The following is a 230,686-nucleotide window of genomic DNA, read 5'->3' as shown; positions in this document are numbered from 1 at the left end:
CAGGTACTACAGAGATACACCACAATATTACACGATTGATTTACAATAATTTACCATTATAAAAACAGATAATTATGATGATAATAATGAATTTGTTCCAATTTTTTATGACCAGAAAATCACAGAATCTTGTAAAAATAATAAGAAGTAATAAGGTTTAATTTAAAGTTATGGGCTGTTCGCAGTGAGTGAAGTTTTAAAAACGAAAGCAAAGACTGCAAATAAAAATTTTGCTGAAAAATTATTATTAATTCATTAATTCGTGTATTGTACCCAAACAATTAATAATTTTCAAAATACTGAATAACAACAAATTAAACTTAAAAATAAATAAAGCAGTACCGGTGTAGTAGATCTTTTTTTATTATTTTGATTAATAATTTTCACATTTGAGATCAATTAATCAGATAAAATCGAATGGTAAGAAATGTTTCGGGTATTTTCTGACTACACAGTAAAATAACTGATTAATGATCATTCATTTCTGTAGCCCAAAAGTAGAATTACTTATTCAGCCAGCTTAAGCATTCAGCGATTTGCATTTTACTGATAAAAATTTCAGTATTCACTTCCGGTTCCGGTGAGAGCCTAAGTTCTACTTTCTGGCTGGAATGTTTGATAATTTCTGAAACTGCGTCTTTATTGATGATAAACTTGCGGTTTATTTTAAAGAAAATTTCGGGATTCAACTTCTGAATAATATCTTTAATGGTATCATCATAAATATAGGTCTGATGATCTTTAGTAGTGAGGAAAAGGTATTTCCCGGATGCAAAAAAATAAGCGGTGTTATGTTCGTCTATTGATTTGAGTTTATTCCCCTCTCTTACCATAAAACGTTTCATGACCTCATCGCCTGCCTGTCGCAGTGATGAAATAGATTTAAGTACAGGTTCAGGGTCGAAATTATTTCTTATGGAAATAAATTTTTGTAAAGCTTTATGCAAATCTTCTTCCTCGAAAGGCTTCAGAAGATAATCAATGGTGAAATGTCTGAAAACCCTCATCGCATATTCGTCAAATGCGGTAATGAAAATAATCGGGGTAAAAAGCTCTATCTGTTCAAAAATTTCCAGGCTCATTCCATCTCCAAGATGAATATCCATAAAAATGAGATCTGCCGAATCTTTCTCAAAGAAATCAATTGCCTGTTTTTTGGAACGAAGAATAACAGTCTCTGTAACAGGGACAATGTTCTGTGTATCTAAAAGATTTTTCAGATAATTCACAGCCAGCAGCTCATCTTCTATAATGGCAATTTTCATAACGATGCAAAAGTACAAAAAAACCGCTGAAACAATTAAGTTCAAGCGGCTTCCTCTGTATTGAATTTGATATGAAGTTCTATAAATTAGGGTTATTCTTCTTCGCACTCATTGGATATTCAATAGTATATCGCGGATCATTCTGCTGAAGAATATACTCATTACCACTAATGGTGTGGCTTATTTTTTTCTGATTTGCTCTTCTTAAGTCGAACCATCTTTGGCCTTCCAAAGCAAATTCTCTGAATCTCTCATCCAGAATAAAGGTCATAAATGCTGCAGAATCCATTGAGTTTACTGCATTTTGTACTGAAGTATATCCATCCGGAGTATATCTGTTTTTTAATACTTTCAGAAGTGTTTCTTTAGCTTCTGCCAGTTTATTCAACTTTAATAATGCTTCAGATTTTATAAAGTATTGTTCAGCTGTTCTGAAAGATACTTTAAATTCTAAACTTCCTCCTTTGGTGACTTTATACTTACTACCATTTTTTTCAAAATACATGCCAAACCTTTTATCTGCCGTAGAATTGTATGAAGAAATCAATTCCGGAGATGCAAAAGATAAATTCTTTATAGAGTTATCCCATGTATTATCCAAAGCCATGATAGACTCCGGAGAAGCATAATGGTTGGGTGGTGTGTTGACAGTATTTAAATTGCTCAAATCTCCTTTTACTGCCAATACCTGATCTGCATAGTTTAAAGCCTTATTCCAGTCTCCTTCATATAGAGCGGCTCTTGCCTCAAATGCCAGCAATGCTGTTTTTGAGAATCTATAATTGACTCCCAGTACCTGTTTCTGCTCCACCATCAGATCCTCAGCCTTTTTAAGGTCTGCATGAACCTGTGTATATACTTCCTGTACAGAAGATGGCTTCAATACCTGCTCAAGATCAATTTCAAGATTGATAGGAACTCCTCTGTCAGTAGAAGCTGTAGCACTATTGTACGGTTTTCCATATAAATTCACCATATCAAAATAAAGGTAAGCACGAAGAGCATACGCTTCTGCTAAAATCTGGTTCTTTTCAGGAGAGTCCTGCATGGTTTTGCTTCCTTCATTGATAATCTGATTCAGATAGAAGTTCACGGAATAAAAGCTTACCCATGGAAATTCTGTAGATGCCTGATCATTGTTAGCGTCTTTCCACATCGCAATTTCACGATAGGAAATAAAATCTGTTGAATTATCATCAATACTCACCTCATCGGTACGAAGTGCCACCAGTGATTTGTGAACAGGATATTTTGAATACGCAGATGTAAGGACTTTTCTATAGTCTTCAGTAGTCGTAGGAATCACTTTCCCTTCAGGCTGAATATCTAAAAACCTGTCGCATCCGATACTGCTAAAGCTGATTGCTGCAAGTGCTATGATTGCTGTAATTTTTCTCATTTTTCTCAAGTTTTAAAAAGAAACATTAAATCCTACGGTCACCGACTTGGTGATAGGCTGTGCATAAATATTACCATACGTTTCCGGATCAAAATATCCGTTATATCCGTTACTGAATACAAACAGGTTACGCCCTTCAACACTCAGTCTCAAACTTGTGATTCCCATCGGATTTGTAAATTCTTTAGGAAGTGTATAACCCAAACGGATACTGCTGATTCTGATATAGCTGATTTCTTTTGCCCATACATCCAGTAAGCTGTAAGCATTTGAACGGTTTCCGGTAAACCATTTATTCGCCATCCATCCGTCCGGGTTAGCTTCCATATCAGGACTTGTAATTCCCGGAAGCGAACCTCCAGCTTCATAAATATCTCTTGTGTAGTTTCTTCCTCGGTCTAACTCCATACCTCGGTAAGAAGGAGTTCTCATTACCGTCTGCTTCAGGTTGAATGTTGCAGAGATAGTAAGGTCAAAATTACTTACTTTAAATGTGTTGATAATACCTCCGGTAAATTTCGGATCTCTGTCTCCCACATAGGTAAACAAGCTTCTTAGCTCCGCATTTGAAAGTTTGGTATCAACAAGCTGCCCTGGTAGGAAATCTGCATATACATCATATAACTTAAAGAATTCTGCTGCTGAAATCTTCTGATCTCCTTTCCAGAATAATGGGTTTCCCTGTTCATCCATTCCTGCAGTTTTCAAAGCAAAAACAGCATTTACAGGAAGTCCTTCTCTTGAGGGAAGCAATGCATTATCACGCGGCTGCTCGCTCAATACTCTACTCTTGTTGTGAGCAAAGTTGATGGTAGTTGTCCATTTGAAATTATCATGATTGATGTTTCTGGTAGATATGGCCAATTCAAAACCTTTATTGGTTAAGCTTCCCCAGTTCATCATCGTATATTCGAAACCAGTTTCCAAAGGAGTTTCTTTCATACTGATCATATCCGTTCCTTTTCTGCTGTAGACATCAGCGGTAAGGCTTACACGGTTATTGAACAATCCTAAATCAAGTCCTAAGTTGGTATTGGTAGTTTTTTCCCATCTCAATTTATCGTTTGGAGGGCTGAGAACATTGATAATGGATTCTTTTCCTCCCGGAAGAATGGTGGCATCGTTATATTCACCGATAAAGAATGGTGAAGTGTTTCTGTCAATATTTCCCTGAAGACCATAAGATGCTCTCAGTCTCAGGTTGGAAACTGCAGAAATATTTTTCATAAAGTCTTCCTTCGTTACCAGCCATGATCCTGAAACGGCCCAGATTGGAAGGTATTTATACTTTTTGTTAACCCCGAAAAGGTTAGTTCCATCATATCTTACACTTCCGAAGAATGTATATTTCTGATCGTACGTATAAGAAGCTGTAGCAAACATAGACGCATAAGCATTCTCTATAGGAGCTGCTTCACGGTAGGTTTCATATCTTTTGTCCGCTGCAAAACTTGAATTCGGGAAAACGATTGCTGTGGCTCTTCTTGTTGCAGGATCGTATCCGAAAGCCCTTGTGATAGTCGTGTTATCTTCTGTTTTACGGATTTCTGTACCTGCCATCAAATCAATTTCATGCTTATTGATCTTTGTGCTGTACGCTGCCTGCAATTTCCAGTTGTACTGGAAGAAATCATTATCCCAGTTTTGCTTTACCGCACCAGCCGGTAGAAAGTAATTGTATTTACCGTCTTTGTAGTAACGGGTATTTTCTCTCATTTTTCTGGTGAAGTAGGTATTCTCTGCTGCAAATTTCTCTGTTTTATTAGCATCATACTGAAGACCCAACTGAGAGGTAAATCTTAAACTTTTTGAAGCTTTGTATTCTAAATCTAAAATCGCTTTCAAAGAGTTATTTTTGAGAGAATAGTTTGTATTCTCTCTTTCTTCAAGGAAATTGAAAGGAATATAACGGTCTTCAAAACCATCCATATCTTTATCATAGTTGTAACTTCCATCTGCATTAAAAGGTCTAAGATATGGATTGGCATTTCTTGAATAGTTAACCGGGTTTATTGAAGCATCAGCATCCGTTACAAAAGATGTACGTTCACTTTGCGTTCCGAAAATAGAGATTCCTGCATTTAACTTATCGCTTAATTTATAATTATTTTTTAAAGTCAGGTTATAACGTTTAAAACCTGTCCCGATAGTTGTTCCTTCTTCATCATAGTATCCCAGAGAGAAATAATAATCTGCACGATCACTTCCTCCGGAGACACTTAATCCGTATTGTTTGTTGATGGCATTTCTGTACAATAGTTTGCCCCAGTCTGTGTTGTTATTTCTTAAACCATTAATCTGCTGGCGTGTGAATGAATTCAACGCATCAAAACCTCCGTTTCTGAAAGCATCAAGCTGGGTGTTCTGAGTCAGAATTCTCATTACTTCTCCTTTATCTGCACGATACGTAAGATCTGCACGCTTGGCAAGCATCAGTTCCAGATCTACTTTTTCAGAGGCATTTAAAAGGTTTAGTTTATCAAAGTCAGGACGTGATGTAACGAAAGTATCTGCTGAGAAATTCAGTTTCAGACTTCCTTTCTTTCCTTTTTTAGTGGTAATGGAGATAACACCGTTTGCTGCTCTTGCTCCATAAATAGCTGTTGCTGCAGCATCTTTAAGGATGGTAATATCTTCAATATCATTCGGGTTTAAGCCCGCGATAGAGAAGTTCTGAAGCTGGTCGATATTGTCTTTATCGGTAAAGTTCGGAACATCATTTCCTTCTAACGGAAGACCGTCAATTACCCATAACGGGTCCTGAGGGCCGGAAAGAGAAGCAGTACCTCTGATTCTGATCTTCGCCGGACTTCCCGGAGCTCCCGTTTCAGGAGTTACAGCCACACCGGCAATCTGCCCTGCCAGCATCTGATCTACACTGGCAACACCAGCCTGACTGATGTTGTCCATTTTCACTGTAGAAACCGCTGAGGTCTGCTTACGCTTTTCAATTTTCTGATATCCGGTAATGATAACTTCCTGGATTTTATTTTTATCTGAAATCTCAGAAGTCAGTCTGATGGTATAGTTGGTTTGTCCTTCATTAAGCTGAATAACTCTGGATTCGTAACCTGGATAACTTACCAAGACTGTTTTTGTATCTTCAGGAATTTCCAGAATGAATTTTCCGTCCTTATCGGTTACTGTACCTACTGATACACTTTCGATAATTCCTGCTAATTCTGTTTTTGTAGAGACCGACTGAGTCTCTATTTTTATAGATGCACCGGTAATAATGTTAGATGTATTTGCATCTTCAATTTTCCCGGTGATGGTTTTCTTTTGCTGGGCCATTGCTATATTAGCAGCCAAAAGAGGTAAAAGTATTAGAGTTTTTTTCATTGCCGTTTATTTGTTTAAAGCCTCTTGTATACGAATGATTAAATCTGTGTAATGAGCCCTGGAAGCATCATCACCTCTGTACCTTGTTCTGTTCAGTAAGTCCAGAACTTTCTGAAGTTCTGCTCTCTTGTAAGTCGTCACTTCAGATACTCTTTTCATGGATGAATAATTGATATTTCTCAAACCGTGATCCTCTTCATGGAAATTACAGATGGTCGGCATATTCAAAGTATCATCTACTTTCAATCCTTTTACCGCTGTTTTTTCAAATAATTTGTTCACAGAAACGATCAGAGCATCCACATAATTTTTCTGGGTCATTTTCTCAAGCATCGTCAGGCTTCCTTTTTTACTGAAAATAGCCGTTCTTACCTGATCAAATAAATTCTCTACCGTGTAGATCTCTTCTTTAGATCCTGAAACCTGGTGTTTCATCTCATTTTCAAGTAACCTCAACAACCTGTCATCCATCAATAAGGAATAGATAGTTCCATATTGCATTCCTCTTGCCAGGGTATACGGCGTCTGCTCGAATGGTCCCATTGGTGAATCCTTAACCGGATACGTTTTTTCTGTAATCGGATTAAAGAATAACCATTCCGGAAGGTTGATCGCATTTTTAACAAGATAATCAACTGCTCTTCTCTGAATTTCTGCAGGTACCGCTTCGTAAGCTTTCTTTTTGTTACCAAAAACAGTATTGTTCAGGTAAATTCCTCCTACATTCGCCATTACATGACCTGTATACAGATCCCACTGCCCGATCACTCCCAGATACAGTTTTCCGGCATCTGTGTATTCTTTACCATCTTCATACGTCCATTTCAAGAGGTTGTTAATCACCACTTTCAGATTTTTCATTCCGTACTCGCTGGCTTTCATCGCATCATCCCCTAAATCTTCAGATTGCGAACGCGGATCGATGGTCTCCAGGTAGCTCTGCTGCTCACCATAGAAATACATCGGGTCATCCTCGTGCTTTTCAATTAAGTTTTTCAGTGCTTTTTTCTCAACAAATTCATCCGGATACCAACGGTACCCCCATTCGATGGCATATTTATCATAAAGTCCAATTTTAGGAGTGATTGCTGTAACGCCATCTTCCGGCTGAGCTACGTAATTGTAACGTGCATAATCCATAATGGAAGGTGCCGTACCGCCCATTTTATCTGTAAATTCTTTGGAACGAAGCGACTCTACCGGGAATGCAAAGGATGCTCCCATATTGTGCTTCAGTCCGAAAGTGTGTCCTACTTCATGAGATGAAACAAAACGGATGGCTTCCCCCATATGTTCATCACTGAATTTATTTCCTCTTGCTTTTGGATCAATAGGTCCTGTCTGAATTCTCATCCAGTCATGAAGAGAAGTCATTACATTATGCCACCAGATGATATCTGCTTCGATAATTTCCCCACTTCTCGGGTCTACTACTGATGGTCCCATTGCATTTGACTTTGGCGAAGCGGCGTAAGTAATCACAGAATATCTTACATCATCAATATCAAAATCTTCATCTTTCTCATCCGGCATTTTCGCAATCACTGCATTTTTGAATCCTGCCTGCTCAAACGCCGCCTGCCAGTCATGTACTCCGGCAATGATTTTCTCACGCCATTGTTTTGGAGTTGCCGGATCGATATAATAAACGATTGGTTTCTTAGGCTCTACCAGCTCTCCTCTTAAATATTTTTCTTTATCTTCATCTTTGGGTTCAAGATTCCATTTGGTAATGAAAAACTTTTCATCCATTTTTTGCTGATTGTCATTAAACGACCAGTGTTTTTCGGAGAAAAATCCGACTCTTGAATCCGATACTCTTGGTTTCATCGGTATTTTAGAAAGCAGAACCAGATTGGTTGTAACGCCTAAAGTTACCGGAAGATCTACTCCACCTTCATTTACAGAAGTAGATAATTGAGACTTCACCACAAGGTTCTTAGGAAATGTCTTCACTCCTTCTATATAAGAAAGACTTGATTTCACAGATCCTCCCAATCCTACATTGGCAAGAACATCATTAAAGCTCTTCTGATTTCCATCAAAAACTTTGTTGACTTTAATTGCCACAGCTGTAGAATCACTGTTTTGTGCCTCAATATCAAAGACCTCAATTACAGATTCTGAAAAATTGTCTTTCACAGATTTTGTAATGGCATCATTTTTTGGGGATGACACTTTAGGAACCACAGTTTTCACCCATACTTTTTTAGCTACAGGATCACGGTGAAAGGAAATGACTTTATTTTCATAATTCATTCCCTTGTTCAAACCTGCCTCATTGACCTGCATGGGTACCTGAGAAAGTTTGTTAACCACCAAAAACTGACGTCCCATCAAACTGTCAGGAATTTCAAAATAAATATCCGTCTTTACCTGAATGGTATTAAAGAGTCCTTTTTTATAGGTTCCTTTTTTAATCAGGTCTTCAATTTTTTTGGTTTTCTTTGAGGAAGATGTCTCTGTCTTATCCGTTTTTTCTTTGTTGACCTTTACCGTATCTTTATCTTTTTTCTGTGCTATTGCCATTGGTGAAGCCATAGCAAGACCGAGATACAGGGCAAGCCTGTAATTCTTCATTAAAATAGTCCGATTCATTCCAAATAGTAAATATCTTAGTTTCAGCTCGCAAAGCTATAGGTAACGTGAATCATATATATAATATTAGGGAGTGAATGGTGATAATTTGGGAGTGAATGGATTTTATTTTTACTCCATTAAAGGTAAAAAACATACGAAATATTCACCATCTACGGAAATATGAAGAAGATTATTCTTAAAATATCCATAAATTTGGTTCAAATAATCAATTCCAAATTTCTCTCCCTGCACTGTTTCTGCTTTAGGCTGCCATGTGTTCTTTACCGTGATCCCATCCTCATCAATGGTAATGATGATTTCCAGAGGCTGATCTATGGTTGCAATATTGTGTTTGGTCGCATTTTCCGTGACAATCTGAAGGGATAAATAGGGAATTCTTTTTTCCAGACTTTCAGGAGCATTAATAATCAATTCAAACTTCAATTCTTCATCAAACCTGCTTTTCAAAAGTTCCATATATTGCTGAATAAATTTGATTTCCTGCGAGACCGGAACAATATTATCTTTCGGAGGCACTATAAGATACCGGTAAATCTTAGAGAGGTTCATGGTAAACTTCTGTGCATTTTCTTTATTAATCCCGATCAGCATATAAAGGGAGTTCAATGAATTGAAAAGAAAATGTGGATTGATATTATTTTTAAGCTGCTGAAGCTGATTGATCACTTCTGCTTTGTGCATCTTTTCGTTCTCTATCAATAATAAATTTTTCTCAGACTGTATTTTCTCTTTCTCCTGATAAGCGAGATTGGTTGCTCTCTGGAACAATATAAAAACCGTTACGATGAGAAAAAGCGCTGCCAGGAAAATATAAACGGTATAAGCTTTTATCTTGCTGATATTTTCATCAATAATAAAATTCACATGATTCACTACGGTATATCCTTCAAAATTATCTGTCTTTAAAGGTTTTATGAAACGTGTTACTTCAACTCCCAGATATTCTGAAACTGCTGTTCCTTTGGTATATCCTGCTTCAGTTTTACTGGTTAAGGTATCATTAGGTTTAATGTCTGTAAAATCAAAAATGTTCTTTCCAATATACTTTTTCTCCGGATGGGTAATACAGATTCCTTCTTTAGTAAAAACATAGGCGTAAGTATTGGAACTTTTATCTACGTTAATAAAATATTGATGAAGATCATCCAGGCTCACGGTAGAACCATAGTACAATTTGTTTTTATCAGGCAGTATCAAAGAATCGTAACTAATCCAATACATGCTGTCCTTTTTGGTAAGCAAAAGGTCTTTGAAATGTCCAGGACCGTTATTTTTTATCACAATAGAATTCTCTTTATGATCTGTCTTCTTGAAAATATCGGATAAGGGATTATTGCTCTCAGACTTTCCTGAATCACTGTTTTCATAATAATACCAACTATAAGGCAATAGATTCCTTTTTTTGTTTAAATCATTTAAAACCGAAGAATAATCCTTATAATTCTTCAGACCGTCTTTCTGAATCAGTGCGCGAAGCAGATATTGATAATCTTCAATATTTCTGAACTCATGTTCTATGGATTCATATTTTCGGAAAAAGGTTTTCTTTGCAAAATCATCGGTATTTTTACGGCTGTCTTCAGTGATCAGAAGACTCAGAACAGCAAATGCTGCCACAGCAATCAGGCAGGCAGATAAAGCAGTAATATAAATGGACTTTTTGGATAAAGCGTGTTTAAAATTAATAATCAAATTCTCTAAATTGTAGGTTCCTCAACATATAAATTATTCGTTTGCAAAGATATAACAAAGATTTCAGGACTGAAAAGTGAATTAAATTTAGATTTTGATTTTTTAAAAAACTGATACAGTATATTGAAAATAAAACCTGTAATAAAAGCATATTGGTTCTTTCATGTTTTAGGTTAAAAAAACAAAAAACTATATAAGCTTAAGTCTTAAAGTTAGTTAATATCGTCATTCAGACCACAGATTCAGCACGCTATATTTTGAAAATTAATTATCTTCGCCTACAAATCTTATTTGAAAATGAAGAAGATCATCTCCGGGATATCTATTTTTTGTGCCATCGCAATCTCTGCTCAGGAAGCCATCCAGTTTCAGGAGCTGCCATTCAAAGATATTATTGCAAAAGCCAAGAAAGAAAAGAAATTGGTTTTTATTGATGCATATGCTTCCTGGTGTGGTCCATGCAAAATGATGGAAAAAAATGTATTCACTCAGAAAGCTGTAAGTGATTACTACAACACGAACTTCATTAATGCAAGATTTGACATGGAGAAAGGAGAAGGAAGAGACATTGCTTCAAAATTCGGAGTACGTTCCTATCCTACTTATCTTTTCCTGAACGGTGAAGGTGAAATTGTTTCCAGAAATACAGGGTATATGGAGGAAAGTCTGTTTGTGGCAATGGCACAGGACATTAATTCACCCGGAAATAAAAAGGGATCTCTTAAAGACCGTTTCGCTAGTGGTGAAAAAGATCCGGAATTCCTGATCAACATTATGAAGCTTAACGCTAATTCAGATTATGAATTCGCAAAAAAAGCTTCCGAAAGATATTTCCAGAATAAAAAGAAAACTGAAGAGCTTACAAAGGATGAAATTGGGTTTCTTCTTTATTTCGTAAAATCATCAGAAGATACCAACTATAATGTTTTTGCATCCAGAAAGGCAGAGATCATTAAATATCTCCCTGAAGAAACTTATACCGAATTTGACGCACAGCTGAAGTTAGGAAAAATAGTAGAACAGTCGATTGATGATAAAAATAAAAAAATCAACGATGACTATTTTATGAAAACTGCCGAACCATTGGTAGGAAAAGAAGCTGCAACTAAAAAACTGAATCAGACGAAACTCAGCTATTATGAACAGAACAGTAATTTTCCTGAATACGAAAAAGCGGCTTTAGACTATTATAAAAATTCTGATGCCTTTGATCCTAACGAGCTTCTGAGAGCAGCATGGATATTCGCAGATCATGTGAAAACACCGGCTTCATTAAAGAAAGCTACCGAATGGGCAGAAAAGTCTGTCATGAGAAGCGAAACTTCTGAAAACACTTATATACTTGCTAAACTCTATCACCTTACGGGAAATAAAGAAATGGCAAAAAACTACGCTGAAATGTCCAGAAATATGGCAGTTCAGGGCAATAAGGATTCTCAACTGGCAGATGAATTATTAAAGCAAATAAAATAAACATTAATACTGGATGAAATATAAATTATTAGCAGCGGGCATACTAGCCTTCCTGTCGGCAACTACGTTGAGCGCTCAGGAACAGGAACAAGGAGGACAGGATAAAAGTTTATACATAAAAGGGAATGCTTTATTTGCTCCGATCGGGATTTTAAACCTTGGAATAGAAAAACAGATAAGTCCAAAATATACAATTCAGGGAGATGTTTTCATTTCCCCATGGAAATCTTTCGGTGGGCATAAACTACAGTTTTATTCTATTTCTGCAGAAGGAAGATATTACTTTACTGAGGCTTTCAAACATTGGTATGTAGGAGCTAACGTATCCGTAGCTGCTTACAATGCAACAAAATGGAGTTATTGGAATGACAGCACTTTTGAAAACTGGAATGGAGAAATCCTTAAAAACTCCAACCTCTACCAGAAAGGATTTTCTGTGATGCTGGGTGTTACAGCAGGATATCAATTTCAATTATCTGAGCGTTGGAATCTGGACATTTATGGAACTATTGGAACATCACAAGGATTTTATAAAGGCTATGACAAGTCTACAGGAAAACGTTATGATTCTGCAGAAAAATTTAATAAAAGTGGTGAAATCATCCCATACAGAGGAGGAGTCATGATTTCTTATAAATTAAAATAATACAATGAAACTATTAGGAAGAAATCATATCATCATTTCAGTGATCACTTTTGTGATTCTTTTTTTAATGAACTATATCGGAAATGATCTGCCTGATAAATTACAAAGGGCATTAATGACGGCTCTTGCAGGAGTTGTCGGATTAACTGTGGGCCTCTTTATATTAAATAAGGGCAGAAATGATAAAAATCCGCCCCAAAATTTTGATTAATTAGTCTTCGTACACCACATATCGGGTTCTGATCTTTTCGAAATTTTCCAGATCTTTTTTCCATGAATCTTTAATTTCCGGAATTGATTTTCCTGCGATGATCTTTTTTCTCAATTCATCAGTTCCGGATAAAGTATCAAACCATAGATTTTTCAGAAAGAAATCCTGTTGAGGGTTTTTATAATTCTGATAGGCTTTGATTACCCACTCCAGATTAAGTGCTCTTAGATCTTTAGGATAATTGGAAAGGTTTTCACCATAGCATAGTTTTCCGTTTAGAAAAGGATCTTTAGCACCATAGCTCGGCTTTGGCGTAAAATGATAAGGCAGATTTTCCGTCCATGGAGAACCATAAATCTGAAAAGGAAGATCTGTTCCTCTTCCTACAGAAACCTGAGTTCCTTCAAAAAAGCAAAGACTTGGATATAAATTGATTGCTTTGTCATTAGGCAAATTAGGAGAAGGTTTATCAAGTATTGGGTAACGCTGTTTTTTATGATAATTCTTCATGGGAACAAGCGTATATTTGGCCTGAACTTCATTTTTCAGCCATTTCTCCCCATTCACCATCTTTCCATACTCTCCTATTGTCAGTCCATATACTACGGGAACTTCGTGAAGTCCAACAAAACTTGTCCATTTTTTTCTCAAGACAGGTCCGTCAGTATATCCGTCATGTGGATTGGGACGGTCCAGTACCATGATCTCCACATTATTTTCAGCTCCGGCTTCCATCAGGTAGGACAAAGTGGAAATATAGGTGTAAAATCTCACTCCGACATCCTGAATATCAAAAACAACGATGTCAATTCCTGAAAGTTGTTCAGGTTTTGGCTTTTTATTATTTCCATATAGAGAAACAATTGGAATTCCTGTTTTCACATCTACTCCATTTTTCACTTTTGCACCTGCATCTGCATCTCCTCTGAAGCCATGTTCAGGAGCGAAAATAGACTTGATTTTAATTCCGTTTTTTACAAGAAAATCAACCAAATGGGTTTTATCACTCATTAAACCTGTCTGATTGGTCACCACTCCTATCGTTTTATTTTTTAACAGTGGTAAGTAGATTTCAGGCTGGTCTGCACCGGTTTTAAAATCCGATTGAACTTGAGTCTGAGAATAATATTGGTTGAATACTCCTAAAAAAATTAGGCAAATCAGAAGTAAATTTTTAATTTTGAAATCTAAATTCATAAGCTTGAAATTTCCTTTATATTTCTCTAGAAAAATAGCATTTTCCAAAGATAACAAAAATAACCTTTCAAGGGTTATCATCTTCATTGGCAGGCTTTCCGTAGCATTGGGAATTATTGTTTCCTTAATTACTGTAGCCACTGGTTTTGGTTCTAAAAAAGCTATCAAGGAGAGGCTGGCTGATTTCAGCGGACATATTACCGTAAGATCTACACGATCGAATTCCTCATACAATACTTCTGTACTGGATAATCAGGGATTGAATATTGCCAAAATAAAAGAGCTTCCTGATGTGGAAAGTACCCAAAAATATGTGACGGTAACCGGAATTATGCGTAATGAGCACAATTTCGCAGGCATTATATTTAAGGGAATAGGAAAAGATTTTGACAGTTTAAGATTTAAAAAATTCCTTATTGCCGGAACAACACCAAAAGTAACAGAGAAAGGATTTAACAATGATGTAGCTATTTCCCAGAAAGTCGCAAAAGATCTTCATCTTAAAGTAAATGACAGCATTGTTACTGTATTTTTAAAAGCAGATCAAAAACCACTTTACCGTAAATTCAGAGTTATCGGAATTTATAGAACTGACATCAAACTGATTGACGAACAATTTGTTATCGGAGGAATCAACCATGCAAGAAAAATTCAGGATATGAAACCTGATGAAATTGGTGGAATAGATATTTTTCTGAAAAATGTAAATGATATCGACAAAGATTTTCCTGAAATTGAAAAACTGATCGGTTATAAAAACTATGCTGAAAAAGCGACAGAAAAATTTCCACAGATTACAGACTGGATCAGTATTTTTGACACCAATATTGCTTTGATCATTATTATCATGCTGATTGTAGTGGTTATCAATATCATCATGGTTCTTCTGATTCTTATTATTGAACGAACCAATTCTATTGGTCTTCTGAAAACATTAGGAGCAAGCAATTCACAGATAAGAGCCACTTTTATCAATTATACCCTGATTATTATGATCCCTGGACTTTTGTATGGAAATGCTATCGGATTAGGACTGATTTTAATCCAGAAATTCTTTGGAATCATCAAACTTAATCCTGAAAATTATTATGTAAGTACAGTTCCTGTAGACCTTAATCCGATTGCAATCATTTCTATCTCAGTAGGAATTCTTATTATCTCAGGGCTGGCTTTGATTATCCCAAGCTACCTGATCAGTAAGATTTCTCCGGTGAAGGCGATTAAATACAACTAACACAATAATTGATAATTGATAATTGATAATTGATAATTGATAATTGATAATTGAAAGTTATCAGGTGTATTTCAATTGATTTCGGCGTTATCCATAACTTATCCACACGTTATCCACAGCACAGATAATTTTAAAAGCCTTATCTTTGTGCCGCTTATAAAACATTTATGAAATACGCAAAAAATATCCTTGAAACGATAGGTAACACACCGCTGGTAAAGCTTAACAAAGTATTAGGTGAAGATTTTCCGGCATTAGTATTAGCAAAAGTAGAGACCTTCAATCCTGGAAACTCAGTAAAGGACAGAATGGCTCTTAAAATGATAGAAGATGCCGAAAAAGACGGCAGATTAAAACCTGGAGGAACTATTATCGAAGGAACTTCCGGAAATACAGGAATGGGACTGGCACTGGCTGCCATCATCAAAGGGTACAAATGTATCTTTGTAACCAATTCTAAACAGTCAAAAGAAAAATGTGATATTCTTCGTGCTGTAGGTGCTGAAGTAATTGTTTGTCCTACTGATGTAAAGCCTACCGACCCACGTTCTTATTATTCAGTTTCCAAAAGACTGGCAAAAGAAACGGAAAACGGATGGTATGTAAATCAATATGATAACTTGTCCAACAGAGCGGCTCATTATGAATCTACCGCTCCGGAAATCTGGGAACAGACTGAAGGGAAACTAACTCATTTTGTGGTAGGAGCCGGAACAGGAGGTACAATCACAGGATGTGGAACATTCTTTAAAGAAAAAAATTCAGATATTAAAGTAATTGGAGTAGATACTTATGGTTCTATTCTGAAGGAATTCCATGAAACGGGTGAGCTTCATTATGATCATGCTTACACGTACATTACAGAAGGAATCGGGGAAGATATTATTCCTGAAAACTATGATATGTCTGTGATTGATCACTTTGAAAAAGTAACCGATAAAGACGGTGCCATCTACGCCAGAAAACTGGCGAAAGAAGAAGGTATTTTCTGTGGATATTCTGCAGGAAGTGCTATTGCATCTTTGATTCAGATGAAAGATCAGTTCACGAAAGATGATGTAATTGTAGTTTTACTTCATGACCATGGTTCAAGATATGTAGGAAAAATCTACAATGACGAGTGGATGAAGGAAATGGGCTGGTTGGAAGAGAGCAAATAAGCTAAATTGTACATAATAAAAAAACGGAGCAAAATTATTTTGCTCCGTTTTTTTATTATTAATCGATTTTAACTTTCTCTTTCAATGTATTTTTGAGAAAACTGTATTCTTTCTCATTCATTGATTTTCTGGGAAACATATAGCTGTATTTTCCTTCCAGAGAAATAAATTCATTATTGCTGTCGAAATATTCAAAATCTTTCCATTCGCTGGTTTCTTTTTCACCATCGATATTCACTGTGAAAAAGTTATCATCAAATCTTATCTCGTATACTTTACATCTTTCAAGTGTGCTCAGATAATGATTCACCTGTTTTTTCCATCTTGAAACTTTATTAACGCTTACAGATAAGAAAACAGCACAAAGTAAAAATATAAAACTCAGGAAGTATAAAACGCCTGCATTTTCTTTACTCATAAAATCTTTTAATAGAAAAACGATGAAAACAATCAATGCAGCAGCTATGGTAACGATAGTTTTAATTTTCGTAGTAGGTGAAAAAAGCAGACTTCCCTGATTACCGCTAAAATAAATATCTTCAAAAATCTTACTGTCCGGTTTTAGTGTAATCACCTTTTCTTCATTCATAATTATAGAGTTTGCTTTAAAAAGCTACAAAACTAAACTAAATATCTTCATATTGATCACTTATGGCAGAAAGTTTATTCATCAGTTCTCTGTTTCTTCGATTCAGAGCATCCAGTTTTTTCAGCATATTATGAATCACTTCCAGACCAGGCAGATTAATCTCAAGATCGTAATGCCAGTTGGCAAATTTTTCCAGATCGGGCAGATCTTCATACATCAGATAATGAATATTGTTTTCAATCTGAATATTCAGCAGCCCATAGTCTACAAGCTCATCAAAAAAAGTGATTTCTATATTATAGATTTTTACGAGTTCTTCCCGCGATATTCTTTCACTCATAGCTTAGGAATTTTTTAGTTGTTCAAAAAGTTCTTTCTGCTTTTCAGTAAGATTTGTAGGCAGTTTCACTTCATAGGTTACAAAAAGATCTCCGTGTTCTCCTTCTTTTTTATAGACAGGAAAACCTTTTCCTTTGAGTCTTACCGTCATTCCGGTTTGGGTTTCCGGTTTCACTTTAAGGTTTACACTTCCATTAAGAGTATGCACTTTTACTTCTCCACCAAGAACCGCTGTATACAAATCTACGGTTACTTTGGTTTTCAGATCATCACCAATTCTTTCAAAATCCGGATCAACCGGGATATTGAAGGTGATATATAAATCTCCGTTTGGTCCTCCATTTACTCCAGGATTCCCGTGTCCTTTTAATTTAATCTGCTGTCCGTCATACACCCCTGCAGGAATGTTGATTCTTACTTTCTTTCCATTGATGTCAAAAGTTTGCGGATGGGTTATTGCAGCCTCTCTTAAATGTAAAGTAAGCTCAGCCTGTATATCCTGCCCTTTGAACTTTCCGGAAGCTCTTCCTCTCGAACTTTTACCAAATCCACCGCCTGCTCCGCCAAACATATCCTGGAAGAAATCTGAGAAATCTTCACCTCCACCAAAGTCTGCCCCGGAATATCCTCCGTTATAACCTTGCTGTTGATACTGTCTTTGCTGTTGCTTCTGGGCTTTTTCGTATTCTTCGCCGTGCTTCCAGTTTTCTCCGTACTTGTCATATTTTGATCTGTTTTCCGGATTACTCAGAACTTCATTCGCTTCATTCAGTTCTTTGAATTTCTTTTCTGCTTCTTTATCTCCGGGATTGAGATCGGGATGATGTTTTCTAGCCAATTTTCGGTAGGCTTTTTTGATATCATCCTGTGTTGCGCTTTTATCTACGCCTAAAATTTTATAGTAATCTATATAAGCCATAGAAATGAGGTTTACCCAAATTTATGAATTTTAGGTCTGAAAATTGTATAACAGAATGTTAAAAATAAACCTATCTTTGATAAAAAGCCATACATGAAAGATGTATTGAAAAACTACTCCGGAATCATATTTTTACTTTTGGGAATCACTATTGGAAGCATCATTGGAATTGTTGCTCCCGGTATTGTGGAATACATTAAACCTTTGGGAGATATTTTCCTTAATCTTCTTTTTGTAAGTGTAGTTCCTTTAGTGTTTTTTGCCGTTTCCAATTCTATTGCTTCTCTGGAACAACAGTCTAAATTTGGAAGGATTATTCTTGTAATGGCACTTACCTTTTTGTTCTTTATTCTTACGGCAGCAGTCTTTACAATCTGTGCAGTATATCTTTTCCCTGTTTCCGGGGTCTCAGGAAGTTCTGAGATGATTGCAGAAGCAGCTAATGAAGACACATGGGGCAACAGGATTGTAAGTTTCTTTACCGTGGGAGAGTTCACAGAGCTTTTCTCAAGAAGAAATATGCTGGCTCTTTTGGTATTTGCATTTCTGACAGGATTTGCAGCCCGAAAAACAGGAGAAAAAGGACAGCCTTTCAGGGTTTTTATTGCTTCCGGATATGAAGTGATGAAAGAGCTTCTTTTGTTGGTTATGAAATTGGCACCTATTGGTCTGGGAGCCTATTTTGCTTATCAGGTAGCAACTTTAGGACCACAGCTTTTTGGATTTTATGCTAAACCTTTAGGGTTATATTATATTGCAGGAGTTATTTATTTCCTTGTGTTCTTTTCTATCTACGCATTCATGGCGAATGGACAGAAAGGAGTTAAAAGTTTCTGGACGAATGCCATTTACCCTACTTTGACCGCAATAAGTACATGCAGCAGTTTTGCAACAATGCCTGCCAACTTACAGGCTGCTTCCAAAATCGGGATTCCGAATTCTATTGCCAATCTGGTGATTCCTATCGGGACTACTTTGCATAAAAACGGATCTTCCATGTCTTCTATTATCAAGATCTATGTGGCATTTTTAATTATTGGAAAAGATTTCTTTGATCCTGCCAATCTGCTTTTAGCTTTAGGAATTACAGTCTTTGTGAGTATTGTGGCTGGTGGTATTCCTAATGGCGGATATATTGGTGAAATGCTGATGATCTCTGTTTATAAACTTCCTCAGGAAGCGATTCCTGCTGTAATGATCATTGGAACTTTAGTAGACCCATTGGCTACTGTTTTGAATGCTGTAGGAGATATCGTTGCCGCTATGTTTGTCAACCGGTTTGTGAAAGTCTGATTGCAGTTTAACTATTTTCTTTTAACCCATGAACTCATTTTTTAAAAGCATTGGTTTATACAATAGCCTCATTATTGATCTCAACATCAATAGTGCAGAACTTGTACAGAGAGTAATGAAAGTAACTTATAAAACCAATACCACTTTCATATCATTAGAAAAAGACAGTACAATTCCTACTCGGTTTGAATACCGGGGAATGATCAATTCAAACAGTTTTACAATCAAAAGAAGAGGAAGGCTATTTGATATGAACAGAAGTAATCCTGTGTTTCATGGAACTATTTCTGACAAAAATGGGATATCATCTGTAGTGATAGAATTTTTTCCATCAACATTTCAGATTTTGAATTGGTTTTTTATTCTGTGTTTTTGCTTTTTAATAGGATTCGTAAGTATTACAGGAGGTCAACAAGGTATTATGGTCGGGGCAGTCGCTTTCATAGTAGCAATCACTCAATATTTTATCTTAAAAAGAGGAATTTCGAGAGGGAAATATGAATTTGAAAGAGAGCTTATTTATATTGCACAAAAGCCTTGATTCTTTACCAACATCACTTGATTTCAAAGTTCCTATTCACTACGTTTCACGGGCTCTAAATTTTCATATTCTTCAGGAGTGAAAAGCCTGTAATGAACTCTGAACGTTTTTCCCAAAGGAGTCTCCAACGAGAAACCGCCAGGTCCGAAACCATCACTCACGTCCAAGGTAAAATGTGAATATTTCCAATATTCAAAAAGGTCACGGTCTATCCAGAACTCATGCCCGTTAATAGTACCGATCATGGCATCATTCATTCTGGGGAAAAATCCTCCTTTTTCGAAGCATTGTGGCTGAGTACCTTCACAGCATCCTCCTGCCTGATAAAACATTAGAGGCCCATATTGCTCTTCCAGCTTGTCAATTACTTCAAGCGCTTGTTCCGTTGCGGAAAGTCTTGATATTTTTGTTTCCATTGTTTTTATTTTAGTTTAATGTAAACTTTATACAACCACAACTGTCACAAAAGTTTTCATTTTAAAACACTTTAGCCACTTAAAAGTTTAGAGGGCATCACTGATAAAAGATCCCGGTAAAATAAATTCTAACCGGGATCAGCAACACATCATCAAATTAATTTGAGCCGGCAATATCTAAAACGATTCTGCCGTCAATTTGTCCTTTTTTCATTTTATCAAAAACATCATTGATATCTTCCAGTTTTGCGGAGGTGACTGTAGCTTTCACCAATCCTTCATTGGCAAAATCCAATGCTTCCTGCAAATCTTTTCTTGTTCCAACAATAGAACCTCTTACGGTGATTCTTTTTAAAACTGTTTCAAAAATCGGAAGTTCAAAAGATCCGGGAGGAAGTCCATTGAGAGCAATCGTTCCTTTTCTTCTTAAAACATCTATTCCCTGCTTGAAAGCAATAGGTGAAACAGCAGTAATCAAAGCCCCGTGCATTCCGCCGACTTCTTTATGTAAATATTCTCCAGGGTCTGTATTCTTTGCATTGACTACAAGGTCTGCTCCTAATTTTTTTGCCAGTTCAAGCTTATCGTCTGCTACATCAATTGCTGCTACGTGCATTCCCATTGCTTTTGCATATTGAACTGCTACGTGCCCCAGCCCTCCGATTCCTGAAATGGCTACCCATTCTCCAGGTTTTGTTTCTGTTTCTTTCAATCCTTTATAAACTGTGACTCCGGCACATAAAATAGGCGCTATTTCAAGAAAGTTGACATCAGATTTCAAATGCCCTACATATCTTGAATCTGCAATAACATATTCTGCAAATCCGCCATCTACACTGTAACCTCCATTTTTCTGGGCTTCACAAAGGGTTTCCCATCCTGTAATACAATAATCGCAGCATCCACATGCACTGTACAGCCATGGAACTCCTACAGCATCTCCTTCTTTTACAAAAGCTTCCGGTCCGCAGGCCACTACGATACCTACTCCTTCATGTCCAGGGATAAGAGGCATCTTGGGTTTTGCAGGCCAATCGCCATCTATTGCATGTAAATCTGTATGGCAAACTCCGCAAGCGATGACTTTAACAAGCACTTCATATCTTCCGGGTTCTCTTACAGGTACTTCTTCTATTTTCAAAGGTTGACCGTAGCTCTGAACTACTGCCGCTTTCATTGTTTTTGGGATCATATCTTATTTTTTGGATTGAGTTATTTGGGATTATTTGTTTTTATCTCCACGTTTGAACAAATAATTTCTCTGCGTGAGGGATAGGAAGGGCGGCGAGGAACGAGCCGGTGCAGAATGCAATGGAGCACCGAAACGAAGTGCAGCCCTGGATAGCCCGACCGGTTTGCCCTGGAAGAAGCCAAGGCAATCGGGCACGTCCTAAATAATATTAAAAGAAACCTAACTTATTCTTATTGTAAGAAATCAGCATGTTTTTGGTTTGACGGTAATGATCGAGCATCATTTTATGATTTTCTCTTCCGATTCCTGATTGTTTGTAACCTCCGAAAGGTGCTCCGGCTGGATAAGAGTGATATTGGTTAACCCATACTCTACCTGCTTCAATCTGGCGTGGAATATTGTACAGCTGATGAGCATCTCTGGTCCATACTCCTGCCCCAAGTCCATAGATGGTATCATTGGCAATTTTTACGGCTTCTTCTTCATCTTTGAAAGTGGTAAATGCTAACACGGGACCGAAAATTTCTTCCTGGAAGATTCTCATTCTGTTGTTTCCTTTGAAGATCGTAGGCTGGATATAGTATCCGCCTCCAAGATCTTCTCCCAAGTCATTTACAGCTCCTCCTACAAGCACTTCCGCTCCTTCTTCTATTCCCAACTGAATATAGGAAAGGATTTTATCTTTCTGAATCTGTGAAGCCTGCGCTCCCATCATCACGGTTTTATCCAGTGGATTTCCTACTTTGATGGCTTTTACTCTTTCGATTACTCTTTCGATAAAGGCATCTGCAATACCTTCCTGAACAAGAAGTCTTGAAGGACATGTACAGATTTCTCCCTGATTCAGGGCAAAAAGCACAGCACCTTCTATTGCTTTGTCTAAAAATTCATCATCAGCATCCATTACTGAATTGAAGAATACGTTCGGCGACTTCCCTCCTAATTCTAACGTTACCGGAATAATATTTTCTGTAGCGTATTGCATTACAAGTCTTCCTGTAGCGGTAGAACCGGTAAATGCTGCTTTGGCTACTTTCGGATTGGTAACGAGAGCTCTTCCAAGTTCTGCTCCGAATCCGTTGACAATATTAATAACTCCTGCCGGTAAAAGGTCACCGATCAATTCCATTAAAACCATAATGGAAACAGGAGTACTTTCTGCCGGTTTTAATACGACACAGTTTCCTGCAGCCAATGCGGGAGCCAGTTTCCAAACTGCCATTAATATTGGGAAATTCCATGGGATAATCTGCGCAATGACTCCAAGAGGTTCGTGAACGATTAAGGAAACGGTGTCTTTATCCAATTCGTTATGCGATCCTTCATCAGCACGGATCACAGAAGCAAAGTATCTGAAATGATCAATGGCTAAAGGTAAATCTGCTGCTAATGTTTCTCTTACAGCCTTTCCGTTATCTATTGTTTCTACTGTAGCAAGGTATTCCAAATTCTGCTCTATTCTGTCTGCAATTTTATTCAGAATGATGCTTCTTTCTGTGGAGGAAGTATTCTTCCATGTCTGAAATGCTTTTTCAGCTGCATCTACCGCTAACTCCAAATCTTCTTTGGACGAGTGTGCTACCTGAGTAAATTTTTTCCCATCAACCGGGGAAACTACGTCAAAATATTGTCCTTTAACAGGTGGAGTGAATTTTCCATCAATATAGTTATCGTATCTGTTTTTGAACTCCGGACGTTGTAAAAGTGTCGTTGATCTTGGTTCTGTAATAGTGCTCATATTAGTATTGTTTTATTTTTTCGATACTACCAAATTACACTGAGAAGCCAAAAAGAGTATAGCACAATCGTATAAAAAAAGTGGAAAATAGTGCAAGGGGCTCAATTTTAGTATTTTATTAACAGCAACATACTCTCAAATTTTCTATATTTGAGTTACCTCCGATTCAAAAAATTTTAGAAATGAATAACAATAGTAAGATTTTATTAAATACTCCTGAATTACGTAAGGAAAACCAACTATTGAGTCTTGTTGAAAACCAGACGAAATTCAATCTAAATAATTGTGAGTTCAGTATTTATGAAACTCATAAGGCTGCTTTTGATGTAAAACTTCATTTTGAGAATATTGCATTTACAGCGATGCTGAGAGGTAAAAAACATATGAAACTGGATAACAAAACCAGTTATTTCGATTACTATCCGGGGGAAAGTATTCTGGTAGCACCGGGAGAAACTATGGTCATTGATTTTCCTGAAGCAGATGAAACTCCTACACAATGTATTTCTTTAAGTCTAAATCCTGATTTCATTGAGGATTCTCTTAATTATCTGAATTATCATCTTCCAAAGGTGGATGAAACTTCACAATGGAATATTCAGCTGGATGAGTATTTTCTGTTTAATAATAAAGCGCTGGCTTCTGCTACCAACAATATCATGAGAATTGCGATGGATGATAACTCTCAAAAGGATATCATGGCAGATTTTGCATTGAAAGAGCTTCTGATCAGATTGATGCAGACCCAGGCAAGAGGCATGGTGGAAAAGAATATTGTTAAAAATAAATCCAGGATAGGTTTTGTGGTAGATTATATTAAAAGAAATCTGCACCAGAAATTGTCCATTGACAGTATTTCTAAACTGGCTTATGTAAGCAAGTCTAATTTCTTTAAAATGTTCAAAGACGAGCTGGGAACTTCCCCAAATGATTTTATTTTGCAGGAAAGAATCAACAGGGCGAAAGAACTTCTTTCCAGCCAGACCAGCATCAAAGAAACTGCTTTTCAGACCGGGTTTTCAGATACCAACTATTTCACAAGGGTATTTAAGCAACTGGAAGGAGTCACTCCGAAAAGTTATCAGGATAGAACCTTCATCAGATAACTTCACAGAAACAAAAAAGAGCCCTATTCAATAGGGCTCTTCATCTATATTATTAAAAATTAAATCTTAATTATTAATACTGATCATTCTGCTTAATGTTCGGGTTTGCCTGAATAGCAGAAATAGGAATTGGCCACTGCCATTTGAAGCTTCCTGCTGCAAGAGTCTGTGCAACAGAAGGTGTTCCAGTACCATCAAAAAGGTCTCCTTTACCTGATCTCTGAACAGGAAGGTTTAATCTCTTCAATGTATACCATCTGTCATTTTCAAATGCAAGCTCCAGTCTTCTTTCTTTCAGGATAGCATCTAAAAGAACCTGTCCTATTTCTGTACCAGGAGTAAATGATGAGTATCTTTCAGCTCTTAATTTATTTAATAAAACTAAAGCCTGTGCTCCATTACCCGTTCTGTAATAGGCTTCAGCAACGTTTAGCAACACTTCTGCTCCTCTTAAATATCTTACCGGAACAATATTAGATGGTAAACCAGTAATACCTGCATATTTTGTAACATGATTATACTTTTGTTTACTATATACATCAGTAGTAAAATAAGCAGACTTTCTTACATCATTATCTGTATATGCAGTATATAAATCATAATCTACAACAAATTCTGATCTTAGCGCCGGAACAGATTGATTGTAAGCAACTCCTACTGTGTTTTGCTCAGCTGCAGAATTGGATACCTGGAATAAAACACCATCATTAACATCTCCTTCTTTTTCTTTCCAAATCTTATAGAAATTAGATTTTAGAGTAACGCTGGAAGAAATTCCCAATGCCAGTTCACCATATTTGATGGTGTTAGCATAGTCTCCTCTGTAAAGATTTACTCTTGACAATAATCCATATACAGCAGCTTTGCTTAATCTTCCCTTATCACCATCATTTTGAGTAATATTATCAGCAGCAAATAATAAATCTGCTATCACTTTATCATATACCTGATCAACAGTAAGATTTCTGGATGAAGTATTATTTAGAGGAGAATAGGTCTCTGAATAATAAATTCCAATTGTATTCTTAGCACCTGCAGATTGAGTTGGGATTTGAGAATATGCTCTTACAATATCAAAATGAGCTATTGCTCTTAATGCTCTTGCTTCAGCTTCCAAATTTGTTTTCTGTGTTCCAGATAATACTCCGTTATTGATATATTTCAAAACAAAGTTAGCTCTGCTGATCACAAGATAAGCAGCAGTATACAATCCTGTTGTCTGTGAATTATCTGATGAGAATTCGAAGTTTGATGCTGCAAAATTCGTATTTCTTCCTGTAGTTGTACGAACTAGGTTATCAGTAGTAAGATCTCCCATGATCAATTGGTTTCCTACATCACTGGTATAATATCCAGCTCCTTTAAGAGCTGTATAGGCACCATCCATAGCCTGTCTGAAGGTCTCAGGTCTGGTCATTGCCTGCTCCTGATCTTCATTGATTGACGAGATTTGATCTAGATTTCTGTCGCAAGACGTTAACGAAACAAAGATGGTTAACGCAGCTAAACTTATTTTTATTATATTCTTTTTCATAAAGCTATTCAATATTAAAATTCTAATTGCAGTCCTACCAAGATTGTTCTTACAGCAGGGTAAGTATAAAGGTTATATGCTCCTGGAACGAACAACGCTGTAGATTCACCAGATCCTACTGAAACCTCAGGTTCTCCGTGGAATTTAGTCACTGTAAATAGGTTTTGTCCCTGTACATATGCTCTAAGCTTATTGATTGGAGATCCTTCTCCAAGGAACGCTTTATCAAATGTATATCCTAGTGTAAGTGATCTTAATCTTAGGTAATCTGATTTTTCAATCCACTGATCAGAATCACGCATACCGTTTGAGTCAACTTTCTGGAATACTCCTGTATCTCCAGGGTTTTGCCAAACCTGAGCAGCAGCCTGAGCCATATTTCTACCTGCAACAGCCAATGTTGGATCAACAGCAGCAGCATACATGTTGTTATAAGTATATCCACCTAACTTAAATGCGAAGTCAGCACTGAAATCAAGTCCTTTATACTGAACTGTAGTTCCGAATCCACCAAAACTTTTTGGAAATGGAGATTTATCAGTAAGAGGAACTGCATTAGAAGCACTGTAAACATCAGTAACATTTCCTGCTTTATCATAATATAATGCTTTTCCGTTACTTGGATCTACACCTGCAAATCTAACATTATAGAATACATATGGAGTCTCTCCTACTTTTAGATAAGTATCTCCTAAGTTTCTTTCTGTCTGACCATCTGCTAATTTATCAAGAACTGATTTCTGGAATGAGATATTAGCATGTAAGTTCCAGTTGAAATCTTTCTTCTTGATTACATCTACGCTAAGCTCTACTTCAAGACCTTTCTGAGACATATCTCCCGCATTGATATACTGGTAGTATCCTCCTTCCTGTTTGTCCAAAGGTACAAGCTGTACGAAATCTTTTCTCTTATTTTGATAAACTTCTACCGATCCACGAACTCTTCTGTTCCACATCGTAAAATCTACCCCTAAGTTGGTAATCGCGTTAGATTCCCATTTAAGATTGCTGTTACCAATAATATAATACCCTTGTGAAGCTGTACCAGGATATGAAGTACCATTAGCACCATATAAACCATAGCTGATATTATTGACATTATAGTAATCTGGTAAAGTACCATCGTTACCTGTTGTACCGTAAGATCCTCTAAGCTTTAAATCATTGATAAACCCACCTTTCATGAAGTCTTCCTTCGCGATATTCCAAGCTGCACTTGCAGACCAGAAAATACCACTTTGATTATTGGCACCAAATCTTGATGAAGCATCTCTTCTCAATGATCCTGTTACCAAATATCTTCCTTCATAATCATAGTTTAGTAAACCTGCTAAACTGAATAATGTATTTCTTACCTTAACTCCAGTAAATGTATTTCTGTCAGAAGGTGTTGTAATAGACGGAACATTGATTACCGGAGATTTCAATCCGTAAGCCCCACCGTTCATTGTTTCGTTGTAGTTATCGTTATATTCGATAAATCCTAAGAAATCAAAGTTGTGGCTGCCGTATGATTTTTTATAGTTAATGGAGTTATTCCAAGTATAGTTAAATGTATAGAATGAGTTTTTGTTCAATGAACCTGTAGGAACTTTGTTAACTGTGATATCCAGGTTTGAACCTTTCTTCAACCATTGAGTTCCCATGTACCAATCGAAAAGTCCGTTAAAGTTTGTTTTAAACTTCAGACCATCGATGATTTTATATTCTGCGAATAACGTTACCGGAATTCTCAGTCTCTGATCATCTAATCTATAGTTACGGATCTGCTCAACAACGTTAGAACCAGCTCTCATTGTCTGATTATAACTTCCATCTGCATTATAAACCGGCTCATATGGAGCATATTTATACATTGCTCCAAATGGGTTCTGCGTATTATTTCTGTCTCTGAAATTCTGAGTTTCCTGATACTGAACACCTAGGTTAATCCCTACGTTTAGTTTTTCACTCAGTTTATTTGTAAACCCAAAGTTACCTGTATATCTCTTAAGCCCGTCGATATCTCTGATAATCCCGTTATCAGAATCATATCCTAAAGAGTAATAGAAAGTACTTTCTCTAGAACCTCCTTGTGCACTGAATAAGTAAGACTGAATGCTTGAAGGCTTTAACAGGTCTTTTTGCCAGTTGTGATCATAGGCAGCAAGTGCATCTATTTCCTGTTGAGATCTTGGTTTAAATCCAAGGTATCCTAATTGATTCTGGAAATCCATCAACTCCCTAGAATTCATCATGGTGTAGTTCTTGTCTCTCATCTTTTCACTGAAACCAAATTTAGTTTCAAATGAATAGTGAGTTTTCCCAGCTTTTCCGGCCTTAGTAGTTACTACAACTACCCCATTTGCTCCTCTTGCACCATATTGTGCTGTAGCAGCAGCATCTTTAAGAATTGAAATAGACTCTACGTCTGCAGGGTTGATTGCACTAAACTGTCTTGCAGTCATATACATTCCATTTACTACATAAGTAGGCTCTGAAGAACCACCAACACCGGCAATACCTCTTACCTGAATGGTAGCAGCAGCACCTGGCTGCCCAGTAGTACTTTGTACAAATACCCCTGAAGCTCTACCTTGTAAAGAGTTACCAATAGATGTTGTAGGAGAGTTTCTTCTGATTTCATCACCACCAACAACAGCCTGAGCCTGGGTAATTTCATCTGCTTTTTTCTTCTGGTATCCAGTAACGATTACCTCATCGATCTTATTCTCCTTCAGAACAGAATCATTCTTAGATTTTTGCGCAAAAGCAGCTTGTCCTAAAAAAAACAAAGCTCCTGCACTTAATACATGTAACTTCACATTCATATTAACAGATTTTAATATATTCAAGGGACAAATATGTCAATAAATATCTGTAACATCAATTCATTAAACTCTGAAAACAGGCTTCCAGAAAGGAGAAATTCACAGTCATACTTGAAAAATGATAGAGAATTATTTTAATTACATTTAAAAAATTAACAAAAAATAAGTCAATTTATACATTAACGGAATTTTAATAAATTCTAAAATTAAAATCAATTTACATTAAAAACTAAATTTCAATGAAAAAAATAAAGTAAAAAAATTATTTCAACGAAAAAAATAAAATAAATCAATTTTTAATTTTCAGGAAAATGGAGAAAAAACGACTTTTTTTCTTAAATTTTATGTAAAAAATACATCTTTAAAAGCAGAAGACCCTATTCTAAAGAGGGTCTCGCTTTAATTAACATTAAAAAAAGGTTAACATACTATACCTCTCAATCTGTTGATAGCTTTTAATTTTTCAAGAATATTTATCAACGTTTTCCAACTATTTCATTATTATTCATAAAAAAATATATTTGCTTTATCAGATACCTATATGAAATTCTACCAACCTGGGTTTTGTTGAGAGGCAAGCAATGGATTATTGACTACTTCATCGTTCGGAATAGGCCATAAAATTCTGAAATCAGTTTTTGGAATCATAGCTACTCCAAGTGGTCCTGTATAAGGTGTTCCCAATGTAAATGCCGATCCTGCAGGCATACTGTTAGCCATTTTAGCCGGGATACCCGGAGTAGGAACTAAATCATCATAAAGTAATCTCTGAATATCTCCCCATCTCATTCCTTCTCCCAAAAATTCAATTCTTCTCTCAGTAATAATAGCATCTACCAGAGAACTTATATTTGCAAATGATGCCGAAGTATACTGCTGAGCAGCTATATTAGCCAAGGATCTGTTTCTTACTTTATTCAGTTGAGTAATAGCATCGGTAATATTACCTAATCTTGCATTCGCTTCTGCCATAGATAAAAGCACTTCAGGATATCTTATAATAGGACTTCCATCTGATAAATTCGTCACATCTTTATATTTATTGATAAACTTTACCCCTGCAGAAGATGTTCTCACCATTCCGGTTTCCATTCTTCTTTTATCATCAACCATCCATCGTGGGTTTCGCCAAATAATAGGACTGATACAAACCAATGATCTGTTATTATACATTGATGCTAATCCTGCATTACTTCCGGGATTTGTATTAGCAGAATTTTCTATACTAAATATAGATTCCGAATTGTTGTAGTTATTAGCTAATACAAATGGCAGCTCAGGAGAATCCATAAGAGAATATAATCCATTCAATTTTGCACCTTCTACCAGAACCTTGTTCCAGTTCCTCATATGTAAATAGGCTCTTACTTTTAAAGCGATCACTGCTTCTTTAGTTGCTCTGGTAATTTTGGCATTTCCTGTTCTTGCACTTTTATTAGCGGTCAAAGATTCTGCTTTATCTAAATCTGCAATAATTCTAGCATAGGTTTCTGCCACAGTTCCTCTTCCCACCTTTAAACCTTCTTCAATTGCAGCAGGGGTAGAAATTGCTGTTACTCTATATGGAATACCAGGATGGCTGGCATCAGTTGTAAAATTATATGGCTGTGAAAAATGCTTTAGTAATTCCAAATGTGCTAACGCCCGTAGAAAATACATTTCACCCAGATAATTATCCCGAACTGCTGTTGAAATGACGCCGGTACTTTCTGCTTTCCCTAAACCTTCTATCGCAATATTTGCTTTATTAATAAGACCATAAGCATTCATCCAATAATGAACATTGTTGGGAGTTCCTCCATCATAGGTTGCAGTATAGGTAAGTTGATAAAATGTAGCTGTATTTACCACATCTTCTCCACGTACATCATTTTGCTCAACATAGGCTGCTCCAAAAACGTATCCCCTGGGAGTATTCGCAGCATCAGGAGTTGTTTTATAAATTCCATTCTGAGCAGCATTATATACTCCCATAATTGCTAGATCAACATTTACGGATGTAGCAAAAGCAGCATCCTCATAAATATTATTATAGGGTTGCAAATCTAAAGTTTCCCTCTCTGAGCAAGAGTTGATAAATCCTGTTAATAATATTAAGAAAACGGATATTCTTTTTTTTATGATATTGTTTTTCATTGTTATTTATTTTATAATGAAATATTTAAGCCCATACTGAATACTCTCTGACGAGGTGTTCCATTAAAATCTACACCTGCAGATTCCATTTCAGGATCTAACCCTTTGTATTTAGTAATAATGAATGCATTCTGAGCCTGAAAATAAATTCTCAGTTTTTTTACTCCAACTGGTTTAAGAATCTTTTCTGGGAAGCTATATCCTAAGCTAATGATATCAAATTTGATGAAGCTTCCGTCTTCTAAAAATCTTGATGAAGCATTACTTGTCTGATTGGTAAATGTATTATCAGCAAAATACAACTTGGGAGTCATTCCGTCACCAGGATTTGAAGGACTTTGCCATCTTCCCAGGATCTCAGCAGAATTATTATTGAAATTCAATGTCATTAAATCTCTTCTGGTCGCATTAAATATTTTATTTCCACCACTATATCTGACTGTTGTTCCCAAATCAAAATCATAGAATCTGAATCTTAAACTCAGTGCTCCAAAATATTTTGGTAATGTACCTCCAAGAATTTTCTTATCTGATAAACTCAAAGAAGCAGACTTACTAACGTCATTAGGATTAGATGGGTCGAAAACAGCATAAACACCCTTTCCAACAAGCCCCTGCACCAAACTTCCATCAGCTTTGTAATAAACAGGGTTTCCATTTACAGCATTTACCCCCCAATACTCAAAACCATAAATGGACTTTAAAGACTCTCCTACGCGAATGATATTATTGGCAGTAGGAAATATATCAGCGTTATTGTTTGCTAAAGCCAGCACTTTATTATTCATTAGTGTCAAGTTAGCATTGATGTCCAAACCAAACTTTTCAGTATTGACAATATTATAATCAGCAGAAAACTCGAATCCACGATTTCGCATATCCCCAATATTTTTAGAGATACTGTTATTAGGAACTCCAAGGGATAATGCAAGAGGAGAATCCAAAATCATATCTGTAATCTTATTCTCAAAGTAATCAAATGTCAGTTTCAGTTTGTTTTTAAATAATGAAAAATCTACTCCATAATCCATTTTATTACTTGTTTCCCACATAAGATTTGGGTTATTTATCTGTGAATAAGCGACACCGTTATAATCTGCATATTTGAAATTGCTATATAATCCCATATATGGATAGTTACCAATATCGGTATTTCCAACTTTCGCATAGGAAGCTCTTAATTTAAGATCTGAAATTACTTTACGAGCTCCTTCCATAAAATCTTCTTTACTTACTGTCCAGCCTACTGATACTCCCGGAAAACTACCCCACTTATTTCTGGAAGGCAATGAAGACAGTCCATCTCTTCTGACAGAAGCCTGTAAAAAATATTTACCATCATAATTATAATTAAACCTTCCAGCGTATGATATAATTCCTTGCTCTGTAATTCCTCCGCCGGATTGTGGTGTACCTACAGATCCGGAAATAATTCCATTATTAAAAAAAGGAGTAGATAAATTTTTTCCTCCTCCATAAAAACTTTGTAACTTCTGTTTCTGATATTCATGCACCATTACTAAAGTAACATGATGTTTTTCTGCCAATGTTTTATTGAATGTCAGAATATTCTGAATATTATTTCTTAAATAATCAGAAAAATCATTTCTAATCTCTCCATTTGTCCCCTGGCCATCTCCATGTACAGGATTATAATAGTAAAATCCTTTGGTCTGGGATTGGTCAACACTTACCTGAAATCTATAATTCAGAAACGGATATAATCTCACTTCTGAATAAACAGATCCGATAAGTCTGTTTACACTGGATTGCAACTTATTATTATCAAGCACATACATAATATTGGTAATATTATCTCCGGCCGGCAATAAGTTCTGCCACCTCCCCACTATTCTGGGATCAGAAAAATCAATATTGTATCCTGTAGGATGATCAGGGTTATAAATCGGAGTATTGGGCAATTGCTTGATGGCATTGTAAATATTTCCAGAAAGTGAAGATGCTCCGGTATTTAATCCAACATAATCAGTTTTTGTAAAGCTAAGGTTAGTTCCAATTTTTAACCAATCAAAAGCCTGATGGTCTATATTAGCTCTGGTAGAAAATCTTTTCATTTCATTAGGAATAGCAACCCCCTCCTGCTTGGTATATCCTATAGAAGTGTAGTAACTTGACTTTCCGAATGCTCCTGAAACAGATAAAAGATTATCTGTCTGAAAAGCCGCAGATCTTAAAACTGCTTTTTGCCAATCTGTATTATACTGTGTACCCACTGCAATGGCTGATTGACCTGCGTTTGCTCTCTTCTCATTTGAAATAGTAATAAAATCCGGGGTCTGCAATAGATTGTATAGACCTATTGGCATTGCATATCCTGCATAATTATTAAAATTCAGGTTTAGCTTCCCGCTTTTCCCTTTTTTGGTGGTAATCAGGATGACTCCGTTTGCCGCTCTGGATCCATAGATAGCCGTTGCTGCACCATCTTTTAAGACTTCAAAAGATTCAATATCATTTGGATTAATATCTCCAAGACCGTTGGTAGAAGTCTGCCCACCAACATCACCCGAGAAAATGGGTATTCCATCAACAATATACAAAGGAGAGATCCCGGAATTAATTGAACCAACCCCTCTTATCCGTACTCTGGGCGCTTCCCCCAAAATACCTGTAGTACTTGTGATCTGAACACCTGCTGCTTTACCTGCCAACTGCTGCTCAAAACTCGGAGCCGCAATAGTAGAAATATCGGAGGCTTTAATCGATGCTACAGATCCTGTAACTTCTTTTTTCTTCTGCGTTCCGTATCCTACTACCACAACATCTTCTAGTTGTGTGGTAATGGTATCCTTTTTTGCTTTTTGTGCCATTAAACCTTGTCCTAAAAAAAACAGAGCACTTGCACTGAGCACATGTAATTTTCCATTCATATTAACATATTTTAAGAATAAAGAAACAAATATGTTAATAATCCTTAACAGATTCAACTCACAAAACACTGTAAAACAACACCTTAAAAATATTTAATTCTTAATAAAGATTAATAAATACCATCCCAGATCGGGAATTATTCTTATTAATTAAAAAAATAAATCAGAATAGACATTTGACTCTATTTTAACAAGTGAAAAAAAAATCACAAGGTTTAACTTTATTAAAAAAAACAGTGCAAAAAATTAACAGAATGTAAAATTTATCTTAAAAAAAATCAAAATAAAACAATACAAATTCGCATAAAAGCATATAAATGATTAAAATATTCCATAAAAAATATTCCCAAAAAGAAAAGCATCTCAAAATATGAGATGCTTTTCTACGATTTACTAAAGGATAGTCTTACTTATGATAACTATAATACCTAGCTCCAATTAAAACCGGATTTTCAGTTTCAATAGAAACAAGTTCAAAACCTTTATATTGATTATTTACAGATTCCTTCAATTGTTTTCTGTGAAGTTTCTCATAGGTATCAAAATCAACAGAAGTTCTTTGGTTTAGTTTTTCGAATAAATTCCATTTCTCCACTACTTTTCTCCAGCCATCTGACACTTTACCTGCAAAAACCTTTGATTTTGAACCGCTTCCATAACCTACAAAACCAATTTCTTTTCCTGTAAGTTCTTCATTTTCATTAAAAGAAGTCTGTAATGCGGAAAGAAATGCCATAAAAATAGAAGCAGTGTACATATTCCCGATCTCGGAAGAAGCTCTCTGGGTCTTTTCTATCTTATCATTAATTAACTTCAGATAGTCTTCAGATTTAGCTACTGCTTTTTGTTCATCTGCGGTTTCATAGGAAAGACCATTCTCCAGGCTATAGATTTCTGTAAAAACCCTTTTCCCATGGAAGGCATAAGGAAGATGGAAAATAATGTATTTCCAGTTTTCATACGGCTTTTCCTGCCCTGTTATTTCTTTATAATGATTGTAAGCTTCTTTTATTCTGTCCTGATAGCACTGGTTAGAATATTGCCCGTCAAAAACAGGCTCATCTGTAAAAATTTCAATGGTGTCAGGATATGCTTCCGGAGCTCCATTCAAGTCTTCTTTCTTATATGATCTTCTCGGTTTGAAAAAATCAAAGACACTTTCTGAGGCAACTCCCCAATTATTTTCTATTTCAAGAAGATCCGGTTTTGAGGAAATCAAAAGAGCAACAGCACCGCCTCCTTGTGTATATTCTCCTGATGAAGCCAATTCGTATTTTGCATAGTCACTGGCAATAACGACTGCTTTTTTATCAGGATTTACTCTTACAAAGTCCAGAGCGTTATGCAATGCATCTACTCCTCCTACACAGGCAAAAGTCATATCCAATACGTCACAGTTTCTGAAACATCTTGTTCCAAATTCTTCTTCCAATACTTTTTCTACCATTTGTACAGCATAGGAAGCTGTAGGTTTTGCAGCATCCACCGCGCTTTCTGTTCCAAGGTATACTCTTGCTATTTCTTTAGGATTGATTTGATAGTCTTTTATAAGCTTTAGTAATGCTTCTGCTGCAAAAGTAGCAGCATCTTCATGAACATCAGAAAGTCCCATTTTATGAAGACCTAAGCCTTTTTCCAATTTTGCTGGTTCTATTCCTCTTTTTTCTGCTAAATCCTTAATTTCCAAATATAAACCAGGCACATAATAACCCGCTGCTTCAATTCCAAAACTCATAATTGTCTAAATTTTAAACGAATTTATGAAAGATAATGCAAAAAACAGTCGTAAAAAATGCTAATTTTTGCAACATCGTTAAAAACCAATGTATTTAAAAATAAAATCTAACAATTTAGGTATACGTAACTATAAAAAGAAAGCCAGCAAATCTGCCGGCTTCATTTTTTTACTTATAATTTTCAATGGCTTTATTAATGACATCGATCTGTTTGTTGATACTTGCTGCATTTTGTGGATTCTGTTTCAGCAGTTCCATTTTTTTGCTCAAACCATCTTTCAGCATCTGTAACATCATCATCTTAGCTTGAGGATTATCCGCCATTTGATTTTTGGCATATCCTGCTACTTTTGTAATGCTTTCTGTAGCTTTCAGGTTATCAGAAGTCATGATCCAATTGAAACCGTCTTCTGCAGCTTTTCCCAATTCCGGATTCTGGAATTTAATGAATGGGTAAAAAGTAGCAAGAGGGGCAATATTTTCTATCTGAGAGGTAATTTTGTTTTTAACAATAATTGGAAGCAATTGTGCTCTGAGTTCGTCTGATGCTCCTTTCATGTCAATTTTATCAGCCAGATTATTGGCTCTTGACGGGTCGATAGAAAGAAGCGCACTCATAGAATTTCCTTTTACCGCGTTGGAAACGGCATTTACACCTTTTTCAAATAAAGGAAGGTATTTTTTATCTTTTGTCTTTCCTAAAGCAGCAATAGCTGCAGCTTGAGTCAATGTTTTCGGATCATTGGAAGCCAGTTTTTCAACTTCAGCACCCAAAGCTTTCATTTGTTCAGGATTAGTAAGGTCCATTAAATTCAAAGCTTTTATTCTTACTCTGAAGAAAGGATCTTTTAATGCCGCAGCCAGTAATTTTACAGCAGCAGGGCTTTTCCCAGTCTGATCTTTAATTCCGTTTAAAGCCAGATATCTGCTTTTGAATTCTTTGGAATTGGTAAACTGCATCAGGTTCTGTTCCGGGGTTTTAGTATCTGTAATATCAGCCAGTAAAACTCCGTCTGCATTAACATTGATAAGATCCGGAGACTTAGAAACATCAAAATTGAAAGTATTTTTAGCTTCTGCATTTACCCAGACATTGTATCTTTTAGGTTTTCCGTTGTCATATACATCTATAGCCAGAGGAAATTCAAATGGTTTTTCCTGAGTCTGATTAATAGTTACAGTAACCTGTTTTTTCACAGGTTCAAATGTAGACGTATAATTTATCTTCGGGTTTCCGTTTCCAAAATACCATTGATTAAAGAACCAGTTCAAGTCTTTTCCTGACACTTTTTCAAAAGACAGTCTCAGCTGATGTGCTTCTGCGTTCTGATATTCGTTGGTTTTCAGATAATCATTCATTCCGGCAAAGAATGCATCATCTCCAAGATAATTTCTCAGCATATTTAAAATTCCTCCTCCTTTCTGATAGGTTACCAGATCAAAAACATCCTCACGGGATTCATAATTGAACCTTACCAGGTTTTTATTAAAATCAGTTGGATTGTGAAGATAATTATTCACATCAGTCATCAGGTGATAATCTGCCTGATCTTTTCCGTATTTATATTCATTCCAAAGATATTCGGAATAGTTCGCAAAGGACTCATTGACCGTAAGATTACTCCAGCTTTCTGCAGTTACAAGATCTCCAAACCAATGGTGGAACAGTTCGTGAGCAATGGTATCTTCCCATGTATTTTCGTCGATAAGCTGACCAGGTTTCTGAAGGATATCACTTCCATGAAGTGTGGCGGTTGTATTCTCCATAGCACCACTTACATAATCTCTTCCTGAAATCTGAGCATATTTTGCCCAAGGGTAGTCATAATTCAGTTTTTTGGAGAAGAAGTCGATCATTTCCGGAGTATTTCCATAGATCTGCTTGGCATGCGGTTCATATTCTTTTTCGATATAATAATCAACCGGAATACTTTTCCATTTGTCTTTTACCACAGCATATTCTCCTACTCCCATAAAGAAAAGATAGGTAGAATGTCTTTTATCCATCACCCAATGATCGGTTCTAAGCCCATTGGATTCTTGTTTAGAATCTTTCAGAAGACCATTGGAAAGGGTAACATATTTATCAGGAACTGTCATATAAATTTCCTGTGTTGTCTTTTGATTAGGTTTATCAATCGTTGGAAACCAGGCAGAAGAAGATTCTGTTTCTCCCTGTGTCCAGATTTGCGTAGGCTTATCCGGTTCTGTTCCCTGAGCATTAATAAAATACAATCCTTTTGCATCATTGATTGCCATATTTCCTTCCTGTTTCACTTCATTCGGACGGGATGTATATTTAATGTAAACGGTATAATCCTGATTTCTCTGATAGGTCTTATCCAGAGTAATTTTTAAAGTATCGTCTTTGTATTCGTATTTTAAAGGAGACTTTTTGCCATTGTTATCAAGAGCTACTTCATGAATCAACATTCCTTTTGCATCAAGAGTAAGCTCATTTGTTGCATAGAAGTAAGGTGAAGCGGTGAGCCATTCTTCCCCATTCATCTGTTCTTTCTGATAATCAAAATTTACTTTTAGCTTAGTGTGTTTAAGCTCCGTTACTTTAGTGTGGGTAGCTCTGTACACTTTTTCCCTTCCTGAAGTTTCAGTTTGTGCTGATACATTGGCGGAAAATAAGATTCCAAGTATTGCAATTGATAAAATGGCCTTTCTCATCGGTCTGCTTTATTATTTTTAGAATTATTTTTTTATGATGATGTCGAAAATATCATTGACTAATGTTTCATAGTCCCCTGTTTTAAGCTGTTCCTTCGTTTTTGCAAAAGCTTTTTTGAGTTCGCTTTCCGGATTTTCGTCATCCACTATTTCTGCGGATGCTACTCCTTTCAACTGAAGTACTGCATTTTTCAGTGCTTCAATGTCTGCATTTTCTTCTATATTAATTTTTAAATACTTCATAAATTTATCTTTAAGCATTTGAAATATACGATCCGCTACCAGCCTGTTGATCACTTTTCGGATGAAACAATAAACCGGAAGAAGTTATTCTTCCAAATGTAAGAAACAATTGTCAAAAGAAAGTATGCTGAAGTATTTATATTCTGATTTCCCAACTTATGGGTATAGGTAATGCCACCTACTAATGTTAAAAATAATAGATGTAAATAAAAAGAAAAGTGATCTAAGAATATTAAATCGCTACAGGAGCTTTGATCCCTGGATGTGGATCATAATTTTCCAGAATAAAATCTTCGAAATCGAAATCAAAGATATCCTTAACCTCAGGATTCAGTTTCATTGTCGGAAGCCCTCTTGGCTCTCTTCCAAGTTGTCTGTTTACCTGCTCGAAATGGTTATTATAGATATGAACATCTCCAAAACTGTGAACATAATCTCCTACTTCCAGATCACAAACCTGTGCCACCATCATCAAGAGTAATGCATAACTTGCAATATTGAAAGGTACACCAAGGAAAACATCAGCACTTCTCTGATACAGCTGTAAAGATAATTTACCATCAGCTACGTAAAACTGGAACAAAGCATGACAAGGAGCTAAAGCCATATTAGGAATTTCTGCCACATTCCAGGCTGATACAATGAGTCTTCTGGAATCCGGATTTTTTTTAATCTGATCGATTACTTCGGTAATCTGATCTACCACTTTTCCGTCTGCTCCACTCCAGCTTCTCCACTGTGCTCCATAAACAGGTCCAAGATCTCCATTTTCATTGGCCCATTCATCCCAGATACTTACTCCGTTATCTTTAAGATATTTAATATTGGTATCTCCTTTCAGAAACCAAAGCAACTCATAGATAATGGATTTCAAATGCACTTTTTTGGTGGTTACCAAAGGAAATCCTTTTGACAGATCATATCTCAGCTGATATCCGAAAACACTTCTTGTACCAGTGCCGGTTCTATCGGTTTTATCAGTTCCGTTGTCTAAAATATGCTGTAAAAGATCCAGGTAGTTTTGCATTTTGAATGAGATTTTAAGTTTCAAATTTAGTAAAAACCAACAAAAAAAGCACTCACTTTTATGAATGCTTTTTATAGGGATGATGTTTATTTTCTATTAATCAACTGTATATCTGCAATCTAACAGACAGTAATTTTACCATATATTTTCAATAGTCTGATGAATGGTGTTGACAATGAAATTTTCTCCTGCTTTTTTTCCATACATGATTTTCACCAAAGGAGATTCTGCAGAAACGGTCATGATTTTCTGTTTCTCAAAAACAATTTCTCCCATTGAAACTGAAATATAAAACAATCCTTTATTAGTTTTTACCAATGCTCCGTTCTGAACTTTTTCTGAAGGATCGGATGTTATTTTCTGCAAAACAGCCTGCTGGTTTAATACTTCGTTCAGCTGTCTCTGCAAATTATTGATTTCCTGCTGAAGCATTTCTCTTCCGGTTTCATATTTGTCCCCCATTGAGCTTTTTGTATCATTGTTGGAAGCCCTTGTTTCTGCAATAAGATTTTCAAAATACTGAATTTTGTCTGCTGCTTTTGCTTTAATGATATTGATTATTTCCTGTTTGTTCATTCGATGATTGTTTTTTATTGTGAGTGGTAAAAACCACCCCGTCAAAATCACAGATTTTGACACCCCTCCACCGGAGGGGAATTGAGCACCTTTAAAGATGAAGCGTTAAGATTTACTACTCCTTATTTTTCAAATACGGCATAATCAGAAACTTTGAAACTAAAATCTTTTCCGTTGCTGAAATCTCTTTTTGTTTTATCAAAAACATTTCTAAATATTCCTGATAAATGTTCATCTTCAATTGAAAAGTTAACAGCATCTTTAGACATATTGAGAACGACCAATACTTCATCTTTTCCATTTTTCCTTACGTAAGCAAGAATCTTGTCGTTTGCTGTTGTATTGAGAAGATATGTTGTCACATTAGAATCTCCTCCTCTTAGGGCAGGATTAAAAGCCTTTAGCTCCAGTAATGTTTTATAGAAATCAGCAACCTGATAGGTATTGGTCCATTTGATGACATCTTTTTCGAAAAATTCCAACCTTTTCATATTGGGAAGTTCCTGTCCTGAGTATAATAATGGTATCCCATTCCATGTTGCCGAGAATACTGCCATTGGTTTTGTAATCACTCCATATTTCTCATATTCGGTTCCGTTCCACGAGTTTTCATCATGGTTTGTGGTAAACCAGGCTCTCATTGAGGCATCTCCGATATTGGAATACTGTCTCAAAAGATCTTTTAATTCCTGAAGAGGTTCATTATTTTTGTAATAGTCGGCAGATTTGTGCATCCATTTCCAGGAATAGCTGGCATCAAAAACTTTTCCATATTCCGGGCTTTCCAATTCATCAAATTCTCCCAGCCAGAAAAGGGGTTTCACTTTTTCCACTTCTGGACGTGCCTGTTCCCAGAAATCAACTTCTACCCATGAAGCAAGGTCACATCGGAAACCATCAATATCGGTTTCCTGCACCCAGAATTTCATGGCATCTATCATAGCCTGGCGCATTTCCTGGTTTTTATAATCCAATTCAATAATATCGTCCATTCCGGAAGCAATATGGAATTTTCCGTCAGGGTCTTTAAGATAAAATTCAGGGTGAGCTTTTGTCCAAACATGATCCCAGCCTGTATGATTAGCAACCCAGTCAATGATTACTTTGAATCCAAGTCTGTGTGCTTCATTCACCATATCCTTAAAATCCTGTAGTGTCCCGAATTCCGGATTGACAGAGGTATAATCTGCCGCGGCATAAGGACTTCCCATACTTCCTTTTTTATTTTGTTGGGCAATTGGTGTAATGGGCATGAACCAAAGGGTTTTTATTCCCATCGATTTCAGGCGGGGCATTTCTTTTGCAAATGCTTTGAAAGTTCCTTCCTGAGTATATTGTCTTATGTTTACTTCATAGATATTTGTAGTATGTTTCCAATCTTTTGGCAGTTCTGTCATCTTCCGGATATTTTTTTGAGTGGTACAGGAAACAATTCCCAGACCAATTACAGCTAACAAAATTAATTTTTTCATTAAACTATTTTTAACAAAAGTAAGGATTGTTTTTGGAGAGAAGAGGTAAAAGAACAAAATTGTAAAGAAGGTAAAAATATAAAAAGGCGAAATTATCAAAGGGTAGATTAGTGAGGAAATATTTATTGAAAAGGTATGGAAGACTGATCAGATTTTTTTCGACATAAAAAACCCTGGGTTGTAACCCAGGGTTCATGTATTTTTATTGACTATCTTTCATCGTCATTGTCATCTTCCTCATCAAAGACATCGTCATTGTAGTCTTCTTCTTCTTCATCATCAAAGTTGTCATCATCTTCATCTGAAAAATTTCCTCCTGCTCCGAAATCATCCTCAAAACCAAACTCATCATCTACCAACGGCATTGCTGATTTCTTTTTGCCACCTCCTGCACTTCCGTTTTTGCTAGGAGCCTTTAATGGAACATTTCCAAATCTGTATACTGTGATTGGATAGTTCACACCTTTTGTTTCTTCGATCACTTCAATAAGCTCACAGAAGAATTCCCAAAGATCAAGAAGCCCATACTGGAACTGTGCTTTGTCACCTACATTTTCAAAAGCCTCATCAATGTAAACATCTGACATAATTTCGCCGTCACCATCATCACTCATATCTTCCAATGGGACACTTTTTACGATTGTTCCGTCATCTTCTAACAGATTAAAAGTAGAAAGCTCATCTCCTTGCAGACTGAATGCACTTTTAATTCCTAAATGTAAGTTCCATAACGTTTGTTTTCCCTTAACTTCGATATCACGGAAAATATCCTCTTTCGCATCTAATATTACGCGGATTTTGTAAACCATATCAGTTTCTTAAATTACTTTTTTGCCTTTATAATTATGATAAATCTCTGTTGCAAATATATAATAAATGACATGTGACAAAAAAATATTTCAGGATTTTTTAAAATATTTTTTTTTCTTACATTTTGCCGGAATTATTTACTTTTTTCGAGCATAAAACTGAATTTCGTCCCTTCAAGGTAAACGCTTTCTACAGTAATGTTTTCGTTGTGTGCTTCAAGGATGTGTTTTACAATAGCCAGACCAAGTCCGGAACCGCCTTCTCTTCTACTTCTGCTGGTTTCCACACGATAGAATCTTTCGAAGATTCTTGGAAGAATTTCAGATTTGATTCCCATCCCGTTGTCTATCACCTCTATCAGCACCTTATTTTTCAGTATACTGGTTTTTACAATCACTTTTGCTTCCTGTCTGTTGGCATAATGAATGGCATTGGAAATCAGATTAATGAAAACCTGAGAAATTTTCTGTTTATCAGCTTCCACAAAAATCTGTGGATGAAGCGTCTGAATCTGTAGGGTGGTATTTCGTTTTTCAGCTTCAAGATCAAGAAGGTCGAAGATTTCCTTGATCAGAAGATTAACATCAAATTTTGAAACAGTAAGATTAATTTCACCAGCTTCCAGCCTGTTAATCATATCGAGATCTGTGACAATAGCAATCAGTCTTTCTACCGATTTATCAATTCTTTCGAGATATTTATCACGGATGGTAAGGTTATCTACTCCACCATCTCTTAAAGTTTCTACATATCCCTGAATAGAAAATAAAGGAGTCTTCAGTTCATGGGAAACATTTCCGATATATTCTTTACGGTAACTTTCCATCTCTTTCATCATATCAATTTCTGATACCTGTTGTTGATTGAGATCTGAGAATCTTTCACCAAGTTCTTTAATGGTGATATTTTCATCATGATTCTGCACTATTTCCTGAGGAAGAAATCCGGAAAGACCTTTAACCTGTTTTCTGCTGTAGTAATTGAAAAGGAGTTCCAGTACCACACAATTGATTAGGAAGATCAAGACAATACAGATGAAAAGACCCGTTTTGAACAAAGGGGTCTCATAATAGATATCTTTCAGCGAATCGAATACGACTACTAAAAGGAGCATTACCAGTGTCAGCAGACAGGAGGCAACGAGGGTAAGTCTGTAAAATTTCAATTTTACAACATTTTAATGATTGAACGTAAAGTTAAGATTTTTAAATAATTAAACGATCAGTTTATACCCAATCCCTTTTAAAGTCTGAATCGTATTGATTCCCAGTTTTTCTCTCAGTCTTCTGATGTGAACATCAATGGTTCTCTCACCTACAATCACATCATTACCCCAGACCTTTTCCAAAATCTCTTCTCTTTTGAAAACCTTTTCAGTATTGGAAGCCAAAAGGTAAAGCAAATCAAATTCTTTTTTAGGAAGAAGAAATTGCTGTCCGCTTTTGGAAACTCTGAAGTTATCTTTATCAATAACAAGGTCTCCGATTTCAATGAGTTTAGCATTGTCAGACACCTGAGAGGTTAGCTGTAATAATGCATTCACTTTAGAAATAAGGATTTTCGGTTTGATCAGTTTTACGATGTAATCATTGGCTCCCGCCTGAAAACCTGCTAGCTGAGAAAATTCTTCGCTTCTTGCAGAAAGGAACACAATAAGTGTTTTTTGCAGTTCTTTCACTTTACGAAGTTCCTGACAGGTTTCTATACCATCTTTTTCAGGCATCATGACATCTAATAAGATAAGATCCGGAACAATTTCCTTCGCTTTTTCTATACCTTCGTTCCCATTGGTAGCTGTATAGATATCATACCCTTCCTTTTCCAAATTGTAAGACAGAATCTCTAAAATGTCCAGTTCATCGTCTATTAAAAGAATTTTTTTGCTCATCTTCTAGTTTAAGAATTCCCACAAAATTAATTATTTCAATTGATTTCATCTATCTGCCAAATGTTAACTAATTATTAAAAAACAACATTTTAAACATTAATTATAAAATCAATAAAAAAATTAACAAATAATTATACACAAATCAAATATAAGGAATAATAATTAACATTAAAACAAAAATTATAATTATATAAATTAAACATCGATAAGTATAAAACCCCTCCTCCTGTTAATACAAACTTCATAATTAATTAAGATTCTCCTAAAGTTTTCTTAAAAACTTAGCCTTTATTTTGCCCTTGAAAAAGAAGTAAAAGAAGTAATAATGAAAAAACAACTCCACAAGAGCATCATGCTACTTGCCTTGTTTTCTGCTGGCTATGCTTTTGCACAAAGTCAGATTTTGGAAGGTAGGGTATTGGACGAGAAAGACAATACTCCTATAGAAGGGGTAAAAGTAAAAGTAAATGGTCAGGAAGTAACTACTGACATTTCCGGATACTACTCTATCAACCTTTCTCCTGGTGCCAATTACATCGTAACGGTAAGTTCCAACGGATATAACAGAAAAGAGATCAGTGAGGTTATTATAAAGAATGAAGGTAACACTCATCTTGATATCGTTATGGATAAGCCATCTACCAAAGAAAAAGAAATTGAGGGAGTTGTCATAAAATCAAACGCAAGAAAAGAAACCATAGCCTCTACCATCGGTTTACAAAAGAACGCGGGTGTAGTTTCTCAGGTTATTGGTGTTGAAGCTATCAAAAGAAGTCCGGACAGAAACACGGGTGAAGTTCTGAAAAGAGTTTCCGGGGTGAGTTTATTTGACGGAAAATATATTGTAGTAAGAGGATTATCAGACCGTTATAACCAGGCGATGCTGAATGGTATTCAGCTATCCAGTACGGAGCCTGACAGAAAGACTTTCTCTTTTGACCTTTTCCCTGCTAACGTTATCGAAACCCTTGTCATCAACAAAACGTTCATTCCTGAATATACAGGTGAATGGGGAGGTGCGTTGATTCAGGTAAATACTAAAGATATTCCTAATAAAAACTTCTTCAATGTACAGGTAGGTGTAGGTGGAAACACCGCTACTATGGGACAGGAATTCCATATGCAAAAAGGAGGAAAGTGGGACTTTTTAGGAATTGATGACGGTTACAGAAAACTTCCTACCAATATGCCTGCAAAAAATGCTTTCAGTATTCTGACTGAAGCACAAAAAACAGAGATTGGTAAAGGATATACAAAGAATCTTGGATACAACAGTATCGGTTATCCTGAAAACTTAAGTTTACAACTTGACGGAGGTTTCAATACGAAATTATTCGGAAAAGATTTAGGAGTAATTGCTGTTTTAAACTATAGTAACAACAAAAGAAGAACCGAGTCTACCAACCGTTTCTTTACCATCAACAACCAGCTTGCTGATACCAACTTCGATTATTTTACAGAAAAATACAGCAATGATATTATTTTAGGAGGGATGTTAAACCTTTCTTTAAAGCTGAACAACAACAATAAAATTTCCCTAAAGAATATCATCACTAATAATACAGTGAACCACATGTCCTTCAGAACAGGAAAGGATTTTGAATTTGATCCGATTAACGGAACAAATATCATGGCAAGGGAAATTGGATTCAAAGAAACAACTTTCTATAACTCTACCCTTTCCGGTAATCATAAAATTGATGTTCTTGGTGGATTGACCGTAAACTGGTACGGAAGTTTCGGAATCCTTGATCAGTATATTCCTTTGCTACAGCGTTTACAGTACAATCAATATACTAACATGCCGGGAAGTCCTTATTTAGCATTGATTTCTAATGGTCTTTCTCAAAAATCAGGAAGTGTATTCTACTCTACGCTAAGCGACTATCTATATAATGCAGGAGGTGACGTATCCAAGACCTTTACCATGTTTGGACAAAAACAAACGATCAAAGGAGGGTATTTATTTCAGGTAAAAGACAGAATATACAACTCAAGACCATTCTCTGTAAGGCTTGAAAACTTTAATCAGGGATTACTTTCTCAGCCTTTCGAAACCATCTTCAATCCTGGCAATTTCGGAACTAACGGAGGATTTACATTTGATGAAATTGCTGGAAACCAGTACAGATATATTGCCAACACCATCCTTAACGCAGGATATTTACAGTTTGACAATAACTTCACACCGTGGTTAAGAGCAGTTTGGGGATTAAGAGTTGAAAACTTTGATCAGTTGGTAGGAAGTACAAAGAAAAGCGATGACCGTTTTGTAAATACACGTGTTACAGACTTTTTACCTGCTGTTAACTTAACATTCAAAGTAAATCCTAAAATGAATATTCGTCTTGCAGGTTCACAAACTGTGGTAAGACCGGAATTCAGAGAGGTTTCTCCTTTGGCATACTATGATTTTGACCTTGGAGCAACTGTAATCGGTAACAAATCTATCGAAAGAACTAAAATCACGAGTGCCGACCTTCGTTGGGAATTCTACCCAAGAAACGGGGAAATTATATCCGTGGCAGGTTTCTATAAAAACTTCAAAAAACCGATCGAATTATACTTCAACCAATCAGGAGTAGGAACGAGTAACACTTTCAACTACCTTAACGTAGATAAAGCTGATGCTTATGGATTGGAAGTTGAAGCCAGAAAAAAACTGGATTTTGTAAGTGCTCTTAAAAACTTTACCCTGGGTGGAAACGTAGCATTAATCAAAAACAGAGTAACAGACGAAGCTACTAATATTGACAGACCAATGCAGGGACAATCTCCATATACTGTAAACCTAAGTCTTCAGTATGATACTGAAAAATCAGGTTGGTCTTCAACGCTATTATTCAACATGATCGGAAGAAGAATCCTTTACGTAGGAAACGATCAGGTTCCACCAATCTGGGAAGCACCTAGACCTCTTCTTGACTTCCAGCTTGCTAAAAAACTATGGAGCAACAAGGGAGAGATCAAGCTGAATGTTTCAGATATCCTGAACCGTCGTGCTAAATTCTACCATGACCTGAATGACAATGGTAAGTATGACAGCAAAGATGCTCTTGCTATTGAAAGACTTACAGGAACCAATATCAGTTTAACACTGGGATACAATTTTTAATTCACTCAACAAATAATCTAATAAATAATTTAATTCTTTATAACATGAAAAAGTTCGTTTTATATTCTTTAATGCTTGGCGCTCTAGTATCAACTACCGCATGTAGAAATATAGAAGAAGATGGACCTACCATTATTCAAAATGGAGGTAATGGAAACGGAGATACTGAAAACCTTATTCTTTCAGGAAAAATCACTTCCAATACTACGCTTAAAGCAAATAAAATCTATAAGCTAAGAGGACTAGTATATGTAACTAACGGAGCTACTTTAACTATCGAGCCAGGTACAAAGATTGTAGGTGAAGCTGATAAAAACGGAGCTTTAATTATTACAAGAGGAAGCAAAATCATGGCAGAAGGAACTGCTGCTAATCCTATTATCTTCACTTCTGAGAAAGCAAGCCCTAAAAGAGGAGACTGGGCAGGTGTAGTAATTTTAGGAAACGCTCCTACTAATGCATCTTTCGGAGGAACAAACGGAGTTGGGGAAATTGAAGGAGGTATTAACAACTCTGAAGGTCTTGGACTTTATGGTGGAAATAATGCTGCTGACAACAGTGGTGTATTAAAATATGTAAGAATAGAATATGCAGGATATGCATTCTTACCAGATAAAGAGATTAACGGACTTACATTCGGTGGTGTAGGTAACGGAACTAAAGTAGACTACGTAGAAGTTGCTTATGCTAACGATGACAGTTTTGAGTGGTTCGGAGGAACAGTAAACTGTTCTCACCTTATTTCTTACAAAGGTCTTGATGACGATTTCGATACTGATAACGGTTTCTCAGGAAATGTACAGTTTGGTATCGCAGTAAGAGATTCTCAGGTAGCCGACGTTTCTGGTTCTAACGCATTTGAATCTGATAATGATGCTAACGGTTCTACTTTAACGCCTCAGACTTCAGCTACGTTCTCTAACATGACGATTATCGGGCCAATCAACTCTGCAGCTCCTGGAACAATCAATGCTTTATTCCAGAATGCTTTACAGATCAGAAGAAACTCTTCTATCTCTGTATTCAACTCTGTATTTACAGGATTCCCGGTTGGTTTATTCATTGATGCTACTAAAGGATCTCCAACGGATAATAACATCGTAGGTAACAAATTATTCTTTGAAAACAATGTTTTAGCAGGAAATACAACTCCTTTAAAATTCGGACCATCTACATCTACACCGACGTCATATACATTAAACGATCTTACAACTTGGTTTAATGCTAAAGGAAATACAATCCTTGCTTCTACAGTTGATGTAAAACTTGCTGGTGCATGGGCTCCTGCAGGAACTACACCAAACTTTACTCCTAATGCAGGTTCTCCATTATTAACAGGTGGAGCATTTACAAACCCTAAATTAGCAACTTGGTTTACACAGGTTACTTACAGAGGTGCTGTAAAAGATGCTACTGATACTTGGTATGCAGGATGGACTAACTTCAACTTATAACATATCATCATATAAGTACCTAGATTTAATTTCAAATAAAAGGCCTTCGGAAATATTTTTCCGAGGGCTTTTTTTATCGTTATTGTGGGATATTACAAATATTAGGGATTTTGAATATGAATAGATGTTCACATTCTAAAACATAAAAAGGGAATATGAACAGTTATTTTTTAAATTGATCATGGGGTTTTATTGGTAGGTTTCGACTAAAGCCGTACGAATGTATTAAGTGTAAACGGGCTAAAGCCCGTTCCTATTGATAAAGAAGAACCCCGAAACCCGAAACTCATAACTCATAACTCATAACTCATAACTCATAATTAAAAAAAAGCCACCAGGAAAACTCCCGATGGCAATTACAAAAAACAAGTGTATAAAAATATATATACTTCACATTAATTTCTCCAAAATAAATTGCCGTTATTCATCAAGGCTTTTATTTCAGACATTCTGGAAACAGCTTCTGCAGAACATGAAGCATCCGTTAAAACAACTGCTGCTTCATCACCAGCCTTAGGCCATTGCTGATTTCCTTTTTCATCCAGAGGAAGAGTACTTTGAGTAGCAAACTGCAAAGCTCTTGATAAGGCATATTCCGTAGCATAACCATATAGCTCTGCAATAAGATTCGCTTTCTGCAGCATATTTCCGGATCCGAAGGTACTCCAGTAATCCTGCACATTATCATTTCCAATCAATACATTAACCCCATATTTTTTCAGCGTTGGAATAGGCATTATTTTTCCTTTAAAAGGTACAGAAGAAACAATTCCTACTTTTCCAGCAGCCAGTCTTTCTGCAATCTGCTCTGTTTCTTTAGGAGAAAGATGGGCTAAAGCAAATGCATGGCTTACAAACGTTTTTCCCTGCAGCACCGGATTTTCAATCGCTTTATCAATCAGATAATTGATCGTTTTCATTCCAGACTCTCCTACTTCATGCAGGTGAATATCAATTCCTTTATTATGATCCAAAGCCAGCTGAACCGTAAAGTCCATTATTTTCTCTATACTTCCGTCAATACTCAAAGGATCCAATCCACCAATAAATCCTACGCTTTTCAGCTGGGCTGCTACTTTCATCAGAGGAGCAGATTCCGTATAATACACTCCATGCTGAGGGAAAGCCACGAGTTCCGCTTTGAAGGAATCTTTTTTATTCTCAAGAGCTTGTTCAAGATGTTCCAGAGACTTTAAACCAGATGTAGGATCAATATTAAAATGGGTTCTCGCAAAATGAGTTCCGTAATGCTGCTGCAGGCTGATCAACTGTTCTGCTCTGCTTACAGAAGTCTTCAGCAATTCAGGAATGATTTCCTGTTCATAAGCAATCATATCTTTCACGGTTCTTCTTTTCGGAGAAAGTGCCTGCCATGGAAGTCCGTATAATGTTTTATCCAAATGGATGTGCATATCTCTGAAAGCTGGAAGCATCAGATATCCTTTAACATCTATCGCTTTGGAAGCTGGATCATTGGCTTTTACAGCTTTTATTTTTCCGTCTTCAATTTCAATACTGAAAAGGTCTGTTTTTGTTCCGACAACCTCTTCATTTTCGTATTCAAAGCCTGTTTCCAGGCGGACATTTTTAAGGGAATAGTTTCCTTTTGCAGTTAATTGATAGGGAAATTGCATGATTTAAAATTTAACAATACAAAATTAAGCCGGCTTTAGGGTAAAACCGGTGTATCAATCATGTCTTGTTTTGTATAGATTATTCTTTAAACTGGGAAGGTGTCATTCCCGTTTGGGCTTTAAAGAATTTGGAAAAGCTGGCATGATCATAAAACCCGAGATCATATACAATGTCTTTCACAGACATTTCGGAAACTTTCAACAGCCTTTTTGCTTCCAGTAAAATACGGTCCTGAATAAGGGATGAAGCTGAAGCATTGAGGTTTTTCTTGCAGACAATATTCAGATAATTGGCAGAAATATTCAATTTATCGGCATAAAAGGAAACGGATCTTTCTGTTTTGAAATGCTCATCAATAAGATGCAGGAATTTTGAAATAATAGGATTTGAGTTGTAGATTTCAAAATCTTTGAAAGCACCTTCCACAGATTGACTCACCAGCAAACCAATCAATTCACTTCTTTTTTGGATCAATTCCCAAAATACTTTTTCTCCGCTCAGTTCTTTCTGAATGGCCTGAAATTCATATAAAAAAGTTTCAAAAACTTCTTTGGAAAGATTGATCACGGGATGATTCTGGTAATACGATGCAGAAAATCTTAACGAGGGCAAAAAACTTTCAAACCAATCTCTGCTTATCATCAGCTGATATCCGATGGTTTCCTTTTCAATCACCCATTGGTGTACCTGTTCGGGAAAAACAAGATGAATCTGATGGTCTTTAACCTGATATTCTGTAAAGTCTATGGTATGTGAGCCTACTCCCTGCTCAAAAAGATTAATGATAAAAAAATCATGTTTGTGAGGATCATCAATGGAGCGCGCTCCGGAAAGTTCATTGAACAGCAGATTACAGCCTTTCAGCTGATTATCACTAAATTCCTGAATTCCCAAAATAGGAAAATGATCTGTATGGTAAGCCACTCTGCCTGATTTTCTCCTAAAATTACTAAAATTTATGAGAGAAAAAACTAAAACAACCACAAAAGAAACAAAAGCTTTATCTGCATCACTCTATCATCAGTTTTCCATCTTCATTCAATGACTCTCTCTGAAAATCTTAACAGATTCGCAGGCTTTCTCCATAAAGCTTTCATACCCTTTGTGGTCGAAAAAACACAACTAGATTATATATTAATTTATTTAATCCTTTTTATTTTAAATTAAAAAACAACGTTTCCATCGTGAACTAAAGACTCCACGTCTGAAATTCTCGATACTGCTTCTGCAGAACAGCTTGCATTAATCAATACAAAGTCTGCTTTATCTCCGGATTTCGGCCATTGCTGAGCACCTTTATCATCTAACGGAAGAATATTTCCTGTTGCCAGTTTTAAACTTCTTGACAATAAAAACTCTGTTGAATATCCATATAGTTGTGCCATTAAATTGGCTTTCTGAAGCACACTTCCTGTCCCGAAAGTATTCCAGTGGTCTACAATGCTGTCATTCCCGGTAAGGACAGTTACGTTATGTTTGTAAAGCGTTGGAATAGGCATAATCAGCCTTCCAAAAGGGATTGTAGAGACAATTCCGATCTGTGCATCGCCCAATTTTTCAGCAATTTCTTCCTGTTTCGCCGCTTCTAATTTTCCAAGAACAAAACAGTGGCTTAAATAGGTTTTCCCTTTCAAAGTAGGGTTTTCATTCACTTTTTTAATCAGATATTCTACCGTTTTCAATCCGGAATCTCCGGTTTCGTGTAAGTGAATATCTATTCCTTTTTTATTGTCTAAAGCAAGCTGAACCGTAAAATCTACCACTTTTTCGATATCTCCATCGATGTTGAACGGATCTACTCCACCGATAAAATCAATATCCATCTTTGCTGCTTCTTTCAGATAGGGTACGGAATCCGTATAGAAAACACCATGTTGCGGAAAGGCTACCAGCTCAGCTCCAAAGCCTTTCTTTTTATTTTCTAACGCTTTCTGCAGATTTTTTAATGACTGAAGTTTGGAAGTTGGTTCAATATTCACATGACTTCTTGCATAGGAAGTTCCCTTAGACTGTAATAACTCAATCAGTTTTTCGGCTTTGAAAGTTGAATTCTTCAGCATCTCAGGAAGCATTTTTTGCTCCAGTTCTATCATTCCTTTTACTCCTCCGGTTCTTTTTCTCACGGCCTGCCATTGATCTCCATAGAAGGTTTTATCAAGGTGAATGTGCATATCTTTAAATGCAGGAAGCATCAACAGACCTTTTGCATCTACCGCTCTAGCATTCGGTTGATTGGGTGAAATCTTTATAATTTTTCCGTTTTCAACTTCAACATAAAACAGATCCGTTTTGGTAGAAGACACTTCCCCATCCTGGTATTCAAAACTAGTTTCCAGACGAACATTTTTCAGGCTCATCTTTCCTTTTACTGAAAGATTTTTCTCATCGAAAGGTGATGCAGTCATGATATTGGGTATTAAAGTGAGTCCCGCTACAGCCAACGCTGAGTTTCGGATAAAATCTTTACGGGAGATATTATTGTCTGAGGTCTTCATTTCCAATCTATTTGAGACAAAATTAGAAAGAAGTACTCTGAACGAAGTGTATGGTTTATTACAAAATCTGTATGATTTATGCTTTGTGGTAATTATTTGGGAGAATACTTTATCACTTTCTTAAATTAAAATTATCTTTTCTATACTACAAATAAAGAAAATATCCATAACGCCTGTCATTCCGTAGGAATACAGATTATACCGCTTCTACACTGTCGAGATTTCTACGGAGGACAGAGACTGCGTTGAAATTTTTTCAATCTAAACTCTTCAAATCAAATTTCTTTTGCATAAAAAAACCGGATTTAAAAATCCGGCTTCATTTATTTTTATTTATTTGAATATTCAAATTTTCTTACTGCTTCCAGTGTCATATCAATTTCTTTATCCTTAATCGCATCACTGATGAAGTAAGTTTCATAACCACTTGGCGGAAGATATACTCCATTCTGCAACATTTGATGGAAGAAATTATTGAACAATGAATGGTTAGCTTCCTGCGCTTCATCAAAGTTGGAAACACTACTGATATGGAAGAATACCGACATCATAGAACCTTTTCTGTTAATTCTGTGAGCGATTCCTTTTTCATTAAGAATTTTTCCGATTTCAAAATCCAATGTTTCCGTTGTTTTCTCCAACCTGTTGAAAAATTCAGAATCATTTTTAATAAGTTGAAGGGTCTTTAATCCCGCTCTCATTGCTAAAGGATTTCCACTTAATGTTCCCGCCTGATAAACACCGCCTTTCGGTGCAAGGTGATCCATAATTTCATTTCTACCAGCGAAAGCTCCTACCGGAAGCCCTCCTCCGATTACTTTTCCGTAAGTCACCAGGTCTGCTTTTACATTGAAAAGTTCCTGCGCTCCACCGAAAGCTAATCTGAAACCGGTCATTACCTCATCAAAGATTAATAAAGCTCCGTTTTCATCACAGATTTTTCTCAGGTTTTGTAAGAAATCATTTTCTGGCAACACACAGCCCATATTTCCTGCAACCGGTTCTATAATCACCGCTGCAATTTCTCCCTGATTGTGACGGAATAAATCCTCAACCTGTTCGAAATCATTATAACGTGCTAACAAAGTATCCTTAGCCGTACCCGCTGTTACCCCCGGAGAGTTTGGGTTTCCGAATGTAGCAGCACCACTTCCTGCTTTGATCAGGAATGAATCTGAATGCCCATGATAACAGCCTTCAAATTTTACTATCTTATCTCTTCCTGTGTATCCTCTTGCCAGTCTGATTGCACTCATACATGCTTCTGTTCCTGAAGAAACCATTCTGATCTGGTCAATATTCGGGACATTTTCAATGATGAATTTTGCAATTTCTGTTTCCAGTTCTGTAGGTGCTCCGAAAGAGAATCCTTTCTCTGCCTGTATTTTCAGTTCTTCCAGTACTTCAGGATGTGTATGTCCTAAAATGGCTGGCCCCCATGAGTTGATATAATCGATGTAAGTATTGTCATCTGCATCGGTAAGGTAAGCTCCTTTTGCCGATTTCATAAAAACGGGCACTCCTCCTACGGATTTGAATGCTCTTACCGGAGAGTTTACTCCTCCAGGAATGTATTTGTAGGCTTCATCAAATAAAGCCGAACTTCTTTGATATTTCATATATACTTAGTTGCTGTTGACAGTTGCTGGTTGGCATTTAGCTGTCAACGGTAGACTCTCAACAAAAAATTAAATTAGTTTCGTGGTTTTTTGTCTATTAAATAAATCAGCTGTCCTGCAGATGGCTGTTGTCCTTCATCCATTCTGTTTTTAGCATATAATTTATTTAACTTGATTCCGAATTTTTGTGCAATATCATGCATATCTTCTCCATACACCGCTTTGTAGGTTGCTGTATTTCCTGTAGAATTTTTTGATTCAAGGAAAACGATATCATTTTTCTTTAAAGACTCATTTTCCAGTTCATTCCACTTCATCAGTCTGCTTTCGCTTACTTTGAATTTGTTGGCAATGAATTTCACGTCAGTATCTTCAGGAATAATAATATATTTCAGCCCGTCATTTGGGTGACTTTTGATAAGAATAGAATTCAGAATTTCAGCTTTTGTTTTTATTCTCTCTACTCTTTTTTGCTGTTGTGCGTAAGAAGTCTGTTTATAAGGAACTTCTACTGTAACAGGATCTTTGACTTTTCTGATGGCTTTTGAAGGCTCCAGCTGTGCCATGAAAGTTCTGTCGTCTTTCAGATCCGGATACATTTTAAGAACAGCATACAATACTTCATTAGAATTGGTATTGTCGTATTCGTATAGCTTATACTTTTCAATTTTGGTGATAAGAATGGAAGCATAACGTGGATTGGTAGCATAACCCGCCTTTTTTAAACCGGTTGCCCACGCTCTGTAATCTTTCATATCCAGTTTGAAAAGGTTGGCGTAATATTTTCTTGTGGATAAAAATATAGAATGGTCTTCATAAGACTGTCTTGGATCGTCGTACACACGGAAGCATTCATTAGGTGCATCATCGGTATGTTTCATTGTTCTACCGGTCCAGTCTTCTTTACATTTTATACCGAAGTGGTTTTTACCTTCCTGTGCCAATCTGCTTTGCCCGCCCCCGGTCTCCAATAATCCCTGAGCAAGTGTAATAGAAGCCGGAATTTTATATTTTTCCATTTCTTCTACGGCATATTTAGCAAACTTTTGAATATACTGATCTTCGGTTGCCCAATTTTGGGCTGAAAATTTTGATAAAACTAAAAGGCTTATGGATAGAAAAAGTCTTTTCATGTTTTTCAATTTTACTTATATAATTAAATTTCTATTCTTTTTTTCTAACAGTAGGTTGGCACCTTCAATTCCCTGTAATCCACCAGTGTGAAAGCACAAAATCTTACTGTTTTCAGGAAAATAATCTTCTTCTATCAATTCAAAAACCTTCTCCATCATTTTCCCTGTATAAATCGGTTCCAAAGGAATACCGTATCTCTCCTTGAAATCATTGATAAAACGGACGTTTCCATCACTTATTTTACCATAACCTCCAAAACATGAATCTATTAGATTAAAATTCTGTCTCAAAGTTAATTCAAAAATTTTATTTTCCAGTGAAGCATCGTCAACGGCTTTAAATCCTATAACTTTCTGATTTTCTTCACAAAATTTTGAAATTCCTGCAATGGTACCTCCGGTTCCAACTGCGGTGCAAAGATAGTCAAAATCTTTTGTTTGTTCGTTGAGCATCATTTTCACCCCTTCCACTGCATCTTCATTGGTTCCACCTTCAGGAACAATCAATGCCTCCGGGAACTCCTGCTGAAGGAATTCCGTGAGTTTTTCTTTGTGGCGGTATTCTTCACGGGTGACAAATTTCAGGTTCATCCCATTTCTTTTGGCAAAGAGTAATGTGGGGTTATCTCGCCATTTATTCGCAAGCTCTTCTCCTCTGATGATTCCCAGCGTTGGAATATCTGCCATATTACCTACTGCAGAAACCGCAGCAATATGATTGGAAAAAGCGCCTCCAAAAGTGATGATATAAGGATTATCAGGATTTCTTTCCAGATAATGATTAACATTGTGAAAGAGTTTCCAGTATTTATTCCCTGAAATTAACGGATGAATCTGATCTTCCCTTTTAATGAAAAGCTTTACATTTTTATGAATTGGAATTTCCTGGATGGAAACAGGTTCTGTGGGAAGTTTTAATAACATTTCAGTTTTACGACTCAGGGTTTATTCTTTGCAAAATTAGGAAAAGATTTATTGTTGTGAGGGTTTTCTTTTTCCACAGATAACGCAGATTTTCACAGATGTTTTTTTTAATTTTTAGGTTTAGGCTAAAGCCAGATGAAAGTTGTTTTTTTATAAACCGGGCTTCCTTCTTGAACTAACGTTCGTAACCTTTCTGGTTATGCTCTGGATTATAGCCCGCTCCTATTGAATATTGTGATCGTTAACCGAAATCCCAGACCCAGATTCCCAAACCCAAACCTCGAATCCCGAAAACACGCAACTCATCATTCATAATTTATAATTCATAATTTCAAAGGTATTTCCTGAAGTTCCAGAATTTTCTTTTTTTAAGGTAATTCAGGTTATTTTCATTAGTGTAGGCTTCTCTTTCAAATGAAATTCTTCTGTAAGCCAGATAACCGTCCTTGAATTTGAAAAACCAGTAATAATATTCAATAACATAGAAAATGTAGAAGAAAATGATGAGCATTTCCAATTGTTGCCGCAAATGGATTTTTTCGTGATTGATCAATACATTATTTTCCTTATCTTCGGGTTTCCTAATGAAGATAAAGGGAAAGAGAGCAATGCCATTAATTTTTAATTTTTTTAAAGGCTTTTGGCATACAATTATCATAGTAACAAATATAAAAAGTTTTTTGACTAGCATTTAACTTATGGCCCATTATGACATCAAAGAAGGTGAAGACTTCTACTATAATGAACAGGGGTACAAGGTTTTTACAGAAAAATTCCATCTGAAAAGAGGATATTGCTGTAAAAGCGGCTGCAGACACTGTCCTTACGGGTACGATAAAAAGACTGATACATTCATTAAAAGTGATAAAAAAAATAAATAAAATGAAAAAATATATTTTTATTTTGTTGGCATCTGCTACTTTAGGCTTAACTTCTTGTAGCCCTTTTCAGGTACGTTCAGATTATGCTGAAACCGCCAATTTCAATTCTTATAAAACATATAAAATAAGAATTGATGATCTGAAACTGAATGATATTGATAAAGACAGAGTGCTGAATGAACTGTCGAGGCAGCTTCAGAGCAAAGGACTTCAGTCCGGAGAAAACCCTGATCTGATTATCAACGTAAAAGCAAATCATAAAAAAATCACTGATATCAATTCCTCTTCTCCTTACGGAATGTGGGGATGGGGCGGACCATTCGGATGGGGTGTTGGCATGAACAGAACATGGACAACGAACTATAATGAAGGCGCTCTGATTGTTGACCTTATTGATGCAAGAAGCAACAAATTGGTTTGGCAGGGTATCGGAAGCGGAATTTCTGTAGATTCTCCAAAAGCGAAACAGAGACAGATTCCAGAGATTATGGCTGAGATAATGAAAAATTATCCGCCACAAAGAAAATAAGATTTAAGTCATCCATTATATAAGCCGGTACGTTTTGTATCGGCTTTTTTATGCTTTGTGTTTTTTCACGCAGATAACACAGATTTGCACAGATGAGGCTGACTAAAAAGAGCCATTCCGAATGAAATGAAAAATCTCCTTTATTTGATTATCAATAAGATTCTTCCTACGTCAGAATGACAAAGTCAGATTACTTGACTTTTGAGACAACCACTTCTACTATTTAAGTTTTGGCTAAAGCCAAATGAAAAACGCTTTATTCTAAACCGGGCCAAAGCCTGGCTCTATTGAATTGAATACAGATACAGATATTTATCATTCATCACTCATTATGCATCGCATACAGTGCATTTAAAATTAACAATTTTGTAATTTTTTATTCACAAAAATTGTGGTATTCTTGCTGAAACTTTATACTAAATATTAATTATGAAAAAAATCATTTTATTTTCTGTATTTGCGGGACTTGCCCACGCTCAGGCTCCTGCAGGGTACTATAACTCTGCCAACGGACTGAGTGGTGCAGCACTGAAAACTGAATTAAGCAGCATTATCTCTAACGGACATCTGGATAGAGGTTATAGTGGGCTTTGGACAGCATATAAAACTACTGATATCGATAAGGACTACGAAAATGACGGGACTATCCTTGATATTTATTCTGAAAAGCCTGCGGGTAGTGATCCTTACACTTATACTCCGGGATCTGACCAATGTGGTACGTATTCTACTGAAGGAAATTGTTATAACAGGGAACATATTGTTCCACAAAGTCTTTTTAATCAGGCTTCTCCAATGGTTGCGGATATTCACTTTATCAGAGCTACAGACGGAAAGGTAAATGGGATGAGAAGTAATTATCCTTTCGGAAAGGTAGGAAGTACTACTTTTACTTCACTGAATGGCTCCAAGCTTGGAACTTCTGCTTCTTCAGGATATTCAGGAACGGTATTTGAGCCGATTGATGAGTTTAAAGGAGATGTGGCACGTATGATTTTCTATTTTGTAACCCGTTACCAAAGCAAACTTTCAACGTTTTCATCTGGAAATATGTTAGGAAGTTCTACTTTCCCGGGATTACAGACATGGGAACTTAATGTTCTACTGGCATGGCATAATCAGGATCCTGTTTCTCAGGCTGAGATCAAAAGAAATAATGCTTCATATACTTTCCAGGGGAACAGAAATCCTTTTATTGATAATCCCAATTATGTAAACCTTATCTGGGGTTCTCAGCAACCATCAGGTGACACTCAGGCACCTACTGCAGCAACAGGTCTGAATGTCTCAGGAACAACTTCAAGCAGCATTTCTCTGGCATGGAATGCTTCTACCGATAATGTGGGAGTAACAGCTTATAATGTTTACATGAACGGAAGTCTGCAAACGACTACGAGTTCAACTTCTACAACAATTTCAGGGCTTACTCCTTCCACAACTTACAGCTTTTATGTGGTAGCGAAAGATGCGGCTGGAAATTCTTCATCAAACAGCTCAACAGTTTCCGGTACTACTAATTCAGGAGGTACTACTCCGGGTACCAACTGTGCCAATGAAAATTTTGAAACAATCCCTGCAGCCAGCTCTACGTACACAACCAGAACATGGAGCAACGGAGGTATTTCCTGGACAGCAACGGATGCAAGAACAGACCAAACTATTAACAATAAATCAATTACGGTAAGAAACGGTTCTTTAACTTCCGGAAGCTCTGCAAACGGTATTGGCTCTTTAACGGTAACTACACAGCTTAAATTCTCAGGAACTAATGGTACTTTTGATGTAAAAGTAAACGGAAATACCGTAGGAACTATTCCTTACAGTACTTCAGCTGTAACTACAACCATCAATAATATCAACATTTCAGGAAATGTAGTGGTAAGTGTGGTTAATAATTCTGCAAGTAACAGAGTAGCTATTGATGATCTTGCATGGACATGTTATTCCGGATCTAGTGCAAGAATGGCTCAGAATACAGCTGCTGAAACAACTTCTAACAGTTTTAAAATTTCTCCGAATCCTGTTACCAATCAGGAGATTTTTGTAAAAGGAGATCTTCAGAAGGTAAAAAAAGCGGAGATTTATAACCTTCAGGGGAAAACTCTTCAGACGATTGATCAGCCTTTTAGAAATGGAAACTCTATTAAAACAAGAAATCTTGGTCAGGGAGTTTATATTTTGAAGCTGGATCAGGTGACGATGCAGTTCCTTGTAAAATAATTCAAATACTGATTTGATATAAAAATGCCGGTTCTTTTTGGACCGGCATTTATTTTTTTTAAACTTTCGCAGATTTTGCTGATTGAGCAGATCTTTTATTTTTCTAGTGTTTTATTTTAGAGGACAAAGAGGAATCAGCAAGCTAATCTGACTAAACAAATGGTTTAATTTCTTAGCTATATTCTTTTAGTTCAAGGAGATTTTATCCAGGTCCGGATATCCCGACCCTTTCAGAAGGTCTTTCCATTCTTTATTTTTGAATACGAAAAGATTACAACGGTATTCGTCCGGTTTATTATCTATTTTGGTTTCGCAATAGTAATAGAGCATATCTCTGTTTCTCCAGATGGCCACTTCCTGTCTGAATTTATTATGAGTCTGAATGATCTCATTGTCTTTAACTTCAGATTCAAAACCTTCGCGGATGGTATCAAAGCTAGGTTTCTGAAGGGTTTTATTCAGATTATCCAGGAGTGCTGTTTTTTCCTGTTCTGTATAGATATCCAGCTGATACATTCCTAATTCATCTTCTTTTTCATTGGCAAGCGGTCCAATTTCCTGATCTACCTTTCCAAAATGCAGAAGGACTTTGTTGATATTTTTATTATTCTTTCCTTCTAAATCTATCCCATTGAAATGTAATAACTCTTTTGATGAAAAAGCCAGCTTTTCATTTCCGATCAGAGTAACATCAGTGGTACGTACAGCATCCTTTGCCGTTGCTCCGGCAGATTTTAAAATTTCATTGATATTTTGTCCTACAGCAATTTTAGCAAGATTGAAGGGCTCTGTCTGAGTACTTCCTTGTGTTTCAACTAAAGACTCAGTATCTTTATTTTTCTGATGGCCGCATGAAGCAATTGCCAAACAGACCATTGGTATTACTATATATTTCAATCTTTTCATAATGTTAGTGTTAGCATGCAGTTATCAATAATAGAACAGAAAAAAAATGATTCAAGTATCCGGAAAACGTTTTTTATTCATTTTTAACTTCAAATTCCTATTTCTTTGCATGAGTATAAAACGCTTATATTATTTCAAATTCTTCCTTTCCTTCCGGAATATAAAATGAAATATCAAGCATCAGTTCTTGTTCTGATTCCGGGTTTTCCAGATATAAAGCAGATTCTCCGTTTGCCTTTTTTAAAAAAGCGACTTTATTTTCTGCACATACAAACATATAAGAGTCTGCTATGGAGTATAAGTTTTTATAAGATGTGCAGCAGCAGTTTCCTGTCCGTCTGCAGTCTTCACCTGATTGTCTACAATATAGAGAACAGAGGAAATATTGGGTTTATTATTGGTGTATTCATAATATTGTACCAATACCATGGTTTTATCTTTCAGATCCCATAGATAGGCTGCATTTCCCAATATTTCACCTTCATTATTCTTTGCAGGAACTCCGGCAAGAACCTTAGGATTTTTGTATTGTGATTTCATATAAGCCAAAAGATCGTTCCCTGCAGCGGTATCTTCCCATTCTATTTTTATTCCTTTTGTAAGTTTTTCCGCAGGATTGTTTATTAATAATCCTACTGTAGAGCTTTTTACGTTATTTTCTTTATGTTCCGGAAAGGAGATATTCCCGAATTTGTATCCGGCTACATCTTTGGTATACGCAATAGGGAGTGTGGTTACAATTTCCCTTGCCTCTGTCTGATACTTGGTATCTTTCAAAACTTCTTTATACCCTTTAGCAAAATCTACTTTTTCCAGGTCTGTCTTTTGTTGTGACTGGCATGATACACACATGATAAAATACAAAATTATTAAAACGATCTTTTTCATATTATCTAATTTCTTATTAACGGAATATCGGCACTGAATCCGAAAAGTTCTTCGAGACTTTTGATGACATCAAGCACAATTTCGTTAAATTTTCCTTCTGCAATGATACCTTCATCTTCTGTATACCTACAATACTATATGCAATGTATGATTTACCCTTTTTTATTTCCATCTATTTTATTCTAAAACCAGGGAGAAATATTTGAATATTTCTCCCTGTATTTTTTCTGTCAATGACTTCTCATTTCTTCTTCTGTGGAAAAGATTTTTAGTTCATATACTTGTACCATGGAGAAGCAGGAGGTGTAGGATATTTCAATCCAAAAACTGCATTATTACGGTAGGCATCTTTCGTCACAGAAATGTATTTATTTCTTATTTTTCCATCATCTTCAATAGAGATACTTAATATGGAATAATTTTTCCCGTCATCCCAGAAGAAAGAAGTAGGATATGTAAAGGAATTTTTTTCATTTTGATTCCATGACACTTTTTCCGGAGAAAGTTTTTTAAGTTTTTCAAAAATAGGTTTTACCAGTTTGGCATCTACCGTTGCTTTATCTGTAATAGAAGCGGTGGGATTTCCATTCTTTTTTACTATTTTTTCTACAAATTCCAAAGAATATTTTTCGGCAGCATTGGTGTCTAGTGCTCCTACTTTTCCTTTGTATACGGTAATCCTTGTTCCCATGGTATTATCTAATGGTATATTTCCATAGGTTATTCCTTTATTTTCATCAGCATAATATTGAATGATATCGTCTTTTGCGGCATCTTTCAGAAATAAGTCTTTGTTTTCAAAATCATACTTCTTTGCATCCTCCCCTAAGGAAACTGATGACAGGTCAAATGATTTATTTCCACAACAGATATTGATCAATACTACAAAAATCAATACCAACACTCTTGCTTTTTTCATACTACTTTATATTTTGATGATTATTATAACTCGTTATCTTTTTGATAAACTCTCTTTTAAAAAAATTATGATTTCAAATATATGAATACTATACAGGAAATATTAATGAAAAGCAGTAATAGTGCCAACCGGACAGACCAGTTTATTCTTTTTTTCATAGGATATGACGTAGTGTAGGTAGAAATTAAGGCGGCAAAAAATGCAGCAAAACCTGTAAAAAAACAGCCTGCAGCAAACATCAACCAATCCAGTTGAAGAGCATTTGTACTTTCTTCACCTGCTTTATCTGTTATCTTTAGTTTCTGTCCCATAACGGGTGGATTATCACTTGTAATATCCAGCGTTTTTATCACTTTCTTCCCATCATTATCTGTGTATTCTACTTTTGGAAAAAAAATGACTTTATCTCTGTAAGTAGAGTTTGAAAAATTTTTAAACTTCGTAATTTCTTTTTTATATCCCACTACGATTGCTTCATACTGTGGCTCATCAAAACTTCTATATGCTTTTTCCCAGAAAAAGGTATATGACAGGACAAACGCCATTGCATTCACAGAAATCATAATGATTGAAATGATTAAAAGAAGGAATCCTTTTTCCAGAAGACCTCCCTTTTTTTCTGAACTATTTCTGTTCGCCGCAAATTTCAAAAAGATTTTATATCCTTTATACAGAGAGAATATGACAATTATTGCCGTAAAATATCCTAAAAAAGTCATCTTTACTGATTAAATAATACTGAACCCTTTTTCTTTTGTTCTCATATGAAGCTTCACTTCTAGTTCTATATTGCTTTGTTTTTCAATATCGGGACTTTTGAATTGTAATGGTTGTGAGCCGTCTTTTCTCATCAACCTTACTAATTTTCCGTATCCCATTACTTCAAGCTGGAGATCTGATTCATGAAGTTCTTCTACTTCAAGGTTCTGAGAAAATAATTGTCCGGCACTCTCCAGAAATCTTTTTTTTCTTTCTTCCGTATAGTATAAGGCCTGTTCCTGCAATTTCATTTTGTCCTGTGACATGTCAAGGTACTTTCCGACATCGTGGCTTTGCAATACAGTCCTGATCTTTTTATAATATTTTAAAACATCACTGAAAAGATCTTCTTTTTTGATGTCTTTCAAGTCTACTGAATTCTGCCATCCGTCTAATACAAAAGGAAGTTCAACTTCTATTTCACCTGTGATTTCAAAATGAGGATATTTGATATTGCCACTCAGACCATCCCATGGTGATTCAAGTTTAGGGTGAAAAGCAGATCGGGAAGCTTTCCAGTTGTCAAGCTCAGCACAGAAAAAATCAATAGACATCATATCCTCTTCATCCAATATATTTTTTCCTAAACGAGGATACATTTTCCCGGTTACTTTATATTTCCCACTCTGAAGCAATGCCTGATTAATCATGGTATCACCTCCGAATCCTCCTTCTTTTGTCTCATCTCCGTACCAGTCTATCACAGGAACATCATTCACATAAATGGTTCCTGAACAGTACATTCTCGGATATACGGAATATAAGGGCTTTTTTAAATTATGCATAGGTCAATTTAAGTTAAATATTTTTTTTCCAAATAGAAGGTTTCTTCTTTTATTGCTTTTTCTTCTACTTTAAAATTGCTTTTCCACCAGCCTACTTCTCCTTCTATTTCTACTGAAAGTACTACTCCTGAGAATTTCAGGATAGGCTGTATGAATAATCCTTTAGTATCAGAATCCAGTACAATATCTCCTCCAAAGTAGGAATCTGCTTTTGCAGCGGCTTTAAATGTCATAATAGGTTTTGATTTAGTTCCTTTTACTCTTCCAATCTCAACGCTGACACTAAGCTCAATGGTAGCACCCATTTTACCTCCAATGGTGGTCTTCCCCTGCATATTGATCCCGTTGATACTGTCAATTTTCAGAGCATCTACCATGATTTCAAGTTCTCCATAAAATGTTGCTGTAAAGGTTACCGAAGCTCCCAGCTTTTCTAATCCTCCACGGAATTTATTAATGATTCTTGCAGCAGCAGGGTTTCCAGTAGCTCCATAAGAGGCTGCAGCAATAGCAGCTCCTAATATATCAATAACAACTTCAGCTCCGATCAGAGGTTTAAAACCAAAACCTACTTCCCCGATTACGCTGAGCGTATTTCTTTCGTTTACTCTTTCCAGATACCATTTCCCTACGACGGTAAATTTTGGATATCTGACATTGAAACCAACTGGTATTGCAGTTTCTTTCGCTGCACTTTGCGCATAATTGATTGCATTCTGTACAATATTTACAGCGGTGGCAATCATTCTGGCTACCAGTTTGATTTTATCTGCAAATTCATTGGTAAAGCTTCTCTTTTCTCTCCCGGCATCCCATTCAGCCGATAAACCTACTCCTATTGAAATCGGAACTTTTCCGGTTTCATTCATTCTCATCCTGTTGTATCCTGCCTGTCTGGATTTTTCCTGATGTTTTGCATAAACGGACCCAGGGGGCATATTGGCAGCTTTATAATTGGAAACATTCACCAAAAACTCAAGAGCAAGTTCCCATTTAATATCCGGATAAGCTTTAATCAGTACTGTAGTTCTTTTTTCATTACTAAAATATCTGCAGCTATGAACATGTAAATGAAACTGATTCGGATTGGTTGCTGAAGGCCAGATGTATTCTATTGGAAATGCATGAACTCTGGAAAGGTTTGAGTATACACCATACGTAAATGAAGGAGTGGTAAATGTCTTTACTGTATCTCCTTTATCTATCGCCTGTCCTACGTCTACAAGCAGGGTTTGTTTTTTATGTTTTCCTTTGCTGTCTCTGAAACATTCATTGGTTTGAAAACCTGTAATATCAATCACCAGATTTTTCTTTGTAGATACACTAGGCGCTGTTACTTCATAGTTAACAGTCTGGGCATCATGAGCATTGAATACAAATGAGATGTCTACTCTACGGTTATTTTCATAGTCTTTCTCATTTTTGTATCTAATGTTATCTTTTCCCATTTTATCATCGGTAGGATCTACTTCTCCTTTTCCTACAGAGATAATTCTCCTTGGATCTAATCCACCGTCAGCAAAGAATTTTTTGACAACATCTGCTCTTTTTTGGGAAAGTCCCTTATTGTAATTCTGTTTTCCGATTACACAGGCATAGCCACTCAGATTCATGGTGGCATCTTTATGTTCCAAGAGGAATTTGAGTACATTATTCAGTATGGCAACCCCGTCTTTATCAATGACTGTGGAATCAAATTTATAATAGATTGTTCTCTGAATATGTTCCTGCAGGGCAGCGGACTTTAGCAGTTTGACACCGTTTCCGTTGTCAAAGACTTTAACGGTTGTATTGCTGGCCTGGCCGTCCTTTGTTTCATTTTCAGTGATTTTGATGACTTCAAATTTACAGGGTTCTAGTCTGACAGAGTTTACATCCGGCTTATAGACTTTGGTGGGTGTCTGGTTCTGAGCACCGTTTGTATTAGTAGTGACCACTTTATTTTTCACATTCAGATAGATCGCATGAAGATCATCACCCAGTTTATCTTTGATGTATTGTTTCGAAGCAACATCTTTTACTTTAACATAGAATTCCTCTACATTCTGGATATTATCTACATAGGCCATCCAGGCAAAGGTATTTTCCATTTTCAGATTTACTTCACCATCTATTACCTGTACATTATTATAGGTATGGACCAGTTTATCTGCTTTTGCTGTCTGCTGATTCCAAAGTTCGATACTGACTGTATTTCCATTCAGTCCTTCTGTCATAAGGTTCAGATGAACAATGTGTCCGTAGGAAATGTATTCAGACTTTTTGTTGTTTTTGATACTTTTGCTGTTTTTTTGCGTAGACCACTTGCTGCTTACAATTTTGGGGTCACACCAGCCTTTTACAAATATTCCTGTATTACTTTTAGTATCTCTTACTCCTGAAAGACTGGCTTCAATATAAAACTGATAGCTTCCACAGAACTGCTTGCCAATTAAAAATTTATATCCTGTAGCAGAGGTTATCTGATTGATGATAATTTTTTTGCTGCTGTTCTGCCTCATCCAGGTCAGCGGTTTCTTTTTGTCTGCCTCTGTAGTGCCCGGCAACCAATCATCAACGCCGAACTGTACCCACTGATCTGGCTTTATAGTAACCCTCTGTCCTAATACAGACATTTTGGGATAATACAATCCGCTTACAACTTTTATTTTTTTTACGCCTTTTGCCATTTTCTTATCATTTAGATTGCACCATCCTGCCCTCCTCCTGAAGGCTGTTCGTTATACATTTCCTCAGAATCTACCAACGGATTGATCTGCTGCTGAACGTCTTTGTCGGCATTTTTAAAGTTCTGCTGGCTGGCTTCAGCTCTCTGTCCGTGATCTATAATCTCAATACATGGAGTTCCGGCAATAGCACATACGGCTTTGCTGTCTTCTACAATGATATATCCGCCATTGCTGAGCTGTACTTTATCATAAAACTTCTGCCATTCTGTAACCATAATTTTGCATGGAGGTGGTGGCACTCCCATTTTGGTACAGTTCCCGAATGTATTTTTTTCAAATGTGGCAGCTCCTATTTCTTTCGTGGTAACGATCAGTTTTTTAGAAGCACTTTTATCATTGGCATATTCTTTTTGGTGTGTAAGTACTTTCAGCTTGTCCGGAAGCTGTCCGAACTGGCATTTGCACATGGCGCCCTGTACTACAATATGTTTTTCTGCCATATTAATTTTATCTTTAGTGAAATGGTAATTTAGTTTTCATCAATTCCTGAAACTGATACTGAAATCTTTTTTTCTTCCTGCAGCATGATACTGCATTCCAGGTAAAGAGATTCCGGAAGTGAAGTTTCTCCTTTCAGATAACTTATGAGTCTGAAAGTTCCTTCTTCATTCATCACAGGGTTGTCTTCTATAATCAATGAAAAAGGTGATCTTCTTATAAAATCATCAATATTTCTTTCTTCATATAATTTTCCTGATCCTTCTATGGTAATCAGACCTGTTTCTTCTTTCAGCGGATCTGTTTCCAGTGTAAATTTATATCTGGGTTCAATTGCATTGTCCACTACAGGAAAAGTTGTTGTCATCTCTGTTTTAAATTCCTTTCCGAAGCTTTGGTATATTCCAAAGAATAAGGCACGGATGAAGTAATCATTTTTAAGGTAAAGACTGATTGCTTCAGGCTGGCTGATTACTTTTTCAATCTTTCCACAGTATTCGTCTACGGTTTCGCCTTCAAATTCTTTGTATAATTCATCTTTTACAGCCGTCCATCTTTTAAGAAATACGTCAGCATTTTCTACGGCTTCAAATTTCCCGTGTTCATCTGTACTGATCTGTAAAGGATATAAAACCTTAGAAGTTCTGTAAGCCAGCAGGTCTGCAATTTCATTCACTTCTTCTTCATTAAGATAAAGATTGGATGTTCTGTCTATTTCAAAAAAATGAATTCCTTTATCTGTTTTTAACCAGCGAACAGATGTTTCATATTTTAGTTCGTTTTTAGTTTCTCCTTTTTCAATGGTAATAACTACGCTGTATCTTCGCACTGAATTTTCCGGCTGAAGGGTAAGGCTGTTTCCTCTTCCGAATTTTACCAAAATATTTTTATCTGCAACCGCAGTTCTCGGAACAAAAAGTTCTTTCTGCCCGTTAAGGTTGATCAGAATCATATCCTTAACAGCACAATGGTTATTATGGAAGTGTTTTAATGCATCTTTATCCATCCCGTACAGTGAGGCTATACTTTTTAAGGTTTCATCTTTCTGAACGGTATGTATGTTATATTTCTGCATAAAATGTTCCTGCTTCAATTGCTTTCTTTATTTGATATTTTATTACAAATGAATAACCCTTGTTCTGTTAGGTCTTGGATCCATACCAATACCTTCTCTTCTTGCTGACCAGTGAAGGTATTCATGGCGAAGTTTTCTTAAATCATCCTGTTCCTTTACTTCTTTCTGATAAGCTGTCTGACGGTTTTCCGGGATTTCGTTTCCTCCGTAGGCATCCCGCAGGGCTTTATAATGTTTGAAAGAGTAAGGCTTGCCATCTCCCATCACGTAAGTTCTGAGACGGTCTTTTATTCCTATTAAAAACTGATCATCCAAAATAGAATATTTATCGTCTGTCAGTTTCTTTATGGTAATAGGAAGATTTTTATCTACCCCATATTCCGCCATAAAATGCAAAGGAATGTAGCTGTATGTCTTCAGCAGCTTACGTGTTCCTCTTAGTGATAAATAGAATCCTGGGGTAATGGTGAGCTCATCTTTATGATACCAACCTTCATTTTCAAGCTCTGTTTTTAATGCTTTTAATTTGGTGCTGGTAGTCCATGAAGTTTCCACTTCTTCCCAAGTTTCCTGTCCGTTTTCGTAAGCTCCACCTACATCACAGTGTACCCCGGGGAATGTTTTTTCAGTTCCGATATGCACTCTCGTAAGGTCAAAATTTTCCCTATGTTCATCTTCTGCAGTAAAGTGAACTACGGTCTGTGCTTTTCCGATATCATTCAGGCTCAGTTCTTCAACGTCATTGCTGAAATTAGGTACTGGCGACAGGTATTTTGAATAGGAAGAAACAGTATCGTAAATTCCCAGGAATCTTACTTTTAACACATCTACTTTTAATCCTGCTTCTTCAAGTTTAAGGCCTAAATGTCCCCATTTTGGAAGTTCTTCTGAAGCAACACCCTTTCCATCATCATCGGAATACGTTGTCACCGACACCGCTTCATTGGCAACTGTGCGTGAAGTGGCTCTATATTTTGCTTTTCCGATTTCGTATACAAAATTACGGGCAGCTGCAGCTCCACGGCTAAATCCGAATACATCAAAAGTAAGCACAGCAATTTTATCGGCTTTCTTTTCAGCTTTAATGGTTTTCACCTTTTTTACAATTTCTTCACAGCCTTTTCTCACTTTCGATCTGATTCCGGTTTCTCCTGTTCCGAAAGCATATCCCAACGTAGCATCGCCTTCCTTATCCTGTGTACCGATACCTTCTATATAAATGCCGAAGTTTTTATCATAGTTGTCCCACATGCGGGCTACGTTACTCCAGTCATTGTTATAGCTGGTGTTGTCTTCAGCTTTTCCGCCATGTTTTTTATGGGCATCTGTTCTTTTTTTTCTTTCGTCTGTATTGGTTTTATTATTCAGGGTTCCGTCAAAAAAAATCCCAATGGTAATATCCAGTACTTCCTCTTTGGATACAGATGGTGTATAACTTCCAAATTGATTGTTGTGCATAGTTCTTGTTTTTAAATTGACTGATTGAATGCGATTATTCTATCTTTCGGGATACCCTGATTTTTGCTTTGGTAACGGCCAGTTTTTCTTTTTCAGATTCTAAAGACACTAAAACTTTGGTATTATCTTCGTTGACTTTAATAATCAGATCAATGTTTTTGTCTTTTCCTGATTTCTGAAACAAATCAAATATTTCTTTATCATCAAAAGCGTCTATCCATACTGCATATCTGTTGTTGTTTTTATCTTTCCAGTAAAAACCGCAGAATTTTGGTACAGCTCTGCTTTTGTAAGTATTCTCTTTTAAACTTTGGTCAAAAAGATTTTCCTGCTCTCCGTTATAATTGGTAAAACCGAAATCAATCCATGTGGCACCTTCAGGAAGAACCACAACAGGTTTCCAGTTGTATTTTTCTCTGTATATGGTATAAATATCTGCTGCAGGATAACCTTTTTTTTCAATTTTCTCACGGACTTCCGGCTTGAATGTCTTATAAGACGGATCCTTGAGCATTCTGTCTGCAAAGCCTTCCTTCAACATATACTGAGCATTATCGTATGCTTTTTCTTTGGTAATAATGGTATCATGAGCCTGAAAAGCACCTATTTCTTTCTGGTTTCCGGGACCTTTCATCCAAAGCACTACTCTTCCCTGCGGAGCTAGTCCTACCACAAAGGAGTTGTAAGTAGCTTTCTTTTTCGTATCCTGATCTACAAACCCTTCATCAAAAAGGTTTTTTATCTTTTCTTTATCCAGATTCCATTTTCCGGTGTAGAATTTATTTTCTACCAGAGAATACCATGTGAATTCCAGCTGATGGGGAGCATCCATTCTTTCGGTGTTTATATTCATGGTACCACCTTCTTTTCCCCATCCTGTATTCTGTGTTCCCCAGATGGCATCAAAAGCGTACGTAAAATCATCGGCAACAATAGCTCCTTCATATACCTCCATCGGGTATTCCTGTGGGGCAGAAACGGTTCCCAGCCAATTGTATTTTTCTTCCATTTTTTTATTCTGACAATTCGTTAATGAAAAACACCCTATTAAAAGAATCAGCAGGTTATACTTACTTATGACCATGGGACATAATCTTCTTATTACTTGCTAAAACCAGGTTATCTCTATGGGCTTCCACATTGATTTTCTTTGCTATTTTTTCAACCTTTTTTCCTACGCTCAGATGATAAGAATCTTTGACTGTTATACGCAGATTGGTTGCTGTTTTGATGATCGCCATATCAGAAAAGTTTTGATTTTTCGGCACTGTTGAATTCTACAATCTTTCCGCTTTGCATGGTCATATTTTCCAGTTCGCTGAACATGGAAATTTCTCCAGCTATTTCGTTCGATGTTTCAGACTGTCTCTTGAATTCTTTTTCAATCATTTCCGTTCTGGTGTCGGAAGCTTCCGTGATGTCTCCTGAAGCGGTAAGTTTCATATCTTTTCCTGCGATGGAAACAATATTATCATTCGCGGTACTGGTAATACTTGCTCCAGCTCCTATTGAAATTTCTTTTCCTGCGGTGATATTGATATTATCGCCAGCATTTAAAGTAAAATTTTTAGGTGCTTTCATGCTGATATTGCCCTGTCCGTCCATGTAATAGGTATTACCACTCGGGTCAAGTATCGTTACACTTCCTTCTTCATCATTCATTAGAATCCTGATTCCGCTTCTGGTCTGGATGGATTTCAGATGATTGTTAACGCCACCTCCTAAAGCAATGCCTCCATGGAACATTCCTCCCATTACGAAAGGTCTGTCCGGGTGGCTATGTACAAAATTAACCATTACCTGATCCCCAACTTCCGGAATGGCTACGTAACCACGGTTTTGGGTAATCTGATCTGTTCCTCCTGCATCAGGGCTCATCATACGGATAAAGTGAGTGGTATCATTGGTCTGCCAGTCAAATCTTACCTGTATTCTTCCCTGTCCTTCAGGATCTGTATTGGAAATTACTGTGGCAGTCTGTGGTTCAGCCTTTGGAATGGTATATTCCGGTTTTGGAAGAAACCCTGTATCTGCCGCTATGCCTACGAAGCTACCATTGTAATGACCTATCGTGTCAATTTCATGTTCTGCTTCAGTAATCATGATTCTGGTGAAATACGAGGTTTCATTGGAATCCTGTTTACGCATCTGGACATCTGCTACGCAACCTGGGTGCAGGAAAGGAACCGTTGTATTTCCTGAAATAGAAAAAACATTTACCGCCTCACTTCCGGATGCACTTTTCTGAGAGTACTCCACATCTAAGTGGGTAGTAGCTTTGATGGGAGCCATCTGCAAAGCAGGAGTCTTATAAATAGTTTCGTTATGACTGTATGCTGTTTTCGCAAGGTCACTTACATGCTTGATGGGTGTAGAACCGGATGTCAGCCTTTCATTTTTATTACTGTTGTAACCGTAGAATTGTGGTTTGGTGTGTACCGCTTTCAGCTCAACTTTTATTTCATTGGCGCTGCTTCCGTAGGTAAGAATAATAGGTTTATTCTGAGCAGGTAGTTTTCCGAAATGTAAAACTTCACCGTCATAGTAAAATTGTTCACCATAAGCTTCAGCCATCCTTGCCAGGTAGTTATAATGTGTTTCATCATACTGGCTGCTATAGATAATCTGAGAGAAGTTATTGGCATCTACTCTGACATCAAATCGGCTTTTATCAATTCCCTGTTTGATCACTTCTTCGGCAATAATTCCTACATTAACAGATTGGCTGCCTCCAAAGCTCTGAATATGCGGTGCGCCGTCAAGAAGGATGGTAGGACTGAAACCTGTAAGCACAATATTTCCTAAGCTCATATGCTCCTGACTGAATCCTACTCCGGTAATTACTCCTACAAAAGTTCTCTCCGGACTGTTGTCAATATCTTTATAGGAAATAACGGCTGTAAGTCTTTTTCCAAGGAATTTATTGGCTTCTTCCAATGAATGGGTCTGTCTGTCTCCCAGAGTATCGTGTGCCAGTGTCAGCGTAAATTCGTGATGTCGTCTGGTACTTTGCTTAAGCTTGAAATGCTTATAGTACTTGATAATTTTCCCTTCTATGACAAGAGAAAGTTTTACCAGACGGTTGATACCTGTGTGATGGTTTTCGGAAATTCCATCTGCATTCTGCGTCGGACGAAAAGACGTCGCTTGTGAGTTTCCAGGTGTATTTGACATATTTTTAGTGATTTGATTAGTTTTCTAAACGATTATTCAACAGAAAGAGAGTTTAAAAATAAAAACAAAAGATCCTGCAGAATATAGTCTTAGGTAAAAAAAGACCGTCTTATAAGGACAGTCTTTTATTTCTTACTCATGAAAGACTTAGCTCATTGGCCAAAGTCCGTCATAAGATGAATTTCCATAGGTAATGCTTTCAGCACTTATTACAAAGCTGATCAGCATATTATTGCTATCAATGGCATCGAAGTCTACTTCATGCTGAATTACATATCCGTTTTCCCACTTCAAAGAGATTAATGTTCCTTCTTCGTGAGATTTATTAAAGTTGATTTCTCCGCTTGTTGGTTTATATTTACTGTTTAATAAACTTTCTAACACATCAGATTTTTCTGTTGCTTCAATTGTTACTTTGATCAATGCGTTTGACGGGTCAGATGCTACACGTCCTGAAACATCTGTAGATCTTGACACGCTATAGTTAAGCTTTAACAACTTCTGACCTTCACCTCCATTGAATTTTAAGATTCCTCTTGAATTTCCTGCCATATTCTTAAATTTTAATCATTAACGACTCTTCCCTGATATAGGATTTATATAACAAAGATAGAGTTCATGTTCTAATTTAAAAAGTTTTTAGGGCACTGTTTCAGAAATTGTAGTAGTTCTACGACATTTTAAAATTCTATCCAACAAAATAATACAGGAATTTTAATCTAATAAATTTTATTTTATATTAAAATTTTTCTACATAAACTCCCATTAATCCATGCAAGGCAGAAGACCAAAACACAAAACGATACTCACAACCAAACTCTTATAATTTAATAGTTAAGAATGTTTATATATACCCAACTACCATAATAATAAGATTAACAATCACTAAAATCATTAAAATATTCCCGTATTTTCTTTTTTTATCGATGAAACTCGCGCCAAGGATCAAAAAGAATAACAATAAGGTGTATACAGCCGGATACATTTGAAAAGCTTCTGAAAACTTTCCTTCAAATACCAATACGATTGCTCTCTGCGCACCACATCCCAGGCATTCTATCCCAAGGAATTTTTTACTGGGACAGGTAAGCATAAAATCATTGATATCCATTTCTGTCGTTTTTACAGATTATTTATGGTCATTAAGTAGAGATTTTGGCTCTGGTATACTGGTGCGGGAAAAAGCAGTCTTCTTTCATTTCAAAAGATCCCTGAACAGCAATATAAGGATTTCTTAGAATTTCTCTTGCTACAAAAATAAGGTCAGCATCTCCTTTCTGAAGAATTTCTTCAGCCTGTTCCACACTGGTAATCAAACCTACTGCTCCTGTCTTCACTTCAGCCTCATTTCTTACCTGTGAAGAAAAAGGAACCTGATACCCATCGAAAACTGAAATTTTCGCTCCATGAATATTTCCACCACTGGATACATCTACAAGATCTACGGAATGTTCTTTCAGAATTTTCGCCAGCTCTACGCTGCTATGAATATCCCAGCCATTTTCTGCATATTCCGTTCCTGAAATTCTTACAAAAAGGGCTGTATTTTCATCCAGTTCTTCGTTTACAGCATCTACAATTTCGATCAGAAATCTGATTCTGTTTTCAAAGCTTCCTCCATATTCATCTGTTCTGATATTGGAAAGCGGCGACAAAAACTGATGGATCAGATATCCGTGAGCTCCATGAATTTCGATGACATCAAAACCAGCTTTTACGGCTCTTCGGGTTGCTTTTTTAAAATTCTGAACAATTTCCTTTACCTCATCTGTACTCAATACATGCGGAATTCTTTCCGTAGGATGATAAGGAATAGGGCTTGGTGCAACTGTTTCCCAGCCTTCTTCCACAGGAATCTGTATATTATTCCATGTTGACCCTTTTCTTCCGGCATGAGCCAGCTGAATTCCTATTTTACTTTCTGAATTTTCGTGTACAAATTCTACAATTCTTTGCAGTTTCTCTGCCTGTTCATCATTCCAGATTCCCATGCAGTGATTGGTAATTCGTCCTTTGGGTTCTACCCCCGTAGCTTCCACCATCAAAAGACCTGTACCGCCCTGCGATCTGCTTCCGTAATGTACAAAATGGAAGTCGTTAGCTTCTCCGTTTTCACATGAGTACATACACATAGGTGACATGACCCATCTGTTTTTTAACTCTATATTCCTGAATTTTATTGGTGTGTATAACATTTTTAGTCTTAAAAAAATTGAACTTTTTACCAGGAGAATAAAATATTGCTCACTTCATTAAAAAGAACTAATTTTACCCCCCTTTTTTAGTTGACAATATATGAAAAAAGACATACAGATCAGTTACGAATATTTTAAAAATAGCAGCGAACTGAGCGATATAGAGAATACATTATTTGAAAGAGCCAAAGAAGCTCGTGAGAACGCTTATGCACCTTATTCACAGTTTTTGGTAGGATGTTCCGTCTTATTGGAAAACGGAGAAATTTATTCCGGAAACAACCAGGAGAATGCAGCTTATCCGTCCGGACTCTGTGCAGAAAGAACGACTCTTTTTTGGGTCGCAGCCAATTTTCCGGATGTGAAAATAAAAAAGATCTTCGTGGTGGGTGGACCTAAAGAATTCCATGAAAAAAACCCACCGATTCCCCCTTGTGGAGCATGCCGTCAGAGTCTGATTGAATACGAGACCAAGCAGAATGAGAATATCGACCTTTATTTTTCAAGTATGAATGAAGAGGTTGTAAAAGTAAGTGCAGTAAAAGATCTGCTTCCTTTTTATTTTGATTCTACATTTTTGTAAGGGTAACAAAAAATAAAAAAGCTGTTTCATACGTTGAAACAGCTTTTTCATTATTCTTCTTCAGATTCTACATCCTCATCGTCTTCATCTTCATACTGCTCAAGATAGTAGCTAAAGCTGAAGTCTTCAACCTCTTCTTCCGCATCTTCCAGCGTGGTCAGCAAGTCTTCAAAAATCTCAAGCTGATCTACAGTCATGTTAACGAATTCTAAATGGAGTGGCATTTCCAGATCACCGGTAATGGTATCAAAAAGTGCATCAAGATTATCACCAAACTGCTCAGGAAGCTGGATTTTCTCCTTTAGCTGGGTGTAAAAATCTTCATAGTCACCTATGTCTGTAAAATCTATATATACTGTCTTCATATTGAATTAAATTTCCAATTTTTATTAATTAAAAAAGTTTTGCATTTTTTGCAGAAATCCGTTTCTTCATTGGTTGGATTCTTACCTTCTGCATCTCTCATAAAACACATTTTTTCCGGGCAATGTGGCAACCCTTGTGTATGTCCCAGCTCATGAATGGCAATTTTATAAAACTGCTCATCCCGGTTTTCTTTGCTCAGTCTGAAATTTGAAGCTACGCAAGCTTTTCCTGGCCTATACCCCAACCCCATGATTCCGAAATCTTTTATCTTTCCTCTTGTAGCACTGATATCCTTTGCTGTAAGACCAATGGTAACAAAGCCTTCTTTTGTTTCTTTATTCAAAAATTTAATAATTGAATCGGCTCTATACCGGTTTCTCTCTTTATAATAAGTATTTTCAGGAAAGTCTATCGCTGCCAGAACTTTTACGTTTGGATATACGTTTTTTATTCCTTCAGTCACTTTTGCTACAGTTTCCGGTTTAATATCTTTAAACGGCTGTATGAGGATTGTTATGTCTGGTTTTTCTACCTTTTCCTTTATTGTATCTTTCTTTTCTGAACATGAGTATGTCAGAATCAAAAGAATGGGAAGGTAAAAAAAGCTATAATTTTTCAAAATTAAGATTTATAATAATTACAATACAAATTATACTTCCTGTCATTGCGAGGAACAACGTGACGAAGCAATTTCAGAAAACATCCATAATATTTTCAACATCGTCTGCAAGATCTTTCCAATCAGAATTCATACTATTGATCAAATCCAGTTTCTTTTGTCTGGAACCTGCTTTTATTTGTTTTTCTCTACATATAGCATCACCTATTTCCTGAAAAGCTTCCCAATACACCAAAATATATAAATTATATCTTGAGGTAAAACTTTGAGAATAACAGGACTCTTTATGCTGTTGAACACGTTTTGGCAGATTTGAAGTAACTCCTGTATAAAGAGTAGTGTGATTTTTATTCGTCATAATGTAGACAAAATCCGCTTTCACCTGTGATTATTTTTTTGAGATTGCTTCGTCACGTTGTTCCTCGCAATGACTATTTCTTATTACAACCTACTGCTTTTCAAAACTTTTATAATGGTTTTTCGTAAGGTATACATCGCCATTTTGAGTATAGATAATACGATCAGCATTTCTTCCACCACAATGATAGTTTACATCTGCTTCAAAGTATCGTTCTCCATCCGGCAAACGTCCTTCCCTGTTTCCGAATTTATCACCACCAATAGCTTTTCCGGGAAGTACATCGCAAAGATTTCCTTTAGAAGGATTCCAGCCCTGTTTTCTTGCTTCATTTTTAGTGATATAATAATCCGGAAGCTTATGATTTTGCTTTACATAGCTGATTACCGTTTTCTCTTCTGTAAGCTCATCTATAGAAATCTGAGCAGATGAATTCCCCTCCGGAGAAGTACTTCCATAACTCACCGTTTCTTTTTTTGCAGAACCTGACTGATCTTTTTTATCTTCAATAAAGTTCCTGTAGACGTACATCACAGACATTCCGAAAAGAAGCCCCAGACATATAAAAAAAACAGATCTTATTTTACCGTTCATAGCTATTATTTAATGTAACACTATTTTAAGCTCTCCACTCTTCAGGAATATCACAAACCGGAATAGGATCCATTTTATGTTTCGCAGCTTTATGCATTCTGTCGAAGATTAAGAATACTTCCTTATCTCTGCCTTCATAGTCATCAGCAGTTTTAGTTCCGTATTCTTTCTGTATTTTTTCCAGTTCCGGATAAGTAGCTCCAATCTGCTGCTCATCTGTTCTGTCTACATCCCAAAGTCCATCCGTAGGAATGGCTTCCTGAATACTTTTGATTAAATTAAGTCCTTTGGCTAGTTCATATACCTCTGTTTTATAAAGGTCTGCAATCGGAGAAACATCTACTCCTCCGTCACCATATTTTGTATAAAAACCAATCCCGAAATCCTCCACTTTATTTCCTGTTCCGCAAACCAGAAGTCCGTTCAGCTGTCCGTAATAATACAGAGTAAGCATTCTCAGACGGGCTCTTGTATTGGCAAAAGCTAATTTTTCATTAGGGTAAAGGTCATCATTTACATCAAAAGTTTTGTAAAGTTCCTCAAAAGCAGGTGTCAAATCTACTGACATGATTTCTACATTAGAGAATCTGGCTTTAAGGTCATTCATATGATCCAGAGCACGACCTACCTGATCTGCTTTCTGACGGATGGGCATTTCTATCAGTAATGTTTTCAGCCCGGTCATTGCTGCCAGTGTAGAAACTACCCCGGAATCTACTCCTCCGGAAACCCCAATTACATATCCATTTACTCTTGCTTTTGCTGCATAATCTTTTAACCAGCTTACAATATGATCTATCACTTTTTGTGTCTGCATCGTTTATCTTTTTTTAGTCTATTCCAAATTCCTGAGAGTATTTCACCACTCCTTTTTTATTTTTTAATCCATCTTTTACCAATTCTACAGCCATTCCGTTTTCTTCCGGAATATCGAATGGAAAAGAAACCCCAAAATTACTTGTTTTTTTGTAACCAAAGCGCGGATAATAACTTTCATGTCCGAGAAGAATTACAGATTCATATCCCAGTTCTTTTGCTATACGATGTCCTTCAAGAATAAGTTTGGCTCCGACTCCCTTATTCTGAAATTCAGGCTTTACGGAAACAGGCGCTAATGCAAGCGATGGAAAAGATTGTCCATCACCTTCAATAGTAATTTTTGTAAACAGAATATGTCCGGTAATTTCTCCGGTTTCAACTTCTGCAACCAACGATAATTCCGGAACAAAGGCTTCAGATTTTCTCAACTTTTCTACCAGAAACTGTTCCTGATGATCACTGTGTTCCATTTCCCTGAAAGCTTCTTCCGTAAGCTGAAAGACCTGTTGATGATCTTTTTTTTCTTCCTGTCGTATTGTTATCATTTTTTACTGTATTTTTCACGCTTCAGCTCATACCAGAAGCAAATTCCGTCCGGTTCTTCAAACTCACCGGTTTTTTCAAATCCTAATTTTCTTAAAATATGATTGGAGGCATCATGTTCAGAATGTGCATAGGCATAAATAGCTTCTGCATTTAAATCATTAAAGCCATAATTCAGAGAAGCTTTTCCTGATTCTACAGCATATCCTTTTCCCCATGATTCCGGAAGGAAACGATACCCCAGTTCCAATACATTTTTGTAACCATTCGTTTCATGAGTCAATAATTTTAATCCGCTCCATCCTATCAAAAGTCCGCTTTCTTTTTCCACTACTCCAAGCCTTCCAACTCCATTTTCCTCATACTGCTTCTGAATCATACTGATAACATTTTTTGATTCATTAACATCTGTCAAAACCGGAACGCCAATATATTTCATGACTTCAGGATTGGAATCCAGCAGAAATATACGTTCAAAATCTTGATCTTCGAGTTTTCTTAAAATCAGTCGTTCTGTTTCTATTTTCATAATCATTAGTTTTTATTCTCCAACTCCAAAAATGGTCGCCTCTGTTTTTGTTCCTTTTTTGATATCCGAGTCTTTTATTGTATTCCCAGCTACATTTAAGGTTTGTAAGAAAGGATTACCGGAAATATCAATTTTTTGAAGTTTATTATGTTCTAAGTTCAGTTTTCTTAATCTTTTAAACTGAGTCAAGTCTATTGTTTTTAATTGATTTAAAGATAATGTTAATTGATCAATTTTTGGAATTCCTGACAGCGAAATACTTTCCAGCAGATTATTATCCAGATATAATGAGGTTAGGTTTTTAAGATTTTCCGTTTTGAATGAAGAGATTTTGCATCCTGTGCACGAAAACAGTTCAAGCTGATCCATATTATTTACCACGATATTGGAAATCACATTATCATCCAGAACAATCATTTTCACATTTTTGAAAAGGTGCAGGTCTTCTGTGGAAGTAATTCCTTTCTGAACAAGGAAGAGATTGGTAACCATTCCGGCTTCCTGGGATTCAAGTATTCCGTTTTTATTCAGATCAAAATTTCCCAGTACTACTTTTTCAAAATTTTTGTCTTTAAACTCAAGCTTTTGTCCAAAGAAAAAAGAAAGTCCCAAAATAATAAAGATAACTGTAAATATTTTAATTTTCATCATGAATTGTGTATTTAATCCTTATTTTTGTCAACTTAAATTCTATGTAAAAATAATGAAGATTTTTAGATATATTGCACTTTCTTCTCTTTTAGCTGCCGGACTTATTTCCTGCAAAAAAGAACCTGAAAATCAATGGAAGGTAGAAGTTAAACAAACTGCCGAAAAAGTTGACATCACGGATATTTCCAAAGAATTCTATAATCCGAATATTCCATTGGATCAGTTTAAAGCTCAATTTCCCTGGTTTCAGGGCAGTGTTTCTGATGCCGATTTTGGAAAAAGAAGAGCAGATACTGAAGAAATAAAAATCTATAAGGAAGCGATTGGGAAAATAGATCAGGCAAAGCTTCAAAAGGAACTTCAGAGTTTATTTTCACATATCAAATATTACTTCCCACAGTTTAAAACCCCAAAAGTATATCTGTTTTCATCTGCCTTACAGATGGTTCAGGATCCGATATTCTATGACCAGAAAGGCAATCTGTTATTTATAGATGTCACCGGTTTTATGGGAGATGGAAATCCTAATTATAAAGGCTTGGAACTGTATTTCCAGAAGTCGATGAACCCACAAAATATTGTTCCAAAAGTATCGCAGCTTTTTGCTGAAAACATTGTTACGGAATCTCCTGATCACCAGAAATTTATTGATCAGATTATTCTGAACGGAAAAGTAATGATTCTTCAGGATGCTTTTCTTCCGGATACGCCTGATTATCTGAAAATGAATTATACTCAGAAACAATATGAATGGGCAACAAATAATGAAGCGAATATCTGGAACTATTTTGTAGAAAGTAATCTGATCTTCGGAGATGATCCAAGGTTGGGAGAACGTTTTATTTCTCCTGGACCATTCTCGAAATTTTATACAGAGATCGACAACGAATCTTCACCACAAATCGGAATTTTTACAGGATGGCAGATCTGTAAGGCATATTTTAAAGAAAAGCCTGAAACAAAGTTAACAGATTTCCTGAAAATGGACGCCACTACCATTTTTAATCAATCTGGTTATAAACCTACTGTAACGAAATAGATAACATCACATACCTATATAAGACCTTTTGTACAAAACAAAGGGTCTTTTTTATTTTCAACACAAATCAAATACATATGGAAAATTTAATTAGTATTCGAAATTTAAATTACGGATTTACCCGTGATAAACTTATCCTGAAGAATATTGATCTTTCGGTTCCGAAAGGAAGTATTTTTGGTTTTCTAGGAGCCAATGGAGCCGGCAAATCTACTACCATGAAAATGCTTATCGGCAGCATTCCTGATGACAACAATGCCATCCGTATTTTTGACAAAGACTTATCCAATCTGTATCCTGAAGGATTCCAGAAAATCGGTAGTCTCATTGATACTGCAGCATTCTATGATCACCTTTCAGGTTGGGATAATCTTATTATTATTTCCAGACTCCGAAATTTACCTGAGTCTGAATGCGAACGGGTTTTACATCTGGTTGGTCTTTGGGACAGCAGAAAAATGAAAATGAAGAAATATTCCCTGGGAATGAAGCAAAGACTCTCAATTGCCATGACTTTGCTGGGAAATCCGGATCTTCTAATTCTTGATGAGCCTGTAAACGGGCTGGATCCTAACGGAATGCTGGAAATGCGGGAATTATTGATCAAACTCAACCAAGAGGATGGAGTCACAATTTTTATTTCAAGTCATTTGCTTCAGGAAGTTGAAAAAATGATTACACATCTGGCTATTATTTCTCATGGTGAGATCCGTTTTACAGGGAGTATACAGGATCTCAATGAACTTTACAGATACAACCATATCAGAATAGGAATCCATAACGCTTCTCAGTTTATAACTGAAATTCCGGAAAGCTATTCTCCTGAAATCATTAATGATCATACCATAGAAATCACTGCAGAATCGAAAGAAAATATTGCAAGCCTTATCAAAAAGCTGGTTCTGAATAATGCTGAGATTTTTGAAATTAAAAATAATGCAGGTCTTGAAGACTGGTTTATGGAAATCACAAAAAATTAAATACGGATGAAAAAATTAATGACAGCCATCGGCACAGAATGGCTAAAAACAAAAGGATTAGGATTAACCTATATTGCCATTATTTTGGGAGCTTTAATCCCACTTGTTAACTTTATTCCGGGATTTTTTAAGAAGAGCCTTGTCATAGAAGGAACACTAAAGTATTCGATATTTGAAGATGCAATTGGTGGAGAAGCCATTAAGTATTTTACCTTTTTTATTTTACTGTTATTCGTAATCATCGCCGCTAACAGAATAGCACAAACTGATCATAAAAATAACGGTTGGCAGCTGATGGAAACACAACCGGTAAGCAGGCTTCAATTATACACATCAAAATACATTATCTTATTATTTTTAAGCTTTTTATGCATCGTTTCTTATTTTGGATTTAATATCATTTTAGCTCTGGCAGACTATTATATACATCCTGATCCTGCCAAGCTCATGACTTTTGACATTGTCTGGATGGTGAAAACCTTTATCAGAATCCTTGTTACCATTTTAGGAATTGCTGCTCTTCAGCTTTGTGTTTCAGTTGCTTTCCAGGGATTTATCTGGTCATTTCTCATAGGATCTCTGGGACTGGCGTCCAATATTACTTCCCTTGTACAGAAGCAGGCTTATTTTTTCAATCCTTATAGCTCGTTGTATACTTTTTGGAATGCGCCCGAAATAAAAAACCTGAACAGTTTTATTTCTCATTCTGAATACATGAGTCTTTTCTGGATGATCATCTTTTTTATTCTTGGGTATTTCTGGTACAGTAAGAAAGGTTTTAAAAATGCATTCCTGAAAAATAAAAAACAGATATTCATTTCATTGGCAGCCTTGATTATTGGCTCCGGACTTCTTTATATTTTCCAAAAACCCAAACCTTATCACAGCGATGGAACGGGAGTCGTTATTAAAGGAAAATTGGAAACGGACCTCAAAATAGATTCTGTAAGAATTTATTCTAAAGATTTCCACAAAAAAATTGGAGCAGCCATCGTTAAAAATAATACATTCAGCTGGTTGACCACACAAATCCTTCCTTTAGACGAATATATTCTGGAAATCGGAAATAAAAAAATCAATTTCATCATGGCAAATGGTGATTGGTTCAATTTTGATATTAAACTGAATACAACCAACCTACTATCCTATGTGCAGTCTAACAGAAAAGCTGATCAGGTGTATAAGAACAATGAAAATTCTTTTGGATATGAATTCCAGTATGCGCTGGAAAAGCAGAATTATACTAATGATCCGGTTAAATTTTATGATGTGGCTGAATCTGATTGGAAAGAAAACAAAAGAATCCTCAATGTGTTTGCCGATGCCGGAAACAATGCTCTTTCAGAGGACTACAAACAGTACAGAAGACAACTGATGGCAATTCAATATCTTAATGAGATCAATAATTATAGGAAAATGACTTCTTTGACAGACTCCAGGTTTGCTCCACCTGCTTCTTTCCTGAAAGAACTTAATGAAAATATCCAGAAACCGGGTCAGCTTTTAAGTAAGAATGATAATTATCTGCAATATAAACTGGATCATCTATTATCTGATAAAGAACAGGTTTCCAATCCGGACAGTATTCTTTTTGTAAAAATTGACCAAATGCCAAAAGGACTCTCTAAAGATCAGCTATTGTCAAAACATTTAACAAAATCTATAGAGTTACAAACGGATAGTATCACAAGAAATAAACTTTTTGATAGTGAAATCGGTAAGATATCGAATGGTGATTATAAAAAAGCTCTTTACACAAAACTTGATGAGATTAACAGATCTCAAAAGGGGTCCGTTTTTCCGGATATTACTCTTCTTAATGACAAAGGGATTACCCAAAAACTTTCAAAATATAAGGGAAAATATGTGGTAATAGATTTTTGGGCTACCTGGTGTGGGCCCTGCAAGCAGATTCGCCCTGTATTTGAGTCAAGAAGTTATCAGTACAGATATTATGATAATATCCAGTTTATTTCTATCAGTTTGGATGAAGAACAGTCTAAATGGACCAATTATTTAAAAACAAAAACATCAAGTATCCCGCAGTTCTGGCTTGTAAATGCTGAGCAGTTCATGAATAGATATAAAATACAATCTATACCAAGATTTATCATTATAGATCCTGAAGGTAAAATATTTAACTTTAATAGTCCATTTCCTGATGAAGATAATTTTGTAGAAGCCTTGGATAAGCTGAAGAAGTATTAACTTTGCACGAAATTAGAAACAAAAGAAAGTTATGAGAAAGACTCAGATTACGATAGATGTAGAGCTTGATGAAAATCACGTACCGGAAAACATTACATGGAACGCTCAGGATGGAGGTATTGACAAACAAGATACCAAAGCTACTATGATTTCTGTTTGGGATGATAAAACAAGAGAAGCGTTAAGAATTGATCTTTGGACCAAAGAAATGCCGGTAGATCAAATGAAGATGTTTATCCACCAGATTTTAATATCTTTAGGAAGCACATACCAGAGAGCGACAGGTGAAGAGGATGTGGCACAGTGGATGGAAGAAATCGCAGAAGAATTTGCGGTAAAATCTGCTATTAAGTAAAAAAATATAATTGCGGTAAGCTGCAGGCAGTAAGCGGTAAGCTTTTTGTACTCAGCTAGAGCAAATTTTAATAAAAAACAATGAACATAAACGAATATGCTTAATGTTCAAGCCTAAAGCAAAAAATTATGAATTTTAATACAAAAGTAATTCACGGAGGGCAGCACCACGAGTCTGCAACAGGTTCTGTAAATGTACCTGTATTTTTGACCTCTACATTTGCACAGAAAAGCCCGGGAGTACATTCCGGATATGAATATTCAAGAGCTGCCAACCCTACAAGACAAGCATTGGAAGATTCTTTGGCAAGTATTGAAAACGGAGCGAGAGGTTTAGCTTTCGGTTCTGGTCTTGCTGCTATCGACTGTGTTTTGAAATTATTAAATCCAGGTGATGAAGTGATTGCTGTAGATGATCTTTACGGAGGTACTTACAGAATGTTTACAAGACTTTTCGAAAAATATCAGCTGAAGTTCACGTTTGTGAATTTTGATGATGTTTCTAAAATTGCTGGTGTTATCACAGATAAAACCAAGCTGATCTGGGTAGAAACACCAACTAACCCATTGATGAAGTTAGTTGATATCAAAGCTGTTGTAGACATTGCTAAAGGGAAAGATATTCTTGTAGCAGTAGACAATACTTTTGCAACTCCTTATATCCAGAGACCTATTGATCTTGGAGCTGACATCGTAATGCACTCTGCAACCAAGTATTTAGGCGGACACTCTGATGTGATTGCCGGAGCGCTTATTGCTAAAGATGCTGAACTGGGAGATAAACTTCACTTCATTCAGTTTGCAAGTGGGGGTATTTTAGGACCTCATGATTCTTACCTTGTATTGAGAGGAATCAAAACACTTGCATTAAGAATGCAGAGACATTCAGACAATGGTCTTGCAGTAGCAAAATATTTGGAGACTCATCCAGCAGTAGATAAAGTAATTTATCCAGGATTGGAATCTCACCCACAGTATGAATTGGCAAAATCTCAGATGAAGGAATCCGGAGGAATGGTTTCTTTCACTTTCAAATCCGGAAAGAAAGAAGATGCAATTAAATTCTTAGAGAAAGTAAGAGTATTCACCCTTGCAGAATCTTTAGGAGGAGTTGAATCTCTGGCTAACCACCCTGCTCTGATGACACACGCTTCAATTCCGGCAGAAAAACGTGCTGAATTAGGAATCACAGATGACCTTGTTCGTTTAAGCGTAGGTATTGAAGATGCTGAAGATCTTATTGCAGATTTAGAGAAAGCTTTTTCTTAATAAACCATACAAAAAATGAGAAGGATTATCTAATCTTTCTCATTTTTTTATAATCGTGAAATTACCTATGAAAAATACAAGAAAAGCAGTTATTTCCGACCTGCCACAACTCGCAGAATTATTTGATCAGTACAGGATATTTTATCATAAAACATCGGATGTTCCTGCAGCAACAAATTTTCTTTCTGAAAGACTAGAAAACAAAGATTCTGAAATTTTTGTTGCGGAAGAAAGTGGTTTATTGACAGGTTTCGTACAATTATATCCTATTTTTTCATCTACAAGAATGCAACGTTACTGGCTGCTGAACGATCTGTATGTTAATGAAAACCATAGAGGAAAAGGTTATTCTAAAGCACTGATCGAACAATCCAAAGAACTCTGCCGTTCATCAAAAGCTTGTGGTATTCTTTTAGAAACAGGAAAAAGCAATGATATCGGAAATCAACTCTATCCAGCCTGTGGCTTTGAGCTGTATGACTCTGTGAATTTCTACGAGTGGACTAATCATTAGCAATGGGTAATAAGTAATTTATACATTCCATTCACCATTCCGAATCTCAAAATCTAGAAACTAGAAAAACCGTACTCCAAAAACAAAAAAATGATATGACCGAATTTCAAAAATACATCCAAAGATATTTAGATCAGATTCCATCTGGAAACTGGATCAACGAACTGCAGATATCAGCAGACAAAACCATCGGAATTTATTCCAACCTTACTGAAGAACAGTCTAATTTCGCTTATGCAGAAGGAAAATGGACTTTGAAAGGTCTTCTCCTCCACTTATCTGATACAGAAAGAGTTTTCCAGTACAGAATATTAGCTTTTGCCAGAGGAGAGAAAAACAATCTTCCGGGCTTCGACGAAGATGAATATGCAAACCGATCTTTTGCAAGTGAAAGAACCATCGAATCCCTTCTGGAAGAATACAAGCTGGTAAGAAAATCTTCTCAGATTCTATTAGAAACCCTTCAACCTTCTGCTTTACAGAATACAGGTACAGCCAATGGCCATGAAATTTCTGTAGAAACCATCGGAAAACTGATCGTGGGACATAATTATCACCACCTGAATATTATTGAGGAAAGGTATTTATCGAAATTGGGATGGATGTAAGGAAACGGATTACTCTCATCAGCCTGTTAATTTTTGTACTCTCTCTTTGTTTTACAGCTTTTAAAGTTGGAGATATGGGAGAAATTAAAGATTATAAATCATTTGAAGCATTCCTTATAGGTCCGATTAGTTTTTTAGGCGGAGGTCTATTTGAATTTCTGATATGGACTGCTAATATCTGGTTCTTTATTTCAGTGATATTCTGCTATAAAAAAAATTTCTCAACCTCTTTGATATTGGCTACAATTGCTTTTTTAATTGCAGGATCATTTTTTTTCTGGAATGAAATTTTAGTTGCAGAAAATGGAAGAATGGGAAAAATATACAGTCTGGAACCAGGTTATTTTCTATGGATCACTTCTACACTATTTTTAATCATTGGTTCGTTTTATTTAATTATAAAATCAAAATTCACCAGTAATAAAATATCATCATAATTTCCAATGAGATCACTAAAAAACTTAAAGATCACCGAGAGTATTCAATCTAAAAAATTAGTTTTTGAAGAAAGCTCATATGACAAGTTTGATACTATCTCAATCTATTTTGGATTTTCAGTATTAGCAGTGGCTACATTGCTTTTTTTTTAAAATTTAGCTTTTTCTTTTAATAACAACTTAGAATATTTTATCCTTATATGTTTATTGATCTTTAGCTTATATGTATTATACTGTAAATTTACAGAGAAGCATTTAAAGCAAATTCCATTTACTATTCATAAAGAAGAAGCAAAAAAGAGAATCATTGAGTATGGGAAAAAACATCATTACAGAATTTCAAAAATTTCTGGGAATCTGATTTTTCTTAATGAACCAGCTGACATTTACAGCTTGGGTAAAAATTATGAGCAGACAACCATTGTATTTTTTAAAGAGAATGCTATTCTTTATACTTTCATTAAAGAAGGATCAAAATCAAATTTCCCAGTATTATTTTCGAAATATCTAACCAAAATGGATTTAAAAAAAATACTTAGATCAGACTATATTGAACCTGTTAAACGTACAACTTATTTTAATTCTTTCTTTCACGGATTATAATCTTTATAAATTGAGCATTTACATATTCATCATTTGCCTAAAATTCTTATATTTTCTACCTTTATCCCCTCTTTGAACTCATATACAATTATGGAACATATTATCGAAATATTAAAGTCTGGCGGAACAATCCTTTATCCTACAGATACCATCTGGGGAATTGGTTGTGATGCTACCAATATAGAAGCAGTCAATAAAATTTTTGACATCAAAAAGCGCGAAAAAAATAAATCCATGATCATCCTTGTGGAGTCTGAGAAAAGACTTCAGGAATTGGTAGATGTTCCTGAAATGGCCTGGGAAATTATTGATCTTAGCGAAAAACCGGTAACAATCGTTTATGAAAACCCAAGAGGTTTGCCTAAAGAACTTCTTGCAGAAGATGGAAGCATCGGAATCCGATTGGTAAAAAATGATTTCTGTAAAAAACTGATTACAAAACTGAACAAACCTTTAGTATCTACTTCTGCCAATTTCAGTGGTGAAAAAAGTCCGCTAAAATTCTCTGATATTTCTGAAGAGATGATCAGCCTTGTAGATTACGCTGTGGAGGAAGACAGAGAAAAGGTTTCAAAATACTCAGGCTCATCCGTAATCAAAATATGGAATGACAACAGAATAAAAATTCTCAGGGAATAAGAATTCTGAACTTTTATGTTTATTTTTTAGAGTCTTGTCAGTTCATATCGGCAGGATTTCTTTTTTTTAATTCTATCTTTGCAAACTCAACTCATAAACTATTTGTTATGAATCATCACGAATTTGCTCAAATATGGATCAATGCGTGGAATTCTCATGATTTAGAGAATATACTTTCCCATTATTCGGATGATATTGAGATTACAACTCCAATGATCGCACTGGCTACTGGCGGTAAAGAAAGCTCTTTAAAAGGAAAAGAGGCCGTTCGTGAATATTGGAGAAAGGCATTGGATAAGTTTCCGGACCTTCATTTTGATCTAGTACGTTCCACAGCAGGAGTAGATTCAGTAGCATTATTTTATAAGTCGATTATGGATAAACATGCTGTTGAAGTCATGTTTTTTAATGAAGACGGAAAAATTAGTAAAATGTATGCTCATTATGACTAATGGGGAACATACGTAGAAATTGTCACTATTATTAACGATGAAAATTAATCTTAATCAAAATAAGAATTTAAAACTATTTAAAATCATTTCTGAAGCAGCAGAAAGGAATAACCAGTCCGTATATATTGTGGGCGGTTATGTACGGGACCTTCTGATGAACAGAAAAGCGTCTACGGATATCGACTTTGTAACGGAGCAAAGTGGTATTGAGCTTGCTCAAAATGTAGCTCAGGATATAGATCCTAAATTAAAAGTTTCCATATTCAAAACGTATGGAACAGCGATGATCAAGTATAAAGAACTTGAGCTTGAATTTGTGGGAGCAAGAAAGGAAAGCTATACAGAAAACAGCCGAAAGCCGGAAGTGGAAGGCGGAAGTCTGGAAGATGACCAGAAAAGAAGAGATTTTACCATCAACGCGATGGCTATATCTTTAAATAAAGATAATTTCGGAGAGCTTATTGATCCGTTCAATGGAATCGAAGATCTTGAAAAAGGAATTTTAAGAACACCGTTAGAACCTGCACAAACTTATTCTGATGATCCATTGAGAATGATGAGAGCGGTGCGTTTTGCTTCAACTTTAAATTTTAAAATTGAGGAAAATTCTTTGAAAGCAATCCAGCAGGAAGCAGAAAGAATTAAGATTGTCTCTATGGAAAGAATCATGGTAGAATTCAATAAAATCATGCTTTCTGAAAAACCGTCTATCGGACTGAGGCTGATGGAGCAAACCGGCCTTATGAAGCTGATTATTCCTGAACTGATAGAACTGAAAGGAGTGGAAGAAGTGGAGGGACAAACTCACAAAGATAATTTTTATCATACTTTAGAAGTTGTAGACAATATTTCTGTGAATACTGACAATCTTTGGCTTCGTTGGTCTGCCCTTCTCCATGATATTGGAAAGGCTCCAACAAAAAAGTTTGTAGAAGGAACAGGATGGACATTTCACGGACATGAATTTTTGGGTTCAAAAATGGTAAAAACACTTTTCCAAAGATTAAAACTGCCTTTGGGAAGTGACATGAAATATGTTCAGAAGATGGTGAAACTTTCATCAAGACCTATCGCGCTGATCACGGATGATGCTTCAGATTCTGCATTGAGAAGACTTTTATTTGATGCCGGAGAAAATCTTGAAGATCTTTTCACTCTTTGCAAGGCAGACATTACCACTAAAAACTCTAAGAAACAGGAGAAATTCAAAAGAAACTTTGAATATGTAGCGGTAAAGATCAAAGAAGTGGAAGAAAAAGATCAGGTAAGAAACTTTCAACCCCCAATTACCGGTGAAGAGATTATGGTAATGTTTAACCTTAAGCCAGGCCGTGAAATCGGAATCCTAAAAGAAAAAGTGAAAGAAGCTATTCTTGAAGGTGAAATTCCTAATGAAAAAGAGGAAGCTACAAAATTTGTGATCGCAGAAGCTGAAAAATTAGGTTTAACCCTATAATTCAATTGATATAAAATAAAAACCGGCGGGATGTTCCATCCCGCCGGTTTTTTGTTTCCTAAGGAAACAAAGCCGGCCGGTTTCTTCGAAACCGGCCGGAAAAAAACACAAATGATGAAAAAATAAAAAATTATTTTTTATATGTTGTAAAGTATTACGGGTTCAGGAATGTTCCATTAGTACCGATACCTCCTGTTTTAAAAGAACTGATCTGAGCACCTGTAACTGCTGAATATACTACCATTTCACTATCCTGTGTGAACTGCTTAACGTCTGATGCAAAAATCCTTCCATCAATAACATTAAATCCGTATAGTGTAAAGTAAGGGCCACCATCTGCAGCTGTTAATAATGGAGTTGCAGGAATTGCAGGTATAGCTAAACTCGTTGTATATACTTTATTTGCAGAGCTGAAGTAGATTTTATCGTTATCTATCTGAAGATTTGTAGCACTAGGAATTCCTGTTAGCGTAATTACTGGTGTAATAACTCCGGTACTTGAAATTTTATAGATATAAGAATCTGTAGCTGTTGAAGAAATTGTATAAACATTAGATTTGTATGATACCGTATTTCCGATCTGACCATTTGGAACTGTAATTTCAGTTTTAGCATCATTAGAAGTATTGATATAAGTAATCTTATTTCCATACCCTGATGAAGCATTCTGTACGAAAACATTTCCACCTGCCTCTACTGTTTTATCAGAAACTTCAGTCATATTAATTTTACTTACAAATGAATAGTCAGAAGCTTTATATTTTGTAACGCTCTTTGTATTCGCAGTAAAGTTGGTATTTGCAACATAGATGAAGTTGTTAGCAAAAGTAATTCCTCTTGGATTATCTAGCTGAGCCGTAATTACCCCTAATTTCTTAAATGTATAACGGTCTACTACAACAATTTTATTAGAGTTATTCAATACAAGATAAGCTTTGTTTTCGTTAAGACCAATAGTCTGAAGAACATCACCCAGAATCTCTTTGTTGTTGTTATAACCATATACATCGTCTTGCTTCAGGCTTAAATTTCTTGTCACAAATGTTACCTTAGCTCCCTGACTGTTATAGTTTCCTTCATTAGAGATAAAATATCCGTTCTGATAAGTGATCGGAGAAACTTCAATTTCATCAGAACTGCTTGTACATGAAGAAATGTTAAACAATAACACTACTGCAAATAATACAGTTAAAAGTTTAGTTATTTTCATATTTACTCAATTTTAATTTTTAAAAATTTATTGCGGCATACACACTATAGTTTCTTTTGGGCAAAGGATAGAAAGAAACTGTTTTGTAGTATGTATTCGTTAGATTATTCACTTTGAATCCTAAGGTATATTTTTTTGCTAAAGTTGCAGAAACACCCATATTTAAAAGAAAATAAGGATCTATGGCATCTGATCTTTTTTCGTCACTTGTAGTGTAGGTAACACCATTCACCTGTCCTTGGGCAAAAAATTTAAAGAAACCATATTCGTAATCTATATTGGCTGCGCCTCTGTGCATAGGAACGTAAGGTCTCTGCATCTTCGTTTCTTTATCAATAGATTTTGCATAATAATACCCTGCATTCGCACGGATTTTATGGTTCCCCAGCTGTTTACTAAAAGACAGTTGAGATTCCAATCCGTAAGATTCAGATTTATTCACATTGTATGCCTGCCAGTACCCTAAAGCAGTCGGAAGCCAGACAATAAGATCTGTCACATTCATATAGTATGGAGATAAAGTAAGTTTAAAATCTCCCACTTTGAACTCATTCGTCATATCTAACTGAGTAGAAGTTTCCGGTCTTAGATCTTTATTTCCTCCCGGTTCATAATAAACATCATTGAAGGACGGAAATCTGAAATTTTTTGACACATTAAAGCTTACATCATACCATTTTGCAGCATTCCATTTCCCTGAGAATGAGTACATCAACGGAGAATTTATATCTTCCACAAAATCTTTCTTGAATCCACCCTCAAAACGAAGGTTTTTGGTTGCAAAATATCTTAATAATCCTGAAACAGAACCCATATTTCTGCTGACGCTGGATATTCCGTTTTGATATCCCTCTCCTTTATTAACCTGAAACTCTCCGATGATATTAAAATTCCACTTTGAATTCAGGAAATAATTAAAATCATTTTTAAAGATATAATTTTTCCCGGTTCCTCCACTTGATTTAGGTTGATTTAACGAACCGAAAAATTGAAAATTCTCTTCTGTATAAGCTGCTTTAAGGGAATTACTGAACTTTGTTTTGTTCCAGTCCCAGGAAAGAAGGCTTCTTACACTTTGAGTTTTATATTTCGTTTTTGTTCCCGTTTCTTCATACACGGGAAAACGCTGTGAAGAATCAAAAAACTGGCTCTGCCAAGAAACTTTATGATCGTTTGTAATTTTATAGGATGCTCCTACATTAAATGTTGTATTGTAATAACTCCCGTTTCTGTTGATATAGTTCAGGTCACTTACTTTATAATCATTTTCACTTACAGAATAATTTCCGGAGGCTTTGAAACTGAATCTATCATTGCTGTAAGATCCTTTTATAAAATTATTATAAGTATTAAAAGAAGCGACTTCAGAAAATAAAGAACCATGGAAACCTTTATTAAAGTCAAGCGTATTATTCAGGTGAATACTTCCTCCAATAGCACCACTTCCGTATATTACACTTCCTCCTCCAGCCTTTACACCAATCTGATCATATCCGAACAAGGCAATATTATTGATATCTCCCTGTCCCAGAAAATTGGAATTGATATTAATTCCATTCCATACAAAAGCAGTCTGCTGAGCAGTAGTTCCCCTGAAAGAAGGTGAAGAAACAGCACCACGGCCATTTTCTTTGATAAAAACCTGTGACTGAAATCTCAGAAGTTCAGAAAGATTACTGGAGTTTTTCTCAGCATCTTCTGCTGAAATTATTTTTACGGGATGAAAAAGTTTCACCCTATTCATCTGATTGTCGAAGACATAAACAGTATCGATGGCCTTCTCTTGTCCAAAAAGAAAACAGCCATACGATGAAAAAAGCAGTACTAAAGATCTTTTTATATCCATACTTTTTTACTTTTCCTCCGAAAGCAATATGTTTTTTAATTATAATTCCGGCAGGTCTCCTGACTTTCGCATTCTGCTCCTTCCCGTTATTAAACAGTGGCTTTTTGCAGAAACTTGAGTTGCGATTTACAGTTGCGGGGACAGTCCGGGAGTTACACCCGATTCCCTTTTCATTCCAAAATACTGGAAACCAAAATTTTTGCAAAGATAGTTTTTTATATGTATTTGCCAAAAATCAGGCTTTTCCTTAAAAACATTATCTTTTTTGATCTATAACAAAAAAGAACGGCCGCTTTCAATATTGAAAACAGCCATTCATCCCACTACTTTACTATTTATATATGTTATTTTTTTATAAATTTATAAGCCTCCTGTTGTACTCCTTTTACAGAATATTGCAAAATATAACCTCCTTTTGACAGGGATGAAACATCAATCTGCTCTTCTACATGATCAAATGATTTTACCTTTTGTCCAACCATATTATAAATTTCAGCTTTCTCTATTTTTCCTTTTCCTTTAAAATATAGAATATCAGTCACAGGATTAGGATAGATCCTCATATTGTTTTTCTCTTTTACAGCATCATTCACCGATAAGAATTCAGAAGTATCCAGATAAAAAGCAATTATCTGACCTGAAGCATTCGTCCCTGATCCGGCAATTTTCTTTCCGTCCTGTGAAATTGCTAAAGGAAGCCCCATCGTGACTCCATTGGTTGCAATTCCTAAAGATGCTGCATAATCATTCAGATTAATTCTTCCGGTAGCAAAGGTCCAGATAAAGCCTTCCCCTGACATAGGAGGTGCTCCAAATGCTCTGTAATACCCAATTACTTTTTTTCCATCAGCAGAAATTCCTGTTGCTCCTCCTTTGAAGCTGAAAGAAGCATTAGGATGGGTTATATAAGTAAGCCCACTTACCGCATTCCAGACATAAGGATTAGGATTTGCTGAGCCTATGATTGTATTTCCGTCTGCAGAAATTCCTCCTGCTTCCCCTACATTATTCCCATTATTATCTGTAATAAAACTTTCTACTCCATCCTGCCATTTTGCCCCACTTCTTGTTCCAGTTGGCTCATCCTGCCAACCTACAATTACTGTTCCTGCAGCATTGATTGCATTTGCTCTGGAGCTGCGTCCGGGAACCATACTTCCTAAATCTATCATTCCGCTTACCGCATCCCATTTCACAGCGTGTGCGTTCGCAGCAGTAAGAAACCCTAAACCTACGATCGTACTTCCATTGGTAGTCATGCCCCAGGTTGAACTCACACTGCCATCCCATCCAGTAGGAACAAGCCCACCTCTGTTTACCCAAGTGGAAGTAGCTACATCGTAGGTTGATATTTCATTAAATCCTGTTGCTGCATTTGTTATCGAGGACGAAATTTTAGTTCCGTCATTCGAAACAACAGTTCTACCAGCAGCCGGATAACCGTTTGATATAGAACCAATCTGTACAAGACCTCCCGCTGCGTTCCATTTATATATTCCTCCTGCACTTGTATGCATGCTTACGACTCCATTATCCGATACTGCCCCTACGTTATAATTTCCCAAACCTATTACAGTAAGCTGCGCCTCTGCAAAACCAAATTTCAGGAAAAGACAAGCCGTCAATATTTTCATTGACATTCTGTAAAAATTTTTCATATTTTATTATATTTAGCGTTCCGAATTGGTGAAAACAATATTAATACAATATTCAGCCTATCAAAAGAAATTGACTTTCATAATTCGTGAATTTTAAAAGAATTTAATTTTTAAAAACCTAATAAACAAACAGATACAAAACAACATTTTGAATATGGATTTTACCAGAATTATTCAAAAAAACACAAAAAACAAATTTTCAAGACAAAAATTATTTCAAACTTTACTGTTTATTTTCATTTTCTGCTCCCTTACTATCAAAGGACAGTCTGGTCCGGACTTTACTATTCTAGCCGATAAGGCATTTCTGAAGCTTTATCAGAATTCTGACGAATGCATCAGTTATACTCAGGGAATTCTTGTGAGCGATCAAAATGCCGAACACAAAATTGTACTTCAAAACATTATTTCACAAGCTTTTGCCATGAAGGGAGAATATGTACAATCTGTCAATATTTTTGCTCAAAAAGAAGAGCCTGATCAAAAAAACGATCTTTCTTATTTTATGCAGGTTTTCAGTGATTATAATCTTGCAGATCAGTATCAGAATCTGGGTTTGTACAACCAATCAAAAAGAATTATTTCTCATCTCTTGTCTGATCAAAAACTCCTTAAAAGCAGTAATCCGGCATTAAAAATCACCACTGCAAAACTGTATCAGCTCCAGGCATTGAACTCGGGAATCAACAGAAACTATCCTGAGGCTCTAAAAAATCTTGATCAAAGCAATCAATACCTCGGCGATAATAATGAAGAGAATAGAATTTTAAAAATCGAAAACAGAATTTTCAGATCTTCCTATCTGCTGAAACTAAATAAACAAACTGATTATAAAGAACTTATAGACAGTATTATTACAGATCTTGAACATCAGAAAAGCCAACCTTTTCTTTTAGGACTAGCCTATGAAAACCTCTCCCAATATTATTTTCTGAGACAGGATTATGCAATAGCTATTGAAAAACTGGAAGCAGGGCTTCAATTGATTGAAAATATTTCTTTTAACAATTTAAAAATTAAAATCTACGAATCACTTTCCCGTAATTACTACGCACTACATAATGATGCAAAATACCATCAGTACAATAAACTTTACAATGATTTAAAAACAAAAACAGATTCCAGTTCAAAAGAAGGAATACGATATCTTGTGAAGCTTGTGGAAACAAATCAAAATAAAAATATTGAATTTCAGAAACATCTGCTTCTAAGATCTTCCTGGTCTTTAATCCTGATTATATCTTTGATCATTTTGGGTTTGCTTACTTATTTTTTACTCATGAAAAGTAAAAATAAAGACTTAAAAAAACAGTTTGATTTCTTTGAAAAACAGATCAGCCGAAAATCTCAACCAATCATTTTAAACAAAACAACTCCAGCGACAAAAGATTCCGCCACAACAAAAATATCCAGGGAAAAAGAAGATGAAATTCTCCAAAAGTTGGAAGAATTTGAAAAATCCGACCGGTTTTTGAATAAAAATATGTCTCTGTCTCTGCTTTCCTCTCAAATGGAAATCAATACAAAATATCTTTCTGAAATTATTAATAGTAAAGAAAAAAATTTCAACGGATATATTAACAAGCTTAGAATCAACCATATTGTACAGTTGCTAAGAACTGATTCTACTTTTCTTAATTATAAAGTAAGTTATCTGGCAGAATATTCAGGATTCTCATCACATAGTGCATTTACTACTGTTTTTAAGTCAGTTACGGGAATGTCTCCCAATTCCTATATTCAGGAAATCAGTAAAACAAAAGCCTTATGAAATCAATAGTAAAAATAATCCTGTTGCTGGTTGCCTTTTGTAATTGTATGAAAGCACAAAAGACACCTGACAGCGTCTTAATAAAAAAGGCGAAACTTGAAATTTACGATAACCCTGATCACACCATCAAAATCGGAGAACAATTATTAAAAAAATCTCATGATATCAAAACTTCCATTAATCTTTATATGCTGCTTTCAACGGCCAATATTGCCAAAAGAAATTTTGAAGAGTCTTTAAAATATATATTAAAAGCAAAAGAACTATCTCAGAAAACCAATGATCCCAGAAGTCAGGCGGGGGTTCTCATATATGTTGCCATCCAATATCAGCAAATGGAGCTTTTCAACAAATGCCTGGAAACACTGAATGAGGCAGAACAGTATATTGCAAAAATTCCTGAAAAAAAACCTGAAAAATACATTGAAACCGCTGCAAGCTATGCAATAAGGGGAATGGTATATAAAAGCCAGTCAAATTCTGAAATTGCTTTGGAAAAATTTCTGATTTCTATACGAAATTACGAAAAGGTTCCCGTGAAAAGAACTACTTATTCCAATATGAGTGTGGTGTATTATAATATTGGATATTGTTATCTCAACCTTAATCAAATTGATAAAGCGCAGGAGGCTTTTCTCCAGTCTATTAATTATGCCCGTAAGAATTCTGCGAAAAGTCTGGAAGCATTCGCATTGAAAGGAATTGCTGAAATACACAAACAAAGACATGAAAATCAAACTGCAATAAACCTTTTACTAAAAGCTGAAGATCTTTCTAAAAATACCGGAGATATCATCCTGAATGAAGGCCTTTATAAAGAAATGGCTGAGAATTATCTTGCTATGGGACGACAGAATCTCTATCAGCAGTTTAATAAAAAACACATGGAAATGCGATTTAAAAGAAAGCAGAATGAACTGAAATCCATTAATCAGGTGATCGACAATCACAACAAGGAAACAGCTTTGAAAAATGAGAAGCTGAAATCTGATTATCGTTACATTAAAATGGGTTCTGTTTTTCTGGGATGTATTTTGATCGTTATTCTTTTATATTTTATTATCAAAATCAGAAACCAGAATAAGAAGTTTCACAAAGAGATTCAACAAATGATAAGGACATCATAAAAAAACATTCCCGGTTGGGAATGTTTTTTTATGATGTATAATTTTCAATTTATTTACCAATAACTTCGGTAATTGGATTTCCTACATTTCCACTTGGAAACTGGATTTTCAATAAAGAAGATACCGTAGGAGCAATATCTGTCATGTGATATTCTTTGTTACTTTCTCCCTGTTTCACTCCCCAACCCATAAAGATCAATGGAATATGAGAATCGTAAGAATTCCATACACTGTGCGTAGTTCCTGTTTTAGAATATGGTGGAAGCATAGAATCATGAGAAATTAACTGGATATCTCCACTTCTCTGTCTGTTGATTCCATTAATAATTCTTTGTTTGATTGGCTCCGGAATGCTTGCCTCCTGAACTTTGTCTACAGAAACAGCATATAAAACAGTAGGATCTTTCTCAATTTCTTTTACAGCAAAGTTTCTTACATCATCCAGTTCAAGCTTGTTGTCTGCTAATACTTTTCTGTCGAAATAAACCTGGTAGTTATCAATGGCATTAACCAGTTTATCTGCTCCGAATTTATCTTTCAGTTTCTGGTTCAGATTCTTTTCTGCATCTTCTCCGAAGAAACCAGTCGGAATTTTATGTTCTTTCAGGAATCCTACAGAGTGTGCTCCACCGTGGTCAGCAGAAAGGAAAACAGTGTACTCCCCTTTTCCTACCTTTGAATCAAGATATTTGAAGAACTCTGCCAAATCCTGATCTAGTCTGATATAAACATCTTCTACTTCAATAGAATTCGGTCCGAATTTATGTCCTGCATAATCTGTAGACGCAAGGTTGATCGCTAAGAAGTCTGTGATATTATCTCCACCCAGTTTTTCACCTTCTACAGAAGCTTCTGCCAATTTTAATGTCAGAGTATTTCCGAAAGGTGTGTAACGGATATTGTCTTTTTTAGTCTGGTAATCTTTTGCTAAATTACTGTAAGGGAAAGTAGGTGTTTTTGCACTTCCCAGTAAACCTTCCCAAGGAGAATTGTCTGGTGCGCTTTCTGTATATTCGTTGATTGGAAGTAAAGTATTCCATCCGTTGGCTACTAATTTTTCAGGGAGATTCTGAGAGTTGAATGATTTTACCCACTGAGGAAGATCATTCATATACCATGTACTGGTAATGAAATTCCCCGTGCTGTCATCAAACCAGAAAGCTCCGTTTGGAGTATGGCCGGCAGGAAGAATAGAAGCACGGTCTTTCAAAGAAACACCGACAACTTTTCCCTGGAAGTTCGTTGCCAGTCTCAATTCGTCAGTTACTGTGGTAGACCAAAGATTTTTCGGAGAGTGGCTTCCCGTTTTTGTATTGGTAGTTCCTACTGGCTGAACGCTCTCATCCGCGGTACAATAAACTCCTTTACCTGTTTCTTTATCCGTCCAGTCGTTTCCTGCAATTCCATGAATAGCCGGTACAGATCCTGTATAGATACATGTATGTCCTAAAGCCGTAATGGTAGGAACATAAGGAATATGTACATTATTCAAAGAATATCCTGTATTCAAAAGTCTTTTAAAACCATCATTCCCATACTTACCGTAGAAACGGTACAAATAGTCCCAACGCATCTGGTCTACTACCAGACCTACTACTAATTTCGGTCTTTCCAGTTGAGTATTTCTGTTCTTCTGTGCATTGATTGTAACTACGGACAATAAAGTAGCTGCCGCAATTGAAATGTTCCTAAGCATCCAAGTAAATTTTTATTGTTGACAAATTTAAGGGTTTTGAAAGTTTTGGAGTATGAAATTTTATTTAAATTTGATTATTGTACAATTATCAATCAATCTTCTATGATTTTAGGTGTATACTGGTATTTCAAATTCCCGGATCAATTATATGACTTTCAGTTTTTCAAATTTTATCCCGGATATGGAGGACATGCTGATAATCCTGCTGAACTGGCAGCAAGAATTCGGGTTGAAAATACAGATGATTTTATCCATAAACTGGAAGCACTAAAATCAGATTTCAAGAAAACATATTTACACCTGAATTTCGATGGAAATCAAATCATCATCAATATTGGAGACCATATGCTTTTTGATTTTCATTTTCAGTTTGCTAAAGAGATTGAAGAACTATTGATCCGTGAAAGTGCAATATTATTGGATGCCAGTCTTCCTTTTACCATTCAATCCAGCAAAAGCTATCCTCCGGAAAGATGGGAATTCAAAAATATAGAGCATCGTTTCATTCAGATGGTGGGTTCTGACTTCAAAAAAAGTAATGCAGAAAATTATGCAGCCAGAATCGATTGTAATCTGCCTTTACAGCATAAAAAAGAATTGATTGATGACCTGACCCAGATTTCCAGAGAAGAAAACCTTCATGCATTTTATTATAATGATTTTGATTTTAAAGATCATTGTAACCTGATGCTCTTTTTCACCAATGGGAGACAGAAGAAAGAAGCCATCCAAAAGGTTGACATCAATTCTTTTGGTAATAAAGTAAGACAACTTACCCAGAAATACCCTCTTCATTTCGGTCATTTCGGAAGTTTCAAAGAGTATCCTTTACATGGCCCTCATACTGTGTTGATAGCAGATGAGGAATATATTTTAAACAAAAAATAAAACCATTTTAATCCAATACTATGATTAAATTCAAATATGTCATTCTCTATGTAGAAGATGTAGAACAGTCTATGAACTTTTATAAAAACACCTTTGGTTCTGAAATAAAATTCATCACTCCCGAAAAAGATTATGGTGAACTCCTGACCGGAGAAACAAGTCTTTCATTCGCCTCTGTGAGCCTGGCCAATTCCAATATTAAAAAAGGATTTCTAACAGCAAAAACCGAAGGCCAACCTTTCGGAATGGAACTGGGGTTTACAACAGATAATGTAGAGGCTTTGGTAGAAAAAGCAATAAAAAACGGAGCTGTCCTCTATGAAGATATTGCCATAAAACCATGGGGACAAAAAACAGCTTATATTAAAGATACTAACAATTATCTGGTAGAAATTTGTACCGAAATTCAATAAAGTAAAAATATACAAGGGTGGAAATAAAAAAATTACAAAAACTAACCTCTAATCCAAGCCTGGATTGGGGGCATAACGGGTATACAACAGACATCAGATATGTGGTTTCCTCTATAGAGTTCGGAGGTTCTTTTGAGTTTATTTTAAAAGAGAAGTCTTTGCCTTACAAAAAAATATGGGAAACGACTTCTGAAGATTTTGAAGAATTGAATACCCTTATTGAACAGGGAAATTCTTTCGGTGCTTTTGTTAATGAAAAACTTGCAGGCTGGATTATCTGTGAACAAAGAACATGGAATAACAGTTTTTATATTGAAAATATCCTGATCAACGAAAAATACAGAAGACAGGGAATCGGAATTATGTTGATTAAAAGTGCCATTAAAGAAGCCAGGAAATTGAATTGCAGAGTGATTGAACTGGAAACACAGAACACCAATTATCCTGCAATACAATTTTACAGAAGAATGGGATTCAATATTACCGGACTGAATACAAGATTGTATGAAAATGCAGAGGAAATCGCGCTTTTTATGACTTTAGATGTAGAGTAATTTTACCACATTGATTAAAACACTTGTCGGTGTGTTAATAATTTTATACATTAGTAATCAACAAATTAAAAATGATTACTATGAAAAATTTAAAAAAATTAAAGAGAAATCAGCTTGTGTTGATCAGTGGTGGAGATACTCCCTATGCATTATGTGATATGGATGGCAATTGTCCGCCCACTATAGGTTCATACTATTGCAGTGGTGGTACCTGCTACAGAGTTTCAGACGGTGGCGGCGGTGACCCTGGATGTCCTGAACCTATGCGCCTGTGCCAGGAATGGGAAACAGGATGCGGATGTGTTTATATGTAAAAAATATTTGTTAGATAAAATTTTGTTGAGGGCGGTTTTACCGCTCTTTTTTTGTAATCAGCTCTGGCATTCATTAACTTGCATCTCGTAATAATACATCAAAGAATATCATTATGAAAACATTGATCTGGAAAGGAATATTTTATCAGTCTCTTGAATATTTTAATTTACAATCTGATGATAAAAACTATACGGTAGAATCAAAAATCATCGGTTGTCATGAAGATAAAATATATAGCATAGAATATAAAATTCATACTGATAAAGACTGGATTGTTCAGAGTTTTTTAATCGAATCTGAAATCAATAATAATAAAAGAACACTTACAGGAAAAAGAATCCAGGATCAATGGGAAATCAACAATGCTGTACATCCTGAATTCAATAATTTCACATTCATAGATATCTCACTTACGCCATTTACCAATACTTTACCGGTCAACAACTTAAAGCTTTCAGAAAACAGCTCTAAGAAGATTGATGTTATTTATATTGACGTTTTAAACCATCATATCAGACCTGTTCAGCAACAATACACCCGAACAGCGGTTAATAAATACCTGTATGAAAATATTGAAAACGATTTTAAAGCAGAAATTTCAGTGGATGAAAAAGGATTAGCTACAAATTATCCAAGACTGTTTGAAAAGATTGCAGAACATTGAGATATAAAACAATATCACAAGTGATGACATAAAGCTGCGGTCCTTGTTTTCACACCAAAAATCTGATCCCCTTCCACCCGATATAACAAAGCATAAAAATAAATATGGATGTCAATTTTTTAGGATTAATTGGTAATATAATAAGGCTAATTTTTATTTTCAAACTCAACTATAAAAAACAACAGGAAGCATCTGAAAAAGATTTTGAAAAAGAAGAAAAAAAAGATATTACTGTAGGTTCTGTGGCTATAGTATTCATTATAATTACAGGGGTATTAGTATTTCAGTAATTAAATAATGTTCAGCGTAATAAACAGTCCTTTATAATTGTTATAAGGATATGAAAACAATTGCTCTCCTACTCTTTTTTTTCGTTTCCCTGACTGTCATTTCAGCTCAGAATCATCACTCCGAAGGTTTTTATGAAACTTCAGATCATGTAAAGATCAAGTACAAGGTCTCCGGAAAAGGAGAAGCCTGCATTTATATTCCCGGTGGTCCCGGACAGGGCTATCCATCGTTTGAACTGATGGGTGGAAACCATCTGGAAAAAAACATGCAGATGATTTATATGGATCAGCGGGGTTCCGGAGAATCCGACACTTCTGAAAACTACCATCTTGATAAAATGATTCAGGATATAGAAGAATTGAGACAGCATCTCCAATTGAAAAAAATCTTTCTGCTCGCTCATTCTTTTGGTGGAATTATAGCCGTGAACTATGCAAAAAAATATCCTGAACATACCAAAGGACTTATCCTTTCTAATATCACGCTTCATTTTCTGAATGATGAATCTGTCAAGGAACAGATTGAATACGGAAACAGTCTTTTACAGGCAAAAAACAAAGCCATACCTAAAGACAGTCTTACCTCAGAACTTTCAAAAATAAGCAGTGCATTAAGGAAAAAAAGAATCGGATATAAATTTCTGACTGAAGATATTGAAACCATAAAAGAATCCGATAAGATTGATTCTCTCCATCCCCGCATTATCGACTTCGGAATGGCTGTTATTTCAAAACCTAAAGATTATCCTGAATATTATGCTGATTATACTCCAATTACAAAAGAGATTATTGTTCCTGTGCTTATCATTACGGGAAAAAAGGATAAAGCAGTGGGAACTCAGCATTATAAGACCTTCAGGTTTCCCAGTCAGAAAATAGTTTCCATTAATGGCGGGCATCTTTTGTATTATGAGAAAAATAAAGAATTTGTGAATACTGTCACTCGGTTTGTGAATACAACAAAGTGACATTCTATTGATAAGTCTATAATAATAAGGGTTTCAGCGCGGCCTCCATTATCAAAGTTCCTGTAAACCCTTCATCAGCTGTCTCTACCCACTTCCGAACTCCCTTTAGACAGTTGTATAAATCTCTTTAGCCACTTCATGAACTGGCTATAACCAGTTAAGAACGGCCTCCAGCCCCTTCATCAACGATCTCTACCCACTTATGTAACGGTCTGTATACCCTTCATTAACCCCCTGGAGGCACTTATCCAGGGGGTCTACCCCCTTACAGAACTATCTCTATCCCCATAAACAACCAGGTCTACCCCCTTGGGTAAGGGGGTAGAGGGAGTTATAGAAGGGGATATTGGAAGTTCAAAAAGTAGCTGCAGACCATTTTCAATAATTAGACTTGATTATGGTTTTCCGTAATGATTCAGATAAAGAATCTTTAATTTTGAAATATTAAAACTATAATTATGAAAACATGCTTCAATATACTTCTTATTGCGATAACTTTAATCTTTATTAATTGTACCAATAATAAAAAAGATTCTGACACAATATTGAACTCGGAAAAAGAAAGTAATAATATTACAACTACAGAAAAGTTAAAATATAATAATAGTAAAATAAAAAAAATTGATAGTAAAAAAGAATTAAGAAATGATGGTAATTTTAATCAAATGACTCTTTTCGTAGTAAATAACAATATTAGTGTTGAACAGTTAAAAGTTTACTGCTCAAATGTTAAATCTAATTATACAGACGGATATTTCCAAATTTTAGTATTTTTTAAAAAGTCTAACAGTATAGCATTCCCAAACAACCCTCTAACTGGGCTTTACATGGAAGAAAAAGATTTGAAAAATATAAAAGCTATTTATACTATCAACAATATAAACGGATATAGCAAGTTAGATTACTATGAAAAAAATAATTGGGAGAGTATAGCCCAAACTGTTGAAATCAATTAATAAAATTTATTATAATGAAAAAAATATTTTTAATTCTTTCTTTTTGTGTGTTTGTCAGCTGCAATAATAATAATAATAATAATAATAATAATAATAATAATAATAATAATAATAATAATAATAATAATAAAACTGAAACAAAAGATTCCAAAACTGAGATACAATCAAAAACAACAGGATCAGATCTAGAACAGCTGAAAACTGAATCGTCAAGACTAAGAGCTGGGGGTTCAATCAAAAGTGTTGAATTTGAAAATGGAAAAGCTACCATTTATTATGTAAAAAACTTTGCAGAATATAAGGAATTAAATCCACAGTCTAACTTAACCAAGAATGACTTAAAAGAATATTGGTCAAGTGGAAATGCTATTCAGAAAGCTATGATTGAAGGATCTGTAAGATTAATGAAAACTCTTAGCTTTATCAATGAAGTAGAAATTATACTTCCATTTGAAAACAATGTTTATAAAATTGATGTTAAAAAAGCTGAACTAGAAAAATTTACAGGAAAAGATTTTTCAGAAATCACAAAAAAATGGACTGAAAGTTTCATTGATCCTTATGTCTATGATAGTAAGGGCAGAGAAAAATTTTTCAACAAATTTGGTACTCAAGAATAGTACTTTTATTTAAGTAAATCATACTTTAATTCTTATTTTTCTTAATACTTCAATAGATTTTCAAAAACAACCCCGGCTGTTTCAAATGAAACAGCCGGGGTTTATCTATTTTAATTCCTGCTTAAAAAAAGCGGGCTATTATTAAAATTTAAGATCTCCATTCACCTCTCTAACTGCATTAGCAGCTTCAGCGAATTTCAATTGCTCTTCAGCAGTCAAAGTTACGTTTACAATTGATTCTACTCCGTTGGCTCCAATAATTGCTGGAACACCAAGGCAGATATCATTTTGTCCGTATTCTCCTTCAAGCATTAAAGAACAAGGGATCATTTTCTTCTGGTCACATGCAATAGCCTGAACCATTACAGACACTGCTGCACCTGGAGCATACCAAGCTGAAGTTCCTAATAATTTCGTAAGTGTAGCTCCTCCTACTTTAGTTTCTTCGATGACATATTTTTGTTGTTCATCACTCAAGAACTCAGTTACAGGAACACCATTTCTTGTTGCTTTGCTCAATAATGGAAGCATACCTGTATCACTGTGAGCAGCGATTACCATACCGTCAACATCAGAAATTGGAGCTTCCAATGCTTCAGCCAATCTGTATTTGAATCTTGCAGAGTCTAATGCACCACCCATTCCGATGATTTTGTGCTTAGGAAGACCTGAAGTTTTATGTACAAGGTAAGCCATAGTATCCATTGGGTTAGAAACTACGATGATGATTACTTCCGGAGAATGTTTTACTAAGTTTTCAGTAACTTCTTTCACGATACCAGCGTTGATACCGATCAATTCTTCTCTCGTCATTCCAGGTTTTCTTGGAATCCCTGAAGTGATTACTGCTACATGAGAACCTGCAGTTTTGCTGTAATCTCCTGTTGTACCCGTAATTTTTGTATCAAATCCGTTAAGAGATGCTGTCTGCATCAAATCCATTGCTTTTCCTTCAGCAAACCCTTCTTTAATGTCTACCAAAACTACTTCTGAACAGAAGTTCTTCATTGCGATGTATTCTGCACAGCTTGCTCCTACAGCGCCTGCACCTACTACAGTTACTTTCATATTGTTACTTTTTAAAAATTATTTTTTGTTAGTTAAGTTTAAATTTGAAACTCCCCAAATTTAACAATTCCTGAAAAATTGAGCAATTTTTCAGGAATTTAATTAGAATTAAAATAAATTAGTTGACGTTCAGTAAAAACGTATATAGTTTTTTTGCACCGGAAAGCACTTCATTATAGTTTTCTTCCGCGACTTCTGTATCCAGAACTTCTTTGAAATTTTTCCACATTGGCCCCGTATTTTCCTGATAGCATCCGAAAAAATTGAAGGTAACCTCATCAAAACCCTCCGTTTTGGAAAGTTGCTTTGCAATTACATTTCCACCAAGGGTAGAACCTTCAATGACATACATTGCTCCAAGGGCTTCATGCTCATTATTGAACTCCAAAGGATGAGAAACTTCCTGATCTTCCAGGGAAAGACTTTTCAGGTCTTTTTCAATAAGGGAAAGTTTCTTTCTTTCTTCAAGCTGAAGTTTTTCTGCATACTTATCAGAAAGGCTGCTGAATATTTTGTCTTCGCTGTGAAGAAGCATCAGGTAATTGGTATGAATGATTTTTTTATAATCTTCTAACGTGAAAGTTTTGTTGAAAATCTTTTCAGAATTAAAAAGTTTTTCTGCTGCATCGTGATAATCTGCTGTATTCTGTTTAAGATATTCTGATACCATAAATAACGTTTTAAAAGTTTCTCAAATATAAGGCTTTTTGAACGTTAAAATAAAGGAAGTCCCTTCACTGTTGCTTTCAAAATCCACATTTCCACCCAATCTCTTCATGATGCGGTGTACAATAGACAACCCCACTCCATTTCCTTTAAACTTTTTAGCATTATCCATCCGGTTAAAGATTTTAAACATCTTATGTTTCTCCTCGGCAGGAATACCAATACCGTTGTCTGAAATTCTGTAAATAATGGTCTGCCCGTCATCTGATCCTTCAATTTCCACTTTCGGAAGATCTTTATGAGAGGAATATTTCACAGCATTGTTGATGATATTCAAAAATACTTGGTGAAGCATGGTTTTATCAGCCAATACATCCGGGCATTCTTTAATGATAACTTCACTGTTCGGACTGCCATAGGTCATCTTAGCGTTTTCGGAAATTTTCTCAATTGTATGAGCTGTTTTCAGGCTTTCAAGCTGGATTTCACTATGCTTGGCTCGACTCAATTGGAGTACATCGTGCATCATTTCCGCCATATTGTCGATTTCCTCAATAATTGAATTGATCTTGGTTTTACTTTTTTCAGCATCAGCTGTAAGATTTCCCAAAAGCATCTGAGCATTCAGCTTCATTACAGTCAGTGGTGTTCCCAGGTCATGGGAGATGGTGTAAGAAAAACTGTCAAGTTCTTCATTTACTTTTTTAAGCTCATCATTAAGCCTTTTGATGGCATTATAATTTTTATGGGAAGTTTCTAAGATCAAATCCCTTACAGCCTGCACTGCACTTATATTTCTGGAATTCCATCTTTTAGAATACCCTTTAATATTTTCTGTAAAAATACGGAATGAAGTTCTCGGTGATATCATGTGTTTTTCCTCTCCATTCTGAGAAAACACCTCTACTTTTTTCTCGGGATTTCCAGCCCAGTTGATATGTTCATCAAACTCTTTTCTGAACCAGATCAGCATTTCATTTTTATCTCTTTCAATAAAATAGATTGCAATTCCTGCCGCATTTTCCGTCAATTCAAGTTCTTTACCGTGATCTTTGAGGAAGCTTCTGCTTACATAGATTCGCTCATCAGTATTCCCAAGAGCCCATTCTGCAATTCTTCCTACTGTTTCAACATCAGGTGTACTGCCGTCTGTAATTATATTTTCATCCGAAACAATGGCAAGTCCGTCTGCTTCCGGTAAATTTCTGATCTCTTTTTTACATTCAATAAGAGAATCAAAGAGATGATTATGTTTTAAAAATTCCGTTTTCAGTTGAGATGTTTTCTCATTCAGTTCCAAACGGTAATTCAGTTCGCTTTTTGATTTAAAAGATGAATAGGCATTGGCAGCAAGTGTTGTAAAAATTCCGGCCTGTACTCTGTCTTCAAGATCAATATGTTTGGGTTCTACATTCTGGCAGGTAACCAATCCCCAAAGATGGTCATCAATAATAATGGAAACGCTGAAACTTGAAGCTGCTCCAGAATTTTTAAGATATTGTCCGTGAACCGGTGACATCCCTCTTGATGCTGAAAAAGTAAGATCAATACTCTCTGCTTTTTTGCTTAAAATAGGAACCGTATCCGCGTATACATTACTGAAAATTCTTTTTCTTTTTTTAAGATAAAGATCCCTTGCCTGCTTTGGAATATCAGACTCCGGGTAATGAAGCCCAAGGAAACTTTCCATGTTTTCATTCTTCTTTTCGGCAATTACTTTTCCGGAACCGTCCATCATGAATTTATAGACCATCATCCTATCATAGTTGATCACCTTTGAAAGCGTTTCCAGAAGATGATTCCAGAGTTCCTTTTCATTATCGATGATGTAAAAATTATCATATTTATTGGAAATTCGTTTATTGGGATTAATGATCACTTCTTCGAACTCCAGAAAGATATAAAGCTCACTTCTGAAAACAGAAAAATGATACTCTTTATCGTTGATAAAAATCTTATCGAAATAGGTTTCATTTTTACGTCTGGTAAACTTGTCCAGTGAAGTATAGATTTCTGAATCAATAATGCTCTGAAAACTTTCAGGAAAGTCGGTAATCTTTCTTCCGAATAGCTCTTCTGAACTTCCGACTTTAAATAAATCCGCAATATTCCTGCTAAAAAAAGTAATGGTATGGGACTCTGCATCAATGCCAATCAAATAACCAAAACTCTGAATAGAACCCGGAATATGGATAGGTTCTTCATGGCACTCTATAAAATTCATATATCTTTTCAGTCTATCTATCAAATATACTGTTTTTTCAAACAGCTTTCTTCTTTGTGGTATCTAATTTTAAAGCCTGCTCCACCAAGTATTTATGGGAGATTTCCAGCAAAAAAAGAATCAAAAACACATTAAAATATTCTTTATTTTTTCCCTTTTTCATGTCAAATATCTAAAATATACGAAAAAAAATCCAATAATCAAGTTACGCACTCTTTAATCATGATTCATAACATGGATTACACATTATTAACCTTAATAATTGTTTTATTTAAACAAATTTCGCTAAATTTATATCACCAAATAATGAATATGATAAAAATTCATTGAATTATTCTCAATGAATTCTATATAAAATTTAAATTCAAATAATACTATTATGAAAAAGTTCCCATTAATTTTATTTTCTCTGGTCCTCTCTATAGGATTATGGAATCCTTCAGAAGCCTGTACAAGGGTGGTTTACAAAGGTCCCCAGAATACTGTTATTACAGCTCGTTCTATGGACTGGCGTGATGAAATCCCGGCCAATTTATGGGTTTTACCAAAAGGTATAGACCGTAACGGGCAGGTAGGTTCTAAATCAGTAAAATGGACTGCCAAATACGGAAGCCTCGTCAGTACATCATGGGATATTGCATCATCAGACGGAATGAACGAAAAAGGATTGGTTGCTAATCTGCTTTGGCTGGGAGAATCCCAATACCCAAAATTCGATGGAAAAGGAAGTAAAAAAGGGATTGCCATCTCATTATGGGCACAATATTATCTTGATAATTTCGCCACCGTAAAAGAAGCTGTAGAACATTCACAAAAAGAACCGTTCGTGATTGTAAGTGATTATATTCCGGGAACAGAGAGATTTACTACCGTTCACCTTTCCATTTCCGATGCTTCAGGAGACAGCGCTGTCTTTGAATACATCAATGGAAAACTAGTGATCCATCACGATCCTTCTTACACGGTAATGACCAACTCTCCTATTTTTGAGGAACAGCTCGCTCTTAACAATTACTGGAAAGGGATTCCAGGAACAGTTATGCTTCCGGGAACCAACCGTGCTGCAGACCGCTTTGTGAGAGCTTCATACTACATCAATGCAATTCCGCAGACCGCAGATACCCGCACAGCAGTAGCCAGTGTTTTCAGCGTAATCAGAAACTGTTCTGTTCCTTACGGAATCACTTCTGCAACAGAACCTAATATTTCTTCTACAAGATGGCGTTCTGTTTCTGATCAGAAAAACCTCGTGTATTATTTTGAAACGGTTTTTACTCCCAATACTTTTTGGGTAGATCTTAAAGATTTTGATCTGAGTTCTAAAGGAAAAGTGATGAAACTGGATCTTAGCGATAACCGCACTTATAACGGAAAATCCAATGCAGAGTTTAAAGAATCTGCACCGTTCACATTCTTAGGATTAAAATAGATATTTCGCCACAAAAAATGCTCACGCTTAGTAAACAATGCTCTAAGTATGCCCCATTATGATTTTATGAAATACTAAAAACGAGTTGGATAAGCAGTTGTGGTAAAATAGATTTCACAATAAAAAAACAAAAATAGATATGGCCTTTTTTTCGATTAAAAAGAAAAGCCTGATCCTGTGCATGCTTGCCTGTGGGTTATCAGCTTATGCGCAAAATCAGGATTCTCTGAAAACCACAGCTCCTCCAAAGGAAGAAGACAATGTAAAATATCCGCAGCTGCAGATCAAAGGCCTTTTTCAGGCACGTTATCTTGTAGGAATGAGTAAAGATGTTGATGTAAACGGGCTTCATCATACCGATGGCTCCGGAACTGATAATAACTTCATGCTCAAATACATGAGGGTTCAGGTTCGGGCACAGATCAGTAAACGTACGGAAGTTGTTGTCTTGGCTAACCTTGCCGATTTTAAAAATGACCCAAAAAGCAGAGTTCTTGAAAACGCTTATCTGAAGTATACCTTCAATCCTAAATTAGCCATTACTGTAGGACAGTTCAGACCTTGGTTCGGTATTGAAGAGACCTATCCCATTGATATTATCAAATCTCTAGACTGGTCCAATCAATATACGGAATTTGGGAAACTGGGCTGGACAAGTTTCCAGATCGGAATGTCTGCCACAGGACAACTTCAACTGGGAGAAATTCCCTTCCAATATGCTGTTTCAGTAGTCAACGGAAATGGAAAGAATCAGATTAATGATAATGACAACGGAAAACAGTATTCTACCCGTCTGGTTTTCGGATTATCTAAAAAATACCATTTCAATGTAGGACTGAATGGAGGTACCGGAGAAGTTTTCAGCAAAAAAGTATATGCGCTGGGTGTAGATCTGAGTTCATTGATCGAGTTTGATTCAAAATGGAGTCTTGACATGCAGCTGGAAGCCAAACAGGCAACTAACCACGTTCTGTACAACTCCATTGCACCGGAATTACGTCCTGAAAATCCCGATCAGTATTTGGTACGAGGAGCCTACTTCCTGCCGAATCTGAGATACGAGATCAACCACAAAAATCTCAGCGCCTTCGAATTGTCATGCCGTTACGAATATCTTGACACCAATTTCAGAATGGCTTCTAACCCAAGACAAACCATTACCCCAATGTTCGGATTGGAATTCCTGAAAAATTATGGAGCAAGAATTCAGCTGGGAGTGCAATTTGACCGCTACAAATATCAGGTGGAAAACACCTCACAATACAACAACAATCTATTTATAGTGCAAGTTCAGAGTAGATTTTAAGATTAAATAGTTAGTATCATGAAAGAAATTAATATCAAAAACGTAGCGATCACATTTGTTGTTGCGTTAATTATATGGTTCATCCCTGCTCCGGAGGGTGTAGCCGAGAATGCCTGGCATCTGTTTGCCATCTTTGCGGCAACTATTTTAGGGATCATTCTTAAAGCGGCTCCAATGGGTACAATGTGTATGATGGCTATTGGTTTTACAGCCCTTACACAGGTAGTTGCTCCGGGAGATGCAGGAAAATCCATTACCAAAGCTCTTTCCGGTTTTGGAGACAAAGTAATCTGGCTGATCGGGATTTCATTCTTTATTGCCAGAGGATTTATCAAAACAGGACTTGGAAACCGTATCGCCTTTTTATTCATCAGAGTCTTTGGTAAAAGTTCACTGGGACTTGCTTACGGATTAGGACTTGCCGATGTTTGTCTGGCACCTGCTATTCCGAGTAACACAGCAAGAGGTGGTGGGATTATCTACCCGATCATGAAATCTATGGCGATAAGCTTTGATTCCGTTCCTGAAAAACCGGAAACCCATAGAAAACTAGGATCATTCCTGACTTTGAACAGCTATTATATGAACCTCATCGCTTCTTCTATGTTCCTTACCGGGACAGCCAGTAACCCGATGTGTCAGAAGTTTGCAGCCAATCTTGGGATTGATATTACCTGGATGTCATGGGCTGCGGCAGGTTTCATTCCGGGTGCGGTAGCATTCTTTGTCGTTCCTTTGGTATTGTACAAATTATATCCGCCTGAATTGAAAAAAACAGGGGATGCTCCGAAAATGGCAGCTCAGAAATTAAAAGAAATGGGACCTATCTCAAGAAATGAATGGTTGATGCTTCTGGCATTCTTCATTCTGTTAGCACTTTGGATATTTGGAGGAGCACTTTCTATTGATGCCACTACAACAGCATTTATCGGATTAACATTATTACTACTGACCTCAGTATTAACCTGGGAAGATGTAAAAGGAGAAAAAGGAGCATGGGATACTATCGTTTGGTTCGCCGTACTGGTGATGATGGCAAGCTCTTTAAATGAATTAGGTTTCATTGGATGGTTCAGTAACCTTATCAAAGTACAAATTGGAGGTTTGAGCTGGCAGGTAGCCTTCCCGGTTATCATCATCGTATATTTCTTCAGTCACTATATTTTTGCAAGTGCTACCGCTCACGTAGCTGCTATGTATGCTGCCTTGCTGGGTGTAGGTGTTTCTTTGGGAATTCCTCCAATGTTACTGGCAATGATGCTTGGTTTCATGGGTTCTATTTATGGAGTACTTACCCATTATGGCCACGGTCCGGCACCGGTATTCTTCGGAAGTGGATATGTAGATCTCAAAGCCTGGTGGGTAAGAGGTCTTGAAATAGGAATCGTTCTACTGATCATCTATATGGTTGTAGGAGGATTGTGGATGAAAGTCTTAGGATATTATTAATTATTAAATCAAAAATATGTTATCAACACTGTCAAGAAAAATGCTGATGTGCCTTACAGGACTCTTTTTGGGATTCTTCCTGTTGATTCATTTCCTTGGAAATCTTCAGCTTTTTCTTCCACAAGAACAGGCACACCTGCAGTTTAATGCTTATTCGCATTTTTTATCAGGAAATATCATTATCAAAATAGTTTCTTATGTTTTGTATGCCAGTATCATTCTGCATGCTGTAGACGGGCTTATTATTACTTTAAAAAATAAAAAGTCAGGAGGAGGTTATCAAACGGACAGACGTGGAAGAGCCAGCAAATGGGCTTCCAGAAATATGGGAATCCTCGGAACATTCATTCTGATTTTCCTGGTGATCCATTTCCAGAACTTCTGGTATATCTATAAATTCGGAAATCCTCCTTTGGATGAAAACGGAAATAAAGATCTCTACATTCTGGTAGTGAATGTCTTTAAAGAATGGTGGTATGTTATCATTTATGTACTGTCAATGATTGCTTTATGCTATCACCTGATCCATGGGATACATAGTGCGGTAAGAACGCTGGGATTATATCATCCTAAGTTTGTACAATGGTTCAAAACTATCGGGATTGCCTATTCAATCATTATCTGTGTAGGTTTTGCATTGATGCCGGTGTATGTATTCTTTACTTATCATTAAAAGGAACGATCATGATTTTAGATTCAAAAATACCACAAGGCCCATTAGAACATAAATGGGAAAATTATAAAAAGAAAGCAAGGCTCGTTAACCCTGCCAACCGTAAAAAGCTGGATGTGATTATTGTAGGAACAGGTCTGGCGGGAAGCTCAATCGCAGCTTCTTTGGGAGAAATGGGATATAATGTCAAATCATTCTGTTTTCAGGACAGCCCGAGAAGAGCGCACTCTGTGGCAGCACAAGGAGGCGTAAATGCAGCAAAAAACTATAAAAACGATGGTGACAGCGTATACAGAATGTTTGTAGACACGCTAAAAGGAGGAGATTTCAGAGCCCGTGAAGCCAATGTATACCGTATGGCAGAATGTTCTCTGAACCTTATTGACCAGGCTGTAGCTCAGGGCGTACCTTTCGGTCGGGAATACGGTGGATATCTGAACAACCGATCCTTCGGAGGAGTTCAGGTAAGCCGTACTTTCTATGCGAGAGGACAAACGGGACAGCAGCTACTTCTTGGTGCCTACCAGGCTTTAATGCGACAGGTCGGAAAAGGTTCTGTACAGTTATTTTCAAGACATGAAATGCTGGATCTGGTTACCGTTGACGGGAAAGCCAGAGGAATTATCGTTAGGAATTTAGATACAGGAGACATTGAAAGACATGCAGCACACGCTGTAATATTGGCAACAGGTGGTTACGGAAAAATCTATTATCTGTCTACTCTTGCGATGGGATGTAACGGTTCTGCAATCTGGCGGGCTCATAAAAAAGGAGCTTTAATGGCTTCCCCAAGCTGGATTCAGGTACACCCTACTTCCCTTCCGCAATCCGGAGATTATCAGTCGAAACTGACCTTAATGTCTGAATCATTACGTAATGACGGAAGAATCTGGGTTCCGTTGAAAGAAGGTGAAAACAGACTACCCAATGATATTCCGGAAACGGAAAGGGATTATTATCTTGAAAGAAGATACCCTGCTTTCGGAAATCTTGCGCCAAGGGATATTTCTTCCCGCGCGGCAAAGGAAAGAATTGATGCAGGTTTCGGAATCGGACCTTTGAAAAATGCAGTATATCTCGATTTTTCAAAAGCAATACAGGAACAGGGAAAAGATAAGATTAAGGAAAAATATGGAAACTTATTTGATATGTATCTTAAAATAACAGGATATGATGCGTATAAAGAACCTATGATGATCTCTCCTTCTGCTCACTTTTCAATGGGTGGACTTTGGGTAGATTATGAACTGATGACCACTGTTCCGGGACTTTTTGCTTTAGGTGAGGCTAATTTTGCCGATCATGGTGCCAACAGATTAGGCGCAAACTCTCTTTTACAGGCTTCAGTAGACGGATATTTCATTGCTCCTTATACAATTGCCAATTATCTGGCCGATGAAATTCATACCGGAAAAATTTCACCGGATACTCCGGAATTTGAACAGGCTGAACAAGCAGTGAAAGAACAGATTCAGGACTTTATGAACATCAAAGGAACCAAAACCGTTGATTATTTCCACAAAACATTAGGAAAACTCCTGTACGATTATTGCGGGCTGGCCAGAAACGAAGAAGGATTGAAATATGCCATTCAGGAGATCAGAAAACTGAAACAGGAATTCTATAAAGACGTAAGAGTTTCCGGACAGGGAGATAAAATGAATACCGAGCTGGAAAAAGCAGGCCGTGTTGCCGATTATTTCGAAATCGGGGAACTGATGTGCTATGATGCATTAACCCGTAACGAATCCTGCGGAGCTCATTTCCGGGAAGAGTTCCAGACACCGGATGGAGAAGCTATGAGAAATGATACCGAATATCAGTTTATCTCTGCCTGGGCATGGACAGGTGAAAATGGCGAGCCAGCATTGATTAAAGAGCCTTTAATCTTTGAAGAGATTCAGCCAACGGTAAGAAGTTACAAATAAAAAACAGAAAATTATGGATTTACATCTTAAGATATGGAGACAGAAAGATAGAAAAAGTGAAGGAAAACTCGTCGGTTATGACCTGAAAGGATTGAATTCCCATATGTCTTTCTTAGAAATGCTGGATACCCTGAATGAAAAACTGATCACTGAGGGAGATGAACCTGTAGAATTTGATCACGACTGCCGTGAAGGAATCTGTGGACAGTGTGGTATGATGATTAACGGTATTGCCCATGGTCCTTTGAAAAATACAACGACCTGCCAGCTTCATTTAAGGTCTTTTAAAGATGGGGAAACGATTTTGATAGAACCATTCCGGGCTGAAGCATTCCCTGTGAAAAAAGATTTAAAAGTAGATCGTTCTGCTTTTGACAGAATTATATCTTCAGGAGGTTTTGTATCTGTAAATACCGGACAGGCTCCTGATGCAACGGCTATTCCGGTGACTCACCAAACGGCTGAAGAAGCTTTTGATTCTGCAGCATGTATCGGATGTGGAGCTTGTGTGGCTACCTGTAAAAATGGTAGTGCCGCCCTATTTACCTCTGCGAAGATTACCCACATGGCACTTCTTCCTCAAGGGAAAGAAGAACGAAGTAAAAGAGTGTTGGATATGATTGCACAAATGGACACAGAATTATTTGGGCACTGCTCCAATACGGAAGCCTGTGAAGTGGAATGTCCTCAGGGAATTTCCGTACTCAATATCGCCAGAATGAATTTTGAGTATAACAGAGCTTTGTTTTTCAGAAAGAAAAATTAAATGAGCCGAAAGTCGAAATGATACTATTTAAAAGGACGAATTTGCTTATTGACAAATTCGTCCTTTTTGTTTTTCTTTAAAATTTACATTCCTATGCATCTATCATCGCTACTACTCTCGCCGGAGCTGCAGATCCTCCAACAATTTTAAGAGGAAATACACAGATCTTAAATCCGGACGGAGGCAATGCTCCAAGATTGGTAAGCTGCTCGATGTGTAAATATTCTTTCTCAATTCCTACGCGGTGGCCTTCCCAGAAGAATTCGGGATCATTCAGTTCTTTGGCTTTTTGAGCCATATATTTTAATGGAAGATCCCAGCCCCACTGATCAATTCCCATTACTTTTACGCCCTGATCAATCAGCCATTCTGTAGCTTCTTTGCTCATTCCTGTTCCCTTTTCTACAAAATCAGGAGTTCCCATCAGCTTATCACGATCAGTTCTGATCAGTACAATATTTCCTTCCTGGATGGTGATTCCGTTTTTATTCAGATCATTTTTAAGATCATCTACAGTGATGGCTACAAAATCTTCTTTATGAGTACAGTCGATCACAATTCCTTCTCCATAACACCACTCCAATGGAATCTGGTCTATTGTTTTAGCAGGTTTCCCTTCTACAACAGGCCCATAATGCCATGGAGCATCAATATGAGTGGTGGCATGAAGTCCCATATTTTTGATGGTATCATCTGCCCAACCCGTCCAGTTTTTAGGAAAAAGTCTTGAAGGAAGTCTCAGTGCCAGACGAATCAGCCAATGTGATTTCCGGTGTGCTTTATGTTTGATTTTCACCCGCATGAACCATGGGTCTCCTGCATTATACTGAATGGGTTTTGTTAAATCGACAAGTGTTGTTTTCATATGATTTAGGTAAGGAGGCAAAGGTAATGAATAAGGTAAAAAGACGAATAGAAATTAACAAACGAAAAAAGATTAGCCATCACTAATCTTTTTCTAATTCTATCGGGTTTTCATATCTTTTGTTTTCTTCTCTTTCTTTTTGTCTTTGCCGTATCATTTCTTGACCTTGTATAATAGTGGTTTCAGAACTTTGAAGTACACCCATTAAATTGGCATTAGCATCTTTTACCGCTTTTTCAAATTTCGGTCGAGTTGTCTCAAAAGCTTCATGATATCGATTTTCATTTACCTTAATTAATTTGTCTTTTAATTGAGATGCATTGATAGATTTTACAAGCTCAAAATCATACTCTTCTTTATCATCTGTTATTTTAACAATCAGTCCTGGTAATCCACTAAATTTATATGGGCCATAGGGTAAAGGAATTTCGGGAGAATACCAGGCGATCCAATTTCGTCCCTTAAAGGTAACTTCCGCTTTTTTACAATTAATTGTGTTTATTATTTTTGTGTCATTACTCAATTTCCAATTTTTAATGATCGGTTCTTTATAGCTAAGTATTGACATTCCAACTAAGTTAAAATACTGTATATTTTCATTTGATTGTATTATGGTAAAGGAAAATTTTGTTTTTGGAATGGATACTCCTTTTGAGCTTAACAGTTTTGCTCCATTTTCTAAAGTTTTTATTGGAAGTGCTTGGAATACTGAATCTCTTTTCAGTGATTGAATACTTGCAAAAAAAGCACGTTCATTACCTATCAGTAATGAAAAAAATTCTTCATGTTTATAATCAGGAGTTAATGTATTCAATTTAGCTTTTAATAAATAGGTAAACTCACCACGCAGAGTATCTCTTTTATGTAATTGAGAGAAAAATAAGACACTAAAAAATAAGGCTAATAATTGAAATAATTTTTTATAGTAATCCATAGAGTTATTTTTGATTACAAAAAAATACACTTATAACTTTATAAGGTCATAAGTGCAAATAATTAATATGAAACAAATATTAATTACAGTAATTTGCTTCAAGATTTGCAAGCCACTGATTTGCTTGTTCAGCAGTCCAATCTTGAGTTGTAGTAGCAGTCTGACCACAAAATTCTGCAATCCACACCTGTTTAATACCTCCTTTTACAGTTTTTAAGGTCTTCACGAGTCAATTTTTTAATTTTTTTCATAAAATATGTTTTTTTTGGTTAGATCACAAATATATACAACGAACTCTTATCCACAGCATATCTTTTATTATGTTAAGTAGCTATTTATCTGAGTAAAACATATTTTTCACTTAAAGATTTTCCGTATAAAACTGAATGGGTTTTATCATATTAGTTAAACAAAAAAGCATTTATTAAAAATAATGCTTTTGGGTATTTTTTTATATGTTAAATAATTAATTTCAAACAGAGATTTTTAGAGGTAAAGTATAAAGGTTCTTTAATTATTTTGATGAATCATTATCCTTTTGTTTTGTTCCTTTGTTTTTAAATTCCTTTAGGAATCATAATTTTCTTCGGATCGTTCTCATCATACATGATCTCAATGTTACCATATTTAGGGACAGAAGAAAGATTTAAAAGGCTTACAACTTTCTTAAAGACTGCAATATGTTCAGTTCCTCTGAAATCTTTGAAACTCACCTGAAACATGATCTGCGGCTGATCATTTACCATAAGACCAGTCTGGCTTACACTAATGATATTGGCTTCCGCATTTCTTCCTGAGAAGAGGATCCGTTCTTCTTTCTTATTTTTAAAAAGCTTACTGATCAGCAATTGGAAAACCAATATATAAATCAGAGTCATCACTCCACTGAAAATAATCGGGTGCATGAAGGTCAGAAACCTCCAGCCAAAATCGAAGGATTCCCGCATGTAGAAATAATAATATAATCCAGTCACATAAGCAATTAAGAATACAATGAATGCAACTCTTAAAATGATTCCAAAGGAATTAAAACCAACTTTCTGGTCGCTTAAAATAAAATAGGGTTCCTGTGACACTTTAGGATTCAGCAATACTTTCACCTTATTTCCGACAGCAAATCTTTTTTCCTGTGGTTTGGAATCGTGAAACATCATTTGATGTTCAATTAATGTATTTCTAAGATTAGGAAATGAAAGAACGATTTGAATGACATTCATATTGGTTTTCGGAATATATTTCAGAAGTTTATAATCAATGATTTGTCCTTCTCTCGGAATTCCGTTCCTAAGTATAGACTGGATGGTACTTTTCTCCTTAAAGGTTTTGATGAAAAGAATATTAATAAAGAAGGCAATCACATACATCCATATGAGCAAAGAAAAACCGAGATACCCATAGCTCACGGCTAATGAATTTCTCGGTTCTGTTGCAAGTTCCTCCCCCATCATATAAATGAAAATCGGAAAAGGAGCACAGAAAAAAAAGAAAAAAGCTCCCCAGAAAATGATCATAAATTTCATAACTGTTATTTTGTGTGGTCTGATAAAGTTATGATATTATAATGGAATGGCCGAGTTCTTTTTACACCTCTTTTTCGAAGTAAAGTCTGTAGTATTTTCCTTTATCATCTTCACCCATTTCAATTTTCTGTCTGTCTCCGTGGATGTAGATGTGGAAGTTTTTATCCAGTTTAATGATACTTTTGAAGTGTCTTTGTGTCTTTTTTACCGCTGCTTCACTAATCGGAAATTCTTCAGCGATATTCACCTGCATATCCTGCTCGTAATCTGTTTTAAAGTTCACGAAACTTTCAATCACATGTTCGTCGCCCAATACTTCACTGGCAAATTCATCCAGCTTAAATTCTTCTTTTTCTTTGAAGAAATTGATAGACTTATTCAGGAAATCTGCCTGATCTGCTTTGGAAACTTCAAATTCCTGAGGAAGCTGTTTTGTGATATAATCTTTATACACCATCAAAGCTTCCTGTGTGTGGAAATATTCATCATCACGCTGTTTTACTTTCAGGAAATCTTCGAACCAGTAATACATATCTCCGTTTTTGTTGTTGTCAACCACAGAAAGTACATATCCTGTTTCTTTATTATTGTTGTAAATCAAAGCCGCTTTATCAATTTTAGATAACCCGATTCCCTGATCTTTTTCAATATCAAATGTTTCTTCAGCAGGATTGATTTTCAGGAAAGATTCTCTCTTTTCTGTTTTAAAAATCCCGATTTTATCCACTTTATCCGGACGGTCGCTTTCATCCTCAAAAAGAACAATGAAAAGCTCTCCACTCTGAACTCTTGGATTTTCTGCCGCTTCGAAAAGATGTTTTGCAATATTCTCAGATTCCCAGATGAATTTTGCTTTGTCATCAAAAATTTCTGATACAGCACTATACACCGGATTATTGACCAGGTAAGTATCACTGTAAAAATGGAAGGTTTCTTCCGATTTAAAAGAACCTAAAAAGTAGTCTTCAAGCATTTCTGCCATTCCTTCTTCCAGCTTCAATTCCTCCTGGGAAAGTGTCAGCGAATCTCCGTTGATCTTATTTCCGACTCTGTGTACTATTATTTTTGAAAACATTTTTCTGAATATTTGGACTGCAAAGATATTCATTCTTATCCTTACGGCGAAACTTAAAAAATGTCATTTTATACTACTCTCCTTGACGACCCCATCAAAAATTCTTTGAATTTTAGCCACCTCTCCAAAGGAAGGGAATTCTCAGTCTCTCATTTGTAATGGCAGGTAACATAAGTTTTTGTCTTTTATTTTCATATTGATAAAAACCTTATCATTTTGACAGGCTTTTTTGTTTTAAAAATTCAAACACAAAATCACAACTAATTATATATCAGCATCTTAATTAAATTCCATTTTCAACGGAATATCATTGGCATCATCATTTGAAAACATAGAAAAATGGACTTAAAAACATTAAACAGAATCGACAAGCTCAGAAGATTAAAAAGCAGAGGACCAGCGACTCCAAAGTGGCTTAAGCCTTATCATATGCTTTTTATTGCTTTTTTAACCATTTTCATCTTTGGTGCTATCACCAAAATGCTTGAACACAATCACAATTAAAATATAATACGATGAACTATTTACAAGCCGTAAAGGAAATCACCGATGTGGTTCCCGATTTTGAAAAAGAAATAAAAGAAATTAAAATTCAAAACTCATACAGCATTATCCGGACGTTTACGGAACGTATTAAAAATATGATCCGCCAGAATGACAGAAATCTACTGTTCAGAAGTTTACAGAAAATGGACAAAATATACACTGACGGAGATACAGTATTAAAGAATGCTATTGAAACTACTTTTATCTATTCGCTGGACAATTGTACTGCCTTCTGCACTGAGGAATACAGAAAAGTGATTTTTAGTCACATTTCTGCCAACCTTCAGAAGGTGTATTCGAGACAAATTTACAGTCACGGCATATAAAGGTTTTGTTACATTTTTTATCTGTTTCATTACAAAGTGTTTAAATTAAACAAAAATCAAAATAACTCACAGTCAATAGATTATGAAAAATAAAATCAGAAGGATTTCAGATTGGAAAACCTGGAAAACTACGACTAACAGACACAATGCAGAGATATTACTCACTCACATCGCTGTGATAGTCGGTGTATTCATTTTTGCAGCCTGTCTTTAAATTTTGGTATACATTTAGCTGCAATATAAAGTGTTTGAAAAATTCTTAATTATGATGAAAGTACAAATGCAAACTATTAATCAAAAAATAGCTGTTGAATACTTAAAATTTTTCTATCCGCCACTTCGCAATGAGATCACACAATTGTCTGTACAGGACAATTTCGCTGGGGTCATGCAGGCTACCGTGAATTATCTGAAGAACCTGTTGCAGGAATCTAAGATCAATATCATTGCCCATCATATCAAGCTGATGGACTGGATCTACAGAAACGGGAATTCTTATGTAAGAACCATGATTGAAAACCTTTTTGTAAGATCTTTCGAAAGTTTTAAAAAACATGCCAAAATCCAACATTGGAAACTTCTTTACCAATATATGCCTGTAAGCTTCCAGATCATTTATAATGAACAACAGAAGCAGGATCAGATGTATTTTGGGAAATAAATGAAATTAAAAGACGAAAAAGCGAATCCTTATATTTGCTCTTTCGTCTTTTTACTTTTTAGCCCTATTACAGGGAAGTTTCACTCTATTCTATTTCACCAATCCGTGTAAAAGGTCTATTTTTGCAAAAAGTACCGATGAAATACCCATTTTATATTGCGATGCTATCATTATCGCTGATCTCATGTGAGAATAATGACAGTACGATTGATGATCCGAGACCTGTTGATAAAAATGTTTACCAGTTTCAATTTAAAAGCTATACTGTAAAAAATACAGTTTTGTATCAGGGGGCAAAAGGAGAAAAATCTACTCCGGATGAATCTTACCTCAACAATTATTGGAGTCTCTATCAGGAACCTGCCTGGGAAAAAATAAGCATTGATCTTAAAAACAAGACCATCAAATTATTATCAGAAAACTCATCTACAGATTTTACTTACAGTTTTACCATTGCGAATGATTCTGTACTAATCAAAGAGAATAACAATAGTAAGCCAAGTTATATTGGTGATTTCAATAAAAACACCTCTTCATTCACGTTAAAAAGAACGTACAGATACGTTAAAAAAGTTCCCCGAGATGACAATGACGCCCTATTAATTACTAAAAGTGCTCATTTTGGAACCACTCAATACGAAAATATTTTTGTCAATATATTTTCCACTCCTTCTGAAATGATCAAAACAGGAGATCAGGTTTTATGGACCAATATTGAATATTCTTATAAAGAATTGTAGTTACATCCTCATTTCTTAATTATTAAACTAAAAAAACTTCCTGTCTCACTACGATCCAGGAAGTTTTCATTATAAACATTCTATAATAATATATGTCAAAGATCGTTTAGTGATAAACCATACCATGAAAATAAAATTTTCACTATTCTTTCTGTTTTCACTATACTTAATGAATGCCCAGATTTCCGGCCAGCTAAAACAACTCATCGACCCTATTGATAAAGAATATTTTGACTTAATAATTAAAGAGGATTATAATACAGAAAGGTATTCCAAATTATCCGAAATGTATAATGAGATTGATAAAACAGCAACCAATGATGAACTGTTTTATTTGGCAGTTACCGGAAGTACTTTTATAAGAATCAATGCAATATCTTCTCTTATAGATAAAAATGACAAAAGGATTGTAGATTTATATCGTTATTATTCCAAGTTTACCTTGATCTATTATCAGAAAATGGGATGCGTGGTTACAGCTCAGGATATGGCATTAAGCAATATACGGGGAAAGATTATGAATAAAATTAAATATTATGAACTGTATAAGCATATGAAAACGCAAAAAAATTGGGAACTCCTTTTTTCCAATGAAGAAATTGAATACTATGAAAAATTCAATGTGAGTGATTTTAAATTGTATGTAAAAGCATTTGATGAAATCGACAAAAAATTTATTCCCGAAAGAATAGAAACCAATGATTCTATCAAAGAAATATGGAAAGATAACAAACTTCAGGTACCTTCATTATAAAAATAAATCCCAGGTAATATTCCCGGGATTTTATTTTTTATTTCTTCACAAACACTTTCTCTATAATCTGTGACTCTTCATTACTTAGTTTTGAGGCTTTCCCCACCTTGGCAATAAAAGTATTTACTTCTTCCGGTGTGGCTGGTGATCCCAAATTTTCTCCTTTAGCATCAAAAGAATCTGCCAATACTTCTCCTTTTGGATTGAGAATCACCCAGAAAGGAAGTCCGGCAGTTCCGCCTTTATATTTATTCATCAGCTCTTGTCCACCTGGATTTTCAAGGCTCTTCTTATCACCTCTTTCCTGAACATCTACATAAGCCGTGACAAATCTTTTATCAAAAATAGGTTTGGTTTCAGGAAGATCCATATTTTTTTCCATCATTTTGCACCATTTGCACCATGAAGCATGGAACACCAGTAAAACATTTTTCTTTCCTGCTTTAGCTTCCGTGAAAGCCTTATTTAATACGACATCTGCTTTTTCCTGCGCCGCTCCCAACTGGAATAGTAAAAGGGTAACAACGATAATAATTTTAGAGTATTTCATTCTGAATTTTTATTTAAAACTTACACGAATTTAGGTATTTTTATCTACAATATAATTCTAGTTTTCAATCATTTTAGTTAAACATTTTGTAATTTCGTCTATAACAAAGGAATTTCTTCACAGTGTAAAAAATAGAAGTATCAAATCTCTAACAGGTCTGCAAAATGATTGAAATAAAAAAATATTCTCATCAGACAGGACATCCTGAGCCAAGAAGGGTTATCAGATACACCTTATTCTGGTGTTATCATGGAAGTGCTGAGATTCTGATTGACGAAAATATTTTCATCCTGAAAACCGGTCAGGTTGTAACGATTACTTCAGGACAGTTTCATCAGTTAAAATCAGTGGAAGGAAAACTCACCGCGTTGGAATTCACCCTTGATTTCTTCTGCAAAAATGACAGTGATATTGAGCTTATTTTCCACAACGGACTTTTCTGTCATTTTGGAATGAATGAAATGATCACCATACAACATCCTGCATTTTTTAATGAAACATTGAATGCTATTGAAAAAGAAATTCAGGAACAGCCTTATCAGTATCTGATCTCGACCCATTCTCTGGTGGAGCTGCTATTGGTGGAAATCAACCGTAGTAAAATAGCCAATGGCGATGAAATCTGGAAACCGGATGCTTTATTTTTAAAGTTCCTTGAAAGCGTAAGAGATCATTTTCAAAACAATTATCAGGTCTCTCATTTTGCTGATCTTCTCGGGACCACTGAAGCCAAACTGAATGAGGTTTCAAAACTTCACACCAATAAAACCGCTCAAAATGTGATCTACAGCCTCACAATTTCTGAAGCTAAAAGACTTTTACACTATGAAAAGCTCACAGTAAAGGAAATTGCTTATCAGCTGGGCTTCAATGATCCGTTCTATTTTTCAAACTTCTTTAAAAAACATACTTCACATTCCCCAAAAGAGTATCAGAAGACCGTGAAGGAAGTTTAAAAGTACCCTGAAAAATTTTAGTTTAAAGAAAATCAGAGATCTCATATTCACTTCCTTCTTCCTTCTTCTCTCTTAAATATTACATTCTTTTTCCAGAATTGTCTATTCTTTAGACAATGGCTTTCGCTGAACTTTGTACTGTAATTAAGACCTAAAAATTATACGTATGAAAACGCAACAGGATATTGCCATTTTCTTATTAAGAATTACCCTGGCATTTGGATTCTTATCCACAATAGCAAGCCGCTTAAACCTTTGGGGAGCACAATCTTCCGGTTGGAAAAATTTTGTTCATTATACTGCTGAAACAAATTCATTTTTACCACAATCATGGGCAGCTATTATTGCAGTATTATCTACCATTGCTGAACTGTCCTCCGGTATTTTACTTCTTTTGGGGTTTCAGATAAAAAGAACAGCAAGGTACGCCTCTATTCTCACTTTATTTTTTGCAATAGCCATGAGCATTTCTTTTGGAGTTAAAGAGCCTCTGGACTATTCAGTCTTTGCATTCAGTGCCGGAGCTTTTCTTCTGAGTACCTTTTCACGTTACAAATGGAGTTTAGACCAACTTTTACATCAATAACAATTAAAATTCAAATATCATGAACACCAACATCCACAATTACATCGTAAAAACAGAACAGAAAGAATGGCAGCCTTTAATTGAAAAAGGAATTCATTATGAAGGTATTTTTGTAAAATCTTTGAAATTTGATCCTGAAAAAAACCGTTCTACCAGTATTCTTCTAAAGTTTGAAGCGGGAGCCCAATACCCTTATCACAATCATCCTGCTGGTGAGGAATTGTTTATCATGGAAGGTGATGCAACTATTGCAGGAACCAGCCTGGAAAAAGGAGATTATTTGTATACTCCACCGAATTTTAAACATTCTGTGAAGTCAGAACAGGGCTGTATTATTCTTTTTGTTGTACCGGAAGAAGTGGAAATACTTTAAGGCGTCATTAAACAAAACCACAGTAAAAAAGTTTTACTGTGGTTTCTAATAATTCAAAAAAAATAGGATTGTAATTTTTATTTTAAAGCTGTTTTGTCCTGTGATATCGAACCGAATTCAATTAATGTTTTTTTCTTTCTCACTATATCCACCAAAGTTTGGACTGAAAAGGTGAGAATAATATATAATATGATAAGCACTGCTACGTATCCAATTTCATGTTGTCTGTATCCGAAAATTCCTTTTCCCCATGAGATCAGAATCCATTGGATCATGTACATTGAAGTTAAATTTTTACTGCAATATTTGAGAACACGCATAAAACCATTTTCTTTAACATTGGCAGTAATGGTGTTGATTAACCATAAAAACAGTAAAGTCCAGCCCGCAAAATAAATAACACCTCCAGGCCCCATATGATAAAAACCATTGTAATTATAATCTCCATACAGAAAAACCAGCGGTGCTCCTATGGCAATGAACAACAACCCTACATAGAGCATATTTCTAAATATTTGTTTGGTATCGTAGTTCAGTTCCTGAAACCATTTCCCAAAAAACATTCCGATGATGATAAAAGCCATCCATGGGAAAACAGGAAAATAGACATAGGCAGGATAATCAGTATTGAAAAGAAGATCCAGAACATAATTGATTACAGGATAATCAAGATTAAGTCCGCTTACCTCTCGGGATATCAATGCAACGAATAAACCTATAGCCAGCATGATATATTTATTTTTCACATATTCTCTGATAAACCCGACAAACAATAAAGACATGCCCGCCAGCTGTAAAATATCACCCAGCTGTACCAAATATACATACTGCTGTTCTATAGGGGCATGCCATCCGTATTTCTGAATAAAATTATCGGGAGCAAAATTAAAAATCACAGGGATCATAAACTTCATAAAATTCATAAACAGACCTGCAAACACCAATAAAACACCTCGTTTTAAAGCACTTCTAAGACTTTGATGACTTGAAGTCATAAAGGTAATTCCCATACAGATCAGGAAAATGGAAGTTCCCCTTCCGAGAAAGACAATAAAACTGCCGAGGGCTGTTTCATATTGTGATTTGACATTGGCATACACCAATAAGGTATGGATAATGATCATTCCGATGACACTTATACCTTTTATTAAATCCAGAGTAAGGATTCTTTTGTTTTGTTGTTCCATAGTTTTTAGTGAAAATTGTGGATTAGATGGATAAAACTGTATTCATTAATTATTTTTAAATCAATTTTTATTTATTCTAAATAAAAATCAAATATACAAATTAAAAATACTTCTCATCATCCATTGATCAATTTTCTTAAAACGTTAATAACTAAACATCTAGTCCAGTATTAAAGAACAAAAAAGAAGAAATTTTTCATGTAAATAGTGTTCTAACTATTCACTATTAATAAATAAGCTATACCAAAAAGTACAGCTTATTCTTTTACATCATGAAAATTTTCAAGTTTCAAATATACTCCTTTGAAATCCTATGTTAAAGACTTTCAGTAAATAAGAAATTTTTATCTTTTATATTTTAATAATTTATAGATTTAAGAAGTGTATACTCAGTTTTCTATAAACCTTACTAAACATATGATCTGGTATTTCTATATTATTATATTATTTGAGCAATATATACCTCTTTTTTATTTTCCTAAATAAACAAACATATTGACAGATAAACTTTGAGGCTGTACATTAATGGATTGTTGCGCAACACCACCGTTTACACTATTCGTGTTAAATGAATGGGAATGCGGATTCTGGTGCAATACATTAGTATTAACATGATCAAGATTCCTTGTACCTGTACCAATTTTTCCAGCCAAGAAGGTATATGAAAAGGTATCAGTTGCCCTACTACCATCATTATTGATAATATCATACATTATAGTAGGCTCCGCTGAACTGGTTGTACCTGAAAGTTGAAAGTTTGGCAACTGATTCCTTGATATTATACGGGAATTATTACTATTTATACTTCCCATTCTTTTACCATCTTGTACTAGGTAGGAGTCGGTGGCATTAGGAATAAATTATATTTCTTTTCATTTATGCCTTTCTAATTCTTCTTCTGGAAATTATCATGCTCGATTCATTGAAAATGAGAAACCTACTGAAAGCTATAAATAATATAAGTATTAGAAAAAGTACCACACTGAATTGAAAAGGCGACCCCATAAAAAACCGCTTTAAACAAATGTTTAAAACGGTTTTAGATTATTTATTATTAAATCAATAATTATTTTACTTCTTCGAAGTCTGCATCCTGTACATCTTCAGCTCCGGAGTTTCCACCTGCATTCTGAGCACCAGCTGCATCAGCACCTGGCTGTTGGCCAGCTGCATATAATTCTTCAGAAGCGGCCATCCAAGCTGCATCTAACGCTTCAGTTTTAGCTTTTACGTCATCAGCATTTTTAGCTTCGAAAGCTGTTTTTAATTCTGCATGAGCTGCTTCGATTGCTGCTTTTTTGTCAGCAGAAAGTTTTTCACCGAATTCTTTCAATTGCTTTTCAGTCTGGAAGATTAATCCGTCAGCTTTGTTAAAGATTTCAACTTCTTCTTTTCTCTTAGCATCCGCTGCAGAGTTTTCCTGAGCTTCTTTCTTCATTCTTTCGATTTCTTCGTCAGAAAGACCTGAAGAAGCCTGGATTTTGATAGACTGCTCTTTACCAGTTCCTTTATCTTTAGCAGATACACTTAGGATACCGTTAGCATCAATATCAAATGTTACTTCAATTTGAGGAACTCCTCTTGGTGCTGGTGGGATATCCTGAAGATCGAATCTACCGATTTCTTTGTTATCGTTGAACATTGATCTTTCACCCTGTCCTACTCTGATGCTTACAGCCGGCTGGTTGTCAGAAGCTGTAGAGAATACTTCAGATTTTTTAGTTGGGATCGTAGTATTCGCTTCAATTAATTTCGTGAATACAGAACCCATTGTTTCAATACCTAAAGAAAGTGGAGTAACGTCAAGTAGTAATACATCTTTTACATCACCAGTTAATACACCTCCCTGGATTGCTGCACCAATAGCTACAACCTCATCAGGGTTTACTCCTTTAGATGGTTTTTTACCGAAGAATTTTTCTACTTCTTCCTGGATAATTGGGATTCTTGTAGAACCACCTACCAAGATTACTTCATCAATATCAGAAGTTGATAAACCAGCATCTTTTAACGCTTTAGCAACAGGTTCCATAGATCTTCTTACAAGATCAGCAGATAATTGCTCGAATTTAGCTTTTGTTAAAGTCTTCACTAAGTGTTTAGGACCTGTAGCAGTAGCTGTGATATAAGGTAAGTTGATTTCAGTCTGAGGAGAAGAAGATAATTCAATTTTAGCTTTTTCAGCAGCTTCTTTCAATCTTTGAAGAGCAATTGCGTCAGCTTTTAAATCTACACCTTCTTCAGCCTTGAACTCGTCAGCCATCCAGTTGATGATCACATCATCAAAGTCATCACCTCCTAAGTGCGTATCACCGTTTGTAGATAATACTTCGAATACACCGTCTCCTAAATCAAGGATAGAGATATCGAAAGTACCACCACCAAGGTCATATACTGCGATTTTCTGATCTTTATGGTTTTTATCAAGACCATAAGCTAACGCTGCAGCAGTAGGCTCGTTGATAATTCTTTCTACTTTAAGACCTGCAATTTCTCCAGCTTCTTTAGTAGCTTGTCTCTGTGCATCGTTGAAGTATGCAGGAACAGTAATTACCGCTCTTGTTACTTCCTGTCCAAGATAATCTTCAGCAGTTTTCTTCATTTTCTGAAGAGTCATTGCAGAAATTTCCTGTGGAGTATATTCTCTATCGTCAATTTTTACTTTTACTGTATCGTTCGGTCCGGCAACTACTTTATAAGGTACTCTTGTGATTTCAGAAGCATCATCTTTAAAGTGAGTTCCGATAAATCTTTTAATAGAGTAAACAGTCTTTGTTGGATTCGTTACAGCCTGTCTTTTTGCAGGATCACCTACTTTTCTTTCTCCATCTTCCGTAAAAGCTACGATAGAAGGAGTAGTTCTCTTACCTTCTGCGTTAGGAATAACAACAGGGTCTTTACCCTCCATTACAGCAACACAAGAGTTGGTTGTTCCTAAGTCAATTCCAATTATTTTACTCATAATATTTTATATTTTTTCTATTTTTAATTTAATTTACACTCTCAATTTCTCAATATCTGTACCATTTGAAGAATTATGACAAAATGACACAATAAAAATAAAAACCCCGATAAAATGGGGTTTTTTATGATTTAATGTGGAAATTTTTTCCTACCAAACTTTATCAGAATGCCACGAATAAGCCTTCTAACATTTTCAATAGCTATTTGAGATTTTTTTCTGGTAGGTTTTTATATAGACACAAAAAACTGTCATCGCTTATCAGATGTATTCTTCATTTTTCTTCATAAAAAGAAGATTTGATCAATATCAATACCGTAAAAACACATTGATTATCAATATGATTATTATTAATCCGACAGATTAATTCACCAATCTTTAAAAATTAATCAAAGTTTAACCTAAGAAATAGAGGAAGAGTCTTTACGAATGATTATTTTTGATAAAATATACACATTTAGAATGTCAATACACTTTAATCCACGAGATATTACATGGCTTGCCTTTAATGAGAGAGTTTTGCAGGAAGCCATGGATGAAAAAGTTCCCTTACATTTAAGAATACGTTTCCTTGGAATTTTCTCCAACAATTTAGATGAATTTTTCAGAGTACGTGTTGCCGGATTAAAGCGTGCCATGGATTTTAAGGAAAAAGTGATTGCTGAATCTTTCTACCAACCTCCTACCAAAATCCTTCAGCGAATCAATGAAGTGGTGATGAGGCAACAGCTGAATTTCGATAAAACCTGGAAAAAAATCCAGACCGAAATGGCTGATCATAAAGTTTTCATTAAAAATTCCAAAAACCTGACTGCAAAACAAAAAGAATTTGTCAGACAATATTTCGATGAAGTGGTAGAATCCAATGTGATTCCAATTCTTCTTCATGAAAATACACCTATGCCTTACCTTAGAGACAAAAGTCTTTATTTGGGAGTGGCCATGAGAAAAAAGGACTGGCAATATTCCAGCAATTATGCTATTATTGAAATTCCTTCCCGTTTTGTGGGAAGATTCGTATTGTTGCCAACTGAAGATCCGGAAGAAAAAAATGTAATGTTACTGGAAGATGTGATTACTTTCAATCTTCCCCACATATTTTCTTATTTCGGGTATGATGAATTTGCAGCCAATGCATTTAAAGTAACAAAAGATGCCGAACTGGATCTTGATAATGATATCAGAACCAATTTTGCAGAAAAAATAGAGAAAGGACTCAAAAACAGAAGAAAGGGAAAACCAACCCGTTTCGTTTTTGATAAAGATATGGATAAAGCTTTGCTGGAACTTCTGATCAGAAAGCTGAACTTAACGAAAAAAGACAGCATCATTCCCGGAGGAAAAATTCATAATTTCAAACATTTCATGGATTTCCCTGATGTTTTTGAAAAGTATGAAAGACCTGTAGAAAGAACTTCTTTTACACATCAGGCATTTGAACATGGAGAAAGAGTAACTGATGTTATTTTAAAAGAAGATGTCCTTCTTACCTTCCCTTACCATAAATACAATCCGGTGATTGATCTTCTTCGTGAAGCCGCTATGGATCCGGATGTAAAATCAATACAGATTACAGCGTATCGTCTGGCAAGCAGTTCAAAAATCATTAATGCCTTGATCTATGCGGCCAGAAATGGTAAAGAAGTAACTGTAATGTTGGAGCTTCAGGCAAGATTTGATGAAGAATCCAATCTTGAATGGAAAGATATGCTGGAGCCTGAAGGAATTACGGTTCTTGTAGGGATTCCTAATAAAAAAGTACATGCCAAACTTTGTGTCATCAAAAAGAGAGCACACAATAAAACCATACAATATGGCTTTGTAAGTACCGGAAATTTCAACGAAAAAACAGCCAGAATATATGGTGATCATCTGCTGCTGACTGCGGACCGTGGCATCATGGCGGATATCAATAAAGTCTTCAATGTTTTGAAAAAACCGAAAGATGACTTTATTCCTATTTTGAAAACTTGTAAAAATTTATTAGTTTGCCCTCAGTTTATGCGTGAAAAGATTGTTCACCATATCGATAAAGAAATCGAAGAAGCCAAAGCAGGAAGAAGAGCAGAAATCATCGTTAAAGTCAACTCAATGAGTGATCGTGCTTTGATTGAAAAAATATATGAAGCTGCCAAAGCCGGAGTGGTGACCAGAATGATCGTAAGAGGGATCTATTGTGCCGTCAATCAAAAGGAGTTCAAAGAAAAAATAAAAGCCATCAGCATTGTAGACGAATACCTGGAACATGCCAGAGTGATGTATTTTTACAACAAAGGGGCTGAAGACATGTACATTTCTTCCGCAGACTGGATGACCAGAAACCTGGATTACAGAATTGAAGCAGCCGCTAAAATCACTGATAAGAACCTTAAGAAGGAATTAAAAGATATTCTGGACATCCAACTTAAAGATAACGTAAAAGCAAGGATTTTAGACAAAAAGCTGAGCAATGAATACGTAAGAAATGATAAACACGAATGCCGATCACAAATAGAAACCTATAAATATTTAAAAGCTAAAACAAACAAAAAATGAAGATAGCAGCGATAGACATAGGGAGTAATGCAGCCCGCCTTCTTATCAATGAAGTAAAGATTAATAACAGAAAGCCTGAATTCATCAAGCTCAACCTTCTCAGAATTCCTCTGAGACTGGGAATGGATGTTTTTACCATCGGAAAAATAGGTCCGGAAAGAGAAAAAATGGTCATTGATTCCATGAAAATCTTCAGTGACCTGATGAAAATATATAAAGTAGATCATTACAGAGCCTGTGCTACCAGTGCTATGCGTGATGCTGCCAACGGTAATGATATCATCAATCTGGTAAAAAATACATCAGGAATCAATATTGAAATTATTTCCGGTGATGAGGAAGCTACCCTGATTTATGAAAATCATGTTGCAGAAGGTCTTGACAAAGAATTTGCCTATCTATATATTGACGTTGGTGGAGGTTCTACAGAGCTTACCTTCTATGAAAATGGTAAAATGGTCTATGAAAAATCTTTCAATATCGGAACAATCCGTCTTCTCAACAATCTTGTGACAATGGACAACTGGAAAGAAATGAAGGATGAGATCAAAAAAAATATCGTCAGCAAAAAACCAATTGTTGCCATTGGTTCCGGAGGAAACATCAACAAAGTATTCTCTATGAGTAAAACCAAAGACGGAAAACCTATGTCTTTGTCTCATCTGAAAAAGGTGTACAAAGAATTCAATGAGCTGTCAGTAGAAGAAAGAATGACCAACTACAACCTGAGAGAAGACCGTGCCGATGTACTTGTACATGCTCTGGGTATCTTCAACAATGTGATGTCGTGGTCTGATATCAACAAAATTTTTGTTCCAAAGATTTCCGTGGCAGACGGATTGATCCATAATATTTACAGTCAGCTGCAACATAAAAAGTAACAACAGACAATAATATTGAAAGCCAGCCATTTTTGAGCTGGCTTTTTATTTTAAAGGCTTTTTGTCATTGCGAACAGGCTGAAGGCCTGCGAACATGGTTCATATGTGACGAAGCAATCCCTGTCATTAGGTTTGGGCTAAAGCCAGTGGCATATGGTTTATTTTTAAGGCGGGCTAAAGCCCACCCCTATTGAATTATTGAATCCAGACATTTAAGACAGCATCTTTTATCTTTTAATTAAAAAAAAAATCCTAATTTTAAAGTAAAACCTCATCTTCATTCGTCATACCCATATCAATAGCAAAGCAATGAACCCAATCAAAATAATTCTTACAGGAGCTACAGGAATGGTAGGCGAAGGTGTTTTAATGGAATGTCTTGAAAATCCAAATGTCTCTGAAATCCTCAGTATAAGCCGAAAGCCATCTGGAAAAACACATCCTAAGCTGAAAGAATACCTTGTTTCTGACTTCCTTTCAATAGATCTTCATGATGAAAAACTAAAGGGTTATGACGCCTGTTTTTTCTGTGCTGGAATCAGCAGTGTAGGTATGAACGAAGAAGAGTATACCAAAATTACTTATGATACAACGCTTCATTTTGCCAAAGCTGTTTTGAACCAAAATCCTGAAATGGTGTTCAACTATGTATCCGGGGCAAGTACAGACAGTACGGAGAGTGGAAAACTAATGTGGGCACGGGTAAAAGGCAGAACAGAAAATGATTTGAAAAGAATGAGTTTCAGGGGAGCTTATAATTTCCGTCCCGGATTCATGAAACCCGTTGAAGGTCAAATCAATGTAAAATGGTTTTTTAAACCTTTTATTTGGATTTTTCCTGTTTTTTTTCAGTCAAAATCATTAACTTTACACGAAGTGGGTAGAGCAATGATCAATGTAACACAAAAAGGATACCCTACATCTACTTTAGAAATTAGAGATATTAAAAATTTAGCGCTATGAGAGACATGTTAAAAAGAATTGTTCTGGTTATTTTTGTACTCTTGCTTGTGACTGCTGTTTCAGGATATTTTTATATGCAGAAACATCCTTTGGAGGGAAATAAATCAGGAACGATTTTAAATTTTTCCGGAAAATCAGGAAAATAATTCCATTCTAAAGTTTCTCATTCGAATATAATTTTACCTTTTATCGGAGAAAATCCTATTTTTTAAACATTTCTTAAAATTCCATTAAAATAGTTGCGAAACATAAAGTTCATTTTTGTATTTATCTAATTGAAATAAAAAATGATCAACAACTACCTATTAAAAGGGTCTGTGATTGCCGCATTCTTCTTTCAGAGTGGTCTTTTCGGGCAGACACTTATTCATTACTGGAATTTTAACGATAATACTTCTACAGCTACAGTTACTACACCTGCTTCTACGTTGGTGAACGGCTCTCTTACAGCCATAGCCGGAGGTACAAGTGTTATTGATTTTGCCGGAGGTACCGGACAGAATTTCAGTCTGCAAAATTTAAATGCAAGAAACGGTGATAGTTCCGGAGCCCATTTAAGATTCAATAATCCGATTGGAGGAGCTTTACAGTTTAATCTTCCTACAACAGGGTATAATAATGTCATTGTTAAATTCACCACCAGAAGATCCGGTCAGGGAGCAGGAACACAGACATGGTCTTATTCCACAGATGGAACTACTTATGTACAGTTCCAGACTGTGAATCCTCAGGATGCCGATCCACAACTGGTTACATTGGATTTTTCTGCTATACAGGGAGCCAATAACAATCCTAACTTTAAATTAAAAGTAGAATTTTCCGCAACGGGAGGTGGAGCAGGAGGAAATAACCGTTTTGATAACTTTACGGTAGATGCCACTCCTGCAGGAAATGTAGATACTACTCCACCAACCGTCACTTATCTGCCTGCCAATAGTACCAATAACGCATCAACGACTGTAAATCCTACATTATCTTTTAATGAAAATGTAAGATTAACAGATAATTCTGCAATCAATAATTCTAATGCCCAGAATCTTATAGATTTCCGTCTGGGGAATTCTTCAGGTACGCAAGTTCCGTTCACTACGACTTTCAGTAACAATACCATCACTGTAATTCCAACTTCCGGACTTGTGCCGGGACAAACCTATTATCTGGCCCTTAAGCCAAATATGGTTGAAGATTTCAGTGATAATGGAGTTACAGCTGTTACTTCCAGTACTTTTACCACCGCAGGAACAACAATTTCTTTAGAGAAGAATTTCATCAAAGTCAATGAAAATGCCGGAAATCTTGCATTTAAAATCAATATCAGTAATCCTTCTGCCTCTTCGGTAAACCTTGTTGTAAAACCAGCGCCATTCAGTACTGCTGATGCCAATGACTTTACTTTAGCCAATCAGACTATTAATATTACTCCATCTACAACGAGTTACACCGTCAATATTCCGATTATTAATGACACAGTGGCAGAACAGCAGGCTGAATATTTTGTGGTAAGCCTTGAAAATCCTGTTGGAGCAACAATATCAGGGGACAATTCTGCAACTGTTTATATTGTAGACAATGATAAACCGGCTCCGGTTCCTTCCAATCAGATCCAACTGAACTATCTCTTAAGTTTTGATCCTTCAGGAAATAATAACAGTTCTACGGAAATTGTAGTTCATGATCCGTCAACACAACGTCTATTTACAATCAGCTCGATTACGGATGTTTTTGATATTATTGATTTTAGTAATCCATCAATACCTTCAGTCATAAAGACAGTGAATATGGCTCCTTATGGTGGTATCACAAGTATCGCTGTGAAAAACGGAATCATCGCAGCTGCATCTCCCAATACTGATCCTCAACAAAATGGATCTGTAGTATTTTTTGATATCAACGGAAATTTCCTGAAACAGGTAACAGTAGGAGCTTTGCCAGACATGGTAACATTCTCTCCTGATGGAACAAAAGTAGTGACTGCCAATGAAGGAGAACCTAATGATGCTTACACTATCGATCCTGAAGGAACCATCAGTATTATAGATATTTCCGGAGGTATTGGAAATCTTATCCAAAGTAATGTAACGACTCTTAATTTCAATAGTTTTGATTCTCAGGTAGCAGCATTAATAGCAACCGGTTTACGAAAAGTAAGAACGAATAATACGCTTTCTCAGGATCTGGAACCAGAATATGTAACCATCAGTGCAGACAGTCAGAAAGCATGGGTAACCCTTCAGGAAAATAATGCCATCGCAGAGATTAACCTGGCAACCAAAACCATCACAGGAATTTGGGGATTAGGCAAAAAAGACATGAGTATTCCGGGGAACGGATTTGATGCTTCAGACAATAATGGAGAGGTTTTAATTGCCAACTGGCCGGTGAAAGCCTATTATACTCCGGATGCAGTACAGAATTATAAGGTAGGTAGCACGAATTATATTGTAACCGCCAATGAAGGTGATGAAAAAGACCTTTCCGGATATAGTGAGAGAACAACTGTGGGAGCTAATACTTATACTTTAGATCCTGTACTTTTCCCCAATTCAAATATTTTAAAGGCTTCTTATAATCTTGGAAGATTCAGGGTTTCATCTGCTACAGGAAATACGGATAGTGATACAGAATTTGAAGAAATGGCAGCTTTAGGAGCCCGCTCGTTCTCTATCTTCAATGCTGATACGAAACAGATTGTGTACGATAGTGGAGATCAGTTTGAAAGATATATTTCAACTTATCATCCTTTGATTTTCAATGCTGACAATGAATCCAACGGTGCTAAAAACAGAAGCCGAGCTAAAGGTCCTGAACCTGAAGGAGTAGCATTAGGAAAGATCAACGGGCAGACTTATGCTTTCATTACCTTAGAAAGAACTGGTGGTGTCATGGTTTATAATATCACAGATCCTAATAACCCTACGTTTACAGATTACAAACATTCACGTTCTACTTCAGCATACGGAGGTGACAATGGTCCTGAAGGAATCATTTACATCGCTCCTCAAAATTCTACAGCCAATCAAGGCTACGTGATTATCGCCAATGAAATCAGCGGAACTTTATCTATGTATGAAGTAGTCACACCTGATACACTTGGAACTGGTGAAATTAAAACTGAACAGGCAACATTCAACATATTCCCAAATCCAGTAAATAAAGGAAATACTCTTTATTTCAACAGAAAACAGGATTATGAATTGTATGATATGTCTGGAAAATTGATTGGGAAAGAAAAGAATGCTTTAACCATAAGCACTGCTAATCTTTCTACAGGAGTTTATCTTGTAAAAACTTCGGAAGGACAGATCAAAAGAGTCATTGTAAAATAAGATATAATATTTAGTTGATTGAAAAGGCTTCGGATTTTCCGGGGCTTTTTTGTTACCGGAAAATTCATTAGTTTTAAACTTTTAATAACACAATGGAAAATCAATTAGAGAATATTATTCAACAAGTCTGGCATAAAGAAAAACGAAATCTCTTTACTTTTCTAACCGGTGCAGGAATTTCATCAGACAGTGGTATTCCCACTTATCGTGGAATAGATGGAATTTGGGTGAAAGGAACTCAGTTTCACAAACCTGAAGAGTTTGGAACATTACGCTATTTCAGACAGCATCCGGAAGAAGTTCTGCAATATTCTCTTTTCAGAAAAAAAATGTTTGAAAATGCTTCTCCCAACGAAAGTCATTTTGAATTGGTAGATATTGAAACTCAACTTCAGGACAGGTTTCATCTGCTTACCCAAAATATTGACAATCTTCACCGTCGTTCCGGAAGCCAAAGAATCTATGAAATCCATGGGAACAACCGGGAGATCAAATGCTCAAACGGATGCAAAGAAATTATGGATCTGCCTGTGGACATACAAAGCAAAGATCTGGATGAAGATCTTACCACGAAAGATAAAGAACTTTTAACCTGTGCTCATTGCGGGCATTGGATGCGTCCGAATATTTTATGGTTTGATGAATATTATGATGAAAAAACCAATAAGAAATTCAGTGCCCTTAAAATTGCTAAAAATAGTGGAGTTCTCTTTATTGTCGGAACTTCCGGAGCAACAAGTCTTCCGATTGCTATTGCAGAAACAGCACTCAAATATGGAGCCTTCATCGTAGAGATCAATACAGAAGATAATCATTTCACGGATTTGATCAGAAATAAAAAGAATGCTTTAATCATCCGGGAAAAATCTACCGAGGTATTAAAGGTGATAAAAGAAATCATAGCAAAAACAGTCTCCTAAATCAACCTCATTATTTAAGATGATTTAACTTTTAAAATTCTTGAAAAAAGCATTTTATATCTATATTTACCCTGAACAAAACCAAATTCACAATGAAAAATATTAAAGCTGCAGGAATTCTTACGATCCTGTTATTAGGAACAGGTACCGCTTTCTCACAATCCAGAAAAACAGAGTCTACAAAAGGCGTAGAAAAAACAGAGGGAAATAAGATGGTACACGTAGAAGGTGTAGGCCATACTCTCAAATATGCTCTCAATGGAGGAACTGTTGAGGTAGAAGGTGGTGATAACACATTAACGATCAAAGGAAGTGCAAAAAAGATTGAGGTCTCAGGAACAGGTAATAAAGTATACGTCGATAAAGTGGACAAAATCTCTATGGAAGGTGGTGATAATATAGTCTATTACAGAACTTCAGGAACAAAATCCGGAAAACCTGATGTTTCCATTACGGGAGTAGGAAATAAAGTGGTAAAACAATAAAATAAAAAATGGCTTAGAAATGTAATCTAGGCCTTTTTTATTCTAAAATTAATTTCCAGTAAAGTATTTTCCTTTAAAATATAAACTTCCTCCATAATTCTATAACACTGCGGCTGATATTCATTTTAATTTTATCCCGCGAAATGAAAAAAATCTTTCACATACTTTTTATCCTCCTATACATCGTAGTTTCCTCAGGGTTTACGACCAGCAGACATGTATGTAAAGAAAATTCCAGTGAGATCCATGTAGGACTGAAAAAACTCTCTGATCTGGATTGCCCGAAATGCAAGACCAATAAACAGAAAAACCACAACGGATGCTGTAAACTGGAAGTCAAAAAGATCTGTAAAGAAGATAATCTTCCGCATTCTTATAAAAATTCTCCGGTCAAGTTTTTATCAGCTTCCATTCCGTATTACAATTTAGGAACTGTTTTTGAGCAGGCAACCATTCTTGATCCTGAAAAACATACCTTCTATTTTGATCCTTCAAAATACCATCTCAATTACCCTTCCCTTTTCATTCTTCACTGCGTTTATAGAATTTAGAATAGATTGAATCATACGATGATCCCGATCGGGACAATTATTTTTCAATTTTTAATTCTAAATATATTCTATGAATTTATCATTCAGAGCACTCATCTTATGGTTGGGCTGCCCTGCCCTATCTTTTGCCCAGATCACGGGTTTAGAAGAGGTATTGCTAAGGGCCAAAAAAAATTATCAGTCCATTAAAAAAAAGGAAATCAATATAAAAGCTTCACAAGAAAGGCTTCAGCTTCAAAAGACATATTATCTTCCAGAAGTAACGGTGATGGCCCAGCAAAATTTCGGAACCATCAATGCTCAAAATGGTCCGATGTACGGTCAGGGCGGACTTGGAGTAGCCTCCACTTCTATTCCGCTTGCAGAACAAAACTGGAATGCAGCGTTCGGAAGTTTATATCTTGCTAACGTCAACTGGAATGTCTACACTTTCGGAAAACTTAAAACCAAAGAAAATGTAGAATCAGCTGATGTAGAAATTCAAAAGGCAGACCTTAATCAGGAAATTTTTCAGCATCAGATCAAAACAGCGGCAGCTTATTTCAATCTTCTGGTAAGCCAGCGACTTGAAAATGTACAGCATGAAAATCACAAACGTTCCGAAGTCATCTACATCATTGCCAAAGCAAGAGCAGAAAGTGGCTTAATCCCTGAAGTAGATGCTTCCCTGGCAAAAGCAGAAATGTCCAGTGCGCAGACTGCCATCATCAATGCCAATGATCATGTCCTGGAATACAATAAAAATCTATCTGATCTTTTGGTCGAAAACTTTACAGAATATCAGCTGGATCATTATTTCAGTAAAAACCAACCTTCTTTACCTACAGAAACCTCATCTTTTGAAAATCATCCCAATACTCTTTTTATAACGGAGAAAATTAACAAAAGTAAACTGCTGGAAATGTACTTACATACAACAGGACTTCCTTCTCTTTCTCTTTTCGGAGTATTTCAGGGACGCGGATCCGGTTTCGGATGGAATTATGTTCAGGATAACTCTGCGTTTTCCCAATCTTATGCAAAAGGAATCGGGGTTGACAGGATGAATTATATTGTAGGCTTTAATCTCAGCTGGAATCTTACTGATTTTTATAGAAGCCAATCCAAAGTCAATGAACAGAAACTCATGACAAAAGCATTGGATTTCGATTACCAGCAACTGCAGCAGGAACTTTATAATCAACAGAATCTTTCTGAACTGAAGTATAAAAATGCATTGACAAAAGTCTCTGAGTCTAAAATCCAGATGGATGCTGCCACCGAAGCTTTTAATCAACAGAAAGCATTGTATGAAAATGGGTTGACAACCATTGTTGATTTCACTCAGGCACTCTATCTGCTGAACCGTGCTGAAATCAATTATGAGATTGCACAAAATAATTCCTGGCAGGCAGTAGTATTGATTGCTGCCTCCAAAGGAGATATTTCAATGATTACCAAAGCCATTACCCACTCACCAAAAATTTAAACATGAATCTTATAAAGTTTGCATTGCGCAGACCGATATCTGTAATGGTATTGGTATTGGGGTTGTTGTTTTTCGGAATCAAAGCAGCCAAAGATGTCAAAGTAGATATTCTTCCCGAAATGAATCTTCCTGTAGTATATGTGGCCCATTCTTTCAATGGATATACTCCACAGCAGATGGAAGGCTATTTTACAAAAATGTATGTAAATATGCTTTTGTTTACCAATGGTATTAAAAGTATTGAGTCTAAAAATACTCAGGGACTGACCCTGATGAAAGTGAATTTCTATGAAGGAACTAATATGGGTGAAGCTATTGCACAAATCAATGCACTTTCCACCCGCTCACAGGTATTTTTACCTCCCGGAGCACCTCCTCCGTTTATTATCCGGTTTGATTCTTCTTCACAGCCTGTAGGCCAGCTGGTTTTCAGAAGTCATTCAAAAACCAATAATGAGCTTCAGGATATTGCCAATTTCAATGCACGTCCTTTTCTGATTGCTATTCCAGGGCTTACCACTGCTCCTCCGTTTGGAGGAAGTCCGCGTACGATAGAAATCAATGTAGATCCTGTTAAACTCCGTGCCCATAATATGTCTCCGGAACAGGTTGTAGAAGCTATAAGCCGTAATAATATTACCTCACCTTCAGGAAACATATATATTGGAGATACAAATTATCTTACTCCGACCAACAATACAGTAAAAAAAGTAGAAGAACTCGGAGACATTCCACTCTTCAAAGAAACAGCAGATAATGTCTATATCCGGGATGTAGCAACAGTAAAAGATGGAGCAGACATTGCAACCGGATATGCACTGATAGATGGAAAACGATCTGTTTACATTAATATTGCTAAGGCCAGTAATGCCTCCACTCTGGAAGTGGTGAATAAACTGAAAAAATCATTACCGAAAATCCAGAGGAATATGCCGGATGATGTACAGATTTCCTATGAATTTGATCAGTCAGTTTATATTTCAAATGCTTTAAAAAGCTTGGCTGTTGAAGGAATTCTCGGGGCTTTACTTACCGGACTTATGGTGATGCTTTTCCTGAATGACCGCCGTGCAGCACTCATTGTCATTATGACGATTCCAATATCTATTATTTCAGGGGTATTATTTCTGAAACTATTTGGACAGTCCATTAATATCATGTCTCTTTCAGGACTTGCATTAGCCATTGGTATTCTGGTAGATGAAAGTACAGTGACTATTGAAAATATTCATCAGCATTTTGCTATGGGTAAAACACGTGCACAGGCGATATGGGATGCCTGTCAGGAGATCGCATTTCCTAAACTCCTGATTATGCTTTGTATTCTGGCGGTATTTGCACCAGCCTTTATGATGAGCGGAATTCCGGGATCATTATTTATGCCTCTGGCTATGGCGATCGGATTTTCTATGATTGTTTCTTTTATCCTCTCACAGACTTTTGTTCCGGTAATGGCCAACTGGATGATGAAACATGATCCTAAAACCTGTGAAAACCATAAACCCAATTGGTTTACCAGCTTTCGTGATCGCTTTACAGGATTTTTATCTTCATTGATGAAACGCAAAAAAATAATTGTAAGCCTGAGTCTTGCATTGGTTGTATGTATTGGAGCAGGTCTTTATCAGATCACGGGAAAAGATGTACTGCCTGCTGTTAATTCACGACAGTTTCAGGTTCGTATAAAAGCTGCGGAAGGAACCCGTATTGAAGTTACAGAAATAAAGGTCAAAAAGTTTCTGGAACACCTGAAAGAAAAGGTAGGAAAAGACAATATTGCTATTTCTTCAGTCTTTATCGGACAACATCCTTCCACCTTTGCAGTGAGTCCTATCTATCTGTACAATGCAGGGCCACATGAGGCTTTGATGCAGGTTGCCTTAAAAAAATTCGATGGTAATTCTGATGAACTTAAAGATGAGCTCCGCAAATATTATAAAGAGAAAATGCCGGATCTCCAGATCTCTTTTGAACCTATCGAACTCACGGAGAAAATTCTGAGCCAGGGAACAAATAATCCGGTAGAGATAAGAGTTTCGGGTATGATGAAAAAAATGAACCGTATGTATGCAGAAAAGCTTTTAACCAAATTAAAAGAAATTGAATATATGCGTGATCAGCAGATTCCTCAATCAATGAGCTATCCTGCCCTGCAGATTAATATAGATAGAACAAGAGCAGCTCAATTGGGACTGGATGCCCAGGATATTGCCAAATCACTGGTAACTGCTACTGCGTCTACCCGCTACACCAACAAAAATTTCTGGGTAGGAGGAATGATGGGAATTGCCTACGATGTACAGGTACAAACTCCTCAAAATATTCTGAACAGCAAAGAAGAACTAGCGAGTCTTCCTTTGTCTAAAAATTCTGACAGACCTGTTTTAGGAGATGTTGCCACCATTACCCCTACAAAAGAATTGGGAGAAAGTTATAACCTTGGAACAATGGGCTACACTACCGTAACCGCCAATATCCATAAAACCGATCTGGAACAGGCTTCTCAAGATGTAAAAAAAGCAATTGAGTCATTGGGTGAACTACCAAAAGGAATCAATATTGAAGTTTCCGGAATGTCACCTGTATTGGACGAAGCGATGAACAGTCTTTCTTCAGGATTGCTTATTGCTGCAGCTGTCATTTTTCTCATGCTGGCTGCAACTTTTCAGTCTTTCAGAGTGTCTCTGGTTATTCTTACTACCGTTCCGTTCGTGGTTGTAGGATCTTTAGCCTTATTAAAAATTACGGGTTCAACCTTAAACCTACAATCGTATATGGGACTTATTATGTCTGTCGGAGTGTCTATTGCCAATGCTGTTCTATTGATCAGTAATGCAGAAACCATCAGAAAATCTACAGGTAATGCTGCAGAAGCAGGTATTGAAGCTGCAAAGCTGCGTATCCGTCCTATTATTATGACCACATTGGCCATGGCTGCCGGAATGCTTCCTATGGCAATAGGTTTTGGGGAAGGCGGAGATCAGGTTTCCCCACTCGGCAGGGCAGTTATTGGAGGACTTATTTTCTCTACGTTTTCTGTTCTGGTCATTCTTCCTCTTGTTTTTGGATGGATGCAAAACAATGCCAGCATTATTTCTCCTTCGCTAGATCCTGAAGATGAGGAAAGTATTCATTATTCTAGTCCCAACCCTTAATTTTTACATTCAATGAAAAATATTTTATATACAGCCGTTATCTTAAGTCTTCTTGCTATTCAGGTTTCCTGCAATCAGGAAAAAGAAACTTCTAAACAGGAAATGAAACCTATGATGATGAACAGCATGGAAACCGTAATCATTAAAAAAAGCAATCCTAAAGTGGAGTTGAAACTTCCAGGGGAACTGATTCCCGATCAGGAGACAGCATTATTTGCCAAAGTACAGAGCTATGTCAAGAAAATCAATGTAGATATAGGTTCTTATGTAATTACCGGACAGGTTCTTATGATTCTTGAAGCTCCGGAAATACAATCGCAGGCTGCCAGTGCAAAAGCAAAATGGCAGGCACAGGAAGCCATATACACTTCAACAAAATCGAGCTATGAAAGAATGTACAGAGCCAACGAAACGAGAGGAGCTATTGCAAAAGACGCTCTGGATCAGATTACCGCAAGGAAATTGTCTGATCAGGCACAGCTCAACGCTGCAAAGTCGGCATACCACGAATTGCAGGATATCAACCGCTATCTGGTTATCCGCGCTCCTTTCAGCGGGGTCATTACGGAAAGAAATGTAGATTTAGGTGCTTATGTAGGACCTATGGGTGGAACTCCGCTTTTGGTAGTGCAGAATACTTCAAAGCTTCGGCTTAGTTTATCCGTTCCTGAAGCCAATGTTCCTTACCTCAGTGTAGGAGATACTGTTTCATTCAGGGTCAATGCTCTTCCTGAAAAGAGTTTTAAAGCCAGAATATCCAGAAAGTCCGGTTCTTTAGATCTAAAGCTGCGTTCGGAGAAAATAGAGGCTGATTTTATCAATCATTCCAAAGAATTAAAGCCTTTCATGATCGCAGAATCTATGATTCCTTTACAGAATAATGAACCTACATTTTTTATTCCAAGATCGGCTTTAGTGGAAAGCAATATGGGCATTTACATCATTAAAAAAGAAAATGGAAAAGCCCGGTTTATTCCGGTAAAAAAAGGAAGAATCTTCAATGAAACGATTGAAGTCTTCGGTGAGCTGTCTGAAGGAGATGCCATTATTAAGAAGGGAAATGAGGAAATTTTAGAAGGAAGTATAATTAAATAATATTACAATGATAACAACATTCATCAGAAACACATTCATTATTATTTTCAGTGCAGCGGCTTTGTCTGCCTGCACTCAGGAAAAGCCTAAGAAAACCGTTACGGAAAAACCAACCATGGCAGAGCAAATGAAACCTGCGGCTTCCGGAAAGTTTGCAAAAGGTGACAGAGTTCCTAACGAAACGGTATGCATGGTCAATAATGCCTATATGGGTAAAAAACAAATAGAAGTTCCTCATGATGGCAAAATCTATTATGGCTGCTGTGAAATGTGTGTAGAAAGGATTCCCAAGGATAAAACGGCCAGAGAAGCCATAGATCCGTTCAGTGGAAAAACAATAGACAAAGCGGACGCCTATATTGTTATGATCAGTGACGAAGGTGAAGTAGCTTATTTTGAAAATGAAGAGAACTATAAGAGATTCTTAGCACAGCATTCATAGTTATATTTTCCTGATTATTGTTTTTAATAATCAGAACCCTCGCAGGCTTACAATCTGCGAGGGTTTGTTATTATCATTTCTTTCAACAAAAAAAGACAGGCCTTAAAAAAGCCTGTCTTTTAAAAATATCTCAGATATAATTTTACTCTACGTTGATTACCTTTTCAATTTCCGGAGCATGTTGTTTGATTGTATTTTCAACCCCTAGTTTTAAGGTTGAAAAATTCAATGAACACCCGGAACAGTTACCTAAAAGTTTCACAAACACCTGATTATCTTTCACATCAATAAGCTCAATATCACCTCCGTCTTTATTCAAAAACGGTCTGATGCTTTCCAGAGCTTCCATTACTCTTGTTACTGTATCTTCGTGCGTTATGTTTGTTTCCATATTTTTTCAGTTCAATTCGGTTTTTTCAAATTTTATTGAAATTATTATTATTTTGCTTTTGGCGAACATCCTGCCATTGTAGAGATCTTCACAGCCTCAGTAGGAGGAAGACTTTTATTTCTTTCCACTAAGCTTTCCACCATTTTTCTGGCAGTTTCTGTATAGATATCTGCAATTTTAGAGCCTTCCTGAAGCGCAGCCGGTCTTCCAACATCTCCTGCCTCTCTGATGCTTTGGATCAAAGGAATTTCTCCCAATACAGGAATTCCAAGATCTTCAGCTAAATATTGTGCTCCCTGGTTTCCAAAGATATAATATTTATTGTCAGGAAGTTCTTCCGGTGTAAAATACGCCATATTTTCAATTAATCCAAGAACCGGGATGTTAATACTTTCCATCTGGAACATCGCAATCCCTTTTCTTACATCTGCCAGTGCAACATGCTGAGGTGTACTTACAATCACCGCACCTGTTACCGGTACTTCCTGGATAATAGATAAGTGAATATCTCCTGTTCCCGGAGGAAGGTCTATTAATAAGAAATCAAGTTCTCCCCATGCCGCATCTCTGATCATCTGGTTCAAAGCTTTTGAAGCCATAGGACCTCTCCACACTACAGCCTGATTAGCTCCTGAGAAGTATCCTATTGAAAGCATTTTTACACCATAATTCTCGATAGGTTTCATAAGATTCTTACCATTCTCTTCCACAGAAATTGGTTTTTGCCCTTCTGTATCAAACATGGTAGGAACTGAAGGACCATAGATATCAGCATCTAATAATCCTACTTTAAAGCCCATTTTAGCTAGTGTCACTGCCATATTTGCAGACACTGTAGATTTCCCTACTCCTCCTTTACCGGAAGCAATAGCGATAATATTTTGAATTCCCGGAATTTGTTTTCCTTTGATCTGACTTTGCTGAATTTCACTAGGCTCCGGAGAAACGATTTTAAGTTTTAAATGAATATCTTCTCCAAACTCACTGGCAAAAGCCTGTTTCATAGCAGCCTCCAGTTTTTTCTTTTCGTGCATTGCAGGTGAATGAGCAGTCATGTCAATATAAACATCGTTACCCATAATCTGAAGATTATTCACCAAATCGTCTACTTCTATTTCTTTAAGGAATTCCTGAACCTTTTCTTTCGTCAACATATAAATATAAATTGTTTACAAATTTACGGATTTTTTCGGTAATTTAGAATCAATAAAATCTATAATATCAGGTGATAAATCAGATCGTTAAAAATTTCTTATTTCTGTTTTTTCATTCTGATACCACAACCAATCCCAGAAAGCAATTGATATGAAAACCACTTCCTATCCTTCCAAATACGCACAGCCAAAAGGAATTTTTACCGTTGGAAAAACGAAATTCAAATGGTATGACCTCGCCAGTGATCCTTTGGAAGTTTCCCAACAAGACATTGATAATGCACAATTGTGTATTGAAAATGCTGAAGAAAATTTTAAAAACATCGATGATCTGGGATTTGTCATCATGCATCGCTGTGGAAAAAACTACCTCCTGTTAGCCTGCACATGGCGAAGTGAAAATGAATTGTGGGAAAGCGTGTATTATGATGGCTCAGGAAAATTTGAAGTATGGAACCGAAACAAAACCCATCTTCCGACTTACTGTGTCTGGGAAATGGGCATTGTATATCATGAATCTCAGTCCTGGAAAAAATATCTGGGTTCTGAAAGGGAAGAAAAAGACAAAGAGGAATATCTCAATGATTTCTTTGAGGGAGAAGTGTAGAAATTTTCTGTATTGTCATTGACTATGTCGAATCTTCGATTTCTGATGAAGGAATAATCTCATAAAAAGAAGAGATTCTTCATTCCACTTCGTTTCATTCAGAATGACATGCATCAGATAATTTAAAGTAGATGATCAATTCGCCCTGTTTTTTTCATCAAATTTCACATTACGGTCAGTTCCTTTTACTTTTTTATTTCCAAAAGTATAGGTTGCTGATACAGTAAGTCTTCGGGCATCGTAATAATTATTGAAAGAATGAGTTCCTGTAGTATAATAAATCTGTCCTAAACTTTTTGACTCTTTAAAAATATCAGAAACCAACACATTGATCTGTAAATTTTTCTCCATGAAATTCATCTTCATTCCGGCAGTCAAATTCCCCAGATACTCCCAATGTACCATTCCAAAATTGGAAGGGAGACGAAACCAGTAATTAAGAATAAACTGAATGGTTTTATTTTTATCGAGTGACAGATTGTTCTGAAGATTGAAATCATAGCCCAGCCCCTTTCTGGAAGCAGCATCTGTAGCAAAAACCTGTGTCTTCATATAAGAAAGATCTGCAGAATAATTGGCTTCCCATTTCTTGAAAAATGTATCAGAATAGTTCAGGGTAATTCCCATACTGTTTTGAGTATAAAAATTGGCAAAAGTACTGATCTTGTTTTCTCCATCAAGATTCACAATCTGTCCAAAACCGTCTAATGTTCTCTGAAAGTATGTTGAAGCAGATAATTTTCCTTTATACACATAAGAGAATTCAAAATTATGGTTAAAAGAAGGCTTCAGAAAAGGATTTCCGGTAAAATAAGAGTTGATGTTGATATACCACCGGTATGGATTGATCGCGCGGAATCCGGGTCTTTCTATTCTTTTGGAATAACTCAGGTTGAAAGTATGATTTTCATTGCTTTTATAACTGATATAAGCCGTTGGAAAAAATTTCCCGTAGGAATTTTCTGTCTGCTGTCCGGAAGTTAAAGAATTTCCATTGACCACTGAATATTCGTAACGTAAACCTGCTTTTGCCGACCATTTTTCACTGAATGCTTTTTCAAAACTGATATAAGCGGCATAATTTTTCTCATTATATTCAAATTCATTGCTTTTCAGAGGATCTGTAATATACTCTCCATTTTTCAGGTTCTGATAAAATATACTGGAATTATTATCAAAATTGGTGAATTTCACCCCAGCTTCTGTCTTTGCAAACTGATAAGGTAATATAAGATCCGCCTGCCCGGAATAAATTTTATAATCCACCATAGAGGGTGATTTTACTACAAATTGATCACCCGAACTCTCTGTAGTGGTAAAATCAATAGTTGTTTCCGGAGTATTGGAAAAATAATTTCCTGTGATACTCAGCTTATTATCCTGTTGCCCGAATTTCAAATCATAATAAGCACTGGCTGTATGTTGTCTTCCTGTAGCTCTATGCTCTGCATCGGTGAGAAGTGTATTGGTATAAATTCCATTCTGGAAATAGTTTGAAGTATTCCTGATATCCATATTGGAGTGTCCAAAGCCAACATCATAAATAAACCCGATATTGGATTTCTTACTCACTTGATAATCCAGACTTAAATTAGCTCCAAGTCCGTCACCAAAATCTCTTCTGTTGTCATTACTTTTAAGACCGTCTGCTCCTTCTATCCAATAGTTTTCATAGGAATGTTTTTCATTTTTATTTTGTCTCAGCTTTAACGAAGAGCGCAGTTTTTCATTCTGATAATTGACCGTTACACTATTTGAATTTCCAGTATACGTTTGTTGCTGAAGACTGGAAGTCAGACTTCCACTCCACCCCAGATTCTGATTTTTCTTTAAAACAATATTGATCAGTCCGCTGTTTCCCTGCGCTTCATATTTTGCAGGAGGTGCTGTAATGACTTCAATTTTTTCTATATTTTCGGATCTGAGACTTTTCAGATAGGTAACAAGCTCAGCATCAGACAAATTCAGAATTCTGTCATTGATCATTACTGCTACTCTACTTTTTCCAACAATGGAAACTCCTGTATTATCATCTACTTTTACCAATGGTGTTGTGGCAAGAGCATCCGCTGCATCCATTCCCTGTGAGGCTACAGAATTGGAAACATTAAACACAAGTCTGTCTGCTTTTCTCTCAATTAGTTTTTTTCTGGCAGTAAGCGTTACCCCTTCAATTTGTTTTTCATTCTTTTTTTCAATAAAAAAGTCATGTTTCACTATTCCGTTAACAGCAATATCTTTATTGGATATTTCAATACCATCCTGGATAAGTCTGATATTATAGTTTCCGTTTTCTAAAAGTTTCAGGGAGTAATTTCCTCTTTCATCCGAAATAGCAGTCTGCTGCTTCTGATTTTTTACTGCAATAACCTCAACGTAAGGAACAGCGTTTCCGGTTTGGGTGATCTTCCCTGTTATACTTTGGGCGAATGCAGCTACGGGCAACAGCATGATCACAGCAAATAATGTCTTCTTCATAAATTATATCGTTTTTAATAAGACAATCGTATCCGCCTTTTGTTACATCTCTTTTACTCTTTTTCAATATCTTCGTCCTTTAAAATCCAAACATGAAAAAAGGGCTTATTGCATTTTCCATCTATATTACTCAGATCATTTCTGCACAGAATTACTCTCAATATGTCAATCCAATGATAGGAACCGGAGGCCATGGCCACACTTTTCCGGGGGCGATTGTCCCTTTTGGAATGGTACAGCTTTCTCCCGACACCAGAATTGATGGAAGCTGGGACGGATGCAGCGGATACCATTATTCAGATTCTGTAATCTATGGCTTTTCTCATACGCATTTAAACGGTACAGGAGTTTCTGATTATGGAGATATTATGCTGATGCCCACCATGGGAAATCCAAGCCTGAGCAGCAAAGACTATTCTTCAAAATTTTCGCATAAAAATGAAAAAGCAACAGCCGGTTTCTATACTGTCAGATTAGATAAAAATAATATTGATGTTCGCCTCACAACGACAAAAAGAGTTGGTTATCATGAATACACTTTCAACAATGCAGGAAATGCCAATATCATTTTAGACCTCAACCACAGAGATAAACTTCTGGAAGGTGAAGTAAAAATTATTGATGATACAACCATTGAGGTTTTCAGAAGAAGTGAAGCGTGGGCTGCCAACCAGTATATCTATGCCAGAATTGAGTTTTCAAAACCTATGAAAATTTCAAAAAAGGAGGTCAATGGAAAAGAAGAAAGCAATCTTTTTACCGGAACAAAGCTCGCACTGGCATTTTCAGCTAACGTTAAAAAAGGAGAAAAGATCAATGTCAAAGTTTCTGTTTCCCCAACAGGCTATGAAGGAGCAGGAAAGAATATGCTGGCAGAAGGACAATCAAAGGATTTTGAAGCAGTAAAAAAACAGGCAGAAACGAATTGGGATAAAGAACTTTCCAAAATTGAGGTAAAATCTGATGATAAAAATAAATTAGCGGTTTTTTATACTGCACTTTACCATGTTTTTACACAACCGAACATCAATATGGATGTTGATGGAAAATACAGAGGCAGAGATAACAAGCTTTATACCGCCAATGGTTTTAATTATTACACCGTATTCTCCCTTTGGGATACCTTCAGAGGAGCTCACCCGCTGATGACTTTAATTGACAGAAAAAGAACTGCCGATTTTATCAATACTTTCATTAAACAATATGAACAGGGAGGAAAACTTCCGGTGTGGGAACTCGCATCCAATGAAACGGAATGTATGATTGGTTATCACTCTGTTTCTGTGATTGCAGATGCTATGGCTAAGGGAATTCAGGGGTTTGATTACGAAAAGGCATTTCAGGCTGCAAAAGGTTCTGCCATTCAGGATATTTTCGGACTAAATGCTTATAAGCAGAATAATTACATCAGCATAGACGACGAACATGAAAGTGTTTCCAAAACAGTAGAATATGCCTATGACGACTGGTGTATTGCTCAGATGGCCAAAATTTTAGGCAAAAAAGAAGAGTATCAGGAGTTCATGAAACGTTCTCAGAACTGGAAAAACCTTTACAATCCAAAAACAGGTTTTATGCAGCCCAGAAAAAACGGAAACTGGTATGAACCTTTTGATCCGAGAGAAGTCAATAACAATTATACGGAAGGAAACTCCTGGCATTATTCTTATTCTGTACAGCAGGACATTCCTGGGCTTATTGCCGCTCACGGCGGAAAAGAAAAATTCGAGCAGTTCATTGATGCCATCTTTATCGCTCCTGATAAAACAACAGGTAGAGAACAGGTAGACATTACAGGATTAATGGGACAATACGCCCAAGGAAATGAACCAAGCCATCATATTGCCTATCTGTACAATTTTGTAGATAAGCCAGAAAAAACAGATGCCAAAATCAAATACATCCTTGATAACTTCTATAAAAATACACCTGACGGGCTAATCGGAAATGAAGACTGCGGCCAGATGAGTGCATGGTATGTTTTAAGCTCCATGGGAATTTATTCTGTCACTCCGGGATTACCGGAATGGGAAACCACTACTCCCTATTTTGATGAAATTAAAATTCATCTTGAAGACGGAACTATAAGAACGATTACCAAAACCACCGGCAGAACTGAACTTAAAAAACTGGGGTTCGAAAATGTAAAACCTGTTAAAGATTTTAAATATTCTGAACAAACTACTTCTCCCGTAATTGCTGCAGACAGAATTTTTGATTTTTCTACCAAAGTAGAAATCACACCACTGCATCCGAATGACAAGGTGTATTACATGACAATGGATGACAGTGACAGCAATAAAAGAAAGACGTTCTCAACTTATAAAGGACCATTCTCCATCACCAAAACCACTCAGGTAATGGCTTATGCTGAAAGAAACGGCGAAAAAAGTTCTGTAACAACCGCTCATTTCAACAGAAGACCCAATTATTGGGATATTAACATTCTGTCAAAAGTAACTCCACAGTACAGCGCTACCGGAAACCTGACTCTTATTGACGGAATCAGAGGAGATGTTAACTGGAGAAAGGGTGAATGGCATGGTTATCAGGGACAAAATTTTGAAGCTATTATTGATTTTAAATCTCCTCGGAATATAAAATCATTATCTTCCACTTACCTTCAGGACAGCAGAGCCTGGATTCTGATGCCTAAAAAAGTAGAATATTATGCATCCATGAACGGAAAAGATTTTGTCCTTCTGAAAACCGTCGACAATACTATTGATCCTAAGGATGAAAAAGTACAGATCAAAGACTTTTCTACAGAAATTCTTCCTACCGAAGCCCGATATATTAAAGTAAAAGCTTACTATTTCGGAAAACTTCCGGAATGGCATCAGGGAGCAGGTGGTGACGCTTATATCTTTATTGATGAGATTGCTGTGAAATAAGGGAGATGGGAGAAGGAGGTTTCTATTTGACAAATTACTTACTGAAGTCCACTTATTAGAGAATTTAATATTCAAAAATGTAATAAAATAAACGGATTGTCATCTTTATAATTTCAGTAACATCCTTCCTCCAGCGCCCAACTTCCAACCATAAAAAATGCGCCCTTCGAAAATTCGAAGGGCGCATTTTTTATCAATTCATTCTTTCCGACCATTGCAGGACTTCCGGAAGTTCAATATCAGAAAATTCGATGTGGATGACTCTTCTTTTCTTTCCGTTGGTGGTTCGGTTAGAGCCGTGAAGCGTTAAAGGTTTCATCAGCATAATTCCACCTTTTTCTACGTTGCAGATTTCTTCGGTTTCCACATTCCAGTTGATGGTTTCTGGTCTGTAAATGCCTTTTGCATGAGATTTGGGAATTACTTTCAATGCTCCGTTATTTTCATCAGTATCATCCAGATGGATTCTGATGGTGTAAATATTTTCCAAAACATTAAGTGGAGGCTGTACTGCAAACTGATTTTGTTTGGTGGTCCAAGGTCCGAAATTTTCCAGTTCCAGCTTTTTATCTACAGAAATTGTCAGATCCTGATGATAGGCCACATACCAGTTGGAGGTTTCAGGTTTATCAAAATAGATGCTTTTAACTACAAAATATTTTGCTCCAAAGATCTCTTTCACCACTTTCCTTATATTTTCATTAAACACAAGGTCTTTGATTTCCGGAACTTCTTTTAAAAACTGTCTGATGGCAAAAAGATCTTCAGACTTTCTAAAGTTTTCTTTTGAAGTATCTATATTGTGCAGAACAACATTGATGTCTTCCAGTTCTTTCTGTGAAAACACATCATTGATAACAGCAAAGCCATATTCTTCAATATGGCTTTTATGATTTTCTAAGTTATGTAAACTCATTGATATTTAAATTTTGTCTAATGGTTCAGTTAACTGCCCTTCCCATTTTGAAACTGCTGTCGTTGCCAGCGTATTTCCAAGTACGTTCGTCATACTTCTACCCATATCACAGAAATGGTCAATTGGTAAAATCAAAGCAATACCTTCCGGTGGGATACCAAACATTGAACATGTTGCTACAATAATTACCAGAGAGGCTCTCGGAACTCCGGCAATTCCTTTTGAAGTAAGCATTAATACCAAAAGCATGGTGATCTGCTGCCCCAGAGTCATTTCGATTCCGTAGATCTGAGCAATAAAGATTGAAGCAAATGTCATGTACATCATACTTCCATCCAGATTGAATGAATATCCTAGAGGTAAGATAAAAGATACTACTCTGCTGTTACATCCGAATTTCTCCAGTTCTTCAACTAATTTAGGGAATACTGCTTCTGAACTTGTAGTAGAGAAAGCGATCAGCAAAGGCTCTTTAATTCTTTTTAAAAGATCAAAAAGACGGTTTCCTAAGATGAAATATCCTACCAATAAAAGGACCAGCCAAAGAACTCCTATAGCAAAGAAGAAGTCTCTTAAATAAATAGCATATACTTTAAAGATTTCAAAACCATTGGTGGCCACTACGGCTGCAATAGCTCCCAATACTCCAAGCGGAGCAAACCACATGATATATCCTACCATTTTAAGGATAGCATGAGCAATAATATCAAATAGCTTTACTACAGGTTTAGCGTATTCTTCTCCTAAATTTGCCAAGGCAACACCAAACATCACCGCAAATACAACGATCTGCAATACTTCGTTGGTAGCGAAGGCTTCAAATAAACTTTTAGGAATCATGTGTTTTACAAAGTCTTCCATAGAAAAACTTTTGCTGCTTTTAAGAAGTTCATCAGCAGAAGCAACATCCTGAATTGGCAATTTTGTAACATGTCCAGGTTCAAGCCAGTTAACAAGGATCAACCCAATGAAAAGAGAAATCAGAGAAGCGGAAATAAACCAAAGCATTGCTTTTGTTCCTACTCTTCCGATCATTTTGATATCACTCATTTTGGCAATTCCCACTACTAATGTCGTAAAAACCAATGGAGCAATAATCATCTGTACCAATCTGATAAAAACCGTTCCCAACAGTTTTATATTCTTGGAAAAAGGTTCTGCACTATCGGGATAGCTTACGTGTACAATACCTCCAATTCCTACTCCCAGAAGAAGTGCAATGATAATTGCTATAAAAAGTTTATTCTGTCCTTTCATATATATAGTTCAATTTGCGCAAATATAATGGTTTTTCAATTGACAGTAGATTTTCTTCTATGAGGCAGAATTTTAGATTAAGTTTTTAATCCCTGAAAATTAAATCCCTGGTTTAGAAAATATTGTAAAAAAATTAAGAAACATTTATTGAATTTTTATTCTTTTGGTACAAATTTTATTATTACATTTGAGTGTATAACAACATTAATAAATATACAATATGAAAAAAACTATTGCAATGGCTGCATTAGCTGTAGCTGTATCTTTCGGTGCTATTTCTTGTAAAAAGAAAGTTTCTGATGCCGACCTTCAGACTCAGGCTACAACTATAGTAACTTCTAATCCCAATGCTTCTGTTGAAGTAAAAGAAGGTGTAGCTCACTTAAGCGGTACTTTCGCAGATCAACAGTCTAAAGACGCAATGATTGCAAAATTAAAAGCAATCAGCGGAGTAAAAGACGTAATGGATATGTCTACTATAGCAGCTGCTCCTACCCCTGCAACACCAGTAGAAACTGCTTCTGCTGTAGATCCTGCTGTTCAGAAAAAAGTTCAGGATGCGGTGAAGGATTTCCCTTCTGTAAAAGTAGAAGTTGTAAACGGACAGCTTACTCTTACAGGAAATGTTTCCGGCTTGCAGGCCAGAAAAATCAAAGAATCTGTAGATGCTTTGAAAATCGGAAAGTATAACAACAACCTAATCGTAAAATAATTTAAGATGAGCGAATTACAAGATAAATATTCAAGTGTAGTTTCAGCAGCTCAGTCTGCAGGGATCTCCAATCTTCAGGTGCAGGAGCAGGACGGAATTCTTTATGTTTCAGGAAATGCTTCCAATACTGCGGCTAAAGATGCGGTATGGAATGCTCTGGGAGCCATTGATTCTACTTATTCTGCTTCAGATATCAATATTGATGTACAGGTTGCAGGTCTTGCTTCAGGTGCTTCCTTAACAGTTGCTACTGAAGAATCTAATCTTAACATCAGACAGGAACCATCTACTGAAGCTGCCGTTGTAGGTAAAGCTGCGAAAGGTTCTTCTGTGACTCTTATTGAGCAAACTTCTGATGACTGGTGGAAAGTGAAAAATGCTGACGGCCAGGAAGGATATGCTTACTCAAGATATTTAAGAGCATAATTTTTATTAAAAAATAATAAATTTTCACAAAAAAAGCATAGAAACATCCCAATTTTGGGATGTTTTTATATTTTTACCGCTCTGAAAAAAAAACTAATGAAGAAAACTCTGTTGCTATTGACTTTGATGTTCACTGTCATTATTCTGCACGCCCAAAAGTTACACATTGACGGAAAAATATCTGATTCTGAAAAGAAAGCGATAGAAAATGCAACCGTCTATCTTTTGAAACAAAAAGATTCATCCATTATCAATTATACAGCAACCAATAGGGAAGGGAGATTCTCGCTGAAGATTGATGATATAAAAGAACCTTCTATTCTAAAAATCGATGCTGATAAATTATCTTCCTATTCAAAAAAATTCGAAAAAATAGATCAGTCGCTATCTCTGGGAGATATTCAGCTTGAGAAACAAGGTATTGTGAATACAATTGATGAAGTAAAAATCACCGTTTCTCCGGTAAAAATTAAAAAAGATACTATTGAATTTAGTGCGGCCGCTATCAAAGTACGGCCTGACAGTAAAATTGAAGAGCTTCTGAAGCAGATTCCCGGTGTAGAAATCAGCAATGAAGGAAAGATTACCGTGAATGGCAAAGAAGTAGACCAGATCATGATTAATGGTAAGCCTTTCTTTGATAAAGATGGTAAAATTGCCCTCCAGAATTTACCCGCAGATATCATCAAGAATATTCAGTTTACAACCACTAAAACAAAAGAAGAAGAGCTTAGCGGAAAAACAGCCAAATCTCAGAATACCACCATCAACTTTAATATTGATGAAAAGAAAAATAAAGGTTTATTGACAAGGCTTACTGTCGGCTATGGATCAGATAAACGATATGAAGCAAGCGGACTGGCGAGCTATTTTAAAGGGGATACGAAAATAAGTCTATTGGCATCTTCGAACAACATCAATTCACAAGGATTTTCCAGAGATGAAGTTTTTGATAGTATGGGAAATGGCCGGAATGCCTGGATGATGCAGGGAGGATCTGTCTCAACAGTAGGAAATATGACTTACTATAACCAGGGAGGTGGCACGAAAGGAATTCAAAGGTCTACAACAATTGGATTAAACTACAGTGACAAGCTGGGAAAAGATGCCGATCTGGATTCCTTCAGTCTTATGCATTCTGATTCCAATATGGAGACAAGGTCTAAAGTTTCAAGATCTACTCTACTCCCTACTTATACTCTTCAGACCAATTCAGAAAGTAATGGGGAAAATGAATCCAAACAATACAGCTTTGATACTTCGGCTAAAATCAAACTGGATTCTATGACAAGTATCTACCTTTCTCCAAGATTTACGAAAAACAGCAGTTTTAATTTTAATAATTCACGTTCATCTACTTTAAATAATGGCAAACTTGTAAATGAAAGTAATGCTTATTCAAGTAATGATTCGGAAAGCAATTCATTTAATCCATACCTCTATTTTTCAAGAAAATTCAAGAAAAAAGGCCGTTCGATTTCCGCCAATATGAACAGTTCCATTTCAGAATCCAGAAGGGATAATCTGAATCAATCTCAAAACACCTTCTATCAATCCAATGGAACATCAACAGACAATAGAGATCAATTAGCCAAAAATAAAAATCAGAACAGCAGTTTCAATTTCAATGCCGGATATACAGAACCTGTTTCCGATTCGTCCAGTGTAAGTTTTGAGGTAAAATATGAAACCCGATCTTCCAGAGATTTGAGAAATGTAAACGATTTTGATAATACAACAGGAGATTATACTAAGTTCAATCAGCTTTTATCCAACAATATGAAGCAAAGAATTAATCAGATCTCTCCTGAGCTGACTTACCAGCTTAGCAAAAAGAAACTGAATTTCTGGGCTTCCATGAATCTTGACATTTCGGATATGAAAGTAAATTCAATCTATAACGGTCAGCAATATGATCTACAGAAAAATTTTGTACTACCCCAATATAATGTGAACCTTTACTATCAACTGTCAGAAGGAAAAACTTTAAGCTTTTACAACTATTCCAACTTCACCATTCCGACAGCAGAACAACTGACTCCTTATAAAGATGAATCCAATCCTTTGATTACCTATCAGGGAAACCCTAACTTAAAAAATACCTGGACCAACAATCTTTATTTGTATTTCAATAATTATAATAAAGTGAAAGAGTTCAGCTACTATTTCAATATTGGTTTTACATACAGAAATAATGATATTATCAACTTTTCCACCTATGATAATGCAGGAAAACAGGTGATCACTTATGACAACGTAAGCGGAAATAAAAGCATCAATGCCGGCGGAGGTTTCAGTAAAGTATTAAAATGGAAGAATAATAAACTTATTATCAATCCAAGATTCACCATGAATTATGCTTACAATAATGGTTTTATTGATGGACAATCTTTCACCAGCAATTCTTATAATCTAAACCCAGGTCTTAATCTTACCTATGAAATTAAAGATAAAATGACGATTAAGCCCTCTTACAGACTTGGATATAGTTTCTCCAATTATACGAATTACAATGTATCCAATGTAAATACAGCGAATCAGTCATTAAAACTTGAACTGACAAATTATATGCTTAAAGGCAGATTTGTATTTGGAAACGATTTTGAATACAATACCAATTCCAATATTGCCCCTGGCTTTAAAAAGGATTTCTACTTCTGGAATACCAGCCTTGGATATTCATTCTATAAAAAACAGTTTACAGCAAAGGTGAAGATCTATGATGTTTTAAATCAAAATCAAAGCGTGAGAAGAACCATCACAGATTCTTACTTCGAAGACCGTGAAGACCTTATCCTGAAACGATACATCATGTTCTCCATCAGCATGAAACTGAATAAGTTTGCAGGTAAAAAAATGCAATAAAGCAACACCATACTTTTATATATATTTTCGATAATGGCCGGATCTTTCCGGCTATTTTTATGAATAACCTGAGATTCAACACTAAACTCCATTACAACTGAAGGCTTAAAATTCCCCTCCTCCGGAGGGGTGGCAAATTGAAAATTTGACGGGGTGGTTTCTTACAACAAAAACCTTTTAAACAAGATATACAGATAAACCTATTTTTATTTTTAAATTAGCGGTAAATTTTTTTTATGAAAATCCATATTTCAATATTATGTATTCTTTTTTTCATTCTTGGAAAAGCTCAGAAAACGGAGCAGAAAGATACTTTCGTTAAAGACAATTTCACCAAGAAAGAATTTTATATTCCAATGCGTGATGGAGTGAAGCTTTTCACAGCCGTATATATCCCGAAAGATATATCCAACAAAAGCAAATATCCATTTCTGATGCAGAGAACCTGTTACAGCATTGCTCCTTACGGAGAGAATGAATATAAAACTAAAGTAGGTCCCAATACCTATCTTATGAAAGACAAATATATTTTCGTATATCAGGATGTACGCGGAAGATATATGAGTGAAGGCACTTTTACCAACATGACTCCGCAGGTAGAACGCAAAACCAAAAAAGATGTGGATGAAAGTACAGATACTTATGATACCATCGAATGGCTTTTAAAAAACATCAAAGGTAACAATGGTAAAGTAGGTCAATTCGGAACATCATACCCAGGATTCTATACTGCTGTAGGAACTTTGTCACAGCATCCGGCTTTGGTAGCTTCTTCGCCTCAGGCTCCTATTTCCGATTTCTGGAATGACGACTTCCTTCACAACGGAAGATTTATGCTAGGCTATTTCAGAACATTTCCGGTTTTTGGGGTTCAGAAAACACAGCCAGAAAAACAGGCATGGTATATGGATTCTTTCATCAAACAGACTTCCGAAGACGGTCTGAAGTTCTACAGAGATATGGGAACACTGAAAGATGGATATGAAAAATATTACAAGAATAATTTCTTCATGACAGAAATTATGAATCATACCAACTACGATGAATTCTGGCAGAAAAGAGGCCTTCTTCCTCACTTAAAAAATATCAGCCACGCTGTAATGACAGTTGGCGGATGGTTTGATGCAGAAGATCTTTCCGGGCCATTGAACATTTATAAAACTATTGAAAAGACAAGCCCTAAAGCCAAAAACACAATCGTAATGGGACCTTTCTCCCATGGAGGCTGGTCTCAGGAACAGGGAAAACATTTCCACAGTGAAACGTATTTTGGAGACAGTATTGCTACCTATTACCAGAAAAATATTGAAACAAAATTCTTCAACCATTACCTGAAAGGCAATACCAAAGAAGACGCAGGACTTCCTGAGGCACTGATGTATGACACCGGAGCTAAAGAATGGAAAGAATTTGCCTCTTATCCACCTAAAAATGCTCAGAAAGTGAATTTCTATCTGGCTGATAAAACCTTGAAAAAATCATCAGGACAAGGCTATTCTGAATATTATAGCGATCCTAACAATCCTGTTTTAAGCTCAGATCATTTAAAAGATTTCAATGGTTTCACTCCAAAAAATTATATGTCGGAAGACCAGAGGTTTGCTGTAGGAAGACCTGATGTATTAACTTTTACTACAGATGTTCTGACTGAAGATATTACGTTTGCCGGAGAGATCATGGCCAAACTGAATATTGCATCCACCTCCACAGATGCTGATTTTGCCGTAAAATTAATTGATGTTTATCCTGAAGATTTCAAGCCTGCAGAAAAGAAAGACGGGGTTATCTATGGAAACTACCACCAGATGGTAAGAAGTGAGATCATGCCTGCAAGATTCAGAAATACCAAAGAAAAGGGTGAGGCTTTGGTTCCTAACCAGAAAACAGCTGTTAATTTCAGACTTCAGGATGTGGTTCATACTTTCAAAAAAGGGCACAAAATCCAGATTCAGATCAGCAGTACATGGTTTCCGCTTTTTGCGATCAACCCACAGAAATTTATGGATAATCCGAATTTTGCCAATAAAGAGGATTACACCAAAGCATTTATTAAAGTATATGATGACAGCTCTATTGAAGCTGAAGTTTTAAAATAAATTGAAAAAGCTGTTCGTTTGAACAGCTTTTTTTGTTTTTGAGAGCCTGAAGTTTATTTTAGGTTTTGGCCAAAGCCTGATGATTTTATTCTTTTTTTAAGTGGGCTTTAGCCCACTTTTATTAATGGAGACAGCAAGTTCAATCTTCTAAAATCTACAGAATTAGTTGCGATTGAATGAAATATTATAGAGACTACTGCGGAGTGACAAACGTTGTGGATAAGGTGTCTCAAAAAAGACTATTCTTCAATGGTTCTGAAAGTCAGATTTACTCTTGGTGTCTTCACTTTTGTAGTGGGAGGAAGCCTGTGAAGCCAGTTGTCCTGAGTAGTTCCCTTCATAATTAATAAGCTTCCGTTTTCGAGGAGCACTTCTGCCTTTTCTTTGGTTGTTTTATGTTTGAATAGAAATTTCCTTTCCGCTCCAAAGGTTAGAGAGGCAATAGCCCCGTGTTTCTTCAGATCTGTTTCGCCATCGCTGTGATAAGCCATTCCTTCACTTCCGTCGTGGTATAAATTGAGGAGACAAGAATTGTAGGTTTCTCCCGAAACTTCTTCACACTTCTTTTGTAATTCTAATAATTCAGGACTCCAGAATTTGGCATATTTTGTTCTTTTCGAATAGGTATATTCAAAAGCTTTTTCTCCAAACCAGGCTACTTTCCTTTTGGTTAAAATTAGCTTTCCAAAGATCAATGCTTCATCATTTTCCCATGGAATCTGATTGAGCAGATAATCATAATAAAAAGCAGATTGTTCTGCTGAAAAAACTTTTCCATAATAATGAACAGTACCATCATGTGGAAGTACATTCAGTGGATAATCTGATATTTCTTCGAAGAGACTCAACATAGTTTTAGAATTAAATGCTTTATGCTGTAAAATGTATTTATGTCTTTTGTATTTAAACACAAATGGCACCAATATTTTTCACAAATGACACGAATTTTATATCAATAGGAACGGACTTTAGTCCGTTTATTAAAATAATTCAAGAATTCATTGGCTTTAGCCAAAACTTATCAATTTATTTTATTCAGGAATAAATCTGTGAGCCTTCCCAACCCACAATCAACTGTTTCCTATCACTTCCCCAACGATAGCCACCGAGATGCCCAGTAGACTGAATCACGCGGTGACATGGAATAAGAAATGCTACAGGATTACTTCCAATAGCCGTCCCAACAGCTCTGGAAGCTTTAGGATTTCCAATTTTTTCTGCCAGGCTGCCATAAGTAGACAGTTTTCCCATCGGAATAGTCAATAGACTTTCCCATACTTTCAACTGAAAATCGGTACCTTTCAAGTGTAATTTTATTGTGTTGAGTTTTGTCCAGTCTTTATCGAATATGGACAATGCGTTCTTTTGAAGAGCATCCTGTTTTTCAATAAAAGAAGCATTAGGGAACTTTTGTTTCAGTTCCCCGAATGCTTTTTCTTTATCGTCTTCAAAAGCCATATAGCAGATTCCTTTTTCTGTAGAAGCTACTAAGATATTTCCGAAAGGACTTTCAGAAAAACTGTAATAAATACTGAGGCTTTTTCCTCCGTTTTTATATTCTGCCGGAGACATTCCTTCAATCTTTACAAACAGGTCATGAAGCCTGCTGGTACTGGAAAATCCTGTCTCGTAGGCAGTATCAAACAAACTTGCTTTTTCTTCCTTCAATAAGTTTTTAGCATGTTCAAGACTGATGAACTGTAAAAATTTTTTCGGACTTGTTCCTGCCCAATCAGTAAATATCTTCTGAAAATGAGCCGGACTCAGGTGAATATTCTCTGCCACTTCCTCCAAACTTGGCTGAAGCCTGAAATTGCTCTGGATATATTCTATCGCCTTGGCAATTCTGTTATAATCTATCTGACTTTGTGTGGACATTGTATTATTATTTTACCTCACAAATTTCCAAAGAATCTACGGCAGAAAAAATCCGATTCTTGCGGAATATTAGTTGTTGTTATAAATATCGTAGTAAGCAAGCATTTTGTAATATAACTTCGCAGATAAGAAAGCCGTTGGCTTAGCCATTGGAGAATCCATTAATTCTACAATATCAAATGCTACTACATTACATTTTTCAAATACTTTTCTTAATAATTCCAGCGTTGGATACCATTGTAGTCCACCTGGCTCAGGAGTTCCTGTAGATGGAGCAATAGAAGGATCGAAAGCATCTAAATCAATCGTGATATACACATTTCCTGATACTTTTTCCAATACATCATTGATCCAGTTTTCGTTGTTTGCGATTTCGTGAGCGAAAAATACTCTTCCTTCAGGTAAATATTCAACTTCTTCAACATCCATAGAACGGATTCCCACCTGTACTAAGTTATGCTTCTGATTTGCTTCAAAAACTGCACATGCATGGTTGGAAGTAGAACCGTGGAACTCAGGACGTAAGTCTGTGTGAGCATCAAACTGAAGAACAGTAAGGTTTTCGAACTTCTCTCCTACCGCACGGATAGAACCAATAGAAACAGAGTGTTCACCCCCAAAAAGAGTGAATAATTTACCCTCATTGTTCAAAAGTTCTTTTGTTTTCTGATAAACCGCTTCTGTCATTGCTTCCGGAGTAGAATTTTCAGAAACTTCTCCTGCTAAGTAAACTCCCTGTAGGTAAGGTTCTGTTTGAGTTTCAATATCGTAAAGCTCCATGTTTTCAGAAGCGTTTAAGAATAATTCCGGACCTTTATCAGCTCCTTTACCCCATGTTGAAGTTCCATCATAAGGAACAGTTACCAACATTACTTTCGAATTCTCTAACGTTGCGTTTTCTTCGGGAATTCCTGCGTATGTTCTCATGCTTTATTTAAAAATTTTAATGATTGAAAGATTAAAAGATTTCACAAAGATACAAAATAGTCCTTGAGTTATAAGTGATGAACGGTCTGTTATGAATTTTTAACCTTCATTCTAATTTTTAAATTTTTAAATATTTTAATGTTTAAATTTTAAAAGTTATTTTTGTACAAAACTCATTATATGCCTTTAAAAGCTGTACTTTTTGATATGGATGGTGTAATTGTAGATACGGAACCATTGCATAGAAAAGCTTATTTCAAAACGTTTGATGAATTGGAAATCGCCGTTTCCGAAGAGTTATACACCTCTTTTACCGGAACATCAACGAAAAGAGTCTCTGAAACTTTGATTAATGAATTTAATTTAAATCAAACTTATGAAGACATTGCAGGAATCAAAAGATCTCATTTCAAAGATTATTTTTATAATGATGATGAGTTTGACTTAATTCCGGGAGTAAGAAAACTAATCGAGCATTATCACGAAAATGGAGTCAAGCTGATTCTGGCTTCTTCTGCAACGATGGTAACCATCAATATGGTTTTTGAAAAATTCGGACTCGAGCAATATTTCAGCGGAAAGATCAGCGGTGCGGATTTAAAAGAATCAAAACCTCATCCTGAAGTTTTCTTACTGGCCGCAGAAATGGCAGAAGAACCTGTTGAAAACTGTATGGTGATTGAAGATTCTACCAATGGAATTCTGGCAGCCCACCGGGCAAAAATTTTCTGTGCCGCATACAGAAGTCCACATTCTAAAAATCAGGATTACACGTTGGCAGACACAGTGGTTTCTGATTATGAAGATCTGGAACTGGATAAAATTTCAAAATATTTTTAAATAAAAAAGCTCTCAGAATAGAATCTGAGAGCTTTTGTTTTCTATAAGTTTTGGCTAAAGCCAATTGATTTTTCTATTGATTGTAAATGGGCTAAAGCTCATTTCTATTGATCATAAAATTATTTATAACCAAGAAGTTTCAATACATCTTCCGGTTCCTGTTTTTCACGGAAAATCTCATATTGCAATTCACCGTTTTCATCTTTCTGAATCAGGACGTGTCTTGGCTGAGGCATCAGACAGTGGTGTACTCCACCGTATCCTCCGATCGTTTCCTGATACGCTCCGGTGTGGAAAAATCCGATGTACAAAGGTTTTGTATCACTGAAGACCGGTAAATAAATCGCGTTGGTATGCTGTTCCGAGTTATAATAATCATCTGAATCACAAGTCAGTCCCCCAAGGAATACTCTCTCATACGTATCTTCCCAACGGTTAAGCGGAAGCATGATAAAGTGTCTTGAGATTGCCCATGTATCAGGAAGAGTGGTCATGAAAGAAGAATCAATCATATTCCATTTTTCTCTGTCATTCTGACGTTTCTGAGAGATGATTTTGTAAAGGTTCGCTCCACTTTCTCCTACGGTAAAGCTACCGAATTCAGTGTAGATGTTAGGTTCTTCCACTCCTTCTTCTTCACAGAATTTTTTGATCTGAGAAACAATCTCTTCTACCATATACTGGTAGTCATAATCAAAGTTCAAAGAAGTTTTGATTGGGAAACCACCTCCAATGTTCAGTGAATCTACTTCAGGAGCAATTTTCTTCAAACGGGCATATACACGAAGACATTTGTACAATTCGTTCCAGTAGTAAGAAGTATCTTTAATCCCGGTATTGATGAAGAAGTGAAGCATTTTCAATCTTGCATTCGGGTGTTCTGCGATCTTCTGGCTGTAGTAAGGGATGATATCTTTATATCCGATTCCTAATCTTGAGGTATAGAACTCGAACTTTGGTTCTTCCTCTGATGCGATTCTGATTCCGATATTAAAGGTAGAATCGATGCTTTCTGTAAGTTTATCCAATTCTCTGTAATTATCAAGAATCGGGGTAATATTTTCAAAACCGCTGTTGATCATATCTGAAATATTTGTCAGATAATCATCAGTTTTAAAACCATTACAGATTACTTCAATGTTTTTATCTACTTTTCCCTTTTCGTAAAGAGATTTTACAATATCCATGTCATAAGCAGAAGATGTTTCTATCGAAATATCATTCTTCAAAGCTTCCTCCAATACGAAATTGAAATGACTGGATTTTGTGCAATAGCAGTAGGTATAATTCTTTTTATATTCGGTTTTTTCAAAAGCTTCTTTAAACCAGCTTTTGGCCTTCTGAATATTTTGAGAAATTCTCGGCAGATAGCTAATCTTTAGCGGAGTGCCAAATTGTTCAACTACATCCATCAATGGAACGTCGTGAAACAACAAATTGTTCTCAGATACATTAAATTCCTCTGTAGGGAAATACAATGTCTGATCAATAAGTTCCGAGTACTTTATTTTCATTTCTAAACAAGTGAATTAAGAAATGCAAAATTGCTAAAAAAGTTTCATTTTTAGGTGTTAAAATTATTATAATTTTAAATAAACACCCAATATTAAATCTTATAGAAATTTATCTCTGATAATCAATACGTAAACTTTTGAATATATTCCCTCCTTCTAGCATCTGAAATCCCTAATGCCTGCTGAATATAGGCATCTGGAGAACCATACTTTTTATTGATCTCCCCAAAAGCAGCGTCAAGATATCTTTTTTCAACCCAGCTCAGTTTTTCCAGTACCTGTAAATCCATTTTCGGATAGAGGAAATGTAAAGTATTGGCAAGGCGAAGTCTCTTCTGAACAAGATCTTTTCTATAATTATTAGAGAGAAGATATTCGTTGTAAATAGTCTCTTTATCAAATTTCAGAATTGTAAGAAGTAATGCTGTGATAATTCCCGTCCTGTCTTTTCCCGCTGTACAATGATAAAGAATCGGATCTTTGGATTCCAGAATTTCTGTAATAATTCTTTTTATAGTTTCTGGATTTTCCGTCACATACTCACGGTAAAAATCTATCATTCTTTTATCGGCATCGGAAGCATTCACTTTACCTTTAAGAACCAGTTTTTTGGCCTGAGCCAACTGATCTCCTTCATCTTCAAACGCTGAATATTTTTTGTATACGGTTTCTGCCGGTAACTGATCCGGTTTCTGAGCAATTTCTTTTGAATTTCTAAGGTCAATAATTTCTTTGATCCCCAGTTTTTCAATATCATCAAAAGATTTCTTTTTAAGCTTATAAAGATGGGCACTTCGGTATAGTTTTCCTTCTTTTAATGTTCTTCCTTCCCTGTTTTTGATATTTCCTACCGTCCGGAAATTGGTAACTTTTTTAAGATGAATCACTTTTTCAGTTTCATTTTTTCCATATTCGGGTGTTTCAAAATGCTGGGTCTTACATGAGACTATGCAGCATAATGAAATGGTGAACACTGATATTTTGATTAATTTATTCAATGGTTTTTAATAAGTTTTGGCTAAAGCCAATGGATGTATTTATTTTTATTAAACGGGCTGAAGCCCGTTTCTATTGATGCAAAAATTAGTGCCATTTGTGAAAAACATTGGTGTAATTTGTGTTTAATGACAGTCTTTTTTTAAATGGGTAAGGCCCGTTTCTATTGATATATAATTAGATCCTTTTAATAGATGGTAGGATATTCTATCTCCTTAATTCCTACAAAAAATAAAACATCTCCTGATTCATATTCTATGGAAATCTCATCTTCAACAGCGAAATTCCGGGTTCCTATTCTTGAAGTAATGCTTAAGTTTTCTTTAGTCAAAGGCCAGTTGAGACCTTTTGTCGTTATATTATTCACTGATGGAAATGGATAAAGCGAAATCATTCTATTTTTTAATCCTTTCAGCTTAAAATGATTGGGAATAAAATAGTATTCTGAAAACTCATCATAAAATTTTATTTTCATCTGATCTTTGAATGCATACGCAACGGTAAGGTTTCCCAAAAAATGATCCTGCTCACCTCCGCTTCCGCCAAAAACATCAGTTTCTGAAAAGCCTTTTTCCTGAATAATTTCCAGCGCCTTATGAAAATCTGTTTTTTCCTGATCTAAGGTAAGGATAAATTTTCCTTCATACATATCTTCATCTGATCCGGAGTGTGAATCAAAATCACCGGATATAAAATCCAGTTTATCCAAAGGAAATCCCATTTTTTTCAAATAATGAAAAGCACCGTCTGTACAGGCAATCAAACCATAATTTTCCGGATTGGGTAATGATTTTGGAGCATCTCCGTTGATGAAAAGTAATGCTTTATCTCTCATTCGGGTTCCAGTATTCTTCTGGTTCGTTGTTCAGTTTTGAAATATATCTTGCCAACACAAAAAGATAATCTGAAAGCCTGTTTAAATATTTAATCAATTCGGGACGTACTTCTTCTGATTCATTCAGAAATACCAATGAACGTTCTGCTCTTCTGCAGATCGTTCTTGCTGCATGTAAAAAAGTTGCTGATTTTCCTCCACCTGGCAGGATAAAGTACTGAAGAGGTTCCAGCTTTTCATCGAAGGCATCCATCCATTGTTCCAGCTCTTCAATTTCAGTTTCTGAAATAATAATCGGAAGGCGTGATTTTCCGTTGGCAAGCATCAGCTTATCCACCGGTGTTGCAGCTTCTGAACCTACCGTAAACAAATCAAACTGTATTTTCTTCAGCTGTCTCAAAACTTCTTCATCTTCAATATGACTTTTTGAAATCCCAATGAATGAATTCAATTCGTCTATATTTCCGTAGCTGTCTACTCTTGCGCTGGCTTTGGAAACCCTTGTTCCGCCATACAATGCAGTCTGGCCTTTATCTCCTGTCTTTGTATAAATTTTCATAGTACTAAAATACTTTTTTTTGTACAATGTAAAAAGTAAAATGTAGGAATAGCTTCGTATTCTATCTGAAAAAATAAAACTGACATTAGGAATTTAATGTCAGTTTATATTTGCACCTAGTGCTTCGTCTTTGTTAAGCACAACAACGTCAATCCAATTCCTTTTATGTATAGATTAAAAAGTATAATTGACATTGAGCTGAAAAATAGTTCCGTTAAATCCAAACTGGTTAACCTCCCAAGGATATTTGAACCTTCCTCCTAGATCTGTTACCACATCTCCTTTGCTGTCTATTACATCCGGGTAAATATTAAACAAATTATTTACAACTCCGGAAACTTTAAGATCATTGGTGATTTTATAGGTTAAAACGATGTCTGTAATTACCTTACCAGAGAATGTCTGATCTTTGGCAGGATCAGTAGCGTGCTGCCATGTAACCGAACCAAAATACGTATTATTAAGGTTAAAATTAAACTTTGAAATGTCATACGAAAGACTAAGAATAGTTTTTGTTTTTGGTCTTGCAGAGATAATTCTGGATTGTTCTTTTCTATCAAAAAAGTTTTCTGAGTAACCATTTTGAGCCAAAATAGGTGGAACAGCAATATTATCTACTATCTTAGTTTCGTTATAATTGAAAGCAGCAATAATTCCCAATCTTCCTTTTCCAATAGCGGAAGTATAATAATTAGCTACAAAATCTACCCCTTCCGTCACTGTATTCACAGCATTGGTGAAAAACTTCAGAGAGGTTATTTTGTTATTGTTTAATATTACTTCTACAGGGTTTGTTAGGTCCGGACTTCCCGGAGCACCGGTTTTGTACCCAATATCTCCTGAGAAAAGTACACGGTCTTTAATTTTTATTCTGTAATAATCTGCTGTAATAGTCAGGTTTTTAAAAGGCTTTACGGCAAATCCTCCCGTAATATTAAAAGCTTTTTCAGCATTTAATTTGGGTACCCCAAGGTCAGATCTTATAATTTGAGAGTCGTTATTAAAAGTACCCTGATTAGCTACCGTATTTCCTGTAATTTTAGTTTGAACATTGGAATAATAAATCTGGTGTAATGAAGGGGCACGGAATCCTGTAGAAACAGATCCACGGAAAACCAATTTATCATCCAGTACTTTATACCTTGCATTTCCTTTCCATGAAACATTATTCCCGAAATCACTGAAATTTTCATACCTCACCGTTCCGCCAAGTAACAGGTTTTTCGTAACGTCCCATTCCGCATTTATGTAAGCTCCGATATTCTGACGATTTTTGTTAATTTCATTTTGAGGCTGCAGTCCCGGAAATGATTCTGCTCCACTTCCTATATAAGACGCTTCCTCTCCTGCCCTTGCCTGATAATTTTCATTGCGCACTTCAGCTCCTGCTCCTAAAACAAGCGCACCAAAATCCCTGCTGATATCTATGTTTCCTATAATATTACTGAACTGATGCCCACCTGCTTTAAAATAGGTTGGGGAATTTGCACCTAAAGACGTATTAATGGTATTTCCTACTGCATAATCTACTGCATTAGAACCAAAGGTTGCACTTCCATCAAAACTCCATTTTCCAAACATACCTTTCCATCCGGAGGTTAAATTATAATCATAAACATCTGTTTTAAATTCCGGTTGAAATCCATTGTAAGCCTGTCCTTTTGGAGTTAATAAACCAAAATCTGAAGTTACCCAATAAGGAGTTCTGTACAAAGCAAAACTGGTCCCACTTCTGTAGGTTGTACCCCCAAAAGCATAAAATTTGCCTGTTTCACCTGTTGGCAACTCAAAATTGACAAACATATTGGCCACTTTGGTCTCCGGCTGTCCTATAATCATTCCTAAACCGGGATTAGCTTGCGTCCAGGCATTATCCACCCCAAAAAGTTCATCTTTTGTAACAGAACCTGCGCGGTTCGTTTTATTTTGAGAGGAAAATCCGAAGGTAAGATTCAGACTTCCGGTTTTTGCTACTCTGATTCCCGTATTAAAATCTGCTCCGATATTAAAACCGTCTCCTTTTGAAGTAATACCTGAAAAAAGGTTAACGGTGCTTTTCCCCACACTGTTCTTAAGAATAATATTAATGACTCCTGCAATAGCATCAGAACCGTACTGTGCAGATGCTCCATCTCTCAATACCTCTACGTTTTGCAAGGCTGCTGAAGGAATACTTTTCAGATCTGTACCTACTTCACCTTTTCCCGGGGTATCATTTACATAAATTAAAGCACTTTGATTTTTTCTTTTACCATTTACCAAAACCAAAGTTCTGGAAGGCCCTAATCCTCTTAAATCTGCAGGATCAAAGTGAGCTGTTGCATCAGAAACAGTCTGTTGTGATGAGTTGAAAGATGGAACGGCATAGGTTAAAGCTTTATCAAAAGTTACCTGCCCTGTTGATTTTAATTGTACGGCAGAAATATTGTCAATAGGGATTGCTGAGGTAATAATGGTTCTGGGCTTTGTTCTACCCGTGGTAACCACCACTTCATCTATTTTATTTTGTTTTATGCTGTCCTGAGCATATCCCATAGCACCAGCTCCGCTTAATACTAATGCATAGATTTTTCCATTAAATAAATTATTCTTCATGTCAATTGTTAATTATTCAATAAATCTAATAAAAAAATAAACATTAAACACAAAAACAAAACATACAATAACAATTTGACTCCATATTTGCGAAAATCATACCATTTCACAAAAACGACAATTACTTTACAAAACATAAAGTGATTCGTTAATAACATGAAAAAAAATAAATCAATAACATCATATTTGTGTAAAAAAATTAATTAGTTGCCATCAGAAATAAACATGACTTTATTCGTTCTGATAAGTAGTTTTTAACAGATTGAGATTGCTTTGCTGATGACTTGCAATGAATGGGAATAAAAAATGGCCGGGAGAAACCGGCCATATCCAAATTATTTATTTACCTCTACGTATTGTATGATGGTCTGATTTTTTGGGTTGTAGATAATAGTACTACTCTTGGGAAATCTTTTCAGTTTATAATACTGAATGTTTTTATCTGATTTAATATCCTCCAGAATACTGGTGTCAATTGTATTGTCAGGAAGAAATTTCGATAGGAAATTTATTTTATCAATGATATTCTGCCCATCAATCTTTCGGGCAGTTTTATCAGATTTACTTTCATCAGAAGTAGGCTGGCTTTCTAAAAACGGAAGCAATACTGCAATATCAGTTTTATACTTAAAAATATATCCTTCAGGTCTTCCGGGAATATTGATTTTCTTTCCTTTTTCTTCTGAAACAATGGAAGCACCGGTACCAGGAAAAACGGAATTGAACTTAACATCTTCAGAATTGGTTAAAGAATTAATAGATTCATTCACAGTTTTCTTTACCGTTTCTTCTACAACCTGTTGTGTTTTTTGCTGTACAGTTTCAGTTGTTTTCTGAACAGTCTGATCTATTTTTTCCTCTATCTTATTGCATGATACTAATAAAAAAGCAGTGATAACAGGCAAAATATACTTCTTCATAATTCTAATAATGGCGATTTTTTTTATTAATACACTTTTCTTTTAACGCAAAAGTAGGGATCAATATTTTAAGAAAGAAAAAATATTTTTTTATTATCAAAAATCCTACTGACAAACTGTTGTCATTACCCTCTCTTACCTTTGTATCAACAACAAACAAAACAAATACATTATGACAACTACAGCAACAGCCACTAAACAATTCATGACTTCTGAACAACTATTAGAAGACTGGCAGGGACACAGAAATCTTACAAGAAGAGTGATTGAATCTTTTCCTGAAAAAGAGCTATTTGAATTTTCTGTAGGCGGAATGAGACCATTTGCAAAACTGGCAGTAGAACTCATCAGCATTGGCGGGCCTGCTTTAAAAGGAATTGTGGAAGGAAATATAGAAGCTTACAGTGAAGAAGCTTTTAATCCAACAACTAAGGAAGAAATTTTGAAAAAATGGGATGAAGAAACAGAAGTGATCAACCATTATTTCAATCAGATTTCTGAAGAGCGTTTCCAGGAGACCTTTAATTTATTCGGACAATATGAATTTCCGGTATATCAGAACATTCTTTATTTTGTAGATAATGAAGTTCATCACCGTGGACAAGGTTATGTTTATCTGAGAGCTTTAGGTATTGAACCTCCTTTCTTCTGGGAGAGATTTTAATAAAAACGAAAAGGTAAAATTGTAGAAAGATTAAACAAAACTTATATCTTTTTTTGCGACACAATCAATTGGCTTTTTGCAATTTTGCCTTCACTCAAACCATTTCATTTATTTGCCTCAATTAAGTCTTTAAACCTCAACAGCTGCCTTGTTGGGGTTTATTATTGATGTCTTTCAACCATTTTTACAAGCAGTTCATTCAAACGGATACGAAGACTTTCCGGTTCCAGAACTGTGGCATAGTCTGCAAAAGTGATGAGCCAGCGGGGAAATCCGTCACTGATCCATTCTGTTTCAAAAGTAAGCTCCATGCCTTGTTCGGTTTCTACTTCTTCTATCAATCCGTAGTATTTTTTAGAATTTACTAGGTGATTCATTATCTTTTTGTCAACCAGAAGTTTGGCTTTAACCTTATTTCCATTTGACTTTTTACGATAATCATTCACCTGTCCATATTCCTGCAGGAAAGGATTCTGCGTTTTTGAGATTTCGAGAATTCTGTCAATACGAAACTGTCTAAAATCTTTTCTCAAGGTACAATACGCCATGATGTACCAGATATTAAATTCGAAAAACATCCCAACTGTTTCAATTGTTCTGTTATTCACTCTTCCATCTACCGTCTTATATCTGATATTGAGCTGGGTTTTCTCTGCGATACTTTCCAGGATAATAGGAATTACATTTTTAAGAGAATCTCCGGAATCTGTATGAAAGCTGAAAACATCAATCTGTTTTTCAATATTTTTAATCAGATTTTTATCCGAATATTTCAGCACTGAACGCACTTTTTCCATTGCTGCCTGATAATGATTTCCTAAGCTTTGGTGAGAAAATTTCTGCATCAGTTTCTCAGCGGTAATGAAACTTAAAACCTCTTCTTTGGTAAACATAATGGGGGGAAGCTTATAACCATCCATTAAAGAATAACCATTTCCCGCTTCTCCAACAATAGGAATCCCTGCATTTTCCAGGGTTTTTACATCACGATAAATGGTTCTGATGCTTACATCGAATTTTTCAGCCAGATCCTGTGCCCTCACAACAGGTTTCGACTGTAATTGGGTAAGGATAGCCGTTACCCTATCGAGTTTTTTTAGATAGTGATCGTTCATGATGTAACAAAGCTAAAATTCTTTTTTGAGAAATGAGAAGCCTTTTTTTATTAATTTTATTTTTCACCAAACCGTCGCTTTTTTATGCTTCATACTCATTTTGTTCAGTCTATTGAAAAAGTTTTAAAACCGGAACAGGCAGTCATAGATGAACTTGTTTCTCATCTGGAAACCAAAACTTACAGAAAAGGGGATTTTCTCTTAAAAGCTGATGAAACCTGCAGATATTTTTATTTTATCGAAAAAGGATTAGTAAAGCTTTTTTTTGATAATGGAGATAAAGATTTCATCATGACCTTTTTCGCTGAAAATGCTTTTTTCGCAGAACTGAGTGGCTTTCTTACGGGGCAGCCGTCAAAATATATGATCGTTGCTCTGGAACCGACTGAAGTTCTTCGTGTACACAAAGATGTGATTGAAGGATTATGTAAAAAATACCATACTGCAGAAACACTTTTCAGTAAACTCTATTCCAAAGCTCCTGTAAATATGATGGGAAGAATCAGTGAGATGCTTGAAGACGATGGAAAAAAACGCTATCACAATTTCCTGAAACAAAGACCTGATCTTATCCAACGCATCAGTCTTGGAGATATGGCAGATTATATTGGCATCACCCAAGTTTCTCTAAGCAGAATCAGAGCACAGAAATTATGAGAAGAAGGGATGCTGGAGCTGGAAGAGGGAAGTTATTGCAGACTGAATATGCATCATCTACCTAATAGTAACTTCCTGCTTCCTGCTTCTAAAATCTTTCCTTTTAAAATTTATCATTTGTAAAAAAATTCAGGAAAATTCCACTCTACATTTGTCACATAATTAATCAAAAAACAAATATTATGTCACAAAGAATCAACGCATTTGCGATCGGAAACAAGGCTGTAAATGCACTTCACAACATGGGATTTCAGGTACAAAACTCATCACTGGACAATTCATTTCTGGAACTGCTGTATTTCCGTGTTTCACAAATGAACGGATGTGCTTTTTGCCTCGATATGCACTCTAAAGAATTACTAGTAAAAGGAGAAAAGGAACAGAGAATCTTTCTGGTAAGTGCCTGGAGAGAATGCTCATTTTATACAGATAAAGAAAAGGCAGGATTTTTATGGGCAGAGACTTTAACTGCTTTAAACGGGAAAGAAGTGAATGATGAAATTTATTCAAGGGTAAGTCATTACTTCTCCGAAACTGAAATGGTAGATTTGACCATGGCCGTGATTGCTATCAACAGCTACAACAGGATTAATATTGCTTTCGGAGCAGATGTAGGAGCTTATCAGGTTCCTGAAAAAACTCATTAAATAATTATTAAAAAAACGTAAAAACTCAGCCTATCCGTTGAGTTTTTTATTTAATTTTCTTTAAAAGTATTCACCAGTTTATCGAGATTCAGACTTCGGGCTGAGGCATCAAAAATCTCACGATATGTTCCTTCTTTATTGTACAATTCATCATGAGTTCCATTTTCCACCACTCTTCCTTTTTTCATGACATAAATGGTATCTGAATCTAAAATCTGTGACAGGGAATGAGAAATGATGATCACTGTTCTGCCTTCTTTGATCGCATCCAAAGAGTTCTTGATCTGTTCGGTAGCAATTGCATCCAGACTGGCTGTAGGTTCATCCAAAAAGATGATTGGAGGATTTTTAAGAAATAGTCTTGCAATGGCAATCCTTTGTTGTTGTCCCCCTGAAAGTTGAGTAGCATCATGCTGATATTTTTCCGGAAGATCCATAATCTGTTCATGCAGATAAGCTTTTTTTGCAGCTTCTTCGATTTCTTCAAAGCTGGCATTCATATCTCCATACCGGATATTATCTTCTATGCTTCCCTGAAAGATGTGATTTCTCTGAAGCACCAGCCCAAGATCACTTCTCAGAAAAGTATTGTCAAATTCATTCAGATTTACTCCATCCAGAAGAATTTCCCCGGAATCCGGAAGATAGAATTTACACAAAAGATTAATAACCGTTGATTTTCCTGCACCACTCAATCCTACAAGAGCCGTAGTTTTTCCGTTTTCAATTTTCATGGAAACATTATGTAAAGCTTTTGTTCCGTTAGGGTAAGTAAAATCAACATTTTTCAATTCAAAAGTTCCTTTAATTTCTTTTTCTACAAAACTTCCGTTTGATTCTGTTTCATTATCTGCATTCAGAATATCGAAGTATCCTTCAGCATAAATCATGGCATCGTTCATATCATCATAAATCCTGTGAAGCTGTCGGATAGGAGCCGAAACATTGTTGAAAAGCATAATATGAAGCATGATCGCACCAATAGTCATTTGCTGATCAAGCACAAGATAAACAGTTAAAAGGATAATCAAAACAACCCCAAATTGTTCAATGAATGTCTTTAAACCATCATAAATAAAATTGGTTCTTCTTGTGATCATCTGGCTTTCCATCAACTCCATCTGAAGATCATATTGTTTTTTTCCTTCAAATTTTTCACGGACAAAACTTTTAATGACCATAATAGAATTAATCAGGTTCAATAGTCCGGATGTCTTTCTTTCCCTTTGATTTCTGAGCTGGCGGCGGACTCCTCCTAATTTTTTGGCCTGCAGAGAGCTTATGTAGAAATAAATCGGAACAATAATCGTTGAAACAAGTCCCACATATACATTCTGCATGTACATAATGATCAGCGCAATAATCGCATTGGAAAAAAGAGGAAGGATATCAATAAAAAAGTTCTGAACCAGTCTTGTCAGACTTTCTATTCCACGGTCTATTCTGATCTGGAGTTTTCCGGACTCATGGTTTTCATCATTAAAATAAGCAACCCTATAGGTTAAAATTTTATCAATGGCTGATTGTGCCAACACTGAGCTCACATTAATCCTGATTTTTTCCCCATAAAATTTTTGTCCGAAGTTGATAAAGATGTTTAACAGTTCTTTCCCCAGTAAAATAATGGAAATGATAATGAGGATATGAATTCCCTCTGACATCGGATGCGGAAGATGGGTAAGTTTAGTCACTTCATCTACAGTATATTTCAAAACAATCGGATTCACCTGTGCTGCAAGAGCTCCCAGAAAAGTAAGAAACAGTGTTCCGTAAATCATGGGACGGTAAGGTCTGATAAATGGGACGAGTTGTTTATAGATTCCGAATAAGGTAACGGTTCTATTAAAAGGTTTAGCCATAGAAGTCATTTTAAATGAAAAACGTACCGCTTTCCAAAGAAAAAGGTACGAATTATTATTAACTGGTCATCTAAGATTTATTTAAAAATCTTTCAATGTACCATCTTCATTGATGTATTTAAATTGATAACCTGGATCAATAATCTTTCCTCCCATTTGTACAAAAGATCCCCACATTCCTGACCAATCTTCAAAATCATTAACAGATGTATCCCATCGAATTACAGTTGAATTTTCATGAAGCTTTAAGTTCACTATAATACCGTATTCATTATCCAAAAAAACCTTGGTTCCTACTTGAAAATCTTCATATTTATAAGGATCGTTCATTTATCCTTCATACATATAAGTAGTAAGATAGTGCAGTTCTTTTCTGCTTGCTTCTTTAGACTCTGATTCCGCCTGTTCCAGAGAATATTGAGAATTAATTTCCTTTTTCTGGAAAACAAATGAGTTGTTGGCATTCTTATCCACCACATCATTAAAGATATGTTCAATTTCAGAATTCGCTAATGAAGCAAAGCTGATATCTTCAAAACCATACATCAGTCTCAGGTCATCAAACTGTCTGAAATTTTCGTCTACAAATCCTTGTAACTGTGTTTTCGAATCAAAATTACCTGCCCAGATATTGTAAGCATATTTCTTTTTTTTAGGCTTATCCAAAATACTCTGATAAACAAAGTTTTCACCCAGATAGGCTTCTCTTACCTGTGGATCATTGGCAAGGTCTTCCGGAAGTCCTTCTTTCAGGATCTTTCCTTCAAACATGATATAGGTTTTGTTGGTAATTGCTAAAGTCTGCTGTACGTTGTGATCGGTAATTAAAATTCCGATGTTTTTATCGACCAGGCTTCTTACAATTTTCTGAATATCTTCCACGGCAATTGGGTCTACCCCTGCGAAAGGTTCATCCAGAAGGATAAAGTTCGGGCTTGTTGCAAGACAGCGCGCAATTTCGGTTCTACGTCTTTCTCCCCCGGAAAGAAGATCTCCTCTGTTTTTACGAACATGCTGCAAAGAAAATTCTTCAATCAGTTCATCACATTTGATCTGCTGCTCACGCTTAGAAAGCTTGGTCAGCTGCAATACTCCCATAATGTTTTCTTCCACAGACAATTTTCTGAAAACCGAAGCTTCCTGAGCCAGATACCCGATTCCTTTTTGCGCTCTTCGGTACATGGCATCTGTAGTAATCTCCTGCTTGTCTAAGAAAATTTTTCCTGAAGTGGGCTTAACCAACCCTACAATCATATAAAACGATGTGGTTTTCCCTGCTCCATTCGGACCCAGCAAACCAACAATTTCTCCCTGTTGAACCTGTACAGAAACGCCTTTTACAACTTTTTTAGGACCGTATTCCTTGATTAAGTTTTCTCCTCGTAAAATCATAGGGCAAATATATCAAAAATATAAACTTCACTTATAGGTTAATATCAACTTGTTTACGTTAAACGCAAACTTGTTCATTTACAACCCATTGTAACTTTTCATCATTTTAATCTACTCATCGTAAAACATATCAATCAATTATAAATATTAAGAAATGGAAAATTACGGTTATACAAAAACAGAAAATGTACAAAACCAGCAAAGCAATGTTCCTTACCGTTCAGAAAAGAAAATCCCTGCAGCTATATTGGGAATTCTTGTGGGGTGGCTGGCTTTAAATAAATTTTATCTTGGATATACAAAAGAGGGAATTATTCAGCTGGTTCTGAATGTCGTTACTTTTGGTGCAGCTTCAATTATTCCTTTTATTGAGGGAATTCTCTATCTTTTTATGAGTGATAAGCAATTTGATGATACTTACGTATACGGAAAAAAAGGTTGGTTATAAGAAATGATCATTAACTCGTTAGAAATAAAAAGAGACTACCAATTGAGTAGTCTCTTTTTTATTGGAATGAATTTAATCATTATTTATTTAAAAGAATAGCCGCTTCTTTTGCAAAATAGGTAAAGATCATATCTGCACCCGCTCTTTTGAAACATGTTAAACTTTCAATGATCGTTTTGTCATTATCCAGCCAGCCGTTTTGAGCAGCAGCTTTTACCATGGCATATTCTCCACTTACATTGTATACTGCAATCGGAAGGTCAATTGCTTCACGTACTTTGGAAACAATATCCAGGTAAGGAAGTCCCGGTTTGATCATGATCACATCTGCACCTTCGTGGATATCTTTAAATACCTCGTTCAATGCTTCACGGGTATTATGAAAATCCATCTGATAGGTTTTTTTATCTTTCGGAATTTCCATATCATCTTTCGGTGCACTGTCTAAGGCACTTCTGAAAGGTCCATAGAAAGAGCTTGCATATTTGGCTGCATAACTTACAATTCCTACATCTGTAAATCCGCTTTCTTCCAATGCTTCACGAATGATCTGTACTCTTCCGTCCATCATATCACTTGGGGCTACAAGATCTGCTCCTGCTTCTGCATGAGAAACTGACATTCTTGCCAGTGCATCATTGGTAGCGTCATTTAAAACTTTTCCGTTTTCAATGATTCCGTCGTGTCCGTAGATTGAATAAGGATCTAAGGCTACATCTGGCATCACAACCATTCCCGGAACGGCATCTTTAATTGCTTTGATGGTGTTCTGCATCAATCCGTCTTTGTTCCAGGCTTCTTTTCCTGTATTGTCTTTCAGATGTTCTGACACTTTCATGTACAAATTGACAGCTTTTACTCCCAAAGAAAATAATTCCTTACATTCCTTCACTGTTAAATCTATACTGCGCCTAAAAATTCCCGGCATAGACGGGATTGCCTCCTGCTTGTTTTCGCCCTCCATTACGAAGATCGGCATTACAAAATCATCAGTTGTAAGCACATTTTCTCTTACCAAACTTCTGATAGATTCATTAACTCTAAGTCTTCTATTTCTTGAATGTATCATTTTGGAATACTTTTTGAATAAGTTTCTACAAATTTAATATAAGTTCTGCAAAAAACTATTGTACGAAATTGTAGAATTTATTACATTTGTTATATATATTCGAGAAATTATAAATTTGATGAAAAAACTTTTACTTTTATTTCTATTTGTAGGCATTTTTGTTGGATTTTCCAACAATTTCAAAGCTCAGCTTAGAGAGCCGGGTTCCATCACTCAAAAAGCAGATGATGGTGTATTGCTTGCCTATCCAAATCCCGCAAAGGATTTCCTTATCATTAAGGCAAAAGATTCTTCTTTAAGAATCAAAAGTGTGACTTTTTATTCAATTTTGGGTATGCAGGTCGCTAGTTATACCGTAAATATGAATTCCGGAGAGATTAATATTGAAAAATTAAAGCCCGGAAAATATATGATCCGATATATTTTAAGTGACAACACACAGAAAGTTACTCAAATCGTGAAACAATAAATTAAAATCCTGATAATCATCAGGATTTTTTCTTTTTACATTAATTCTGTTTTAATATTTCCGTAACTTTCGGGACTTTTTCATACTAATAGTAAAAAGAACAACTTAATGCTAAAAGCTGAACATATTAAAAAGACCTATAATGCAGGAAAAAAGGTCGCCCTGGATGATTTCAGCATCCATGTTCCAAAAGGCAGTATTTATGGCCTTTTAGGTCCTAACGGAGCCGGAAAAACTTCTTTTATCCGCATCATTAACCAAATTACTCAGGCAGATTCTGGTGAAATCCATATCAATGGTCAAAAACTGAACCCAACTCATATTAAAGACATCGGCTATATGCCTGAAGAAAGAGGACTTTACAAAAACATGACTGTTGGTGATCAAATCTTATACTTCGGGGAACTGAAAGGAATGAAAAAAAGTGATGCTTTAAATGAAGCTAAAAAATGGTTTGAAAAACTAAACATCGACCAATGGTGGAAGAAAAAGCTTTCGGAACTTTCTAAGGGAATGGCACAAAAAATACAATTTGTGGTAACCGTTCTTCACAGACCACACCTTTTAATTCTTGATGAGCCGTTTTCAGGTTTTGATCCGGTGAATGCCAACTTAATTAAAGATCAGATCATTGACCTTAAAAATAACGGAACAACCATCATTCTTTCTACCCACAGAATGGAAAGTGTAGAGGAAATGTGTGATTATGTTGCTTTGATCAACAATTCAAAGAAAATTATTGACGGAAGGGTTTTTGATGTAAGAGAAAAATTTAAGAAAAATATTTTTGGGATTACACTTTCTGAAGTAAGCAATGATCAGTTTGAAAATTTCAGAAACAAATATGAGATCTTCAATCTATCCAATGAAAATAATCTTGTTTCTTTTGACCTGAAAAATGAGGAGAGCCAGAATAATGTTCTTCTGGATCTGGTGCAGGTAGGTAAAGTGAGATCATTCGACGAAAGAATTCCAAGTATGAATGAAGTGTTTATTAATGCTGTAAGTAACCATTCTTAATTTATGAATAATATTTTTTTAATTACCAAGAGAGAATTTCTTACACAGGTTAAGAAAAAATCTTTCATTATATTGACTCTGCTTGCTCCTGTTATGATTATTGCTTTTGGAGCAGTGGTGGGTTTAATGTTTAAAGCAAATGAGTCACATAGCATTATTGAGGTAGTGGATAAGAGCGGTCTGTTTACTAACCATCTTAAATCTAATGATAAATTAAACTACGTTTTTGTTTCCGTAGCTGATGAAAAGTCTAAGATTAACAATTTAAAAGGAAATGAATCTCTGGACGGTATTCTGATCCTTCCTGAATTGAAAAATCAGAATTTCGATGCGCTTGAAAAAGAGGCAAGACTGGTCATCAACAGCAAAATAGGATTTGACACCAAGCAGCAAATTGTATCTGACATCAGCAATGTGGTCAGAAAAGAAAAAATCAAGCAACTGGGTATTCAGGAAACTCAATTAAATGATCTCGACAAAAACTTTACTTTAAAAACCATTAATGTTACGGATAATAATAAAGAGGATTCTGATCTTGCCTTTGGCGTTAAATCCGGATTGAGCATGGTTCTGATGTATGTTACTTTTATGTTCATCATTATTTATGGGGTAAGGGTAATGAGAAGTGTTCTTGAAGAGAAAAATAACCGTGTTGTAGAGATTATTATTTCTTCTGTAAAACCTTTTGAACTGATGATGGGTAAGATCCTGGGAGTAACCATGGTTGCACTGACCCAGTTTCTGATCTGGATTACTATGTCTGTTATTGGTGCATTGGTACTTAATACAGGCTTCTCTCCTCTTCAGAAGAATATTCCTGGAGGAAATGAAGAGATTGCAAGTAAACTGGATATGGGACAGCTTGCTACCCAGATTTCTCACAGCTTACTGGAATTGAACTTCCCACTGATTATTTTTGTATTCATCGTATTTTTCCTTTTAGGATATATCTTCTATAGTTCTATTTACGCAGCCATTGGTTCTGCAGTAGATAACGAAACAGAAACACAGCAGTTTACTTTATTTGCTATTTTACCATTAACATTAGGAATGTACGGGAGTTTCACATTGATGAATAATCCGGAAGGTCCTTTAGGCTTCTGGTTATCCATCATCCCGTTTACTTCACCGGTTGCTATGATTGCCCGAATTCCGTTTGGAGTTCCTGCATGGCAGATTGCATTGTCTATTACATTATTACTGGTAACTACTATTTTTATGATCTTCCTAGCCGGAAAAATCTATCGTGTGGGTATTTTGATGTACGGAAATAAAGCTACGTTAAAAGAGCTTTGGAAATGGATAAGAGGATAAGAAGTAAAAACCTATCAATAAAAAAATCCCGGAAACTGAGTTTCCGGGATTTTTTATATTCTGAAATATTCTATTTGAATATATAGCTTAAAGTAAGTGCGATTACCTGTTCTGACTTTTTCTTATCAGTACCTTTAGTTTCCTTAGCGAGACCAGGATAGGTATCACTTAGACCTAAGTCGTATTTTAATGCTACTTCAAGTTGTCTTTTGTAGCTATATCCTACTCCCAGTCCAAGTCCCCAGTTAAAGCTCTTTGCCTTACCATTTACGCCTGCCGGCTGGTTAGGATCGGTAACATCCGGGTCATAATAAGGTCTGCTTACCGGAGCGTCTTTCACGTTCTGATTCAGCAAGAAATTAAATCTAGGTCCTATTAATCCAAAGAATTCTGATTCTGCTTCAGAAAAATATCCTTTGAAATAAAGAGGCACACTCAGGTAGTTATTAGCATATAATGCGTCATAACCGTTTACTCCTTTAGCATCTTTATCTTTTCCTGTTTCTCCTGCACCATAGTAAAGTACTTCAGGTTGAATAAAGAATTGGTTTGCCTTTCCTACGGGAATCAATGCCAAAGCTCCAGCTTGGAAAGTATATCTTGGGCCTGAAGGGTTATGGGCGTTAGATACTCTGGAGTAGTTTAAACCTCCTGTTACTCCAAATCTTGTGCTTTTCCATTGCACCTGTGCAAACGATAAAGCGGAAAGAGTTAAAGCTGAGGCTAATAAAAGTTTTTTCATATGTTGGGTTTTATATTATCCTAGAATCTTAGCTACAGTAGCACCAATATCAGCAGGAGAGTCAACAACGTTGATACCGTTTTCTCTCATGATTTCCATTTTTGCCTGAGCTGTATCTTCAGCACCACCTACGATAGCACCTGCGTGTCCCATTGTTCTTCCTTTTGGAGCAGTCTGTCCAGCAATGAAACCTACAACTGGTTTAGTAGACCCGCTAGCTTTGTACCATCTTGCAGCTTCAGCCTCAAGACCTCCACCAATTTCACCGATCATTACAACAGCTTCAGTTTCAGGATCGTTAATAAATAGCTCTAAAGCTTCTCTTGTAGTTGTTCCGATGATTGGGTCACCACCGATACCGATTGCAGTAGAGATACCGTAACCTGCTCTTACTACCTGGTCAGCAGCTTCGTAAGTAAGAGTTCCTGATTTTGAAACGATACCTACTTTTCCTTTTTTGAAAACGAAACCTGGCATAATACCAATTTTAGCTTCTTCAGAAGTAATGATTCCAGGGCAGTTTGGTCCGATTAATCTGCAGTCTCTGTCAGCGATGTAAGATTTTACTTTTACCATATCAGCTACAGGAATACCTTCAGTAATACATACAATTACTTTGATTCCTGCTTCAGCAGCTTCCATGATAGCGTCTGCTGCGAATGCCGGTGGTACGAAAATGATACTTACGTTTGCTCCTGCTTTTGAAACAGCGTCAGCTACAGTATTAAATACAGGCTTTCCTAAGTGCTCGCTACCTCCTTTTCCTGGAGTAACACCACCTACTACGTTTGTTCCGTATTCAATCATCTGACCAGCGTGGAAAGTTCCTTCGTTCCCTGTAAATCCTTGTACAATTACTTTAGAATCTTTGTTTACTAAAATTGACATTTTATTGTTGTTTTAATTTATTTATTATTTTATTAATGCTCACAAATTTACTCAAATTTCTTTGATTTTGGATAAAACCTTTGGAATTGTTTATTTGAGATTTCTCAGTTTTACTTCTTTTTTCAGATAAGTTTTAAAATCTTCTGCAAACATCCCGATATAGGTTCCTTTTTCAAGATCTCTGTTCACACCTGTTTTTCCCAGAAGCACTGATCCTGACTCAATTTTGTTTCCGGAAGCAATTCCTACCTGTCCCCATAATGTCACCTCATCTCCGATGATACAGCATCCTGCAATTCCAACCTGAGAAGCGATCAGACATTTTTTTCCGATAACGGTATCATGTCCGATCTGAATCTGGTTATCTAAAACAGAACCTTCTCCAATGATGGTAGAGTCTGTAACTCCTCTGTCAATAGTACAGCCGTTTCCAATCTCCACATTGTTTTCAATAACAACATTTCCTACAGAAATCAGACGGTCAAAATTTCCGTTTAATTTTCTGTAATAAAATGCATCACCTCCTAAAACTGTATTGGACTGAATGATGACGTTATCTCCGATTTCCGTACGGTCACCAATGACAACATTAGGAAAGATTAAGGTGTTTTTCCCGATTTTCACATTGTTTCCGATCACTGCAGAAGAGTGAATCTTTGTACCCTCTCCTATTTCCACGTCGTGTAGTTCTTCCGTGAAATTATAGATTCTGGTAAAATGGGTATTGATTTTATTAAAGTCTCTGAAAGGATCATCAGAAACTAAAAGTGCTTTACCTTCCGGGCAATCTACTTCTTTATCAATTAAAATAATAGTGGCTGCAGAGTTTAATGCTTTGTCATAATATTTAGGATGATTCACAAAAACGATATCACCTGGCTTTACCATGTGAATTTCATTAGTTCCCAATACTTCAAAATCTTCCGGCCCTACAAATGCTGAGCCTATTAAATCTGCAATCGTTTTAAGCTTTTGCGGAGAATGGAATCTCATAACAATAGATTTTCTTATAAAACAAAATTCGGAGTGCTGATGCAAACCGAATTTATGTAAATTTTATTTATTATTTTACTCTTTCTAAGTAGCTACCGTCTTCAGTGCTTACTTTAATTCTGTCTCCCGGCTCGATGAACAAAGGAACCATTACTCTTGCTCCTGTTTCAACGATTGCGTTTTTAAGGGCATTTGTTGCAGTGTTTCCTTTTACACCCGGATCAGCTTCAATAACATCAAGATATACTGACTGTGGAAGTTCAGCAGAAAGTGGAGTTTCATCAACTTCTTTCAGGATGATTGTTACTTCTTCACCAGCTTTCATAAACTGAGCATTCTCAATCATTTCTTTATTGATATATAGCTGAGAGAAGTCATCATTGTTCATGAAGTGGAATCCATTCTCATCATCGTACAGATACTGGAATTTTCTAGTGATTACTTTAACTTCATCAATTTTGTGTCCAGCAGAGAAAGTATTATCAATTACTTTACCGTTAGTCACAGATTTTAATTTTGTTCTTACGAAAGCAGGTCCTTTCCCTGGTTTTACGTGAAGAAACTCGATTACTTTAAAAATATCGTTGCTATACTCGATGCAAAGACCTTTTCTGATATCGTTACTTGTTGCCATTAATATATATTATCTTTTTTACTTAAATTTTATTGGCTGGCAAGCAAACAGGCAGATTTGCAAATTTGCTTTTTAGCATTTCTTTTAATTACTCTCTTTACCGGTTCCGTATCCTTTTACGATACCTCTTGGTGAGTTTTGAATAAACTGTAAGATTTCATCTCTTTCAGCCGTTGGAAGCATTTCTTTTTCAATATGGGAAATAGCCTGAGAAACGTTCATCTTCATTTGGAAGATTGCTCTGTAGATTTTCTGGATTTCAAAGATCTTTTCATTCGTAAATCCTCTTCTTCTTAAACCAACAGAATTAATACCAGCATAAGACATAGGTTCTCTTGCTACTTTTACATAAGGTGGAATATCTTTTCTTACCAAAGTACCTCCGGAAATCATTACATGTTTTCCGATTTTACCAAATTGGTGAACCGCTGATAAACCTCCCATTACTGTATAATCTCCAATCTCCACGTGTCCTGCAATACCACAACCGTTTACAATGATAACGTGATCTCCGATAACGCAATCATGTGCAATGTGTGAAGTAGCCATAATAAGACAGTGAGCACCTATTTTAGTATATCCTAAAGCCTTTGTACCTCTGTTTACGGTAACGCACTCTCTGATTGTCGTTTCGTCACCAATAATTACCTGGGTATCTTCACCATCAAATTTCAGATCCTGGGGAATTGCAGAGATTACAGTCCCAGGGAAAATCCTACAGTTCTTCCCTATTCTTGCTCCATCCATAATGGTTACATTAGGACCAATCCATGTTCCTTCTCCGATTTCTACGTCCCCTGCAATGGTAGTGAAAGGTTCTACGATTACATTTTTGCTGATTTTCGCACGTTTATCTACGGCTGCTAATTGATGAATCATTTAATCAACTTTATTTTTTGCAACTTGAGCCATAAGCTCTGCTTCTACTGCTACAGTGTCTCCTACATATCCATATCCCTGCATATGAACAATTCCTCTTCTGATAGGCTCTATCAATTCAATTTTGAATATAAGCGTATCTCCTGGAATTACTTTTCTTTTGAATTTCACCTTATCAATTTTGATGAAATACGTAGAATAGTTTTCAGGATCCGGAACGCTGGCCAATACAAGAATTCCTCCTGTCTGCGCTAATGCTTCTACCTGAAGGACTCCAGGCATTACCGGTTCTTTAGGGAAGTGTCCAACGAAGAAAGGTTCGTTCATTGTTACATTTTTCAACCCTACAACATGAGAGTCTGAAAGTTCAAGAACTTTATCAATTAATAAGAACGGAGGTCTGTGAGGCATAAGCTTCATAATTCCGTTGATATCGAATACCGGTTCTTTTGTTAAGTCAAAATCCGGAACGTTTTTCTTTTTCTGCAATTTCCACTGGCGGTTTAGTTTTTTCGCAAACTGAGTATTCACAAAGTGTCCCGGTTTGTTAGCAATAACTTTACCTTTTATTTTTACACCTGCCAAAGCAAGGTCACCGATTACGTCCAGTAATTTGTGTCTCGCTGCTTCGTTAGGATAGTTTAAATTAAGATTGTCAAGAATACCGTTTGGTCTGATAGATACATTATCTTTTCCAAAGGCTTTCTTTAATTTTTCTGTAGTATCAGGAGTAAGATCTTTATCTACATATACAATGGCATTGGAAATATCTCCACCTTTGATCAAACCATGATCTAAAAGCATTTCCAGTTCATGCAGGAAGCTGAATGTTCTTGCTGATGAGATTTCGTCTTTAAATTCTGAAATATTTTTAAGCGTAGCATTCTGAGTACCTAATACTTTAGTCCCAAAATCTACCATAGTAGTTACTTCGTAAGTATCTGAAGGAATGATTGTGATTTCCGAACCTGTAGCCGGATCACTGTATGTAAGAACTTCTTTTACCACAAGATATTCTCTTGCAACCGTTTGTTCTGCTACTCCTACACTTTCGATAGCTTCCACAAAATATTTTGAGGATCCATCCAAAATAGGAGGTTCAGAGGCATCCATTTCTAAAATTGCGTTATCAATATCACAACCAACAAGGGCTGCTAAAAGGTGTTCGCAAGTGGTAATTTTTACCCCTAATTTTTCTAACGTAGTTCCTCTTTCAGTTGCTACAACATAATTTACATCAGCTTCTACCTGAGGATGTCCCTCCAAGTCTGTTCTTACAAATACAAAACCTGTATTTTCTTTAGCAGGTTTAATGGTAAGTTTTACTTCTTTACCAGTATGAAGGCCAATTCCAGAAAGAGTTACCTCTTGCTGAAGTGTTTTTTGCATATCACTCATTAGTATTATCTTTTGAGTTATTCTCAAGATTATTTATTCTATTTACTATTCCAGGTAAGTTCCTGAAATGAACATAACTCCTTAAATAGTCATTGTAACTGATTGCTGGTGAACCGTACAATGTTTCTCTGTCATTAACACTGGAATTCACGCCACTCTGAGCCTGAATTTTCACCTGGTTCCCTATTTTGATATGCCCTACGACACCTACCTGGCCACCAATCTGATTCCAGTCACCAATAGTTGTAGATCCGGCAATTCCTGCCTGTGCAGCAATTACATTGTTCTGACCAATTTTCACGTTGTGGGCAATCTGAATCAGGTTATCAATCTTAGTTCCTTTTCCTATTATTGTAGAGCCTATTGTAGCTCTGTCGATACTACAGTTTGAACCAATTTCTACATCGTCTTCAATAATCACATTTCCAAGCTGTGGTATTTTTTTGAAGCCATCAGCTGTTGGCTGGAAACCAAAACCATCACCTCCGATTACCGTATTGGAATGAATTACGCAGTTATCCCCAATAATACAGTAGTCATAAATTCTGGCTCCACTGTCTATCTTACAGTTTTTACCAATTTTCACGCCTTTTCCTATATATACATGTGGATAGATTTGTGATCCTTCCCCGATTTTAGCTTTCTCAGAAACATAAGTGAATGCTCCGATATAAGCTTTATCTCCTATAATAGCTGTATCATGAATAGACGAACCGTTTTCAATACCTTCTTTTCTTCCCTGCATCTCCTGATATAAATTCATCAGAATCTGAAAAGAAAGATAGGCATCTTTTACAACGATTAAGGTAGGGTTATAATGATTTTTCTCCAGAAGTTGTTCCGAAACGATGATAACAGAGCACTTTGAGCTATCCAAAAAATGAGAAAACCGATCCTGTGCTATAAAAGATAGATGTCCTGATTCCCCATTTTCAATTGGTGAAACTCCCGTAATAAGTGCATTCTCGTCACCTATTATTTTTCCGTCAATAAAACTTGCAATTTGCGAAGCTGTAAATTCCATATTCTGCAAAGATAAGAAATTCTATAATTTGCAAACATGTTTTAGTTTCAGATCGTAAATTTTAATATTCTTTAAGAGTCCAGTCTGGAGATATCTCTTGGAAACATAAGGATATAGCGGGTCGTCTTATTCACGATTAATCCTGATAAAAGCTGATCTTCCGACTCATGCAGCCTTGTTCTTTTTCCATTTTTATGCAATAAATAAATCGGTTGTTTCTCTGCATGATAAGGCAATAATTTTCTTTTAATTTCATGAACCAATTCATTACCATTATTGATTCCGAAAAGTTCATTGCTCTTTTTTATTTTTTCCTCAATTATTTCCTGATCAAATGGATGTGATGAAATAATGGTTTTAGGCAAATTTCTCTGAATTACACATTTACACCAATACGACAAAACAAAATCATCAGAATTCTGCCATTCTTTCATTGCCTGAATCACATCATTGTCATCAAGTTTGGTAAATCGCTCTATATCTTCATCCGTTGCGGCACTCTTTTCACGGTATAAGAAATATTTCAGATTATCCGTTGCGGGAAGTTCTGCGCCTTGGGAAATCAGATACTTTGCTCTTTCAAGGATTTTGACTAAAAGAAACTCTGCCAACGCTGAAGTTTTATGATAATATACCTGCCAGTACATAAACATTCTGGCCGTCAGGAAATTTTCAATGGAATAGATCCCTTTTGCATCAATCACCAGCTCGCCTTCTTCACATACATTCATCATAGAGATAATTCTCTGGGTATTAATATTTCCTTCGGAAACTCCTGTAAAAAAACTGTCTCTTTTAAGATAATCCAAACGGTCAACATCCAATTGGGAAGAGATCAGTTGATTGAAAAATTTTCTGTGATATTTCCCCTGGAACATTTCAATAGCCATTGAAAGCTGACCTTCAAATTCTTCATTTAGTTTATTCATCAATAATAAAGAAAGGTTTTCATGATGCCAGTCATCCATCAGCATACTTTCCAGCGCATGTGAAAACGGACCATGACCAATATCATGCATCAGAATAGCCAGCATCGCTCCTTTTTCTTCTTCCTCAGAAATTTTCACTCCTTTCTGCTTCAATGTTTCCAAAGCAGTGAACATCAAATGCATTGCTCCAAGAGCATGGTGAAATCTTGTATGGGTAGCACCGGGAAATATCAGGTTCAAAAGTCCGGTCTGCCCGATTCTTCTTAATCTCTGAAAGTAGGGATGCTCGATGATATCAAATAAAATTTCGTGTGGAATTTTGATAAACCCGTGAACAGGATCGTTGATGATTTTTAGCTTATTCTGCATTGAAACGTCAGTATTAGTAAACAAAGTTAGGCATTTTAAAATTTAGCCTTTTATTAAATTACTATTAAGATATTGGGATAAGACAATGATCTACCGAATATTTTTCATTAAAAACACCATCGTTTCAATTTCAGAAATTGTTTGGCATCTATTTATTATCAATTCAAGATTTTTTGAAATCCTTTTGTGCCTGTTATATTAAAGGATTATCTTTGAGAGAAAACACGGCAACCTTTAATGAGACGCTTCTCGCTTTTCCTCTTTTTATTTTTAAGTTTAAACTTTTCCGCACAAATGATCACCGAGACCCAAAAATTGGAATCTCTGTGCAGGGTTTGGGGATTTTTAAAATATTACCATCCTCAGGTTGCAAAAGGAAACCTGAACTGGGACAAGCAGCTTTTTCAAAAAATCAAGGAGCTTGAAAATATTCATGATAAAAAATCTCTTAATATTCTTTATTCCGAATGGATTAAAAGCCTCGGAGAAGTTCCACTATGTAAAGAATGTTCAGTACAAGATCAGAAAGTTTATTTTCTCAAAAACTTTGACCTACGCTGGATTGATAATTCGCAAATTTTCTCTGATGATGTATCTCAAAAACTTCGTTACATTGAAAATAACAGGATTCTTAGAGATAATCATTATTTTGGAAAAGGGGGAAGAAAAATATATTTTAGGAATGAAAAATCCTATGGTTCTAAATTTAATTCCCAAACAATTAGCTTACTGGAATTATTCAGATACTGGAATTATGTAGAATATTTCTTTCCTTATAAATATGAAACCGATCAGAACTGGAATGATGTCATTACAGAAATGATCCCAAAATTTCTCATGATTGATAATGACGAAAATTTTCACCTGACATTAGCAGAGCTCGTCACTAAAACAGATGACTCACACGCCTATATTTTGTCAAAAGAAATTCAACTTAACCTGTATGGTCAACGAAAAGTTCCGGTAGAATATACTTATGCTGAAGGAAAACTAGTGATTATAAAAGTTAACGACACACGATCCAGACATAAAAGCCCTCTGCATCCTGGAGATGTTATTTATGATATTGAAGGAAAAACCATTCCGCAAGTGATCAACAATTTGGCAAAATATGTACCCGCTTCCAACTCATGGGGTAAGGTCAGCAAAATAAAAGACAAACTGCTATTCAGCAACAATGATTCTATTAGTGTAAAGATTGAAAGAGACGGGCAAAATATGGTAATAAAAACCAGAACACACCTTATTAAAGATATTATTCATGAAAAAATTCCGGTTCCTAAAAAGTGGAAATTTATGGATGATGAAAAGAAAATCGGGTATGTCCATATGGGAATTTTAGAAAAGGAAGATCTTGATGAAATGTACGGCAGTTTAAAATCTGCAAAAGCTATTATTTTTGATCTCAGGCATTATCCAAGACAAACAATCATTCCCTTAAGTTATCTTCTTCTTCCCAACCCCTCAATTTACTATCAGTTTACTTTTCCTGACACCAGCTATCCCGGAAAATTTTACAGCAGAAAAAATGTTACCGGCAGAAAGAATCCTGAATACTATAAAGGAAATGTAATCGTTTTAGTAGATGAGAATACGCAAAGCCAGGCAGAAACCACAACCATGATGTTCAAACAACATCCGAAAGCGAAAATTATCGGAAGTAATAGTTCAGGAGCCAACGGAGATGTCATTATGTTTAAAATTGCCGACCTTGATACACGGTTTACAGGCCTGGGTGCTTATTACCCGGATGGCAGAGAAACCCAAAGAATCGGAATTATTCCTGACATCTTTATAAAACCAAGTATAAAAGGGCTCAAAAACGGAAAAGACGAAGTACTGGAAAAGGCTTTGGAATATATAAAAAACACGGATTAAATGAAACGAAAATGTGAATTATTTTACAGTATTTTCATTTAACTAATATTTAACTTTTAATCTTTCGATTTTGTGAGATTTTAAAAGGATTTGGTCAACATTTTGATACAATAACCATGTAAAAAATAAATTATGTCAGAAAAGATATTATGGATCGATGATGAAATAGATTTACTTAAACCTCATATCGTATTTTTAGAAAAGAAAGGTTATCAGGTAACCCCTGTTAACAATGTAAATGAGGCTTTGGAACTTATGGATTCAGAGAAATTCGCTTTAACACTCATTGATGAAAATATGCCCGGCATTTCCGGATTAGAAGCCATTCCTATGATTAAGGAAAAAGATAATGCCTTAAAAATTGTCATGGTGACCAAAAGCGAAGAGGAACACATTATGGAAGAGGCTATCGGTTCCCAGATTGCCGATTATATATTAAAGCCTGTAAATCCTAACCAGATATTACTTTCCTTAAAGAAAAACCTTCAGCAGGATAATCTTGTTGAACAAAAAACAATTCTCCAATACCAGCAGGAATTCAGAAACCTTTCCATGGAACTTTCTTACCTGAGAACGTATCAGGAATGGGCTGAATATTATAAAAAGATCCTTAGCTGGGAAATCAAATTTGATAAAGTAGCAGACAATGAGTTTGCTGATCTTCTGCAATCTCAGAAAGAGGAAGCTAACATTCAGTTTGCTAAGTTTATTGAGAAAAATTATGCTGACTGGCTTATTGATACAGACAAGCCTCTAATGAGTCACACCCTTTTCAAGGAAAAAGTAAAGCCGGAAGTAGAAAAAGAAAAAGTTCTTTTACTGATGGTGGACAATCTTCGTTACGATCAGTGGAAAGTGATTGAACCTTTATTTACAAAATATTACAATAAAGTTTCGGAAGATTATTACTACAGTATTCTTCCTACGGCAACACAGTACGCGAGAAACTCTTTCTTTGCAGGATTAATGCCGTCTGAGATTGAGAAACGTTTCCCTGATAAATGGTTCAATGATAATGAAGAGGGAAATAAAAATGAATTTGAGCGTGATTTCCTTGAAGATCAGATGAAAAGAATTGGTCTCGGATCAAAATCTATGAAGTACCTTAAAGTACTGAACGCTGATTTTGAAAGAAAGATCTATGATGATTTCAATCAGCATAAAAATAATGACCTGCTTGTAATTGTCTATAACTTTATTGATATCCTGTCACACGCGAAAACAGACAATCATATTGTAGATCAGTTGATCCGCGATGATAAGACTTTCCGTTCTCTTACTTTCAACTGGTTTGAAAATTCTTCCTTACTGAAGATTATTAAATCGGCCGCAGAAAACGGGTATAAGCTGGTTATCACTACAGATCACGGAACGGTATACGTGAAAAAACCAAGTAAAGTGGTAGGAGACAGAGAAACTTCTACGAATATCAGATATAAAACAGGTAAAAGCTTAACGTATGACGACAGTGATGTATGGGCCATTACCAACCCTGAAAAGCTTTTCCTTCCAAAAGGAAACCTAAGCTCGAAATATATTTTTGCTAAAAACAATATATTCCTGGCCTATCCTAAAAATTACAATCATTTTGTTAATTACTATAAAGAAACTTACCAGCATGGAGGAATTTCACTTGAAGAGTGTATTATTCCTATCAGCGTATTAGAACCCAAGTAGTTTTTTTCATAGTTTATTTAATTTTGGGTTAAAGGCGGAAAAAATCGAATGATTTTTTCCGCCTCTTTTTTAAGGCACTTATTTTGCATACTAGAAGGCAACCTTAAATAAATATAATCTTATGAAAAAGCACATTTTTATTGCAGCTGCATTTGCAGCCTTATTTTTAACTTCATGTAATAAAGAAAAGAAAGCAACAGACTCCACTCCTACTCCTGTAGACAGTGTTGCTTCTAAGCCGTCTGATTCAGCTGCTGTATCAGGAACTCAGGATGAAATTGTAAAAAGTAGTTCGAAAGACAGCAGTGGAAAAACATTGGATATGACTTTCAATAATACCAAAAATACAGCTACGGTAGTTTTCAACAATGAAACAATTGAACTACAGGGGCAAAAGCCTGCATCAGGAATATGGTATAAGAATGATCATTATGAACTGAGAGGTAAAGGCGAGGAAATAGAATTGACAAAAGACGGTAAAACAGTTTTCAAAAAATAAGATCTCTTACTAAAAATATAAAAAGTCGGCTTTGAAATTCAAAACCGGCTTTTTTATTTTTACCTCTTTCTTATAGTTCATATCTTCGTAAAAAATAAATCATGTTTATTATTTCCCTTACCTATAAGAGTTCTATTAAAAATATAGAAAAACTTATTCCCCAGCATAATATTTTCCTCAGCAAACATTATGACTCCGGACAGTTCATTGCCTCAGGAAGAAAAGAACCAAGAACGGGAGGGATCATTATTGCTAAAGCAGCATCTAAAAAAGAGGTTGAGCAGATCATCACTGAAGATCCTTTTTATATTCAGGAGGTTGCAGATTATACTATTACCGAATTTATCCCATCCAAATACAACGAAAACTTTAAACTTTTTATAGAAGACTAATGAAATTAATTACATACAACGTCAATGGAATCAGAGCGGCTTTCACAAAATATTTTCTGGGCTGGCTGAAAACTGCCGATCCGGATATCATCTGTATTCAGGAGAGCAAAGCAGGAAACGATCAGATAGATATCGAAAGTCTTGAAAAATTAGGATATCACAGTTATTGGCATTCTGCACTAAGAAAAGGCTATAGTGGGGTCGGAATTGCCTCAAAAATAAAACCCAATCATGTAGAGTATGGTTGTGGTATCGAAAGCTATGATAATGAAGGAAGAATCATCCGTGCTGATTTTGACGGATATTCTGTGATTTCAGTGTACGTTCCTTCCGCTTCTAATATCGAAAGACTGGATTTTAAAATGCAGTTCTGCCATGACTTTCTTGAGTACATCAAGAATTTAAAAAAAGAAATTCCCAACCTTATTATATCCGGAGATTTCAATATCTGCCATGAAGCTATTGATATTCACAATCCTGTTGGTCTAAAGAATGTCTCAGGATTTCTTCCTATGGAAAGAGAATGGATGACCAGTTTCATCAATGAATGTGAACTGATTGACAGTTTCAGATTCTTTAATAATGAACCGGATAATTATACGTGGTGGAGCTACCGACAAAATTCAAGGGAAAGAAATAAAGGCTGGAGGTTAGATTATAACTTCACTTCCTATAGTTTAAAAGATAAGCTTACAAGGGCTGTTATTTTAAAGGAAGCTGTACATTCTGACCATTGTCCTGCATTATTGGAATTGGATGTATAATCAACGCTATATTCATCCATACAAAAAGCCAGCTGAATCAGCTGGCTTTTTTTTAATTTAAATCATAAAATTAATCGACAATTTCATATTCGACCGGAATAGTACCATGGTTGATATCTCCGATCTCATCGAACGCAGCTTTAGACATGTCTAAAGATCTTGATGAATGGTAAGGCCCTCTGTCATTAATTCTTACTATTACCTCTTTACCATTTTTAAGGTTTGTTACCTTAACGTTTGTTCCAAATGGAAGCGTTCTGTTTGCTGCAGTGAACTTTGAGTTATCAAAGATTTCTCCGCTGGCAGTTTTTCTACCGTTAAATCTATCGTGGTAGTACGATGCATAACTTGTTTTTTTCGCATCTAAGGCATTACTTGTAAAAGAGTAAACACCTAAGGTTGAAATCATCATTATGATTACGAGAATGAATCTTTTCATCATTTTGAACTTTTATTGGTTTTGACGGAGCAAATGTATCAGGAATCTTTATAAAACCCTATTTGATATGTTAAAAACAGTTAATAAAACATTAACAAAATGTTAAACAAAGCTGTAACCTCCTATGGATAGGGCTTTTACAATACACTGTTAAAAAGTGTTAAAAAAATGCTTAAAAAGTTAACATAATTAACTAATTTATACATAATTTAAAAACTCTAAAAACAAAACAAACTGATAATCAATAATTTAAAAAATACATATTGTTAAGATTTTAATCAAAAAAAAATAATTCCAAAATTAAATTTCTTAAATCCAAGATGAGAAAAAATGACCACCAGAATATGCTGAGCCTTATAATATCAAATTTCACAACCAGATTTTAACATCTAAATACAGTGTTAAAATTTCCTGACTATTCTTATTTCAAAAATAATAAGATAAAAATTTTAAAAATGAATGAATATTATTTACTACCATCGAAAAATAAAAGAACATCTCATCTCTTTAAAAGTAAAAAACCAATGACTTCTCATTGGTTTTTATTATGTAATTAAATAAATTTCTTTATTTTAAATATTCTAAAACATAATCATACGTTCCGTTCGGATATACCACAGACATACTTGGAGATCCTGTAACAGCAGCTCCTGTAGATGTATCATATGAATATAATTCTCTGGAATATACTGTATTAGTACCCGCCTTATAAATAGTAATTCCGTACATAGCAGTAATTCCGGCAGGAGCAGGAATTGTTACTGCAGTAGTAGTACCGTTTGCAGCAAAAGTTCCTTTTATACCATAAATTTGTGCGCTATTTACTTGTCTGTTTGTAACAGTTTCAGTAGTAAGGATATTTTCTTTACCTCCTCCACCTAATGGCAACCATTGTCCTGAAACCGATGAAAATGCAGGTGTTGGAGTAGGATTACTGAAATAGTAAAAACCTACACTTACAGGTTGATTACCAATACCAGAACCAGTAGCAGGAGTAGTACCCGCAACAGAGTTATATACGATCATACCATCATATGCTGTAGGAAACTTTAATGCATTTGTTACTTGACTAACGAATGTAAAAGTAGTTAAGTTTGTTCTAGGAACAGATAAACCTTTTCCTAAGTTGTTGGATGAAGGGAAACTTGAAGCATCTAAGTAAACTGATTCTCCACCTATGGTTGCATTAATTGTATTATTTGTTTTGATCTGTGCATTAGAAAAGATACCCACAGCTAATAATACAAGAGCAGAAATTTTTTTATTTGTGTTCATTTCACTATTATTTTAAATTATAAACTTGTGCAATACCATGCACCACTGATGAAAGTATACTCTAATGCCGAACCTGATACTGCTGGCGAAGTAGTTGTACTAGAGTGAACACCAGTAACACTAAATCCAGCACCACCTGTAGCATCAACAATTCTGAATTTATCTCCGGCAACTGAAGTTGCTACTGCAGGAGCTGCAATAGTTACATTCGTAGTTACCAACATTGATTCATTCTTGTTAATGGCAGTCGATTGTGAAACGTTAGTATATCCGGTAACTGCAACAGAACCAACTATTGGTCTCCATTCAGGAACTGAATTATCAAAATAATAGAATCCAGGGCCTGTAATTTTAACTTTTCTTGCACCTGTACCTGTTCCGGAAGTAATGTAAACAATAGCTCCATTCTGAGGTGCACCGTATGTACCACTGGTGTCATCCTTAGAAGATAATTCTGCTGCCGTCATACGAGGGACTAGTAAGGCATCAGGTCTAGCATTGTCTGTAGTATTTGCTACTACGTCTAATGTTGCGGCAGGTGTGGTTGTGTTAATCCCCACTCGCCCTTGTTGAGCCTTAGAAACGGCCGAAAGGCCAACAAGCATAATTGCTGTTAATAAAAATTTTTTCATAAGTTTTTAAAGATTTTTAATTACATTTTTTTCATCAATATTTCCAAAAAGGAAGATACATCTCAACTTGTGAACACTGAATTAAAATAAAATATTCAATAAGTATTTCAATTGATTTTTAGCTTTATTTCAATAATTAACTTGCTGAAAGCACATGATTTAAAAATATTGCTTCTTGCGCAAATTTAAGACATAATTTTCGATTTTAAATACATTATAATAGAAAATTAAAAAATCTTAATTGCACAAAATATTAATAAATTGATTATCAATTAAATAAAAACCCGCTACCGAGAAAATTCTATGTTAATTTTCGTTAATAAGTCAGTTTTACAAATGTTATTTCTGACTGATTAATAAGCGTTTAGCTAAACCAATTCTCCGTATAAGTCAAATTCTTCTGCAGAGGTAATTTTAACATCTGCAAATTCACCAATAGAAATATAAGTATCTTCTGCTGAGACCAAAACAGTATTATCAACATCCGGAGAATCATACTCTGTTCTTCCGATGAAATAATTTCCTTCTTTACGGTCAAACATACATCTGAATACTTTACCTATTTTTTCCTGATTTTTTTCCCACGAAATCTGAGACTGCAGCTCCATTATTTCTTCTACTCTTGCCTCTTTTACTTCCTGTGGAATATTATCTTCCAAAACATGGGCAGTAGTATTCTCTTCGTGAGAATAGGTAAAGCATCCTAGTCTGTCAAACTTCTGCTCTCTTACCCAGTCTTTAAGCTCCTGAAATATCTCTTCTGTTTCTCCAGGATATCCAACGATAAGCGTTGTTCTGATCGCCATATCAGGAACTTTCTCTCTGAATTTACCTAAAAGAGCATCTGTTTTCTCATGGGTAGTTCCTCTCTTCATAGATTTCAGTAAATCTGAATTGATATGCTGAAGAGGAATATCTATATAGTTACATACTTTAGGTTCTTCACGGATAATATCAAGAACATCTTCAGGAAAACCGCTCGGGAAAGCATAGTGAAGACGAATCCATTCCACTCCTTCTACTTTTACCAATTCTTTTAAAAGATCACCCAATGCTCTCTTTTTATAAAGATCAAGACCATAGTAAGTAAGATCCTGAGCAATAAGAATTAATTCTTTTGTCCCTTTTTTGGCCAGTTTCTGAGCTTCTAAAACCAGTTTTTCGATTGGAGTTGAAATATGTCCTCCTCTCATCAATGGGATAGCACAGAAAGAACATGGTCTGTCACAACCTTCAGAAATTTTAAGGTATGCGTAATGTTTTGGAGTTGTTGTTAATCTTTCTCCTACCAGTTCATGTTTATAATCTGCTCCAAGATGCTTTAAAAGTATCGGAAGGTCTCTTGTTCCGAAATATTGATCTACATCCGGAATTTCTTTTATCAAATCCGGTTTATATCTTTCAGATAAACATCCTGTAACGAATACTTTCTCGACCTCACCTCTGTTTTTAGCATCAACATAATCAAGGATTGTATTGATAGACTCTTCTTTAGCATTATCGATAAATCCGCAGGTATTGATTACCACAATGTCCCCACGGTCTTCGTGAACCACTTCTTTGCCATTGGCCTTCAGCTGGCTCATTAATACTTCAGAATCATATACATTCTTGGAACATCCAAGAGTGACTACATTGATTTTCTTCTTCCCTACAGATTTTGTACGCATCGTTTTGATTTTGAGTCTGCAAAGATACAAAATATTGGAGAGTTAGGATTAAAAAATAAAAACCACTTTATAAAAGTGGTTTTCAGGGATATACTTTAAAAGTTTTTTTCTTTAAATCCGGGAGCATTCTGATCTTTATCTGAAAGTATGGCATCTTTTTCATCTACCTTCCAATCGATATCAAGATCGGGATCATTGAATTTCACACTGCCTTCTGATTCTTTGTTATAAAAATTATCACATTTATAAGAAAATACAGCATGGGTACTCAATACAGAAAAACCATGTCCGAAACCTCTCGGTACATAAAGCTGTAATTTATTTTCAGCAGTAAGTTCTATTCCGAACCATTTCCCGAATGTAGGAGAATCCTCTCTAAGGTCTACAGCCACATCCCAAACGCTTCCTTCAAGACAGGATACTAATTTTGCCTGGGCATGTTCACCTTTCTGAAGATGCAGTCCTCTCAATACTCCATAGGAAGATTTAGAAATATTATCCTGCACAAAGTGCCCGTTCATTCCGGTAAGTTCCTCAAATTTTTTTTCGTTGAACTTTTCAAAGAAGTAGCCTCTTTCGTCTTCAAAAATAGTAGGCTCTATGATGTAGCAGTCTTTAAGCGGGGTTTCTTTAATTTTCATAATAGTTAAAAACTCTATTTCAATGTGGTTATTAATGTTTTAAACAAGATCTTTATATCGTTTCTGAAAGACATATTTTCAAAATAGTCCAGATTCATTTTTACTTTGTTTGGAAATAATACTTCATCATTGTAAGCTAAAGGATTTTCCTGATTTTTCAGAAGATATTCTTCATCTCTGTATTTAATACTTGCTTCACAGGTAAGCCCCGGCTTGAGTTCCAAAACTTTTCTGTCTGCTCCGGTAAGCTTATCATAATAGCCTTCAATATCAGGTCTGGGACCTACAAAACTCATCTCACCTTTTAAAATATTAAACAATTGTGGAAATTCATCCAGCTTAAATTTTCTAAGAGTCTGCCCTATTTTTGAACATGTTCTCTGCTGTTCATGAATTGTTTTAATCTTAAAAATGGTAAATGGTTTTCCATACTGCCCTATTCGGGTCTGAAAAAAAATCCCATTGGAAGATGTATCCAAACTTGCAATCACAAATAAAATAATCAGTACCGGCATAAGAAAGAGGATCAATATTGCCGCTAAGACAAAATCAAAAATCGTTTTCCAATATTTATACTGATTCATTCAATTCAATGGTATTAAATTCCAAAGTAAGTATGCACTACTTTCGTTATTCTCTCTCTGTCATCATCTGACAGATTAGAACCTGAAGGAAGACATAATCCGTTATCAAAAAGTTTTTCAGAAACATTCCCACCATAGTAAGGAGACGTTTCAAAAACCGGCTGTAAATGCATTGGTTTCCAAAGTGGTCTGGATTCTATATTATCTTCTAAGAACGCAAGTCTTAAACTTTCTCTGTCTTTACCTGTGATTTCCGGATCAATGATTATCGCAGATAACCAGTGATTTGAATAAAAATCATCTCCAGATTCTGAAAATACAGTTACACCTTCAATATTTTTAAAAAGATCAACATAGAAGCTGTGCATGGCTCTACGGGCAGCAATTCTATCGTTAAGAACTTCCATCTGTCCTCTTCCTATTCCTGCTACAATATTACTCATTCTATAGTTGAAGCCAATCTGTGAATGCTGATAATGTGGTGCATTGTCTCTGGCTTGTGTAGAGAGAAAAACGGTTTTATCTTTATCTTCCTGAGTATGACAAACCATCGCTCCACCTCCTGAAGTGGTAATAATTTTATTTCCGTTAAAACTTAAAATCCCAAAACGTCCGAATGTTCCGCATGCCTGTCCTTTATAAGTTGAACCAAGTGCTTCTGCTGCGTCTTCAATCACAGGAATCTGAAATTCTTCAGCAATAGCCATAATTTCGTTCATTTTTGCAGGCATTCCGTAAAGGTGAACTACAATGATTGCCTTAGGCTTTGTTCCTTTCTGGATTCTGTCTTCAATAGCTTCTCTTAATGCTTTCGGGCACATATTCCATGTAACTGGCTCACTATCCACAAAAACAGGTATTGCTCCACAATATGCAATTGGGTTAGCTGAAGCAGAGAAAGTCATTGATTGGCAGATCACCTCATCACCATGTACAATTCCACATTCAATAAGAGCAAGGTGTAATGCTGCAGTACCTGCAGAAAGTGCAGCCACTTTTGCATTTTCTCCTAAAAACTGTTCCAGATCACTTTCAAATCCGTTAACATTAGGTCCTAATGGAGCTACCCAGTTTTCTTCAAATGCTTCGTTGATATATTTTTGTTCATTCCCTCCCATATGTGGTGAGGACAACCAGATTTTAGTATTCATATTTTTGATTAGTAACTTGTTTATATAATATTTTTCTTGATAATTCTACCCGGATTTCCTACAACCACTGAATAATCAGGAATATCGTTAATAATTACCGCTCCGGCACCTATTACACACCATTTTCCTATTTTAATTCCCTGGATTACTGAAGCTCCGATTCCCACCTGAGAACCTTCTCCTACTTCTACTCCTCCGGCAAGTGCTGAATTGGGTGAAATATGAACAAAATCTTCAACCACGCAATCATGATCTACAGATGCATTGGTATTGATGATACAGTGTTTACCAATGGTAGTATCAGCATTAATTACAACTCCTCCCATGATTACTGTTCCCTCTTCTATTTTCACAGAACCAGAAATTATTGATTTTGGGTGTATTAAAGTACCCATCTCACTCTTTATCTGTTCTGCAATCTTTTTACGGGTAAGATTATTCCCAATTGAAATAATAAGTTTTTCCTTATCGTCCGGTAAAGTATTCAAGACTGGAAATCCGTAGCATTCCTTTTTAGTGACATCCTGATCTATGAATGCCTTAATTTTTATGTCATTAGCAGCAGCAATATCTGCAATTACCTTTCCATGTCCACTTGCTCCAAATAAATACATAGCTATCAATTAATTTCCTTGAAATGGTTCTATGGTAACGTGTCCATCAGCAGACACTCCTTCTCTGATAAATACTTTCTTCGCGGTAAGAAAAAAGATTTTGAAATCTAAAATAAAAGAGATGTTTTCTACATACCACACGTCATAGTCAAATTTCTGGTTCCATGATATTGCATTTCTTCCATTCACCTGTGCCCATCCTGTAATTCCGGGTCTCACTTCATGTCTTCGTGCTTGGTGCTCGTTATAAAGCGGCAGATATTGTACAAGAAGAGGTCTGGGACCAATAAGAGACATATCTCCTTTCAAAACATTGATCAACTGTGGAATTTCATCCAAGGATGTTTTACGAACGAATGAGCCTATAGCTGTTAGTCTTTCTGCATCTGATAAAAGGTTTCCATTGGAATCCTTTTTATCATTCATGGTTTTAAACTTTATAATTTTAAATACTTTCCCATTTTTCCCAGGTCTTAACTGGAAGAAAAAGGGTTTTCCCTCATTAGCCAGGAATAAACCTATCATCACAACAAGGAAAATCGGAAGCAATAAGGTAATTCCCATCAGAGAAAATACAAAGTCAAAAATTCTCTTTAAATAATTTTTATACATTCTTAAAAGTTAGATCTGTTCGTCATCATACATGGTGAGCTTTTACTCAATTCTTTTGTTTTTTGTGGTATAACTAATACCAATAATTATTGAACTAAAGTACAAAAATTCCGGTATATTAAAAAGATTACAGGATGTCTGTACAAGCGTAAAATATTGCAAAAATAAAGCAAAAATAACTTTATAGTATATATTACTTTTGTTTATGTTCCAGAAAATAGAAGCATTTTGAAATACTGGTAAAAATTTTAGAAAATAAATAATTAACCCTAGAATACCGGTAGCCATTAAAAGTTCTAAAAAGATATTATGGGGATGAACTCCATCTTCAAATAATATTCTTCCTCCTAAGACAGGATTTGAATTAAAAATTTCAAGAGCTCCTTTATATAATGGTTCTCTGCTTGAGGTATCTCCCAGTGCAAGCCATTTATACATTCTGTTAAAGCTTGTTATGAATCCGCCACCATATTGTTCGTGGAGAAAAATAAGACCTATCAATAACAAAATTAATGTAATGGCATATAACAAATATTTTTTATTTCCCTTTAAAAGAACCATATAAAAAGAGCTTACAGCAATAGCAATTAAAGGACTCCTCGCCATAGATTGTATTACATTAAAAAGTCCTAAAAAAAGACAGAAGAATAAAAAATATGATTTGTAATCTTTTTTACAAAATAAAAGCAAAAATAATGAGATGATAAATAACGAGGCTCCTATATGACCATACATAATGTAATATGTACTAAAAATATGATCTAAGTTGATATAACCATATATATAATTAACAACAAGAAGACCACATAAAATAAAGAGACAGTATTTTGTAATACTTTTGAAATCTACTTTATTGTAATTAATACATAATAAGGCTGCACTAGGAAGGAGATTCATAAATAATATTCTGAAGATATCCTCATTCTCTAATACTATTACATCCTTGTTAAACGAATAATTATTAAATGAATAGGTAAGCTTGATAATATAGAAAATCCAAAATCCAACAAGGCTTATCAATGAAATATTTTTAAAACTAATATTTCTTTTTTCTCTATAAATTATAAATACAGAAAATACAATAATAAAAATCCGATAAGGTATAGAAAAGTTCCTTGGATTCATTTCCAAAGGCTTTGCAAAAGAAATAGCAATGGTATTTCCTACCATAACAGATAACAGGAATAGTTTATAAATGAAATTATTATTAATAGTAATTTTCAAGATAAATCCTAATATTTATATTTCAACTTATGCAAAATTATTTCTTTTGCTTTACAGAATGAAATACAATTGCATCCATATATTTTTTTCCTAACACCGGATACGTTCTGTTTTCAAAAATCCATTTTCTTCCTTTATCACCTATCTCAACCCTTTCTTCCTTGCTCATATTGGCATAATATAAGATGGCATCTTTAATATCCTCTGCAGAAGTACTGTTGATAAACTTACCGCAATCAGCTTCATTAATCATGGAAGGATATCCGGTATACGAAGCAATAATGGGTTTAGCGGCCAGCATATATTCTACCACTTTATTCATAGATTGTCCGTAGTCCCACACTTTTGAATCTTTAGTAGACAAGTACAGAATATCGCAAGCATCAAGAAAATATTTAACTTCACTTTGCTGAATTCTTTGTAAAAATGTCACATTGGAACAATTTTTTAGTTGTTCTTCATAAGACTCTCTGAGATCACCACTTCCAACAAGTAAAAAATGGATATTACTGTTCTCCTTCATCCTTTGTATTGTTTCAATAAAAGGTTCCAATGCATTGGTAACTCCCATACTGCCGGCATAACCAATAATGACTTTGCCTGATGGTACTATCCCTGAAAACGGATTTGTATCTTTTAAAAAGTCTTCAGAATAGTTTTCTGGATCAAATCCTAATGGTGAACAATGAAAAGGTCTTTTATCTCCCAGTAATTGTTCTACATGTAGATCTAATCTTGGCATTGTTCCTGCTACCAGATCCGCTTTTTTATACCCAAATTTTTCTATAAACCCTATCAGTAAGACAAGTGGATGCCATTTGGAAAAACCGGCTTCTTCTGTCATAGTTAAAGGCCATATATCCCGGATTTCAAAGACTAAAAAACTACCAAATTTCTTTTTCAGATAATAACCATAGATAATGGTAAAAATCGAAAGAGACGAAACAATAACCACATCAGGTTTTGTCATATTGGAAAGTTTCATTGAGAAAAGCTTTCTTTCAAAATCAAACCAGGACAATATTCTGTCTATTGATGCTGTTTTGATATATTTCTTCGTTTTAATCCATCTTATGGCAACACCATCCTGCTCTTCATCATTATAAATTTTGTCAGTTTCAGGACAATTGGTAAAATGATTTGAATCTGAGGTTATCATGAGGGTATTATTTCCCTGCCTTTTAAATTCTCTTGCTAAATAAAACAAACGTGAAGGAACTTTTGCATACTGAGGAGGTGAGGCATATTTGGAAATCAGCCAGGTATTTTTATTCATTTTCATCACTGAAGTGTTGGTTTTTTAATAGGATCTATGAGGAAATCAAGCATGATTGCTTCATTCAAAATATTGCTGTTATTAAGATTCTTGATTGTAAGGGCATCTTCAAGTCTACTGATGTCAGAGACAAAATCTTTTACTTTATTTTTATTTTCTAAAATATTAGATTGTATTCTTTCTCCCACACCATCATTTACCCAATTCTGGGTAACGTCAAAACCTCTTTTTAAACGGTTTTTAAGAATATAGCCTGGTACGTCTTTTTTCATCATTTCACGTAGTATCCATTTTCCATATCCATGTTTAATCTTAAGCAGATCCGGCAATGCCAGAGCAAACTCTACCAATCTATAATCCATAAAAGGTAGTCTGCTTTCAATAGAAAAATACATTGAATTTCTATCTTCATATCTTAACAGTGAAGGAATACTGTATTTCTGAATATCTGAAATCTGTCTGTTTGATAAAGACGTATTTTCAAAGAGATTTAAGGAAATATTTGGTAGGCAATCAAGGAATGAAGTATCTTTTCCTGTTGTTTTCAGATACCTGTTTTTCTCATTCCAATATGTTTTTATTTGCTTGATTTCGAATATCAGCATAAGTGCTAAGGAATGAAAATATTGCAACCCCGGAAGGATTTCCTTTTTTTCGATCGCTTTTTTCAGTGCCACTACGAAAAACTTTCTGTACCCGGCAAAAATTTCATCACCTCCCTGGCCTCCTAATAAAACTTTAATGTTCCTTTCTTTTACCTGCTTGTATACTTCATGCTGTGCTATAATACTTAATCCAAGAAATGGAGATTCCTGTGCCTCCATTGTCTGATCATAAATATTCCCCATCTCCTGTGCGTTGTAAGAGTGGTGAATATATTCAACATTGATATTTTTATCTTTTGCAAATTTGTTGATAACAGGTCCTTCTGATTTTGGGTGATCCGGAGCTCCATAGCTGAAGGCCATCAGGTGATCTACTTCTTTTGCTGTAATTGCTGCTATAGACGATGAGTCTACCCCACCACTTAAAGAAATTGCCAGAGGAACATCACTTCTCAGACGTATCTTGGTTGAACTTTCCAACAGAGCTTTCCCTTGGGAAATTAGCTCATCTGAGCTTAAAGATTCAAGTTCTTTTCTTTTTTTTGCCACCTGCTCTTCCAGGGAGTACCATGATTTTGTTTCTATTTTCAGTTCTCCATCCAGCGTACATTTCATCAATGATCCTGGCAAAAGATATTTTACATTTTTGAAAGGAGTTCTGTCTTCATATCCTTCAAAAAAACCGAACCTTATTCCACTGGAACAATACTCCAGATCTATCTCCTGATTTATTTGTTTTGCTACAGAGGCTATGGAAGAGGAAAACAATAGCTGGCCATCAAAAAAAGTATATATTAATGGTTTAACTCCAAATCTGTCTCTTACCAGATAGAACTCTCCTTTAATTTTGTCAAATAAACCAAAAACAAACATCCCGTTTAGTTTATCCAAACAGCCTTCACCCCAGCATTCCCATGCTCTTAAAAGAACTTCAGTATCTCCTGTTGTTCTGAATATAAAACCATTTGATATTAATTCTTCACGGATTTCCTGATAGTTATATATTTCACCATTAAAAGTAATAGTATATCTATCATCATGAGAAATCATAGGTTGGTTAGAAGCTCCTGAAAGATCAATAATTGCTAACCTGGAGTGAGCTAAAGTTACTGACCATCCTTCATATTCTGTTTTTTCAACTCCATAGTAATCCGGTCCTCTTCTTCGTATGTAATTATGCAAATCACTTCCTTCTTCAAAATTGAGGTTTTGTGATCTTTTAAACTCTATTGCTCCTGTTATTCCGCACATATTAGTTTGATAAAACTTTTTGATAAAACGTTAATAATTTTTCAGACTGGCTTTCCCATGAAAAATTTTCATAGACTAGCTTTTGTCCCAGTTTGCCCATTTGTTTAGCTCTTTCTTTGTTAAGAATGAAATAATCGATAGCATTGGCTATTTCCTGAGGTTTTTGAGGGTTTACGAAAATACAACAATCACTCCCTTTCAATAAACTTCTCCAGTAAGGAAAATCTGAGGCAATAAACGGAATTCCCGCAACCATGTATTCAAACATTTTTATTGGCAGACTCACTAAAAATGTTGGAATGGGATGCAAAGTAACCACACCTACTAACGAACGGTTATAAATATTATCTACTTCTTCAGAATTTACATATCCAAAGTCATTAACCAGGTGATAGTCTTTATGTTCCTTTATCTCTTTTTCCAGAGCAGGAGAAGAGTACATTCCTGCCAGATTCAGTTTGGCCTTTGATTTTGAAAGCTCCAATGAATTCATCAAATCTTTGATTCCTCTTGTATCATCAATGGATCCCACATAACAAACTTCATTCTTTTTTTCATCCCAGGAAATGCTCTCCTGTTTCTTACCTGATAAGATGGGATAGTTATTGATATTTTCAGTTTGTCTGGCAAATTTTTTAAAATAACTTTCAATATGAGGTGTTGCACCAACTACTCCGTCTATTTTTTTACAGATATAACGTTCGAAATTCTCATATAATAGAGAAATTATATTTGAAAAAGGGGATTTTAAATAAGGTGAAACTAAGATTGTGTTTACTGTATCTTCGTGAGAATCAAAGATTACCTTTTTATTTAGTTTTTTAAGTTTGTTTGCTACTAAAAGAAGTTCGGGATCATGAAGATGAAATACATCTGCATTAAGTTCCTTAGCTTTATTAAAAATTTTGTATGTAGTTTTCGTAATTCTTTTTAATCTGCCATCAGGTGCACCTATATCTATAATTTCCACATTGTCTATCGTTTCATTACCTTTACCATCAGCGACTACCAATGACACCCTGATATCATTGGATGCCAAACTTTTGCACATCTTATGAAATATTCTGGAATCATTCCGTGGATGAACACTCGTCAGGTGACATATGTGAAATTCGTATTTTTTATTCATTAATTGGATTTTGGAAAATTTTCAGGTTTCCTATTAAACATTGGTTATGTTTCATTCTTAATTATTTGATTTTCTAACAGATGGAGAATTACATACTTGAAATACAACCATGCTAAATGAGATTATTTCAGATTTACAATTTCCTGATAAAAACCTTTATCATGTGTGATATAGGCACTCTGCTCAGAATAATAAGGGAATTTTCCTGCTATTCTTTCATACATGATATTGACTTCTTTGGTATTTAACATTTTCCACCAGCCAATAAAAATATGTTCAAAGTTCTGAGATGGCTGGATTCCTTTTTTCCCACCTTTAACATCACTTCGAAAGCTACTGTTATTACCATCTATATAATTATTGAAGGTGTAAAAATCATTTTTTGAATTATAAACAGCAATGTTGGTTATCAACTGATTTGAAAGTAATGTGGTGAGTTTTTCCAAATAACTGTATTTTATTTTGTCGTTTTGAAAATTAAGTTTCAACAGATGCAGATAAGCAGACATTCTCGAAAAATGAGAAGCATCCCAATTGACATTTTGGCTCTTTTGAAGGGCTACATCCTTAAAATCCGGATGATCTTTCCAAATATTTGGCTGCAGATACCATGCTCCATCTTTAATACTTACTTCTTTTTTCAATACCTGATAGAATCTGTCTTTAATAGAGACTAAATCAGGAGTTATGGTTCGTTTGGCATCTTTTTCGATGAGTAAAAGACTTACACCAGTTCCCATAACGTATAGCTCAAAATCAGTAATTGCTCTATAATAACTTAGATTACCATTAAAGTTTCCACTTAAGATATAATCTATTCTTTGTTTTGCACCATAAAATTTCTTTGATTCAGCATCCCAAATGTTTGCGGGATTATTATTCCAATAATATAATACTTCATTTTTTATGAAATCATACATCTTGGTATTTTCGGCATTACCTTTTATACCACTTCTTCTTAAATATTCTGAAACAGTAAAGTAAAAGGTTCTTTTAGCCAAATCATCTGCCTGCGAATTCTTTTTTACAATAAGTAATGTATTATAAGTAAACAGCTTCTGAAATTTATTTATTAACTCATTATTTTGAGTATCATAAGCATATTGCATAGGAACATACAAAAGAGCTGAACTATCATAGACAGAACTGTACCACTTGGACAGTTGAGTCTCTGAGCTAAATACATCAGTATAAAAATCCAACATTTTGGAAATCTCCTTAACGCTTAAGTTTTTGTTCGTAAATGTGGGATTATCTGATGTAAATATTAATTTATTCTGTATTGCTGGTGCTGGTTTAAAAATAGGCATAGCCAAACAGAAAGAACTACTATACATCCAATAAGTAAATAATAAAGTAATCTTAAAAATCAAGGTAGAGCTTTTCATTTACGAACAAAAATTTAAATTATTTTTCAGTATACAATTTCGGAATTTTATTCACGATTTTAATCACTCTTTCAAAATCAAGTCCTAAAGTATCCAGATACCATCTGATATTCTGATAACGTGGAGTATTTTCTATTTCAACAAGTTCTAAAGCTCTTTCTCTTGTTATTTGTCCTTCTCTGATCTGATTACTTCTGAACGTATCATGCTCTGTAAAACCAGCTACAGTATAATATACATAATTATAAAAAGCTGCTGTACCATCACCAATTCTCCAGGTAGTGGTAGTATCAATTGCTTTTTCCCAATTATAATCATTTAAAAGAGTATTATCTACCTGCTCCTCATCCCATCTCCAATAATCAAAAATGTGATAGTAATCCTGTTTTTCTGTGAAGCTGCGATAGTATTCACCGGACAAAGTATCCCAAAGTGAACTATTAAAATATCCAGGACTCTCCATCATCGCTCTGAATCTTTTGGAATGATATCTCAGCTGTTTCATAGCACCATGACTGTATACTCTTTTTTCTTCAAAATCAGGTTCAATATCTAAAAATCCTGTTTTAAAGTGAGTTACTTCCAATGGATTTACTCCCCAAAGATTAAGGTTGATCCCTGTTTGCTTTTTGATATCTTCCACATGTCTGAAGAAATGTTTATCTCCTGCAGTAAGCATTGCCATCATTCCTAAATGAGGTGACTTCAGCCATGCTTCAAGGTTCATTCTGATATTCTTTCTTTTCAATGAAATATCTGCGGCAACAATAATGTTTTCTACCCCAAGATCAGCACACATACGGCTGATATTTCTTCGGCCAAGATCTGTTACCATTCCCCAATCATAGGTATAAGTAACAGGTTTCATCTCCAGTTCTTTTACAATAAGGTGCAATCCATAGCAGCTATCTCGACCTCCTGAAAAAGGAACAATACAATCCAGTTCCTTACCTTTTCTTCTGTAAGGTTCAACCAATTTAAATAATTCTTCTTTCGGTTTTGGATTATTTCTTGGTTTGTAGCTTTTACAGTAGTTACATACGCCTTCTTCATCAAATTTTATGAAAGGCATTGTCTCCGGAAGAATACATTTAGTACATCTTTTGATGTTAAGCTTTTTATATTCAAGTAATCCTTCTTCAATAGTATTAAATTTAAACTCAGGGATTAAGTTTTCTACTCTGCTTTTTTCATCTGTGACGGTAAGATTTTCTTTTGAGACTGGAATATCCAAAATCAAAGACTCTTCTTTTATCTGGGTGATATTTTCACATCCTATGATTCTAAGTCCATAGCTTTCTGATGCAAAATAAGTTTTGTCCTCATTATAACCTACATATAAACTGCCATTATTAGAAAAAAGAAGAAGTTTTCCTTTTTCTGGCAGAGCAAGAGCACAGGCAATAACTCCCTGACATAAAGAAAATATCTCTTTAGGAAGGTTTTCTAATTTGTTTTCGTCGTTATTAAGAAATTCTTCTGCAATAGCCACAATAGCTTCGGAATCAATTTTCAATTGTCTGCTTACCGATAGCTTACTCCAGACTTCTTCTTCGTTTACTATAATTCCATTATGTATTGCACATATATTTCCTCTGATGACTGGCTGATTATCCCCCAGCCCATTAGTAATCAATCTACTATGTCCTAAAACAATATTGTTATTATATGGTTTTACCTTATTCAGTAATTTTTCAATGCTATAATCAGCTCTGTTTACTTTATACTGGTTATTTTGATAATAAATCAAACCACTAGAATCTACTCCTCTTTGTTCGGAATGCTTTACCAGAGTTTGAAACTTTTGTTTATTAATACTGGTGTTCGATACGACACCAAAAATTCCACACATTTGTTTTTTTCTTTTTTTAAATTAAATAATATTTATAGGAACCTATATACGTATAATCTAATTTTATAAAATTAATATTATACATTATTTCAAATGAATTTTTAATTAGTTATTCCAACTTTGTATCTCTTCTCAGATATAAAAAACATAATCCATATTATACTGCATCTCCAGGAATCAAAAGAGTTACTTTTATTGTCTTCCAGATAAAACAGTAAAACAATAATAAATAATATCAGCATATTTTTATTACTTTTGGAAATAGAATAATTTCTAAAAAAGAATAATACATATGCCGACAGGTATAATCCTCCTCCCAGTATCCCCAATTCCATCATTGATTCTACAAACAAATTGTGCGGATAATTACTCACATCAGCACCTTCCAGTATAAATCCTGAGCTTCCAATTCCTAATCCAAAAAAAGGATGATCTAGTATTGATTCCAATCCAATCTCAAGAAAATTCCCTCTTATGGATAAACTTGTATCTTCGTTATAAGATTTAAATATGTTAAATCGTTCAAAATCTACATTTTGAAATGCAAAAGTATAAATATTCTCTCCAAAAATAAGAATGGTAAAAAATAATGCCCCTATTGCAAACCCTGTTTTATAATTTATTTTATAATTTTTAAGATTCAAAGTAAAGAAAACAATTAAGGATAGTATCAAATTGATGATAGGTCCTCTTCCCCCAAGTTGAAATAGTAAAAATAATATTGATAATCTGTAAGCCGCAACATACCATGTTAATTTGCTTGCCAGAGAGAAAATAAAACATGCACACAGCATGATTCCAATAACTAAATAGGTAGGAACTTTATCCACTAACAATTCAGAATCATGGAATATAATAAACATATTATTAAAATACAGATAAAACAATCCTACAATCATTAATCCACCAATAAGATACATCAATAATTTCAATTCAGAAAAAATAGATTTTTTAAATACAATAATGGGGTACATTACTGTAAAAATATTCAGAACAACAGCAAGGGATTTAGATTGGGCATAGATAGTAGATACTGAATAAAAATTAGAAATAAGAAAAATAAAACTCAATATAAGCATTAAAATAACGATGAGTCGATCCTTTACTTGTAGCGGAACTAGCGTACGCAATTCCGAGATCATTACCACAAAACAAAGCAAAAGAGACAATAGGGTCAAATCCATTGGAATGGGCAACCACTTTAGAGACCCCGAAAAAACAAAAATAAAATAAATGAATACTTTAAAAAATGTAAACTTGTCTGTAAATAATGACATATTTTTCAATTATATTTCTTTTTATTAAAATTAAGGAAGCTTTTCATTTATTACAATCAATCATGATATGTTGGATGAAATCTTTTTTTGTTATTGTAAGTTTCTATTTTTCATACTATATTGTGAAATAAATCTTAAATACACCTTCTTATACCACTTTTGATCTCTGAAAACTCTATCATTATGCCAAAGTATTACGAAATCACCTTCAACTCTTTTTGTTATTTTGAAAAGATTTTCCAATACCTCAAAAGCTTTATCCATAGAATATTTTTGGTAATACGTCAATGTAGCATCCATAGCAATTAGAGGGATCACAAGAATGTTGTAAGGTTGGTCTTTTTCAAAATTGTATGGGTGAAATTGGTGTGCTGTACCACATTTAAATCCTTCATGGTCTGCAAACCCCATAGTATAATCGACCTTTATACCACATTTCTCAAGATTTTCAAAAGTTACTCTTCGGTCAAATCTAAGATAGTGCTGTCTTGCAAATATAATATCTCTTTCTGATGTATTTCTAAGCCTCTCTATTTCATCGTTCATAACAGCAATATCCCTGAACGTATTGAAGCCTGGATGGATACCCAGCAGCATATCTGAATCTGCAATTTTGGACATTAAATTCAAGACATTTTGGTTTATAACCTGACCTTTGTCAAATTGAGATGGCTTCGCAGTCATAAAGAAAAAAACTGATCTTAAACCGTATTTTTTTGAATCTTTATACAATTGCTCTATTCCTTTAAGGTACTGATCTTCTTTTTTAAAAACAATAGTTTTTAACATGTTCAGTATTGAACTGCATAATTGTAAAGGTCTTCTTTCTCTAATAGCTTCTGCAGCCAAAGTCTTAATCGATGTAAAAAAACCGTCAAACCTATAAAGGTTATCTATATCATGAGTAGGAACAATTACAGTTGGCTTTAATGAGGGAGTAAAACTTTGTACTTCATTTTTAAGAATTTTTCTGATCAGAAATGCGTATTCATCAACAATGGGTATAGTAATCAGATTATATTTACAGACTAAACTATCTTTATATCTGAATCTGTCATATTCATCTCGTGCTTCTGAGGTCAATTCATCATAGCATGATAATAAAACAAAAGATAAAGTAATAATATCATAATTGATTTGAATATGTCCATTATTACATTCATAAAAATCACTTACATTTTCATCAATAACCGGAATGTAATAATAATCATCATATGAAGGTATAGACTTCATATGACCTTTGCCCTCTATCAGATCAAGCAATTTATCGTGTGAACATAACTTAAATTTAATTCTTATTCCCTCAACCTGAATCGTTACACTATCTTCCGATAAAAATTCTAAAGTTGGAGAAACGGTATAGCCAAATGCAATTTTCAGTAAAAACTTAATTGTATATAATATGGCATTTTCTGTTCGCAATTTTTTTAACATTACTTTCATGGCAACAAAAAAATCAAGATTTATTAAATAGTAAAGAGAGTAATAAATATCTAAATAGAATTACTCCTACATAAATCCATATAAAGAAATCTATTGTAGAGCTCTTTCCTAAAAAAAATGAAACAAACAAAACCAAAGTGGTAATTACCTCCCAAACGAGGAAAATTTTATTCTTTCTTTTAACCAATACACCACTTGAATAATGAGAAAAAGACGATGAAATAACCGTAGTGAAAATTATTATTTTACTCATATCAAATGCCTTTCTCCATTTATTAATATCAAAAAATAAAGAGAAAAAATATTCCCCAAAAATTAAATATACAATAGCAAATAGTAGGGAAACCAAAAATAATAATCCAACATAGGTATTCATTTTCTTATTGAGTTTCGCTTTATTGGTTTCTGACAAATCCTTGTATATTAACCCATTTAAACTTTCAGATATTAAACTTAGTGGTTTATTCACAATTTTGGAAGCCATAAAATAATTCCCCAAAATAGCTTCTCCAAAATAATGTTTTATAAAGAAACTAGGTAGCTCTGCATTAAAAGTATTAATAAAATAAGCTGGCATCTGATGCAATGGGAAGGACTTATATTTTATTATAATGTTATAAAATTCTCTGTAAACAAATTTTTTTCTTTGTATTTTGATATAAAATAATATAAATATAGTCGCCAAAAAATTAGGTATCACATAAGATAATATCAAAACCCAATATGATAATTTTATATAATAACCAGAAAGTATAATGATAACTGCAAACACAGAGCTTAGTATCATTGATTTACTGACAATATTCAACAAGCCTTTTTTTATAAGAATATCTTTTGATGCACTATATAAAGATTGACTAAATGCAACCAACGGTACAATTAAAAAATAGGAATCTATATCAAAAAATAACATTGAAATAAGTATAACGAAAAAGGAAATTAATGAGATGGTTATACTTAAAAAAATGGAAACAGCATATAGCATACTATATTCTTCACTCTTTGCTGGTAACATAATTGCTTTGTTGTAGGACAAAGTATAAAAGTACGCTAATGGGGCTGAAATTGATAAAATAAAGGAAAGTACTCCAATTTCGTAATCAGAATAAATTCTTCCTGTTAATGGAACTGCAATCAGTAATATTAATTGAGATAATATATTGCTACCTAAAAAAGATATTATTTTTCTTTTCATAAATTTAAATAATCTTCTTTAGTTCTCTTAAAAAGAGTTTTATATACAATATATATAAACAATTTAAAATTTTTGTTCACGTACGCTTTTTTAAGTTGTGATAAAAAAATATCTGATACTGAACTTTTTTTAAGAAATAATGGGGCAATTTCGCCATTCGTTAATGCTTCATGAAATTTCAAATCTTTTTTTTCATATCCTACCACTACATTTAAAAGAGTTTGAGGAATATGAGAATCAGAGCTCCAGATTACGGGTTTTTTATATTTTAGAGACAACAGATAAGACTTGTAATTATTAATGACTGATGATCTGGCGTTAAATACTTCTATCACATCAACAGCTTGTGCCAGTTCTTCTAATTGGGTGTGCCCGTCATATGGATGAGGCAAAATCAAGATGGCATTTTGTTCTTTTGCACTTTTATAAAACTCCTGCCATCTCATGTCTGTAATTTCATTCTTTACATTTAATGCTATAACATCTCCCCGATCAGTTTTATATTCCGCAGCAGTAGGAACCTCTACATTCAGATTTAGTTCTTTTATTTTTCTTTGAAGTTCTAAACTCCCTTTTATGGTCTCATGATCAGTTAAAACAACAAAATCAAGTTTTTTATCTCTTATTGTTTTCACTATTTTTTCAATCGTATTTATTCCATCATAGGAATAGGTACTGTGAAAATGAAAAATTCCCTTTTTCATTTTATTTACTTTGAGAAAATTTTCTTTATGGTCCATATTAATTTGATTGAATCAACGAAAAAGTTTTCAAACAAGTTCGTATAAGAGTCCTTATAAAAATATTCTTTTATTTTATGCAGTTTTCCTGTTTTAAGTAAAACCAAAAGGTCTCCGTCTAAAACCCAAAAGAATTTTTTTCCAACTTCATATTTTTTTTCAGTTTGTTCTTCTATGTTATTTGAATAAGCTTCAATCAAAGTTTTTCCAAAATTGAGTCCTACTGCATAAGATAAATCTAATGAACCCCAAAATTTGGGATTTAACTCTATTAAATAATATTGTTGTTTCGTCTCATCATATTTATACTCAATCATTAATGGGCCGGACCAATTTAAATATTCTATAATTTGTTTAGATATATTAAACATTTTTTCACAAAAAATAGACTTGGCAGCTGTACTAGATCCCCCGGTAATTGGTATTTCTCTAATACGCTGGTGCATGTAATAGCTAATGATTTTACCTTCTTTAGCAATACAAAAGAAGCCTCTGCCTACTCCTGATACCTGCTCCTGCATTAATAGTTTTATTCCCCTTGACAAGTATTTTTCTATTTTTTCAAATTCGGATTCAGAACCTAATTTTACATATAACGGATCAAATTTGGCTAAGCTTTCATTGCTTGATTTAACAACACAATTCTTATCTCTACTGTATAGCCTTAATTCCTCCAGATTTGAAAATAATTTACATTCAGGGTAATTTACATCGCTAAGAGAGTTCAAAATTAGCATTTTATCTTTATTTAATGCTATTTCAAGACTCTCTTTTGTAGGTATTAAACATAATTCTCTATATTTTTCAGAGCATATCTTTACAGCTTCGCTCCCTACAGGAATTATAAAATCGGGATTAATCTGTTTGACTGATTCTTCCAAATCCCCAACAATATAATCTTTACAATAACCCAATCTTTTAGCAAAAAAAACAGATTCTTTATCCATAGCAAAAACTTGGTACCTATTTTCTCTATGTAATTCCCGCTGTAGCGCTATAGAGTTTTTATAATTTGCTTCCGTTATCAAAATTCTCATATCTGTTTTTCATTATTCAGGGTTGAACAAAATTCAAGGATTTGACAGTATAGTTCTTTCTTTTTTCATTCTAAAAATTCATCATTATGCCAAAGTAATGAGAATTTCCTACTTTTTATCATATATTCTCTCAATAATATCCACCACTTTCAGCCCTTCCAAAGCATTCGTAGTAATGGTATTTCTTCCTTTTAATACATCTACAACGTTTTCAATGATAAAATGGTGATTGGCCGCAGATCCTTTATAAGCACCATAATCATTTCCAGGGTTTGTTGGAGCCAATTCCGGCATTACATAGTCTTTTATATTGCAAACTTCTACTTTGTCCATGTATTGCCCCCCGATTTTCACAGACCCGTTCTCTGCAATGATCGTCATAGAACTTTCAAGGTTCTGATTCCAGACTGAAGTAGAATAATTTAAGGAACCCATTCCTCCATCTACAAAATCAAAGCTAACGAATCCTGAATCTTCAAAATCAGTAAGAGTTGCATGATTAAAATCTGCAAATTTTGCCTGAATATTAGTAATATCGCCGAACAGCCAGTACATGATATCGATAAAGTGAGAAAACTGTGTAAATAAGGTTCCTCCGTCCAGATCTTTTTTCCCGTGCCATGATTCTGTCTTATAATATCTGTCATCACGGTTCCAGTAGCAATTAAGCTGAACCATATATATATTTCCTAGTTTTCCGCTTTCTACCATTTCTTTCACCCATGCAGAAGGTGGAGAATATCTGTTTTGCATAACGGCAAAAACTTGTTTATGCTTGTGCAACGCTTGAAAAATAAGTTTTTCCGCATGCTGTTTTTTCAGAGCCATTGGCTTTTCTACTACAACGTGCTTACCTGCATCTATCACTTTATAAGATTGCTCAAAATGGAATCCGTTGGGAGAAGCAATGTTAATAACATCTACTTCAATCCCGGAAGCTAAAAACTCATCCAGAGATGCAAAAAAGGGAGCGTCATAACTTTCGATTCCCAATTGAGATTTATCTTTAACATCAATCAATCCTACCAACTCACATTCATCATTTCTTGTGATCATTTCGGCGTGTCTTTTTCCGATATGTCCGCAGCCAACGACTGCAAATTTTATTTTTTCACTCATTTGTATGTTTTTAAATCTTTGAAACTTTATTATTTTCTAATTTGTATTTTTCTCCACTTTCTTCACAAACAGCTATATTTTCTGCATCAAATTCAAGTCTTTGCCCGAATTCACTCATCCATCCCATTTGTCTTGCAGGGTTTCCTACTACCAATGCATAATCCGGAACTTCTTTTGTAACCACGGCTCCTGCTCCAATAAAGGCATACTGACCTATATTATGTCCGCAAACAATGGTTGCATTAGCGCCTATAGATGCACCTTTTCCTACATGGGTCTTCAGATATTCATTTTTTCTGTTTACTGCACTTCTCGGATTTATTACATTGGTAAAAACCATAGAAGGGCCTAAAAAAACATCATCATCACATGTTACTCCTTCATAGATGGATACATTATTCTGAACTTTCACATTCTGTCCTAAAACTACTTTAGGTGAGATGACAACATTCTGACCTATATTACATTTTTCACCTAAAATGCAACCTGTCATAAGGTGTGAAAAGTGCCAAATTTTGGTTCCTTCACCTATTTGACATCCTTCGTCAATAACGGCTGTTTCGTGTGCAAAAAAATCCGACATATCTGCTTTATATTAATTAAAATAGTTCTTAATTTCTGTAATAATAATATCCAGTACTTCCTGATCAAATTCTGTATGTACAGGAAGGGAAATAACTTCTGTGCAAAGCTGCTCTGTAACCGGAAGACTAAAACCTTCTTCTACATATTGAAGAAAAGCTTCTTGTTTGTAAAGAGGCAAAGGATAATATACCATACTTGGAATATTTTTTTCTGCCAAATATTTCTGTAGCTCATCTCTTTTCCCGTTTTTCACTCTAAGGGTATACTGATGAAATACATGGGTAGAATTCCCAGCTCTTTTAGGAATCTGAATTCCCGCAATATCTGCAAGGTTTTCATCATAATAATCCGCCATTCTGTTTCTGGCTGCTGAATACTCATCCAAATGTTTAAGCTTAACTTTTAATACCGCTGCCTGTATGGTATCCAATCTTGAATTACAGCCTAAAACTTTGTGATAGTATTTCTTTTCCTGACCATGGTTGGCAATCATTCTGATTTTAAAAGCTAATTCATCGTCATTTGTCATCAATGCACCACCATCGCCATAGCATCCGAGATTTTTTGAAGGGAAAAATGAGGTACATCCAATATGTCCGATAGTTCCCGTTTTTTTCACAGTTCCATCAGAAAAAGTATAATCAGAACCTATTGCCTGAGCATTATCTTCAATCACAAAAAGGTTGTGTTTTTCTGCAAATTCAAGAATTTTCTCCATATCAGCACTTTGGCCGTATAGATGAACAGGAACAATTGCTTTGGTTTTTGGGGTCAGATATTTTTCAAGACCATTTAACTCAATATCGAAAGTATCTTTGTTTACATCTACCATTACTGGTTTTAATCCTAAAAGACCAATAACTTCAGCAGTGGCTACATACGTGAAAGCAGGGCAGATTATTTCGTCACCAGGCTTCAGGTCAAGTGCCATCATGGCAATTTGAAGAGCATCTGTTCCATTAGCACATGGAATAACATGTTTTACTCTCAGATATTTTTCAAAATCCTGTTGAAATTCTTTTACTGCAGGACCATTAATAAATGCGGTACTATCGATACATTCCTGAATACTGATATCTACGTCTTCTTTTATTTTCAGGTATTGACCTTTAAGGTCAACCATTTGAATTTTCATATTCTTAGTTTTTTGAGTGCACGGAGTGCATTTTCTAATTCATGATCAGCTCACTTATTTTATTTCCTATAGAAAGGCAGGACGTAGCTGCTGGAGAAGGGGCATTTCTAACGTGAATAATGTTTCCGTTTTTCACGATATCAAAATCATCAATCAAACCTCCATTTCTGTCGCAAGCTTGAGCTCTTACTCCTGAACCTCCTGTAACAAGGTCGTTTTCCTGTATTTCCGGTAAAAGCTTTTGAAGGGCTTTTGTAAATGCAGATTTGGAAAGTGAACGGTGCATTTCACCCATTCCGGTTTTCCCATATTTTGCTACAATTTTTCTAAATCCCGGCCATAGCATTGTTTGCATGGTTTCGTTAAAATTGAAATCAAAAAAGTTATATCCTTCTTTTTTAAAGGCCAAAACAGCATTAGGGCCAGCTTCTATATTACCATCAATCATTCTGGTAAAGTGAACTCCAAGAAACGGAAAGCTAGGATCAGGTACCGGATAAATAAGATGTTTTACCAGATATTTTTTTTCATCCTTAATTTTATAATATTCTCCTCTAAAAGGAATAATGACCACATCGTTTTTTTCGTTGGTCATTCTGGTTATCTTATCGGAATACAATCCTGCGCAGGAAATTAACTTTTTGGTTTTAAATTCGGAAATATTGGTATTGACAATAATTTCAGATCCTTTATCAATGATGTTTTTTACTTCATTATTAAATCTTACTTCTCCTCCTAATTCTTCAAAAAGTTCTTTTATTTTTTTTGCGATTCCCGGATAGTCGATAATTCCGGTTTGTGGCACTTTAATTGCTCTTACTCCTTCACAATGCGGTTCGATTTCACGGAACTCTTCTCTTGAAAGGTATTTTAAGTCTTGTAGTCCGTTTTCTACTCCTCTTTTATAGATATTATCCAGAAGGGGTAATTCTTCCTGCGAAGTAGCTACAATGATCTTTCCGCAAAGGTCATATCGTATACCGTATTTCTCAGCAAAGTTAATGACCGAGTTATAGCCTTCAATACAATTTTTAGCTTTAAGGCTTCCCGGTTTATAATAAATCCCGCTATGGATTACTCCACTGTTATGTCCTGACTGGTGCAATGCCACGTCATTTTCTTTTTCTAAAATGAGAATCTTAGAATCAGGATTTTTAAGTTGAGTCTGGTAGGCTGTAGCCAAACCTACCAAACCTGCACCAATGATTATTATATCATAGTTCATGATCTATTATAATCTTGCATCTACCAGATTTCTGTCTAAACATGCTTTGGTGTCGAAAACCACAGCATTTTCTTTTTTAAGCTGATCCAGATCCATTTCCAGGAACTCATTGTGAGATACTGCAATCACTAAAGAATCATACTTTTTCCCATCCTCAAGAGCGTCCAGAATATCAATTCCATATTCATGTTTTACTTCATCTTTACTCGCCCAAGGATCATAAATATCTACATTGACTCCATAATCTGCAAGTTCTCTATAAATATCTACAACTTTAGTATTTCTGACATCCGGACAGTTTTCTTTGAATGTAACTCCTAAAATCAAGGCATTTGAGTTTTTGATCACTCCCCCTTTGGCAATAAGAAGTTTCACTACTTTAGCAGCAACAAACTTTGCAATAGAGTCGTTTACTCTTCTGCCAGATAAGATAACATCAGGATGATATCCTAGCTGTTCTGCTTTGTGAGCAAGGTAATAAGGATCTACAGAAATACAATGTCCTCCTACCAACCCTGGTTTATATTTAAGGAAGTTATATTTTGTACCCGCCGCTTCTAATACATCATTGGTATCGATACCAACTCTGTCAAAAATTAAAGCCAATTCGTTAACAAAAGAAATATTAACATCCCTTTGTGCATTTTCAATCGCTTTTGAGGCTTCTGCCACTTTAATGCTAGGCGCTTTATGGGTTCCTGCAGTAATAATTTTCTTATATAGACTATCTACTTCCTCAGCAATCTTGTCGGTAGAACCAGATGTTACTTTTTTAACACTTGTAAGAGTATTTACTTTATCACCCGGATTAATTCTTTCCGGAGAGTACCCCACAAAAAAGTCTTCGTTAAAAGTAAGTCCTGAATATTTTTCAAGAACCGGTACGCACTCTTCTTCTGTACATCCAGGAAAAACTGTAGATTCATAAATAACAATATCTCCTTTTTTGATAATTTCTCCTAACATTTTTGAAGCAGAAATCAATGGATTCAAATCCGGAGCATTATATTTATCAATAGGGGTAGGAACTGTTACAATGAAAACATTAGCTTCAGAAATATCAGATAACAGACTTGTTGCTTTATAACCTAAAGAACCATTGGATTCGTTATATTTTTTCAGTCCATTATTTAATTTATCAACATCAGCTTCAAGCGTTATATCCTTTCCGTTATTAAGCTGATCTACACGTTGAGTATTGATATCAAATCCAAAAACAGGATAGTGATCTGCAAATTCAAGAGATAGAGGAAGACCTACATAACCTTGGCCTATAACCGCTATTTTATATGTTGTTATCATTAACTAAGTTTATTTTTTATTTTTTGAAACCATGATTGTTCTGTATGTTGGTTATAACCATAACCATACTTGTTACTGTATCCTAAATTTTCTCGACTTACATCGTTAAGTACAAATCCAACATTTTTGATTTTTTTCTGATCAATATTGTTATTAGCAAATTCTAATAATGCCTTTTCTGTGTATTTAGATCTGGATACATAAATTGTAACATCAGAAAGTTCAGCAATAAGGAAAGTATCTGTTACAAGAAGTAGTGGTGCGGTATCCAGGATAATATATTCATATTTATCTTTCAGTTCGCTGAGAAGAACCTCATAACGACCGTTGGATAATAATTCTGTTGGATTTGGAGGAATCATTCCTGAATAAATTACATCCAGATAAGGATTAAAAGATGATACATGAATAATATCTGCAAGTTTAGTATCGTCATTGTAAAGATACTCCGTAAGCCCAGCAAGTCCTTTTCTGGCAGGATTATATCTTTGAAGCTGAGGATTTCTGATATCAGATCCGATGATAATTGCTTTTTTCTTAGGGTTTGCCAGTGTTAAAGCTAAATTCACAGAGGTAAATGTTTTCCCTTCACCTTTTACGGTTGAAGTAACAAATACTACTTTGCCTTTTTTCTCTTTTGAAAGCATGAAATTCATATTGGTGATAAGAATTCTAAATGCTTCCGCCATAGGCGTAATATCATTCATTTTAACAATTTCAGAATCTCCTTTTTCAAGACTTGGCAATTCTGCAATAATAGGTGCATGCACTAATTTCTCAAGATCATGTTTTGTAACAATTTTATTATTAAACAGCTGAGACATGTAAATAATAATAAAAGGAACTAACAATCCAAGAAATAATGAAACGAATAAAATAGCTTGAGTTTTTGGTGCAACAGGGTTTGCAAAAGCATACGCCATATCAATGACTCTTGCTTTTGGTGCCGTAATAGATTGCGCAATAGCTGTTTCTTCTCTTTTCTGTAATAATAATAAATATAAGTTTTCTTTAATTTTTTGTTGTCTTTCTATTCCCCTGAATATTTTTTCTATGGAAGGAATTTTAGCTATTTTTCCCGTTACCTTATTTTGTTCTCCTACATATTCATTTCTTGCAAGTTCTAATCCTGTCTTATTTCTCTGTAGAGTCTGAACAACTGAAGTACGCATTGAATTTATTTGTTTACTAGTTTCAACAACTATAGGGTTTTCTGTAGTTGCAGATTCTAATAATCTCGCTCTTTGCATTACTAATTGGTTGTAGGATGTAATTGCAGAAACAGCTTCAGGATTATTTAATCCAATATTCATTGGTAAAACCTGATACTGTCCTTGTTTGGACATGAAAGAAATCAAAGAATTTGTTAATTCCAATTGGGCATCAAGATCCAATTGTTTTCCACGAGCTTCTGCAGAACTTTCAAGATCTATTTTAGCTTCTGTTTCAAGGTCAGTAAGATTATTCTTTGATTTAAAACTCTCTTTTTCATTTTCAACCTGACCAAGCTCTACTGAAAGTTTTTTTACTCTATCTTCAATAAAATCTAATGTCTTTTTAGACTCCTGGTTTTTATCCAAGATAGCATCGTTGTTATAAGCAACAACTAATGAATTAAGAATATCTTGTGCCTTTGAAATTACCGGATAATTCATTGAAAGCCTAAGTACAGTAGCTTCTTTGTTTGCTAAATCTACATTAAGAGCACTTGTTAATGCATTAACTTTTGCTTCAACCGATGATATGAGTAATTCTAAATTTTTCTTATCAATATTGGGTGATGCTTTAGGGTTATATTCTTTATTTTTAGTAATGATAATATTAGCAAAAGGAAGATTTATCATTCTTCCATAACCAGAAATAATATCTTTTTTCTGCTCTTCATCATGTATTATAATTTCTTCCCCTTTTAATTCTACATTAATAAGATTATTTGCTTTTTTGGATACCTTCTCATTTATAACTTTTACTTCAATGGGCGAAGATTCTTTGTATAGCTCAACACGACTTACTTTTCCTTTAACAATGATATTAGCCTGAAGGTTTTTATTGATAACCACATCCCTCATCAGCTTTTTTGATTTCAAAACTTCAATCTCATTGGAAATACTATTAGTTTTCATTCCTCCCAGTCCTGATAAATCAGAAAGAACACCCAATTCGTTATTTGAAGATGAATTTTTGGAATCTTTTATAAGTAAGGTGGTTTCTACATAATAAACTGGAGTCATAAATCTTATTGCAAAATAGCCAATCGTTAAAGCTACCATTGCACACAAAATAAACCATGGCCATCTCCTTAAATATGGTTTGATTATTTCACTAAAATTAATTTTATTTGAATTGTTTTCCACTTCTGAAAATTGTGAAGTTTGCTGGTTATCCATCAATTGTTATTTCTTATTAAATAAACTTACTACTACGGCAACTGCTGTAACCGCAATAGAAATGGCGGTCAGGTAAAGTCCAGTATTGGGATTTTGTTTTGCCATCACATCTTTTGTATTGTTTGAAGCAACAATAATAGCATCCCCTTGTTTCAGATTATAATATGGAGAGTTAATTAAATTAGCATCGTGAAGATTGATACGGCCATGAGAAACAACACCATTTTCTGTTCTAACAACCAATATATCTTCTCTCTTTCCATATTGAGTCAAATCCCCGGCCATTCCTAATGCATTTAAAATAGTTGCTTGACCATTAGCAATAGTATAATCTCCTTGTCTGTTTACTTCTCCTAATACGGTAACTTTGAAGTTTGTGAGCCTTACATTAATTGTTGGATTAATAACATATTTTGTCATCCTATCCCTTAATTCATCTTTAAATGCCGTCAAACTTTTATCTGATGTATTCAGTTTTCCCAATATAGGAAAGTCAATATCTCCATTTGCATCTACAATATATGTAGGCCCTGACAGTATTGTTGACCCCTGATTAGGAGTATTTCCTCCTGCTATGGTATTTGTTTGGATAAGTTCTGATGAGGAATAATTCTGATTAAAAGGTTTTACAACATCCATATCTTTTGCAGTGATCAGAATAATAAGCTGATCTCCAACCTGGATTGTATTTGCTGAATTTTTAGCAGAGGCATTGATTGCAACCTGTTCTATATTCTGCATATAATTTAAATCATTCTTAGCATTGGGATTAACTTTGCAGGAAATCACTAATGAAGATGCCAAAACTACTGCTAATATTTTTCCTTTCATTATTTTGTTAAATTATGCAAATATACATTTATATTTTGTCTATTTATCAAGAGCCTCATAGATTGAATTATTGCTTCGGAATTCCGGCACTATAGTTTTAAGAATCCTTACTACTTCCACTTTATCTCTTCTAAGAGAAGCTTTTGTAATTTCTTTAGTAAGCGTATCTATTTCTGCAAATCCCATAGAAGGATCTTTGGAGATCATGATTTTATCATTATGAGTAGGAAGTGTTTTTGCATCATCACTCAAGAGTTCTTCATATAACTTTTCACCAGGTCTCAATCCTGTATAAATGATCTTAATATCAATATTAGGTTCAAATCCTGATAATTTTATCATTCTTTTGGCAAGATCAATAATTTTAACAGGTTCTCCCATATCAAAAACAAAAATTTCGCCTCCTTCACCCATTGTTCCCGCCTGAAGAACCAGTTCACAAGCTTCAGGAATAGTCATGAAATATCTTACAATTTCCGGATGGGTAATGGTTACCGGTCCTCCAGCTTCAATTTGCTTTTTAAAATGAGGGATTACAGAACCGTTAGATCCTAATACATTTCCAAATCTTGTTGTAATAAACTTGGTAACGTTACCTTCTACATTCTGAAGTGACTGCACAAAAAGCTCAGCAGCACGCTTTGAAGCTCCCATCACGTTGGTTGGATTTACAGCTTTATCTGTAGATACCATTACGAACCGGTTTACTTTATACTTGCTGGATAGCTTTGCAACAATCTTTGAGCCTAATATATTAACAAAAATAGCTTCGTGAGGATTTTCTTCTACTAATGGTACGTGCTTATAAGCTGCTGCATGATATACCATTGAGAAATTATAGGTTTGGAACAGAGATTCCATTCTGTGATGATTGGAAACATCTCCTAAAACAAATTTGAAAGGGATATGAGGAAATTTATCTCTCATTTCAAGTTCAATTTCATAAAGCGGTGTTTCTGCCTGATCTAAAACTACAATCAATGAAGGGTTGAAAAGAGCAACCTGTCTTACAATTTCACTTCCTATGGATCCTGCTCCACCGGTTACTAATACTGTTTTATCAAAATGTCTGCTTTTAACTTTTTCGTTCTGAATTTTGATAGGTTTTCTATTTAACAAATCTTCAATTTGAAGATTTCTGATAGATCCACCCAGATCGCTGTCTCTCAGTTTTTGTACTGATGGTGCTTTAAAGACATTAAGATCTTTCTCTAAAAATAAATTCACCCATGAATTCATCTCATCTCTGGCCATCATTTCTTTAACAATAAGAACGCCATCAATAATAAGATCTTCTTTGGTGTTTTCTTCTATTTTTTGTTTTTCATAAATTGGCTTTCCTAACAGAGATGCCCTTTTAGAATCTGTTCTTTGTGTCAAGAAACCTACTACCTGATAAGGTAAACTCGGGTTATCAAGAATAGCACGTGCAATGGCAATAGATTGTTCATCAATTCCCAACACTAAAATTCTTTTTTTCAGTGCGCTTCTTCTGTATTCCCTTACAATATGGAAAAATTCCTTCACATAGAGTCTGAAAAGAAATAATCCCATAAATGAAATTACAAAATAAAGCATCAGATAAGGAGTAAGGATGAATTTACTTCCTGTAATCCAGAAATAGCAGATATTTACAGTTCCAATAGCCAGCATTGTGCAAAAGCAGGAGATCAGAAGCTTAAATAAATCTATAAAGGTGGAATGGCGTATTATCCCGGCATAGGTCTTGAAGATATACATAAAAGCAGCATTTACCAGAATAATAAAAGCGAAAATTAGGCTTTTATCATCATGATATATGAATTCCTGCTTTGTAATTTTTGCGATAATGTAAGTAGAAAGAAATAAAGATATTACCAGAATAATAATGTCTATTACAAGAATTATCCATCTAGGAAGATATCTTACGTCTGAGAGATTGACAACATTATCCCCTCCAAATATTGTTTTTCTAAGAGAATTGTACATTGTCTATATTGGTGTTCATATTTAATTAAGGTATAATATCTAATTATCCAATCAAAGATAGTTTTGATACA

General features: G+C 35.5%; 207 protein-coding genes, 1 pseudogene and 1 riboswitch. Of the genes and pseudogenes, 81 read left to right on the top strand and 127 right to left on the bottom strand.

The window, feature by feature from the left end; genetic code table 11:
* Positions 1–503 precede the first annotated feature (503 nt).
* From REB14_RS10405 to REB14_RS10385, 5 genes are all read right to left on the bottom strand, one after another.
* Complete coding sequence (locus REB14_RS10405; RefSeq protein ID WP_079242758.1) at positions 504–1,265, bottom strand: LytR/AlgR family response regulator transcription factor; 762 nt, start codon at positions 1,263–1,265, stop codon at positions 504–506.
* A 79-nt stretch (positions 1,266–1,344) separates the two neighbouring features.
* Positions 1,345–2,664, bottom strand: coding sequence for a RagB/SusD family nutrient uptake outer membrane protein (locus REB14_RS10400; protein WP_079242759.1), 1,320 nt, complete (start codon positions 2,662–2,664; stop codon positions 1,345–1,347).
* Between the two features lie 12 nt (positions 2,665–2,676).
* Complete coding sequence (locus tag REB14_RS10395; RefSeq protein WP_079242760.1) at positions 2,677–6,006, bottom strand: SusC/RagA family TonB-linked outer membrane protein; 3,330 nt, start codon at positions 6,004–6,006, stop codon at positions 2,677–2,679.
* A gap of 6 nt (positions 6,007–6,012) precedes the next feature.
* Positions 6,013–8,586, bottom strand: coding sequence for a zinc-dependent metalloprotease (locus tag REB14_RS10390; protein WP_309522121.1), 2,574 nt, complete (start codon positions 8,584–8,586; stop codon positions 6,013–6,015).
* Positions 8,587–8,715: 129 nt separating this feature from the next.
* Positions 8,716–10,299 (bottom strand): histidine kinase, encoded by a 1,584-nt coding sequence (locus REB14_RS10385; RefSeq protein ID WP_309522120.1) that lies wholly within the window; start codon positions 10,297–10,299, stop codon positions 8,716–8,718.
* A 297-nt stretch (positions 10,300–10,596) separates the two neighbouring features.
* Between REB14_RS10385 and REB14_RS10380 the strand changes: the two genes are divergently transcribed.
* From REB14_RS10380 to REB14_RS10370, 3 genes are read left to right on the top strand one after another with little or no spacing between them, the layout of a single operon-like run.
* A complete protein-coding gene (locus REB14_RS10380) occupies positions 10,597–11,772 on the top strand; it encodes a thioredoxin family protein (protein ID WP_079242763.1) in 1,176 nt (391 codons plus the stop codon).
* 13 nt (positions 11,773–11,785) lie between these two features.
* Positions 11,786–12,418, top strand: coding sequence for a DUF3575 domain-containing protein (locus REB14_RS10375; protein WP_079242764.1), 633 nt, complete (start codon positions 11,786–11,788; stop codon positions 12,416–12,418).
* A 4-nt stretch (positions 12,419–12,422) separates the two neighbouring features.
* Positions 12,423–12,629, top strand: coding sequence for a hypothetical protein (locus REB14_RS10370; RefSeq protein WP_079242765.1), 207 nt, complete (start codon positions 12,423–12,425; stop codon positions 12,627–12,629).
* On the opposite strand, the gene REB14_RS10365 is transcribed toward REB14_RS10370, so the two are convergent.
* On the bottom strand, positions 12,630–13,826 hold the full coding sequence (locus tag REB14_RS10365) for an exo-beta-N-acetylmuramidase NamZ family protein (RefSeq protein WP_309522119.1): 1,197 nt from the start codon (positions 13,824–13,826) through the stop codon (positions 12,630–12,632).
* A 4-nt stretch (positions 13,827–13,830) separates the two neighbouring features.
* Between REB14_RS10365 and REB14_RS10360 the strand changes: the two genes are divergently transcribed.
* Together REB14_RS10360 and REB14_RS10355 are read left to right on the top strand one after the other, a co-directional pair.
* A complete protein-coding gene (locus REB14_RS10360; RefSeq protein ID WP_079242766.1) occupies positions 13,831–15,060 on the top strand; it encodes an ABC transporter permease in 1,230 nt (409 codons plus the stop codon).
* A 167-nt stretch (positions 15,061–15,227) separates the two neighbouring features.
* On the top strand, positions 15,228–16,220 hold the full coding sequence (locus REB14_RS10355) for a PLP-dependent cysteine synthase family protein (RefSeq protein WP_047434153.1): 993 nt from the start codon (positions 15,228–15,230) through the stop codon (positions 16,218–16,220).
* A 58-nt stretch (positions 16,221–16,278) separates the two neighbouring features.
* Here REB14_RS10355 and REB14_RS10350 read toward each other — a convergent pair whose 3' ends face one another.
* From REB14_RS10350 to REB14_RS10340, 3 genes are read right to left on the bottom strand one after another with little or no spacing between them, the layout of a single operon-like run.
* Positions 16,279–16,809, bottom strand: a complete 531-nt coding sequence (locus tag REB14_RS10350) for a hypothetical protein (RefSeq protein WP_309522118.1) — start codon at positions 16,807–16,809, stop codon at positions 16,279–16,281.
* 37 nt (positions 16,810–16,846) lie between these two features.
* Positions 16,847–17,149, bottom strand: a complete 303-nt coding sequence (locus REB14_RS10345) for a chaperone modulator CbpM (protein WP_079242769.1) — start codon at positions 17,147–17,149, stop codon at positions 16,847–16,849.
* Between the two features lie 3 nt (positions 17,150–17,152).
* Complete coding sequence (locus REB14_RS10340; protein WP_079242770.1) at positions 17,153–18,067, bottom strand: DnaJ C-terminal domain-containing protein; 915 nt, start codon at positions 18,065–18,067, stop codon at positions 17,153–17,155.
* A gap of 93 nt (positions 18,068–18,160) precedes the next feature.
* Between REB14_RS10340 and REB14_RS10335 the strand changes: the two genes are divergently transcribed.
* Together REB14_RS10335 and REB14_RS10330 are read left to right on the top strand one after the other, a co-directional pair.
* Positions 18,161–19,360, top strand: coding sequence for a dicarboxylate/amino acid:cation symporter (locus REB14_RS10335; RefSeq protein WP_079242771.1), 1,200 nt, complete (start codon positions 18,161–18,163; stop codon positions 19,358–19,360).
* Positions 19,361–19,388: 28 nt separating this feature from the next.
* On the top strand, positions 19,389–19,901 hold the full coding sequence (locus tag REB14_RS10330; RefSeq protein ID WP_309522117.1) for a hypothetical protein: 513 nt from the start codon (positions 19,389–19,391) through the stop codon (positions 19,899–19,901).
* 32 nt (positions 19,902–19,933) lie between these two features.
* Here REB14_RS10330 and REB14_RS10325 read toward each other — a convergent pair whose 3' ends face one another.
* The 3 genes from REB14_RS10325 to REB14_RS10315 form a co-directional block, all read right to left on the bottom strand.
* Complete coding sequence (locus REB14_RS10325; RefSeq protein ID WP_079242773.1) at positions 19,934–20,317, bottom strand: DUF779 domain-containing protein; 384 nt, start codon at positions 20,315–20,317, stop codon at positions 19,934–19,936.
* A 157-nt stretch (positions 20,318–20,474) separates the two neighbouring features.
* Positions 20,475–21,509 carry an alcohol dehydrogenase AdhP gene (gene adhP, locus REB14_RS10320; protein WP_309522116.1) on the bottom strand — a complete coding sequence of 345 codons (1,035 nt, stop codon included), beginning with the start codon at positions 21,507–21,509 and terminating at the stop codon, positions 20,475–20,477.
* A gap of 208 nt (positions 21,510–21,717) precedes the next feature.
* Positions 21,718–23,247, bottom strand: coding sequence for an aldehyde dehydrogenase family protein (locus REB14_RS10315; RefSeq protein ID WP_079242775.1), 1,530 nt, complete (start codon positions 23,245–23,247; stop codon positions 21,718–21,720).
* Positions 23,248–23,429: 182 nt separating this feature from the next.
* On the opposite strand from REB14_RS10315, the gene REB14_RS10310 reads away from it, so the two are divergent.
* The gene (locus tag REB14_RS10310) at positions 23,430–24,353 is read left to right on the top strand and encodes an AraC family transcriptional regulator (protein WP_309522115.1); all 924 of its coding nucleotides are present in this window, start codon (positions 23,430–23,432) and stop codon (positions 24,351–24,353) included.
* A 73-nt stretch (positions 24,354–24,426) separates the two neighbouring features.
* Here REB14_RS10310 and REB14_RS10305 read toward each other — a convergent pair whose 3' ends face one another.
* The 13 genes from REB14_RS10305 to REB14_RS10245 all read right to left on the bottom strand — a co-directional run bounded on the left by REB14_RS10305 (position 24,427) and on the right by REB14_RS10245 (position 44,155).
* On the bottom strand, positions 24,427–25,887 hold the full coding sequence (locus tag REB14_RS10305; RefSeq protein ID WP_309522114.1) for a RagB/SusD family nutrient uptake outer membrane protein: 1,461 nt from the start codon (positions 25,885–25,887) through the stop codon (positions 24,427–24,429).
* A 14-nt stretch (positions 25,888–25,901) separates the two neighbouring features.
* The gene (locus tag REB14_RS10300) at positions 25,902–28,697 is read right to left on the bottom strand and encodes a SusC/RagA family TonB-linked outer membrane protein (protein WP_079242778.1); all 2,796 of its coding nucleotides are present in this window, start codon (positions 28,695–28,697) and stop codon (positions 25,902–25,904) included.
* A gap of 549 nt (positions 28,698–29,246) precedes the next feature.
* On the bottom strand, positions 29,247–30,833 hold the full coding sequence (locus REB14_RS10295; protein WP_309522113.1) for a RagB/SusD family nutrient uptake outer membrane protein: 1,587 nt from the start codon (positions 30,831–30,833) through the stop codon (positions 29,247–29,249).
* Positions 30,834–30,844: 11 nt separating this feature from the next.
* The gene (locus REB14_RS10290) at positions 30,845–33,724 is read right to left on the bottom strand and encodes a SusC/RagA family TonB-linked outer membrane protein (protein ID WP_309522112.1); all 2,880 of its coding nucleotides are present in this window, start codon (positions 33,722–33,724) and stop codon (positions 30,845–30,847) included.
* Positions 33,725–34,130: 406 nt separating this feature from the next.
* Entirely contained in the window at positions 34,131–35,459 is a 1,329-nt protein-coding gene (locus tag REB14_RS10285) for a hydroxymethylglutaryl-CoA synthase family protein (RefSeq protein ID WP_309522111.1), read from the bottom strand.
* A gap of 169 nt (positions 35,460–35,628) precedes the next feature.
* Positions 35,629–38,139 carry a M1 family metallopeptidase gene (locus REB14_RS10280; protein WP_309522110.1) on the bottom strand — a complete coding sequence of 837 codons (2,511 nt, stop codon included), beginning with the start codon at positions 38,137–38,139 and terminating at the stop codon, positions 35,629–35,631.
* A gap of 24 nt (positions 38,140–38,163) precedes the next feature.
* On the bottom strand, positions 38,164–38,382 hold the full coding sequence (locus REB14_RS10275; RefSeq protein WP_062674294.1) for a hypothetical protein: 219 nt from the start codon (positions 38,380–38,382) through the stop codon (positions 38,164–38,166).
* A 232-nt stretch (positions 38,383–38,614) separates the two neighbouring features.
* Positions 38,615–39,409, bottom strand: a complete 795-nt coding sequence (locus REB14_RS10270) for a thymidylate synthase (protein ID WP_079242782.1) — start codon at positions 39,407–39,409, stop codon at positions 38,615–38,617.
* Positions 39,410–39,544: 135 nt separating this feature from the next.
* Positions 39,545–39,985: a hypothetical protein gene (locus REB14_RS10265; protein WP_079242783.1), complete on the bottom strand. Its 441-nt coding sequence runs from the start codon at positions 39,983–39,985 to the stop codon at positions 39,545–39,547.
* A 122-nt stretch (positions 39,986–40,107) separates the two neighbouring features.
* The gene (locus tag REB14_RS10260; RefSeq protein ID WP_309522109.1) at positions 40,108–41,457 is read right to left on the bottom strand and encodes an alpha-amylase family glycosyl hydrolase; all 1,350 of its coding nucleotides are present in this window, start codon (positions 41,455–41,457) and stop codon (positions 40,108–40,110) included.
* A gap of 209 nt (positions 41,458–41,666) precedes the next feature.
* Positions 41,667–42,266 (bottom strand): IS1096 element passenger TnpR family protein, encoded by a 600-nt coding sequence (locus REB14_RS10255; protein WP_309522108.1) that lies wholly within the window; start codon positions 42,264–42,266, stop codon positions 41,667–41,669.
* A 134-nt stretch (positions 42,267–42,400) separates the two neighbouring features.
* Entirely contained in the window at positions 42,401–43,432 is a 1,032-nt protein-coding gene (locus REB14_RS10250) for a sensor histidine kinase (RefSeq protein WP_309522107.1), read from the bottom strand.
* A gap of 48 nt (positions 43,433–43,480) precedes the next feature.
* Positions 43,481–44,155: a response regulator gene (locus REB14_RS10245; protein ID WP_002977493.1), complete on the bottom strand. Its 675-nt coding sequence runs from the start codon at positions 44,153–44,155 to the stop codon at positions 43,481–43,483.
* A 325-nt stretch (positions 44,156–44,480) separates the two neighbouring features.
* On the opposite strand from REB14_RS10245, the gene REB14_RS10240 reads away from it, so the two are divergent.
* On the top strand, positions 44,481–47,270 hold the full coding sequence (locus REB14_RS10240) for a TonB-dependent receptor (RefSeq protein WP_079242786.1): 2,790 nt from the start codon (positions 44,481–44,483) through the stop codon (positions 47,268–47,270).
* A 44-nt stretch (positions 47,271–47,314) separates the two neighbouring features.
* The gene (locus REB14_RS10235; protein ID WP_079242787.1) at positions 47,315–48,724 is read left to right on the top strand and encodes a hypothetical protein; all 1,410 of its coding nucleotides are present in this window, start codon (positions 47,315–47,317) and stop codon (positions 48,722–48,724) included.
* Between the two features lie 395 nt (positions 48,725–49,119).
* Here REB14_RS10235 and REB14_RS10230 read toward each other — a convergent pair whose 3' ends face one another.
* The 7 genes from REB14_RS10230 to REB14_RS10200 form a co-directional block, all read right to left on the bottom strand.
* Positions 49,120–50,358, bottom strand: a complete 1,239-nt coding sequence (locus REB14_RS10230; protein WP_309522106.1) for an amidohydrolase — start codon at positions 50,356–50,358, stop codon at positions 49,120–49,122.
* Positions 50,359–50,437: 79 nt separating this feature from the next.
* Positions 50,438–51,283: a helix-turn-helix domain-containing protein gene (locus REB14_RS10225; RefSeq protein WP_079242789.1), complete on the bottom strand. Its 846-nt coding sequence runs from the start codon at positions 51,281–51,283 to the stop codon at positions 50,438–50,440.
* Positions 51,284–51,522: 239 nt separating this feature from the next.
* On the bottom strand, positions 51,523–52,854 hold the full coding sequence (locus REB14_RS10220; protein ID WP_309522105.1) for an amidohydrolase: 1,332 nt from the start codon (positions 52,852–52,854) through the stop codon (positions 51,523–51,525).
* A 329-nt stretch (positions 52,855–53,183) separates the two neighbouring features.
* Positions 53,184–54,473: a glutamate-1-semialdehyde 2,1-aminomutase gene (hemL, locus tag REB14_RS10215; protein ID WP_079242791.1), complete on the bottom strand. Its 1,290-nt coding sequence runs from the start codon at positions 54,471–54,473 to the stop codon at positions 53,184–53,186.
* Positions 54,474–54,547: 74 nt separating this feature from the next.
* Positions 54,548–55,606 carry a glucosaminidase domain-containing protein gene (locus REB14_RS10210; RefSeq protein ID WP_079242792.1) on the bottom strand — a complete coding sequence of 353 codons (1,059 nt, stop codon included), beginning with the start codon at positions 55,604–55,606 and terminating at the stop codon, positions 54,548–54,550.
* A gap of 15 nt (positions 55,607–55,621) precedes the next feature.
* Positions 55,622–56,530 (bottom strand): 1-aminocyclopropane-1-carboxylate deaminase/D-cysteine desulfhydrase, encoded by a 909-nt coding sequence (locus tag REB14_RS10205; protein WP_079242793.1) that lies wholly within the window; start codon positions 56,528–56,530, stop codon positions 55,622–55,624.
* Between the two features lie 331 nt (positions 56,531–56,861).
* Complete coding sequence (locus REB14_RS10200; protein WP_309522104.1) at positions 56,862–57,188, bottom strand: hypothetical protein; 327 nt, start codon at positions 57,186–57,188, stop codon at positions 56,862–56,864.
* Between the two features lie 40 nt (positions 57,189–57,228).
* Between REB14_RS10200 and REB14_RS10195 the strand changes: the two genes are divergently transcribed.
* The 3 genes from REB14_RS10195 (at position 57,229) to REB14_RS10185 (ending at position 60,160) form a co-directional block, all read left to right on the top strand.
* On the top strand, positions 57,229–57,411 hold the full coding sequence (locus REB14_RS10195) for a C1orf53 family protein (RefSeq protein WP_047434227.1): 183 nt from the start codon (positions 57,229–57,231) through the stop codon (positions 57,409–57,411).
* 1 nt (position 57,412) lies between these two features.
* A complete protein-coding gene (locus REB14_RS10190) occupies positions 57,413–57,940 on the top strand; it encodes a DUF4136 domain-containing protein (protein WP_034695094.1) in 528 nt (175 codons plus the stop codon).
* A gap of 429 nt (positions 57,941–58,369) precedes the next feature.
* Positions 58,370–60,160, top strand: coding sequence for an endonuclease (locus REB14_RS10185; RefSeq protein WP_309522103.1), 1,791 nt, complete (start codon positions 58,370–58,372; stop codon positions 60,158–60,160).
* Between the two features lie 186 nt (positions 60,161–60,346).
* Here REB14_RS10185 and REB14_RS10180 read toward each other — a convergent pair whose 3' ends face one another.
* The 16 genes from REB14_RS10180 to namA all read right to left on the bottom strand — a co-directional run bounded on the left by REB14_RS10180 (position 60,347) and on the right by namA (position 75,486).
* Entirely contained in the window at positions 60,347–61,066 is a 720-nt protein-coding gene (locus REB14_RS10180) for a hypothetical protein (protein ID WP_145953287.1), read from the bottom strand.
* A gap of 124 nt (positions 61,067–61,190) precedes the next feature.
* Positions 61,191–61,343, bottom strand: a complete 153-nt coding sequence (locus REB14_RS10175; RefSeq protein ID WP_158521379.1) for a hypothetical protein — start codon at positions 61,341–61,343, stop codon at positions 61,191–61,193.
* An 11-nt stretch (positions 61,344–61,354) separates the two neighbouring features.
* Positions 61,355–61,954: a hypothetical protein gene (locus REB14_RS10170; RefSeq protein ID WP_145953288.1), complete on the bottom strand. Its 600-nt coding sequence runs from the start codon at positions 61,952–61,954 to the stop codon at positions 61,355–61,357.
* A gap of 268 nt (positions 61,955–62,222) precedes the next feature.
* Positions 62,223–62,873 carry a hypothetical protein gene (locus tag REB14_RS10165; protein WP_309522102.1) on the bottom strand — a complete coding sequence of 217 codons (651 nt, stop codon included), beginning with the start codon at positions 62,871–62,873 and terminating at the stop codon, positions 62,223–62,225.
* Between the two features lie 65 nt (positions 62,874–62,938).
* On the bottom strand, positions 62,939–63,592 hold the full coding sequence (locus REB14_RS10160; protein WP_079242799.1) for a hypothetical protein: 654 nt from the start codon (positions 63,590–63,592) through the stop codon (positions 62,939–62,941).
* A 9-nt stretch (positions 63,593–63,601) separates the two neighbouring features.
* Positions 63,602–64,417: a hypothetical protein gene (locus REB14_RS10155; RefSeq protein WP_238594284.1), complete on the bottom strand. Its 816-nt coding sequence runs from the start codon at positions 64,415–64,417 to the stop codon at positions 63,602–63,604.
* Between the two features lie 8 nt (positions 64,418–64,425).
* On the bottom strand, positions 64,426–67,086 hold the full coding sequence (locus REB14_RS10150; protein ID WP_309522101.1) for an OmpA family protein: 2,661 nt from the start codon (positions 67,084–67,086) through the stop codon (positions 64,426–64,428).
* 11 nt (positions 67,087–67,097) lie between these two features.
* Positions 67,098–67,586, bottom strand: a complete 489-nt coding sequence (locus REB14_RS10145) for a DUF4280 domain-containing protein (protein WP_079242801.1) — start codon at positions 67,584–67,586, stop codon at positions 67,098–67,100.
* Positions 67,587–67,615: 29 nt separating this feature from the next.
* Positions 67,616–68,659, bottom strand: a complete 1,044-nt coding sequence (locus REB14_RS10140; protein ID WP_309522100.1) for a hypothetical protein — start codon at positions 68,657–68,659, stop codon at positions 67,616–67,618.
* Positions 68,660–68,701: 42 nt separating this feature from the next.
* The gene (locus REB14_RS10135; RefSeq protein WP_309522099.1) at positions 68,702–70,117 is read right to left on the bottom strand and encodes a phospholipase effector Tle1 domain-containing protein; all 1,416 of its coding nucleotides are present in this window, start codon (positions 70,115–70,117) and stop codon (positions 68,702–68,704) included.
* 34 nt (positions 70,118–70,151) lie between these two features.
* Positions 70,152–71,126 (bottom strand): DUF2931 family protein, encoded by a 975-nt coding sequence (locus tag REB14_RS10130; protein ID WP_309522098.1) that lies wholly within the window; start codon positions 71,124–71,126, stop codon positions 70,152–70,154.
* Positions 71,127–71,187: 61 nt separating this feature from the next.
* Positions 71,188–71,358, bottom strand: coding sequence for a hypothetical protein (locus tag REB14_RS10125; protein WP_156106421.1), 171 nt, complete (start codon positions 71,356–71,358; stop codon positions 71,188–71,190).
* Between the two features lies 1 nt (position 71,359).
* Positions 71,360–73,291 carry a type VI secretion system Vgr family protein gene (locus tag REB14_RS10120; RefSeq protein WP_309522097.1) on the bottom strand — a complete coding sequence of 644 codons (1,932 nt, stop codon included), beginning with the start codon at positions 73,289–73,291 and terminating at the stop codon, positions 71,360–71,362.
* A gap of 147 nt (positions 73,292–73,438) precedes the next feature.
* Positions 73,439–73,843, bottom strand: a complete 405-nt coding sequence (gene tssD, locus REB14_RS10115; protein WP_034695070.1) for a type VI secretion system tube protein TssD — start codon at positions 73,841–73,843, stop codon at positions 73,439–73,441.
* A 292-nt stretch (positions 73,844–74,135) separates the two neighbouring features.
* Positions 74,136–74,402 (bottom strand): DUF2752 domain-containing protein, encoded by a 267-nt coding sequence (locus REB14_RS10110; RefSeq protein ID WP_309522096.1) that lies wholly within the window; start codon positions 74,400–74,402, stop codon positions 74,136–74,138.
* Positions 74,403–74,433: 31 nt separating this feature from the next.
* A complete protein-coding gene (gene namA / locus REB14_RS10105) occupies positions 74,434–75,486 on the bottom strand; it encodes an NADPH dehydrogenase NamA (RefSeq protein WP_309522095.1) in 1,053 nt (350 codons plus the stop codon).
* Between the two features lie 100 nt (positions 75,487–75,586).
* Between namA and REB14_RS10100 the strand changes: the two genes are divergently transcribed.
* Positions 75,587–76,069, top strand: coding sequence for a cytidine deaminase (locus REB14_RS10100; RefSeq protein WP_209788078.1), 483 nt, complete (start codon positions 75,587–75,589; stop codon positions 76,067–76,069).
* A gap of 50 nt (positions 76,070–76,119) precedes the next feature.
* Here the strand turns inward: REB14_RS10100 and REB14_RS10095 are convergent, their stop codons facing one another.
* The 8 genes from REB14_RS10095 to REB14_RS10060 all read right to left on the bottom strand — a co-directional run bounded on the left by REB14_RS10095 (position 76,120) and on the right by REB14_RS10060 (position 80,548).
* On the bottom strand, positions 76,120–76,434 hold the full coding sequence (locus REB14_RS10095) for a barstar family protein (RefSeq protein WP_309522094.1): 315 nt from the start codon (positions 76,432–76,434) through the stop codon (positions 76,120–76,122).
* Positions 76,431–77,054, bottom strand: a complete 624-nt coding sequence (locus tag REB14_RS10090) for a Zn-dependent protease (protein ID WP_309522093.1) — start codon at positions 77,052–77,054, stop codon at positions 76,431–76,433. Before REB14_RS10090 ends, REB14_RS10095 begins: the two co-directional genes overlap by 4 nt.
* A 73-nt stretch (positions 77,055–77,127) precedes the next feature.
* Positions 77,128–77,436 carry a GIY-YIG nuclease family protein gene (locus tag REB14_RS10085; protein ID WP_309522092.1) on the bottom strand — a complete coding sequence of 103 codons (309 nt, stop codon included), beginning with the start codon at positions 77,434–77,436 and terminating at the stop codon, positions 77,128–77,130.
* 66 nt (positions 77,437–77,502) lie between these two features.
* The gene (locus REB14_RS10080) at positions 77,503–78,006 is read right to left on the bottom strand and encodes a ribonuclease domain-containing protein (protein WP_309522091.1); all 504 of its coding nucleotides are present in this window, start codon (positions 78,004–78,006) and stop codon (positions 77,503–77,505) included.
* A 25-nt stretch (positions 78,007–78,031) separates the two neighbouring features.
* Positions 78,032–78,823, bottom strand: a complete 792-nt coding sequence (gene nadE, locus REB14_RS10075; RefSeq protein WP_079242813.1) for an NAD(+) synthase — start codon at positions 78,821–78,823, stop codon at positions 78,032–78,034.
* Between the two features lie 13 nt (positions 78,824–78,836).
* Entirely contained in the window at positions 78,837–79,370 is a 534-nt protein-coding gene (locus REB14_RS10070; RefSeq protein ID WP_309522090.1) for a GNAT family N-acetyltransferase, read from the bottom strand.
* On the bottom strand, positions 79,367–79,897 hold the full coding sequence (locus REB14_RS10065; protein ID WP_238594286.1) for a GNAT family N-acetyltransferase: 531 nt from the start codon (positions 79,895–79,897) through the stop codon (positions 79,367–79,369). Before REB14_RS10065 ends, REB14_RS10070 begins: the two co-directional genes overlap by 4 nt.
* A 12-nt stretch (positions 79,898–79,909) precedes the next feature.
* The gene (locus tag REB14_RS10060; protein WP_079242815.1) at positions 79,910–80,548 is read right to left on the bottom strand and encodes a leucine-rich repeat domain-containing protein; all 639 of its coding nucleotides are present in this window, start codon (positions 80,546–80,548) and stop codon (positions 79,910–79,912) included.
* Between the two features lie 52 nt (positions 80,549–80,600).
* Between REB14_RS10060 and gldB the strand changes: the two genes are divergently transcribed.
* From gldB to REB14_RS10005, 11 genes are all read left to right on the top strand, one after another.
* On the top strand, positions 80,601–81,587 hold the full coding sequence (gene gldB, locus REB14_RS10055; protein ID WP_309522089.1) for a gliding motility lipoprotein GldB: 987 nt from the start codon (positions 80,601–80,603) through the stop codon (positions 81,585–81,587).
* A gap of 77 nt (positions 81,588–81,664) precedes the next feature.
* Positions 81,665–82,567, top strand: a complete 903-nt coding sequence (locus tag REB14_RS10050; RefSeq protein WP_079242817.1) for an ABC transporter ATP-binding protein — start codon at positions 81,665–81,667, stop codon at positions 82,565–82,567.
* A 6-nt stretch (positions 82,568–82,573) separates the two neighbouring features.
* Entirely contained in the window at positions 82,574–84,775 is a 2,202-nt protein-coding gene (locus tag REB14_RS10045) for a thioredoxin-like domain-containing protein (RefSeq protein WP_309522088.1), read from the top strand.
* A gap of 31 nt (positions 84,776–84,806) precedes the next feature.
* The gene (gldC, locus tag REB14_RS10040) at positions 84,807–85,130 is read left to right on the top strand and encodes a gliding motility protein GldC (RefSeq protein WP_034695059.1); all 324 of its coding nucleotides are present in this window, start codon (positions 84,807–84,809) and stop codon (positions 85,128–85,130) included.
* 128 nt (positions 85,131–85,258) lie between these two features.
* Positions 85,259–86,398: a cystathionine gamma-synthase gene (locus REB14_RS10035; protein ID WP_079242819.1), complete on the top strand. Its 1,140-nt coding sequence runs from the start codon at positions 85,259–85,261 to the stop codon at positions 86,396–86,398.
* A 67-nt stretch (positions 86,399–86,465) separates the two neighbouring features.
* Complete coding sequence (locus REB14_RS10030; RefSeq protein WP_079242820.1) at positions 86,466–86,912, top strand: GNAT family N-acetyltransferase; 447 nt, start codon at positions 86,466–86,468, stop codon at positions 86,910–86,912.
* A gap of 95 nt (positions 86,913–87,007) precedes the next feature.
* Positions 87,008–87,520, top strand: a complete 513-nt coding sequence (locus REB14_RS10025) for a DinB family protein (protein ID WP_079242821.1) — start codon at positions 87,008–87,010, stop codon at positions 87,518–87,520.
* A gap of 74 nt (positions 87,521–87,594) precedes the next feature.
* Positions 87,595–87,957 (top strand): hypothetical protein, encoded by a 363-nt coding sequence (locus REB14_RS10020; RefSeq protein WP_309522087.1) that lies wholly within the window; start codon positions 87,595–87,597, stop codon positions 87,955–87,957.
* A gap of 693 nt (positions 87,958–88,650) precedes the next feature.
* Positions 88,651–89,199, top strand: a complete 549-nt coding sequence (locus REB14_RS10015) for an L-threonylcarbamoyladenylate synthase (protein ID WP_079242823.1) — start codon at positions 88,651–88,653, stop codon at positions 89,197–89,199.
* A gap of 107 nt (positions 89,200–89,306) precedes the next feature.
* On the top strand, positions 89,307–89,651 hold the full coding sequence (locus REB14_RS10010) for a nuclear transport factor 2 family protein (protein ID WP_079242824.1): 345 nt from the start codon (positions 89,307–89,309) through the stop codon (positions 89,649–89,651).
* Between the two features lie 37 nt (positions 89,652–89,688).
* Complete coding sequence (locus REB14_RS10005; protein ID WP_079242825.1) at positions 89,689–91,107, top strand: CCA tRNA nucleotidyltransferase; 1,419 nt, start codon at positions 89,689–89,691, stop codon at positions 91,105–91,107.
* A 154-nt stretch (positions 91,108–91,261) separates the two neighbouring features.
* Here the strand turns inward: REB14_RS10005 and REB14_RS10000 are convergent, their stop codons facing one another.
* The 3 genes from REB14_RS10000 to REB14_RS09990 all read right to left on the bottom strand — a co-directional run bounded on the left by REB14_RS10000 (position 91,262) and on the right by REB14_RS09990 (position 95,821).
* Positions 91,262–92,317, bottom strand: a complete 1,056-nt coding sequence (locus tag REB14_RS10000; RefSeq protein WP_079242826.1) for a DUF5074 domain-containing protein — start codon at positions 92,315–92,317, stop codon at positions 91,262–91,264.
* 19 nt (positions 92,318–92,336) lie between these two features.
* Positions 92,337–94,163 carry a TonB-dependent receptor plug domain-containing protein gene (locus REB14_RS09995; RefSeq protein WP_079242827.1) on the bottom strand — a complete coding sequence of 609 codons (1,827 nt, stop codon included), beginning with the start codon at positions 94,161–94,163 and terminating at the stop codon, positions 92,337–92,339.
* A 32-nt stretch (positions 94,164–94,195) separates the two neighbouring features.
* Positions 94,196–94,373: riboswitch (cobalamin riboswitch) on the bottom strand.
* Positions 94,374–94,507: 134 nt separating this feature from the next.
* Positions 94,508–95,821, bottom strand: a complete 1,314-nt coding sequence (locus tag REB14_RS09990; protein WP_309522086.1) for a T9SS type A sorting domain-containing protein — start codon at positions 95,819–95,821, stop codon at positions 94,508–94,510.
* A gap of 154 nt (positions 95,822–95,975) precedes the next feature.
* On the opposite strand from REB14_RS09990, the gene REB14_RS09985 reads away from it, so the two are divergent.
* Positions 95,976–97,592, top strand: a complete 1,617-nt coding sequence (locus REB14_RS09985; protein ID WP_309522085.1) for a helix-turn-helix domain-containing protein — start codon at positions 95,976–95,978, stop codon at positions 97,590–97,592.
* Positions 97,589–98,719 carry a tetratricopeptide repeat protein gene (locus REB14_RS09980; protein ID WP_309522084.1) on the top strand — a complete coding sequence of 377 codons (1,131 nt, stop codon included), beginning with the start codon at positions 97,589–97,591 and terminating at the stop codon, positions 98,717–98,719. Before REB14_RS09985 ends, REB14_RS09980 begins: the two co-directional genes overlap by 4 nt.
* Before the next feature lie 49 nt (positions 98,720–98,768).
* Here REB14_RS09980 and pafA read toward each other — a convergent pair whose 3' ends face one another.
* Complete coding sequence (gene pafA, locus REB14_RS09975; RefSeq protein ID WP_079242831.1) at positions 98,769–100,415, bottom strand: alkaline phosphatase PafA; 1,647 nt, start codon at positions 100,413–100,415, stop codon at positions 98,769–98,771.
* A gap of 102 nt (positions 100,416–100,517) precedes the next feature.
* On the opposite strand from pafA, the gene REB14_RS09970 reads away from it, so the two are divergent.
* The 9 genes from REB14_RS09970 (at position 100,518) to REB14_RS09930 (ending at position 106,083) form a co-directional block, all read left to right on the top strand.
* Complete coding sequence (locus REB14_RS09970) at positions 100,518–101,303, top strand: hypothetical protein (protein WP_309522083.1); 786 nt, start codon at positions 100,518–100,520, stop codon at positions 101,301–101,303.
* Positions 101,304–101,323: 20 nt separating this feature from the next.
* Positions 101,324–101,716, top strand: a complete 393-nt coding sequence (locus REB14_RS09965) for a VOC family protein (RefSeq protein ID WP_079242833.1) — start codon at positions 101,324–101,326, stop codon at positions 101,714–101,716.
* A gap of 17 nt (positions 101,717–101,733) precedes the next feature.
* Positions 101,734–102,270 carry a GNAT family N-acetyltransferase gene (locus REB14_RS09960; protein ID WP_309522082.1) on the top strand — a complete coding sequence of 179 codons (537 nt, stop codon included), beginning with the start codon at positions 101,734–101,736 and terminating at the stop codon, positions 102,268–102,270.
* Between the two features lie 80 nt (positions 102,271–102,350).
* Positions 102,351–102,584: a hypothetical protein gene (locus REB14_RS09955; protein ID WP_079243975.1), complete on the top strand. Its 234-nt coding sequence runs from the start codon at positions 102,351–102,353 to the stop codon at positions 102,582–102,584.
* Between the two features lie 113 nt (positions 102,585–102,697).
* The gene (locus REB14_RS09950) at positions 102,698–103,249 is read left to right on the top strand and encodes a putative glycolipid-binding domain-containing protein (protein ID WP_309522081.1); all 552 of its coding nucleotides are present in this window, start codon (positions 102,698–102,700) and stop codon (positions 103,247–103,249) included.
* A 104-nt stretch (positions 103,250–103,353) separates the two neighbouring features.
* Entirely contained in the window at positions 103,354–103,539 is a 186-nt protein-coding gene (locus REB14_RS09945; protein WP_309522080.1) for a hypothetical protein, read from the top strand.
* A 50-nt stretch (positions 103,540–103,589) separates the two neighbouring features.
* Positions 103,590–104,507 carry an alpha/beta fold hydrolase gene (locus REB14_RS09940; RefSeq protein ID WP_309522079.1) on the top strand — a complete coding sequence of 306 codons (918 nt, stop codon included), beginning with the start codon at positions 103,590–103,592 and terminating at the stop codon, positions 104,505–104,507.
* A 458-nt stretch (positions 104,508–104,965) separates the two neighbouring features.
* On the top strand, positions 104,966–105,463 hold the full coding sequence (locus REB14_RS09935) for a hypothetical protein (RefSeq protein WP_309522078.1): 498 nt from the start codon (positions 104,966–104,968) through the stop codon (positions 105,461–105,463).
* Between the two features lie 14 nt (positions 105,464–105,477).
* On the top strand, positions 105,478–106,083 hold the full coding sequence (locus REB14_RS09930; protein WP_309522077.1) for a hypothetical protein: 606 nt from the start codon (positions 105,478–105,480) through the stop codon (positions 106,081–106,083).
* 141 nt (positions 106,084–106,224) lie between these two features.
* Here the strand turns inward: REB14_RS09930 and REB14_RS09925 are convergent, their stop codons facing one another.
* The 3 genes from REB14_RS09925 to REB14_RS09915 all read right to left on the bottom strand — a co-directional run bounded on the left by REB14_RS09925 (position 106,225) and on the right by REB14_RS09915 (position 110,041).
* A complete protein-coding gene (locus REB14_RS09925) occupies positions 106,225–107,151 on the bottom strand; it encodes a malate dehydrogenase (protein WP_034699354.1) in 927 nt (308 codons plus the stop codon).
* 118 nt (positions 107,152–107,269) lie between these two features.
* Positions 107,270–107,821: a biliverdin-producing heme oxygenase gene (locus REB14_RS09920; protein ID WP_079242841.1), complete on the bottom strand. Its 552-nt coding sequence runs from the start codon at positions 107,819–107,821 to the stop codon at positions 107,270–107,272.
* A gap of 21 nt (positions 107,822–107,842) precedes the next feature.
* Positions 107,843–110,041 (bottom strand): ATP-binding protein, encoded by a 2,199-nt coding sequence (locus REB14_RS09915; RefSeq protein ID WP_309522076.1) that lies wholly within the window; start codon positions 110,039–110,041, stop codon positions 107,843–107,845.
* A gap of 379 nt (positions 110,042–110,420) precedes the next feature.
* Between REB14_RS09915 and REB14_RS09910 the strand changes: the two genes are divergently transcribed.
* From REB14_RS09910 to REB14_RS09885, 6 genes are all read left to right on the top strand, one after another.
* Complete coding sequence (locus REB14_RS09910; RefSeq protein WP_079242844.1) at positions 110,421–111,470, top strand: linear amide C-N hydrolase; 1,050 nt, start codon at positions 110,421–110,423, stop codon at positions 111,468–111,470.
* Positions 111,471–111,609: 139 nt separating this feature from the next.
* The gene (locus tag REB14_RS09905) at positions 111,610–112,776 is read left to right on the top strand and encodes a porin (protein WP_079242845.1); all 1,167 of its coding nucleotides are present in this window, start codon (positions 111,610–111,612) and stop codon (positions 112,774–112,776) included.
* Between the two features lie 18 nt (positions 112,777–112,794).
* On the top strand, positions 112,795–114,225 hold the full coding sequence (locus tag REB14_RS09900; RefSeq protein WP_079242846.1) for an anion permease: 1,431 nt from the start codon (positions 112,795–112,797) through the stop codon (positions 114,223–114,225).
* 16 nt (positions 114,226–114,241) lie between these two features.
* Positions 114,242–114,898 carry a succinate dehydrogenase cytochrome b subunit gene (locus REB14_RS09895; RefSeq protein WP_079242847.1) on the top strand — a complete coding sequence of 219 codons (657 nt, stop codon included), beginning with the start codon at positions 114,242–114,244 and terminating at the stop codon, positions 114,896–114,898.
* A gap of 11 nt (positions 114,899–114,909) precedes the next feature.
* The gene (locus tag REB14_RS09890; protein WP_079242848.1) at positions 114,910–116,826 is read left to right on the top strand and encodes a fumarate reductase/succinate dehydrogenase flavoprotein subunit; all 1,917 of its coding nucleotides are present in this window, start codon (positions 114,910–114,912) and stop codon (positions 116,824–116,826) included.
* A gap of 13 nt (positions 116,827–116,839) precedes the next feature.
* A complete protein-coding gene (locus tag REB14_RS09885) occupies positions 116,840–117,592 on the top strand; it encodes a succinate dehydrogenase/fumarate reductase iron-sulfur subunit (RefSeq protein WP_079242849.1) in 753 nt (250 codons plus the stop codon).
* A gap of 91 nt (positions 117,593–117,683) precedes the next feature.
* Here REB14_RS09885 and REB14_RS09880 read toward each other — a convergent pair whose 3' ends face one another.
* From REB14_RS09880 to REB14_RS09860, 5 genes are all read right to left on the bottom strand, one after another.
* A complete protein-coding gene (locus REB14_RS09880) occupies positions 117,684–118,457 on the bottom strand; it encodes a cyclase family protein (RefSeq protein WP_309522075.1) in 774 nt (257 codons plus the stop codon).
* A gap of 82 nt (positions 118,458–118,539) precedes the next feature.
* A complete protein-coding gene (locus REB14_RS09875; RefSeq protein WP_079242851.1) occupies positions 118,540–119,391 on the bottom strand; it encodes a GLPGLI family protein in 852 nt (283 codons plus the stop codon).
* 79 nt (positions 119,392–119,470) lie between these two features.
* Positions 119,471–119,617, bottom strand: a complete 147-nt coding sequence (locus REB14_RS09870; RefSeq protein ID WP_158521380.1) for a hypothetical protein — start codon at positions 119,615–119,617, stop codon at positions 119,471–119,473.
* A gap of 331 nt (positions 119,618–119,948) precedes the next feature.
* Positions 119,949–120,911, bottom strand: a complete 963-nt coding sequence (locus REB14_RS09865; protein WP_079242852.1) for a hypothetical protein — start codon at positions 120,909–120,911, stop codon at positions 119,949–119,951.
* Positions 120,912–120,972: 61 nt separating this feature from the next.
* Positions 120,973–121,986, bottom strand: coding sequence for a nucleoid-associated protein (locus REB14_RS09860; RefSeq protein WP_079242853.1), 1,014 nt, complete (start codon positions 121,984–121,986; stop codon positions 120,973–120,975).
* A 339-nt stretch (positions 121,987–122,325) separates the two neighbouring features.
* Between REB14_RS09860 and REB14_RS09855 the strand changes: the two genes are divergently transcribed.
* From REB14_RS09855 to REB14_RS09835, 5 genes are all read left to right on the top strand, one after another.
* Positions 122,326–122,490 carry a hypothetical protein gene (locus REB14_RS09855; RefSeq protein ID WP_309522074.1) on the top strand — a complete coding sequence of 55 codons (165 nt, stop codon included), beginning with the start codon at positions 122,326–122,328 and terminating at the stop codon, positions 122,488–122,490.
* Between the two features lie 11 nt (positions 122,491–122,501).
* Positions 122,502–122,858: a DUF7674 family protein gene (locus REB14_RS09850; protein WP_079242854.1), complete on the top strand. Its 357-nt coding sequence runs from the start codon at positions 122,502–122,504 to the stop codon at positions 122,856–122,858.
* A gap of 265 nt (positions 122,859–123,123) precedes the next feature.
* Positions 123,124–123,519, top strand: a complete 396-nt coding sequence (locus tag REB14_RS09845; protein ID WP_047434374.1) for a DUF7674 family protein — start codon at positions 123,124–123,126, stop codon at positions 123,517–123,519.
* A 137-nt stretch (positions 123,520–123,656) separates the two neighbouring features.
* Positions 123,657–124,259 (top strand): hypothetical protein, encoded by a 603-nt coding sequence (locus REB14_RS09840; RefSeq protein WP_309522073.1) that lies wholly within the window; start codon positions 123,657–123,659, stop codon positions 124,257–124,259.
* A gap of 124 nt (positions 124,260–124,383) precedes the next feature.
* Entirely contained in the window at positions 124,384–125,013 is a 630-nt protein-coding gene (locus tag REB14_RS09835) for a hypothetical protein (protein WP_145953289.1), read from the top strand.
* A gap of 37 nt (positions 125,014–125,050) precedes the next feature.
* On the opposite strand, the gene REB14_RS09830 is transcribed toward REB14_RS09835, so the two are convergent.
* On the bottom strand, positions 125,051–125,563 hold the full coding sequence (locus REB14_RS09830; protein ID WP_309522072.1) for a thioredoxin family protein: 513 nt from the start codon (positions 125,561–125,563) through the stop codon (positions 125,051–125,053).
* A 164-nt stretch (positions 125,564–125,727) separates the two neighbouring features.
* Between REB14_RS09830 and REB14_RS09825 the strand changes: the two genes are divergently transcribed.
* From REB14_RS09825 to REB14_RS09815, 3 genes are all read left to right on the top strand, one after another.
* On the top strand, positions 125,728–126,519 hold the full coding sequence (locus REB14_RS09825) for a helix-turn-helix domain-containing protein (protein ID WP_309522071.1): 792 nt from the start codon (positions 125,728–125,730) through the stop codon (positions 126,517–126,519).
* A gap of 166 nt (positions 126,520–126,685) precedes the next feature.
* Complete coding sequence (locus REB14_RS09820; protein ID WP_309522070.1) at positions 126,686–127,105, top strand: DoxX family membrane protein; 420 nt, start codon at positions 126,686–126,688, stop codon at positions 127,103–127,105.
* Between the two features lie 19 nt (positions 127,106–127,124).
* Positions 127,125–127,478, top strand: coding sequence for a cupin domain-containing protein (locus tag REB14_RS09815; protein ID WP_309522069.1), 354 nt, complete (start codon positions 127,125–127,127; stop codon positions 127,476–127,478).
* 77 nt (positions 127,479–127,555) lie between these two features.
* On the opposite strand, the gene REB14_RS09810 is transcribed toward REB14_RS09815, so the two are convergent.
* From REB14_RS09810 to dnaK, 3 genes are all read right to left on the bottom strand, one after another.
* Positions 127,556–128,665, bottom strand: a complete 1,110-nt coding sequence (locus REB14_RS09810) for a heparan-alpha-glucosaminide N-acetyltransferase domain-containing protein (RefSeq protein ID WP_309522068.1) — start codon at positions 128,663–128,665, stop codon at positions 127,556–127,558.
* A gap of 470 nt (positions 128,666–129,135) precedes the next feature.
* Positions 129,136–129,429: a hypothetical protein gene (locus REB14_RS09805; protein WP_309522067.1), complete on the bottom strand. Its 294-nt coding sequence runs from the start codon at positions 129,427–129,429 to the stop codon at positions 129,136–129,138.
* A gap of 302 nt (positions 129,430–129,731) precedes the next feature.
* Positions 129,732–131,627, bottom strand: a complete 1,896-nt coding sequence (dnaK, locus tag REB14_RS09800; protein ID WP_079242865.1) for a molecular chaperone DnaK — start codon at positions 131,625–131,627, stop codon at positions 129,732–129,734.
* A gap of 462 nt (positions 131,628–132,089) precedes the next feature.
* Between dnaK and ppk1 the strand changes: the two genes are divergently transcribed.
* From ppk1 to REB14_RS09740, 12 genes are all read left to right on the top strand, one after another.
* Positions 132,090–134,162: a polyphosphate kinase 1 gene (gene ppk1 / locus REB14_RS09795; RefSeq protein WP_079242866.1), complete on the top strand. Its 2,073-nt coding sequence runs from the start codon at positions 132,090–132,092 to the stop codon at positions 134,160–134,162.
* Positions 134,159–135,043, top strand: coding sequence for a Ppx/GppA phosphatase family protein (locus REB14_RS09790; protein WP_079242867.1), 885 nt, complete (start codon positions 134,159–134,161; stop codon positions 135,041–135,043). Before ppk1 ends, REB14_RS09790 begins: the two co-directional genes overlap by 4 nt.
* Positions 135,044–135,352: 309 nt before the next feature.
* Positions 135,353–136,006: an NAD-dependent epimerase/dehydratase family protein gene (locus REB14_RS09785; protein WP_309522066.1), complete on the top strand. Its 654-nt coding sequence runs from the start codon at positions 135,353–135,355 to the stop codon at positions 136,004–136,006.
* Positions 136,003–136,152, top strand: a complete 150-nt coding sequence (locus REB14_RS09780) for a hypothetical protein (RefSeq protein ID WP_156106575.1) — start codon at positions 136,003–136,005, stop codon at positions 136,150–136,152. The genes REB14_RS09785 and REB14_RS09780 overlap by 4 nt, the downstream gene beginning before the upstream one ends.
* A gap of 141 nt (positions 136,153–136,293) precedes the next feature.
* Complete coding sequence (locus REB14_RS09775) at positions 136,294–139,332, top strand: choice-of-anchor I family protein (protein ID WP_309522065.1); 3,039 nt, start codon at positions 136,294–136,296, stop codon at positions 139,330–139,332.
* A 92-nt stretch (positions 139,333–139,424) separates the two neighbouring features.
* On the top strand, positions 139,425–140,252 hold the full coding sequence (locus REB14_RS09770; RefSeq protein WP_079242870.1) for an SIR2 family NAD-dependent protein deacylase: 828 nt from the start codon (positions 139,425–139,427) through the stop codon (positions 140,250–140,252).
* A gap of 92 nt (positions 140,253–140,344) precedes the next feature.
* A complete protein-coding gene (locus REB14_RS09765; protein ID WP_079242871.1) occupies positions 140,345–140,737 on the top strand; it encodes a DUF3060 domain-containing protein in 393 nt (130 codons plus the stop codon).
* A 143-nt stretch (positions 140,738–140,880) separates the two neighbouring features.
* Positions 140,881–141,288 (top strand): HYC_CC_PP family protein, encoded by a 408-nt coding sequence (locus REB14_RS09760; RefSeq protein WP_079242872.1) that lies wholly within the window; start codon positions 140,881–140,883, stop codon positions 141,286–141,288.
* Positions 141,289–141,358: 70 nt separating this feature from the next.
* Entirely contained in the window at positions 141,359–142,756 is a 1,398-nt protein-coding gene (locus tag REB14_RS09755; RefSeq protein ID WP_309522064.1) for a TolC family protein, read from the top strand.
* Positions 142,757–142,758: 2 nt separating this feature from the next.
* Entirely contained in the window at positions 142,759–145,911 is a 3,153-nt protein-coding gene (locus REB14_RS09750) for an efflux RND transporter permease subunit (RefSeq protein ID WP_309522063.1), read from the top strand.
* A gap of 12 nt (positions 145,912–145,923) precedes the next feature.
* Positions 145,924–147,006: an efflux RND transporter periplasmic adaptor subunit gene (locus tag REB14_RS09745; RefSeq protein WP_079242875.1), complete on the top strand. Its 1,083-nt coding sequence runs from the start codon at positions 145,924–145,926 to the stop codon at positions 147,004–147,006.
* Between the two features lie 7 nt (positions 147,007–147,013).
* The gene (locus REB14_RS09740) at positions 147,014–147,448 is read left to right on the top strand and encodes a hypothetical protein (protein WP_482155928.1); all 435 of its coding nucleotides are present in this window, start codon (positions 147,014–147,016) and stop codon (positions 147,446–147,448) included.
* Positions 147,449–147,590: 142 nt separating this feature from the next.
* On the opposite strand, the gene REB14_RS09735 is transcribed toward REB14_RS09740, so the two are convergent.
* Both REB14_RS09735 and REB14_RS09730 read right to left on the bottom strand, forming a co-directional pair.
* A complete protein-coding gene (locus REB14_RS09735) occupies positions 147,591–147,839 on the bottom strand; it encodes a NifU family protein (RefSeq protein WP_002977212.1) in 249 nt (82 codons plus the stop codon).
* Between the two features lie 47 nt (positions 147,840–147,886).
* Positions 147,887–148,993, bottom strand: a complete 1,107-nt coding sequence (locus REB14_RS09730) for an Mrp/NBP35 family ATP-binding protein (protein ID WP_309522062.1) — start codon at positions 148,991–148,993, stop codon at positions 147,887–147,889.
* A 151-nt stretch (positions 148,994–149,144) separates the two neighbouring features.
* Here REB14_RS09730 and REB14_RS09725 point away from each other — a divergent pair, with 151 nt between their 5' ends.
* On the top strand, positions 149,145–149,600 hold the full coding sequence (locus tag REB14_RS09725; RefSeq protein ID WP_309522061.1) for a hypothetical protein: 456 nt from the start codon (positions 149,145–149,147) through the stop codon (positions 149,598–149,600).
* 135 nt (positions 149,601–149,735) lie between these two features.
* Here REB14_RS09725 and REB14_RS09720 read toward each other — a convergent pair whose 3' ends face one another.
* Positions 149,736–152,078 carry a TonB-dependent receptor domain-containing protein gene (locus tag REB14_RS09720; RefSeq protein ID WP_309522060.1) on the bottom strand — a complete coding sequence of 781 codons (2,343 nt, stop codon included), beginning with the start codon at positions 152,076–152,078 and terminating at the stop codon, positions 149,736–149,738.
* A gap of 92 nt (positions 152,079–152,170) precedes the next feature.
* Here REB14_RS09720 and REB14_RS09715 point away from each other — a divergent pair, with 92 nt between their 5' ends.
* A complete protein-coding gene (locus REB14_RS09715) occupies positions 152,171–154,972 on the top strand; it encodes a GH92 family glycosyl hydrolase (protein ID WP_309522059.1) in 2,802 nt (933 codons plus the stop codon).
* 193 nt (positions 154,973–155,165) lie between these two features.
* On the opposite strand, the gene REB14_RS09710 is transcribed toward REB14_RS09715, so the two are convergent.
* Positions 155,166–155,888, bottom strand: coding sequence for a phytanoyl-CoA dioxygenase family protein (locus tag REB14_RS09710; protein ID WP_079242880.1), 723 nt, complete (start codon positions 155,886–155,888; stop codon positions 155,166–155,168).
* A 6-nt stretch (positions 155,889–155,894) separates the two neighbouring features.
* Positions 155,895–157,145 (bottom strand): dicarboxylate/amino acid:cation symporter, encoded by a 1,251-nt coding sequence (locus REB14_RS09705; protein ID WP_047434424.1) that lies wholly within the window; start codon positions 157,143–157,145, stop codon positions 155,895–155,897.
* A gap of 220 nt (positions 157,146–157,365) precedes the next feature.
* Here REB14_RS09705 and REB14_RS09700 point away from each other — a divergent pair, with 220 nt between their 5' ends.
* The 4 genes from REB14_RS09700 to REB14_RS09685 all read left to right on the top strand — a co-directional run bounded on the left by REB14_RS09700 (position 157,366) and on the right by REB14_RS09685 (position 163,244).
* Positions 157,366–157,857, top strand: a complete 492-nt coding sequence (locus REB14_RS09700) for a BON domain-containing protein (protein WP_309522058.1) — start codon at positions 157,366–157,368, stop codon at positions 157,855–157,857.
* Between the two features lie 6 nt (positions 157,858–157,863).
* On the top strand, positions 157,864–158,283 hold the full coding sequence (locus REB14_RS09695; RefSeq protein ID WP_076596553.1) for an SH3 domain-containing protein: 420 nt from the start codon (positions 157,864–157,866) through the stop codon (positions 158,281–158,283).
* 96 nt (positions 158,284–158,379) lie between these two features.
* A complete protein-coding gene (locus tag REB14_RS09690; RefSeq protein ID WP_309522057.1) occupies positions 158,380–161,148 on the top strand; it encodes an outer membrane beta-barrel protein in 2,769 nt (922 codons plus the stop codon).
* Between the two features lie 236 nt (positions 161,149–161,384).
* Complete coding sequence (locus REB14_RS09685) at positions 161,385–163,244, top strand: CocE/NonD family hydrolase (protein ID WP_309522056.1); 1,860 nt, start codon at positions 161,385–161,387, stop codon at positions 163,242–163,244.
* Positions 163,245–163,483: 239 nt separating this feature from the next.
* Here REB14_RS09685 and REB14_RS09680 read toward each other — a convergent pair whose 3' ends face one another.
* The 3 genes from REB14_RS09680 to speB all read right to left on the bottom strand — a co-directional run bounded on the left by REB14_RS09680 (position 163,484) and on the right by speB (position 166,049).
* A complete protein-coding gene (locus REB14_RS09680; protein WP_425248763.1) occupies positions 163,484–164,092 on the bottom strand; it encodes an alpha-ketoglutarate-dependent dioxygenase AlkB family protein in 609 nt (202 codons plus the stop codon).
* Between the two features lie 187 nt (positions 164,093–164,279).
* Positions 164,280–165,122, bottom strand: a complete 843-nt coding sequence (locus REB14_RS09675; protein WP_079242884.1) for a bifunctional helix-turn-helix domain-containing protein/methylated-DNA--[protein]-cysteine S-methyltransferase — start codon at positions 165,120–165,122, stop codon at positions 164,280–164,282.
* 69 nt (positions 165,123–165,191) lie between these two features.
* On the bottom strand, positions 165,192–166,049 hold the full coding sequence (gene speB / locus REB14_RS09670; protein ID WP_079242885.1) for an agmatinase: 858 nt from the start codon (positions 166,047–166,049) through the stop codon (positions 165,192–165,194).
* A gap of 180 nt (positions 166,050–166,229) precedes the next feature.
* Between speB and REB14_RS09665 the strand changes: the two genes are divergently transcribed.
* Entirely contained in the window at positions 166,230–166,889 is a 660-nt protein-coding gene (locus REB14_RS09665) for an HAD family hydrolase (protein ID WP_309522054.1), read from the top strand.
* Between the two features lie 119 nt (positions 166,890–167,008).
* Here REB14_RS09665 and REB14_RS09660 read toward each other — a convergent pair whose 3' ends face one another.
* The 6 genes from REB14_RS09660 to REB14_RS09635 form a co-directional block, all read right to left on the bottom strand.
* On the bottom strand, positions 167,009–168,403 hold the full coding sequence (locus REB14_RS09660; RefSeq protein ID WP_309522053.1) for a type III PLP-dependent enzyme domain-containing protein: 1,395 nt from the start codon (positions 168,401–168,403) through the stop codon (positions 167,009–167,011).
* A 122-nt stretch (positions 168,404–168,525) separates the two neighbouring features.
* The gene (locus tag REB14_RS09655) at positions 168,526–169,401 is read right to left on the bottom strand and encodes a tyrosine-protein phosphatase (protein WP_309522052.1); all 876 of its coding nucleotides are present in this window, start codon (positions 169,399–169,401) and stop codon (positions 168,526–168,528) included.
* 185 nt (positions 169,402–169,586) lie between these two features.
* The gene (locus REB14_RS09650; protein WP_079242889.1) at positions 169,587–170,234 is read right to left on the bottom strand and encodes a thiamine diphosphokinase; all 648 of its coding nucleotides are present in this window, start codon (positions 170,232–170,234) and stop codon (positions 169,587–169,589) included.
* Positions 170,224–170,793 (bottom strand): cob(I)yrinic acid a,c-diamide adenosyltransferase, encoded by a 570-nt coding sequence (locus REB14_RS09645; RefSeq protein WP_079242890.1) that lies wholly within the window; start codon positions 170,791–170,793, stop codon positions 170,224–170,226. The genes REB14_RS09650 and REB14_RS09645 overlap by 11 nt, the downstream gene beginning before the upstream one ends.
* Positions 170,794–170,967: 174 nt before the next feature.
* Complete coding sequence (locus REB14_RS09640; RefSeq protein WP_079242891.1) at positions 170,968–173,388, bottom strand: TonB-dependent receptor plug domain-containing protein; 2,421 nt, start codon at positions 173,386–173,388, stop codon at positions 170,968–170,970.
* Between the two features lie 335 nt (positions 173,389–173,723).
* On the bottom strand, positions 173,724–174,308 hold the full coding sequence (locus REB14_RS09635) for a hypothetical protein (protein ID WP_079242892.1): 585 nt from the start codon (positions 174,306–174,308) through the stop codon (positions 173,724–173,726).
* A 172-nt stretch (positions 174,309–174,480) separates the two neighbouring features.
* Here REB14_RS09635 and REB14_RS09630 point away from each other — a divergent pair, with 172 nt between their 5' ends.
* Positions 174,481–174,972: a DinB family protein gene (locus REB14_RS09630; RefSeq protein WP_079242893.1), complete on the top strand. Its 492-nt coding sequence runs from the start codon at positions 174,481–174,483 to the stop codon at positions 174,970–174,972.
* A gap of 161 nt (positions 174,973–175,133) precedes the next feature.
* Here REB14_RS09630 and REB14_RS09625 read toward each other — a convergent pair whose 3' ends face one another.
* A complete protein-coding gene (locus REB14_RS09625) occupies positions 175,134–176,087 on the bottom strand; it encodes a helix-turn-helix transcriptional regulator (protein ID WP_079242894.1) in 954 nt (317 codons plus the stop codon).
* Between the two features lie 84 nt (positions 176,088–176,171).
* Between REB14_RS09625 and REB14_RS09620 the strand changes: the two genes are divergently transcribed.
* Positions 176,172–176,744: a Crp/Fnr family transcriptional regulator gene (locus REB14_RS09620; protein WP_079242895.1), complete on the top strand. Its 573-nt coding sequence runs from the start codon at positions 176,172–176,174 to the stop codon at positions 176,742–176,744.
* 182 nt (positions 176,745–176,926) lie between these two features.
* Positions 176,927–177,391, top strand: coding sequence for a carboxymuconolactone decarboxylase family protein (locus REB14_RS09615; RefSeq protein ID WP_079242896.1), 465 nt, complete (start codon positions 176,927–176,929; stop codon positions 177,389–177,391).
* Positions 177,392–177,441: 50 nt separating this feature from the next.
* Here the strand turns inward: REB14_RS09615 and REB14_RS09610 are convergent, their stop codons facing one another.
* From REB14_RS09610 to lptB, 3 genes and pseudogenes are all read right to left on the bottom strand, one after another.
* The gene (locus tag REB14_RS09610) at positions 177,442–179,169 is read right to left on the bottom strand and encodes an ABC transporter ATP-binding protein (protein WP_309522253.1); all 1,728 of its coding nucleotides are present in this window, start codon (positions 179,167–179,169) and stop codon (positions 177,442–177,444) included.
* A gap of 162 nt (positions 179,170–179,331) precedes the next feature.
* Positions 179,332–179,580, bottom strand: coding sequence for a hypothetical protein (locus REB14_RS09605; protein ID WP_309522051.1), 249 nt, complete (start codon positions 179,578–179,580; stop codon positions 179,332–179,334).
* A gap of 336 nt (positions 179,581–179,916) precedes the next feature.
* Positions 179,917–180,642, bottom strand: a pseudogene (lptB, locus tag REB14_RS09600) (LPS export ABC transporter ATP-binding protein); the annotation flags it as partial.
* A 154-nt stretch (positions 180,643–180,796) separates the two neighbouring features.
* Here lptB and REB14_RS09595 point away from each other — a divergent pair.
* Positions 180,797–181,090, top strand: a complete 294-nt coding sequence (locus tag REB14_RS09595) for a TM2 domain-containing protein (RefSeq protein ID WP_105681209.1) — start codon at positions 180,797–180,799, stop codon at positions 181,088–181,090.
* A 79-nt stretch (positions 181,091–181,169) separates the two neighbouring features.
* Here REB14_RS09595 and hemB read toward each other — a convergent pair whose 3' ends face one another.
* On the bottom strand, positions 181,170–182,159 hold the full coding sequence (gene hemB / locus REB14_RS09590; protein WP_079242899.1) for a porphobilinogen synthase: 990 nt from the start codon (positions 182,157–182,159) through the stop codon (positions 181,170–181,172).
* A 118-nt stretch (positions 182,160–182,277) separates the two neighbouring features.
* Between hemB and REB14_RS09585 the strand changes: the two genes are divergently transcribed.
* The 3 genes from REB14_RS09585 (at position 182,278) to REB14_RS09575 (ending at position 184,962) form a co-directional block, all read left to right on the top strand.
* Positions 182,278–182,628: a T9SS type A sorting domain-containing protein gene (locus tag REB14_RS09585; protein ID WP_309522050.1), complete on the top strand. Its 351-nt coding sequence runs from the start codon at positions 182,278–182,280 to the stop codon at positions 182,626–182,628.
* A gap of 108 nt (positions 182,629–182,736) precedes the next feature.
* Positions 182,737–183,648, top strand: a complete 912-nt coding sequence (locus REB14_RS09580) for an ABC transporter ATP-binding protein (RefSeq protein WP_079242900.1) — start codon at positions 182,737–182,739, stop codon at positions 183,646–183,648.
* A 3-nt stretch (positions 183,649–183,651) separates the two neighbouring features.
* Positions 183,652–184,962, top strand: a complete 1,311-nt coding sequence (locus REB14_RS09575) for an ABC transporter permease (RefSeq protein WP_079242901.1) — start codon at positions 183,652–183,654, stop codon at positions 184,960–184,962.
* Between the two features lie 70 nt (positions 184,963–185,032).
* Here REB14_RS09575 and REB14_RS09570 read toward each other — a convergent pair whose 3' ends face one another.
* The 8 genes from REB14_RS09570 to REB14_RS09535 all read right to left on the bottom strand — a co-directional run bounded on the left by REB14_RS09570 (position 185,033) and on the right by REB14_RS09535 (position 192,818).
* The gene (locus REB14_RS09570) at positions 185,033–185,704 is read right to left on the bottom strand and encodes a porin family protein (protein WP_079242902.1); all 672 of its coding nucleotides are present in this window, start codon (positions 185,702–185,704) and stop codon (positions 185,033–185,035) included.
* Between the two features lie 15 nt (positions 185,705–185,719).
* Positions 185,720–186,592: a succinate--CoA ligase subunit alpha gene (sucD, locus tag REB14_RS09565; RefSeq protein ID WP_034699171.1), complete on the bottom strand. Its 873-nt coding sequence runs from the start codon at positions 186,590–186,592 to the stop codon at positions 185,720–185,722.
* A 90-nt stretch (positions 186,593–186,682) separates the two neighbouring features.
* The gene (locus REB14_RS09560; RefSeq protein ID WP_062674061.1) at positions 186,683–187,585 is read right to left on the bottom strand and encodes a UDP-3-O-(3-hydroxymyristoyl)glucosamine N-acyltransferase; all 903 of its coding nucleotides are present in this window, start codon (positions 187,583–187,585) and stop codon (positions 186,683–186,685) included.
* 70 nt (positions 187,586–187,655) lie between these two features.
* Entirely contained in the window at positions 187,656–188,219 is a 564-nt protein-coding gene (efp, locus tag REB14_RS09555; protein WP_079242903.1) for an elongation factor P, read from the bottom strand.
* Positions 188,220–188,303: 84 nt separating this feature from the next.
* Positions 188,304–189,098 (bottom strand): acyl-ACP--UDP-N-acetylglucosamine O-acyltransferase, encoded by a 795-nt coding sequence (gene lpxA / locus REB14_RS09550; protein ID WP_062674059.1) that lies wholly within the window; start codon positions 189,096–189,098, stop codon positions 188,304–188,306.
* A complete protein-coding gene (locus REB14_RS09545; RefSeq protein ID WP_034699159.1) occupies positions 189,099–190,496 on the bottom strand; it encodes a bifunctional UDP-3-O-[3-hydroxymyristoyl] N-acetylglucosamine deacetylase/3-hydroxyacyl-ACP dehydratase in 1,398 nt (465 codons plus the stop codon).
* Positions 190,489–191,520: a UDP-3-O-(3-hydroxymyristoyl)glucosamine N-acyltransferase gene (gene lpxD, locus REB14_RS09540; RefSeq protein ID WP_079242905.1), complete on the bottom strand. Its 1,032-nt coding sequence runs from the start codon at positions 191,518–191,520 to the stop codon at positions 190,489–190,491. Before lpxD ends, REB14_RS09545 begins: the two co-directional genes overlap by 8 nt.
* A 71-nt stretch (positions 191,521–191,591) precedes the next feature.
* The gene (locus REB14_RS09535; protein ID WP_079242906.1) at positions 191,592–192,818 is read right to left on the bottom strand and encodes an HD domain-containing protein; all 1,227 of its coding nucleotides are present in this window, start codon (positions 192,816–192,818) and stop codon (positions 191,592–191,594) included.
* Between the two features lie 294 nt (positions 192,819–193,112).
* On the opposite strand from REB14_RS09535, the gene REB14_RS09530 reads away from it, so the two are divergent.
* The 5 genes from REB14_RS09530 (at position 193,113) to REB14_RS09510 (ending at position 198,028) form a co-directional block, all read left to right on the top strand.
* On the top strand, positions 193,113–194,696 hold the full coding sequence (locus REB14_RS09530) for a S41 family peptidase (protein WP_309522049.1): 1,584 nt from the start codon (positions 193,113–193,115) through the stop codon (positions 194,694–194,696).
* Positions 194,697–194,828: 132 nt separating this feature from the next.
* Positions 194,829–196,373, top strand: a complete 1,545-nt coding sequence (gene porX / locus REB14_RS09525; protein ID WP_034699150.1) for a T9SS response regulator signal transducer PorX — start codon at positions 194,829–194,831, stop codon at positions 196,371–196,373.
* Positions 196,374–196,494: 121 nt separating this feature from the next.
* Positions 196,495–196,872, top strand: coding sequence for an MliC family protein (locus REB14_RS09520; RefSeq protein ID WP_079242908.1), 378 nt, complete (start codon positions 196,495–196,497; stop codon positions 196,870–196,872).
* A 101-nt stretch (positions 196,873–196,973) separates the two neighbouring features.
* Positions 196,974–197,264: a YciI family protein gene (locus REB14_RS09515; protein ID WP_309522048.1), complete on the top strand. Its 291-nt coding sequence runs from the start codon at positions 196,974–196,976 to the stop codon at positions 197,262–197,264.
* Complete coding sequence (locus REB14_RS09510; RefSeq protein WP_309522047.1) at positions 197,264–198,028, top strand: exodeoxyribonuclease III; 765 nt, start codon at positions 197,264–197,266, stop codon at positions 198,026–198,028. Before REB14_RS09515 ends, REB14_RS09510 begins: the two co-directional genes overlap by 1 nt.
* A 70-nt stretch (positions 198,029–198,098) precedes the next feature.
* On the opposite strand, the gene REB14_RS09505 is transcribed toward REB14_RS09510, so the two are convergent.
* The 28 genes from REB14_RS09505 to REB14_RS09370 all read right to left on the bottom strand — a co-directional run bounded on the left by REB14_RS09505 (position 198,099) and on the right by REB14_RS09370 (position 230,615).
* On the bottom strand, positions 198,099–198,470 hold the full coding sequence (locus REB14_RS09505; RefSeq protein ID WP_309522046.1) for a septal ring lytic transglycosylase RlpA family protein: 372 nt from the start codon (positions 198,468–198,470) through the stop codon (positions 198,099–198,101).
* 564 nt (positions 198,471–199,034) lie between these two features.
* On the bottom strand, positions 199,035–199,742 hold the full coding sequence (locus tag REB14_RS09500) for a hypothetical protein (protein WP_079242911.1): 708 nt from the start codon (positions 199,740–199,742) through the stop codon (positions 199,035–199,037).
* Between the two features lie 17 nt (positions 199,743–199,759).
* Entirely contained in the window at positions 199,760–200,347 is a 588-nt protein-coding gene (locus tag REB14_RS09495; RefSeq protein WP_145953291.1) for a hypothetical protein, read from the bottom strand.
* Positions 200,348–200,742: 395 nt separating this feature from the next.
* Positions 200,743–202,044 (bottom strand): 30S ribosomal protein S12 methylthiotransferase RimO, encoded by a 1,302-nt coding sequence (gene rimO / locus REB14_RS09490; protein ID WP_079242913.1) that lies wholly within the window; start codon positions 202,042–202,044, stop codon positions 200,743–200,745.
* Positions 202,045–202,139: 95 nt separating this feature from the next.
* Complete coding sequence (gene rfbC, locus REB14_RS09485) at positions 202,140–202,685, bottom strand: dTDP-4-dehydrorhamnose 3,5-epimerase (RefSeq protein WP_034699135.1); 546 nt, start codon at positions 202,683–202,685, stop codon at positions 202,140–202,142.
* A 14-nt stretch (positions 202,686–202,699) separates the two neighbouring features.
* A complete protein-coding gene (locus tag REB14_RS09480; protein ID WP_079242914.1) occupies positions 202,700–203,269 on the bottom strand; it encodes a sugar transferase in 570 nt (189 codons plus the stop codon).
* A gap of 14 nt (positions 203,270–203,283) precedes the next feature.
* A complete protein-coding gene (locus tag REB14_RS09475) occupies positions 203,284–204,420 on the bottom strand; it encodes an aminotransferase class I/II-fold pyridoxal phosphate-dependent enzyme (protein ID WP_309522045.1) in 1,137 nt (378 codons plus the stop codon).
* Positions 204,421–204,440: 20 nt separating this feature from the next.
* Positions 204,441–205,034, bottom strand: coding sequence for an acetyltransferase (locus tag REB14_RS09470; protein WP_309522044.1), 594 nt, complete (start codon positions 205,032–205,034; stop codon positions 204,441–204,443).
* A 9-nt stretch (positions 205,035–205,043) separates the two neighbouring features.
* The gene (locus REB14_RS09465; protein WP_079242917.1) at positions 205,044–205,646 is read right to left on the bottom strand and encodes a sugar transferase; all 603 of its coding nucleotides are present in this window, start codon (positions 205,644–205,646) and stop codon (positions 205,044–205,046) included.
* Between the two features lie 42 nt (positions 205,647–205,688).
* Complete coding sequence (locus REB14_RS09460; protein ID WP_145953292.1) at positions 205,689–206,870, bottom strand: O-antigen ligase family protein; 1,182 nt, start codon at positions 206,868–206,870, stop codon at positions 205,689–205,691.
* Between the two features lie 37 nt (positions 206,871–206,907).
* Entirely contained in the window at positions 206,908–208,152 is a 1,245-nt protein-coding gene (locus tag REB14_RS09455) for a glycosyltransferase family 4 protein (protein ID WP_079242919.1), read from the bottom strand.
* Positions 208,152–210,002 carry an asparagine synthase (glutamine-hydrolyzing) gene (asnB, locus tag REB14_RS09450; protein ID WP_309522043.1) on the bottom strand — a complete coding sequence of 617 codons (1,851 nt, stop codon included), beginning with the start codon at positions 210,000–210,002 and terminating at the stop codon, positions 208,152–208,154. Before asnB ends, REB14_RS09455 begins: the two co-directional genes overlap by 1 nt.
* 1 nt (position 210,003) lies before the next feature.
* Complete coding sequence (locus REB14_RS09445) at positions 210,004–211,053, bottom strand: glycosyltransferase (RefSeq protein ID WP_309522042.1); 1,050 nt, start codon at positions 211,051–211,053, stop codon at positions 210,004–210,006.
* A gap of 200 nt (positions 211,054–211,253) precedes the next feature.
* Positions 211,254–212,519: a hypothetical protein gene (locus REB14_RS09440; protein WP_309522041.1), complete on the bottom strand. Its 1,266-nt coding sequence runs from the start codon at positions 212,517–212,519 to the stop codon at positions 211,254–211,256.
* Between the two features lie 19 nt (positions 212,520–212,538).
* Positions 212,539–214,371 carry a glucosamine 6-phosphate synthetase gene (locus REB14_RS09435; protein WP_079242923.1) on the bottom strand — a complete coding sequence of 611 codons (1,833 nt, stop codon included), beginning with the start codon at positions 214,369–214,371 and terminating at the stop codon, positions 212,539–212,541.
* Between the two features lie 101 nt (positions 214,372–214,472).
* Positions 214,473–215,345 (bottom strand): O-antigen ligase family protein, encoded by an 873-nt coding sequence (locus REB14_RS09430; RefSeq protein ID WP_309522040.1) that lies wholly within the window; start codon positions 215,343–215,345, stop codon positions 214,473–214,475.
* A gap of 393 nt (positions 215,346–215,738) precedes the next feature.
* Positions 215,739–217,091 carry a polysaccharide deacetylase family protein gene (locus tag REB14_RS09425; RefSeq protein WP_079242925.1) on the bottom strand — a complete coding sequence of 451 codons (1,353 nt, stop codon included), beginning with the start codon at positions 217,089–217,091 and terminating at the stop codon, positions 215,739–215,741.
* Between the two features lie 13 nt (positions 217,092–217,104).
* On the bottom strand, positions 217,105–218,286 hold the full coding sequence (locus REB14_RS09420) for a lipopolysaccharide biosynthesis protein (RefSeq protein WP_079242926.1): 1,182 nt from the start codon (positions 218,284–218,286) through the stop codon (positions 217,105–217,107).
* Complete coding sequence (locus tag REB14_RS09415; protein WP_309522039.1) at positions 218,283–218,990, bottom strand: PHP domain-containing protein; 708 nt, start codon at positions 218,988–218,990, stop codon at positions 218,283–218,285. Before REB14_RS09415 ends, REB14_RS09420 begins: the two co-directional genes overlap by 4 nt.
* Before the next feature lie 5 nt (positions 218,991–218,995).
* Positions 218,996–220,063, bottom strand: a complete 1,068-nt coding sequence (locus REB14_RS09410; RefSeq protein ID WP_079242928.1) for an ATP-grasp domain-containing protein — start codon at positions 220,061–220,063, stop codon at positions 218,996–218,998.
* Between the two features lie 108 nt (positions 220,064–220,171).
* Positions 220,172–221,182 (bottom strand): Gfo/Idh/MocA family protein, encoded by a 1,011-nt coding sequence (locus tag REB14_RS09405; RefSeq protein ID WP_079242929.1) that lies wholly within the window; start codon positions 221,180–221,182, stop codon positions 220,172–220,174.
* A 10-nt stretch (positions 221,183–221,192) separates the two neighbouring features.
* Positions 221,193–221,765, bottom strand: coding sequence for an acyltransferase (locus tag REB14_RS09400; RefSeq protein ID WP_034699094.1), 573 nt, complete (start codon positions 221,763–221,765; stop codon positions 221,193–221,195).
* Positions 221,766–221,777: 12 nt separating this feature from the next.
* Positions 221,778–222,902: a DegT/DnrJ/EryC1/StrS family aminotransferase gene (locus tag REB14_RS09395; RefSeq protein WP_079242930.1), complete on the bottom strand. Its 1,125-nt coding sequence runs from the start codon at positions 222,900–222,902 to the stop codon at positions 221,778–221,780.
* 34 nt (positions 222,903–222,936) lie between these two features.
* Positions 222,937–224,127 carry an L-2-hydroxyglutarate oxidase gene (gene lhgO / locus REB14_RS09390; RefSeq protein ID WP_079242931.1) on the bottom strand — a complete coding sequence of 397 codons (1,191 nt, stop codon included), beginning with the start codon at positions 224,125–224,127 and terminating at the stop codon, positions 222,937–222,939.
* 6 nt (positions 224,128–224,133) lie between these two features.
* Positions 224,134–225,429, bottom strand: coding sequence for a nucleotide sugar dehydrogenase (locus REB14_RS09385; protein WP_079242932.1), 1,296 nt, complete (start codon positions 225,427–225,429; stop codon positions 224,134–224,136).
* Positions 225,429–227,816, bottom strand: coding sequence for a GumC family protein (locus tag REB14_RS09380; RefSeq protein ID WP_079242933.1), 2,388 nt, complete (start codon positions 227,814–227,816; stop codon positions 225,429–225,431). The genes REB14_RS09385 and REB14_RS09380 overlap by 1 nt, the downstream gene beginning before the upstream one ends.
* 6 nt (positions 227,817–227,822) lie before the next feature.
* Positions 227,823–228,647 carry a polysaccharide biosynthesis/export family protein gene (locus REB14_RS09375; protein WP_079242934.1) on the bottom strand — a complete coding sequence of 275 codons (825 nt, stop codon included), beginning with the start codon at positions 228,645–228,647 and terminating at the stop codon, positions 227,823–227,825.
* A 39-nt stretch (positions 228,648–228,686) separates the two neighbouring features.
* Entirely contained in the window at positions 228,687–230,615 is a 1,929-nt protein-coding gene (locus tag REB14_RS09370) for a polysaccharide biosynthesis protein (RefSeq protein WP_079242935.1), read from the bottom strand.
* Between the last annotated feature and the right edge of the window lie 71 nt (positions 230,616–230,686).

The sequence above is a fragment of the Chryseobacterium metallicongregator genome (assembly GCF_031324065.1).
GTDB lineage: Bacteria > Bacteroidota > Bacteroidia > Flavobacteriales > Weeksellaceae > Chryseobacterium > Chryseobacterium metallicongregator.
The sequence above is the reverse complement of the archived record's forward strand: the minus strand, read 5'-3'. Positions and strand labels throughout refer to the sequence as shown.

What these genes read in the sequence shown, in the direction of transcription:
- REB14_RS10405 (WP_079242758.1), bottom strand. Translation starts at nt 1,265, where the DNA reads ATGAAAATTGCCATTATAGAAGATGAGCTGCTGGCTGTGAATTATCTG.
- REB14_RS10400 (WP_079242759.1), bottom strand. Translation starts at nt 2,664, where the DNA reads ATGAGAAAAATTACAGCAATCATAGCACTTGCAGCAATCAGCTTTAGC.
- REB14_RS10395 (WP_079242760.1), bottom strand. Translation starts at nt 6,006, where the DNA reads ATGAAAAAAACTCTAATACTTTTACCTCTTTTGGCTGCTAATATAGCA.
- REB14_RS10390 (WP_309522121.1), bottom strand. Translation starts at nt 8,586, where the DNA reads ATGAAGAATTACAGGCTTGCCCTGTATCTCGGTCTTGCTATGGCTTCA.
- REB14_RS10380 (WP_079242763.1), top strand. Translation starts at nt 10,597, where the DNA reads ATGAAGAAGATCATCTCCGGGATATCTATTTTTTGTGCCATCGCAATC.
- REB14_RS10375 (WP_079242764.1), top strand. Translation starts at nt 11,786, where the DNA reads ATGAAATATAAATTATTAGCAGCGGGCATACTAGCCTTCCTGTCGGCA.
- REB14_RS10370 (WP_079242765.1), top strand. Translation starts at nt 12,423, where the DNA reads ATGAAACTATTAGGAAGAAATCATATCATCATTTCAGTGATCACTTTT.
- REB14_RS10365 (WP_309522119.1), bottom strand. Translation starts at nt 13,826, where the DNA reads ATGAATTTAGATTTCAAAATTAAAAATTTACTTCTGATTTGCCTAATT.
- REB14_RS10355 (WP_047434153.1), top strand. Translation starts at nt 15,228, where the DNA reads ATGAAATACGCAAAAAATATCCTTGAAACGATAGGTAACACACCGCTG.
- REB14_RS10350 (WP_309522118.1), bottom strand. Translation starts at nt 16,809, where the DNA reads ATGAATGAAGAAAAGGTGATTACACTAAAACCGGACAGTAAGATTTTT.
- REB14_RS10345 (WP_079242769.1), bottom strand. Translation starts at nt 17,149, where the DNA reads ATGAGTGAAAGAATATCGCGGGAAGAACTCGTAAAAATCTATAATATA.
- REB14_RS10340 (WP_079242770.1), bottom strand. Translation starts at nt 18,067, where the DNA reads ATGGCTTATATAGATTACTATAAAATTTTAGGCGTAGATAAAAGCGCA.
- REB14_RS10335 (WP_079242771.1), top strand. Translation starts at nt 18,161, where the DNA reads ATGAAAGATGTATTGAAAAACTACTCCGGAATCATATTTTTACTTTTG.
- REB14_RS10330 (WP_309522117.1), top strand. Translation starts at nt 19,389, where the DNA reads ATGAACTCATTTTTTAAAAGCATTGGTTTATACAATAGCCTCATTATT.
- REB14_RS10325 (WP_079242773.1), bottom strand. Translation starts at nt 20,317, where the DNA reads ATGGAAACAAAAATATCAAGACTTTCCGCAACGGAACAAGCGCTTGAA.
- adhP (WP_309522116.1), bottom strand. Translation starts at nt 21,509, where the DNA reads ATGATCCCAAAAACAATGAAAGCGGCAGTAGTTCAGAGCTACGGTCAA.
- REB14_RS10315 (WP_079242775.1), bottom strand. Translation starts at nt 23,247, where the DNA reads ATGAGCACTATTACAGAACCAAGATCAACGACACTTTTACAACGTCCG.
- REB14_RS10310 (WP_309522115.1), top strand. Translation starts at nt 23,430, where the DNA reads ATGAATAACAATAGTAAGATTTTATTAAATACTCCTGAATTACGTAAG.
- REB14_RS10305 (WP_309522114.1), bottom strand. Translation starts at nt 25,887, where the DNA reads ATGAAAAAGAATATAATAAAAATAAGTTTAGCTGCGTTAACCATCTTT.
- REB14_RS10300 (WP_079242778.1), bottom strand. Translation starts at nt 28,697, where the DNA reads ATGAATGTGAAGTTACATGTATTAAGTGCAGGAGCTTTGTTTTTTTTA.
- REB14_RS10295 (WP_309522113.1), bottom strand. Translation starts at nt 30,833, where the DNA reads ATGAAAAACAATATCATAAAAAAAAGAATATCCGTTTTCTTAATATTA.
- REB14_RS10290 (WP_309522112.1), bottom strand. Translation starts at nt 33,724, where the DNA reads ATGAATGGAAAATTACATGTGCTCAGTGCAAGTGCTCTGTTTTTTTTA.
- REB14_RS10285 (WP_309522111.1), bottom strand. Translation starts at nt 35,459, where the DNA reads ATGAGTTTTGGAATTGAAGCAGCGGGTTATTATGTGCCTGGTTTATAT.
- REB14_RS10280 (WP_309522110.1), bottom strand. Translation starts at nt 38,139, where the DNA reads ATGAGAAAGGCCATTTTATCAATTGCAATACTTGGAATCTTATTTTCC.
- REB14_RS10275 (WP_062674294.1), bottom strand. Translation starts at nt 38,382, where the DNA reads ATGAAGTATTTAAAAATTAATATAGAAGAAAATGCAGACATTGAAGCA.
- REB14_RS10270 (WP_079242782.1), bottom strand. Translation starts at nt 39,409, where the DNA reads ATGCAAAACTACCTGGATCTTTTACAGCATATTTTAGACAACGGAACT.
- REB14_RS10265 (WP_079242783.1), bottom strand. Translation starts at nt 39,985, where the DNA reads ATGAACAAACAGGAAATAATCAATATCATTAAAGCAAAAGCAGCAGAC.
- REB14_RS10260 (WP_309522109.1), bottom strand. Translation starts at nt 41,457, where the DNA reads ATGAAAAAATTAATTTTGTTAGCTGTAATTGGTCTGGGAATTGTTTCC.
- REB14_RS10255 (WP_309522108.1), bottom strand. Translation starts at nt 42,266, where the DNA reads ATGGTTTACAAAATCCGCGTAATATTAGATGCGAAAGAGGATATTTTC.
- REB14_RS10245 (WP_002977493.1), bottom strand. Translation starts at nt 44,155, where the DNA reads ATGAGCAAAAAAATTCTTTTAATAGACGATGAACTGGACATTTTAGAG.
- REB14_RS10240 (WP_079242786.1), top strand. Translation starts at nt 44,481, where the DNA reads ATGAAAAAACAACTCCACAAGAGCATCATGCTACTTGCCTTGTTTTCT.
- REB14_RS10235 (WP_079242787.1), top strand. Translation starts at nt 47,315, where the DNA reads ATGAAAAAGTTCGTTTTATATTCTTTAATGCTTGGCGCTCTAGTATCA.
- REB14_RS10230 (WP_309522106.1), bottom strand. Translation starts at nt 50,358, where the DNA reads ATGCAATTTCCCTATCAATTAACTGCAAAAGGAAACTATTCCCTTAAA.
- REB14_RS10220 (WP_309522105.1), bottom strand. Translation starts at nt 52,854, where the DNA reads ATGAAGACCTCAGACAATAATATCTCCCGTAAAGATTTTATCCGAAAC.
- hemL (WP_079242791.1), bottom strand. Translation starts at nt 54,473, where the DNA reads ATGAAATATCAAAGAAGTTCGGCTTTATTTGATGAAGCCTACAAATAC.
- REB14_RS10210 (WP_079242792.1), bottom strand. Translation starts at nt 55,606, where the DNA reads ATGAAAAGACTTTTTCTATCCATAAGCCTTTTAGTTTTATCAAAATTT.
- REB14_RS10205 (WP_079242793.1), bottom strand. Translation starts at nt 56,530, where the DNA reads ATGTTATTAAAACTTCCCACAGAACCTGTTTCCATCCAGGAAATTCCA.
- REB14_RS10200 (WP_309522104.1), bottom strand. Translation starts at nt 57,188, where the DNA reads ATGATAATTGTATGCCAAAAGCCTTTAAAAAAATTAAAAATTAATGGC.
- REB14_RS10195 (WP_047434227.1), top strand. Translation starts at nt 57,229, where the DNA reads ATGGCCCATTATGACATCAAAGAAGGTGAAGACTTCTACTATAATGAA.
- REB14_RS10190 (WP_034695094.1), top strand. Translation starts at nt 57,413, where the DNA reads ATGAAAAAATATATTTTTATTTTGTTGGCATCTGCTACTTTAGGCTTA.
- REB14_RS10185 (WP_309522103.1), top strand. Translation starts at nt 58,370, where the DNA reads ATGAAAAAAATCATTTTATTTTCTGTATTTGCGGGACTTGCCCACGCT.
- REB14_RS10180 (WP_145953287.1), bottom strand. Translation starts at nt 61,066, where the DNA reads ATGAAAAGATTGAAATATATAGTAATACCAATGGTCTGTTTGGCAATT.
- REB14_RS10175 (WP_158521379.1), bottom strand. Translation starts at nt 61,343, where the DNA reads ATGTTTGTATGTGCAGAAAATAAAGTCGCTTTTTTAAAAAAGGCAAAC.
- REB14_RS10170 (WP_145953288.1), bottom strand. Translation starts at nt 61,954, where the DNA reads ATGAAAAAGATCGTTTTAATAATTTTGTATTTTATCATGTGTGTATCA.
- REB14_RS10165 (WP_309522102.1), bottom strand. Translation starts at nt 62,873, where the DNA reads ATGAAAAAAGCAAGAGTGTTGGTATTGATTTTTGTAGTATTGATCAAT.
- REB14_RS10160 (WP_079242799.1), bottom strand. Translation starts at nt 63,592, where the DNA reads ATGACTTTTTTAGGATATTTTACGGCAATAATTGTCATATTCTCTCTG.
- REB14_RS10155 (WP_238594284.1), bottom strand. Translation starts at nt 64,417, where the DNA reads ATGCATAATTTAAAAAAGCCCTTATATTCCGTATATCCGAGAATGTAC.
- REB14_RS10150 (WP_309522101.1), bottom strand. Translation starts at nt 67,086, where the DNA reads ATGGCAAAAGGCGTAAAAAAAATAAAAGTTGTAAGCGGATTGTATTAT.
- REB14_RS10145 (WP_079242801.1), bottom strand. Translation starts at nt 67,586, where the DNA reads ATGGCAGAAAAACATATTGTAGTACAGGGCGCCATGTGCAAATGCCAG.
- REB14_RS10140 (WP_309522100.1), bottom strand. Translation starts at nt 68,659, where the DNA reads ATGCAGAAATATAACATACATACCGTTCAGAAAGATGAAACCTTAAAA.
- REB14_RS10135 (WP_309522099.1), bottom strand. Translation starts at nt 70,117, where the DNA reads ATGCACAACAATCAATTTGGAAGTTATACACCATCTGTATCCAAAGAG.
- REB14_RS10130 (WP_309522098.1), bottom strand. Translation starts at nt 71,126, where the DNA reads ATGGAAGAAAAATACAATTGGCTGGGAACCGTTTCTGCCCCACAGGAA.
- REB14_RS10125 (WP_156106421.1), bottom strand. Translation starts at nt 71,358, where the DNA reads ATGGCGATCATCAAAACAGCAACCAATCTGCGTATAACAGTCAAAGAT.
- REB14_RS10120 (WP_309522097.1), bottom strand. Translation starts at nt 73,291, where the DNA reads ATGTCAAATACACCTGGAAACTCACAAGCGACGTCTTTTCGTCCGACG.
- tssD (WP_034695070.1), bottom strand. Translation starts at nt 73,843, where the DNA reads ATGGCAGGAAATTCAAGAGGAATCTTAAAATTCAATGGAGGTGAAGGT.
- REB14_RS10110 (WP_309522096.1), bottom strand. Translation starts at nt 74,402, where the DNA reads ATGGATATCAATGATTTTATGCTTACCTGTCCCAGTAAAAAATTCCTT.
- namA (WP_309522095.1), bottom strand. Translation starts at nt 75,486, where the DNA reads ATGTTATACACACCAATAAAATTCAGGAATATAGAGTTAAAAAACAGA.
- REB14_RS10100 (WP_209788078.1), top strand. Translation starts at nt 75,587, where the DNA reads ATGAAAAAAGACATACAGATCAGTTACGAATATTTTAAAAATAGCAGC.
- REB14_RS10095 (WP_309522094.1), bottom strand. Translation starts at nt 76,434, where the DNA reads ATGAAGACAGTATATATAGATTTTACAGACATAGGTGACTATGAAGAT.
- REB14_RS10080 (WP_309522091.1), bottom strand. Translation starts at nt 78,006, where the DNA reads ATGAACGGTAAAATAAGATCTGTTTTTTTTATATGTCTGGGGCTTCTT.
- nadE (WP_079242813.1), bottom strand. Translation starts at nt 78,823, where the DNA reads ATGCAGACACAAAAAGTGATAGATCATATTGTAAGCTGGTTAAAAGAT.
- REB14_RS10070 (WP_309522090.1), bottom strand. Translation starts at nt 79,370, where the DNA reads ATGATAACAATACGACAGGAAGAAAAAAAAGATCATCAACAGGTCTTT.
- REB14_RS10065 (WP_238594286.1), bottom strand. Translation starts at nt 79,897, where the DNA reads ATGAAAATAGAAACAGAACGACTGATTTTAAGAAAACTCGAAGATCAA.
- REB14_RS10060 (WP_079242815.1), bottom strand. Translation starts at nt 80,548, where the DNA reads ATGATGAAAATTAAAATATTTACAGTTATCTTTATTATTTTGGGACTT.
- gldB (WP_309522089.1), top strand. Translation starts at nt 80,601, where the DNA reads ATGAAGATTTTTAGATATATTGCACTTTCTTCTCTTTTAGCTGCCGGA.
- REB14_RS10050 (WP_079242817.1), top strand. Translation starts at nt 81,665, where the DNA reads ATGGAAAATTTAATTAGTATTCGAAATTTAAATTACGGATTTACCCGT.
- REB14_RS10045 (WP_309522088.1), top strand. Translation starts at nt 82,574, where the DNA reads ATGAAAAAATTAATGACAGCCATCGGCACAGAATGGCTAAAAACAAAA.
- gldC (WP_034695059.1), top strand. Translation starts at nt 84,807, where the DNA reads ATGAGAAAGACTCAGATTACGATAGATGTAGAGCTTGATGAAAATCAC.
- REB14_RS10035 (WP_079242819.1), top strand. Translation starts at nt 85,259, where the DNA reads ATGAATTTTAATACAAAAGTAATTCACGGAGGGCAGCACCACGAGTCT.
- REB14_RS10030 (WP_079242820.1), top strand. Translation starts at nt 86,466, where the DNA reads ATGAAAAATACAAGAAAAGCAGTTATTTCCGACCTGCCACAACTCGCA.
- REB14_RS10025 (WP_079242821.1), top strand. Translation starts at nt 87,008, where the DNA reads ATGACCGAATTTCAAAAATACATCCAAAGATATTTAGATCAGATTCCA.
- REB14_RS10020 (WP_309522087.1), top strand. Translation starts at nt 87,595, where the DNA reads ATGGGAGAAATTAAAGATTATAAATCATTTGAAGCATTCCTTATAGGT.
- REB14_RS10015 (WP_079242823.1), top strand. Translation starts at nt 88,651, where the DNA reads ATGGAACATATTATCGAAATATTAAAGTCTGGCGGAACAATCCTTTAT.
- REB14_RS10010 (WP_079242824.1), top strand. Translation starts at nt 89,307, where the DNA reads ATGAATCATCACGAATTTGCTCAAATATGGATCAATGCGTGGAATTCT.
- REB14_RS10005 (WP_079242825.1), top strand. Translation starts at nt 89,689, where the DNA reads ATGAAAATTAATCTTAATCAAAATAAGAATTTAAAACTATTTAAAATC.
- REB14_RS10000 (WP_079242826.1), bottom strand. Translation starts at nt 92,317, where the DNA reads ATGAAAATAACTAAACTTTTAACTGTATTATTTGCAGTAGTGTTATTG.
- REB14_RS09995 (WP_079242827.1), bottom strand. Translation starts at nt 94,163, where the DNA reads ATGGATATAAAAAGATCTTTAGTACTGCTTTTTTCATCGTATGGCTGT.
- REB14_RS09990 (WP_309522086.1), bottom strand. Translation starts at nt 95,821, where the DNA reads ATGAAAAATTTTTACAGAATGTCAATGAAAATATTGACGGCTTGTCTT.
- REB14_RS09985 (WP_309522085.1), top strand. Translation starts at nt 95,976, where the DNA reads ATGGATTTTACCAGAATTATTCAAAAAAACACAAAAAACAAATTTTCA.
- REB14_RS09980 (WP_309522084.1), top strand. Translation starts at nt 97,589, where the DNA reads ATGAAATCAATAGTAAAAATAATCCTGTTGCTGGTTGCCTTTTGTAAT.
- pafA (WP_079242831.1), bottom strand. Translation starts at nt 100,415, where the DNA reads ATGCTTAGGAACATTTCAATTGCGGCAGCTACTTTATTGTCCGTAGTT.
- REB14_RS09970 (WP_309522083.1), top strand. Translation starts at nt 100,518, where the DNA reads ATGATTTTAGGTGTATACTGGTATTTCAAATTCCCGGATCAATTATAT.
- REB14_RS09965 (WP_079242833.1), top strand. Translation starts at nt 101,324, where the DNA reads ATGATTAAATTCAAATATGTCATTCTCTATGTAGAAGATGTAGAACAG.
- REB14_RS09955 (WP_079243975.1), top strand. Translation starts at nt 102,351, where the DNA reads ATGAAAAATTTAAAAAAATTAAAGAGAAATCAGCTTGTGTTGATCAGT.
- REB14_RS09950 (WP_309522081.1), top strand. Translation starts at nt 102,698, where the DNA reads ATGAAAACATTGATCTGGAAAGGAATATTTTATCAGTCTCTTGAATAT.
- REB14_RS09945 (WP_309522080.1), top strand. Translation starts at nt 103,354, where the DNA reads ATGGATGTCAATTTTTTAGGATTAATTGGTAATATAATAAGGCTAATT.
- REB14_RS09940 (WP_309522079.1), top strand. Translation starts at nt 103,590, where the DNA reads ATGAAAACAATTGCTCTCCTACTCTTTTTTTTCGTTTCCCTGACTGTC.
- REB14_RS09935 (WP_309522078.1), top strand. Translation starts at nt 104,966, where the DNA reads ATGAAAACATGCTTCAATATACTTCTTATTGCGATAACTTTAATCTTT.
- REB14_RS09930 (WP_309522077.1), top strand. Translation starts at nt 105,478, where the DNA reads ATGAAAAAAATATTTTTAATTCTTTCTTTTTGTGTGTTTGTCAGCTGC.
- REB14_RS09925 (WP_034699354.1), bottom strand. Translation starts at nt 107,151, where the DNA reads ATGAAAGTAACTGTAGTAGGTGCAGGCGCTGTAGGAGCAAGCTGTGCA.
- REB14_RS09920 (WP_079242841.1), bottom strand. Translation starts at nt 107,821, where the DNA reads ATGGTATCAGAATATCTTAAACAGAATACAGCAGATTATCACGATGCA.
- REB14_RS09915 (WP_309522076.1), bottom strand. Translation starts at nt 110,041, where the DNA reads ATGAATTTTATAGAGTGCCATGAAGAACCTATCCATATTCCGGGTTCT.
- REB14_RS09910 (WP_079242844.1), top strand. Translation starts at nt 110,421, where the DNA reads ATGAAAAAGTTCCCATTAATTTTATTTTCTCTGGTCCTCTCTATAGGA.
- REB14_RS09905 (WP_079242845.1), top strand. Translation starts at nt 111,610, where the DNA reads ATGGCCTTTTTTTCGATTAAAAAGAAAAGCCTGATCCTGTGCATGCTT.
- REB14_RS09900 (WP_079242846.1), top strand. Translation starts at nt 112,795, where the DNA reads ATGAAAGAAATTAATATCAAAAACGTAGCGATCACATTTGTTGTTGCG.
- REB14_RS09895 (WP_079242847.1), top strand. Translation starts at nt 114,242, where the DNA reads ATGTTATCAACACTGTCAAGAAAAATGCTGATGTGCCTTACAGGACTC.
- REB14_RS09890 (WP_079242848.1), top strand. Translation starts at nt 114,910, where the DNA reads ATGATTTTAGATTCAAAAATACCACAAGGCCCATTAGAACATAAATGG.
- REB14_RS09885 (WP_079242849.1), top strand. Translation starts at nt 116,840, where the DNA reads ATGGATTTACATCTTAAGATATGGAGACAGAAAGATAGAAAAAGTGAA.
- REB14_RS09880 (WP_309522075.1), bottom strand. Translation starts at nt 118,457, where the DNA reads ATGAAAACAACACTTGTCGATTTAACAAAACCCATTCAGTATAATGCA.
- REB14_RS09875 (WP_079242851.1), bottom strand. Translation starts at nt 119,391, where the DNA reads ATGGATTACTATAAAAAATTATTTCAATTATTAGCCTTATTTTTTAGT.
- REB14_RS09865 (WP_079242852.1), bottom strand. Translation starts at nt 120,911, where the DNA reads ATGAAATTTATGATCATTTTCTGGGGAGCTTTTTTCTTTTTTTTCTGT.
- REB14_RS09860 (WP_079242853.1), bottom strand. Translation starts at nt 121,986, where the DNA reads ATGTTTTCAAAAATAATAGTACACAGAGTCGGAAATAAGATCAACGGA.
- REB14_RS09855 (WP_309522074.1), top strand. Translation starts at nt 122,326, where the DNA reads ATGGACTTAAAAACATTAAACAGAATCGACAAGCTCAGAAGATTAAAA.
- REB14_RS09850 (WP_079242854.1), top strand. Translation starts at nt 122,502, where the DNA reads ATGAACTATTTACAAGCCGTAAAGGAAATCACCGATGTGGTTCCCGAT.
- REB14_RS09845 (WP_047434374.1), top strand. Translation starts at nt 123,124, where the DNA reads ATGATGAAAGTACAAATGCAAACTATTAATCAAAAAATAGCTGTTGAA.
- REB14_RS09840 (WP_309522073.1), top strand. Translation starts at nt 123,657, where the DNA reads ATGAAATACCCATTTTATATTGCGATGCTATCATTATCGCTGATCTCA.
- REB14_RS09835 (WP_145953289.1), top strand. Translation starts at nt 124,384, where the DNA reads ATGAAAATAAAATTTTCACTATTCTTTCTGTTTTCACTATACTTAATG.
- REB14_RS09830 (WP_309522072.1), bottom strand. Translation starts at nt 125,563, where the DNA reads ATGAAATACTCTAAAATTATTATCGTTGTTACCCTTTTACTATTCCAG.
- REB14_RS09825 (WP_309522071.1), top strand. Translation starts at nt 125,728, where the DNA reads ATGATTGAAATAAAAAAATATTCTCATCAGACAGGACATCCTGAGCCA.
- REB14_RS09820 (WP_309522070.1), top strand. Translation starts at nt 126,686, where the DNA reads ATGAAAACGCAACAGGATATTGCCATTTTCTTATTAAGAATTACCCTG.
- REB14_RS09815 (WP_309522069.1), top strand. Translation starts at nt 127,125, where the DNA reads ATGAACACCAACATCCACAATTACATCGTAAAAACAGAACAGAAAGAA.
- REB14_RS09810 (WP_309522068.1), bottom strand. Translation starts at nt 128,665, where the DNA reads ATGGAACAACAAAACAAAAGAATCCTTACTCTGGATTTAATAAAAGGT.
- dnaK (WP_079242865.1), bottom strand. Translation starts at nt 131,627, where the DNA reads ATGAGTAAAATAATTGGAATTGACTTAGGAACAACCAACTCTTGTGTT.
- ppk1 (WP_079242866.1), top strand. Translation starts at nt 132,090, where the DNA reads ATGTCAATACACTTTAATCCACGAGATATTACATGGCTTGCCTTTAAT.
- REB14_RS09790 (WP_079242867.1), top strand. Translation starts at nt 134,159, where the DNA reads ATGAAGATAGCAGCGATAGACATAGGGAGTAATGCAGCCCGCCTTCTT.
- REB14_RS09785 (WP_309522066.1), top strand. Translation starts at nt 135,353, where the DNA reads ATGAACCCAATCAAAATAATTCTTACAGGAGCTACAGGAATGGTAGGC.
- REB14_RS09780 (WP_156106575.1), top strand. Translation starts at nt 136,003, where the DNA reads ATGAGAGACATGTTAAAAAGAATTGTTCTGGTTATTTTTGTACTCTTG.
- REB14_RS09775 (WP_309522065.1), top strand. Translation starts at nt 136,294, where the DNA reads ATGATCAACAACTACCTATTAAAAGGGTCTGTGATTGCCGCATTCTTC.
- REB14_RS09770 (WP_079242870.1), top strand. Translation starts at nt 139,425, where the DNA reads ATGGAAAATCAATTAGAGAATATTATTCAACAAGTCTGGCATAAAGAA.
- REB14_RS09765 (WP_079242871.1), top strand. Translation starts at nt 140,345, where the DNA reads ATGAAAAATATTAAAGCTGCAGGAATTCTTACGATCCTGTTATTAGGA.
- REB14_RS09760 (WP_079242872.1), top strand. Translation starts at nt 140,881, where the DNA reads ATGAAAAAAATCTTTCACATACTTTTTATCCTCCTATACATCGTAGTT.
- REB14_RS09755 (WP_309522064.1), top strand. Translation starts at nt 141,359, where the DNA reads ATGAATTTATCATTCAGAGCACTCATCTTATGGTTGGGCTGCCCTGCC.
- REB14_RS09750 (WP_309522063.1), top strand. Translation starts at nt 142,759, where the DNA reads ATGAATCTTATAAAGTTTGCATTGCGCAGACCGATATCTGTAATGGTA.
- REB14_RS09745 (WP_079242875.1), top strand. Translation starts at nt 145,924, where the DNA reads ATGAAAAATATTTTATATACAGCCGTTATCTTAAGTCTTCTTGCTATT.
- REB14_RS09740 (WP_482155928.1), top strand. Translation starts at nt 147,014, where the DNA reads ATGATAACAACATTCATCAGAAACACATTCATTATTATTTTCAGTGCA.
- REB14_RS09735 (WP_002977212.1), bottom strand. Translation starts at nt 147,839, where the DNA reads ATGGAAACAAACATAACGCACGAAGATACAGTAACAAGAGTAATGGAA.
- REB14_RS09730 (WP_309522062.1), bottom strand. Translation starts at nt 148,993, where the DNA reads ATGTTGACGAAAGAAAAGGTTCAGGAATTCCTTAAAGAAATAGAAGTA.
- REB14_RS09725 (WP_309522061.1), top strand. Translation starts at nt 149,145, where the DNA reads ATGAAAACCACTTCCTATCCTTCCAAATACGCACAGCCAAAAGGAATT.
- REB14_RS09720 (WP_309522060.1), bottom strand. Translation starts at nt 152,078, where the DNA reads ATGAAGAAGACATTATTTGCTGTGATCATGCTGTTGCCCGTAGCTGCA.
- REB14_RS09715 (WP_309522059.1), top strand. Translation starts at nt 152,171, where the DNA reads ATGAAAAAAGGGCTTATTGCATTTTCCATCTATATTACTCAGATCATT.
- REB14_RS09710 (WP_079242880.1), bottom strand. Translation starts at nt 155,888, where the DNA reads ATGAGTTTACATAACTTAGAAAATCATAAAAGCCATATTGAAGAATAT.
- REB14_RS09705 (WP_047434424.1), bottom strand. Translation starts at nt 157,145, where the DNA reads ATGAAAGGACAGAATAAACTTTTTATAGCAATTATCATTGCACTTCTT.
- REB14_RS09700 (WP_309522058.1), top strand. Translation starts at nt 157,366, where the DNA reads ATGAAAAAAACTATTGCAATGGCTGCATTAGCTGTAGCTGTATCTTTC.
- REB14_RS09695 (WP_076596553.1), top strand. Translation starts at nt 157,864, where the DNA reads ATGAGCGAATTACAAGATAAATATTCAAGTGTAGTTTCAGCAGCTCAG.
- REB14_RS09690 (WP_309522057.1), top strand. Translation starts at nt 158,380, where the DNA reads ATGAAGAAAACTCTGTTGCTATTGACTTTGATGTTCACTGTCATTATT.
- REB14_RS09685 (WP_309522056.1), top strand. Translation starts at nt 161,385, where the DNA reads ATGAAAATCCATATTTCAATATTATGTATTCTTTTTTTCATTCTTGGA.
- REB14_RS09675 (WP_079242884.1), bottom strand. Translation starts at nt 165,122, where the DNA reads ATGTCCACACAAAGTCAGATAGATTATAACAGAATTGCCAAGGCGATA.
- speB (WP_079242885.1), bottom strand. Translation starts at nt 166,049, where the DNA reads ATGAGAACATACGCAGGAATTCCCGAAGAAAACGCAACGTTAGAGAAT.
- REB14_RS09665 (WP_309522054.1), top strand. Translation starts at nt 166,230, where the DNA reads ATGCCTTTAAAAGCTGTACTTTTTGATATGGATGGTGTAATTGTAGAT.
- REB14_RS09660 (WP_309522053.1), bottom strand. Translation starts at nt 168,403, where the DNA reads ATGAAAATAAAGTACTCGGAACTTATTGATCAGACATTGTATTTCCCT.
- REB14_RS09650 (WP_079242889.1), bottom strand. Translation starts at nt 170,234, where the DNA reads ATGAGAGATAAAGCATTACTTTTCATCAACGGAGATGCTCCAAAATCA.
- REB14_RS09645 (WP_079242890.1), bottom strand. Translation starts at nt 170,793, where the DNA reads ATGAAAATTTATACAAAGACAGGAGATAAAGGCCAGACTGCATTGTAT.
- REB14_RS09640 (WP_079242891.1), bottom strand. Translation starts at nt 173,388, where the DNA reads ATGAAGAATAATTTATTTAATGGAAAAATCTATGCATTAGTATTAAGC.
- REB14_RS09635 (WP_079242892.1), bottom strand. Translation starts at nt 174,308, where the DNA reads ATGAAGAAGTATATTTTGCCTGTTATCACTGCTTTTTTATTAGTATCA.
- REB14_RS09630 (WP_079242893.1), top strand. Translation starts at nt 174,481, where the DNA reads ATGACAACTACAGCAACAGCCACTAAACAATTCATGACTTCTGAACAA.
- REB14_RS09625 (WP_079242894.1), bottom strand. Translation starts at nt 176,087, where the DNA reads ATGAACGATCACTATCTAAAAAAACTCGATAGGGTAACGGCTATCCTT.
- REB14_RS09620 (WP_079242895.1), top strand. Translation starts at nt 176,172, where the DNA reads ATGCTTCATACTCATTTTGTTCAGTCTATTGAAAAAGTTTTAAAACCG.
- REB14_RS09615 (WP_079242896.1), top strand. Translation starts at nt 176,927, where the DNA reads ATGTCACAAAGAATCAACGCATTTGCGATCGGAAACAAGGCTGTAAAT.
- REB14_RS09610 (WP_309522253.1), bottom strand. Translation starts at nt 179,169, where the DNA reads ATGATTTACGGAACACTGTTTCTTACTTTTCTGGGAGCTCTTGCAGCA.
- REB14_RS09605 (WP_309522051.1), bottom strand. Translation starts at nt 179,580, where the DNA reads ATGAACGATCCTTATAAATATGAAGATTTTCAAGTAGGAACCAAGGTT.
- REB14_RS09595 (WP_105681209.1), top strand. Translation starts at nt 180,797, where the DNA reads ATGGAAAATTACGGTTATACAAAAACAGAAAATGTACAAAACCAGCAA.
- hemB (WP_079242899.1), bottom strand. Translation starts at nt 182,159, where the DNA reads ATGATACATTCAAGAAATAGAAGACTTAGAGTTAATGAATCTATCAGA.
- REB14_RS09585 (WP_309522050.1), top strand. Translation starts at nt 182,278, where the DNA reads ATGAAAAAACTTTTACTTTTATTTCTATTTGTAGGCATTTTTGTTGGA.
- REB14_RS09580 (WP_079242900.1), top strand. Translation starts at nt 182,737, where the DNA reads ATGCTAAAAGCTGAACATATTAAAAAGACCTATAATGCAGGAAAAAAG.
- REB14_RS09575 (WP_079242901.1), top strand. Translation starts at nt 183,652, where the DNA reads ATGAATAATATTTTTTTAATTACCAAGAGAGAATTTCTTACACAGGTT.
- REB14_RS09570 (WP_079242902.1), bottom strand. Translation starts at nt 185,704, where the DNA reads ATGAAAAAACTTTTATTAGCCTCAGCTTTAACTCTTTCCGCTTTATCG.
- sucD (WP_034699171.1), bottom strand. Translation starts at nt 186,592, where the DNA reads ATGTCAATTTTAGTAAACAAAGATTCTAAAGTAATTGTACAAGGATTT.
- REB14_RS09560 (WP_062674061.1), bottom strand. Translation starts at nt 187,585, where the DNA reads ATGAGATTCCATTCTCCGCAAAAGCTTAAAACGATTGCAGATTTAATA.
- efp (WP_079242903.1), bottom strand. Translation starts at nt 188,219, where the DNA reads ATGGCAACAAGTAACGATATCAGAAAAGGTCTTTGCATCGAGTATAGC.
- lpxA (WP_062674059.1), bottom strand. Translation starts at nt 189,098, where the DNA reads ATGATTCATCAATTAGCAGCCGTAGATAAACGTGCGAAAATCAGCAAA.
- REB14_RS09545 (WP_034699159.1), bottom strand. Translation starts at nt 190,496, where the DNA reads ATGAGTGATATGCAAAAAACACTTCAGCAAGAGGTAACTCTTTCTGGA.
- lpxD (WP_079242905.1), bottom strand. Translation starts at nt 191,520, where the DNA reads ATGGAATTTACAGCTTCGCAAATTGCAAGTTTTATTGACGGAAAAATA.
- REB14_RS09535 (WP_079242906.1), bottom strand. Translation starts at nt 192,818, where the DNA reads ATGCAGAATAAGCTAAAAATCATCAACGATCCTGTTCACGGGTTTATC.
- REB14_RS09530 (WP_309522049.1), top strand. Translation starts at nt 193,113, where the DNA reads ATGATCACCGAGACCCAAAAATTGGAATCTCTGTGCAGGGTTTGGGGA.
- porX (WP_034699150.1), top strand. Translation starts at nt 194,829, where the DNA reads ATGTCAGAAAAGATATTATGGATCGATGATGAAATAGATTTACTTAAA.
- REB14_RS09520 (WP_079242908.1), top strand. Translation starts at nt 196,495, where the DNA reads ATGAAAAAGCACATTTTTATTGCAGCTGCATTTGCAGCCTTATTTTTA.
- REB14_RS09515 (WP_309522048.1), top strand. Translation starts at nt 196,974, where the DNA reads ATGTTTATTATTTCCCTTACCTATAAGAGTTCTATTAAAAATATAGAA.
- REB14_RS09510 (WP_309522047.1), top strand. Translation starts at nt 197,264, where the DNA reads ATGAAATTAATTACATACAACGTCAATGGAATCAGAGCGGCTTTCACA.
- REB14_RS09505 (WP_309522046.1), bottom strand. Translation starts at nt 198,470, where the DNA reads ATGATGAAAAGATTCATTCTCGTAATCATAATGATGATTTCAACCTTA.
- REB14_RS09500 (WP_079242911.1), bottom strand. Translation starts at nt 199,742, where the DNA reads ATGAACACAAATAAAAAAATTTCTGCTCTTGTATTATTAGCTGTGGGT.
- REB14_RS09495 (WP_145953291.1), bottom strand. Translation starts at nt 200,347, where the DNA reads ATGCTTGTTGGCCTTTCGGCCGTTTCTAAGGCTCAACAAGGGCGAGTG.
- rimO (WP_079242913.1), bottom strand. Translation starts at nt 202,044, where the DNA reads ATGCGTACAAAATCTGTAGGGAAGAAGAAAATCAATGTAGTCACTCTT.
- rfbC (WP_034699135.1), bottom strand. Translation starts at nt 202,685, where the DNA reads ATGAAAATTAAAGAAACCCCGCTTAAAGACTGCTACATCATAGAGCCT.
- REB14_RS09480 (WP_079242914.1), bottom strand. Translation starts at nt 203,269, where the DNA reads ATGAATCAGTATAAATATTGGAAAACGATTTTTGATTTTGTCTTAGCG.
- REB14_RS09475 (WP_309522045.1), bottom strand. Translation starts at nt 204,420, where the DNA reads ATGAATACTAAAATCTGGTTGTCCTCACCACATATGGGAGGGAATGAA.
- REB14_RS09470 (WP_309522044.1), bottom strand. Translation starts at nt 205,034, where the DNA reads ATGTATTTATTTGGAGCAAGTGGACATGGAAAGGTAATTGCAGATATT.
- REB14_RS09465 (WP_079242917.1), bottom strand. Translation starts at nt 205,646, where the DNA reads ATGTATAAAAATTATTTAAAGAGAATTTTTGACTTTGTATTTTCTCTG.
- REB14_RS09455 (WP_079242919.1), bottom strand. Translation starts at nt 208,152, where the DNA reads ATGAAAATGAATAAAAATACCTGGCTGATTTCCAAATATGCCTCACCT.
- asnB (WP_309522043.1), bottom strand. Translation starts at nt 210,002, where the DNA reads ATGTGCGGAATAACAGGAGCAATAGAGTTTAAAAGATCACAAAACCTC.
- REB14_RS09445 (WP_309522042.1), bottom strand. Translation starts at nt 211,053, where the DNA reads ATGTGCAAAAGTTTGGCATCCAATGATATCAGGGTGTCATTGGTAGTC.
- REB14_RS09440 (WP_309522041.1), bottom strand. Translation starts at nt 212,519, where the DNA reads ATGAAAAGCTCTACCTTGATTTTTAAGATTACTTTATTATTTACTTAT.
- REB14_RS09435 (WP_079242923.1), bottom strand. Translation starts at nt 214,371, where the DNA reads ATGTGTGGAATTTTTGGTGTCGTATCGAACACCAGTATTAATAAACAA.
- REB14_RS09430 (WP_309522040.1), bottom strand. Translation starts at nt 215,345, where the DNA reads ATGTACCCCATTATTGTATTTAAAAAATCTATTTTTTCTGAATTGAAA.
- REB14_RS09425 (WP_079242925.1), bottom strand. Translation starts at nt 217,091, where the DNA reads ATGAAAGTAATGTTAAAAAAATTGCGAACAGAAAATGCCATATTATAT.
- REB14_RS09420 (WP_079242926.1), bottom strand. Translation starts at nt 218,286, where the DNA reads ATGAAAAGAAAAATAATATCTTTTTTAGGTAGCAATATATTATCTCAA.
- REB14_RS09415 (WP_309522039.1), bottom strand. Translation starts at nt 218,990, where the DNA reads ATGAAAAAGGGAATTTTTCATTTTCACAGTACCTATTCCTATGATGGA.
- REB14_RS09410 (WP_079242928.1), bottom strand. Translation starts at nt 220,063, where the DNA reads ATGAGAATTTTGATAACGGAAGCAAATTATAAAAACTCTATAGCGCTA.
- REB14_RS09405 (WP_079242929.1), bottom strand. Translation starts at nt 221,182, where the DNA reads ATGAGTGAAAAAATAAAATTTGCAGTCGTTGGCTGCGGACATATCGGA.
- REB14_RS09400 (WP_034699094.1), bottom strand. Translation starts at nt 221,765, where the DNA reads ATGTCGGATTTTTTTGCACACGAAACAGCCGTTATTGACGAAGGATGT.
- REB14_RS09395 (WP_079242930.1), bottom strand. Translation starts at nt 222,902, where the DNA reads ATGAAAATTCAAATGGTTGACCTTAAAGGTCAATACCTGAAAATAAAA.
- lhgO (WP_079242931.1), bottom strand. Translation starts at nt 224,127, where the DNA reads ATGAACTATGATATAATAATCATTGGTGCAGGTTTGGTAGGTTTGGCT.
- REB14_RS09385 (WP_079242932.1), bottom strand. Translation starts at nt 225,429, where the DNA reads ATGATAACAACATATAAAATAGCGGTTATAGGCCAAGGTTATGTAGGT.
- REB14_RS09380 (WP_079242933.1), bottom strand. Translation starts at nt 227,816, where the DNA reads ATGGATAACCAGCAAACTTCACAATTTTCAGAAGTGGAAAACAATTCA.
- REB14_RS09375 (WP_079242934.1), bottom strand. Translation starts at nt 228,647, where the DNA reads ATGAAAGGAAAAATATTAGCAGTAGTTTTGGCATCTTCATTAGTGATT.
- REB14_RS09370 (WP_079242935.1), bottom strand. Translation starts at nt 230,615, where the DNA reads ATGTACAATTCTCTTAGAAAAACAATATTTGGAGGGGATAATGTTGTC.